The following is a 221,673-nucleotide window of genomic DNA, read 5'->3' on the forward strand; positions in this document are numbered from 1 at the left end:
GGTCCCCCCACCAGCCGCCGGGAGGGGATAGTCGGTGTCTTCGGCCATGCCGGGCGACGACGGCCACTCGTGGAGAAGGCCGGGAGGACGGAGGCGGCTTCTGTCGTCGTCCGACATCGGCAGGTAAGGCTCGATCGACAAGCCGCCCCGGTCACGTTCGACGGTCCGCAGCCCGGCGGCCTTCTCGATGTCGAGGATCATCCGTGGCCTGCCGGTGACGAAGTCGATGGTTCTGAACGTGCCCTTGAGGCAGCGGGACTGAAGGACCCGGGCGGCGTCGTACTCCGGATCACTGGACCGGCGGACGACCACCTCGCCGTCGAGGATCACGTCGTAGCGGTAGCCGACCCGCCTGACCCATGTCGACTTGAGCTGGACGTCGATGGCATTCCGATCGAGACGAGGACGCTGATGTTTGCGCATCACGGGCCTCCGCCGGCGACGAGCAACAGGAGGGGTTGCCACAAGGGTTCGGTAACGACCGCCAGGACGAAGACGAAGGCCGTCACCGTTGCCGCTTCAGGGAAGATCAGGGATGCCAGCCGGGAGAGGAGCATGGTCATGTCCGCACCTCGTCGAGGGCGTGATCACTGGCTTGAGGGTCGCCCCTTGCCGAAGCCGCCTCCGAGAAGGTCTGCCCGTCACCGTCCAGTGTCGCTTCTTCCCCGGTGAAGTCCTGCCAGCGCCTGATCGCGACATCGACGTAAGCCGGGTCCAGTTCGATGGCGTGGCACGAGCCGCCGGTCATCTCGGCGGCAATGATCGTGGTGCCCGATCCGCAGAAGGGTTCGTAGACCGCCTGTCCGGGCGACGAGTTGTTCTCGATCGGCCGCTTCATGCATTCGACCGGCTTCTCAGTGCCATGGCCGGTGTCGTTCTTGCGGTGCGGGATCGACCACACCGTGCTCTGGCTCCGGTCTCCTGCCCAGTGGCCGGTCTTGCCCTTGCGGACACAGTAGTAGGCCGGTTCATGGGACCAGTGATAATCGCCGCGACCGATCACCAGCCGGGTCTTGTCCCAGATGATCTGGGAGCGGATGGCGAAGCCGGAAGCCTCGAGGCTGTGCGCCACCGTCCCGGCATGAAGGCCGCCATGCCAGACATAGGCGACGTCGCCGGGGAACAGGGCCCAGGCCTCCCGCCAGTCGGCCCGGTCATCGTTGAGGACCTTGCCCTTCGCAATGGCCGAACCCTCGGTCAGTCCTGCGCCTTCCCGCCATGCCGGGTCGTAGCTCACGCCATAGGGCGGATCGGTGACCATCAGGTGGGGCAACACCTCGCCGAGGACGAGGGCCACGTCATCCGGATTGGTCGCATCCCCACAGACCAGCCGATGCCGGCCAAGGACCCAGACGTCACCCGGCCGGGCAACCGGAACCACCGGCGGCTCCGGGATCGCGTCCGGATCGGTCAGTCCTTCCTTGCCGAGGTTCAGGAGACCCGCAAGCTCATCGCCGCCAAAGCCGGTCAGCGACAGGTCGAAGCCGACCGCGTCGAGGTCCGCCAACTCCAACGCCAGCAGGTCCTTGTCCCATCCGGCGTTCAGGGCGAGCTTGTTGTCGGCGATGACGTAGGCCTGCTTCTCGGTATCGCTCATCCCGGCCAGTTCGATCACCGGCACCTCGGTCATCCCGAGTTTGCGGGCCGCCAGCAGCCGTCCATGCCCGGCAATCACCCCGTCCTCGCCATCCACCAAGACCGGGTTCGTCCAGCCGAACGCCCGGATCGACGCCGCGATCTCCGCCACCTGCGCATCCGAATGCGTCCGCGCATTCTTCGCATACGGGACCAGGCGATCGAGGGGACGATATTCCACTGCCAGACGGGTGGTCGATGGATCGACCGAACGTGCCGATCTGTTCTCGTCCGAAGTCGCGAGATCAACTGTATCCATTGTGACCCTCAGCCTCCGTTCTGCCGCTGCAACGAACCGACACCAGAACGACCCGTCGCGCGAAGCCTCTCGAAGATCCGCCGCAGCAGGTAGCTCCGGCCAACTGACACGACCGTGAAGGCCGCCCCGATCAGGAGGCTGTCGCCGAACGCGACCACCAGTCCGAAGAGTGGGAAGATGAGCAGCTGCGTCAGCACGGCGATTCCATATCCTGCAAGAACGTTGGCGAGCGCCTCGACCAGCGACATCGCCGGGGAGTGCGTACCCGCGACGGCCATCGGCCTCTCCTGTTCGAAGCAAGGTGCGTTGTTGCGTTCGGCATGGTCTCGCTCGACGCAACAGCGACCGGTTCGTCTTACCAGACCTTGTCCTGACCTGCGGCCCGTGTCCCACCCGGAGATGTCTCACACTGCCGGCTGGGCCATGACCGGCGCAGCATCGAGCGCAGCGACGGACGAGCCGCGGATGGGTGACCGTTCAGCCGCCATGCGATCAGCCCAAGCGCGTAGCGCCACCATCGATCCGCCGTCGGCCGACTGATGCCGAAGCGCCAGCAGATCGCCTTCCAGCTGGCGCCCTCGATCCGGGACACCACCAGTGCCGCCTCCTCCGGTTCAAGCCAATCAAGCCACGACAGCGCTTCGGTCGGATCGCTCGGTATGTCAGTACCCAGACTGTCGGCTCCGGCTGTCCCTATGCCCCCTATGAGCCCTATGCTTCTGTCGTCCCGGCGCGGCGAGATGTGCACAGGATCGGAGAGCGTCCCGGTCTGCGACTTACCGGCCTGCAGCAGCACCGCATCCCGAAGGCGGGCCTCGACCACCCGCGGCGTCCACTCATCCATCGCCGAGATGTCCTGTGGACCGACGCTCGCCGACTTCCTCCAGAGCGGCGGTTTCCGCTGCTGATCGCGCTAGTCCGCCGTCGTACTCCATGATCGCCGCCCGCTCGTCGAACGCGGCTTGCCAGTCATCCTCGGACCATTCCTCGCTCCGATGGAGGAAGGCTACGATGTCGGCCTTGTGCTTACTGAGAAGAGCCAGGAGGTCCGAGGCCGGCGGGGATGATGCCGTCAGCACGAGGCCGTCGCCGTCGACTGTCACCGCTACGCCGGCTCTTGCTGCCTCGCGGAAGATCTCGGCCGCGGTCATAGCCGCATGCTCCAGCCCTCGAACGGTTCGTCATCGGTTTCGTCGCGCGTCCCCGATGGCATAGGGGGCATAGGGGGCATAGGCCCTTCGGGGCACGCGGCATCGGCCGGATTGGCGCAATCCTGCGATTGTCCGACAGTGGCGGGAGCAGCTTCCACCGACCCTATGCCGCCCCTATGCCCCCCATGATCATCGCGCACCGCGTCGGCATAGGGGGGTATGGCTCCCACGCCGCCCACATCGGAACTGCAGGGAGACCAAGGGTTTTCGTCTGGGGCACTCCACTCCTGGGCCCTATGCCCCCTATGACCCCTATGCCTTTCGGGACTGCCGGCATTTTCGGAGTTGGACATGATGCCCGCGTCGTTCGCGCCACCTCGATCGTCCTTCTCGCCGGTTGCGGACGAATAGAGGTGATGGAGAGCCTTGGGACCACCAGGCTGGGGATCATCCTGATTCCGCCCGTTGTCGTGACCTGGGGCCTTCTCCATCGCGAAGGTGGCGGAGCCCCACTTGCCGGCGGCGGCCGCCCGGGTCAGGACGAGCCCCGCCAGCCGCGTGCCGACCAGCTTGCCGAGTTGCGCCGCTACGAACTGGCGACCGCGACCGTGTGGATCGATGAGCTGGCGGACGCTGTCGTCGAGATCGCGGAGCGCGATTGGCCGGTCCTGGTGCCTCTCCCACCATGTGGTGAACAGCTCAGCCGTATTCAGGCGCCGCCCGTCCTGCGCCTTTGCTTCGGCAATGCGGGCCACCGGGTCCATGCAGTCGAGGGCAAGCAGCGGATCGCGAACCCACTGGCACCAGGTCTCGAAGCTGCCAAGCGGGCGCCCCGATGGCAGGTCTTGGCCAAGCCGACCCCAGCGCCAGATCGTGAGGGCCGCAGCAAGCAGCCTTGTCCGGTCGCGCGTTACCTCCAGTCGGATATCGTTCGAGAACCGCCGAGCCTCGGGATCTTCGGTCTTGGGGTCCAGCTCGATGGTGATGAACCGTCGCGCCAGGTCTTCCGATACGGTCAGGCCATTGCCGGTGAGGACGATCAATGCGGACGGATTGAGCGGGACCATCTGCGATCGCCCGAGGACGCGAACCCGGGCGGGGCGCTCCGTGATCGCGCTCGCCAGCAGGTCGGACCGGAAGGCCGTGTTGTTGAGATTGTCCAGGAAGAGGACCGGGCTTCCCTCGATCAGTTCGGCGGTGATCCGCTTCTCCAACTCCTCGGCCTTGATCCCACCAGTGACCGCATGGGGTTCGCGTCCGAAGGCGATCATCGCGATACAGCGGGCAAGCAACCCCTTCCCGGCGCCGGCACCGGAGAGCGGCGCCGCCCGAAACAGGATGCCGGGGGCATGGTGGAGGCTGGGTCTGCAGACCGCGGTCAGAAGTGCGACGAGGAACGCCGACTCATCCTTGCCGGGCGGACGGCCGATATCGACGACCGCGATTCCGTCTTCTGTGACCAGGCAGGCATCGGCGAAGCAGAAGGTCCGGAAGGTATGCCGGATCAGACGAAGCGATGTCTCTGCGTCGCTTCGCGAGGGGTGCTCTGCAACAAGATGCCTCAAATCAGGCACCCGCTCGCGCCACATGCCCGAGGCGGGATCGTAGCCTTCAGCCGAGAGGATGGTGCCGTCTTCCTGGAGCAGTGGCGCAGAGGCAATGCCATTCAATGGGGGAAGCCGCCATTCGCCACGCCAGTCGAGATACATGACAGCGAAGGCGCGGGGCAGGCGAACGTCGACTTCAACGATGCTCCCGTCCTTCTTCTCCTTCAGGGCATAGGGTCGACAAACCCTGTGAACGAGGAGAACCAGAACATCCGGCGTGAGGATCTGCGCCACGACGCCGTGCTGAATCTGGTCGCGAGCCAGGCGGACCGGCACACCGCGATCGAACAGACCACCGGCGCCAACAAGGATGTCGCGGAGTGCGGCCACGGTCCGGTCCGGCGCTGCACTCTCAACGAACAGCCGCGGCTTGCCGCTGTCATCCGGCACCGCCTCGGCATTCTCGACGAGATCGCAGATCTGGGTTTCGCCATTCTGATGATCGGAAGTCATGGCCGCTCCTCCAAACCGTCCGATCCGCCGACACCGAGAACATCGTTGAAGTCCATGCCGGCAGGCGCCCGGGCAATCCCGATATCGCGACCTTCGCGGCTCCAGCGCCTGGCTGCGTCTCGTGCTGCGGTCTCGCCCGGCGGATCGCCGTCGGCAAGGATGGCGACCTCGCGGATATCATCGGGAAGGACCAGTCCGCGGAGGCCCGAGGTCGACAGCGCCGCCCAGGCCGGACGACCGGTCGCCTGCATGGCGGCAAGGCAGGTCTCGATACCCTCGCCGACCATAAGCCGGTCAGTGCCGGTGCCGAGGCGGACCGCGCCGCCGCGACAGGGGCCGAGCATCATCTTCTGCGGCATGACCGGAGCCTTGCCCGATCCGTCCGGCGCGAGGAACGTCCTGTGGATGCCGACGGGCGTGTCATCGGCGCCGCGTGTGACCAAGGCGACCATGGCCGGCCATCTGTCACCGGCGGGATGCTTCAGCGACGGGTGGAACCGAAGTGTCGGTGGCGTTTCGATCCGGAGGCCACGGGACGCAAGGTATGTCTCGACCAGCGTGCCCCCAGCCGGCCGGGCGGATGTCCAGATCGTCATGGCGAGTTCGCCCCGCTTTCTAGAATCCGCGTCATTCGAACGCTGGACCGGTGTCGTCCGCGACCTCTGGAGCAACGGCCGATCGGTCGCTTCCCAGAGCCCCTTTTGCCGAAGCGCGGAGATAACCGCCTCCTGCGAACAGCCGGCGTGGCATCGGACCAGAACCCTGCCGTCGTCGCCGTCGCAGATCGCCAGGCTGGGCGATGTATCGTCATGAGCCGGGCAGCACGCCATCCACGTCCGCCCGGTGCGGCGTCCGCCAAGGGCCCGGGAAATGGCTGCGGCGTTCATGACGCAAACTCCCGCGCCTTGCGGGGTCTCGCGAACAGCGCAGGCCGAGAACGGGCGACGATCAGGTAGCTGTAGTCGCCGTCGCCGTGACGACGCTGCATGAGATAGGCGCGGCACGCTCCGACAGCCGACATCGCCGCCTTCGCGACACGGTCCAGCTCCCGTGCGTCCTCCTTCGGCAGGCGGCTGCCCAACGCCAGACGATCAATGGCGAGTACACCACGGTGATATTCGAGGGTCTCGCCTCTATCAGCGCTGGCCAGCCAGACCGTCAGATCCAATTCTGTGACGAGCAGTTGCGGGTGGGGTCGTGGCAGATGGCTTGGCATTGGCATCGGCTCCGGTTCGGCGCCAATTGCCATGGGTAACGTGGCGCCCTGTTCGCCACATACCGGCGGTAGCGCCAAACCGTCGGAAGAGGTCGGGGCGTAGATCCGGAGACCGGAGGCGGCGGCGGCGGCGCGAACCGCTCGTACGCGTTCACTGGCGGTCGAGCGGTGGATGCCCAGGTCCCGTGCTCCCGCACTGATGCTGCCTGCAAGAAGCACCCTGCAGCCATCAACAAGAGGTGCCGTAAGCCCTTCTACGAACCGACAGACATCGATATGGGCGGCCACGCTCTCGTCGATCGGAGGCGCCTCGTTCGGAAGCAGTTCCAGGAGCGTGGTCACGCTGCCGTCCTCGCCGACCGCCGGCGCATCAAGCGACAGCAGCAGCCGTTCTTCACGCAGGCGTTCTGTCGGAGTTGTCAGGGTGGTCGCACGATGGGCGATCACCCTATCGGCGAAGGTCGCGAACGAAGCCCGATCTCGATCGAACCATTGCGATCGTCGGACGAGGTCAGCAGCAAGGTCTTGCTCGTAGTCCTCGACAGTCATTCCCGGCACGGCCTCTTGCCGGGCCAGCTTGCGGGCGTTGAATCGGATGTTGTGAAAGACGCGGCCATCGAGGCCGCTTGTATTTGTCGTCTCCATGATGAGTTTCGCCAGTCATCTGCGTGGCGGGCACGAGCCCGATCACGAAGGACCGACGAAAACTCGTTCTGAGAGACGCAAAAACGCTGACGCAGTGGTGCTGGAGCGCCGAAACACCCCGAAAACTGCCACCGACAGTGCAAGAAAAAACGCGGGTGCGAGACAACGGATCAGATCGAGTTTTCGCTTTGGTCTTATTCCGCGTCCATTATCCGTGCAGGGATGACACTCCGAATTATGAATTCGGTGATGTAAGCGTGGGCTCGCTTGTCATGCCTTATTGGGTCGTCCCTCAAGCCGAAATGCAGGCGAAGGCTCTTCGACAGTTCCTGCTTGTGTTTCACCAACTTGGCGTGTTCGCGCGTTCGCTTGGGCGTGATGGTGCCACTCAAAGTGCCGAACGTTTTCAGGAGGGCCCATTGGTGTGTCGGGCGACTGGTTCTTCCGTCCTTCATTCCAAGGTGCTCAGGCTCGAGGCGGCGGGTCTGCCCGCGAAATCGGACGTTCACGACCTCTTCGGCGGTAAACTCGAACAGGAGCTCTCCCCAAATGGCATCCGCTGGCAGGCGCCAGACTGCCCCATCTGTCGGAGCGAACCTCGCGCTTGCATCTGCTCGCGCCAGTGCGAGAAGGTTCAGTCCTTTCTCGGAGGCTGCAAGACTGCCCTGATCATCGACGACGAGCGCGTCGACAAGGGCGACTTGTGACCAGCGCTCTGTCTGAAGAGCGTGAAGCGGACTTAACGGCGTGAAAGCAATTCCGCCAATTTCTCCCAAACCGAGTTCGGGAAGGGACGGCAAGTCTCTGCGATCGGGCGCAGTAACAAGCAGCACGACATTCAGCTGCAGGCCAGCGTCGATGGGGAGACTGCCCACAGCAAGGAGGTTCGCCGACGGATCATCCGGGTCGGTGGGCGCCGAGATCCCGAATATCATCCGGAGCGTCCGAATAAGGGAGTTCAAGTCGAACTGAAGTATCTCCAGATCTTGCTGGGTCAGTCTGATCGTTTCACAGCGAGGCTGGGTCTCTCCGCAGACGGCGACGCTGCTCCCATCGGAACGATGAACGACTCTCCGCGGACATTCATCCCCACCAGGCTGAGGACATGAGACACGCGTTGCAAGCCTGCCAGTACGTCGAAACAGAGTCCGAGCAACGGACCACTCGTCGCTAAGAAGTTGTTTCCACTCCAGTCGGTCGGTGGTCAGATTCTGGACTTCCTCCAGGGCTTGGCAGAGGTGTTTCAATGGTCGGGGCGTTTTCCGCTTCCTCCTCTGGCAAAGGCATCAACCCACGCTGCTTCAGCCACGTTTCGATGATCTCGGTATCGTCGTCGTCCCGTTCGTATTTGGTGACGTTAGCCGGGTTGATTGCGACCTTGCGCTTGCGAGTCGCGCGCCCTTCACCAAGGGTCACTTCAAAGGTGGCGCTGACGAGCCTGCCGACTCGCAGGCGCTTGGCCCAATCCGTGCCGAATGTCTTGAAGAGATCGGTCGAGTGATCCGTGGCACGATGCTTGGTCTCACCACCAAAATTTCGCTTTACCTCGACGAGGGTAACCTCCTTGATCCCCGGCACGTCGTCGCAAGCCAGGATCTCCGGGCCGAGCTCCTTCAAAGGCTCTAGGGTGAGTTCAAAGCGCTGGCTGAAATATGCAGAGCTGCCAAAGAGAAATTCTCCGAGAGTTCGCCGGTAGAGATTGCTCTCGCCCTTGGTCATCGCGGTTCTCAGCCCGAGGACATCGTTCGAGGCATCGTAGACCAGTGCGTCGTGCACTTCCGGACGGAAGTAGGCGATCCCGCTTTTGCCTCGCTGGATCGTGCCTTGCCGCCACATAGTGGCCCCGTGACGGATGAGCAGGATGTGCTTGTCGGTACGGTGCGGGTAGACGAGGACACTCGAACCATCCCCGCGACGATGCTCGACAAACCAAGCGTCTAGGCGACCCCCGATGGCGCGGCGAAGATCATCGTCGAATTCTGGGAAGTCTCTCCTTCTGCCCTCGGCCCCGGAAAAGAACTCGAAGGCGCGGGTGCGTCCGACACTGCATTCGGCCTCTAGCTCGCGCATGCATTCTGGATCGGCAAGCCACATGGCGACGGCAACGTCTGCCGCAGTGGGGGTCTGATCCAGGTCGAGTTTGATCTCGCGCTCGCGCCCAGCGGCAAGGATGGACTCCATGGCGTTCGGCTCCGCCATCTCGTGGATGAAGTACAGAGCCTCAACCATGTCCGGTGGTACGTCCTCGTCTGGCACCATCAGGATTTCGACGAGTCGCTCGTAGTCGATACCGCCTTCGTTCGCGAGATCGAGGCCGCGTCGGTGTAAATATTCTCCGTAGGGGGAGAAGAACTGGATGAGACGCGCAGGAGCAATCGCCTTCAGCGCATCGGGGTGATTGAACCTGCGTAGTGTGAACGTGGCCATCGGTGGTTCTCTCTTCTGAGCATGAACGTCACCTTCCGACTCCTACAACTATGACGAGTCGCATTAGCGACACAACCCACATCGCTCCGCTGTCCACCGACAGTTTTCCGACGCCGCCGGTATGTGGCTCTCAAGCAATGGAGAACTCACCGTGCAGCGGAGTCCCAACGACGATTTCCTAAAGGACCGTTCGAGCGCGGCCGAGCGCATCGCCGAGATCGGCGAGTTGCTGGCGCTCGGGCTCGTTCGTCTCCACGCGCGGAAGTCCAGTTCTTTATTTTCCGATGGCGGAGAAGGTTTGGTGGACTGTCTCGCTACACGGAGCGGTCATGCGGGAACCGAACTGGAGACCGCCGATGACCATTGAGATCAACTACGCCAGCCACCCGGAGACGCCTTCGGTGCTCGCCCGCCTCGCCGCGTTGAAGACGATGCCCACACCGGAACTGAAGAGCCAGTGGCGGGATCTCTTCGAGACGGAGCCGCCGCCCTACAACAGGCGCTTCCTCGAAAGCCGGCTCGCCTATCGCATCCAGGAACTCGTCTACGGCGGGCTGAAGCCAGAGACCGTGAAGCGGTTAGAGGCCCTCGGCGAAGAACTCTACGGCAACAACGGCAGGCCGACACGGATGCGGGCCGATACCCACCGGCCCATCGCCGGAACCCGGCTGATCCGGGAATGGAACGGCGTAGACCACGTCGTCACTGTCCGGGCCGAGGACTTCGAGTATCAGGGACGGCCCTTCAAGAGCCTCTCAGCTGTTGCCCGCGCTATCACCGGGACGCGGTGGAACGGCTGGGTGTTTTTCGGGCTCAGGAACCAGCGGGGGCGGCCGTGAACGCTCCGGTTCGCAAACGGCAAAGTCCCCGACAAGGTGCGTCGACCGCCTCCGTCGTGGCCAAACGCAGATGCGCCGTCTACACCCGCAAGTCCTCCGAGGAAGGTCTCGACATGGCCTTCAACAGCCTCGACGCTCAGCGCGAGGCTTGCGAAGCCTACATCGCCAGCCAGAAGGCCGAAGGCTGGGTCCCGGTCCCCGACTGGTACGACGATGGCGGCGTCTCCGGCGGGACACTGGATCGTCCTGCCCTTCAACGCCTCCTCGCCGATATCGAGGCCGGCAAGGTCGACATCGTCGTTTGCTACAAGATCGACCGCCTCTCCCGGTCGCTTATGGACTTCTCCAGGTTGGTCGAGGTCTTCGACCGGAACGAAGTCACATTCGTCTCGGTCACCCAGTCCTTCAACACCACGAACTCGATGGGGCGGCTTACTCTCAACATCCTGCTCTCCTTCGCCCAGTTCGAGCGGGAGGTGATTGGCGAGCGGATCAGGGACAAGTTCGCCGCTTCCCGCAAGAAGGGGATATGGATGGGTGGCTGGGCGCCCTATGGCTACGACATCAAGGACCGCAGGCTCATCGTCAACGAGAACGAAGCAAGCCAGGTCCGACAGATGTTCGAACAAATGGCGAAGGGCGGCTCTGTCACCAAGATCGTTCGCGAACTCACAGCGAACGGCATCGTCAACAAGTATGGAAAGCGCTTCGACAAGGGGAAGATCTACAAGCTGCTCAACAACCGGGTCTACATCGGAGACGCCGTTCACAAGGGCACGGCCCATCCAGGGGAGCACGACGCTATCATCCCGCAGGTGCTCTGGGACAAGGTCCATGCCGCCATGGCCGAGAACGCCCGCACCCGGGCAAACCGAACCCGTGCCCAAACGCCTGCCGTCCTCAAGGGTCTCATCTTCGACGCCGCGGGTCGGGCAATGTCGCCGACCCACACCCGCAAGCGACAGCGGCTTTACCGGTACTATGTCAGCCAGTCGTTGATCCGGGGCAGACGGACCGAAGGGAGCGACGATACCCCCGAGAACGCTGCGCCTGTCATTGGCCGGGTTCCGGCGGGCGATGTCGAGGCGGCGGTCGTTGACCAGCTCCGCATCCTGCTCAGACAACCGGAGATCGTCGTCGCCACCTGGCGCGAGGCGCAGATCGAAGCCGCCGATCTCACCGAAGCGCGAGTCCGGGAAGTCCTGCACGAGTTCGATGCCCTATGGGACGAGCTCTTCCCTACTGAGCAAGTTCGCATCGTCCGGCTTCTCGTTGACCGAGTCGACGTTCGTCGCGACGGCGTCGACATCACGCTCCGCAAGAGCGGGCTGGTCAGGCTGATTGGTGAGCTTGGACTCAGCCAGCAAGAGGCCGCGTGATGACCGGTCGGGTCGGTACCGCCGGGCGGCGGCTGCAGCGGGGGCGCGCGACAAGCGAAATCGCGCACGGCATCGGTGCCAACGAAGCAAACCTCACCGTTCATGTGCCGATAAGCTTCCAACAGCGAGGAGGACGCAAGACGCTGGTCGGTCCCGATGGCGCGACAGCCATCCCGGCGAGGACCCCACACCCCGGCGAGCACTCGGCCATCATCAGGGCTCTCGCTCGCGCCTTCCGGTGGCGGATGCTCATTGAAACCGGAGTCTACGCCACCGTTCGCGACGTTGCGAAAATGGAGAAGATCAATCCGTCCTACGTAAGCCGTGTCCTGAGGCTGACGCTGCTGGCGCCAGAGATCATCGAGGCGATTGCCGATCCATCCGCCTGCTCAGGAGCGAGCCCCGCGTTGGATCGCCTTATGGAGCCGTTCCCAGCCGAGTGGCATCGGCAAGATTGCATCATGGCTCGATAGGGCGCGAAGATCTGCTTTGATTCCAGGAGCAATCACCAACCGTCAATCGCGAGCCGACAGCCGCGCGCCCAGTTCGGACGTAAGCGCGAGGTCGGCTCTCGGCCCATTACTGCCATTCGACAAACGTTAAGTGATGCATTGCGTTATCCGGAAAGCAGTCGTTCGACAGCACATCTTTCAGCCGGTGTGACGGATGACGGTTTTGGACCTTTGACTGATCTGGAGCAACTGACGGTTGGTGTCCAAAGGGGTCATCCCGCTTTGACGCCCTCCGACAATTCAGCGGTTGTGATCCTGCATGTCGCATCGAGGGCTTTCCTGATAGAAATGCGGTATGGGTCCAAGGTCTGAGATTACGACTCCCGCCCTAACCTTGGCACTCGCTGGCGAGTGGGAAACGGCTTTCGCCAAAATGTCCTCCGCAGACCAGTCCGACGCGATGGTCAATGGCGACGATCTCCGCGAGTTCGCGACTACTGCGTACATGACAGGGCGCGAGGACACGTACCTGGACCTGATGGGCCGCGCATTCGACGCCGACACTGAGGCGGGCGTGCGGCTCAAAGCTGCGCGAACCGCGTTCTGGATCGGGCTAACCTTGATGTTCAGGGGCGAGCATGGGCGCGGCGGTGGATGGCTGGCGCGCGCTGGGCACCTGGTGGAGGAATCGGAGAAAGACTGCGCTGAGGCCGGGTACCTGCTGCTTCCAAGGGTCGAGATGAGCTTTGGTGCCGGTGACAACGACGCGGCGGTCGACTTTGCCGCGCAGGCACTCGCAATCGGCGAGCGTCACGGCGACGAGGATCTTTCCGCGTTGGCACGGCACCTTGTCGGGCGCGCTCAACTGGCGCTCGGCGATATGCACAAAGGTTTGTCTTCATTGGACGAGACGATGGTGGCGACAACCGAAGGACGGCTGTCGCCGATCGTAACTGGACTGATCTATTGCAGCGTGATCGAAGCCTGCCAGCGCTATCAGATCGTGCGGCGCGCCAGCGAGTGGACCGAGGCGCTGTCTTCGTGGTGCGCAAGGCAGCCAGAACTGGTGGCATTCACCGGACGCTGTCTGATCCACCGGTCCGAAATACTGCTGTTCGACGGCCGTTGGCCTGAAGCCGAGGTTGAAGCCAGTGCAGCAATCAGGCGATTGGCCGAGGGTTCAGCCGCGCATCACGCGGGGCCCGCTCACTATCAGCAGGGTGAGTTGCACCGGCTGCGTGGCGAGTACCACGCGGCCGACGAGAGCTATCGCGCGGCCAGCGCGTTGGGCTTTGATCCGCAACCGGGGTTGGCGTTGATGCGCTTGCGAGAGGGCGCTGGTCGCTCTTCGGCCGCTGCGATCAAGCGCGCCCTTGCGGCCGCCGACGCGCCGACCAAACGGATGCGCCTTCTCGGGGCGGCGTTCGAAATTGCCCACGGGTTGCAGCAGTTGGACGAGGCCAGAGCCTTCCACGACGAGATGAAGACCTTGGCCAACACCTATCGCTCGGACGCCGTGACAGCTTTGCTGGCTGAGATGCAGGGCGATCTTGCCGCAACGGACAACGACCCCGAACAAGCAGTGAAGTGCTACGCCCAATCTGCGGGCCTGTGGCGTGATCTGGCGTGCCCTTATCGCCTGGCGCGGGTAAGGCTACGAAGCGCCAGCACCTGCGCGGCACTGGGCGATGTAGAGGGTGCCGTGGCCGAGGCGCGCGCTGCCAGAGAAGGCTTCGCGTCGTTGGGCGCTGAACCCGAGCAGCAGGATGCCGAGACGTTCATCCGGAAGCACACTCGAAGCCGCGGAGCAATCCTGACCCGCCGGCAGACCGAAGTCCTGGGGCTTGTCGCCCGCGGTCTGACTAACCGCGAGATCGCCAAGCGTCTGGGCCTGAGCGAGCGCACCGTCGACCACCACGTCAGCGATATCCTAACTCGCATCGACGCCCCGACCCGCGCAGCTGCAGCCGCCTATGCGGTCAGCTTCGGGCTGGTCGACAAACCGACTGGGTAATCATACCCACGATCTTTTTTCCCACGCTTAGGCAAGCTTGCCGAAGTTCCACGTTCCGTGCGGCGCTAACCTATCTTCGGCAACCAACCGAAGGAATGGCGACATGAACAGCACAACGAGAACGGCTCGGATGTGGCTCGGGACTGGTTCCGCCCTTTTGTCGGCCGCTCTGGTCTTTCATGGACCACCCGACACAGACCTCACTGTCCAATTGCACCATGTGGCCGACGGCAGCCAACGCTGGTCCATTGTGCATTGGACTGCCGCAGTATCGCTTTTCCTGATATCCGGCGGCGCTTTCCTCGCCCTGTTCGGGCAGGCAGCCGGGGAAAACCTCCCAGGACACCCGGGCGCTTGGATGGTCATGGCCTTGGGAGCATTGGCAACTTTTACAACCGCGGTGGCCGAGGCAGCAGTGGTGGCCGAAGCAGCGCACGCCGGGGAGCAGGCGACATTTGACATCTGGTGGGCCTTCTCAAGTGGCATGGCGAACGGCTTCTTCGCGCTGGCAATAGCGACCGGGTTCATTGCCCTGGCCGTCGTCCGCTCGAACCATCGCGAGATGCCGGTCTGGGCAGCCGCAGTTGGTACCGCGGCCGGGTTCCTGTCGGCGCTTGGCTGGACGCTGGGTGAGCACATGGGGGTCTCGATCGGCGGCCCCGTCTGGCTGATCTCCACGCTGGCGATGTGCCTGTGGCTGGTTTGGTTCGGACTGGCAGGCCTCCGAGTGGCCCACCGCAGCGCCGCCCAGACGACTCCCTGACACTTCAACTAGGAGAAAAACCATGACACTTCGAACCGCACAAATCGAAACCGCGATCCACGACATCCACGATTTCTTCACCGATTGGGTCGGCGGCCGCTGCCCCGGCGATGCAGAGACCTTTCAACGGAACGCGCTTGAGCGGATTTCAGACGACCTTGTAGCAATCTTCCCGGCCGGTCGCCGGTTCGGAAAGGAAGATTTCAAGGGGTACATGTCCTCGATCTATGGCTCGAACCCCGACTTCCGCATTAAGATCCGCGACATCCGCGTGAACCACGTGAACAGTTCGATGGCCGTCGTCAATTATCAGGAATGGCAGAAGGCGGCCAAGGACTCCGACGAGCCGAACAACGGGCGCATCACCACGATGGTATTGGGTGAGAAATCCTCCGGTGGCATCGAAATCCTTCAGGTCCACGAAACCTGGTTACCTCAAGAGGTCGTCGCCGCCGGAGACTTCCATTTCTAGCTTGCGTACGCTCCCGAATGCGACCGCCCCGCAGGAAAACAGGGCGGTCCGAATGTCTGTACACGCTAGTGCCGGCAGCTTCGATCAGTGGCACCCAGAAGCCGATCAAGGCGCCCGCCATTGGACCGCTAGGCTGGGAATGACCGCTCCGAACCGGTCTTTCAAATGCCGCTAGTCGGTCTCGGCGACGTCGTAAACCTGAACACGGCTGATCATTCCAAGGCATGCGTCCAAAAAAGCCTGATGTTCGTCGCTGACCTGGTACGCGTCGTGGTCGCTTAGATCGTCAAATCTGAGAACAATGGCGCAAGCATAGGTCGAGTCGACGACGTCGCGACTTGTCGCGGCCGGTTTGCCTATGCGCCGGTCGCGGACATGGGGCTCGCGAGTGAGCAGGTCGAGACCTTTCCAAAATGCCTCGCTGCCAGACTCGTCAACATCGTCCTTCAGCCAAAAGAAGACAGTATGAGTATGCATAATCGGGCCCCTGTTTCTCCTGTCGGTTCGTGACTTTCACCAACGCGAACACTCCTTTCGCCGGCGGTCGGCAAAAAAAGGCGCCGCCGACAAGCACAAATCCGCCGTTCGATCTACGGAGATATCTTCATCTCGACGCGGATGCCGTGGACAGTCTTTCCGGAAGCGTTGAAGACTCGCCCCAGCGGCTGAGGCGCCATGTTCACCACGAGGCAGCCTTGACCATCCCAACCCTGGATCGCCCGCATGACGTCCCGGTTTGGAGGCAGCTGGGTGCCATCCGGAGCAATGTCATGCACCGGGCCCTGCACCTGATCGAAGACGAATACCGAGGGCCAGCGATGATGGTGGACGGGCTCCTCGTCGTCGGGGTCGAGAGTGACCTCAAGGACTCGAATATTCTGATTCTCGTAGAGAACCTTGTGGTGTCCTGGCGCCGCGACCACAGCGTCCAACGCCGGATCCCAATCGGACGGGGTCAGGTCCGCGCGATCGTTTGTCATGGTGCTCGTCCTCCCAGTGTTGAGCTTGTATTATGGTTCTGTCGTTCAGTTCATGCGCGGCAGCGATCTCGTTCCTGATCCTGAGTTGGCTGCCAATGTCTTTCTGCCGTGTTGGGGAGCTGGTTCTCCACCCAGCGAATTGATCGATTTTCGGCGGAGCCGACGAAGTAGGCCGTCCCTAGGCCCTGCCTTCAAGCGGCGCGTCAACCAGCTTTTCCGGCATGACGAAGAAGACGTTGACCGGAGGTGTCACGGGGCGGATTGCGCCGCCGACCTCTACGCCGACAAGCGATCCTTCATACTTAAAAAGTGGGAAAGAACCGCCGATCTCCTCGATGACCACCGGATGTTCGACGACGTAGTGCAGCAAATCGACGAAGGTGCACACAATGGCGCTATTGTTGGTTCGTTCAACGGCTACTCTCGGCGACACTCGACGCATGTAGCCAAGTGTCTCGTTGACTTGCTTTTCGGTGTTGCAGAACAGCCCTTGCAGTCGGTGTGTGCTGTTTTCCGCCAACGCGGCACCACCGGGTACAAAGCCCAGAAATGCGATGAGCGTTGCGACAACGCGGAGGGAATGGCCGCCACCCTTTCTGGGCATCGAAATCTGGATATGCTTGCTCACGACGACCTCCGTCCCGTGATTGGCGTCTGCTTAGACGCGCTGGTTGTCAGCCGCGATAGAAATCCTCGGCGACGAAATCGATATCGTCTTCGCTGATTCCGAGTTCGGCGAGCTGCTGGGGTGAGTAGTCGAGCAACTTGTTGCGCACCGTGCGACGCCGCATCCGGACTGCCCAGCGAGTGGAAAGACGCTCCATAATTGATCCGGCTACCTCGGCGAGATTCCAGCCGTTGTTCAGTGTGTCAGCGGTGAAACTCTGGATCGACATGTCTTCCTCCTGATTAGCCTCAGGATCGATCTTTTAGTATCGATCCAAATAGCTTTATATCGACGTTTGGATCGATGCAAATTATGTACTTTCTAATTCTCCGGGATCAGCCCGTCAAGCGAAAAAAGGATCGATCCAAAAAATCATGGTGATAAAAGTAGAAAGACTAAGGAATGAAGGACAATCATGACGCGTCTGCTTGATGTCGCGAAGGCCGCCGGCGTTTCCCGGAGCACGGCCTCCAATGTTTTCAACAACCCGGAGATGGTCCGACCCAAGCTGCGCCAGCGCGTGGAAAAAGCGGCCCGCGAACTGGGCTATAACGGGCCCGATCCCAAGGGTCGGCTCTTGCGCGATGGCAAGTTCAACGCGATTGCCGTCATGCCGCCCAGCCAGTGGGGTGTGGTCGACTCGTTGCGGAACCCGGTGTTCGACCTGTTTCTTCTGGGTGTGGGCGAAGTGTGCGACGAGATCGGCGCGAACCTCGTGCTGGTACCGGACAAGGCCGGCAATCACGGCATCAAGACCGCCCTCGTGGACGGTTTCATCCTTGGTCGGGTCGAGCACCTGGCTGAGGTTGAGGCGGCCCAGCTACGCCGCCTGCCTTTTGCAGTCGTCGACTTCGATCCTGGACCGAATATCAGCTCGGTACGCACCGACGTGCGTGCTGGATGCCACACGGTGGCGAAGCATTTGATCGAACTGGGTCACCGTCGCTTCGGCATTGTTTCCTTCCTGCGCAGCCCAGGCCCGGCCCGGCTTCACCCCGCTGGGCAAAGCCGCGATCTGCATGCTGCTGGGAATCCCTCGGACCAGGAGAAGCTCCAGGGCTATACCGACGCCCTCGCTGAAGCCGGACTCGACATCGACGACGTTCCGATGATTCAGGCCGACCCATGGGACCTCGATGCGGCGCGTATGCTGCTTGATGAAGCACCAGAGGCGACTGCCATCCTTTCGATGTCAGTCATGCAGGGAATAGCTGTGATCGAGGAGGCTCGCCGTCGTGGACGATCGGTGCCAGGTGACCTTTCTGTCGTCGGCTACAACGACATTCCGGACGCAGAGCGCTCCGACCCGCCACTCACCACAGTGGATGGGATGGTAGCCCAAAAAGGGCGCGTCGCAGCGCAGATCGTGTTCGGCGGCGGGCCGCCACGGCACGAAATCCTGCAACCCCAACTGATCATGCGGGCCTCGACCGGACCGGCACCAAGATCGCTTGAGGTAGATTGAAAGCCCGTTGATGGCGGCCCAAAGCCGCCGTTGGACCGTTGGGCTAGGAATGACGGTTCCTTACCCGAACCGGACGTCACGGGGGCGGTCCCAAGGATGATGAATGAGTGATCAGCCGTTTGCGGCGCATGACCTTAACGGCCGGGAGCCTGCCCGACTGCGAAACAGTCGACAACAGGATGTGATCGCGGGCGATAGGACGCGGTCATCAATCGCGCCGGCAGGCCGGCGATTTCACGCACAAGCTTCCTACGGATGGCGACCTCAAACCAGGCAATGTCGTGCACGCCGATCACGAATGCGTCTGGTCCGCCGATGACGCAATCCTCATAATAGGTCTCAAGGTAGCCTTCGCCGAATGACTCGGCCACATCGGCCTCGCTCCGACGCGGAAGAGTGATCGCCAGCCCGTTAATTGTGACGCCATTGTTGACTAGCCAGTCGCGTACAGGCGCAACCGGCGGACCAACGTTGTTGGGCCCGTCGCCGGACACATCGACGACCCATCGATCGCTCTTCAAACTGCTTGTGGCGAAGAGATTTCCGGAGGCCGCAAGAGCGCTCGAAATGGACGTGCCTGCCTCGGCGGCGAGCGGCGTGGCGGCCAGCGCGCCGGCAAACCTCGCAGCATCGCCTGGCTCGTCGATGACCGTCCACGGAATGAGCACATGTTGATAGTTGGGGCCAGCCCATTCGAGATAGGTGACGGCAATCCTTCCTCGCGCGCCAGATTCAATCGACCATAGAATGTCTGGATGGAGAAAGGCGCTAACGTAGCCGTCGCGCTGCGTAAGCCGCTCGTATTCGCTCATAGAGGACGATACGTCGACGGCTAGGATCAGGGCGAGATCAACATCGGCTGTACCGGCTCCATTTACGCCGCTCGCAGCGCAAAGACCCATCGTGGCGGCAACCTGCACAACAAGACCGATTCTGGAACCGCAAGCGCCCATTGAATACACCCGGAGGAATACGATCGAGAGTCATTGAAATGCAGCGGTCCGGTGGGTCACGCATCACCCGAACGGGTGAAGCATTGCTCGCCCGAAGCGGCCGCTTCCGGTCACCTGTCTTTCCCGCGTTCCGAATGCCCGCTATAGATTCTGCTCCGGAGCTGGCTCCATGCATCTGTCTGAGCAAACCCAGCGCGCCATCGAATCTTGCTACGACGCAATCCTCGCGCCGGGCCGGCTGCCGGTTGCCCTGCAGATTCTCGGAGAGTCTCTCGGCGCCGAAAGCTGCACTTTTGCGACGTGGGACGCCGTCGGCGACCCGCACAGGATGCCGCGATCGGATGGGCACGAGGACTTCGCACAGCTATGGATCCAAAACGAACCACACGCCCAAGACCCGCACATTGTCAGGGGATCGGCCGTCAACGCCGGCGGCGCCTTTGTCCTAGAGGAGCATGTCTCAACGGAGGAAGAACGCCGGACGCTGCCCTACTATCAGGAGACCGCGCGCGCAGGAAATCGAGACTGGTGGGCGGTCGCTCGATTCTCCGTCGAAGGCTGTTCGTGGTGCCTGCCACTCTATCGCGCCGCAAGGCGAGGTCCCTTTACGATCGAAGAGGCGCGCTATTTCTCCGCGATCGGTCCGCATCTGGCGAGGTTCGTGGGGATCGCCGAGAAGATCTCTGGCTTCGGCGTTGCGTCGGAACTGGCGGCGCTGGAACAAGTCCGGTGCGCCGCTCTAGTGATCGACGCGGTTGGCATCGTGCGACACCTGAATCCGGCCGCGGAGCGTCTGTTCGGGGAGGATTTTTACCTGTCCAGGGGCCGCCCGGTAGCGGGCGGCCGCGTCAGCAATCGGCGCCTGCAACAACTGATCGCGTTGTCGCAGACTGCGATGCGCGGCGGTCTTCCCCAACACCCGCCGGTCGTTGTCGATCGAGAAGGAGCGCCGTGGCTTCTGGTCGAAGCAATGCCGGTAACGGCCTTCGGCAGCGATTTCTTCAGCGGCGGACGGACGATCCTGCTCCTGACAGACCTCACGTCGCCGCAGCGACCCGACGCGATGCTCCTCAGCGTAGCTTTCGGTCTGACTGCCGCTGAGGCCAAGCTCGCAGCACAACTTGCTGCGGGAACTGGCATCGATACTGCGGCCGCTTCGCTCGGTGTCGGCCGCGAGACGGCCCGCACTCAGCTAAAGGCCATATTCGCAAAAACAAATACGCGGCGGCAAGCCGAACTGGCGGCGCTTGTCGTGCGGCTGCGCCGACCAGCGCGATCGTGATCAATGCCCGTTGGACGGCGACAATCAAGATGACCGGCTGAGCAGAGGCCGGCAAGATTGCCGAGGGCTTCGCCGGTGGCTCTTCCGAACTCGATCAGCTTGAATTGCTGTAGCGCGGGAGCACTAGCCGCTGCTGACGCAGCCACGCAGTATCGGGTCCCGACGTCAAGTCCGCTCATGGCGACGCGTTGCCGCCGTTTGTTCAGAATGCAGCGAATGACCGCCTCCGCCCGAAGCTACAAAATCATCTTTGGTGCTATCGGCCCAAAGCTGCGTTAGACATCTCGGCTGGGAATGACGGCTCCTGACGACCCGAACCGGACGTCACGTGGCAGTCGGGCGATCAGCGACGAATTTGTCCAGGCAGTTCTTTTTTCGTCCCGGCGTGCCGTCGTAGCTGCCGCTCATTACTGCGGCGCAAGGACACCGTTCGTCGTCGGCGCCCTGAGGCCTTCCAACGGCCGCCTCAGGCCAACCACGGTGCAGGAATGATCCACAACTTGGCCATTCCCATCGTATGCGCAACACAGGATCTTGCCGGTCGACGAGCAGTATACGGCATGGGTGGTGGGCCTATTGTGGATGATATCGGACTCCATCTGGTCGATGCAGGATGACGCAGATGGAGACTGAATCTGGGCCGCAGTGCAGCCGTTCGAGACGATTTTGGGTTTGGCGATCGCGGCTTCTGCCAGGATCGAGCATATCATGAGAAGGCCAGCGGCGATCAACAGGCGCATGTCGGCACCCCTTCGCGACCTAAAGGCAGCGGTCGTGTCGACCGCGCCCACGTTAGCCGTGAGCGAGTTAATCCCGACGAATAGGGATTGGCAACAGAATTCCTCGGCCCACATCTCGCAGCGGGCGGCCTGATAGAAAAAGCGGCCCGAAGACCGCCTTTCCAATTATCGCCGCCGAGGCGTTGAGTGCCGATCACGCATCATCGACCAGCTCATAGAACGCAGACCCAGGACAGCGGGTTATTCCAGTCGAGCGCCTTCGCTTGCTTGACGGCGTTGCCATACTGCATGACGCAGGCGGTCTTGACCGAGATCGGGCGGCGGTCCCCGGCGCTACGCTCACATGTCCAGTCGCCGGCTGTTTTGCCGATCAGCACCGACTTGAAGCTGCTGCCGAAGGTCTTGACGCAGTAGTTGTTAAGGTTGACGCCCTTGTAGACGGGCGGAGGCGGCAACGAAACCGTCTGGAAACAGCGCCAGGAGGTGGCGTCGCTCCAGTTGAGCGCGCGGGCCTTCAGCCCGGGTTTGCCATATTGCATGGTGCAGGCGTCTTTGACCGAGATCGGGCGACGGTCCCCGGCGCTGCGCTCGCATGTCCAGTCGCCCGCGGTTGTGCCGATCAGAGCCGACTTGAAGCCGTCACCGAATGTCTTTTGGCAGTAGGCATTGAGGTTGACACCGCCGATGTTGACTTCGCTGGTATTACCGGCGCTCTGGGCGCCTCCTGCCGTCAGGGTAGAGGCGGCGAGTGCAAGGGCGATTACTGTGGTGCGGCCAATCCTGGTCGCGGCGCGGGTCAGGTAGGCCATGATGTCCTCCGTCTGGTGACCGCCGACCGCCATCCGGTCAACGTTGGCGCAAGATGCCGACGATGCCATGAACGCCTTCTGAACTGGCCGTTCATCCTGATCGGCGGGGGACTCTACCATTTTTGGTTCCCGTGTTGCGGGTGTGTCACCCCGACGCTTATTCAGCGACTCGGGCGGAGTTACACGCGGCAGCCCCTCCGCAAGTGCGCCGACTAAGGTCCTCGAAGTCAGTCTGTCAGCAAGATGAACGGCGACTTCAGCAGCAATTCACTCCGCTCCGATCATGGTGCTCGCATCGGAAATCAACGACCCAGCAACGGAGGGACACCATGTACGGAACATCTGCGAGCCGAATCGTGATGCAAGCATGCGTCGTCATAACGCTCGGTGCGTTTTCTGCCGAAGCCGCTCCAAACAACGGCGCGGGACCGACGCAGGCCCAGATCGATTGCCACAATCGAGCGACCAACGACTATGTCGATCAAACCAAGGAATGCAAGCGAGTCCTTGGCGACCTCCCCGAGGACCTTCGCCAGTGCAACCAGGATGCCTTCGACGACATGAACCGGCGCCAAGCAGCTTGCAAGGCCAAGACCAAGATTGGCGGGCTCACGACCTTCGATCGGACCATACTCGGAGGGACCGAGGTCATGTCCCGACGGTGAAGATGCCCGCTTTGCGTTGCAATCTTCCGGTGAGGACCACCCTGCGCGTCCGGGAAGCTTGCGACGATGGGTAGGGGCTAGTCGTGCGCCCTGCGGGCAAATCGAGCGCTTTGATATGGCTTAGACAAGCCGGCGGGCGCTGATCCAAGACTGCTGAGCTGAGGAATGTTACGAAAGACCGAGGCACGCCCAGTCTTGAGCCGCTTAGCAATCTCCGACGCCCCGACGCCCTAGTCGCGAAGACGCTTAATCGCCGCGATGTCGACGGAAGGCTTGCGGCCCTATAGACGCCAACAGCCTTCGCCTTGACGATGCCTCTAGGTGTCGCTCGCGCCGCCGGTTCGTCTCGAATTCCGCGAAAACACCGAGCCCTCTTTCGGGCGGTAATGAGCGCGCCCGGCGCGTTGCTGCCGTTTGTTCAGACTGCAGCAAAGGACCGCTTTCCGCCCAATTCGGTCAATTGCTGACCACCTGCGGGCGGCCGTTATGCCGACTCTCCGAGATGTCGGCTGTGACCGAACAACAGACAGTCGACTGGCCGAGAGAAACAGCAAATTCGGGCAGACGGCTCGACGCCAAACAATTGTAATTGTTCGGATTCTGACTTGCGTACCAAACAGCCGCAGTCATGAGCTTTGGAGAAGACAAGGCCAAACGGAGAACAAAAGCCCAAGAGCCGTGGGTCGTAGTCAACGGCCAGTCAACAAAAGAGCGCAGAACCGCGCCTTTGACATCGGGAGCAGGTGGCTCGGAGAAAGTTTGCCGAGTCGCGCTGGCGGAGGGAGGGGGATTCGAACCCCCGAGACGGTTTCCCGCCTACACACTTTCCAGGCGTGCGCCTTCAACCACTCGGCCACCCCTCCTGACCGGCGCGGGGCCGGTGCGGCGCGGACTATAGCCACAGAGCCGTCCGGTGCAAGCGCTGACGCGCCGCGATCGCCTCCCCCGACCGAAAGGCAGAGCAGTGATTGGCGGCACGTGTTCGCTTGAGCGAGCGGTGGGCCCGTGCGAGGGAGAGAGCTTCGGTTGTGAATGTCGCTGAAGGGACCGGTGAAAACCGGCGACGGGGAGGGAAATCCGATCATGTTGGAGATGGACGACAAGGCTATCCGTGACGGGTTGCTGGCGGTCAGCACCGCGACACTGACGACGGCGCTGTTCAAGCGCGGCTTCCGCAACACATTCATTCAGGGCGCGCGCCCGCTCAATCAGCAGGCCTGCCGGATGGCCGGGCCTGCCTTCACGCTGCGCTACATCCCGGCGCGCGAGGACCTCGATACGCTTGCCGTCTTCCAGGATCCCAAGCATCCCCAGCGCCACGCAGTCGAAACCATCCCGGCCGGCGCCGTGATGGTGATCGACTCACGCGGCGACGCCCGGGCCGCCTCGGCCGGCGGCATCCTGGTGCGACGAATGATGATGCGCGGCGTTGCCGGCGTCGTCACCGATGGAGGCCTGCGCGACAGTGCGGAAATCGCGACGATGGCCATCCCCGCCTTTTGCCGCGGACCGTCCGCGCCGACCAACCTCATCCATCACCACGCCATCGATATCGATGTGCCGATCGGCTGCGGCGACGTGGCGGTCTATCCAGGGGACTGGGTCGCCGGCGATGCGGAAGGCGTCGTCGTCATTCCGCGCGATATCGCCGGGGAAGTCGTTGCCGAGGCGGTAGAAATGACGGCCTTCGAGGATTTCGTCGAGGAACAGGTGGCGGCCGGCCGATCGATCATCGGCCTCTATCCGCCCAACGAGGCAACCCGGGCCGAATTCGAAGCCGCTCGGGCAAGCAAGCGGGATTCCTGATCCCCGGGCTTGATGGATCACGTCCAGGCGTTGATGTGCCATGGCGCGAACTCGTCGTCGCCGTAGCCGAGGACCTCGCTCGCGGTCTGCTCTCCCGATGCGGTGCGGATCATTGCATCGAGGATGGTTCCGCCCATCTCCGGGATCGTGGCGAGGCCATCGAGGATCAGGCCGCAATTGATATCCATGTCCTCGCGCATCCGCTGGAATAGCGGCGTGTTGGTGGCGAGCTTGAGCGATGGCGCCGGACGGCAGCCGAAGCAGGATCCGCGACCGGTGGTGAAGACGATCAGGTTGGCACCACTGGCCACCTGGCCGGTTGCCGAGACCGGGTCGAAGCCGGGCGAATCCATGAAGACCAATCCGCTCTTCGTGATCGCCTCCGCATAGCGGTAAACCGCGTTGAGCGGCGTCGTCCCGCCCTTCGCGACGGCGCCGAGTGATTTCTCGAGGATCGTCGTCAGGCCCCCGGCGCGGTTGCCCGGCGATGCGTTGTGATCGAACCCGTGCGGCTCCTTCGCGGTATAGCCGTCCCACCATTCGAGAAGATCGATCAGTTCCCGTCCGACCGATTCATCGGCGACTCTCTGAAGCAGCAGATTCTCCGCTCCGTAAATCTCCGGCGTCTCCGACAGGATGGCCGTCCCGCCCTGGGCAACGAGGCGATCGACGGCGACGCCAAGGGCGGGATTGGCGCTGAGGCCCGAGAACGAGTCCGAGCCGCCACACTGGAGACCGACGACGAGTTCACTGACGGGAATGGGCACCCGCTCCTGTCCTGCAGCCGCCGCCATCATCGCTTCAACTGCGGCGATTCCGGCGCGGACCGAGGCTGTGGTGCCACCGAGGTCCTGGATCGTCAGGCTTCTGATCGCGTCGCCCAGCTCAAGTCCCGTCTCGCTGCAAAGCCGGTCGATCTGGTTGTCCTCGCAACCCAGCCCGACGATCAGCACGCCGACGAAATTGGGGTGGCGCGCATATCCCGCGAGCGTTCGACGCAACATGTCCATCGATGGCGTACCATCCGAGATGCTGCAGCCGGAGGCATGGGTCAGCGGCATGACCCCGTCAATCGACGGCCAGGCGCGTAGCACCTCCGGCGTAAAGTGCTGGGCGACGACGCGGGCCACCCGCGCCGAGCAATTCACGGTCGTCAGCACGCCGATATAGTTGCGGGTCGCCGCCCTGCCATCGGCGCGGCGATACCCCTCGAAGGTCGCGATGTCATTGGCCAGGGGCAGCGGATCCCTGGTCGCAACGGCCCGGCTGGCGAGCGTGCCCGGATAGGCAAGGTTGTGCTCGTGGACATGGTCTCCAGCGACAATCGAAGCCGCCGCAACACCAATCGGCTGCCCAAGCCGGCGGACGCGCTCGCCCTCGGCGATATCGACCAGAGCGACCTTGTGCCCGGCCGGCACCGCAGTGCGGACGGTCACCGGGAACGCCGGCGAAAGGCTGGTGCCAGCCTCAAGCCCTTCGAGCGCGATACCGACGTGATCGTCCGGCGCCAATCGCAGGACGCGGGCGACCGATGCCGCATCTGTCATTTCCGCCATCAATCGGTTCCTAGAACGCCTGGAGCGACGCCTCGATGATATCGAGCCCTTCGTCGGCAAGTTCGCGCGTGATGGTCAGCGGCGGCGCAATGCGCAACACGTTGCCATTGCGACCGATGGGCGCCATCACGCAGAGGCCCGACCGTAGCAGGTGCTCGACGAAACCGCGCGCCACCTCCGGATTGGGCTGCTTCGTTTCCTTGTCGATGACAAACTCGATGGCGAGCGACAAGCCCATGCCGCGTATGTCGCCGACCAGCCGGTGCCGCTCCATCAGCGCCTTCAGCCGACCGGTCATATGAGTTCCGATGCGCGCCGCATTGCCCGACAGGTCGTCCTCAACGATCACGTCGATGGAGGCGAGACCGGCCGCGCAGGCGAGCGGATTGCCGCCGAAGGTGCTGCTGAGCGATCCCGGCTTGAGGCCAGCCATGATCGGCGTTCGCGCCACGACTGCAGCAACCGGCAGTCCGCTGGCGATCCCCTTCCCGACCACCACGATGTCCGGGACGATATCGAAATGCTCGAACGCAAACAGCCGGCCGGTGCGGCCAAAACTCGCCTGCACCTCGTCGAGGATCAGCAGGATGCCGTGGCGGTCACAAAAGTCGCGAACACCGCGCATGAAGCGCGCCGACGGGACGAGCGACCCCCCGCCTCCCTGGTAGGTTTCGGTGATCAGCGCTGCGACATCGCCGTTCGACTGGGAGAGAAGCAACTGCTCGAGCGCGGCGAGACAGTGTGCGTCGACGCTCTCCGGCGTTTCCCCCGGCTGCATGCGGTAATAGTCCGGGAACGGCGCACGGAGGATGCCCGGCAGGAAGGGCCCGAAGCCCTGCCGCGCCCCAGCAAGACCGCCAGCCGACATGGCGCCGTAGGTCCGACCGTGGAACGCTCCGTCGAATCCGATGATCTCGTCTCGCCCGGTGGAGACCCGCGCCATCTTCAGCGCCGCATCGATCGCCTCCGAGCCGCTGCTGAGAAGCAGCACGCGGTCGAGGTCTTCCGGCATCAGGCCGGCGAGGCGCTCGACGAAGGCCGAGCGGAGCGGATGAGCCGAATCGTAACAGTTGAGGAGGAGACCGGCCTGATCCTGGATCGCCTTCACCACCTTCGGATGACAATGCCCGGTATTGGCGACCAGCACACCGGAGGTGAAGTCGATGAAGTCGTTGCCGTCGACGTCGTAGACGCGGCAGTCCTCGGCCCGCTCCCAGACGAGCGGCATCGGGGTGCTGATCGAAGGCGAGAGGAATTTCGCCTGTGTCTCAAGGACCGCGCGCGCCTTCGGTCCGGGAAGATCGTAGTTGCGGATTGCCGTCATGGGGTCGTCTCCCCGCTCCCATAGTCGCGTTCGGCCGATGCCGTTGAAATGTAGCCTTCGGCCACGTCATGGGCGACGGCCTCCGGGTCACGCCGGGCGGGATCCCCCCAGCCGCCACCGCCGGACATCGCCACATGCACACGGTCACCGTCGCGGATGGTGACGTGGGCGAACTTGCTCGGCGAGACCTTGCCATACACCGTTCGGGCATCCGCCCACACGTCGCTTCCCGCGACCTTGAACACCGTCGAGGCGAGACCGGCCGGGCCTCCGCCGTGCAGGCCCCATGGCGGCACCTGATGCCGGTCGCCGACATGGCTGGCGATGATCTCCGGTGCAAGACAGCGGATCGTCTTCTGCATGCCGAGGCCGCCACGGAATTCTCCGGCGCCACCGGAACCCGGCACCAGCGACCAGTCCTCGACCAGCCACGGGTAGCGGGTCTCGTACACCTCGACGGGGACGGTGCGGCAGTTGCCGTTCATGCTGCCGACCGCATCGTTGCCGTCGGCCCCGGGTCGCCCGCCCCATCCGACGGTGTGAAGATCATAGGAGGTGTAGTATTCGCCGGTCTCCGGATGAGTGCCGCCGAACAAGAAGTTCGACCATGTTCCGCCATCGGCGGCCGGAACGCGATCGGGCACAGCCTTGGCCAGGGCGCCGAGCACGGTGTAGACGATGCGCGGATGGCACTCGGTATTGCCGCCGACCGAAGGCGCCGGAAACTCGACATTGAGCAGGCTTCCCGGCTGGACGAGGACCTTGATCGGACGGAAGCAGCCGGCATTCTTGGGGATCGTGAAATCGCAGATCTGGAGGAAGGCGTTGTAGGACGCCGCCTGCGGGATGCTGAGCGGCGTGTTCATCGGACCGCGGGTCTGCGGCGATGTCCCGGCATAGTCGACAATCGCCTCGTCGCCCTGGATCATCACCTTGACGTTGATCGTGAGTGTGTCGACGGTGATGCCGTCGTCCTCCATGACGTCCGTGAAGCCATAGGAGCCGGAAGGCACCTCGGCGATCTCGGCGCGCATCCGCGCCTCCGAATAGTCGAGAAGGTCGGCGCAGGCGCGCTCGAACCTGGCCAGCCCGTAACGCTCGATCAGTTCGAGAACGCGCCGCTCACCCAGGTCGGCGCCGGCGATCAATGCGCGGTAGTCCCCGTAATTCGCTCGCGGCGTTCGGACGTTGGCAAGCATCAGCCGCCAAACGTCAGGCTGGTCCTTGCCGCGCGCCTTGATCTTGACCGGGGGAATGCGAAGCCCCTCGGCGAAAATCTCGGTGGCCTCGGCGTAGAAGCTCCCCGGCACCATGCCGCCGATCTCGCCGATATGACCGATCGCGCCCGCGAAGCCGACGATCTCGCCGTCGAGGAAGATCGGCTTGAGGAAGGTGTGCTCCGGCGTGTGCATGCCGCCGCGATAGGGATCGTTGTGGACGATGACATCGCCCTCGTGCATCTCGTCGAGAGGGATCTCCTCGACGATGGTCCGAACGATCAACGGCATGCCGCCAATCATCGACGGGCAGAAGTCGCCGACCGCGATCATCTCACCGCGACGGTCGAAGAGTCCGCAGGTGAAATCCAGCGACTCGCTGAAGATCGGCGAATACGCCGTGCGCATCACCGTCGTTCCCATATCCCGGCAGATCGACGCCAGGTTGCCGTCGAGGATCTTGAGGTCGACGACGTCGGTCGCCCCGGCATAGGTGTGCTTCGCGCCCTCAAGCGGCAAGGGCGATGCATCGTCGGCGGGTCTCTTCGACCAGGTCAGGCACCACTCGCTGCAGAAGCTGCGGTCGTCATGACGAAGCGCATGGTCCTCGTCATAGAGAAGGACACCGCAGTTGGCGCACTTGCCGTAGCTGTCGATGTAAAAGCCGTTGGGTGAAAAACGCATCGTATCGGCTCCGGGTCAGGCGCGCGTGATTTCGAGATTTCCGTGGTCGTCGACGGCAAGCTGGTAGCCGGGGCGCACCACGGTGACCGAGACATCCTCGTCGACCAGGGCCGGACCGGCAAAGGACTGTCCCGCCGCAAGATCGGACCGTCGGTAGACCGGCGTGTCGAGAGTCCCCTCCTCGAACACCACCTGGCGGCGCGACGCAGGCGCGGCTTCCGGCATGCCTTCCGGCAGACGGGGCAGATCCGGCTTCGAGATCGCGGCAACGGCCGTACATCCCATGTCGACCACCTCGATCGACTCGGAGGGCAGGTTGAAGCGGTATCGCTCCTCGAAAACGCGATGGAAATCGTCCCAGACAGAGCCGAGATTCGCCTCGGTGAAGCGATCGATCGAGAGCGGCAGCTCGAGTTCGTAATTCTGGCCGAGATACCGCATCTGCAAGGACCGCTGCAGCGTGACATCGCTGGTATGTCCCTGACGGCGCAGATCGGCGAGCACCGTCTCCGACAGGTCTTCCATGATTGCGTTGGCCCGGTCGATATCGAAGCGGCGCGAACTCATCAGCACCGAGCGGCGGCGGTCGCTGCGGGCGTCGGCCATGGTGAAGCCGTAGGCCGAAAACTGGCCCGGGTGGTTGGGGATGATGCCGCGAGGGATGTTTGCCTCGTGCAGGAGATCGCAGACATGAAGCGGACCGGCGCCACCATAGGTCAGGAGCGCGAAGTCCCTCGGGTCGTGGCCCTGCTCGACGAGCACGGCGCGAAGCGCGCCGACCATGTTGTTGTTCATGATGCGGACGATGGCGAGCGACGCCCGCTCCACCGACCAGCCGTGGGGATTGGCGACCGTGGCGACGGCGCGGCGCGCCGCCTCCACATCGAGGCGCATGCGGCCGCCAAGGAAGGCGTCCGGCTCGATGCGACCGAGCACCAGGTTGGCGTCCGTCACCGTCGGCTGCGTTCCGCCGAAGCCATAGCAGGCCGGCCCCGGATTGGCGCCGGCGCTGTGCGGGCCGACATGGAGACCCCCGACCTTGTCCAGCGACGCGATGGAGCCGCCGCCGGCCCCGATGGTGCGAATGTCGATCATCGGAACACGAAGCGGAATGCCGAATTCCAGCTCGTAGTCGTCGGTGAATCGCTCGACGCCTTTCACCACCAGCGCCACGTCGGTCGACGTCCCGCCGATATCGAGTGTCGCAAGGTTGCCGATCGACTTGAGCGCCGCGAGATGCTTGGCGCCGATGACGCCGCCGGTCGGGCCGGAGACGGCAAGATGGACGGGCTGCTCCTCCGCCGCCTCTGCCGCCATCTCGCTGCCGTTGGACTTCATCATCGCCATGCGGCCGGTGACGCCGGCAGCAGCCACCTTCTCGCGGAAGCTGCGTACCTGGCGCCCGACGATGGGCTTCACATAGGCGTCGGCCAGCGTCGTCATGGCGCGCTGGTCTTCCTTCCAGCGCGGATCGATCTCGTAGGAGAGCGAAATCGGCAGCCCCGGCGCCTCTTCGGCGAAGATCTCGCGGACCGAAAGTTCGTGATCCGGGCGAACGAAGGAGAACATGAGATTCACGGCCACCGCCTGAACCTCGCCTTCGTCGCGAAGCTTTCGCGCCAGCGCCCGCACTTCCGTTTCGTCGAGCGGGATCAGCACGGTGCCGTGGTGGTCGACGCGCTCGTTCAGTTCGTAGGCGTCGCGGCGAAGGCAGAACGGCTTCGGCTTGACCCAGGTCAGATCGTAATGCGCGCGCCGATTGCCCCGCTGGATGAAGGGCACGTCACGGAAACCCCGCGTCGCGACATAGGCGACACGGGCGCCCCGCCGCTCAAGCAGCGCGTTGGTGGCGACCGTGGTGCCGAGGCGGATCGAGGCGATGCGGCCGACATCGTCGATGGTCTCCAGCCCACGCAGGATCGCGTCGGTCGGATCGGACGGCGTGGACAGGACCTTCCATGCGGTCAGTTCCCTGCCGGCTTCGTCATAAAGCACGAAGTCAGTGAAGGTGCCGCCGGTATCGATGCCAAGATGCAGGCTCATTACAGCTCCGGTTGATGACTTGAAGAATGGGCGGCGAGAGACGTCAGCGACGGCCGGAACGGCGCATCTGGTCGAGCCAGACGATGACGATGATAAGGGCACCGGTGATGATCCGCTGCCAGAAAGGGTTCACGTTGAGAAGATTGGCGCCGTTGCTGATGGTGGTCAGCAGGATCGACCCCAGTAGCGGGCCGGGGATGCTGCCGACCGCGCCAAAGAGGCTGGCGCCGCCGATCACCGCCGCGGCGATGGATTGCAGTTCCCACCCCTCGCCCGTGGTCGCGACGCCGACGCCGATGCGGCTGGCGGTCAGGATACCGGCAAAGGCGGCGCAGGTCGCCGAGGTGATGTAGACGAGGTAGATGGTGCGGGCGTTGCTGACGCCAGAAAGGCGCGCCGCCTCAGCATTGCTGCCGACCGCGTAGACATACCGCCCCCAGATGGTGTGATGCAGCAGAAGGTAGGCCGGCACCACGACAATGACCACCATCCAGAACAGCGTGGGAAGCCCGAGGAAGGTTTCGCGCGAAAAGTCGACAAACTCCGGCGGCATGCCCGTGATGGTCAGCCCGTTGGTGAGGAGGAGGCCGAGCCCGCGCAGGCCTGTCAGCGTGGCCAGCGTCATGATGAAGGGCGGCAGCCCCATGCGCAGGATTCCAAAGGCATGGAAGCTGCCGACCGCCGGCCCGATGGCAAGCGTGCAGAATACCGCAGCCCAGATCGGCAGGTCCGCCTTGAGCAGGATTGCCACCACCGTGCTCGACAGGCCAACGACGGCGCCGACCGAGAGGTCGATGCCGCCGGTGACGATGACGAAGGTCTGGCCAACCGCGATGATCGCCCACAGCGCGCCCTGGCGCATCAGGTTCGAGATATTGGCCGCGGTGAAGAAGCTGTCGGTGGCAAACGACAGGGCAACCCAGATCAGCACTAGGAGGAAGAGCAGCGTCAGGCTTCTGAGAAAGCCGAGCTGAAGCTGGCGTTTCTCCGTCGCCGCGCTCGGCGTCCCGTCCTGGATGGTGCTTTCACTCATGGCCGCGATTCCCGGGGCTTTCCTGCGTCAATTGCCGATCGCCTTGCCGAGGATCGTCTCGTGATCGACGGCGCGGGCGGAATAGGTCGCCGCGATCTCGCCACGCCGAAACACATGGAGCGTGTCGGCGAGGTCGTAAACCTCTGGCAAGTAGGACGAAATGATGATGATCCCCGCGCCCTTGCGCAGGAGCTCGGCGAAGAGCTGGTAGATCTGCACCTTGGTGCCGACGTCGACGCCGACCGTCGGTTCGTCGAAGATGAACAGCTCGGCGCCGTGGTTGAGCCACTTGCCGATGACGATCTTCTGCTGGTTGCCGCCCGACAGCGTCAGCGCCTGGGCCCCAGGCCCGGCGGTCGCGATGTTGAGATCGGAGATCTGGGTCTCGGCGACGCGACGCTCCTCGCTGCGGCGGACGAAGCCGCCGGCGCTGAGTTGGCGGAACGATGGCAGCGCCAGATTGAATCGAACGTCGAGATTGAGACAAAGCCCCTGGTCGCGACGGCTCTCGGGGAGGAGCACAACCCCCGCCCGGATCGCATCCGGGACCGAGCGGATGTTGACCGGCTTGCCGTGCATCCGCATCTGACCGGCAGTCCGCTCGCGACGGCCGAAGACAGCCTGGGCGAACTCGCTGCGCCCGGCGCCGATCAAGCCATAGAGACCGACGATCTCGCCACGGCGGACGGTCAGCGATACGTCGTGGAAGCCCGGACCGGAGAGCCCCTCGACCTCAAGTAGCGGCTCACCCGGGGCGATCTGTTCCTTGTAGTGAACCTCGTCGATCGAGCGTGCGACCATGTCGCGGATCAGTTCGTCCGGGTTGGTCTCGGCAACGACGCGGGTCGCGATCAGACGGCCATCGCGAAGGACCGAGACCCGCTCCGCGAGCTCGAAAATCTCCTCCATCCGGTGGCTGATATAGACGATCGTCACCCCTTCCCCGTGAAGACGCCGGATCAGCGTGAAGAGCTGGTCGGTCTCAGCGCGGGTGAGATAGGCCGTCGGCTCGTCGAGGATCAGGAATCGACAACCCCGGCTCGCGGCGCGCGCCGTGGCGACGAGTTGCTGCTGGCCGATGGTGAGCGTGTTGAGCATCGCGGCGGCGGGAAGATCGAAGCCGAGGCTGTCGAGGATCTTCTGCGCCTCACGGACCATCGCCCGGTGGCGCAGGAAGCCGAAACGGGCCTGCTCGATGCCAAGGAACATGTTGGCGGCGACAGAGAGATGCGGACAGAGAACAACTTCCTGATGGACGGCATTGATACCCAGATCGAGCGCCTGGAGCGGCGTCGACAGGGACAGCGACTTTCCGTTCCACAAGATGTCGCCGGAACTCCGCTGGTAGGCACCGGTGAGGATCTTGATCAGGGTCGACTTGCCGGCGCCATTCTCGCCGACGATCGCGTGGATCTCGCCGGCATTGAAGGAGAGGTCGACTTCCTTCAGCGCATGCGTACCGATGAAGCGCTTGTCCAGGCTGCGCAGTTCAAGAAGCGGAGTGACGTGATTCGGATTTCCGCCCTCGTCGTTTCCCGCGGCGCCGGGGCGCCGCGGGAAATCGGTCTTCGTCGAGTGGGAGGACGAAACGGACATCAGAGAACCCGACGGAATGTCGACTTCAGTCGATCTTCGGGTTGAGGAGTTCCTTGGAGCGATCGGTGTCCATGTTCTCCTTGGTGATGACATTCACACCGGTGTCGACGTCCTTCGGCACGTCTTCACCCTTGGCCGCAGCGTAGGCGATCTTCACCGAGTCATAGCCCATGCGGAAGGGGTCCTGGACGATAAGGGCAGCGACCTCGCCGTCGGCGAGCCGCTGGACCAGTTGCTCGTTGCTGTCGAAAGCGACGACCATGACCTTGTCCTCGGCGTTGTTGCCGGTCACCGCCTGCGTCACACCCAGCGCCATTTCCTCACTCGAGGCGAAGGCGCCGCGAAGGTTCGGATAGGCAAGCATCACGTCGTTGGCGATGTTGAGGCCCGTGGTGATCTGGCCGTCGGCCACCTTGTCGGCAACGATGGTGATGTCCGGATATTCTTCGGCCATCACCGCCTTGAAGCCCTCGGCGCGCGCATCGAGCGAGCCGGCGCCTGGTACGGACGTGATGATGAAGACTTCACCCTCCGGCTTGCCGTATTTGGCCGCGATCGCCTCGGCAAGCGCCTTGCCAGCGGCGCGGCCACCCTCGACGTTGTTGGTGGTCACGAAGGACACATATGATTCGGTATTCGCGCCGGAATCGACACCCACAACCTTGGTTTTGGTCGCCGCTTCGTCGATCGGCCGCCCCAGCGCTTCGTACTGCGAAGCCGCGATGACGACCGCGAGCGGATTGTTGGCAACCGCGTTCTCGAGAATTGAGATCTGGCCAGCGATATCGGTATCCACCTGCGGACCGAGTTCGGCGACGTTGATATCGAGTTCCTTGCCCGCCTTGCGCGCACCGGCGAGAAGGATCTGCCAATAGAACGAAGAGGTGTTCTTGACGATCACGGGGATCGTTTCGTCAGCGGCTGCGGCCGGGACCGTCGCCATCGGCGACGACATCACGGTGGCCGCGAGGATTCCTGCCAGTAGAGTCAACTTACGCATGCGACACTCCTTTCCTTCTTGCGGGCCCGATCTCGGACCCTTCCCAGGTTCTCGCTCCCGGCCCGACGGGCGCGGCAGCACTTATCCAGAAGGAGACGCGGCTCGCGCAGCGCCCGACACGCGCCAGCTAGGCGGCGACGTCCTTCAGCTTCGCGATCGTTTCGTCGATGATCGCCGAGACCCGTTCGCGCTCGGCGCCGGCGAGCGGCAGACGCGGCCGGCGCAGCCATTCGGGCGCGCCATAGACCAGGTGTTCGGCGAACTTGATGTACTGGACCAGCTTGACGTCGGTATCGAGGTGGAAGGCCGGCGTCATGATGCGATACAGCTGTCGCGCGGCCTCGAAATCACCCTGTGAGCAAAGGTTGAACAGCCGTACGCATTCAGCCGGCCAGGCGTTGGTCATGCCCGACACCCAGCCGGTCGCCCCAAGCGCCAGGCTCTCGACGATCAGGTCATCGACGCCGCAGAAGACGGCGTAGCGATCTCCGACGCGGTTGTAGATGTCGGTGATGCGACGGATGTCGCCGCTTTCTTCCTTGACGCTGACGATGGTCGGAACGTCGGCGAGCATCTCCAGCGTCTCGGGGTCGCAGTCGACGCGATAGGCGAGCGGGTTGTTGTAGATCATGATCGGCAGGCCGGAGCCGTTGCCGACCGCACGGTACCAGGCGACGGTCTCGGCCTGGTCGGTGCGATAGGCGAGACTCGGGAAGACCATCAGCCCCTCGGCGCCGATCCGCTCGTAATTCCGCGCCGCCGCGACGGCGTCGTCCTCTGAGAGTTCGGCGAGGCCGCTGAGAACCGGCACGCGGCCATCGGCCACTTCCTTGCCGGCCCGCACCACCTGCTCGCGCTCGGAGAGCGTCAGGAGGGCGTTCTCGCCGAGCATCGGCAGCATGATGACGCCCGACACGCCGTTGTCGATGAGGCGCGCGACGCTGGCCTGGGTCGCGCCGATATCGATCGCGCCATCCTTCGTCATCTTCGTCGTCACAGCCGGAAATACGCCAGTCCAGGTCATTGAGCAGAACTCCATTTCGGGCTGGATCATTCCCTTCCAGCCTCATTTTGTCGAATGTATTCATTTTTTCGACTATGTTGCAAGTGGCAATGGGCGGGTGTAGCGCTTTAATCGACCCGCTGAGCCGGTCGCGAACGGTCAGAAAGCAGCCATGGTTTCCATCGAGAAGAGCACCATCGCGACCAGGGTCAGCCGGGAGTTGCGGCGGCGTATCGTGGCGGGGGAATATCCTGTCGGGATGAAACTCCAGCAGGAGCAGATCGCGAGCGAACTCGGCGTGAGCCGGAGCCCCGTACGCGAGGCGCTTCATCAGCTTGAGGCCGAGGGTCTGATCCTCCTCGTGTCGCAGAAGGGCGCGACCGTCGCGCCGGTCCACGCGAGCGAGGTCTCCGAGCTCTTCGAACTGCGCCTGCTGATCGAGCCCTACCTGCTAACCCTCGCCATTCCGGCAATGACGGACGCCGATTTCGACGCCGCAGAAGGCATTATCGCAGAGATGGACAACGTCGAGCTTGCCTATTGGGGGGTGGCAAACTGGCGGTTTCACGCGACCCTGTATCGCCCTGCGGCGCGGCCGACCATCATGAAGACGCTCGAAAAGATCCACGAAACCTTCGACCGCTACATCCGCCTTCAGATCGCGCTGACCGATGGTCGCTGGAAAGCCCATGCCGACCATCGACGGATCCTCGATGCGTGCCGGGAAGGCCAGGCGGAGGTCGCGGCGGCGCTGCTTCGACAGCATATCTCGACCGCCGGATCGGAACTGGCCCTCGAAGCGAGCCAACGCCAAACTGACAGCGCGGCAATGGATACATAATACATAAAGTTCAGTGACCCGAGGACCGCCGCGCCCCTCCGAGCGATCTTCAAGACAGCATTCGAAGCGGCTGACCTCCCGTACTTCAATGCGCATTCCTTCAGGAATACGCTGACTTGTCTCGGTATGGAGAGATGCCGAACGGCCGAAGAGTTCAAAGCGTGGTCGCAGAGCCTCGGCCACCAGGACGTACTTGTGACCTTCAACAGCTACGGCAACATTCCGCATCACGACAGCGGGAGCTGATGCAGGCCGCCGTTGACCTGGGACATCGACGACAGGTGGGCACTGGAGCTGGTCGGCAGGCGCTGGCATCGGCCCGGGAACTTGGTGCTCCCGAACGCGACGGTTAAATCGCCCGTATCTGCACGTTCCCTGCAAGTTGATCCGGGCCGGTCGATATGGAGCCTCTCCGCAGGGACCGCTACCCGAACACCCTGAGTGGCGCGACAAAAGCGTTCTTACCGTCAAGGAATCTGGGTAGCTTCCCTCGCAAGAAAAGGATGCGTCATTCGTCAGGGACAGCGCTTGATCGGCGTTCGAGATCATTGCGCCGTGACGGCTGCAGGTTCGGAAGAACACACCTTGCCCTACTCCATACGGGGTATTGTGAGCGCTGCGCCGAGAGTTGCATTATTCGCGGCGATTAGGCCACTGGCCATATCCCGTCGCATTTTGTGGCGCCAAGGTTGAGGCACCGACCATGCCCGATGGGCCGATTGTCACGATCGACTTCAGTAACAGTTCTGAAGCCATCGACATGGGCACCTTCGATGAACAGGTCGGCATGTTCAGCGGGTGGATCCCATCGTCGCTCAACTACCACGGCCAACCCCTTACGTATCAGTGGTACGAAGAACTGCCCGATGGATCTGTAATCATCGCACAGGGAATAGTCCTCTCGGCAGGTCCGGTCTATTTTCCGCCTGAGTCAGCAGACTGGTACGATCTGCCGAGTACGACGAAATACCCGGTCTTCATCGGCACCAATGACGATGTTTTCTATTTGATCGGCAACCTTCCCGAGCTTCCTAACATTACGGACTATGTAAGCGGCATCTACGGCAACCACGAAGCTGCAGCTGAAGCTTTGACCGCACTATTCGAGGCGATCGTTGACTGGCAGGACGCTGTCATTGCTTCGCCGATCGCCGCAATCCGATACACCGATGACGAAACAGGCCTCGATCTTCGGATTTCGTCATCCGTCCAAACGACGGCTGGCGGCTTCATCACGGCGGTCGACGGGGACATTCTGGAATTCGAAATCGCGCCGGAGTTTCTATTATACGAGACCGTCAAGGTGAAGGGGACCGACTACGACGACACGCTTCAGGGATGGGAGAACCTCAGTCCGATTACCCTCGACGGACATGGCGGCGACAGCGACCTCCTTACAAACCCGGAGGATCATGGCGGCGTCACCGTCAATCTGGGCACGACCGCCTACAGCTTCAGTCAGCCTGAGTCGATCTTCGGAGCCACCGTCCCGCCATCGCAGGTCGCTGCATCAACTTTCATCGACACCTACGGGTCGACCAATACCGTCTTGAACATCGAGAATGTCGAGGGCACTGCCAGTTCCGGCGACGTGCTGATCGGTGGTGCCGGTGGTGGTCTGCTTTGGGGCCTCGGCGGCGAGGATGTTCTCGCCTCCGGCGGCGGTGACACCGAGATGCATGGCGGCGACGACAACGACGTCCTTATCGGCTCCACCGGCAAGGACACGATGTTCGGGGGTGAGGACGACGATACGCTGATTGGAGGCGGTGGCGACGACGATCTTTCTGGCGGAAAGGGAAGCGACAAATTCACCGGCATCGGACTGTTCAGCTTCGACCCTGAAACCGGCGCTAATCTAATCGACGGTGGCGACCTTAGCGACTTCGTTGACCCGTCGACGACAGACACCGTGGCGTATGGCGGGTCTGCGGCGTCATATACAATCAAGGTGCTCCTTTCGTACGAAGGCAGCGGTGGTTTTGGATTTCGGGTAACCAGTGGCGCGGGCTCGGACACGGTCATCAACACCGATGAGCTGGTCTTCACCGATGCCGTCATCAAGGAATCGAGGTTAGCCGAGAAGGGGGTAGCCGCCTTCGCGATTTGGGCGCTTGGCGACGCGTTCGAAGCAGTCCGCGACTATGTCGGGAAGCTCGGCCAGTTCGAGGATGAAGGGGGAAATCCCAAGTTTGGAAAAATATTGAAGTGGTTCGATATCGTCGATCAGTCCGTAGCCGGGCTTGGCCAAGCGTTCCTCGTAGACGATCAGAAAATCGCAGCCAAGATCCTCGCCGCACATACGGTCAGCGCCTTGACCGACCCGATCATCGACGAAGCGGCAGACCTGATGCGGGCACACGTCGAATCGCTCAATCTGCCGAGTGAGCTCGAAGACCAAGCGCTGGCCAAAATCGATGCTGGCGCCGACGATCTCGCCTCCGCAGTGAAACTTGCGACCGTGAAGGTGGTTGATGCAGCAATCGACGCGGCTGCCGACATCGCCGAGGTCGACTGGGCCGCCACCTGGCAAGGTTGGATGGATGCGGTGCTCGACGAGTCTGACAAAGTCTACAAAGCCGATCCCGGCCTACAAGATCCGAAGGAAAATTTCGACAATCCGAATCTGCCAACGGAAATCGATGAGCCCGGGCCCGTCATCCAACCTCTCGGCGGCCTACCGGCGAACGGCACCGATGGCGCCGACATATTAATCGGGAGCGCTGGCAACGATGTCCTCTATGCCAAGGCCGGAGACGACCTAGCGTTTGGCGGAGGCGGCGATGACACGCTCGTCGCCGGGTCTGGCCATGGTGACGACACCTATGACGGGGGCACCGGAACCGATACGCTCGTTTATACCAGCACGAAGTTCGGCGTGACGGTCAATCTTGCTACCGGCGTCGCCAACGGCAGCGAAATCGATCAGGATCGCATCTTTTCTGTCGAGAACGTGGAGGGGGGCTCCGGCAACGATACCCTGATCGGCGATAGCGCCAGGAACATCTTGAGCGGTGGCGGGGGAAATGACTTACTGTTCGGCGCAGCGAATAACGACACGCTTGACGGAGGCACCGGCGCTGACCAGATGCGCGGCGGGGCCGGGAATGACACATTCATTGTCGACAACACGGGCGACCGGGCGATCGAGGGCGCCGGATTGGGGACGGACACCGTCAAGTCCAGCGTCTCTTTCGTCCTCGGGTCGAATGTCGAGTACCTGACGCTCCTTGAGCCGGGCGCCATCGCCGCCGCTTCGGCGAACATCAACGCCACCGGCAACAGCCTCGCCAACACGCTGACCGGCAATTCGGGCAACAACATCCTCGACGGCAAGGCCGGCGCCGATACGATGAGCGGAAAGGCCGGCGACGACACCTACATCGTCGACAACACAGGCGACAAGGTGATCGAGGGCGCGGGACAGGGCACCGATTCCGTCAGGAGCAGCATCGCCTATACCTTGGGTGCGAATCTTGAGAAGCTGGTGCTGACCGGCGCCGGGGCAATTAACGGCACCGGAAACAGCGTCGCCAACACGCTGGTCGGTAACGCGGGAAAGAACACGCTTAACGGCGGCGGCGCGTCTGACATCCTCTCCGGCGGGCCAGGCAAGGACAAGCTGCTCGGCAAGGCCGGCAAGGACGCCTTCGTGTTCGCCGATGCGCTGTCCAAGGCTAACGTCGACCAATTGAAGGATTTCAAGCACAAGAAGGACAAGATCCTGCTCGACGCGGACATTTTCACCGCGGTCGGGGTGAAGGTCAGCAAGAAGGAGTTCGTCGAGGGCAAGAAGGCCGGCGACGGCAACGACTACCTGATCCGCAATAAGAACAAGATCTTCTACGACCACGATGGCAAGGGCGGCGACAAGCAGGTGCTCTTCGCCAAGATTAACAAGAATGTCGACCTCGACCACAAGGACTTCATGGTCGACGACTTCGTGATCTGAACCGCTCGCGCGAGCTATTGTCGAGGCCGGCGCATGACGCTCTTCGGTCGCTCTTCAGAACCAATCGGCCGTGCGGCGCTCTGAGTTGTGGCGGCAGTCCCGAGCGAACTGGCGGTCAGTCCGTCGCCAATAGACCCAGAAGAAAATCGTGGTGAAACTAACTCTTGGAGTTACCCAGCAAAAACGCAAGGCCAGCCAGCAGCAAGGCCAGACGATAAAATCCATATATTTCAATTGTTTGCTGGCGCACCCGACAGGATTCGAACCTGTGACCTCTGCCTTCGGAGGGCAGCGCTCTATCCAGCTGAGCTACGGGTGCGGAGCGCGTGGGTCGTTCCATAGCCCAGACCGAAGCCGACGACAATGTCGCGATTTGACTGGCGGCTGTCTTCACAGCGCCCATATCAGATTGCGGCGCGGGTTGAGGATCGGCGGAAAGCGGATTGTTCATTCCGCGCCAACCCGGAAAAACCGGCCGAAGGTGATCGGAGACCCGGGTGAATTGAAAAACGATCGTCAGAGCACTCCGTTCGGGTCGACGATTTCCTTTTGAACGGAAGAGCGGTCGGACGCACCGGGAAAGGTGGAGGTGGCAATGCGCGAGGAAGACCAGCAGGCGATCGACGACCTCTTCGAACGCCTCCGCCGGGTCGAGACCGAACTCGGGCCGCGCGACCCGCAGGCCGAGGGGCGGATTCGGGATGCGGTCGCCCGGCTGCCCGCCGCACCCTATTACATGGCGCAGACCATCGTTGCCCAGGGCGCTGCGCTCGCCGATGCCGACCAACGGATCAGCGCTCTGGAGACCAGGCTGCGTGAAGAAAGCAGTGGCGTCTTCGCCACCCTTTTCGGCAGGGACCGGGCAGCGGATGCGCCCGCTCCCGAGAGGCCCGGCGCGTTCCGTCCTGGCGGATCCGACGGGTTCCTCGCCGGCGCTGCCCAGACCGCCTTCGGAGTTGCCGGCGGGATGATCCTTGCCAACATCTTGGCCGATACGCTGTTCGGGACACTCGACGCGGATGCCGCGGAGACGGTGGACGAAACGGATGCTGGCTCGACTGGCGACATCGACACCGGCGACTTCGACATCGGATTCTGATCCCAGTCCAACACCACGGCTATTTTTCGCGTTTTCTGCTGCGCATTCCCGATTGTGTTTTCTCTCAAATCGGGGTCAGAGTGCAAAAACCCTGGCTCGCTCGCCCTCCATGCGACGCTTTTCGATTCGCAACGCCACCCTCGCCGATATCGCGCCCCTGCTCAGGCTGGAGGAATTGTCCTTCCGGACCGACAGGATTTCGCGGCGGAGCTTCCGCCGGCTGATCCGCTCGCCTAGCGCCATCTGTCGCGTCGCGCGGGCCGGGAACCATATTGCCGGCTATGCCGTTGTGCTCAGCCGGACCGGCAGCACAGTCGCCCGGCTCTATTCTCTGGCGGTCGACGCCGACTTCCGTGGGCTGGGCCTGGCGGCCGCGCTGGTCGAAGATGCAGAGCGGATGGCGACGCGGAGAGGCATGACGCGGCTTCGACTTGAGGTCCGAGAGGACAATCCGGCGGCGATTCGGCTTTACGAGCGGCTCGCTTTCCGTCAATGCGACAACCGCCCCGGCTACTATGCAGACGGTGCGACCGCCATTCGATACCAGAAGCGCCTTGACCGGAGGCGGTCGCCCGGCGGGGCCCGCCCTCTTCGATACGATCACCGCCAGGGATAACCGGAGTCATGGCCGACTGGGTCATCATCGTCGACAGCCTGAAGGACTTTGACAACGCGGGGACGCCACACAAGGTGATCACCGCCAACGACTACCTTGCCCGGACGAACCTGTTCCGTGGCGCGCGACCGAAGATCATCAACCTGTCGCGATCCTTCGCCTATCAGAGTCGCGGCTACTATTGTTCGCTGCTGGCGGAGGCGCGCGGCCACCGGGTCATCCCGTCCGTCGAGACGATGATCGACCTCGGCGCCCGCCAGCTTTACGCCCAGGCCGTCCCGGAACTCGACGACACCCTCGCCAAGGCGATCGCCGGCTCAGACGACACGGTGCCAAAGCGCGTTCTCGTCTTCTTCGGCGCGGTCGAGGACCATCGCTTTGACCGTTTCGGGCGGCTGGTCTTCGACTGGTTTCGCTGCCCCGTCCTCGAGGTGACGGTCGAGACCGGCACGCGGCCCCAGATCAAGCGGCTGGCCGCGGTACCCGTCACCAAGCTGACGCTGGAGGAACGCGCCCTGTTCGACGCGGCGCTTCACAACCATACCCGCCGGCAATGGCGGTCGAAGAAGGATCGGGTCGCGCCGCGCTATTCCTTCGCCGCTCTCCACGATCCGAAGGAGGCCATGCCACCGTCAAGCCTGTCGAGCCTCAAGCACTGGTCGCGGATCGCAGCCAAGCTCGGGGTCGAGGTTGAGCCGATCACCCGTCGCGACCTGCCGAGGCTTGCCGAATTCGACGCGCTGTTCATCCGCGAGACGACGTCGATCGACAACCACACCTATCGCTTCGCCCGCCGCGCGGCGCAGGAGGGCATGCCGGTCATCGACGATCCGGTGTCGATGATCCGCTGCACAAACAAGATCTATCTGCATGAGTTGATGACCACGAACGGCCTGGCGGTGCCACCGACGGTGATCATCGTCGACAAGCAGGACCTTGTTCGAGCCGCCGACGAGCTCGGCTTCCCGATGGTCCTCAAGATACCCGACTCGTCCTTCTCCCGAGGGGTGGCAAAGGTCGGCTCGCCGGCCGAACTCGCCGCCCTTTTCAAGGCCTGGTACGAGGATACCGACCTGCTGCTTGCCCAGAAATTCATGCCGACCGACTTCGACTGGCGGGTCGGTGTCCTCGGCGGCAAGCCACTGTTCGTCAGCCAGTACATGATGGCCAAGAAACACTGGCAGATCGTCAAGCACGGACCAGACGGCAAGGCGCTCGAAGGTGGTTTCCACACCCCGTCGCTCGGCGAAGCGCCTCCGGCGGTGATCGATGTAGGCCTGCGTGCGGCGCAACTGATCGGCGACGGCCTCTACGGCGTCGACCTCAAGGAAACCGCCGACGGCATCTTCGTCGTCGAGGTCAACGACAATCCCAATATCGAGCACGGCGTCGAGGATCAGGGCGAGAAGGATCAGGTATGGATCGACCTGACCAAATGGTTCATCGACAAGCTCGAGGCTTGATGGGACGGCGATCGTGTCGCGGGGGAAAGCGGCGGCCTGCCCCGTTTTCGCCGCTTACGGGGTGCTGATTGCCGCGACGTGCGTGGAAGGGGTGAGTCGTGAAGACCTTATTGATCGTTGCAATGACCGGAATCATAGCGGGCTGCGCAAGCACCGGCGGCGGTGGCGCACCGACCGGCCCGGAGCGCGGCATCTGGCTGCGCACCGACGGGCAGTCGGGCCGGGACAATCCCGTCCTTGCCCAGCAATTCGAGACCGACAAGGCGTCCTGCACCGATCGCGGCCAGGTCAACCAGCTCTGCATGACGCACCGGGGCTACATCCTGGTGCCGCAGAGCCAGGTCGAGGCAAAAGCGGCAGAGCTTCGCGCGGCAGCGGCGGCGCGCGCCGGCGGCGCCTGATCGACCGGCGGCCGGACCGCCGGGTTTCGCGCTCCCGGGCAATGGCGTAGAATTCGGCGGATACTCCCCCTCGCGGGTTTCTCCGCGCCTCCCACCGATTCGCCACCAATGGACGCCGACGCATCATCGCCCCAGTCCGCCTGGAGCGCCCTTCGCCACCGGGGCTTCGCGCGCTTCTGGGCGTCGCGCTTCTTCACGACTTTCGCCACGCAGATCGTCAGCGTCGCGGTCGGCTGGCAAGTCTATGACCTGACGCGAGACCCGTTCGACCTTGGCCTGGTCGGCCTCGTCCAGTTCGCCCCGTCGCTGCTGCTGGTGCTGGTCACCGGCGCCGTCTCCGACCGGTTCAACCGGCGGATGATCGTCGCCATCTGCCAGATTGTCGAGGCATCCTGCGCCGCCGCGCTCCTCATTCTCGTCCTTGCAGACGACATCAACGTCACCGCGATCTTCATCGCGTTGGCGGTCTTCGGTGTCGCGCGGGCCTTCATGAACCCGGCATCGCAATCGCTGATCCCCAACCTGGTGCCGGCCAAGTCGCTGGCCAGTGCCATCGCGCTCTCCGCCTCGTCCTGGCAAATCGCGGTGATCGGCGGCCCGGTCGCCGGGGGCCTTCTCTACGGGCTCGGTCCCGACATCGCCTATGGCGTGGCTTTGGTGCTCTTCGCCTTCGCGGCAGTCATCATCGCGCTGGTGCCGCGGCCTCCCCAGAAGACCGTGCCGGAACCGGCGAACTGGAATAGCGTCGTCGCCGGATTTCGCTATGTCTGGCATGAAAAGATCGTCCTCGGCGCCATCTCGCTCGATCTCTTCGCCGTGCTCCTCGGCGGCGCCGTCGCCCTGTTGCCCGCCTATGCCCGCGACATTCTCGACGTCGGTCCATGGGGCCTCGGCCTGTTGCGATCGGCGCCCGGTTTCGGCGCCATGGTCGTCGCGCTCTATCTCGCCTTCCGGCCGATCCGCGACCATGCCGGCCTGATCATGTTCGCCTGCGTCGCGCTGTTTGGCCTGTTCACGCTGATCTTCGGCGTGTCGACCGCGGTATGGCTGTCGGTGGCAGCACTTGGCCTGGCCGGCGCGGCCGACATGGTCAGCGTCTATATCCGCGAGACGCTGATCCAGCTGTGGACGCCGGATGCGGTTCGCGGCCGGGTCAACGCGGTGAACATGGTCTTCGTCGGGGCATCGAATGAACTCGGCGAGTTCCGCGCCGGCTCGGTTGCCGCGCTCATCGGCGTGGTGCCGGCGGTGGTGATCGGCGGCGTCGGGACGATCGTGGTCGCCGGGCTGTGGATGATGTGGTTCCCCGCCCTGCGGAAGGCGCGGCACCTCAGCGGACGTGTCTGAAGCAGCGCGACGGCAGGGTCCGGGACCGTGAGTGCTGGACACCGTGCAACCGCACTTCACGCCTGCCGGTCAGCGGCCCGCGACAGTTTTTCGAGACTGCGGAGAATGCGTGACGCGTCCGATTGTGAAAGCGCCGAGCCGATCAACGCCTCGCTGTCGGCGGTCATCTTGGCAGTCAGGGCGTCAATCGCCACCGCTCCTGCGTCAGTCAGTTCGATGAAGCAGCTTCGGCCATCCGCCTCGTTGCTGGCGCGACGAACCAAGCCCTTCGACTCGAGACCTTGCAGGATCTTGGTCAATCCACCGGAGGTAATCAGCATCAGCCCGGCAATTTCCGTCGGCGTCATCTGGTGCGGCCGCCGGCCGGCGCGAAGCGCCGCCAGGGCTTCGAACTCGCCCCATGTGAGACCGGCCCGATGGGCCTCGTCATTCGACCGCGACCAGATCATGTCGCGCAGCCTGAACAGGCGGATCACCAGTTCCATCGCGGTCGAATTTTGCTCCGGCCAGTTCTCGCGAATCGCGTTGATCAGCCGGTCGCCGGTCTCATCCCCTTCCGCCATCGCGTGTCCTCCCTCACCGAGATGTTACCGCATATATCTTGCTTGGAAGATAGTTATCTCCTAGTTCGGCGCGAGGAAACGCGGTCGATCGTCGTCCGCTCCGAAATGGAAAGTCCTCCTGGCATGACGAACCTGTCCAACCGCCTGACCAAGCTGGCACCGAATTTCCTTGCAATCCTGCGGGTGATGACAGCCCTTCTGTTCATTAGTCACGGAACGGGAAAGCTCCTGGGATTCCCCGATCTCGGCTTCGTGCCGCCCGTCCTGTCGCTCGCCGGAGTCGCCGGTCTGCTTGAAATCGTCGGCGGTGTCCTGATCATCCTCGGCCTGTTTACCCGGCCGGTCGCCTTCATCCTCTCCGGCGAGATGGCGGTAGCCTATTTCATGGCGCACGCGCCGCAGAATTTCCATCCGATCCTCAACAACGGCGAATCGGCGATCCTCTTCTGCTTTATCTTCCTCTATCTGGTCTTCGCCGGTCCCGGCGCGTGGAGCATGGACGGCGCAAGGAAGCGGGCATAGCCGGCGGTCGTGCCCTCCCGTGCGAACCCGGCGGGTCGCCGGTTTCCGCTCCTGGCGGCGTCAGCGGCGTCTCAAAGGATCGCGTAGTCGATCTCAAGGAAGTCCTCGACTTCCTTGAGCCAGCGGTCGCGGACGAAGGCGACGTGATCGGGGTGGCCGTCATAACCGTCGTAGGTGGCCTGGTCGGCGAATTCCATCGAGAAGCCGAAGGCGAAACCGTTCTTGGCACTGACCTGACGGAGGGCCTCGAACCGCTCGACGCCGGGAATGGCGGCGAGGATGCGCTGGCCATCGTCAAGGAACGCTTTCTCCTCGGCCGATCCGGGAGCGTGCTTCAGGCGAAAGGCGACGGTATGGCGAATCATCGATCTGGTCCCGGGGGTGGGTGCGGCAGGAACGGCACCCTAGCCCGTCCGCCGCGACACCGAAAACCGCAAAATTTGCCGCTCAAGCCTTGACGGCCCAAACCCCTCTAACGAGAGTGGCGCGCGGCCGGACGATCGGCGGAGTGAAAGAGGTAAGGACCAGCATGGACGCGTACGACATTCTGAAGGCGACGCCCTTCTTCGCCGAGGTGCTCGACGAGCCCGAACTGAAGATTCTTTCCGACCATGCCCGGACCGTCAGTTTCGACAAGGGCGCCAAGCTGATCGAGGAAGACGGCCCCGGCCATTCGATGTTCGTCATCGTCAAGGGCGCGGCGGAAGTGTCGGTCGCCGATGAAGAGGGCGCGGTGGCGACCCTCGGCGAAGGCGGCATTCTCGGCGAGATGTCGCTGCTCACCGGCGCGCCGCGAAGCGCCACGGTAACGGCGACCGAGCCGGTCGAAGCCCTGGAAGTCGACAAGTCCGCGCTGGCCAACGTCTTGTGGATGTCGCCGACGCTGGTCGATCGCTTCGTCGCGATGCTGATGCGCCGCCAGCGCGAACTCGACAAGATGTATGGCGGCGTCGCCTGGGGGATGCTGCGGCCGGGCAAGGCGGAACTGACCAACACCATCCGCGACTTCCTTCAGACCACCGAATAGCCGAAGCCCGGCCGCGATTCGTGGCCTTCGGGCGCGGATCGCGCTCCTCCTGGAGCAGGCCATCGCACGCCGCGTCGAAGACGCTGCTTGCCCAGACTTCCCGTGACAGTGTATCAGCGCGGCCATGACGACCGCGCCACAAGACAATATCCGCAACTTCGCGATCATCGCGCACATCGACCACGGCAAATCGACCCTCGCAGACCGGCTGATCCAGCTCTGCGGCGGCCTTACCGAACGGGAGATGAAGGCGCAGGTGCTCGATTCGATGGATATCGAGCGCGAGCGCGGCATCACCATCAAGGCCCAGACCGTCCGCCTGACCTACAAGGCGCAGGACGGCAGGGACTATGTGCTGAATCTCATCGACACACCCGGCCACGTCGATTTCGCCTATGAGGTCAGCCGCTCGCTCGCCGCGTGCGAGGGATCGCTGCTGGTCGTCGACGCCAGCCAGGGAGTCGAGGCGCAGACGCTCGCCAATGTCTACCAGGCGCTCGACAACGATCATGAGATCGTCCCGGTGCTCAACAAGGTCGACCTGCCGGCGGCGGAGCCCGAGCGCATCAAGCAGCAGATCGAGGACGTCATCGGCATCGACGCCAGCGACGCGATCGAGATCTCGGCCAAGACCGGCGTAGGCGTCCCCGCCGTCCTGGAGGCGATCGTCACCCGCCTGCCGCCGCCCAAGGGCGACCGCGAGGCGCCGTTGAAGGCCCTTCTCGTCGACAGCTGGTACGACACCTACCTTGGCGTCGTCGTCCTCGTCCGCATCGTCGACGGCGTCCTCAAGAAGGGCATGCGGATCCGCATGCTCGGCGCCGAGGCGAGCCACGAGGTCGAGACCGTCGGCGTTTTCACGCCGAAGCTGGTCAGTTGGCCGGAGCTTGGTCCCGGCGAACTCGGCTTCTTCACCGGCTCGATCAAGGAAGTCGCGGATACCGCGGTCGGCGACACCATTACCGAGGAGCGTCGGCGAACGGCCGCGCCGCTGCCGGGCTTCCGCCCGGCGCAGCCGGTGGTGTTCTGCGGCATCTTCCCGGTCGATGCGGCCGACTTCGAGGACCTGCGCACGGCGATCGGCAAGCTGCGCCTCAACGACGCGGCCTTCACCTACGAGATGGAGACCTCGGCGGCGCTCGGCTTCGGCTTCCGCTGCGGCTTTCTCGGCCTCCTGCATCTCGAAATTGTCCAGGAGCGGCTCTCCCGGGAATTCAATCTCGAGCTGATCGCGACGGCGCCGTCGGTGATCTACAAGATCAGGCTGACCAAGGGCGACGAGATCGAATTGCACAATCCGGCCGACATGCCGGACCCGGTCAAGATCGTCGAGATCGCCGAGCCGTGGCTGCGCGCCACGATCCTGACTCCGGACGAGTATCTCGGCGCCATCCTCAAGCTCTGCCAGGACCGGCGCGGCATCCAGGTCGACCTCTCCTATGTCGGCAACCGCGCCATGGTCCAGTACGACCTGCCGCTCAACGAGGTGGTTTTCGATTTCTACGACCGGCTGAAATCGGTGTCGAAAGGTTATGCCTCCTTCGACTATCACCTCACCGAGTATCGCGTCGGCGATCTGGTCAAGATGCAGATCCTGGTCAACGGCGAACCGGTCGACGCCCTGTCGATGCTGGTATACCGCGGCGCCGCCGAACGGCGGGGCCGGGCGATGTGCGAAAAGCTGAAGGAACTGATCCCGCCGCACATGTTCCAGATTCCGGTGCAGGCGGCGATCGGTGGCAACGTCATTGCCCGCGAGACGATCCGCGCGCTGCGCAAGGACGTTCTGGCCAAATGCTACGGCGGCGACGTCACCCGAAAGCGCAAGCTGCTCGACAAGCAGAAGGCCGGCAAGAAGAAGATGCGCCAGTTCGGCAAGGTCGACATCCCCCAGGAAGCCTTCATCGCCGCGCTGAAGATGGAGGACTAGGGCCATCGGCCAGTCGGGACATCGGATTGCCGCCGGTCTCGTTGCGTTCCACGGTTCCTCCGGCGCGGTCGCCGCGCTGCCGTCGAGCGTATGAAAGGATAGCCCGCCATGTCCGACAGCCTTCCCTCCACCACCGACGACTGGGCCTTCTTCCTCGATATCGACGGCACGCTGATCGATATCGCTCCGACGCCGGACGCCGTCGTGGTGCCGCATGACTTGCCGGGCATCCTCGACCGGTTGAGCCAGCGCACCGGCGGCGCACTGGCGCTCCTCACCGGCCGTGACCTCGACACCGTCGACCGGCTGTTCGCGCCGTTCACGCTGCCGGCGGGCGCCATCCACGGCACCCAGTTGCGTTTCGCCGATGGCGAGGTCGCGATACCGTCGGAGTCGCCGGCCCTTGCCGGTATCCGCGAACGGCTCGGCGCCTTCGTCGCCGGCCGGCCCGGCATGCTGCTGGAGGACAAGGGAACGGCGCTTGCCGTCCACTTTCGCGCCGACCCGACCGCCCACGACGCGGTCGAACGAGAAGTCCGCGATGCCGCGGCAGCCGGCGGCGCGGATCTTACCGTCCAGCCTGGCAAGGCCGTGTTCGAGATTCGCCCGGCCCATGCCGACAAGGGCCGGGCGCTTGCAACCTTCATGGACAGTCCGGCGTTTGCCGGCCGCCGTCCCGTGGCGATCGGCGACGATGTCACCGACGAGAGCATGTTCGCCGAGGCCACCCGGCGCGGCGGGCAGGCCTTTCGGGTCGGTGCCGCCCAAGCAGGCAGCTTTGCTCACAAAGCATTCGACGACCCGGCGGGAGTCCGGGCATGGCTTGCGGGCCTTGCCGCCTAGGAAAGCCGCAGTCTTCCGCGAGATGACTGGAAAATATTGTTGCAACGCAATATATTGAGGCCGGTCGGGAAACCAACACGGCGGCATGGCGTTAATCGTGCATTAGCGTCATAGTCGATCCACATACCGGGAGGTTACCTTGAGCAGGCTGATTGTCGTTTCCAACCGCGTCCCGCCGCCGGCGGACAAGGGCGCGAGCGCGGGAGGATTGGCGGTTGCCCTGCAGGCGGCTCTTCGCGATCGCGGCGGCCTGTGGCTCGGATGGTCGGGAGAGACCGCCGCGACCGAGGCCGAAAGCGAAGAGATCAAGACGCGGGTCGAAGGCAACATCACCTTCTCGCTGGTCGACCTGACCAAGCGCGACCAGGAGGAATACTACAGCGGCTTCGCCAACCGGGCACTGTGGCCGCTGCTCCACTATCGCCTCGACCTCGCCGATTTCGACCGGCGCGACACCACCGGCTACTTCCGGGTCAACGCTTTCTTCGCCCGCATCCTCGCCGCCCAGATCCAGCCGGATGACGTGATCTGGGTGCAGGACTATCACCTGATCCCGCTGGCAGCGGAGCTCCGGGCGCGCGGCATCACCAACAAGATCGGCTTCTTCCTGCACATCCCGTGGCCGCCGGCAGACGTCTTCTTCGCCATGCCGTGGCATCGCCGCCTGCTGGAGGCGTTCACCAGCTACGATCTCGTCGGTTTCCAGATCGACTATGACGCGGAAAATTTCGTCAACTGTCTGGTCCGCGAAGGCCTCGGACGGGAAACCAGCCGCGGCACGTTCAAGGCCGGGGAGCGCGAATTCAAGATCGGCGCCTTCCCGATCGGCATCGAGACGGCCGAGTTCACATCGGTCGCCGTCGAGGCGGAACACAATGCGCTGGTCAAGCGCATGGCCGTCAGCCTCAACAACCGCAAGCTGATCATCGGCGTCGATCGCCTCGACTATTCCAAGGGGATCGACCAGCGCATGCTGGCCTATGAACGATTCCTGGAAAACACCCCGTCGGCGCACGGCAAGGTCACCTACCTGCAGGTGACGCCGAAGTCGCGCTCGGACGTGCCGGAATATGCCGAGATGCAGCGAGAGATCGCCGAGACCGCGGGACGCATCAACGGCGCCTTCAGCGATATCGACTGGGTTCCGATCCGCTACATCAACCGGACGGTGAAACGCACGACGCTGGCCGGACTGTTCCGCATGGCCGATATCGGCCTGGTGACGCCGCTGCGCGACGGGATGAACCTGGTCGCCAAGGAATTCGTCGCGGCACAAAAGCCGGAGGATCCGGGCGTGCTGGTGCTGTCGCGCTTTGCAGGCGCGGCGCGCGAACTCGACGGCGCGGTTCTCGTCAATCCCTACGACATGGAGTCGACAGGCGGTGCGATCGCCGGCGCGATCGAAATGCCGCTGGAGGAACGCATCGCCCGCTGGCGCAGCATGTACGACCAGTTGACGCGCTACGACGTCAACTACTGGTGCGAAAGCTTCCTCAAGGCGCTCGAGACGCAGCACAACGTGCCGGCCTTCGGCTCGCAGAATCCGCAATTCCGGCAGGCGAGTTGACCGCCGTCAGGTCGATGCCTGCCTGACCGGGCTCTCCGGCGGAGGCGCCTGGGGTGCGAGGGCAGTGCTGAAGGCGCGCCAGAGCGGAGCCGATCGCGCGATCGCGACCGTCGAGGGGTTGCGGTCCCTAGCTTTCCTCGAGTTCTTCGCGCAGCATCTCGACCCGCAGCCACTCGTCCTCCGCGTCGGCCAGCGCCGCCTGCGCCGCTTCAAGCGCCTTGCTCGCTTTGGCAAAGGCGTCCGGATCGCGGCTGTAGAGCGCCGGGTCGGCAAGCGTCTCTTCCAGCCGGCCGATCTCCTTGGTCAGCTTGGCGATCTTGCCCGGCAGGGTCTTCAGCGCATGCTGGTCGTTGAAGGACAGCCGCGCCCTGGACTTGGCTCGTGGCGCCGGAGCGGCTGCCGGTTTGGCCGGCTTCTCGTCCTCCCCCGTTTCGATCCGGGCCCGCGCGCCAATTCCCCGGCCGCGCTGTGCGACCATGTCGGAATAGCCGCCGGCATACATCGTCCATTCCCCGTCGCCGTCTGACGCCAGCGTCCCGGTCACCACGCGGTCGAGGAAGTCGCGGTCGTGACTGACGAGGATCAGCGTGCCGGGAAGGTCGGCCAGCATCTCCTGCAGGAGATCGAGGGTCTCGAGGTCGAGATCGTTGGTCGGTTCGTCGAGCACCAGGAGGTTCGACGGCCGGGCAAGGGCGCGGGCCAGCATTAGCCGGCCGCGTTCACCGCCCGACAGCGCCTTGACCGGCGCCCGCGCCTGTTCCGGCCGGAACAGGAAGTCCTTCATGTAGCCGACGACATGGCGGGCCTCGCCGCCGACGATGACCGTGTCGCCGCGCCCGTCGGTCAGGATGTCGGCGACCGTGGCGTTGGGGTCGAGGCTTTCGCGGCGCTGGTCGAGCGTGGCGATGTCGAGGTTGGTGCCGAGGCGGATCGTGCCCGTGTCGGGCGCCAGCGCGCCGGTCATCAGGTTGACCAGCGTCGTCTTGCCGGCGCCGTTGGGGCCGACGATGCCGATCCGCTCGCCGCGCTCGACCCGGATCGACAGGTCCCGGACGATCGCCCGGCCGTCATAGCTCTTGGCGACATTCTTCGCCTCGATCACCAGCTTGCCGGACTGGCGCACGTCCTGCGCCGTCATCGCGACATTGCCCGCCGGCTGGCTGGCGCGGGCCTCGCGGCGTTCGCTGCGCAGATCGTTGAGGGCGCGGAGCCGCCCCTGGTTGCGCTTGCGCCGCGCGGTGACGCCGTAACGCAGCCAGTCCTCCTCGCGGGCGATCTGCCGGTCGAGCTTGTGCCGGTCGCTGGCCTCCTCCTCGAGGACCGCGTCGCGCCACGGCTCGAATTCGGCGAAGCCACGCTCCAGGCGGCGCGTGACGCCGCGATCGAGCCACACGGTGGCGCGGGACAGCGTTTCAAGGAAGCGCCGGTCATGGCTGATCAGCACGATCGCCGAGCGCAACTCGCCGAGCATGCCCTCCAGCGCCTCGATCGCCGCGAGGTCGAGGTGGTTGGTCGGCTCGTCGAGCAGCAGGATGTCCGGCTCCGGCGCCAGCACCCGGGCGAGTGCCGCCCGCCGGCCCTCGCCACCGGAAAGCTGGCCGGTCGGCTCATCGCCGGTCAGGCCGAGGGTCTCGAGCAGCAGGCGGGCGCGATGCGGCTCGTCGCCCGGCGCGAGCCCCGCCTCGACATAGGCCAGCGTCGTCTCGAAACCGGACAGGTCCGGCTCCTGCGGCAGGTAGCGGACGGTGGTCGAGGGCTGGACGAAGCGCGTCCCGCCATCGGCTTCGACCATGCCGGCGGCGATCTTGAGCAGCGTCGACTTGCCCGAGCCATTGCGGCCGACGAGGCAGAGCCGCTCGCGGGCGCTGACCGACAGCTCCACGCCTTCGAGCAGCGGCTTGCCGCCGATGGCGAGGCGAATGTCCTGGAGGAGAAGCAGCGGCGGGGCCATTCTAGGAATCGACCGCCTCGCCCTGGTAGTCCTTGATGTCGGTGAAGGTGATGGCCGGATAGCGGTCGCGCTCGTGGGTCAGCATGAAGCTCGACGTCGCCATGTAGACCAGCGCACCGTCGAGGTCTTCAGCCATGTCGCCGCGATGGCTGGCGGCGAATTTGTCGATCTCGGCCGGGTCGGCGCTCTCGACCCAGCGGCAGACCTCGAAGCGCGTCGTCTCGAACTCGATCGGCAACGAATACTCGGCCGCGAGCCGTCCCTTCAGCACGTCGAGCTGCAGGGCGCCGACGACGCCGACGATCGGCTGCGAGCCGTCGACCGGCAGGAAGACCTGGACGACGCCCTCCTCGGCCATCTGGCGCAGCGCCTCGCGCAGCTTCTTGGCCTTCATCGCGTCCTGGACCCGGACGCGGCGCAGGATTTCCGGGGCAAAGCTCGGCACGCCGCGGAAGGTGAGGTTCTCCCCCTCCGTCAGCGCATCGCCGATCCGCAGGGTGCCGTGGTTGGGAATGCCGACAATGTCGCCGGCGAAGGCCTCGTCGACGGTCGCCCGGTCCTGGGCGAAGAAGAATTGCGGCGCCTGCAGGCTGATCGGCTTTCCGGTCCGCACCAGCATCGCCTTCATGCCCCGCGACAGGCGCCCCGAGCATACCCTTGCGAAGGCGATGCGGTCGCGGTGGTTGGGATCCATGTTCGCCTGGATCTTGAAGACGAAGCCGGTCATCTTCGGGTCGTCGGGCGCCACCATCCGGGTCGAGGCGGGTCGCGGTTCGGGCGAGGGCGCGATCTTCGCCATCCGCTCGATCAGGTCGCGAACGCCGAAATTGCGGAGCGCGCTGCCAAACAGCACCGGCGTCAGGTGGCCCTCGCGGAACGAGTCGAGGTCGAACGGCCGGCAGGCCGCCTTGGCCAACGCGATCTCCTCGGCGGTCGTCGCCCGGTCGCTCTCCGGCAGGCAGTCGGCGAAGGTCGAGGCGTCCAGGGTGTCGACGGCCTCCGGCGCAGCGTTTTCCTTTGCGTCGAGGCGCCGGATCACGTTCTCCTCAAGGTCATAGACGCCGGCAAAGGTCCGCCCGACGCCGATCGGCCAGTTGATCGGGGCGGTATCGAGCGCCAGCGTCTGTTCGATCTCCTCGAGCAGTTCGAAGGGATCGCGCCCCTCGCGGTCGAGCTTGTTGATGAAGGTGACGATCGGGATGTCGCGGAGGCGGCAGACCTCGAAGAGTTTCTTGGTCCGCGCCTCGATGCCCTTGGCCGCGTCGATCACCATGATGGCGGAATCGACCGCGCTCAGCGTCCGATAGGTGTCGTCGGAAAAGTCCTCATGGCCCGGTGTGTCGAGCAGGTTGAAGACGCAGTCCGCATATTCGAAGGTCATCACCGAGGTGACTACCGAAATGCCGCGCTCGCGCTCGATATCCATCCAGTCGGAGCGGGTCTGGCGGCGGTTGGCCTTGGCCTTGACCTCGCCGGCAAGCTGGATGGCGCCGCCGAACAGCAGCACCTTCTCGGTCAAGGTGGTCTTGCCCGCGTCAGGGTGGGAGATGATAGCGAAGGTGCGGCGCCGGGCGGCGGCCTTGGTCAGGTTCATGCGTTTTACCGTCCGGAGTCACGGTCCGGTCCGTCAGGGATATGGTGCCGGCTCGACGAAAGAGCCAATCGACCAGGGGCAAAACCGGAGCGGGCGACACCGGCTGGGGCGATGCTTCGGAATTCTCCAGAGACGACGGCTGAATAAGGTACCGGCGCGCCGCCCGCAAGCGGCGGCTCTCCCGACCATCCCCCCCGAACGCCCGGAACCGGTTGACTTGGGGCGCGCGCGGCGGGAACCTTTTTTGATTCCGAATCGAGGAGGGCGACGCGATGGCCTACAAATTCGAAGTCTACAAGGACAAGGCGGGGGAATTCCGGTTCCGCTTCAAGGCGTCCAATGGCGAGACGATGTTCGGCTCGGAAGGCTACAAGGCCAAGGCCTCCGCGATGAACGCGATCAAGTCGATCAAGAAGAACGCGCCCGACGCCGACGTCGAGGACGGCAGCTAGCCGCCCGTCTGCCCGTCCCCCCTGGATCCATGACCCTTTGCCGCTGACAGGCGGCGTGAACGGAATCGTTTCCGATCCCCCGGCAACATGACGTCGATTCGTCATGTATCGATGCCATATCGTCTTGGAATGTGCCTGCTTTCCGGGTCGCTCCATTGCACCCCGAACGGAAGTCTTTTGAAAAATCGGCGATAAAGCCATATCTAGAGGGCTTGAACCGACGAGGGGTGCGACGAATGACCGAAGTCACGATCAAATCGCCGATGCAATATCTCGATCAGGCGATGGGAAGCCTGCGGGACCTTGGTCTCGTCAAGGAGACACCGCCGGAAGAGACGCCGATCATCGGGCTTCTCGAAAAGATCACCGAGCTCGAGCCTGACAAGATCGCCGTGATCGCACGGACGATGAGCCAGATGTCGCTGTTCAACGAAGTCGTCCGCGAGCAAATCTCGGCGATGTCGGTCGGCGAACGCTACGAAGAGATCACCGAGGCGTTCAATTCGATCCGCGACGATGCCAAGGGCATGGTCGATCAGCTGGAAGACGGCAAGATCGACATCTTCGAACGGGCGACCAACGTCTGGATGAAGGTCTCGCGCGGCGACATCGCAGCCCGCTTCGACAAGATCCACGACACCTACCTGACCGTGTCGAAGGACACGAAGAACAACATCGACCGCGAGCATATCATCCTCGAAGCCTATATGGACTTCCGCGGCGCCCTGAAGCAGGCGGAGGTCAGCGCTCTCGAAGTCCTCAAGATCGCCGACGCCAAGCTTGCCGAGGCGAAAGCCGCGCTGGAGACGGCCTCGGCGGCGGTCAAGAATTACGATGGCGACGACCTGGCCGAACGGGCCCGGCTCGAACTGATCCGCGACGAGCGGCTGCGCGAGATGCAGTCGGAGGACGGCCGCTACCAGATCGCCAAGGATCTCGCCGACAACCTGACCATCGGCTACAACACCTCCGAAGTCGTCATGGCCCGCCTCAACCAGACGACCAACGCCAAGGAGCGGGTCTACCAGCAGGCGGTGTCCTTCTTCACCACCAACGAGTCGGTGCTGACCGCACTGCAGGCATCCTTCACCGGGATGTTCGGCCTGCATGAATCGACCGAGACGCTGAACCGCATGAAGGAAGGCGTTTCCCAGTCGATCGAGGTGCTGGCCGAGATCGGCGGCAAGGTTCAGGAAGAGGCGCTGAAGGCGGGCTACGGCCCGACCATCCGCGCCGACGCGGTCAAGAAGCTGGTCGATTCGGTGGTCAATTTCCAGGATCGCTCGCACGCGATCATCAACGAGATGCGCACCCTGGCGACCAAGAATTCCGAGGAAATCCGCGACGCCGTCGAGGATGGCAAGCGCCGCATGGCCCAGCTCGCCACCGATGCCAACGCCGTCGCCGGCGACAACCTGATGGCAGGGCATGGCTGACACCGCCGCGCCGCCGGCCGACGCGCCGGCGCCGCAGCTCGACGATGTCATGCTGGCGATGGACGTGGTCGACACGCTCCGTCACCAGGACAGGCTGGTCGAGCGCGAACTCGGGCAGGAGGCGCGCGATTCCGCCTTGCGGACGCGTCTGCGCCAGATCTACGAGAGCCAGGGCCTCGAGGTCACCGACCGGATTCTTGACCAGGGGATCGCGGCGCTCAAGGAAAGCCGCTTCACCTACACCCCGCCGCGGCCGGGGCTGAACACCTTCCTCGCCCGGATGTGGATCCGTCGAAAGGCCGTCGGTACCGTCCTCGGCATCCTGCTCGTCGTGCTGGTCGCCGTGGTCGGATGGCAGATCTGGCAAGGCAACGAAGCCGCCCGTCTGGCCGAGGAACAGCGTATCGAGCTGACGGTGACGCTGCCGGCAGAGGTCCGGGAGGCCGGCGATGCAGCGCTTGCCGCCGCGACCGCCGCGGACGCCAAGGCCGCCGTCGAGACCGCGATGGCCGATGGCGAAGCCGCGATCTCCGCGCAGGATGGCGACGCCATGCGCGCCGCGGTCGCCGATCTCGAGGCCCTGCGCGCAGCAATCCTGCGGGCCTACACGCTGACCATCGTCTCGCGCCAGGGCGAGGATACCGGCGTCTTCCGCATTCCCGATGTCAACGAGGACGCCAGGAACTACTACCTCATCGTCGAGGCGCTGACCGATACCGGCGAGGCGCTGGCGGTGCCGGTGATCAACGAGGAAAACGGCCAGATCGAAACGGTGACCATGTGGGGCGTCCGGGTTCCCGAGGCGACCTATAATGCGGTTCGCGACGACAAGTCCGCGGACGGCATCGTCCAGGACAACGTCCTCGGGGAAAAACGGCGCGGCACGCTGGCGGTCGACTACCTGATGGACGTCGACGACGGCGCGATTACGTCATGGTGACGGCATGATCTCGGCAAGCAAGGCCCTCTCCTCGATCGACCAGGCGATCCTCGGCGTTCGCCGCGACGAGGACCGGCTGACGACGATGCTGACCTCGGCGACCGAGGATTCGGCGCGGATTCGCGCCCAGCAGGCGGAGGCCTTTCGGGCTCTGGCCCGCCTCAAGCTCGACGCGCTCGCCCGCGACGAAGTCGTCGGCCGCCTCGATTCGGCCGAACGGGCGGCGCTCGACGCGCTCGAGAAGCGCAAGACGGCGCTCGGCGAGATCGCCAGCGAACGGGCCAGGCTGGTTACCGCGATGGCGGCGACCGAGAAGACCCGCGAAGCCGCGGCCGACCGGCTCGAAGACGCCGTCGACGCGGTCGAGGCGCAGGCCGAGGCAACGCAGACCCGGCTGACCACCGACGGTGGCTGGCAGGAACAGACCACCCTCGTCACCGAGGCGGAGGCCAAGGCGGCGGCGGCGGCCGAAAAGGCGAGCCAGGCCGAAACCGACCGCGACGAGAAGCGCAAGCCCTACGACCAGGACCCGCTTTTCTCGTATCTGTGGTCGCGCGGCTACGGCACGTCGGACTACCAGGCCGGGCCGATCGCCCGCTTCTTCGACGCCAAGGTGGCGAAGCTGGTCGGCTACGACACGGCGCGGCCGAACTACTACATGCTGAACGAGATCCCGCTGCGTCTGCGTGATCATGCGACCCGGCTCGAACAGGCGGCGGTTGACGCCCATGCCCGGGCCGAGGCCTACGAGCGCCAGGAGCTCGAAGCCGACGGGATCGTCGCGCTCGAATCGGAGGTTGCGGCGGCGACCGAAGCCCATGACAAGGCTGACGCCGCGGTCGAGGAGATCGAGGCCAAACTCGCCACTCTCGACGAGCGCCAGGCGACGATGCTCGACGGCGTCAGGGACCCGACACTGACCTCGGCGATCGATGGCCTCGCCACGGCCATCGCCCGCGAGGATCTGTCGACCCTCTACAAGGAAGCGATGGCGACGCCGACGCCGGAAGACGAGAAGATCGTCAGGATGCTGCGGGAGATCGAGCCGAAGCTCGCCCGTCGCGAGGCGGAGGCGGAGGAGGTTCGCAAGGCGGCGGTCGAACTCGCCCGCAAGCGGGCCGAGCTGGAAACCTCCCGTGAGACCTTCCATCGCTCGGGATACAACAACCCGCGCGGCCAGTTCGCCAATGGCGCGTTGATCGGCAGCATCATCACCAGCGTTCTCAACGGGGCGATGTCGTCGAAGAATCTCAACGACGCCCTCGGCAAGGGCTTCAGCATCCGGAAACCGCCGCGCAGCAGCGGCAGTTTCGGCGGCGGATTGCGCTTCCCGAGCAGCTCGGGCCGGTCGATCAGCCGCCCGTCGCGTCCCTCCGCGCCACGCCGGAGCAGCGGCGGCTTCAGGACCGGCGGGCGTTTCTAGGCCATTCAGGCGGCCGAGAGCCAGGCCTTGGCCGCCTCGATCTCGTGGACCGGGAACATCTTCAGCGAGGCCGGCATCAGCCCGTCCATCGCGCCCGCGGCGCGGCGGTAGGGGCCGTCCTCGGCGATGAAGGCGATCCGCTCGAAATCGCGGAAATGGCGCGTGCCGAAGACTGCGTCGTCGAGCAGCGAATTGGGCTCATAGCCGGCGAAATCCGAACCGACAATGTAGAGCAGCTTGACGTGGCCGCTGCGTTCGATGGCGGTTTCGATCCGCGGCTCCAGAACGGTATCGCGGTCGCTGCGGCTGATCCGCCCGCTGGCTAGAAAGCCGATGGCGCCGTCGGGCAGGTCATCGATCGGTGTGAACATAGTACCCTCCTCAAGTCCCGTGCATTCTGAAACGCTAGCGAGGGCCGGCGTCGGCATGATGACAGGCTTGCGGATTCTTCGTCGCCAAAAGGGGGCGGTGGTGTGGCGACCTACTCCGCCAGCCAGGCCGTCGCCTCGTCGGTATCCTTGACCGCGAAGACCCGCACCATCGCCGGCATCAGCAGGCCAACGGTGCGGACCGCCGCCGTATAGGCCTCGTTGTCGCAAACGAAGGCGACGCGCTCGAAGTCGAAGAAATGGCGGAATCCGAAGGCCGTGTCGTCCCACATCGCGCCGGGTGCATAGCCTTTGAAGTCCGGGCCGGCGACGATCAGCAGCCGCAGCTTGTGTCCTTCCTTCAGCGCCGCCTCGGTGGTCGGGATCAGCACCTCGCGATAGTCCTCCGCCGCGACCGTCCCCTCGAGGGAGAAGCCGAGCACCCGGCCCGGCAGATTCCTGATTTCGGTGATCATTGTCTTTCTCCTCCGGTCACCTTCGTCCTCACGGGACCAGCACGGCCGCGCCCTGGATGTCGCCGCTGCGAAGCTGATCGAGCGCCTCGTTGGCCATGTCGAGCGGCATGGGTGTCACAGTGGTACGGATCGGTATCTCGTCGGCGATTCGCATGAAATCTTCGCCGTCCGCGCGCGTCAGATTGGCGACCGACCGTACCATCCGCTCGCCCCAAAGCAGCGAATAGGGAAAAGCCGGGATCTCGCTCATGTGAATTCCGGCAGTAATTACCCGCCCCCCCTTGCGGACGGCCCGCAGTGCGAGCGGGATCAGCGAGCCGACCGGCGCGAACAGAATGGCCGCATCAAGCGGTTCCGGCGGCCTCTCGTCGGAGTCGCCGGCCCATTCGGCGCCCAGTTCGCGAGCAAAGGTCTGGGCGGCGCGATCCCCGGCACGGGTGAAGGCGAAGATCCTCTGCCCCTGGAAGCGGGCGACCTGCGCCGGGATATGAGCGGCCGCGCCGAAGCCATAAAGTCCCAGCCGCTCGGCCGCGCCCGCCATGCGATGTGCGCGGTGGCCGATGAGCCCGGCGCAGAGCAGCGGTGTCGCCTCCACGTCGTCATAGCCGCTCGGCAGCCGGAAGCAGTAGCGATAGTCGGCGAGCGTGTATTCCTGATAGCCGCCATCGACGTGGCAGCCGGTGAACCGCGCCTTGTCGCAGAGATTCTCCTCGCCGGACAGGCAGAAGCGGCAGTGCCGGCAGGTCGCAGCCAACCACGGCACGCCGACGCGCTCGCCAATGCCGAAGCCGGACGCCCCGGGGCCAAGCTTGGCGACTTCCCCGACGATCTCGTGGCCCGGGACGATCGGGTAGTCGCACTGCGGCAACTCGCCGTCGACGACGTGCAGATCGGTCCGGCAGACCCCGCACGCCCGCACCCGGATCAACAGCTGATTCGGTCCCGGCGCCGGAATCGGGCGCTCGATCAGTTGCAGGCGTTCGCCCGGCCGGGAGATGGACATGACGCGCATGAAGCCATTCTGCCACCGCTCACTGCTCCGCCCAAGACGAAAGGCTGTCGCGGCCATGCAGGGGCCACAGTCCCCGCGATAATCGACAGGGTGCGTCGCTCCGCTGGTTAACCGTTCCTTGACCGCGACCAGCGAACCATGGCGCCCGGATATGATGGAGGGAGCGCCCGATGCGCAGGACGATGATCGCCGGACTGGCCATGAGCTTCTGCCTGACCGGTCTTGGCGCAACGGCGCAGGATTCGGCCCCGGCGAAGGAGCTCTTCGGCCGTGTCGCCGGACCGGCGGAGCTTCAGCCCGACGCCATCGGCTTCTACAGCCGGGGCTGCGCTTCCGGCACCGTTGCGCTGCCCAGCGACGGGCCGGCGTGGCAGGTCATGCGCCCCTCGCGCAATCGCTACTGGGGCCTGCCGAACCTCGTCGCCTATATCCAGCGGCTTGCCGTCGACGCGCGCCAGAATGACGGATGGCCGGGTCTCTTGGTTGGCGACCTGTCGCAACCGCGCGGCGGCCCGATGCCCTTCGGCCATTCCAGCCACCAGATCGGCCTCGATGTCGATATCTGGTTCGATCCGATGCCCGACAGGACGCTCACGCCGCAGGAACGCGAGACGATCCAGGCGACCTCCTACATCAAGAAGGGCACCAACGTGACCCTCGACCGGTCCAAATGGACCGCCGCTCACAGCCGCTTGATCAAGCGCGCCGCCAGCTATCCGGAGGTCGAGCGCATCTTCGTCAATGCCGGCGTCAAGAAGCAGCTTTGCGATACCGCCGGTTCCGATCGCGCGTGGCTCCAGAAGATACGCCCCTGGTACCTGCATGACGACCACCTGCATGTCCGCCTCTCCTGCCCGCCCGGCATGTCCGGGTGCAAGTCGCAGGAACCGACGGAGAAGGGCGACGGGTGCGGGGCGAATCTCTCCTGGTGGCTGAGTTCGGTGCCATATGCCAGGCCCGGCAAGCCGACCAAGCCGGAGAAGCCGAAGCCGCCGATGACGCTGGCCGGATTGCCCAGCGCCTGCCGGACGGTGCTCGACGCGCCGGGCCGTGGGTCGGCCGCAGGGGCGGAGGCCGCCGTCGGTGCGGGCGCCGAGGTCAATATCCCGCTGCCGACGGCGCGCCCGGTCCTGAACTGACCGTCTACCGCCGATAGCCTGGCGCGCCGCCCGGGAGGCGGCGCACCGACTTCAGTCGCTTCAGGCCGCGGAAACAGCGGTCCCGACCGGACAGGCGACACCGGTGCCGCCAAGGCCGCAATAGCCGTTGGGATTCTTCGCCAGATACTGCTGGTGATAGTCCTCGGCGAAGTAGAAGGGCGGCATGTCGACGATCTCGGTCGTGATGGCGCCGTAGCCACGCTCGGCGAGTTTCTCGCCATAGCTTGCCTTCGCCGCTTCGGCCTCTTTGCGTTGCGCGGCGTCGGTCACGTAGATCCCGGACCGGTACTGGGTGCCGACGTCATTGCCCTGGCGCATCCCCTGCGTCGGGTCATGCGCCTCGAAGAAGACCCGCAGAAGCTCGGCATAGCTCACCGTCTTCGGATCGAAGACGACGAAGACCACCTCGTTGTGGCCGGTACGGCCGCTGCAGACCTCGTTGTAGGTCGGGTTGGGCGTCTGGCCGCCGGCGTAGCCGACCGCGGTGACGTAGACCCCCGGCGTCTGCCAGAACACCCGTTCGGCGCCCCAGAAGCAGCCAAGGCCGAATACCGCCGTTTCCAGTCCGGCGGGATAGGGACCCTTCAGCGCCTGACCGTTGACGAAGTGGGTCTCCGCGGTCGGGATCGGCTCGGCGCGCCCGGCGAGCGCCGTTTCGGCGGTCGGCATTTCGGATTTCCGGCTGAAGACATCGAGAATACCCATGACCATCTCCTTTTCGAGGTGTTCGCCCGGTCCGACGTCAGGCCGCGAACGCCGCCCGCATCCGCCGCTTGCGGCCGACATAAAGCAGCCAGGCGCCGAACAGGCCGAGCACCAGCCAGGTCGGCAGCATCAGGATCCACTGGATCAGCGGATCCCAAAGCCAGTGCCCGACATAGGCTTCGACGGTCTGCTGGATGAAGCCCTGCGCCGCCATCAGGCTCGACGGGCTGATCGAAAACCAGGCCGTTCCGAGCGGAGTCACGGTCAGCGTCGAAGCCGCGATCGTCTTGGTCCCGTCGACGACCAGCGCGACCAGCGCACCGGCGATCAGCCAGAGTCCAATGAAGCGCGCGATGAAGCCGATCATGAGCCACGCCCGGATAGTGTTGCAGATATGGTCATGGCGTCATTTGCCCGCAACGGCGGCTTCCGTCAACTCGCCGTGGGCGGGCCGTGAAGCGGCCGGTGCTAGGCGCGAAAGCGGAAAAGGCTGACGTCGATCAGGCCGTGTCGGAATCCCGCCTCGCAATAGGACAGGTAATACGCCCAGAGGCGGCGGAAGCGGTCATCGAAGCCCAGCGGCCTTATATCGTCCCATGCCGCCTCGAACCGACGTCGCCAGTCCGCCAGCGTCAGCGCATAGCTGTCGCCAAAGCCCTGGCGGGTATCCAGGACAAGCCCGGCGCGGCTGGCTTCGGCTTCGACCCTTGAGATCGTCGGGAGCATGCCGCCGGGAAAGACGTGTCGCTGGATGAAATCCGGGTGGCTGCGATACTGCTCGAACCGGTCTTCGGAGATGGTGATGACCTGCAGCACCGCGGTGCCGCCCGGCTTCAGCAACTGCCGGAGCCTGCCGAAATAGACCGGCCAATAGCGCTCGCCAACCGCCTCGAGCATCTCGATCGAGGCAATCCGGTCGAAGCGACCGTCGATGTCCCGGTAATCCTCAAGGCGAAGGTCCGCATGGTTGCCTTCGGGATGCCCGGCAAGACGATCGCGGGCATAGGCAAGCTGCTCCTTCGACAGGGTGACGCCGACGAATGCCGAGCTCTGTCCGACCAGCCGTTCCGCCAAAGCGCCCCAGCCGCAGCCGATCTCCAGGATCGATTCGGAACCGGAAAGATCGAGCAGGTCGACGATGCGATCGAGCTTCGCGCCCTGGGCCGCCTCAAGCGTCGATCCGCCCTCATAGAGGGCCGACGAGTAATTCATCCGGCCGTCGAGCCACTTTTCGTAGAACGCGTTGCCGAGATCGTAGTGGGCCGCGATGTTTCTCCGGCTGCCACGGCGCGTGTTCGACCGCCTCACGTGCTGGAGGCGATGGCGGAGCGTGGTCAGCCGCGTGGTGCGGGCGCTCGCACCGAATGCGTTTTCGTTCTCGACAAAGAAATCAAGGAGACCCGGCAGGTCGCCGGTTGTCCATTCGCCGCCGAGATAGCCGTCGGCAAAACCGCGCTCGCCATTCAGAAGGATGCGCCACAACCCGCGCCAGCGTTGGAAGCTCATGGCGACGGTCCGGCCGGGCGCGGCGCCAACCCGCTCGATCAGCGCGCCATTCGGCAGCGTCAGCCGCAGACATCCGCTTCGCGGTACTGGTATTGCCTTGCCGAGAAGGCGCAGGAGCCCGGGTGTCAGTGACTCGCCCGTGGCGACGTCGGCGGATGTGGTGCGAAGGGTCATGAGACTATTCTGCGGGAGTGAGGGTGGAGGACGGCTTGCGTCGCGATGGGTTGGGATAGACCCGGAACCCCTTGAGGATCATGCGCAGGGCATGCCAGTGGATCGCCACGATCACCTTGAGCGTGAGCAGTGGGTGGACCGCGAGTTGCCATAACAGCGCACGGTCGGTCAGGTCGACCCGATCGCCCGCCAGCGACGCGACGATCAGGGGGCCGTCGCGATCCTCTCCCCGAATCGCGACCGAAACCCGTTCTTCGGGCGGCGCGACGCGAAAGGCGTAGCGCATGTCCATGCCGAGGAACGGCGAAACGTGGAACACCTTTTCGGCCTGCTGGTGCACGACCGCTTCGTCACCGGCGGCGACCGCTTTCACGTAGGTGTGGCGTTCCCCAAAGGTGTTGTGGACGTCATAGAGGATCGCGGCGAGCGTGCCGTCGCGCCGATGGCAGAACCAGACGCTGAGCGGATTGAAGCCATAACCGAAGACGCGCGGCATGCAGAACAGCATCAGCCGACCTCCGTCGAAGGCGATGCCGGCTTCGGCGAGCTTTGCGGTGATCTCGGCGCGTAGCGGGCGACCACTGCCGTCGCCATGGTCGCGATCGTGGAAACTGACGAGGTTGAACCGATTGCTGGAAAAGAGCCGGAGGCGAGCCGCCAGGCCCTCGATCTCATCGAGGTCGAGCAGCATCCAGAAGACGCGATAGCGCAAGCGATGCGGGCGCGGTCGCAGCCGGCGATGAATGACCGAACCGACGTAGAGGGCCGAACGCGCGATCATGCCGCGACCCGTTGCGTCTCGCGTGCCGCGTGGTCGACCTTGATCCGGCCGGACTCGTTGGCCACCCGCCACGGACGGCGAGCGCCACCGAGCGCCTCGGCCACGGCAAGGCCCGCCTGCAGGCCATCCTCGTGGAAGCCGGCGCCGAAATAGGCACCGCAGAACCAGGTGTTGCGGTCGCCCTGCAGGGACCAGAGCCGATCCTGAGCCGCGATCGCCGATGCGTCCATTACCGGGTGCTCATAGGTCTCGGTCCGCCAGGCCGAACGCGGCGCTTCGTCGGGGTTGAGGGTGACGAAATACGGCTCCGGTCCGGGAATCCCCTGCAGTGCGTTCATCCAATAGGTGACTGTCGGCAGCCCTTCAGGCCCGCCGCCCAGATGGTTCCAGCTCGCCCAGGCGGCCCGACGCTTCGGCATCAGCGTCGGATCGGAGTGGAGGACGGCGGTGTTCTCGCTGTAGCGGAAGGCGCCGAGGACACGTCGTTCCGCCGGCGTCGGCTCTGCCAGCATGGCGAGCGCCTGGTCGGCATGGGCGGCGATCACCACGTCGTCGAAAGTTTGCGTCGCGCCGGTACAGTCCCGGATACGGACGCTGTCTTCGCCGCGATGGATGGCGACCACGCCGGCCCCAAGCCGCACCCGGTCGGCATAGCTGGCCGTCAGTTTCTTGACATAGGTCCGGCTGCCGCCCGCGACCGTGCGCCATTGCGGGCGGTCGCGAAAGCTCAGGAGCCCGTGGTTGTCGAAAAAGCGGACGAAGGCCGCGGCCGGGAAGGCTGCGATCGCTTCGCTCGGCGTCGACCAGATGGCGCCCGCCATCGGATAGAGATGGTCGCGACGGAAAGCGGTCCCATATCCCTCGTTGTCGAGGTAGGCGCCGAGGGAAATGCCGGACGCGGCGAGCGCTGGAAGATCGTTCGGCGCGTTCCGGTAGAAGCGGACAAGGTCGTGCAGCATCGCCCAGAAGCGCGGGCGGGCGAGGTTTCGCTTCTGGGCAAGCAGACCGGCGGCGTTGTTCCCGGCATATTCGAATCCACCGCGGTCGAGAGACACAGCGAATGACATCTCGGATGCCCGGGTCGGCACGCCAAGGAACGCGAACAGCGCTGTCAGGTTGGGATAGGTGCGCTCGTTGTAGACGATGAAGCCGGTATCGACCGGCACGTCGCCATTGGCGCTCGGCACGATCGCCGTATTAGAATGCCCGCCGAGCCGACGGTCGCGCTCATAGACCGTGACGTCGTGGCGTTGGGAAAGGAGCCAGGCTGCGGCCATGCCCGAAATACCGGTGCCGACGACCGCGATCCTCTTCCGGATGGATGTATCGAGCATGCTTGCGGTCCTGGCTTGGCGGCCGGCAGAAAACCCTGCGCGCCGGATGTCTCGTTTCCAACCGTTACGGCTCGGGCATGGATTTGGATCACCGGTGAGTGATCCAGATGCCGGCCCGCTGCGTATCCGGACTCATGCAGCTCGCAATCGCAGACGAATGGTCGGGAAACTGGAGGACGGAGCCGGGATGGCGTCATCGCACGCCCGTGCGCACCACCCCCGGCAGGACGGCCATGGGTAAGAGACCCCCGAAACCGGGGCCGAACCCTTCCGACCTGATCGTGGCCATCGCCCGACACGAGGACAAGGCCGCCTTCGCCGCGCTGTTCGAGCTCTATGCCGGGCGGATCAAGGCATGGCTGATGAGCACCGGGACAAGCGGCGAACGTGCCGAGGACCTCGCCCAGGAGACCATGCTGACGATCTGGCGGAAGGCGGCGTCCTACGATCCCGCCCGCGCCAACGCTTCCGCCTGGATCTTCGCGATCGCCCGTAATGCCCGCATCGACCGCTTCCGGCGCGACCGGCGGGCCGAACAACTGCCGGACATCTACGAGCTGATCGAGCCCGGAGAGCCGGACAAACCGGACGACATGCTCGACGCGGCCGAGCGCGAGCAGCGTGTCCGCCTGGCCATCACAGACCTGTCCGAGGACCAGCTCAGCGTCGTCCGGCTGTCCTTCTTCGAAGGCCGGCCGCACGGCGAGATCGCCGACCTGCTCGACCTGCCGCTCGGTACCGTCAAGTCGCGGCTCCGCCTCGCCATGAAACGCCTTCGCACCCTTCTCGGTGACCTGTCATGACCATTGCCCATCACCCGACCCTTGAGACCCTCGCCGCCTTCGCCGCCGGAACCCTCGACGATGCGCGCGCCCTCGTGGTCGCCACGCATGTCTCGCTCTGCTCCCATTGTCGTGGCGACGTTCGCGCTTTCGAGCATGTCGGCGGTGTGCTGCTCGATCGCACCCCTCCTGCGGCCATGCGCGACGACGCGCTGGAACGGGCGCTGGCGGCCATCGGAACGGTCGCGCCGCCGGTGCACGACCGCGCGCCGTCGCTGACCATCGGCGACAAATCGCTGCCGGCGCCGCTGGCCGGACATCCGCTTGGGCCCTGGCGGTGGATCGGCCGCGGCGTCCAGTGGCGCTCGGTCGGCGTGTCGCCTGTCGACGACACGCGCGTCCTCATGCTGAAGGCGGCGCCCGGAACCCGATTGCCGCACCATCGGCATAACGGCATCGAATGGACCTGCGTGCTGGAAGGCGCCTTCCGCCACGATCTCGGGCGGTATGGCCCCGGCGACTTCGATGAGGCGGACGAATCCGTCGAGCACAAGCCGGTGATCGAAGACGGCGACACATGTGTCTGTCTTGTCGCCCTGCAGGGCGGCATCGCGCTGCAAAGCTGGCTCGGCCGCCTGATCCAGCCCCTCGTGCGCATCTGAGCGTGGACATGAGCTTGTCGGCAGCCACCCTGTCTCACGCTCGGGACCCGGTCTCGCGGGCGCGCGGAAAAGCGATCGGGCGATCGATTCCCTATGCCAGCGGAGCGCGACGGTCGCTTGATGTCCACGCGCCGGCTAATAGCCGCAATGCGCCGGTTGTCCTCTTCTTCTACGGTGGCAGTTGGCAGCACGGCGCCAGGGAGACCTACCGCTTCGTCGCGTCCGCCCTTGCTGCAAAGGGCTTTGTGGCGATCGTCGCCGACTACCGGGTCTATCCGGAGGTCGGCTATCCCGGCTTCCTTGAAGACGCGGCACTGGCGACCCGTTGGACGCGGGATCATGCCGCCGAGTTTGGTGGCGACCCCCGCCGTTTGTTCGTCATGGGCCACTCGGCCGGCGCCTATATCGCCGCCATGCTGGCGCTCGACGCTCGCTGGCTGGCCTCGGTCGACCTCCACCCCAACGAGACATTTGCCGGGCTGATCGGCATCGCCGGCCCGTATGACTTCCTGCCGCTTCGCGACAAGACCCTGGAGACTATCTTCGGCGGCGCCAATCGGCCCGAAACGCAGCCGATCGTGCATGTCTCGGCAGGTGCCCCACCGACTTTCCTCGCAACGGGAACCCGCGACCGCATCGTCGATCCGGCCAACAGCGACCGCCTCGCACCGCGTCTCGAAGCGGTCGGGAGCCCTGCGACGGTTCGGCGCTATCGCGGTCACGGCCACATGACGATCATCGGCGCCCTCGCCTTTCCTCTGCGACTGTTCATGCCGCTGGTCGGCGACATCGCCGATTTCATTGAGGGTCGGGCCGCCGGCTCGCAATTGCGGATCGCGCCAGCGGAGACCGCGCCGTGACCACACCGCAATTCTTCAGCGCCCTTGTCCTCGTTGCCGCCGGCCTGTCGCTGGCGATGGCGGGCTCATGGCTCATCTGGCGCCGCACCGGCAATTCCGGCTGGGTCGACACGATCTGGTCCTTCGCCGTCGGCGGGGTCGGCATCGCCGGCGCCCTCGCCCCCTTCGTGCTCTACGGCGAACCGTCTCTCCGCCAGGGGCTGGTGATCGTGCTGGTCGCCGCCTGGGCCCTGCGCCTCGGGTTGCACATCGCCTCACGCTCGGCCGGCGTCGCTGACGATCCACGCTATGCGCAACTGGCCCGGGAATGGGGCACCGATGCGCCACGACAGATGTTCTGGCTGGTCCAGAAACAGGCGCTGGTCAGCATCCCGCTCGCCCTTTCGATTGTGCTCGCCGCATGGAACCCCGTCGGCCTGCGCCTGCAGGATGCACTGGGCGCCGCGGTCCTCGTCATCGGCATCGCCGGCGAGGCGATTGCCGACGCTCAGCTTCGCCGTTTTCGCCGCAACACCGAAGACACCAGCCGCGTCTGCGATACTGGCCTGTGGCGGTGGTCGCGCCACCCGAATTACTTCTTCGAGTGGTTTGGCTGGCTGGCCTATCCGTTGCTGGCGATCGATCTCGGCGGCGCCTATCCGTGGGGCTGGCTGGCGCTCGCCGGACCGGCCTGCATGTACTGGCTTCTCGTCCACATCTCGGGCATCCCGCCGCTTGAAGCTCACATGCTGGCGCGGCGCGGCGATGCCTTCCGCGCCTACCAGGCGCGCACCAGCGCCTTCTTTCCCCTGCCGCCGCGCACCAAGTCAGGAGTTGTCGCATGAGCCTCGTCGAAGCCGTCACCTATGCCGGTGAACGATTCCCCTGGCCGGACCCGATGACCCGAACGGCGATCGCCCGTCTGGTCTCCAGGACCGGTGAACGGTTGTCCACGACGAGCCCTGACGCCGATCGGCGCTTTGCCGAGGACATGGGCAGCTACCCGATCGCCCTCCACACCGATGCAGCCAACGCGCAGCATTACGAGATCCCGGCGGCCTTCTTCGACCTGGCGCTGGGGCCGCAGCGGAAATATTCGTGCTGTCTCTATGACGACGGAGCAACGACACTGGCCGAGGCGGAAGAGGCGGCGCTGGCGGCAACCGCCGACCATGCCGACCTGCACGACGGGCAGCGCATTCTCGAACTCGGTTGCGGCTGGGGTTCGCTCAGCTTGTGGATGGCGCGACGCTACCCGAACGCCCGGATCACCGCCGTTTCCAACTCCGCGTCGCAGCGCGCCCATATCACCTGCATCGCCAACGCGGAGGGCCTCCGCAACCTCGACGTGGTGACCGCCGACATGAACGTGTTCACGCCGGCAGAGCCGTTCGACCGCATTGTCTCGGTCGAAATGTTCGAGCACATGGCCAACTGGCGACCGCTGCTCGAGCGCCTGCGCGATGGACTGGTCTCCGACGGGCGCCTCTTCATCCACGTCTTCACCCACCGAAACGGATCCTACAGGTTCCGCACCGAAGATCGCGACGACTGGATCGCCAGGCACTTTTTCACCGGCGGCATCATGCCGAGCCAACGACTGATCCGGGAATTTGCCGACTGCTTCACGGTGACCGACGAATGGCGCTGGTCGGGCGAAAACTACCGCCGCACCGCCGACGACTGGCTCGCCAATTACGACCGGAACATCGAGGCCATTCGCCCCATCCTCAGGGGAACCTACGGCCGCGAGGCGCGCCTCTGGGAACGCCGCTGGCGGCTTTTCTTCCTGGCAACCAGCGGCCTGTTCGGACATAGCGACGGGACCGAGTGGGGTGTCAGCCACTACCGGCTGAAGCCGGCACGATAGCCCCCGCGGGGGCGTCGACGCTTCAGGAAGCGCCGGCGAGCCAGCCGGAGACGGCGCGGGTCGCCAGGAAGGCAAGCACCGCGGTGACCGCCGAGGCGGCTGCGCCATAGACGATGTCGACGACCGTGATTTGCACCGACCAGACGCGCAGCGTGGCGAAATTGGTCAGGTCGTAGGTGGCGTAGGCCAACGCGCCGAACAGAAGGCCATAGCCCACCGCCGGGAAAAAGCTATCCGCCCGCAACGCCGGCATGACGGCGAAGACGGCGATCCCGACCGGATAAGCCAGATAGAAAATGATGGCCGGCATCAGGCGGACCTTGTCGGCCAGCAGATCGCCAAGCGTCGCCCGGTAGAGCGCGGCGCCCATCGTGCTCAGCCAGACGGCATCGAGCGCTGCGAAGGCGAGAAGGGATACGCCATAGGCGACGACATAGATCATGGGCTTGCTCTTTCGGGCTGACATCGAGGTGGTGCTCTCGATACGCACCGCAATGGCGTCCGGATCACCCGCGCCCCGTCCCGGCGCCCCCTCCACCGCAGGGCACCAATTCCCGGTGGCCGAAATGCCGGATTGATAACCGCGCGCCGTCCGCCATAATTGTGTCAACACTCCCGGGGCACTCTTGCGAGGCACTCTGGAGCAACAAGAACTGGGTGGGAGGGTCTGTCATGTGGAAGACACGCGCGTCGCTGGTCGCCGTCATGCTGTTGTCGGCGCCGGTACTCGGCCCGTCGGCGATGGCCGCCGACGAGGATATCGGCATCGTCCGGGAAAAGGCCGGAAGCCTGCCCCATGACGAGGCGCTGAAGCTTCTTGGCGAAACGCTCGGCGGCAGCATCGAGGCAACCCAGTCCGATCCCAGCATCCCCGACATCCTTTCGGCGCTGGAGACGAATATCGAGGCAACCCGGCAGATTCGCGAGATGGTGGACGGCGCCGAGACGGTGACCGAAGAGCAGATCGCCGACGTTGCCAGCCGGATCTCGACGATCGCCAAGTCGTTCGAATCGATCGCCAGGCTCGCGCCCGACGTCTTCGAGCGGCGCTATGCCGAACTCTCCGACATCGACGCCATCGGCCAGGAGATCGGCTTTCGCATCGCCGACGCCAACAGCCGGCTGGCCGCGCTCCGCCAGGGCAACGAGGAGATCGACGGCTATGTCCGCGCCGAAACCCTGTCGCATGGGGAGATCGAGAAACTTCGCCTGACCCGCCAGGCCAACGACGCCGAAATCCACAGCCTCGAAGCGGCCGTCGCGGCCTGGGGCTATTTCTCGGAGCGCCATACCGACGTGATGACCCGGCTCGGCGACCAGTCCGAGAATCTCGATATCTTCTTCCATGCACTGCGCGAAAACGCCCGCGTCTATGCCGCCGCCGCCAGCACCCTCAACATGGCGAGTTCCCTGAAGACGGCGCTCTCGGACCTCGGCAGCGTCGAGAATCTCGACTCGCTCCGCTCGGAGATGGTTCGGTCATGGACCGACCTGATGAAGATCGTCGACGAGGTCAACGACGGGCTGCGCCTGCAGCCCGGCATGTAGGCCATGCGCCGCATCGCCCTTGTCGCCATCGTCGCGGTCGGACTTGCCGGGGTGCTGTGGCTTGCCGAGGACGGCGGTCTGCAGCACCGGCTCGCCGATCTCGGCAGCGAGGTGATGCAGAAGGTCCGGGGCGCACCGCCGCCAAGCTGGGGCGACGTCGCCGACCGGGTCGGTGAATTCGCCGAGGAAGAACGCGGCCTCAAGACCACCGTCGGCAGCCTCGGGGGTGGATTGCCCGAGGACGGCGACCAGGTCGAGACACCGGCGGCCCAGCCGCTGGCCACGCCCGAGTGAACCATCGGCTGCATTGGTGCCCGCCCCGTGAGGCGGCTTCGCCTTGGGCAACCGGCTCGCGCGATCCATGACCGCGATCATCCGCCCGGCCGGCGATGGCGACCTGCCGGCGATCCTGGCCATCTACAACGATGCGGTCCGCGACACGACGGCGGTGTGGAACGACTCGCCCGTCGATCTCGACAATCGCCGGGCGTGGCTTGAGGGACGCCACCGACAGGACTATCCGGTGCTGGTCGCCGTCGATGCCGATCGGGTTGTCGGCTATGGGTCGTTCGGGGACTTTCGCGCCTTCGACGGCTATCGCTTCACGGTCGAGCATTCGATCTATGTCGCGGAGGCCGCGCGGCGGCGGGGGATTGCCTCGGCGCTGCTTGTCGCCCTCGTCGAGCGGGCAACCGCGCTTGGCAAGCATGTCATGGTCGCCGGGATCGCCGCGGACAACGCGCCGTCGATCGCGCTCCACCTCCGCCACGGTTTCACCGAGACCGGCCGGATGCCGGAGGTCGGCTACAAGTTCGGCCGCTGGCTTGATCTCGTCTTCATGCAGAAGCGGCTTTAGGCCGCGTAGCGGCTGGCGTCCGGGCCGTAATAGTTGATGTAGCGGGTGTTGATCCGCTCGAGCGGCAGCACGATGAAGACGTCGGTGGTGCCGAACTGCCAGTCGACGACCGCTTCCTCGCAGATATAGGCGCCGAGCCGCAGGTAGCCCTTGATCAGCGGCGGCAGCTCGCGCAACACCTTGATGCCGTTGACCGGCTCGGCGGACATCGCATCGAGCGGCACCCCGCGCCCCGGGAGCGCCTTGACGCGCCACTCCTCCGGCGTCGGCGCATAGCTGCGCAGGAAGCCGAGCAGCGGCGCCAGCCGGCGCGGGTCGGTTCCCTCAAGCGACGCACACCCGATCATCACGTCGATGTCGTTGCGCCGGACATAGCTCCAGATGCCGTGCCAGAGCAGTTCGACCGTCCGCTTCGTCCGGTAGGGCTTGAGAACGCAGGAGCGCCCGAGTTCGAGGAAGGATCGCCCGGCATGGCGGTCGATCAGCGGCGCGACCTGGAACTCGCCCGAGGAATAGAAGCCCTTCCGCCGTTCGGCGATCTCCTGCCGCAGCAGCCGGTACGTCCCGACGATCTCCGGTCCCTCCGGGGCATCGTGGTCGAGGACCAGAAGATGGTCGCAGATCTTGTCATAGGGATCGGCATCGCGGCCAAAGAAGGCGGCGCGCGCATTGGCAACGGCCGACATCTCCTCGTAAAAGACGCGATAGCGGAGTCGTTGCGCCTGCTTGACCTCTTCGGACGAACGGGCGAGCCGCACCTCGAGGCTGCCGATACGTCCCAGCGAAGCGGCCGATTGGTCGAAACGCCGCCATGCCATCCGCATCATGCCGCCGGTCAGGCGCTGTGGCATCAGGGGCACGTATACCATGTCGTCTCCCTGCGGGATGGTTCCCACCGCCCCCGGACCGTCGTCTGTCGGGGGTAACCTCGGCAAGAACGATTCTGGTGATATTAACCTGTCTGATGGCCGTTGTCTCGATAGGCCGAATCACGGCCCACTCCCCCGCTGCTGGACAAAAACCACAGATTTTGGACGCTTTGGTGACAACCCGCCCGGTTGTCTCGTTGGCGCGCGGCAACCCCGTCAGTCGGCTAAAAGCCGCCGCAGGGTATCGGGCGACACCGGCTTCTCAAGAATCGTATCGATCCCGGCGGCGCGCGCCGCTTCCTGGGTCTCCGGCACGACGTCCGCGGTCAGCGCGACAAGCCTGGATCGCGGCCCCCCGGATTCCGCTTCCCAAGCGCGGATCGCCCGAGCCGCCGCCAACCCGTCGAGCCCCGGCATGTGCAGGTCCATGAGGATCAGCGGGAACGGCGTCGCGCGATCGCGCACGGCGGCCACGGCGGCTTCGCCGTCGCGCACCATTGTCACCGTATGCCCGATGCCCTCGACCACCGCGCGAGCGAGCAGCGCACTGATCTCGTTGTCCTCGGCGAGCAACACGTCGAGGCCGGTCGACGCCCGGCCCGGCGTTTCCGGCTGGCGAACGCGCACGTCCTCGGGATCCATGTGGAAGGCACCGGGCGAGACAGCCAGTTCGCCGACGATGCGAACCAGCGACGACCGGCGGATCGGGCGGACGAGGTAGGCGTCAAAACCGGTCTCGCGCAGGCCGTCAATCTCGTCGCGCCCGCCGGGCTCGATCAGGATGGCCGCGCCGATCTCCTGACCGGCCGCTTCCTGCAGGCGCGCCAGCGCGACGGCTGCGTCGCCGGCCAGCCGCCGGTCGAGAAGGATCGCGTCATAGGGCAGTCCCGCCGCGACCGCCGCGCCGACCAGTGCCGCCGCGGCGTTGAGCGTCGTGACCTCCCGCGCCTCGCATCCCGCCCGTTCCAGGCCGCGCACGAGCGCCGGCGCTTCCTCGCCCTGAGGCATCACAACCAGCACGCGCCGACCGTCGAGGCTCGTCTCCTCGCCCGGGGCCGGCGCCTCCACCGGCAGCTCCAGCGCGAAGCGGAAGACAGAGCCGCCGCCACTACGCGGCGCAACCGTGACGTCGCTCCCCATCCGCCGGACGATCCGCCGGCTGATCGCGAGCCCAAGGCCGGCACCGCCATGGCGCCGGTTCGGCCCGGCATCCGCCTGTTCGAACTCGCTGAACAGCCGCTCGGCGTCGGCGGGATCGATACCCGGCCCGGTGTCGGTGACGGTGAAGACCACCGTGGCCGTCTCGTCGCCGGCGGCCTCAACCCCCGCAGCCAGACAGACGCCGCCCCGCTCGGTGAACTTCACCCCGTTGCCGACGAGGTTGACCAGCACCTGGCGCAGCCGGGTTGCGTCAACCGAGACCAGCGACGGCACGTCGGGATCGATGTCGGCGACGATGTCGATGCCACGGGCATGGGCGCGCGCCGCCAGCAGTTCGACGATCGCCTGCAGCAGGCCGGCCAGGTTCGTGACTTCCGGCCGCAGGTCGAAGCGCTCCGCCTCGATCCGCGAAAAGTCGAGCATGTCGTCGATCAGCCCGAGCAAGGCCTCACCTGAGGATTGCACGCCCTGGGCATAGGTTTCCTGGACCGGCGTCAGTCGCGTTTCGAGCAGCAGTTCATTCAGGCCGAGAATGCCGTTCAGCGGCGTCCGGAACTCATGGCTGACCGTGGCGAGGAAGCGCGATTTCGCCTTGCTCGCCGCCTCCGCCTTCTCGCGCGATTCGACCAGGGCGAGTTCGACCTCCTTGCGGGCGGTGATGTCGCGAGCAACCGAATGCATCGGCCCGAGGATGCCGTCGTCGCCGCGAATCCGGATGTCGACCCAGGCGAACCAGCGCGGCCCGGACTGCGTCATCAGCTTGACGTCGCGCGCCGCGAGATCGCCCGGGGCCCCGCGGTCCGCGTCATGCGCCTCTTCGATCGGCACGACGGTCAGCGGCTTGCCGAGGACATCCGTCTCGCGCAGGCCGAAGATCGTCAGGAAGGCGGGATTGACGAAGGTGACCCGACCCTCGGCGTCGCGATGGGCGACGAGGTCGCCCTGCGCATCGATCAGGCCACGGTAACGCTCTTCGTTCTCACGTAGCTCCCAGGCGGTGTCGGCGATGCGCTCCAACGTCGTCGCCAGCTCGCGTTTCTCGCGCTTCAGGGCATCAAGCCGTGCCCGATAGCGGATCGCGTCGATACGCGACGCGCCCCACAGGGACAGGCCGGCCAGGATGACGGTGATCGGGACAGCCACCGGGACCGTCGTCGGTTCGACATAGGCGATGGCGAGCGCGAAGAGCGCAACAAGACCGGCAAGCGTCGCAAGAAACCCGGCCGCGACCCGCTTCCCCCGCGTCCGATCCGTCGGCTCGCCAGAACCGGGCGCGGACAAGCCCTCGCGGCTCGCGTCGCCTCGGACATCGGGCGCCGGGTCGACCGGATAGGGGTTGCTCTCGGCGGGCAGGGACATGGCGCGTCAACTCTCCGTCACGCCGGAGCCGGAGACCGGACAAACGGGCGATGGACGGAGATTGGCAGGTCATGCTTTCCAAATGCTTGATTGGCCGGTTTCCTGGGCAGAACCACACGAAAACGGGTTGTACCGACCGACTGAATGCGATGAGATTGGCCCATGCGCACCATGATCTTGATGGTTATCGCCATCGCAACAGCCCTCGTCTCGGCGAGAGCCGAGGACCGGCCGGCGGATTTCGTCAACATCGTCGACGTGATCCCGGACGTCATCGTCGAGGCCCGCTACGCCGGCTATTTCAACTTCGTCGGCCGGCCCATCGACGGTTATGAAGCACCGGCCTGCCTGCTGACCCGGCTAGCGGCCGAGGCTCTGGCCCGCGTACAGGCCGCGCTGAAGCCTTACGGCTTCGGGCTCAAGGTCTTCGACTGCTACAGACCGGAACGGGCCGTTGCCGCCTTCGTCCGCTGGGCCGAAGACGTCGACGACATCCGGATGAAGCCGGAATTCTATCCCGAACTCGACAAGGACGCGTTGTTCGACAAGGGCTATATCGCCGCGAAATCCGGTCATTCCCGAGGATCGACCGTCGATCTGACCGTGGTAACGCTGCCGGCCGGGGTCGAAGTCTATATGGGCACCGGCTACGATTTCTTTTCAGAGCGCTCCTGGCCCGACGATCCGCAACAGCCATCGGAGGCCCGTGGCAATCGCCTGATGCTGACAAGCCTCATGCAACTGCACGGCTTCAAGCCCTATCCCTACGAGTGGTGGCATTTCACGCTTGCCGACGAGCCTCATCCCGACACCTATTTCGATTTTCCGGTGAAATGATCCGGACCGGTCAGATGACGATGAAATCGCCTGAGTCGAGATCGAGACCCGCGTCGAGGCGGGCGAAATGGACCTTGCCGCCGGCCTTGCTCCCGTTGGCGTCATAGAAGAGATCGCCGTCCTTCCGGGCGTAAAGGATTCGGTCGTCCCGGTCCCGGGCCGAGGAGCCGATATGGAATTCCTCCGCCTCAAGGGCCGCGCCGACCTTCTTGAAGACCGCATGGTCCAGGACGATCTGGTCGGTGCCGGGCGTGAAGTCCCGGACGCGATCGACGTTGTGCCGCGCATTGAGCTTCGCGTCGAAAACAAAGGCATCGGCGTCGGCGCCACCCTTGAGAATGTCGTTGCCCTTGCCGCCGCTCAGAGTGTCCTGCCCCTGATCAGCCTTTAGGCGGTCGTCGCCGCGACCGCCGTTCAGGATGTCGTCGCCGAAGCCGCCGCTCAGCTTGTCTTTTCCGGCGTTGCCATACAGACGGTCGTCGCCCGGTCCACCATAGACCCGGTCGCTACCGCCGCCGCCCCGCAGGACGTCGCCAACGTCGCCGGCATGTTTCGCCATGTCGAGGCGAAAGATGTCGCCGTTCAGGCTCACCGCGTAGAGTGTGCCATTGCCGTCGATGCCGAAGGATGAAATCTGCTCCAGCGGTGCGTCGGGACCCGCGATCTGTCCCGTCCTGTCGGTGACGCCGACCGCCACCCCGTCCACTACCTTCAGCGACCACACGCGACCGCTGCCGAAATCGGCCAGGAAATAGGTTCCCTCGACCGATGGTTCGCCGCCCCGCACGACATGGCCGCCGGTGATCGACTGGCCGAGATCGTGGCTGTATTCGAAGATCGGCGGAACGGCGCCTGACGGGACCGTTCCGAGCGTCCCCTCAGCCATGTCCCAGCCATAGTTGCTGCCGCCAAGGTGGCCGGCGGCCTGGAAATCCACTTCCTCGCGCGCCGCCTGTCCGACGTCGGCGATATAGAGGTCGCCATTCGTGTCGAAGCTGATCCGCCACGGGTTGCGGAGGCCATAGGCCCATACCTCCGCCGCGCCGCCACCGCCGGCAAAAGGATTGTCCGCGGGTATCGCGTAGTTGCGGCCCGTATCGGCCGGAAAGGCGTCTCCGTCCACGTCGATGCGCAGGATCTTGCCGAGAAGGACGTCGGTATTCTGGCCGTTGCCGGCGGGGTCATTGCCGCCCCCACCGTCGCCGACGGCGATATAGAGGTGACCGTCCTTCGGACCGAAGGCGAGGGCACCGCCATTGTGGTTCGCGAAGGTCGGATGAGGGATCGTCAGGATTGTCCGGGCGGATGCCGGATCGGCGGTGTCGGGGTTCCCGACGGATCGCTGATATTCGCGGATCTCGATATCGCCAGCGGCGTTGGTGAGGTGGACGTAGAGCCTGCCATTCATCTGATAGTCGGGGTGAAAGGCGAGGCCGAGCAGGCCCTGCTCGCCGGTGGTCGACAGCTGTCCGTTGGGGATATCGAGGAAAAGCGCGGCCGCGCCGGTCACGGGGTCGAGGATGTGGATCTGACCCTGATTCTTGCCGACAACGAAGAGTTCGTCCGGCCGGCCGGGCGCCCATCCGGCGAAGACGGCGCCGTCGAACCCGGTGGCGACCCGTTCAGCGGTGATCAGGCCGGTATCCGCGTCTTTCTGGCCCCCCGCATAGCCGAAGATGAGATCGTTGCCACCCTTGCCGGAAATCCGGTCGGCCCCGCTCGTCCCCTTCAGCTTGTCCCGTCCGCTTGAGGCCATCGCGGGGTCGCTCCTTCGACATTCGTCACCCATGGAGCAACCTGACAGGTCACGACCGGTTCAAATCGGCAACCCGCAAATCCATGATATGCTTTCCGAAACCTGACGGAACGGTAGCGAACCTTCTGCGGTTTGCTGGCCGCGTGCGAGGTGCATAAACTCGCATGTCGGGGGCAGCGAAACGGCGATGACCATGACGCAGAAGAAACCGACGCAGACCGAACGGGTGCGCGCCAGCCTCGCCGACGAGATCGTGCGCGGCAGCCTCGGTCCCGGCGTGCCGCTCGACGAGGCGTCGATCGCCCGGCGATTCCAGGTGTCGCGCACGCCGGTTCGCGAGGCGATCCGGCAGCTCGAGGCGATCGGCTTCGCCGAGGCCCGGCCCCATCGCGGCGCGGTGGTGCCTCGCTTCACCCCGGAAAAGCTCAACGAAATGTTCACCGTCATGGCGGAGATGGAAGCGCTGTGTGCGCGCTACGCCGCCCGCCACATCACCCCGGCCGAACGGCTGGCGCTCGAAGCCCTTCACGAAACCTGCCGCGAGGCGGCGAAGCGAGGGGATGCGGTGGAATACTACGCCCAGAATATTCTTTTCCACGACGCCATCTACCATGCCGGCCACAACGCCTTCCTGGCCGAGATGACGCTGTCAGTGCGCAATCGCGTTGCCCCGTTCCGCAAGCTGCAGTTCGAGCGGACTGGCCGTCTGCCGGAATCGCTCGCCGAGCATGAGCGGATCGTCGAGGCGATCGTCCGCGGCGACGAGGAAGGCGCCGCCGCCCTGATGCGCGACCACATGCGCCTCGTCCGTGAATCCGTCGGCAGCGTCGCACCGACGCTCGGCGAAGCGACGGCTGGCCTCTTGCCGGAGGAGATGGAGCGGGTTCAGGCGTCGGCGGTCGCGGCGCCGCGGTAGCTTCGCCAACCGCCAAACCCGGAGATGTCCCGGGCGCCGTCGACGGCGACGGCCTCCACCAGAAAGCCCTTTTCCCGGTCCCCGCCGGACAGAACGACCGTGCCGATCGTCAGGGGGGCGGGCACGAGCGACACGAACGCGCCAAACGCCGCCGCGGCGAGAGACCAGACCTCGACATCGATCGCCCGGCCGTTCTTCTCGCCGACGCGCAAGAGTCCCGGTTTCGGCGGCTCGGCGTCCGGCAGATCGTAGAGGCGATAGAGCGGCCCGGTCTTGTCGGCGCGGACAAGCTCTGCTCCGAGCGCCAGAAGCTGGTGGTTGAGCGGCATCCCGGTCAGGTGAGCGCCGACGACGACGAGCCGGATGGCGTCGGGAATACCGGTGGGGGAGAGCATGGGGGAACCTCTGATGCGACAGTCAGGCTGGCGGGGGCCACCGGCGGCGGCCCCCGATTTCGCGTTGGGCTAGAGGCCCTTCACCGCTTCCATGTCGAGCCCCTCCCACGCCTCGATCACCACCTCGTCGGTCAACAATTCGGAGAGATCGACCGGGCCGGCGAGGGCTTTCTGTTCGCCTTCACCCTCCTGGAGGAATGTCATGTAGACGTCCCATGCCTCCGGGAGGAAGGTCCCGTGCTGGGTCACGCTGTCCGGCGCGGTATAGTAGGTCTGAACGAGTTCCCAGAACTCCTTCGCGACGGGATTGTCGCCAAGCGAGGCGGCGGCATACTTGGTCTTGAGCAGCGCGAAGGTCTCGTCCGGATTGGCCATGCCCCATGCCCAGCCCTTGAGCGTGGCGCGAACGAACTTGACCAGGAGTTCCGGCTTCTCGGCAAAGGTCTCCGCCGTGACCGACAGGGCGTCGCCGGGGAAGGCCGCGACCGCCTCGGGGGTGATCGACCGGATCGGAATGCCCTGAGCGGGGATCAGCAGGATGTCGCGCTTCGCGCCCGAATAGGCCTGGATGCGATCTTCGTTCAGGGAGCGCACCGTCGTCGGATCTCCCTCGCCGGCGATCACCAGCCTGACGTCCGCGCCTTCCTTCAGGCCGGAGGAAATGATCGAGGCCCGGGTCATCGGCACCTCGCCCCCGGCGAGATCGGAAACGCCGATCGTCTTCCCCTTCATCTCGGCCATCGACATGATCTCGCTGTCGGCCGGCACGACGATATCGAACGTGTCGGGATAGTAGACCTGCATGATCGCCTTCAGCGGGAAGCCGCGCTGGGTTGCCTGCATCGCCGCCGCCGACGAGAAGACCCCCCATTCGACATTGCCCGACGCAAGCTGGCGGGCCGCGTCCGACGACCCCTTGGAATAGTTCAGGGTCACGTCGAGGCCTTCCTCGGCATAGAAGCCCTTCTCCTGCGCGATGAAGATCGGGAAGACCTGGGCGGTCGGTCCGCCCTGGGCAGTCACGCCGTCGAATTTCACGAGGTCTTCGGCAAGAACCGGCGCTGCGATGCAGGCCAGCATGACCGCTCCGAGAGCGGCCCCGAGCGATGGTTTCCTGTGGCGGGTTTCTATGAACATCACATTGGGCTCCATTTTGTTTGGGTGTTCCGTGTGTTCCTTCTCGGCTCGCGCTCAATGTCGAGCCGGAGCGTCCCCCGGGCATTTTCTTTCTCGGCCGGCATTTGATGAACGGCCGTTGCGCACGTCAGACCTGCTTCCAGAAGATGATCTTCGCTTCGGCCCATTCGATGAGCTGGTAGACGATCACGGTGAACAGCGAGAGCAGGATGATCAGTGCGAAAACCCCGGCGATATCGAGCTGGAAATTCATCGCGTAGATCAGGTAGCCGATGCCGGCGGAGGCGCCGACGAATTCACCGACGATCACGCCGAGCACCGCCAGCGTCCAGCAGAGCTTGACCCCGGTCATCATGATCGGCAGCGCGTTGGGCAGCAGGAGATAGCGGAAGGTTTGCCAGCGGCCGCAGGTCAGCGAGCGCATGAGCTTCACCGCGTTCGGATCGACCGAGGACAGCCCGGTCAGCGTGTTGAGGAACATCGGGAAGAAGCTCATCACCACCGCGATCGCGATCTTGGACGGCTCGTCGAAGCCGAACCAGGTGATGAAGATCGGCGCGAGCACGATCTTGGGCGGCGCCTGAAGGGCGACGAGGTAGGGATAGATCGTGGCGCGGACGGAATCGAACATCGCCACCGCCACGCCGAAGACGACGCCGCTGGCCAGCCCAAGCCCGAAACCCCACAGGATTTCCGAAATCGTCACCCAGGCATTGGCGAGGAAATAGTCGGCACTCATCACCCGCCCGGCGGCGAAGAAGGTATCCACCGGCGAGGGGATGATCAGTGCATGGACCCACTCGAATGCGGTGGCGGCATACCAGACCGGGAGGACGAAGACACCGAACCCGGCCGCCAGCAGGCGGTTTGTGATACGCTTGCGGAGCGCGCGCGATTTTTCCTGCGCCAGGTGCTTCTCGATCGACGTCTGGTGCTGGACTGTTTCGATCGCCGGATGAACGACGCTTGCATCAATCGTCATCGATTGCTCCTTCCGCCCCGGGTCGCGCCCCGGCCGTTCAATGGTCGATGCCCAGCATCCCGCGAATCTCGAAAACCAGTTCCGAGTAGCGGGGGTCACGCATCATCTGGGCGGATCGCGGCCGTGGCAGATCGACGTCGATTGTGCCGGCCAGACGTCCCGGGCGTGGCGTCATGACGAAGACGCGATCGGACAGGAACACCGACTCACCGATATTGTGGGTGACGAAGACCACCGTCTTGCCGGTCTTCTCCCAGATCCTCAGCAACTCGAGATTCATCGTCTCCCGCGTGAATTCGTCGAGGGCGCCGAACGGCTCGTCCATCAGCAGCACCCGCGGTCCGTGGGCGAGCAGGCGGGCAAGCGCCACGCGCTGGCGCATGCCACCGGACAATTCGCTCGGATAACGGTCGCCGAATCCGTTCAGGCCGACGAGATCGAGCAGCTCTTCGCATTTCTGCGCCTGCTCCTTGGCGTCGAGCCCAAGCACGATCCCTGGCAGCCGGACATTCTGGCGGACGGTGCGCCACGGAAACAGGACCGACGTCTGGAACATCATGCCGATGTCGGTGCGCGGCCGGTCAAGGTCCTCGCCATCCAGCGCGACGTCGCCTTCGGAACGCTCCTCGAGTCCGCCGAGGATGCTCAGCAGGGTGGATTTTCCGCATCCGCTCGGACCGACCAGCGAGATGAACTCGCCCTCCTCGATGGCAAAGGAGACGTCGGCCAGCGCAACGAGCGGGCCTGTCGCCGTGCCGTACACCTTCGTGAGGTGGTTTCCCTCGATCAGTGCGTCGGTCATCTGGCTGCCCCATCACATTGCATGCAATTTGGTACGCAAAGGGCGTGCCAGTGTGATAGCCGTTGATTCAACAGGGCGTTTTCCAGATGGCTGCCGGAGCGCACGCACGCGACGGCGGCACATGCCAATCCGTTGGGCGCGGTTCTTACCGTGCCTATGACATGTTCATCGACAGGGGAACGGGGCCGGACTCAGGCGGCGGCGGCGAGGATGTCGCCGATTGCCCGGTAGCTCAGCGCTTCGGCAAGGTGGATGCGGCCGACCGAGTCGCATGCGTCGAGGTCGGCGATGGTGCGGGCGACCTTGAGCACCCGGTGATAGCCGCGCGCCGACAGTTGCATCGCTTCCGCCGCGTTCTTGAGGAGGGTCATTGCCGGCGCGTCGAGGGCAACGATCTTTTCGATCACCGCCGGCGAACATTGGCCGTTGCAGACCGCATCAAGCCCGAGCCCGGCGAAGCGTTCGCGCTGGATGGCGCGGGCCGCTTCGACTCGCGCGGCCACGGCGGCGGAGGGCTCGGCCGGCGCCGGCAGGATCAGGTCGGTGGCGGTCACGGCCGGCACCTCGATGCGGATGTCGATCCGGTCGAGCAGCGGGCCGGACAGCCGCGCCTGATAGTCGGCGACGCAACGCGGGCCGCGCCGGCAGGTATGGCCCGGCTCGCCGGCCATGCCGCAGCGGCAGGGATTCATCGCGCCGACCAACTGGAAGCGGGACGGATAGGTGATGCGGTAGTTGGCCCGGGCGATCATCGTCTCGCCGCTCTCCAGCGGCTGGCGGAGTGAATCGAGCACCTGCGGCGTGAATTCCGGCATCTCGTCGAGAAAGAGCACGCCGTGATGGGCCAGCGAAGCTTCGCCAGGCTTCGGCCGGATGCCGCCACCGACCATCGCCGCCATCGAGGCGGAGTGGTGCGGGGCGCGGAACGGCCGGCGCGCGGTCAGCTTGCCGTTTTCCAGCGTGCCGGCGATCGAGGCGATCATCGACACTTCAAGCAGTTCCGCCGGCGACAGCGGCGGCAGGATAGACGGCAACCGGCTCGACAGCATCGACTTGCCGGCGCCGGGCGGTCCGACCATCAGCATGTGATGACCGCCGGCCGCCACCACCTCCAGCGCCCGCTTGGCCGATTCCTGCCCCTTGATGTCGGCGAGGTCGGGCAACGCATCCGGTGGCGCGGCCATCGCCGCCTCCGGGCGGGACAGAACCTGCGTCCCACGAAAGTGGTTGGCGATGGCGATCAGGCTGCGCGGCGCGAGGATCGCCATGTCGCGGCTCGCCCAGGCCGCTTCCGAGCCGCAGGGCGACGGGCAGATCAGGCCGCGCCCCATCGCGTTGGCGGCGATCGCCGCCGGCAGTACGCCGGCCACCGCCGAGACGGTGCCATCGAGCGACAATTCGCCGAGCGCGACGAAATCGACGAGCTGGTCGCCGGGCAACGCCCCGATCGCGGCCATCAGCGCCAGCGTGATCGGAAGGTCGTAGTGGCTGCCCTCCTTGGGCAGGTCGGCCGGCGCGAGGTTGATGGTGATGCGCTTCGGCGGCAGCGCCAGTCCGGTGGCATGGAGTGCCGCCCAGATCCGGTCGCGGCTCTCGGCAACCGCCTTGTCCGGCAGCCCGACGATGGCGAAATACGGCCCGCCCGGCGCGATCTGCACCTGGACGTCGACGGGAACCGCCTCGATCCCCTGAAACGCGACCGTCGTGACGTGGGAAACCATCTGTCGCCCGCCCTCCGTTCACCCGAAGAGTAGCGCAACTCAGGCGCGCCGACAAGAACATTAAGAGAACAGACTGTTCCCGTTGTTCCCGTTGTTCCTATTGCGCCGGCACGACCATCCGCCGGATCAGCCCGTCACGCTGGACGAACTGGTGCCAGAGCGCAGCCGCGACATGGGCGACGATCAGGGCAATAAAAGCCGGTTGTCCGAGTTCGTGGAGGTCGCCTGTCGGCAGCCCGAAATACCACGCGAGAATGCCGGTCACCGGCATGAAGACGAGCAGGGCGTAGAACAGGAAGTGCACGACCTGAGCCGCCGTCGCCTGGAGCCGGTTGGTTTCGACCGGTGACGGCGCGCCGACTGCCAGCCGCAGGACGATTCGGATGACAACCAGGCCGAGGACTGCGAGGCCGAGCCAGACATGGCTCGATTCCCAGGTCCGGGCCCAGACGGAAAGCTGCGCCGAACCGGGCTGTATCCGCGGCGGATGATCGCTGAAGAACAGCTGCCAGGCGACCAGAGCGGCGATCGACCAGTGCAGGACGATCTGGGCCAGCGAATAGGACGCCGGCCGGGGGCGGGTTGGGGCGGATTGCGCCATGATCTTGTTCCTTGCGACACGTCGCGGCCCCCGTGGCCGCGTCGATGCCGTCCCTTGTAGGCGGGCGCTGTCGCAGGACTTTCTCTGGCGTGTATCAGTTTGTATCGAGCGGGATTCAGGCGCGGAGATAGCCGAGGATCACCTCCTCGGCATGGGCGCGCCGCGCCGCCATCTCCTTCTTCGAGGCGAGCGGCACCTTGAAGACCACCGAAAGCGTGTGGACGTTGGAGAAGTAGAAATAGATCAGCCCGGCGACCGAGATGTAGAGGTGGACCGGATCGACGCCCTTGCGGAAGACCCCCTGGCGCTGGCCCTCCGCCAGCACGGCGCGGAGCTGGGCGACGATCGGCGAATGGAGGCCCGGCATTTCGCCGATCTTTTTTACATATTCGGCCCGCAGGATGTTTTCCGTCGACAGCAGACGAATGAACCAGGGATTGTCGCGGAAATGGTCGAAGGTGAAGCCGACCAGTTTCCGCATCGCCTCGACGGGGGCCAGTTCGCCGAGATGCAGTTTCTGTTCGCCGAGGCGGATTTCGCGATAGCCCTCCAGCAGCACCGCTTCGTAGAGCGCTTCCTTGTTGCCGAAATAGTGGTAGAGCAGCCGCTTGTTGGCCGCCGCCCGCGTCGCGATACGATCGACCCGGGCGCCGTCGAGCCCGTATTCGCAGAATTCCTCCCGCGCCGCGATCAGGATGTCGCGCTTGGTCAGTTCGGGATTGCGCGCCCGCTGCGGCGTCTTGCGACGGGCAGGCGTATCGTCCGTCGCCTGCTTCAGGCTTTTCCGCCGACGCTCGACCAAATCCGTCTTCCCATGCCGTGGATACCCCGTCGCACCGGGCCAATGCTCAACAGGACCGTCACGGCGACGAGGATGCAGAATATCAGGCTGATCGGCCGGGTGAAGAACGGGCTCGGATCGCCATCGGTCAGCGTCAGGCCGCGCCGCAGGCTCTTGTCGAGGAGATCGCCGAGGATGATGCCAAGGACGAGCGGCGCCATCGGATAGTCCATCCGCCGCAGCAGGAAGCCGACGATGCCGAAGACCAGCATGACGATCACGTCGAAGAATCGCTGGGTGATGGCGAACGGCCCGATGACGCACAGGACGAAGACCACCGGCATCAGTCGCTCGCGCGGAATGCGCAGGACGAAAAGCAGCGGCCGGGTGAGGAACAGGCCGAAGACGGTGATGCCGATCGTCGCGACCACCAGCATGGCGATGATCTGGTAAACGAAGGCCGGCTGCTCGATCATGATCATCGGGCCGGGGCGGACCCCGTGGATGAACAGCGCGGCGATCAGCACCGCGGCCGGCGCCGAGCCGGGAACGCCAAGCGTCAGCGCCGGAATCAGGGCGCCAGGCACGACCGCACTGTTGCCGGTCTCCGCGGCGGTCAGGCCCTCCACCGAGCCCTTGCCGAACTTGTCGGCCTCCTTGCTCGACCGCTTGGCGGCGGCATAGGAGGCCCAGGCGCCGATATCCTCGCCAACACCGGGGATGATGCCGACAAAGGTGCCGATGACGCCCGAACGTATCGCCGTGATCTTGTAGCGCCAAAGGTCGACAAACCGCGGCAGCACCCGGTCGACGGAACCTGGCACCATCTCGGCGCGCTTGCGGAACATGACGGTCAGCACCTCGGCGAAGCCGAAGGCGCCGACCATCGCCGGGATCAGGCCGATGCCGCCCTGAAGGTCGTGGATGCCGAAGGTGAAGCGGACATGGGCGTGGATGCCCTCCATGCCGACCATCGCAACGAGCAGGCCGAGGATGCCGGCGATATAGCCCTTGAGCGGCGCGCCCATTGAGGTCAGCTGGCCGGAGATCACCACTCCGAACAGCGCCAGCCAGAAGAATTCGAAGGAGCCGAAATCAAGCGCCAGGTCGGACAGGAGCGGCGCGCTGACGGCGAGGAAAACGATGCCGATCAGGGTGCCGATGGCCGAGGAACTTGTGGCGATGCCCATGGCGTAGCCGGCCTGGCCGGACATCGCCAGCGGATGGCCGTCGAGCGCCGTCGCAGCGTTGGCCGGCGTGCCGGGAATGTTGAGCAGGATGGCGCTCCGGCTGCCGCCATAGATCGCCCCGACATACATGCACAGCAGGATCAGGATCGCCTGCTCCGCCGGCATCTTGTAGGTCAGCGTCGTCAGGAGGGCGACACCCATCGTCGCCGTCAGGCCGGGCAGCGAACCGACCGCGATGCCGAGCAGCGTCGCCCAGGCCGCGTTGAACAGGGTGTTGAAGGACACCAGCGACCACAGGGCCGCGAAGAAGAGGTCAAGTCCGGTCATCGGCGCCAATGCTCATGGAAGACGGACAAGGAACAACTCGCTGAACACGTAGCTGACGAACAGCCCGATCCCGAGGCCGATACCGATGGCCCAGGCCAGGCGGACCCAGCGCGACCCGCCTTCGTTCCATTCGAAGACCGCGATGAAGCTGGTAACGAAGAGGAATGTCGCCAGCCAGTAGGGCATGCGGCCGACGAGGCCGAGCGCGTAGATCAGGCACAACGCCAGCGCACCGAAGAGGCGAAGGGTTGCCGGCGAAAACCAGCTTTCCCTGTCGAAGGCGCCGCTCCAGCCGGTCGCGCCGCCGCGCCGCACCGCCTGGACGATGAGCAACACGCTGGCCACGCCGAGCGCCAGGCCGAGGAGGCCGGGGGTGAAGCCGGGCGCGCTCAGTGGATGGATGCGGCGCGCTTCGAGCCGGTCCATGTTCCACGCGCCGGCGACAACCGCCACGGACAGGGCAAAAAGAACCGCGCCGGTCACCAGATCGGCACGTCCCATGCTGCGATCGTTCATTGGCAAACCATGGTGGACCGCGGGCGTGAGGACGCCCGCGGTCGTTTACGGGACCTTACTCGGCCATTGCCTCGCAGGTGATGCCGTACTTGCTCGGATCGACGACCGCCTCGTCACGCGCAACGCGGGCGCAGGCCTCGGTGATGATCACCGGCATGGCCTTTTCCAGCGCGGCATCGCCATAGGACGGATCGAAGAAGGCGCCGCGCTCGCTCGCGTATTTCTTGAACGCGTCCGAGGTCGAGACCGTCTCTTCCCAGATCTTGTCGACCGTCTCGTAGACCTCGTCCGGTGCGCCGACCGGGATGAGGATGCCGAAATAGTCGGCCGAGACGTTCATGTCCGGCAGCCAGTTGGTGATCGGCGGGATCGGGTCGATGCCTTCGATCACCAGCGGCTTGTCGGAGAGCGCCGCGAGCGGACGCAGCTTGCCGGCCTTGATCAACTCGGCCTGTTCCGAGGCGAGCTGCGTCGTTGCGCCTGCTTCACCGCCGGCCGCCGCGATCACCGCGGGTGCGCCGCCGTCATAGGCGATCATCCGGCCGTCGCCACCGGCTTCTTCCTTGAGCGCGGCGAGCGCCATGCCGCCGGAGGAGTTGACGCCGGCGGTCGCGACCGTCGGGATGTCGCCGGACTTCATCGCCTCGAGGAAGCCGCCCATGTCGGTGATCGGCGAGTCGGCATTGACGCTGACCACCGGGACGTTGGCGACATGGAGGTAGATGCGGTAATCGGCGATCGACGTGTCGCCGATCAGGCCGGTGATGGCGTAGGTCGCGTTATTGGCGACCGCGTTGGCGGTCCAGGTATAGCCGTCGCGCTCTGCGTCGAGAGCGGCCTGGGTGCCGGTTGCGCCGGACGCGCCGGGCTGGTTGACGACGACGACCGGCTGGCCGAGCGCCTCTTCGAGGATCGGGGCAAGGACGCGCGTCACCTGGTCGGTCGAGCCGCCGGCAGACCACGGAACGATGATGTTGATCGGACGATCCGGCTTCCATTCCGCGACCGCGACGGCCGGAAAGGTCAGTATCGACGCTGCGATAGCAGCGCTGAGAACCTGTTTCATTTATTTCCTCCCTTTGGTCTGACCGGACGTTTGGGAGGCCCGGTCGCCGCAGGCATCCTAGGTAAGGATCATCCCGCTGTAAATAACTATCCAGTTATTTGATCGGCCGTTTGGCGCGCCCCGAGATTGACTTGGCGGAGCGCCATGACTAGTAACTATCCTGTTACTTAGCGCGGCGCGATCCCAAGAATGCCGCGACAATTTGGGGGGAATCGGAGTATGGCAGTCCGTCGTCTCGGCATCATAATGCACGGTGTCACCGGCAGGATGGGGATGAACCAGCACCTCATCCGGTCGATCCTCGCCATCCGCGCCGATGGCGGTGTCACGCTGCCCTCCGGCGACCGGATCATGCCCGACCCGATCCTCGTCGGCCGCAACGCCGACAAGCTGGAGCAACTGGCGGCCGCCCACGGCGTCGAGCGCTGGAGCACCGACCTCGCCGCCGCGCTGGCAAATCCCGACGACGAAATTTTCTTCGACGCCGGCACGACACAGATGCGGCCAAAGATGCTGGAGCAGGCGATCGCCGCCGGCAAGCATGTCTATTGCGAGAAGCCGATCGCCACGACGCTCGATGAGGCGCTGAAGATCGCCCAGATCGCCGAGACGGCCGGTGTCAAGAATGGCGTCGTCATGGACAAGCTCTTCCTGCCGGGACTCCTCAAGATCGCGATGCTGCGCAAGTCCGGCTTCTTCGGCCGCATGCTGAGGGTGCATTGCGAGTTCGGCTACTGGGTGTTCGAGGGCGACCTCCAGCCGATCCAGCGGCCGTCATGGAACTACCGCCTCGAGGATGGCGGCGGCATCATTCTCGACATGCTTTGCCACTGGCGCTACGTGCTGGATAACCTGTTCGGCAATGTCGAGAGCGTCTCATGCCTCGGCGCGACGCAAATCCCGGAGCGGATCGACGAGATGGGCCAGCCCTACAAGGCCACCGCCGACGATGCCGCCTTCAGCACCTTCCAGCTCGAGGGCGGCGTCATCGCGACGATCAACTCGTCCTGGACGACGCGCGTCTATCGTGACGATCTCGTCGTCTTCCAGGTCGATGGAACGCATGGCTCGGCCGTCGCCGGCCTCACCACCTGCAAGGTCCAGCCCCGGGTCGCGACGCCGCGGCCGGTATGGAATCCGGACGAGAAGCAGACCCGCGACTTCCGCGACGACTGGCAGGAGGTCCCCGACACCGTTCCCTATCCGAACGGCTTCCGTGCGCAGTGGGAGATGTTCATCCGCCACGTCGTTGCCGACGAGCCGTGGTCCTACACGCTTCGCGAAGGCGCCAAGGGCCTGCAGCTCGTCGATTCCGCGCTCGACAGCTGGCGCGAGCGCCGGTGGATCGACCTCCCGGCATTGCCGGCGTGACCGCCATGACCGATCTCAGGATTCCGGACGCTGGCAACGGCCTGGAGACTTTCCGCTTCGGCGCGGCGAGTCCCTTCCCGACGACCGCCTCGGCGCCCTTCAACCGCGTCGCCTTCGGCGCCGCCCATGTCGTTGCCGACCCGCGCGCCGATGTCGATCCGTGGCTCGCGGCCGCCATCGACTGGGACGCCACGATCGCCTATCGCCGCCATCTGTGGGGCCTCGGCATCCACGTCGCCGAGGCCATGGACACCGCCCAGCGCGGCATGGGCCTCGACTGGCCGAATGCGCTGGACCTGATCCGCCGATCGACGGCCGCGGCCAGGGCCGACGGCCACCGCAACCTTGCCGCCGGCGCCGGCACCGATCACCTCGACCCCGCCGAGGCGACTTCGGTCGATCAGGTTATCCGCGCCTATGAGGAGCAGTTCGAGGCCATCGAAGCCGCTGGCGCGCCGATCATTCTGATGGCCAGCCGCGCGCTCGCCCGGGTCGCGACCTCGGCCGACGACTATCTCAGGGTCTATGATCGCCTGCTCTCCCAGGCCCGCGAACCGGTGATCATTCACTGGCTCGGCGACATGTTCGACCCGGCGCTTGCCGGCTACTGGGGCTCCGACGATATCGCCACGGCGATGGCGACCGCGCTCGACGCGATCCGAGCCCATCCAGACAAGGTCGATGGCATCAAGATCTCCCTGCTCGACGCCGACTGGGAAATCGCCATGCGGCGCAAGCTGCCGGCCGGCGTGCGGATGTATACCGGCGACGACTTCAATTTCGCCGAACTGATCCTCGGCGACGAGCAGGGCTATTCCGATGCGTTGCTCGGCATCTTCGATTCGATCGCGCCGGCTGCCTCGGCGGCGCTGGCGCGGCTTGCCGATGGCGACGAGGCCGGATTTCGGCAGATTCTCGAGCCGACGGTCCCGCTGTCCCGGCTGATCTTCGCCGCGCCCACCCGCTTCTACAAGACCGGCGTCGTCTTCCTTGCCTGGCTGAACGGCTACCAAGACCACTTCACGATGATCGGCGGCCAGGAGAGCGCCCGCTCGGTCCGTCACCTGACAAACGTCGCCCGGCTCGCCGACACGGCGCGGTTGATCGTCGACCCAGAGCAGGCAACGGTGCGGCTGAAGGCCTACCTCGCCGTCCACGGCATCGACTAAGCCATGCGCGACCTCTCCGCCGACGCATTCCTTCGCTACCTGTCGCTGAACACCGGCACCGTCCGCGCCCAGGACGATCTGCTGTCGATCATGGAAGCGGCGCAGCGTCATGGCATCTCGGTGATCTCGCCGTGGCGCGACCAGGTCGCGGCGGTGGGCCTCGATCGTGTCGTTGCCGCTGTCCGCGACGGTGGCTTCTCCCTCTCGGGCTATTGCCGCGGTGGCCTGTTTCCGGCCGACGCGGCGCATCGCGCCGAGGTCCGCGACGACAATCGTCGCGCGGTCGACGAAGCAGCGGCACTCGGCGCGCCGTGCCTGGTGATGGTGGTCGGCGGCCTGCCGCACCTTTCCCGGCCGGGCTCGGCGCCATCGACCGATATCGCCTTGTCCCGCACCCAGGTCGCCGATGGCATCGCTGAATTGCTGGACTATGCCAGGGCCGCCGACATGCCGCTGGCGCTGGAGCCGCTGCATCCGATGATGGCGCCGGAGCGCTCCTGCCTCTGCACGCTCCGCCAGGCGCTCGACCTCTGCGACGCGATCGATCCCGAACGGTCGGGCGGACTGGGCATCGCGCTCGATGTCTATCATGTGTGGTGGGACTTCGAGGTCATGCCGCAGATCGAGCGGATGGGCGCCGACCGGATGCTGGCCTTCCACGTCTGCGACTGGCTGGTGCCGACCACCAGCGTCCTTTCGGGGCGCGGCATGATGGGCGATGGCATCATCGAGATCCGCAAGCTGCGCGGAGCGGTCGAAGCCCTCGGATTCGACGGTGCCTGCGAGGTCGAGGTCCTTTCGGACGACTGGTGGGCGCGACCGCTCGACGAAGTGCTTTCGGTGATGGTCGAGCGCTACAGGACGGCCTGCTGACGGGGCGCTTCGCCCCCGTTCGGCGCAATCACCCTTGCGACCCGCCTCCCGGACCTCCAAATAGGATCAAACAGAGAGGTCCGAGGGAGACGATGATCTATCGCAATATCCAGTTCCAGCCGCGAACGTGGCAGGGGCGCATCGGCATCATCCTCGCCGCCGCCCTTGGAGTTGGGCTGCTCGTCGCCTTCGTGATCCTGACCCTCGGCGTCGCCATTCTGCTCCTGCCGGTGATCGCGGTATTTGCCGCGATCGGCTGGTGGCGTTGGCGCAAGATCGAGGCGGCGATGCGCGAACAGGCGGCGCAGGGCCAGACCGACGATCGCACCATCGAGATCGATTACCAGGTGATCGGCGACCGCGACGGAACCCGCCGGGATTAGCCGAAAACCGGGTCGCGATGCGCCCGGCTCTCGTTGCGATGCGACTGGCGGCCGCGCCTCACGCCGGCCTGATGTATTTCCCGTAGACCCAGGCGGCCCGGTACTGGCCGCCGCCATTCGGGTCGATCCACACCTGGCACCACTGGTAGCGGACGGCCTGGCGCTGTTGCCACTTCGCCAGCCCGGCGATGGCGTCGAGGGTGACGCCGCCGGTGCATTTGCCGGTCAGCGAGAGCGTCGTGTTGTTGGGATAGGCGACGAGGATCTGTGACTGGCTGCTCGGCCAGGCGCGGATGTTGAGCGTGTCGCCGGGGGGAACATCGGTCACCGACCAGGCGAAGAAGGCGGAGGCGCCGCCGGGTGTCGCGGCGGCGAAGAGGCCGGCAATCAGCACGAAGGCCGCAAGAAATCCGATTCGGAAGGTTTTCATTGTCAGGTTCCTGTCTCTCTCCCGGCGTCGCAACGCCGGGTCCCGGGCGCCAACCCGACGTGGTTATCGCCGGCACCCGCTGAACCGCCGCTGAACGAAACGCCGGCTCGCTAGAAACCCGGCAGCACCAGCACGGTCGGCTGGCGCGGCAGGGTCGGCCGCGACAGCGTCACCACCGGGGTCGGACTGGTTTCCACCTCGAAATGCTCGCCAAGCCGCGTCACGAACATCTGCAGCGTGGAGACCCCGAAGAAATGCATGGGAATGATCAGCGGCGCGTTGATCTGCTGGAGGACGTGGATCATGTCGTCGACATTCAGCGTGTAGCCGCCATCGACCGGCGCCAGAACCACGTCGATTCGGCCGAGCGCGTTGAGATGGTCAGGAGTCAGCGTGTGATGCAGATGGCCGAGATGGGCGATGCAGAGCCCCGAGACCTCGAAGACGAAGATCGAGTTCTGGTCCCGCTGAAGCGTACCGGATGTCCCGAATCCGCCCCGGATATTGGTCGTGACGTTGCGGATCCAGACGTCGTCGACGGTGATCTCGTGCGCCGCCGGCTGGCCATCCTCGCCCCAGCCGCGCAGGACGAAACGGATGCCGGGATCGGGCGCCAGCGCGTAGTGCGAGATATGCGCGTAGTTCATTGTCACGATATCCGGCACCAGCGGCGCGAATGTCGTATCGCTGTAGTCGGTCACCGCCGTTACCCCGAGCGGGCTTTCGATGAGGAAGCTGGCATGGCCGAGAAAGGTCAGCCGGACTTCACCGTCCTGCAAAGCGGCGACGTTGAACGCCGCCGGAATCGGTTGCGGGTTGGACGCGATGAAGCGCGGACAACGTTCGGGCTCGACCTGGGCGTTGGCCTGGATCGCCGACCCGGCGATGACTGCGGATGCGAGAAGGATGCTGCGGGCAAGGGTGACCAATCGCCGAACTCCTTGAAGAGCCGCGCCACCGCCCGCCACCTCCAAATGTTGCACGGCTTGGCCGGCCCGCCAAGTCAGTCGGCCGCAGGCTCCCCGACCATGGCGAGAAGCCTGGTCATGGTGTTCCAGTTGCGCGCGGTGCCCGTCACGCCGAGCCGCTTCTCCACCAGCGCGTTGGTCAGCTTCGACCGGCCGAGGCCGTCGGGGTAGTGGATGTAGAGCACCCGGTCGCCGGCAGCGATCCGCTCCGGCCCGGCATGATCCGCCGCGAGCCGGTCGAGCGCCTCCGCCGCCGGGTCCCTGTCGACGAACATCGCCACCACCTGCCCGGGTGCGTCGGCCGCTTCCCGGCTGAAGGGGTTGGCGCCGACCGCCGTCTCCAGTTCACCAGCGGTGCGGACGAAGACGGCGACCGAGAAGCCGAAGGCATCCGCGATCGACGCCTTCAGCCCGCCAGCGATTGCGGCGGGCTTGCCCGATGCCGTGAAGACGACGTTGCCGCTTTGCAGCAGGGTCCGCACATCGCCGAACCCGGCCTTCTCGCACAGCGCCTTCAGCGCCGCCATCTTCACCAGGTTGTTGCCGCCGACATTGATGGCGCGCAGCAGGGCAACAAAGGTGGTCATCGCCGCGATTACCCGGCGAGCAGCCGGTCGTAGTCGGAGACCAGCAGGTGGAGCGGCGCCTCGTCTTCCTCAATCTCGGAGAACCGCCCGATGTTGCCGGCGAAGACGTTGTCGGTGAAGTCGTCGTTGACCGTCGACACCTCGCCGAGAAGGACATCGCTGTCGTCGGCCCAGAAGCGGTGCCAGACGCCCGGCAGCAGCGTGACGCTCTCGCCCGGCCCGAGCCGCAGCCGGCCGCCGGCAGGCAGGCGCCGTTCCATGCCGTCGGTCCGCACGACCACATCGGCATCGTTGTCGATATTGCCGTCCGCATCCGACATGTTGAGCTCGAAGATCGCCCGGCCGCCGCCGCGATTGATGATGTCCTCAGCCTTGATGTTGTGCCGGTGCATCGGAGTCATCTGCCCGGTGCGGCAGATCAGCAGCTTCTCCGCGTAGAGCATGCCCCGGCCCTTCGCCAGGTCAGCCGCGTCGCCATTGCGCAGGGTGAAGAGGAACAGGCCGAACGCGTCGAAGTCGTTGCCGCCGAAGTCCGTGATGTCCCACCCCAACCGCGACTGGATGATTCCCGATGCCTCGCCGCGGAATTTGCGAAACTGGTCCGGCGTCCAGTAGGCGAAGGGCGGCAGCGTAAAGCCGAAGGAGCGGACGAAATCGTCCGCCGACCGCATGATTTCGTTGATTCTGGAACGCTTCATGGTCTCTCGGATGGGTCTGCGGTGAGAAGGGCAGCCGGCATCCGGCCGCGTCGATCACGGGAATGTTACCCAGCGGGCCGGCCCCGGCAATCCGTAATTCGCCACCATGGTCAACGGCCGGGCGTCATTGTCGGGGCAGGGAAGCATGTTAATATTCCACCGTCCCAGCCGGAGCATGGATCGTGAACCACGCGGCACAGGTATTGTCTGCCCCCTCGCGTCGCGGCCTGTCGAAGGCGGCCGCGGTCTACGAGCATCTGCGCACCGAGATCGTCAGGCTGCGGCTCCCCCCCGGCGGTCGCCTCGACAAGGCCGAGATCTGCCGGAGCCTCGGTGTGTCGCGCCAGCCGCTGGCCGAGGCGATCGCCCGGCTCGCCGAGGAGCGTCTCGTCGATGTCGAGCCGCAGAAGGGCACCTTCGTCGCACGGATCCGCATGGCCGATGTCGCCGAGGCGAATTTTCTCCGCCGATCGCTTGAGATCGCCACCGTCCAGGCGATCGCCGAGCGGATGGAGGATGTCATCGTCCAGCGCCTCGACCGGCTGCTTGCCTATCAGGAAGCGGCGGTGGCGGCCGACGACGTCGAGGAATTCTACGGCCTCGACGTTCGCTTCCACCTCGCCCTGTTCGACGTGCTCGCCATGCGCCGGGTGGCGGAAGTGGTCGAGACCTCGCGGGCCCAGCTCGAGCGCGCCCGGCGCCTGCTGATCCCCAAGCCCGGCCGCATCAACCGGACGGTCGAGGAGCATCGCGCCATCCACCTCGCGCTCGCGGCGCGCGATCCGCGCGGCGCCGCTGACGCGATGGCCGCGCATCTCGACGTGACGATGGCCGAGCTGAAGGAATTCTCCACCCGGCGTCCCGATATCTTCGAGATCTGACTGCCGGACCGGTCGCTCAGGCGGCGTCGCGCGACGACAGCGCCGGACTGACCGGTATCTCGCGTCGCCGCTCGACCTCGCGCCGCAGCCGTTCGGCCTCGACATGCTCCTGCCGGGCCTGCCGGCGCCAGTGACCCTGGCGTATCCACGCCGCGAAGCCACCGATCAGGACGCCGATCGCCAGGGTGGCGAAAAGCAGCACGAAGAGCGGCACCGAGACCGAGAAGGCCGGCGAGACCGTATTGAACGGATCGAAGGACAGGGTGACGAAATGGCGGTTGGCCACGGCCAGCACCACGCCGATGATGGCCAGCGGAACCAGGATGAAATAGGTCACGAAACGTCGCATCGGGTCTCGGTTTCACCTTGCCGGCCAGGGCATCTGCGGATTGCCGGTCGCCGCCTCAATCGTTGAGGCGCTCGCGCAGTTCCTTGCCGGTCTTGAAAAAGGGCACGTATTTCTCGGTCACCTCGACCCGGCTGCCGGTGCGCGGGTTGCGGCCGACCCGCGCCGGCCGGTTCTTCACCGAAAACGCGCCGAAGCCGCGAAGCTCCACCCGGTCCCCGCGGGCCAGCGCCTCGGTGATCGCATCGAGGATAGCGTTGACGATGTGTTCGACATCGCGCTGATAAAGATGCGGATTCTGTTCGGATATCCGTTGCACCAATTCGGATTTGATCATCGCAGCGCCCCCTCGGCGGGCCCGTCGCTCCCGCTGGCTGGACCCTGCCAAACCGACATCAGACCGTCAAGCTTCAGCCGCTCGGCAACGATCCGGTCGACCAGTCCGCCATGGGTGACGGCGGGACCGAGCCCGAGCTGGCGGGCGATCCACAGCACGGCGAGGTCAGCCGAAAGGAAGCCCGCATCGTCGTTGGCCGGCTCCCAGTCCTTGACCGGCAGCGACCGCTTGACGCCCTTGGAGACCAGCCAGTCGATCGCGGTCTCCTCGCCGCCGATCTCGTCGATCAGCCGGGCGTCGAGCGCCTGGCGGCCGGTGTAGATGCGGCCGTCGGCCAGCGTCAGCGCGTCGGCGCGGTCGAGGTCCCGCCGCTCGGCGACAATATCGACGAACCAGTCATAACTGTCGCGCACGACGCTGTTGATCACCGCCAGGGCTTCCGGCGAGGCCGGTTCGAACATCGACGGGGCCGCCTTCAGCGGCGAGCTCTTGACCTCCTCGATATCGACGCCGAGCTTGTCGAGCAGGCCGCCGACCTGGGGAATCTGGAAAATCACGCCGATCGAGCCGGTGATGGTCGTGCGCCGGGCGATGACATGATCGGCGGCTATCGCCGTCATGTAGGCGGCGGAAGCACCAACCGTCTCCATGCTGGCGACAACCGGCTTTTCCTTCGCCATGCGGCGCAACGCCTCGTAGAGCGCCTCGCCGCCGGCGGTCGACCCGCCGGTCGAATCGATCGAGACGATGACGCCCTTGACCCCCTTGGCCTCGGTGATCTTGTCGAGCATCTCAAGCTGGTCGCGGTCTTCGGAAATAAAGCCGGAGATGGTGACCCGGGCAATCTGCGGCGGCGTGATCCCGGCAAAGCCGTTGACGCCGGCAACCACGGCGGCGCCGCCGACGACCAGCAGGGCCAGCGCCAGAAACGCGACGACGCGCCAGACCGAAAGCTTCCTGCGAAGGCTCCGGCGGTCGACGATCTGATCGGCAGTCAAGCTCATGCGGCCTCCTCGAACTCTTGCCAGCTTACGCGCCCCGCCGCGTGACGAGGGGCGTAGCCGCTCTCGGCTCGACAGGCAAGCGGGATGGACGCCGCATCGCAGGCTGGCTAGTCTCGCGCCATGCTGACGCTATGGGGCCGCACCAATTCGATCAATGTCCAGAAGGTCATCTGGACGCTTGGCGAGCTCGATCTCGACTATACCCGGATTGACGCCGGCATGGCCTTTGGCGTCGTCGACACGCCGGAATACGCCTCCCGCAATCCCAACCGGCTGGTCCCGACGCTCGACGACGACGGCTACGTCCTGTGGGAGTCGAATACCATCGTCCGCTACCTCGCTGCCCGCTATGGCGCGGGCCGGCTTTATCCCGAGGACCTGAAGGCGCGGTTCATTGCCGAACAGTGGATGGACTGGCAGGCCACCAACCTCTACCCGGCGCTGATCCCGGCCTTCCTCGGCCTGATCCGCCAGGCGCCGCAATTCTCGGACCCGGCGACGATCGAGGCGGCAAGGACGAAGACGGAGGGTTTTCTCGCTGTGCTCGACGCGCATCTCGGCGCGAATGCCTTTGTCGCCGGGGAGGCCTTCACCATGGCCGACATCCCCGCCGGCGCCAGCGCCTGGCGCTGGGCGGCGATGCCGATCGCCCATGAGCCGCGCCCCAATATCGCCCGCTGGCTCGAGTCGCTTCGCGGCCGCCCGGGCTTTGCCGGCAACATCGACCTTCCGCTGAGCTGAGCCGTCGTCGTTCGGGCAAAGAAAAAGCCCGCGACAAGCGCGGGCTTCTTCAATCTTGCATCCGTGGATCGATGGAAGAGCCTTAGCTCTTCACCTCGTCCCCGGCGTCGTCCTCGGTCTCGGCTTCAGCTTCAGCCTTGGCTTCCGGCTCGTCCTCGTCGCCGCGCGCACGCAGCGCCGCCCCGAGGATATCGCCCAGCGAAGCGCCGGAGTCCGACGAGCCGTATTGCGCGACGGCCTGCTTCTCCTCGGCGATCTCCAGTGCCTTGACCGACACGGTGACCTTGCGGTTCTTCTTGTCGAAGTTGGTCACCCGTGCATCGACCTTCTCGCCCTTGGCGAAGCGTTCCGGACGCTGCTCGGAGCGATCCCGCGACAGATCGGAGCGGCGGATGAAGGTGACGAGATCGGTATCGACGATCTTGACCTCCAGGCCGGCTTCCTTGACGTCGAGCACTTCGCAGGTAACCACGGCGCCCTTGCGGACATCGCCGGGCGCGTCGACGAAGGGATCGCCGCCAGCCTGCTTGATGCCGAGCGAGATGCGCTCCTTCTCGACATCGACGTCGAGCACCTGCGCCTGGACCATGTCGCCCCGGTTATAGTCCTCGATCGCCTGCTCGCCCGGACGGTTCCAGTCGAGGTCGGAGAGGTGGACCATGCCGTCGACATCGCCGTCGAGGCCGATGAACAGACCGAACTCGGTCTTGTTCTTGACTTCGCCTTCGACCATCGAGCCGACCGCGTGTTCGGCCGCGAAGGACTCCCACGGATTGTCGAGGGTCTGCTTGAGGCCGAGCGAAATGCGCCGCTTGACCGGATCGACCTCGAGAATCATCACCTCGACCTCCTGGGAGGTGGAGACGATCTTGCCGGGGTGGACGTTCTTCTTGGTCCAGGACATCTCGGAGACGTGGATCAGTCCCTCGATGCCCGGCTCCAGTTCGACGAAGGCGCCGTAGTCGGTGATGTTGGTAACGCGGCCAGTGAACCGGACATTGACCGGATACTTGGCCTCGATGCCCTCCCACGGATCGGCTTCGAGCTGCTTCATGCCGAGCGAGATGCGGTGCGTCTCGTGGTTGACCCGGATGATCTGCACCTTGACGGTCTGGCCGATGGCCAGGACCTCGCTCGGGTGGTTGATCCGGCGCCAGGCGATGTCGGTGACGTGCAGCAGGCCGTCGATGCCACCGAGGTCGACGAAGGCGCCGTAGTCGGTGATGTTCTTGACCACGCCCTCGATGACCTGGCCTTCCTCGAGGCTCTGGACCAGTTCCGAACGCTGCTCGGCGCGGGTCTCTTCAAGAACGGTACGGCGCGAAACGACGATGTTGCCGCGGCGCTTGTCCATCTTGAGGATCTGGAAGGGCTGCTGCGTGTGCATCAGCGGGGTCACGTCGCGGACCGGGCGGATATCCACCTGGCTGCGCGGCAGGAAGGCGACGGCGCCGTCGAGATCGACGGTGAAACCACCCTTGACCTGGTTGAAGATGACGCCCGAAACCTTCTCGTTGTTGTTGAAGGAGACTTCGAGGCGCACCCAGCTCTCCTCGCGCCGTGCCTTCTCGCGCGACAGGACGGCCTCTCCGAGCGCGTTTTCGATGCGCTCAAGGTAGACCTCGACCTCGTCGCCGACCTTGACGCCGGGCTCTTCGCCGCCGACGCTGAATTCCTTCAGCGGGATGCGGCCTTCGGTCTTCAGGCCGACGTCGATGACCGCGAGGTCCTTCTCGATGGCGACGATCGTCCCTTTGACGACGCCACCTTCCATGTGGTCATCGGCCTTGAAGGATTCCTCAAGGAGGGCGGCAAAATCTTCTTTGGTGGTCTGAGCAGCTGCGGACATTGATACTCCGGGTTCGACGGCAGCGCGCGCCGTCGGTTGGTGTTGTCAGGTCCGGGACTTCTTCCCTCTGTGGCGTTGCATCGCTTGATCACCAGGCGAAGCCGCGGCGCTCCAGGTCGAAGTCTCGGCAGTCAAAAGGCTTTTCCGCCCAAAAGCGGCATCGGGAAGGACCATTTCGATAACGCAAAAAGCGGGCAATGCCTGCTGGCATTCCCGTCAGTCGCGTTCGGCTCTGGCCCGTTCAACGATATCCACGGCCGCGCGGAACGCGGTTTCTATATCCATTCCGGTTGTATCGAGCAAGTGCGCGTCCTCCGCCGCCTTCAGCGGCGCGGTGGCCCGCTCGGCGTCGCGGCGGTCGCGGCGCGCCAGGTCGGCGAGGATCGCCTCGTCGCTGGCCTCGCCGCCACGCGACCGGATTTCGGCTGCGCGGCGCATGGCCCTGGTTGCTGCATCAGCGGTGACGAAGAGCTTGGCCGTGGCGTCGGGCAGGACGACCGTCCCGATGTCGCGGCCGTCGAGCACGGCGCCGGCGCCCTCGCGTGCGAAGGCCCGTTGGCGGGCGACCATCGCCTTGCGAAACCCCGGCATCACCGCGACCTTCGATGCCGCCTCTCCCACGCCATGGGCGTTGAGCCGCTCGCGATCGAGATGCTCGAGGTCGAGCGTCTCGGCGATGGTGATCGCCGCCCTCTCGTCATCGAGCGGGCGGCCGGAGGCGACCAGTTCGGCACCGACGGCGCGGAAGGTCAGTCCGGTGTCGAGGTGGCGCAATCGGTAGTGCGCCGCCAGGCGGCGGGCGAGCGTACCCTTGCCGGACGCCGCCGGGCCGTCGATGGCGATCAGCATGACGCCGTTGGCGGTCGACGCTTGAGGATCAGTCACCGTCGACGCTCTCGAAGCGCGCGCCGAGCCCGGTCATCATGTCGCGGAAAGCGGGAAAGCTGGTGGCGATGGGGGACTCGTCGTCGATCGTCACCGGGTTCGCCGCGCCGAGCCCGAGGATCAGGAAGCTCATGGCGATGCGGTGATCGAGGGAGGTCGCGACGGTCGCACCGCCGGCCGGCCGGGCGCTGCCCCGGACGACGATCGATTCCGGACCCTCGTCGACATCGACGCCGTTGGCCTTCAGGCCGGCAACCATCATGGCGATCCGGTCGGATTCCTTGACCCGCAATTCGCCGATGCCTTCCATTCGCGTCTCGCCTTCCGCGAAGGCGGCGGCAACGGAGAGGATCGGGTACTCGTCGATCATCGAGGGCGCCCGCTCCGGCGGCACCGCGACGCCCTTCATCCGGCTGCCGCGAACCCGGACGTCGCCGACTTCCTCGCCACCGACGCTGCGCCGGTTGTCGATGGTGATGTCGGCGCCCATTTCGACCAGCGTGTCGATCAGACCGATTCGGGTCGGATTGAGCAGGGCGTTTTCCACAGTCACGTCGGAGCCCTCGACGATCGCCGCCGCGACGATCGGGAAGGCGGCCGAACTCGGATCGCCGGGCACGACGATTTTCTGGGCCTGGAGGTCGGCGCCGCCGTCGATGGCGATCGTCCGCACGCCGTCATCCGCCACCGTCGTCTCGATCGCCGCGCCAAAGGCGGCCAGCATGCGTTCGGTGTGGTCGCGGGTCGGGATCGGCTCGATAACCGTGGTGGTGCCGCTGAAATTCAGCGCCGCCAGGAGCACCGCCGACTTCACCTGCGCCGAGGCGACCGGCACCCGGTATTCGATCGGCACCGGTACTTCGGGCCCCTCGATTGTCGCCGGCAGCCGGTCGCCGGAGCGCGCCAGGATCTGGACGCCCATGCGGCGAAGCGGCTCGAAGATACGCCCCATCGGCCGACCGACGAGCGAGGCGTCGCCGGTGAAAGTCGTCGCGAAACCGTGGCTTCCCGCCAATCCCATCGCCAGGCGCACGCCGGTTCCGGCATTGCCATAGTCGATGACCTTGTCCGGTTCGAGCAGCCCGCCGACGCCGAGTCCCTTGACGTGCCACACCCCGCCGTCATCGCGAATGACGGTCGCGCCAAATGCGCGCATCGCCTCCGCGGTCGCCAGCACATCCTCGCCCTCGAGCAACCCCTCGACGGTGGTTTCCCCGATCGCCAGCGCACCGAGCATCAGCGCCCGGTGGGAAATCGACTTGTCTCCCGGCGGTCGAATCGATCCCTTCAGCGGTCCCGAGGCCCGCGCGCGGAGGGGTTTCCTGTGATCTTGTGTCGACATATCTGGCTGGCGCTCCGGCTCTCTGGCGGCCCGATGGGCGCCGTTCGGATAGCATAGCCGGCATGGTCCGTCATCCAGCGGCGGCCCCCGATTCAGATTTGCTTTTGACAGCAAGTTTCACTCGCACTATGGGAGGCCCCTTCAACGCTTCCGACGAGGGATCGACGTGGCGAAAGCAGAACTCGGCACGAAACGCGTTTGCCCGAATTGCGGCAACAAATATTACGACCTGAATCGCGACCCGATCACCTGCCCGAAATGCGGCACGGTTTTCGAGATCGCGGTGGTAAAGTCGCGGCCGTCGCCGGCCCGCGCCAAGCCGGTCGAGAAAGAGGAAGACGAGATCGAGGAGGTCGAGGAAAAGGCCGAAGTCGTCTCGCTCGAAGCCGCCGACGAGGAAGCCGCCAAGACCGGCGCCGTTGTCGCCGATGGTGATGACGACGATGACGATGATGTCGACGTCGTCGTTGACGACGACAGCGACGATGACGACATCGAATCGGACGACGACGACACCTTCCTCGAGGACGACGAAGAGGACGATGACAACGTTGCCGACATCATTGGCGACGTCGATGATGAAGAAGAACGATAAGCGCCCTTGATTCGGTCGAGGGCGGGACTTAAGAGACTGATGTTCCGCGGCCGGGCGACGTGTCCGGCCAGCGGCGAGGGGCCATAGCTCAGTTGGGAGAGCGCTTGAATGGCATTCAAGAGGTCGGCGGTTCGATTCCGCCTGGCTCCACCACCCCTCCGCGATTGACCGTTCTCAGCCTCGTCTTCGGGCCAGCCTTTTCCGGTTCCGAGGACACGGGTTTCCGCCCCGTGGGTTCGGCCGATGGCGCATGGATGATCGCCCGCGCTCGATGACTGTCGTCTGGATGGATGCAGGCCCGGCCAGGCCTTGGAGAGCGACCGCCCTCAGGCCGCCGCCGATTTCCCTTTCAACCGCCCGAGCCACTTGTTGACGTAGTAGCCGAGGTCGCGCTTCTTCTCGAGCCGCGCCCTGAGGGCCGTGGCCTTTTGCTTCAGCCGCTTGGTCGTCGTCGTCAAGGTCGCGTGCGAGCGCTTCAGCGCCTTCAGCTTCTCGGACCGGGCGCGGAGGACGTCGGCGCGCGCGGCGAGTTCCTTCTTCTGCGCGGCAACTGTCTTCGCCTGGTCGGCGAGCGCCCGCATCTGCCGTTCGATGATCGCATCCCGGCCCTCGATCTCCGCATTCTTGGCCCGGATGACCCGGTCGAGGGTGTCGTCCGCGGCCAGACTGGCTATCCGCCCGCCGTAATCGTCGAACAGTCGGTCGAGGCGACGAAATGCCTCGTCCTGTAGCGGCTGGCGATCGATGGTGTTTTCCTGCGGCGTCATCTCATGCGCTTTCGCGGAGTGCGAGTGAGTCCAACAACGGTGGCCGCTCTGACGCGAGCGCCACCAGAGCCGGTGGCGGCGCCGTCGGCGCGCCTTCCAGCAGTCGGTCGAGGTCGAGGCCTTCCGCATTGGCGAGCAGATCGAGCGCCGACCTGATCCCGAACAGGACCGCGACGAACAAATCGTCGACGACCTCGCCTTCGACGCGACCCCTGTGGAGCAGCGAACGACTGAGCAGGCGCCGGAAGGAAACGGCGGGAAAATCCTCCCCCGCCCACCGGTACTCGAAAACCGTCCGTGCCCGGCTGTCGGTCAGGAGTCTCTGATAGGTCCCGGTCAGTCCCGCGCGGGCGTCATGCCGTCCGTCGGTCCGATGGAACAGGTAGGTCGCGTTGGTCGTGTAGTTCTTTCGCCCGGAGGCCAGGGCGCGGACGCTGAAATCCACGTCCTCCATCCCGTAGGGATTGTAGAGGTCGCAGAGGTAGCCGATCTCGTCGATCAGGCCAGACCGGAAGACCTGGCAGGCGCCGGCTACATTGGCGACGGCGATCGCATTCTCCGCCCCCGCAAGCGCCTCGCGGCTTTCCCTGTGGTTTCGCAGCCCGGGACGATAGAGGCCCGCATCCGGATCAATCGAGCGGACGATCAGGTCGACGAAGCTCTGCTGAGACAGATACGCCTTCCGCCAGTCCGGGTCGGTCCCGATATGGTCGATGTCGTCTTCTTCCAGCGACCCGGCCAGAATTGCCCGGATAGTGTCCGTATCGACGTCGTAGAAACCGGTGGCGGTCGTCTCGAGCGGGCATGACCGACCGAGGTCCGCGGCCTCAAGCCGGTCCTTCATCCGCGGATAGCTCAGGGCGACCGGTCCTGCGATACCCGCGTCGGGTGAGCGGCGCATGAAGCCCGACATCCTGTCGAGATAATCGTTCGGCACGAGGGTGTCGCTGTCGATCAGGAAGATCAGGTCGGACGCGCGGCATTCCGGCTGGCGAAGGAGGAAATTGCGCCCGCCGGCAACACCGAGATTCTCGCCATTTTCAAAATACCGGACCGACGCTAGGCCCGAATACTTGTCGGCGAAGGATTTCTTGCCTGCGCCATTATGGAGGAGCAGTAGCGAATCCCCGGTGGCAAGTTGCGAACGCATCGCGGCGATGGCGAGTGCCGCGACTGGTTCTTCCTCCGTAAGAAATATGATCAGGATTGATCTTTTCACGAAGGTGCCCTGGGCTGGATTCGGCCGGTCGTCCTGATCGCATGCCGCGACGACATCGAATCATGCAATCGAAGCGGCTCGATTGAACTGAATCATTGTTATGTTGTCGCCGCAACATGGTTAACGATACGTTAATGCTGGCCGGCGCGGGATCGGATCGCCTCGGCCCCGCTGGCGTCCACCAGGGTTTGCATGCACACTGGTTTCGCCAGCGACGCCCGGATCCCTCTTCCCATGCGATATTCTGCTCGAAACCACCGTGTCGCGGGACTGGCCCTGGCGGCCATCGTCGCCGCTCCGTGGCTGGTTGGCGTGGCGCAGGCAGCGGCCTGTCCGGCCGAACGGGCGGTCTATGCTATGAAGACCGCAGAGGGCGATTTCGCTGCGGCTTTCGTCCCGGCGCGATCCTATGCCAGCGTCGCGTCGGACCTCTATTTCCGGCTGACGACGACACAGCGCGACTACTGGTTTCGCTTCGCCGTATCCAACGGCTACAGCGGCATCACGCTGATCCCGGTCGCCGATCCCTACGCCGCATCGGCGAAAATGGACGGGCCTGAAGAGCTCCTGGAAGACGAGCCGGACGACTATGTCCACGACATCCTGCGGACGCTGCGCTTCTATCCGCTCGACGCCGATCTCAACATGCTGGCCGATCCCCCCAATCGCGGCGATCCGGCGCCAGCCTTTGTCATGGTGCCGGAGGTCGGGCTGACGCTGTGGTACGAGCCCTCGGCGATTACGCAGGACCTCGCCGCCACCCGCGATCCGATGCCGCGTGGTGTCTTCCGGCGGACCGCCTGCCTCGACGCTCCGCCGCCGGAGGCATTTCCCTGATGAGGGTCGTCAAACGCCTGCGGTGGCAGCCGCCGACCTTGTGACGGTCCCGATTGCCGCCCCTGTCGTGAATGCGTACCGTGGCGGCAGCCGAAGCAGGCGGCCTGATGCAACGCCTGCAGGGCACGAGGAGGATCGGAAATGAATCGACTTATGTCCGGCAGTATCGCCGCGCTCGGCTGTCTGCTCCTGGCAGGCGCGCCGGTGGCGGCGCAGGAGATGCCCGGCGAGGAAGAGGCCGACGTTCCGGTCCAGGCCGCGGCGGTCGAGGCGGTGGATGCGATGGCCGCGCATCTGCGCACCCTGACCGGGTTCAGGGTCGTTGCCACGACCACGTCCGACGACCTTCTCGACAATGGCCAGCTTGTCCAGATCGCCGGCGTGACGACGATCGCCGCCCGCCTGCCCGACCGCCTTCGGGTGACGGTCGACAACGACAAGCAGGAGCGCATCTACATCTACGACGGAGCGACCGTTACCCAATACGCGCCGACGCTCGACTATTACTCAGTCTTCGACGCTCCGGACACGATCGCGGCGACGATCGTCGCCGCGCAGCAGGACTACGGCGTCGAGCTGCCCCTCGCCGACCTCTTCTTCTGGGCGGCGCCCGATACACCGCCGGTCGAACTCGAACTGGCCTATTTCGTCGGCGAGACCCTCATCCAGGGCAATGTCTGCCGCCACTACGCCTATCGGGTGAAGACGGCCGACGTCCAGCTCTGGATCCGCAAGGATGGCGACCCTCTGCCGTGCCGGATGGTCATCGTCAACACGACCGAGGATGCCCGTCCCCAGTATGGCGCGACATTCGTCTGGGATGTCGACCCGGTTCTCGGCGAAGGCCTGTTCGGCTTTGCACCGCCGCCGGGCGTCGAGGAAATTCCCCAGCAGCACGTTGTCACCGACCAATGAGGAGCGAGACGATGACCGCACGCAAGCGACTCTGGGTCGGCGCGACCCTGTCCTGTGTCCTCGCCGCCGCGATGTTCGTCGCCACGCCTGACTTCACCAACGCCCGCGGGGGCGGTGGTGGCGGTGGTGGAGGTGGTGGAGGCGGCGGCCACGGCGGCGGAGGCGGTGGTGGCGGTGGCGGTGGCGGAGGAGGCCACGGCGGCGGCGGCGGTGGTGGCCATTTCTCCGGGGGCGGTTTCTCCGGCGGTGGTTTTCACGGTTCGGACGGGAAGGGCGGCAGCTACTCGCCGCCGAATTTCGGCAACCACAACGCCCAGCATCACCAGCAATACGACTCCTGGAATGCGCGGAACAATCACTTCGGCAACTGGAGCGGATCGGATCAGTGCAGCGGTCCCGAGCCGGCCGGGGGCTATCCCGAGGGGATCTGCGGCCCGCATTTCGAGGGCTCGAAGGTCGTGAACCGCAAATGAGACAAGGGCGGTTCTGCCTGGGCCCATGCCCCTGCGGCGCACGGGCAGAGTGACGGGCACTGACCGGTTGTCCCGTCCTCCCGGCGCCATGATGGCGCATGGCTGCGGCGTCGCGTTGCGCCGTCCTCGATGCGAGATGGCGTCATGACCCTTGTCGAGCGGCTGACTGCGCGGGACCCGGATCTCCTCAACCTGCGCAAGGCGACCCGGGCGGTGATCGTCTGCGTGCCGCTGTTCGCCATCCTCGACCAGGGATTCCACCTCGGTACGCTGGCGACCTATTCCTTCTTCGCAAGCTTCGTCGGTCTGGTCTTCGCCGATTTCGGCGGCAAGCCGTGGCCGCGTATCGCTGCCTATGTGGCGATGATCGTCATCGGCGATCTCGTCATCATCCTCGGTTCCGTCCTGTCCGGCACCGTTCTCGGCGCCGCCGTGGCGATGTTCCTCGTCATGTTCGCCGTGACCTTCGCCACCGTCTTCGGCGGCTATGCCCCGGCCTTCATCGCCCCGGTCGCCCTCGCCTATTCACTGACCGTGCTCGAACCGCTCAGCGCCGCGCCGATCGAGCTGCGGGTCCTGGGCTGGTCAATTGGCGGTGCGGCAGCGCTGATCGCCGCCCTCCTGCTCTGGCCGGTCGACCGCCGGCTTGCCCTTCGCCAGACCCTTGCCGCGGTCTGCGACGGACTTGGCGAGGCATTGGAGTCGATCGGCGATCGCGACGCGGCCGAAGCGGCCTTCAAGCGCGTGGCGGACCTGCTCGCCGTGGCGCGGGCCAAGGCCAGCGCGCCGTTCCGGCCGTGCAGCCCGCTGTCGCGCGATATCGGGCTCCTGCACCTGGCCGAGCATCTCGAACAGGCGAACGATATCGCCCGCCAACTCATCGAGACCGGACCTCCCTCGCCCGACGATGCGGCGCTCGTCGCCACCTGCGCCGCCGCTTTCCGCGAGGCCGGCGCAGCCCTTCAGGGCACCGTCGACCCGATGGCCGCCCGCGAGGCAATCGCCCTGCTCCAGGCCGCGCTGCAGTCGGATCGGCAGGAAACAAGCCTGTCGGCGATCGATGCCGCCGGCGGGTCCGACGATGACGGGGCGTCGCGCGCCCTGGCCGTGATGCGGCGGTCGACGCCGGTCTTCGCCCTGTCGCATGTCGCCATGTGGGTCGACGCGGCAGCGGCCGTGTCGCTGGGTGTGCGCGACGAGATCGCCGTCCCGAACGCGGCCGTCGATCCGGAAAAGGTTTCCGACCGGCCGGTCGATCTCCTCGGACGAACCTGGCGCATCATTGCCCGCGGCTTTGCGCGGGATGGCGTCATCTTCCGCAACAGCATCCGGGCCGGCGCGGCAATGACCCTCGCCGTGGTCCTCGCCAAGCTCCTCCCCGTGGAGCACGGCTTCTGGATCACCCTCGGTGCGCTGCTCGTCCTTCGTTCGAGCGCGGCGGCAACCTCGGCCACCGCGCTTCAGGCGGTGGGCGGGACGCTGGCCGGGTTCATCGTCGCTACGGCCCTTTTGACCTTCCTGCACGAGTCGGCGACCGCCTTGTGGATCATCCTGCCGCTGACAATCTTCCTCGCCGGCTATACGCCCGGCGCGGTCGGCTTCCTCGTCGGCCAGGCGTCGTTCACCACCGCGCTGGTCGTGCTGTTCACGCTGATCGCCCCGGCCGGCATCTCGACCGCGGTCGAACGTCTGGAGACGGTCTCGCTCGGCGCGGTGAGCGCCGCAGTGATCGGCCTGATGCTGTGGCCGCGGGGCGCCCGCGCCGCGCTCGCCGCCGCGCTTGGTCGCGTGTATCGCGCCGCAGCGTCGGGGCTGCGGGCGGTTGTCACCGGCTCGGCCGAGCATTGCCGGCAACGCGTCGCCGAAATGCAGACGGTCCGCCGTCAGGCCGATGAGACTTTCGGCGTCGCGCTGACCGAGCGGGGCCTGCATCTCGAGCCGCAGGTCTGGATCGCGTTGTTCCAGCCGCCGAACCTCGCCCATTCCATGGTGTCCGGCCTGCTGCCCACTCCGGCGCCATCGCACGGCGAGGCCTATGCCGCCGCCCTGTCCGCGACCATCGCCTACCGCGACCGGGTCGCCGACGCCTTGCAACAGGTCGCCGACACGCTCGAACCCGCGGGCGCGCCATCCCCGGCCGAACCGGCGGCTCCGCCAGCGCCCGACCCGACGCCAATCCTGATGGCGGCTTTCGACGCCGCCCGCCCTGATGGACCCGACGCCGTCGGCGCCGTCCGGGAACTCGTCGACTGGAACTGGTGGTTGACCTACATGGAAAAGGAGATCGCGGCGACGCAGGCCGAGGTCAAACTGGTCGCCACCGTCAGCAAGCCGCAAGCCTGGCTGAGATGGTCGTTGCCGGGGAGACCCGCGTCGCCGAGACGCGGATAGCCGCGGACTGCCGTACACATCGCGACAAAGACAGCGCCCGGTGAAACTTCCGCCGGCTCGCGCCCGTAGACTTCAATGCAAGGCCCGCCCCGTGGCGCGGCCGAACAGGGAGTGACTAATGTCGGACGGGTCGATCACCGCACAGCGCCGCCCGCGACGCCTCGTCTACCGGCATGCCCTCGTCACCCGCATCACGCACTGGGTGAACGTCCTCTGTATCGTCGTCCTGCTGTTGAGCGGCATGCAGATCTTCAACGCGCACCCGGCCCTCTATATCGGCAGCGCCTCCGATTTCGACAATCCGGTCCTGAGCATCACCGCCGCCACCAACGCCGAGGGCGAACGGGTCGGCCTGACCCGGATTCTCGGCGCCACCTTCACCACCACCGGGGTTCTCGGCCTGTCGACGGCCGGCAGCAGCGTCGAGGCGAGGGCTTTCCCGTCCTGGCTCACGGTGCCGACCTATCGCGACCTCGCCACCGGACGTCGATGGCACTTCTTCTTCGCCTGGATCTTCGTCATCAACGGCCTGGTCTACCTGGTCGCCAGCCTGATCAATCGCCACATCACCCGCGACCTCATTCCGACCGGCCGCCAGTTGCGCGGCATCGGACGCTCGATCCTCGACCACGCCCGGTTCCGCTTCCATCACGAGCGGGACTACAACGTCCTGCAGAAGCTGACCTATCTGGCGATCATCTTCCTCGTCCTGCCCGGCGTCATCCTCACGGGCATGACCATGTCGCCCGCCCTCGACGCCGCTTTCCCGTGGCTCCTCGATCTATTCGGCGGCCGCCAGACGGCGCGCACGATCCATTTCGTCTGCGCCACCGCGATCGTCCTCTTCATCCTGGTCCACCTGCTGATGGTGCTGGTGTCGGGCGCCTGGAACAACACGCGCTCGATCGTCACCGGGCGGTATGCCGTTGACGCGAAGGAGCCTTCCGATGATTGATTTCAAACGCCCCAGCCGTCGCGCCTTCCTGTTCGGCGCCGCAAGCAGCCTCGGCGCGCTGGCGCTTGCCGGCTGCGACGGCCTCTCCCAGTCGGATCGTTTCCGCAAGGTCCTCTACACCGGCGAGGACATGAACCGCCTCGTCCAGCGGGCGCTGCTGTCGCCCGCGACGATGGCGCGCGAGTTTGCCGAGGCGGACATCTCGGCCAACTTCAAGGCGAATGGCTCGACCAATCCCGAGGACCCGGCCTACCGCGCGCTGGCCGAGAACGGCTTTGCCGACTGGCGGCTGAAGGTCGGCGGACTGGTCGAGACACCGCGCGATTATGCGCTGGCCGATCTTCGCGCCATGCCGTCGCGCACCCAGATTACCCGCCACGACTGCGTAGAGGGGTGGAGCTGCATCGGCAAGTGGACTGGCGTCCAGCTTGCCGCCGTCATTCAGCAGGTCGGCTTGAAGCCCAGCGCCCGCTACATCGTGCTGACCTGCGCCGACGAGCTGGAAAAGACCCTCGACGGCACCGGCCGCTACTACGAGTCGATCGACCTTGAAGACGCCTTCCACCCGCAGACGATCCTCGCCTACGACATGAATGGCGAGACGCTGTCGATCCCGCATGGCGCGCCGCTGCGCCTGCGGGTCGAACGACAGCTCGGCTACAAGATGCCGAAATACGTTATGCGGATCGATGCGGTCGAGAGCTTTGCCGATCTCGGCCGTGGCCGGGGCGGCTTCTGGGAAGACCGCGGCTATGACTGGTACGCTGGCATCTAGAAAAGGCCGCCGTCAGGCGACGACCTCGCCGCCACCCTTCGGACCGGCGATCAGCCAGACGATGAAGCCGACGACCGGGAAGATGACAATGCCCAGGGTCCAGAGAAGCTTTGCCGTCGTATCGGCGCCGCTGGTGAGCGTCTTGTAGATCGCGTAGATGTCGAGGATCACGACGATCAGTCCGACTATCCCATATTCCATGGTGTCTCTCCTGTTGCCTGAGTCGACACTGTGAACGAGCGAGGTTTCGATTTGGTTCCCGAATCCTGTTTCGCGGTTTACACCGCCGGGCGCCGCCGTCATGCTTGCAACACCCTGCAAAACCGGATAGCGCGGCGGTCCGGGCGGCGCGATCCGATCCGCGGAATATAGAAACTGGGAGGCGACTGACGTGGCAAAGAGTGCAACGAACAAGGGTCCTGTCCGCTGGGGCGTGATCTCCACCGCCAATATCGGCGTTGCGAAGGTCCTGCCCGGGATGATGAAGAGCAAGGATATCGAGATCCGCGCCATCGCCTCGCGGACATTGCCGACCGCCCGGCGCTGGGCGAAGAAGCTCGGCATCCCGGTCGCCTACGGATCCTACGAGGACATGCTGAACGATCCGGAGATCGAGGCGGTCTACAACCCGCTGCCCAACCATCTCCACGTACCGCTGACGCTGGAGGCCGCGGCCCGTGGCAAGCACGTGCTGTGCGAGAAGCCGATCGCCATGTCGGCCGACGAGGCGAAGCTGCTCAGCGCCGCCGGCCGCAAGGTCCATATCGCCGAAGCCTTCATGGTCCGCAATCATCCCCAGTGGATCAAGGCGCGCGACCTGGCGCAAAGCGGCAAGCTCGGCAACCTGCGGGCAATCCAGGCGCTGTTCAGCTACTACAATGTCGATCCGAAGAACGTCCGCAACATGGCCGATATCGGCGGCGGCGCGATCTACGACATCGGTTGCTATCCGGTCGTCGTCTCCCGCTTCGTCTTCGGCGCCGAGCCCGTGCGCTGCATGGCGGTGATCGATCGCGACCCGAAGTTCAAGACCGATCGTCTGGCAAGCGCCGTCATCGATTTCGGCAAGGGCCGCCACCTCACCTTCACCGTCTCGACCCAGGCGACGCCATATCAGCGCGTCCATATCCTCGGCGACAAGGGCCGGGTCGAGGTCGAGATTCCCTTTAATGCGCCGCAGGGCGCGGCCCTGAAGATCTTTCTCGACAACGGCAAGGAGCTCGGCGATGCCTCGGCCAAGGCGATCAAGCTGCCGAAGGCCGACCAGTACCAGCTCCAGGGCGAGTATTTCTCGCGGGTCGTGCGCGGCAAGGAGAAGCTTGCATTCGGCGTCCCCGATGCGATCAAGCAGGCCCGCGTCCTCGACGCCATCTTCCGGTCGGCCAAGTCCGGCCACTGGGAGAAGCCGTAAGCTGCCGGCCTTCAGCCCATCCCGTCGCCGCGCGGCGATAATGCATCGCGTCGTTGCCGTCGCCGGCCTGGAGCCGGCGGCGGACAACACGCGGCGGGAATAGGCGATCGATGGAAGCCTTCGGCAACCGGATCGAGGCGCTCTGGCAAAAGACGCTGATCTATCTCGGCAGCCCGGAATTCTACGCCGAGATTGCCATCGTCATTGCCGCCGTCGGGCTGGCCTGGCTGATCGCCCGTCTGCTCGCCAATCGCGTCGCGATCTTCCGCGCCGCGCCGCGCCCCGGCGCGGTCTACGAGCTTCGCGTCGCCATTCACCGCGCCCGCGGCCTCCTGCTCCCGGTGCTGGCGCCGATCCTGCTCAGTCTCGCCGTCCCGGTCAGCGAGGACATGGTCGGCCAGTCATGGCTGGTGCGGTTGGCCCATGGCGCATCTCTGATCGTCCTGATCTTCAACGTCGCCAGCCACTTCGTCAAAAACGACACCATCGCGCAACTGCTGAAATGGGTCGGCATCCCGCTGGCGCTGCTCTACAGCGCCGGCCTGCTCGACGACCTGATCGCCTACCTCAACAGCATCTCGGTCGAGGTCGGCAACATCCAGGTCTCGCTCTACGCGGTGATCCGTACACTGGTCTTCGCCGTCGTCCTGTTCTGGGCCGGTCGCGCCTCCAACGCCACCGGCAAGCGGGTGATCCGCACCCAGAAGATGCTCGATGTCGGCACCCGCGAGGTCATTGCCAAGCTGTTCGAGATCTCGATCTACGTCCTGATCTTCCTGCTCCTGATCAACGTCATGGGCATCAACCTGACGGCGCTGGCGGTGTTCGGCGGCGCGCTCGGCGTCGGCCTCGGCTTCGGCCTGCAGCAGATCGCATCGAACTTCATCTCCGGCATCATCATCCTGCTCGATCGCAGCATCACGATCGGCGACTACATCGAGCTGGAGGATGGCCGCACCGGCATCCTGCGCGAATTGACCTTGCGCTCCGCCACGCTGGAGACCTTCGACGGCAAGGACATCATGGTGCCGAACGAGCAGTTCATCACCACCGCCTTCGTCAACTGGACCCACAACAACACCAAGCAGCGCTATCCGCTCCATTTCCAGGTCGCCTACGACACCGACCTCGAGGCAATGTTCGAGATCGTCCGCGAGGTGGTGGACAGCCATCCCAAGGTGCTGTCCGGCGACGACCTGCCGATCGCCGAGCGCGCCGACGCCGAAATCGAGAGCTTCGGCGATTCCGGCATCAACATTCTTGTCGAGTTCTGGATGGAGGGTATCGACGACGGCGACAATCGCGTCGGTGGCGACCTGCTCCTGATGATCTGGACCGCACTCAAGGCGCATGGCATCGAGATCCCGTTCCCGCAACGCGAGGTCAAGCTCGTCGGCGATGCGAAGAAACCCTGATCGTCGCTTGGAGTCGCGCTGGTCTATCCGGTCAGGCCGCTGAGCGGCGCTTCGACGACGCAGGTAACGCCGTCGGGCGCATAGGTGATCGTCGCCTCGCCTTCGAGTTCCATGGCGATGCCGCGTTCGATCAGCCGCGATCCGAAGCCGCGTCGCTTCGGCGGCGTGACGGGCGGCCCACCGGTTTCAATCCAGCGCAGGACGAATGTCGCTTCGCCATCGTCCGGTCGCCGGATTTCCCATTCGACCGAGACGCGCCCGTCGGGAGTCGACAAGGCGCCGTACTTTGCGGCGTTGGTCGACAATTCGTGCAGGGCCATCGCCATGGCGGTCACCGCGGTCGGCAGCAGCCGCACCCGGGGACCGTTGGTAGCGAAACGATCCAGCCCCTGATGCTCAAGCGCGTTGGCCACCACCTTCGACAGCGGCGCGCCGGCGCCCGGTTCGCCGGTGAGGATGTCCTGCACCCGAGACAGCGCCATCAGCCGCGCGGTAAAGGCGGTTCGCGCCTCCTCGATGCCGATGTCGCCCTGAAGCGTCTGGCTGGCGATGGCCTGCACGGTCGCCAGCGTGTTCTTGACCCGGTGGCTGAGTTCGCGGGCCAGCAATTCCCGCCGCTGGTCGGCGAGAATCCGCTCGGTTACGTCGTTGCAGACCACCAGCACGCCGCCAACATGGCCGTCCTCGTCGTCGATCGGGCTGAACCCATAGGTCCACCAGACATCCTCGCGACTGCCGTGGCGGGTGACCGGCACGAGTTGGTCCTCGTGCCAGGTCGCGCCCTTGCCGGCCATCACGTATTCGATCTGCGGGCCGATGATGTCCCAGATTTCCTCCCAGCAGTCGCGTCCCGGCTGGCCGAGCGCACTCGGATGGCGCTCCGGCCCCATCGTCTCTCGGTAGGCGTCGTTGTAGAACTGGATGAGATCCGGTCCCCACCAGATGAACATCGGATGGCGGGTATTGAGCAAAACCCGCAGCGTGGTGCGCAGGCTTTGCGGCCATTCTTCCGGAGGTCCGAGCGGCGTCGACTCCCAGTCATGGGCCCGGGTCAGCGCACCCATCTCGCCGCCATCGGCGAGGAATGCCCGTTCCGACGGCCGGCCTGCCCCTGATGCCTCGTCGCTCATTCCTGCCTCGCGAAGAGTGTTCCTCTCGCAGTTGCCGAATGACTATAGGGACGTGGTGGTGCTTCAAACAAGGAGAAGCTCCGGTTGCATGGTCTGCTCAGGACGCGCCGCACCCCGATAGTTCAAGGTCGATGGCGAATCGGCTCTGGCGGTCGTAGGTCAGGCCGGAGACGTCGACATAGAGCGTCCCCTTTTCGAAGAAGACCCGCTTCTCGGTCACCGGAAAATCGGAATAGTCGCGATCGACGCGCGCCGACCAGAACAGGTTGCAGTCGCCGCCGAAGTCGAGCACGTAGCCATTGAACTTCGCGGTGGCCAGTTCGCCGGGCACCGCCGTCTCGTAGCTGAATTCGATCCGCGACGGGCCGATGTCGACGCGGATCGGCACCACGTCGATGTCGTTCTGCACGCCTTCGGTCTTCAGCCCGAACTCGGTACCGTCGCCGACCTGCGTGGCGTAGCTCCGCCCTTCGAAGAGCGGAGCGTCGGGATCGTCATAGGTCAGGACCCGCAAAGTCACCGTCCGCCCCATCAACGTCGCGTCGGCAGCGAGCGCCAGCGGCGCGCCAAGGAGCGCGACCGCCATCAGTCCGGCGCCGCAGAGCCGGAGCAACCCGTTGAGGTGCGGCATCTCAGGCGTCCGGGCTTGCGCCGGCCGACGGCGCTGCCGGCGGCGGGGGAGGCGCCGCGACAGGCGCTTTCGGCGCATGCGGCGGCTTGCCCTGCTGGCGCACCTGCCAGGCGAGGTAGCCGAGCGCGGCCCCCTCGGCGATGAGCTGGATGCCGAGCAACACGCCGAGCAGCCAGACGGCCGCGCCGTCCATGTTGGCGAGCAGGAAGACCGAAATCAGGATGCCGACAACGCCCGAGCCCAGCACCCAGCCCCAGTTCGGGAAGGGCCGGATGGTCAGCGCGAAGATGATCTTCGACATCCCCTCGACCATGAAGAAGACGATCAGCAGGAAGGTCAGCGTCAGCAACCCGTCGCTCGGGTTCGACAGGAAAAGGATGCCGACGATGATCGACAGGACCACCGAGACGAGTTGCAGCCAGAAATGCGGGACCGATCGGGCGCCGATGATCGAGATGCCCTGGACCACGCCGCTGATGATGAGCACCCAGCCGAGCAGCGCCACCACAGCCACCGACGAGATCACCGGATAGAGCAGCGCCAGCACGCCGCCGAGGATCATCAGCCCGCCCTGGATCAGGTACCACAGCGAATGCCGCCGGACGGTGTCGCGCATCGCCTGGCGCATGACCTCGGCTGCGGCTTCCAGCGATATCGACATTGACTTCAACTCCTCTTCCGGCGGGCGTCGCCCGACCCTGCGCTTCGCGGAAACCTGCCACGTTCCCGCCGATTGCGGAAGGCAGGTTCACCCATCGGCGCCACCCGCGACGCCTGTTCCCGAGCCACAATGCACGATATTGAATAACGCAAGCTGAACCCCGGGACACGCGCGCCATGCCCGCCTTCGACGTCATCGTGATCGGCACCGGCGGCATCGGCAGCGCCGCCGCCTTCCACCTCGCCCGGCGCGGCGCCCGGGTCCTCGGCCTCGATCGCTTTCCCGGCGGCCACGCCCGGGGCAGTTCCCATGGCGAGACCCGCATCATCCGCAAGGCCTATTTCGAGCATGCCGACTACGTGCCGCTGCTCAAGCGGGCCTACGACCTGTGGGCCGAGGCCGAGGCGGAGACCGCCGAGACCCTCTTCCGCCGCGTCGGCCTGTTCGAGGCCGGGCCGCCGGAAGCCGGATGATCCGCGGTATCCGCGAAGCCGCCGCGCTGCACGGACTGCCGCTGGAGGACATCGCGCCGGCCGATCTCGGCGCACGCTTTCCCTTCAGGCTTGGGGACGACATTGTCGGCGTCTTCGAGCAGGACGCCGGCTTTCTCCATGTCGAGCGCTCCGTGCTTGCCCACCTCAGGATGGCCGAAAACGCAGGCGCGACGCTGGTCACCGGCGATCCCGTCACCGGCTGGCGAGCGGAGGGCGACGGCGTCGTCGTGGATACCGAATCCACCCGCTACACCGCCGGCAAGCTGGTCATCACCGCCGGCGCCTGGGCGGCGGGCCTCCTCGCCGACCTCGCCATCCCGCTGACCGTGCGGCGCAAGCACCTCCACTGGTATGCCTGCGGCGATCCCCGCTACGACGCCGACACCGGCTGCCCCTGCTTCTTCTACGAGACGGCCGCAGGTTTCTTCTACGGTTTCCCCGAAATCGACGGCACCGGCGTCAAGGTCGCCGAGCATTCGCGCGGCGTCGATCATGTCGACCCGCTGACCGACGACCGCTCGCCCGACCCCGACGACAGGGCCCGCGTCGCCGGCTTCATCCACGACCACCTGCCGGGCGTCACCGACGCACCGGTCCGCCACGACGTCTGCTACTACACCATGACCCCGGACGAGCAGTTCATCGTCGACCGCCATCCGCACCACCCGAATATCGCCTTCGCCGCCGGCCTGTCCGGCCATGGCTACAAGTTCGCGCCGGTGCTCGGCGAAGTGCTCGCCGACCTCGCCCTCGACGGCGTGACCCGCCAGCCGATCGGCTTCCTGGCCGTCGACCGGCCCGGCCTTGGCCCTTCGCGGCCGGGCGGCTAGGGTCCGGCAGCGCCGACCCGGCGATGATGCGATTGGAGACGCAATGCCCACCTATGCCGATCTCGACGTCTATGCCGACCTCGTCGACGCTGCCCGCGCTTCCGGCCCGCTGTTTCCCGAAGCCTTCGTCACGCCCACCACCGTGCGCGAGGCCCTGCACTTCACCGGCGGCAGCGACGAACCGCAGGATGTCGCCACCGTCTCGCGCTGGTCGAAAGACGGCGTCGACGGGGAGGAGATCTCCTGGTCTGTCGGCTACGGCCCCCAGACCCGGGCGTTCTTCCTCAAGCCCGCCGGCGCCACCGGCCGGCTGCCGGGCATCGTCGCCCTTTGCGACCACGGTCACTACAAATTCTATGGCAAGGAGAAGATCGCCGACGGTCCCGACGGCCCGGTCGCCCCGGTCGGCCCGTTCCGCGACGGCTACTACAGCGGCCGCGCCTTCGCCAACGACTATGCCCGCGCCGGCTACGCCGTGCTGGTCCACGACACCTTCCTGTTCGGCAGCCGCAAGTTCCCGCTCGAGGCGATGCCGGAGCTCGACCGGCGGCTCGCCGACACCGTCGGCGCCACCCTCGGCCACGGCGCCATCGATCCGGAGGTCCTGCGCTATCATGGCGCCGCCTACCTGCACGAACACATCGTGGCCAAATATTGCGACCTGCTCGGCACCAGCCTCGCGGCGATCACCGCCCATGAGGATCGCCTCGCGCTGGAGTACCTTGCCTCGCGCGACGACGTCGATGCGGACCGGCTGGCGTCCATCGGCTTTTCCGGCGGCGGCCTGCGCTCGGCCCTGCTCGGCGCCACGTCCGACCGGCTAGGCGCGCGGGTGGTCGCCGGCATGATCTCGACCTACGAGCCGCTGCTGTCGCGCCACGTCATCCCGCATACCTGGATGCTGTTTCCCGCCGGGTGGAGCCGCCATGGCGACTATCCCGACATCGCCGCCTGCCCGGCTCCCCGGCCTTTGCTGATCCAGTCGGCGCTTGGCGACCAGATGTTCACCGAGGCCGGGATACGCGCCGCGGATGCGCGGATACGGCTCTATTACGACCGGGCCGATGCCGCCGGGGCCTATCGCGCCCGCTTCTACGATGGCCCGCACCGCTTCGACCAGGAAATGCAGGACGACGCCCTCGCCTGGCTCGGCGAGACCCTCGGTTAACTGGCGGCAGGCCCGCTATCCCGCCTTCCGCGCGACGATGAATACCGCCTTGCCGCGGCCCGGCTGCCAGTCGTGCTCGATGGCGAAGCCGGCGCCGGTGATGCTGGCCCGCAATTCGTCCGGCGTGAAGACCGCGACCCGCGGCATCAGCCCGAGCAGCCGGCCGATCGGCCCGATATACTTGAGGAGCTTCATCGTCTCGCCGAGGCAGGTGGTGCTGGAGACGAACACGCCGCCGGGCTTCAGCAGCCGGTGGACCTTGGCGATCGCCGCGTCCCTGTCCGCCAGCAGGTGCAGGATGCTCAGCCCAAGCACCGCGTCGTAGCTCGCATCCGGCGCGCGGAACGTCTCGATCCCGGCCTGCTGGAAGGTGATGTTGGCGATCCCGGCCGCTTCCGTCTTGCGGCGGGCAATGGCCAGCATGGCGGCGGAAATGTCGATCGCCTGGATATGCTTCACATGCGGCGCATGGACGATGGCCGTCGAGCCCGTGCCGCAACCGAATTCCAGCACCTCCATATCGGGGTGCAGGTAGTCGCGGGTCAGCGCCAGCTTCTTCTGGTAGGACGCCTCGTCGGCCACCGGCCGCCGCGCATACCTGCCGGCAATCCTGTCCCAGAACCGGCTTTCGCTACTCATCGTCGTCTCCACCCTCGACCGAGGGTGTCACATGCGATCGCGAAGCCCGCCTGTCAATTCCGCGAGGCGAGGCGCGAAACCAGTGGGGCCCGTTCGGGGGCGGGACAATCGTCGCGACCCGACCAGCCAAGCCGCCTATTGCCCGGCCGACAACGGGTTCAGCGGCACCGTCGAGATCGAGATCTTCGCCGAACCGTCCTGGACCTGCCGCGAATGCGCCAGGTAGATCAGCGTGTTGCGCTTCTGGTCATAGACCCGGGTGATGACGAGCTTCTTCCAGATCAGCGAGCGGCGGTTGGTGTAGATCTCCTCGCCGCCCTCGTCGCGCTCGATCTCGCCGAGCGTGATCGGCGCGGTCTGGCGGCAGTCGATGGCGGAATTCGAGGGATCCTCGAACCAGTTGCCCTTCTGCAGCCGGTCGATCAGCCCGCGCTCGAAATAGGCGATGTGGCAGGTCACGCCCGTCACCTTCGGGTCGTCGACCGCCTCGATGATCAGGTCGTTGCCGAGCCAGTCGACACCGACCTCACCGACCTCCTCGGCCGACGTGGCGGGGGTGAAGGCGACGATTGCCAGGATGGCGAGGATGGTTCGTAGCATGGCCTGGATAGTCATCGTCGCTCCTTCGGGCGGGCCGAGCCCGGGGGGCCAGGCGAGCGGACGCGATCCGCGAAACGGCACGCCGCCATCGGTTAACCCGCACGGCACCGTTTGGTTCCCCGGTCCCGACCCATCGGCAGGAATGCGCCGTTAACCCGGAATTCATCATGTTTGGCGATCGTGTCGGCCGGTGGGCTGCCACATGGGATCGGACCGTGCGCGAGGAGGATCTTGCCAGCCTGAACCGGATCGGACCGGTCGATGCGAGGCTTCTGCTCGAGCACCTGCTGGCGCGGCCACCGGATCCTTCGACCGGGTCATCGCAAGCGGAGCCCGGCATCGCGCCGCATGGCACGCTCTATGTGCAGCGCGCCGTCGACGTCTACCTCCTGTCCATCACCCGCGACGAGATCGACGATGGCCCCGACGGCTGGGTCAGCCAGGACTCGATTGCCGAGTTCGCCATCGACGACGCCGGGCCTCCCGGCGCCGAGGCGCCACCCGGCATTCCCGTGGTCAGGCCGCCTTCCCTCGACGACATGCCCGAACCGGCCCCGCGCAGGAACGGCCGCTACGGTGTGGTCGTCGCGACGATCGTCTCCGTCATGGTGGCGACGGTCGGCTGGCATTTCGCCACCGGGCCCGACGTCTGCCGCGTTCCCCCGGCCGGCGTCGATGAAGCGGGCCGGCTGGCCGCCGACGTCGTCGCCCGGCGGATCGTCACCGCCGAGTCGGGCGGCGACGCCAACGCCACCAACGCGCGGTCGAGCGCGACGGGCAGCGGGCAGTTCCTCGACGGCACCTGGCTCGACATGATCCGCGCCTACCGGCCCGACCTCGCCGGGGGCAGCGACACGCAGATCCTCGACCTGAGGCGCAATCCGGACCTGTCGCGCGAAATGGTCGCGCGGTTCGCCGAGCAGAATGCCGCCATGCTGGTGCGGCGCTGCCTGCCGGTGACGCCGGGCACGTTGTACCTGTCGCATTTCGCCGGCGGGGGCGGCGCGGCGGCGGTGCTGCAGGCGCCGGAAACCGCCGACGCCGCCGGTACCATGGCGGCGGCGGATTCGACCGGCCGGACGACGCGCGACATGATCGTCACGGCGAACCCGTTCCTCGAAGCCTTCACGGTCGCCGACCTCAAGCGCTGGGCCGACCGCAAGATGCGGGTCGCCGCAGGCGACCGCGTCTCGCGCATGTGAGACATCACCCGGCCCCCGGCGCACCGACGCGCAGGCCGCCCCATCGCTCATCCCCGCGCAAGCGGGGATCCAGGCTTCTTACCGTGACGCGACCCGTCATTCCCGACTTGCTCCCGCCAAGGCGAAGCGCCCCCTCCACCACCCTTCGGGCGGTCCCCCTCCCCCGCTACGCAGGGGAGGATCGCGATCCGCCGGCCCTGCTTGCCCCAATCCGGCGGTTCGACCCTGAGTGCCGACGTCGCCACCGCGATCCCGCCCCGCTTGCGGGGAGAGCCTGTCCCCGACTTGATCGGGGAGGGGACCATCGCGAAGCGATGGTGGGAGGGGCGATCCGCCGACCTACTGGCCCCGGTCGATCGCACACACGCGGATCAGCGCGCCTTCGTTGTTCTGGCTCCTGAACCAGACCTCGGCCACGCCGGCGGTATGCGGATAATAGGTGATCTCGTCCGGTGGCGGGCTGCCGGTCGGCAGCACGGACGTGCGCAGCACCGCGCCCGTCGCGTCCTTCTCGGTGACCTCGACCGGGCCGACGCTCCCGGTCCGGAACGTCACCTCGAGACCGGTGACGTCCGCCGTCTGCTCGACGACGATCGCGAAGCCGTTGAGCGTCAGGACCGAGGGCGTACCGACACTCGGGCTGACCGTCTTGCCGCCTGGCGGTTCGGTGCGCAGCGTCAGGTCGCCGATCGCCGTCGGCAGCAGCGTATCCACCGGCAGCGCCGGACATTCGGCCGCGGCGCTGCCCGCGAACGCAATGACCGTGACGGTCACAAAACCTGCCATGACGGTGCCGCGCATCTTGTCCTCCCAGGGGTTGCCGGTCGGGGGGCCTCTCATCGTCCCCGTCGTCAGGCTATGCCATCGCCCACGCCACCACAACCGCCGAGACATACAGACCGATCCCGAAGACCGCATGGGTTGCGAGGCTGCGCAGGCGGGCGGCGGTCGGATTCGGCGTCTTCGACGAAGCGATGCCGGCGCCCATGCCCGGCTGCATGACGAGGAAAGGCGCCGCGACGGTCGCCACCCCGACGATCAGCGCCGGCGCGAGCGTCGGATGCCGCGCCCAGTCGAGGCCCATGATGGCCAGGAGCAGCGCCGCGAAGAGAACACCGATGAGGTAATGCGCCCCCCAGCCGATCGCCGCCTCGCTCCGCACGGGCGGCGCGCGCCGGATGCTGTCATGGACAAAACGGCCGCTGGGCATGTGGCCGATCCACCGGCCAACCAGCGCGAAGTCCGGCGCCGGCACCCCAAAACCCCGCTTCAGGACCACCGCCCAGACATCCATGACGATGGTAGCCCCCGCCCCGATCAGGACCGCGCGGACAAGGAATTCAACAGTGTCGGACACGACAACCTTTCCCTATCACCGCAACAGCCCGGTCACGTCAGGCCGGGCCACCCCATTCCTCCCCAACCGCTCGTCCCCGCGCAAGCGGGGACCCAGACTTTCTGCTGCCGCGCCGCGTAAAAAAACAGCGCGCCCCCTCCACCATGCTTCGCATGGTCCCCCTCCCCCGTGAACGGGGGAGGATCAATCCGCCAGCCCCGCTACCCCAACTCAGCCGATGCAATCCTGCGCAGACGCGCCACCGCGTTCCCGCCCCGTGAAACGGGGAGGGGGGACCATCGTGGAACGCGATGGTGGGAGGGGCGCTCGTTCGCAAGGGCGATCACGCGCAACTGATTTCCCGACCGTTCAAGTTTATGGCGCTATTCGCTGTGGCAGGTCGGACAGCAGTAGTAGCAGCCATCAAGCCTAGAACTTAAGCTCGGGTACTTTCTGCGCGCTTCGGCCATCGCTTCCCCGCAATTCGAAAAATATCCGACGTCAAGCCTGTTGCTTGAGAGCGGCAGCCGATTGCATGCGCCGGGTGTTTCGTCGTGCAGCTCATTGTTCGCGCCACTGGCGGAGTCCTGCTGGTTCTGGTTCAGGATGTATTTGGCCATTGAGTATCTCCTGACTCTAGTCGATCAACCTCACTGAAAGAATCAGGACATCCTATCCGTCAAAAGGAAATAAATGCAATTATAAGTTGCGCAAAGGATGAGGCGCCGCGGGCACGAGCCGTTGCCCGAGCCGCCGGCGCGCCTCAGGCAGACCCAGGCCGCTTCCCGTTCTCGTCAAGGATCACGCCGCCATCCTCCTTGTAGACCGGCCCGCTCGGCCAGCGGTCGAGGAGGTCGAGCACCATCTCCGAAGGGCGACAGAGGCGAACGCCCTTTGGCGCGCAGACGATCGGCCGGTTGACCAGCACCGGATGCTCGAGCATCGCTGCCAGCAGCGCCTCGTCGTCGACGCCCTCGTCGAGCAGGCCGAGATCGGCGGCCGGCGACCGGGTGGTGCGGAGCGCGGTTCGCGGCGTCAGGTCGGCGGCGGCGAAGAGGCCGATAAGTTGCGGCCGCGTCCACCCGGTCTTGCAGTATTCGATCACCACCGGCTCGATGCCGGATGCCCGGATGATCTCCAGCACGTTCCGCGACGTGCCGCAGTCGGGGTTGTGGTGGATGGCAATGGTCATCGAAGAGGCGGACCTAGTCCTTCGCCCGCTCCACATAGCTGCCGTCAGCCGTCAGGATCACCACGCGGGTTCCCGGCGCGATGTGCGGCGGGACGTTGGTGCGGGCGCCATTCGACAGGATCGCCGGCTTGAAGGAGGAGGTCGCGGTCTGGCCCTTCATCGCCGGCTCGGTCTCGGCGATTTCCAGCGTCACCCGCTGCGGCAGTTCGATCGCCACCGGCACGCCGTCATACATCGACAGCCGCACCGTCATGTTCTCCTGCAGGTAGACCGCCTGCTCGCCGACGACGCCCTTCGGCACGATGACCTGCTCGAAGGTCTCGCCATGCATGAAGGTGTAGCCCTCGCTGTCCTCGAACAGATACTGGTAGTCCTGGTCCTCGATGAAGGCGCGCTCGAGCTGCTCGGTGGTCTTGTAGCGCTGCGACACCTTGGTGCCGTCGGAGATCCGCCGCATGTCGATCTGGGTGGTCGGCGTTCCCTTGCCGGGATGAAAATTGTCGGCGGTGAGCACGACATAGAGCTGGTTGTCGACCTCGACGACGTTGCCCTTGCGGATCTGGCTGGCGATGACTTTCAAGACGGATTTCCCTCGATTCTGGACGGGCAGGGCCGGGGGCCCTTCCAATTGGCGCGCAATTTAGCGAGTTTGCCGCCGACTGCCAGCGCTTTCCGCGCTTTGTCCCCTTGAGCCGGCTTCACCGCATGCCTTCGCCATCGCCGATCTGGTCGAAAGACCGCCACCAGGACCGCCGCCCGTTCCTCCTCGGGCGCAACCGGATCACCGCTGCCTTGCGGCGCTGGTTCGCGGCGCGGGACTTCGTCGAGGTCGAGCCCGCCGCCCTCCAGGTGTCGCCCGGCAACGAGGCGCATCTCCATGCCTTCGCCACCGAACTGATCGGCCCCGGGGGCGACCGCCAGCCGCGCTACCTGCACACCTCGCCGGAATTCGCCTGCAAGAAGCTGCTCGCCGCCGGCGAGGAGAAGATCGTCGCCTTTGCCCGCGTCTTCCGCAATCGCGAGCGCGGCGCCCTGCATGCGCCGGAATTCACCATGCTGGAGTGGTACCGCGCCGGCGCGCCGTGGGAAGCGGTCATCGACGACACGCTGGCGCTGATCGCCGAGGCCGGCCGCGCCGCCGGCAGCACCGGCTTCGTCTGGAAGGACCGCGCCGCCGATCCCTTCGCCGCGGCCGAGCGCGTGTCGGTGGTCGAGGCCTTCGACCGCTTCGCCGGCATCGACCTCGCCGCCACCCTCGGCGACCGGGACGGGCTGGCCGTCGCAGCGACGTCCCAAGGTGTCCGGATTGCGACGGACGATTCGTGGTCGGATATCTTCAGCCGGGTGCTGGTCGAGAGGGTCGAGCCGCGTCTCGGCCTGGGACAGCCGTCCGTGCTCCATTCCTACCCCGTCTCGGAGGCCGCCCTCGCCCGCCCGCAGCCGTCCGACCCCCGTTTCGCCGAGCGTTTCGAGGTGTATCTGTGCGGCGTCGAGCTTGCCAACGGCTTCGGCGAACTGACCGACGCGGCCGAGCAGGAGCGTCGTTTCGGATTCGAAATGGACGTGAAAAGCCGCGTCTATTCAGAACGTTACCCGATCGACGCGGATTTCATCGCCGCCCTTTCCGCAATGCCACCGGCCTCCGGCGTCGCCCTCGGCCTCGACCGCTTGGCAATGCTCGCCACCGGCGCCCCGGGAATCGAATTTGTGCAATGGAATCCGGTAGATACAGGAGCCGATCGGTGAACGCCCCGCGCACTCTCCGCTACCCCGCCGAACTGGTGGAATCCGGGCTGGTTTCGGCGGAGAAACTACCGGCGCTGGAGGATGTCGCTGCCCGCTATGCCGTTGCAATCACACCGGAAATTGTCGGCCTCATCGACCCGGCGGACGACGCTGATCCGATCGCCCGGCAATACGTTCCGGACCCGGCCGAGCTGCGGACCACGCCGGACGAGACCGGCGATCCGATCGGTGACAAGATTCACGAGGTTTCAGAAGGGCTTATCCATCGTTACCCGGACCGGGTGCTGCTGAAATTCGTCCATGTCTGCGCGGTCTACTGCCGGTTCTGCTTCCGCCGCGAGATGGTCGGACCGCAGGCGCCGCATCTGACACCACAAGCCCTTGAAAACGCTCTCGATTACATCCGATCCCATCCGGATATCTGGGAGGTCATTGCCTCCGGCGGCGACCCGCTGGTCGCCTCGCCGCGGCGGATTTCCGAGCTGGTTCAGGCCCTTGCGGACATCGACCATGTGAAGGTCGTGCGCTTCCACACCCGTGTCCCGATGGTCGCGCCGGAACGGGTGACGGACGCTCTGGTCGCATCGCTGGCGGCGCCGGGCGTCACCGGGTGGGTGGCGATCCACGCGAATCACCCCCGCGAGTTCACCCCGGCGGCCCGCGCCGCCATCGCCCGCCTCGCCGATGCCGGCATCCCGCTGGTCAGCCAGACGGTGCTGCTCGCCGGCATCAACGACGACGCTGAAACCCTCGGGCAACTGATGCGGACCTTTGTCGAGAACCGGGTTAAACCCTACTACCTCCACCACGGCGACCTGGCCCCGGGAACCGGCCATTTCCGCACATCGCTGGCCGCCGGCCAGAACCTGATGCGAGCGCTGCGCGGTCGGGTCTCCGGCCTCTGCCAGCCGACCTATGTGCTCGACATCCCCGGCGGCCACGGAAAGGCGCCGGTCGGCCCGTCCTACGTCGAAACGACGCCAGAGGCCGTGTCGGTTGAGGACTATCGCGGGGGAAAGCATCCCTATCGCCCCGACAAAATCCGCACGGAATCTTGATCGTCGCCATAGCCTTCGTGATCACACGCCTCTCCCCGAGGCTCTAGGCTCCCGGCCAGATCAGTCTTTCGTCTGGAGGGGATATGACCACGATGATCAACCGCCGCAATTTCCTGTCGCTTGCCGCCGCCGGTGCTGCTGCCGGCATGCTTGGCGTGACCGGATTTGCATCCATCAGCGGGGCAGCGGAGGCCGGTGCATTCGATCGCGCTGCCTTCGACAGCGCGCTTGCTGCCGGCGGACCAGTGCTCATCGACATCTCGGCGAGCTGGTGCTCGACCTGCAAGGCGCAGGGCGCAGCCGTCGCCAAGCTGGTCAAGGAGCCGGAATACGCGGGCTACACGATCTTCGTGGTCGACTACGACACCCAGAAGGACATCATGCGCGAATTCGGCGCGCAGCAGCGGTCGACGCTAATCGTCTTCAAGGGCGGCGCGGAGGCCGGGCGCATCGTCGGCGATACGCGCATGGATTCCATCGAGACGCTGCTCGCCAAGGGCGTCTGAGCTCCGCGATGCTGACGACGCTCGGCCTTTCCTTCATCGCCGGGGTTCTTTCGATCCTGTCGCCTTGCGTGCTGCCGCTGCTGCCGATCATCCTCGGCGGCGCGTCATCGGAGCATCGCTGGGGACCGGCGGCGCTTGCCGGCGGCCTGACGATCTCCTTCACGGTCATCGGATTGTTCATCGCGACGATTGGCTTTTCGATCGGGCTGGACGAAGGCTTCTTCCGCGCGATCGCCGCGGTGGTGATGATCGTCATCGGCGCGGTGCTGATGGTGCCGGTCCTGCAGACCCGGCTGGCCGTCGCTGCTGGGCCGGTAAGCAACTGGACCGAGCACACGCTCGGCGGCTTCTCGACCGGCGGGCTCGGCGGTCAGTTCGGGCTCGGGCTGCTGCTTGGCGCGGTCTGGGTGCCCTGCGTCGGGCCGACGCTCGGCGCGGCGTCGCTGCTTGCGGCGCAAGGCGAGAATCTCGGCCAGGTCGCGGCGACGATGCTGGTCTTCGGCATCGGCGCGGCGGCACCCCTGGCGCTGCTCGGCCTCGTCTCTCGCGAGGCGCTGCTCGGCATGCGAAACAGGATGGCGAAGGCGGGGCGGGGCATTCGGGTCTTCCTCGGCATAATCCTCGTCGTCGTCGGCACCATGATTCTCACCGGCTATGACAAGGTGGTCGAGACGGCGCTGGTCGACGCCTCGCCCGACTGGCTGACCAACCTGACGACGCGCTACTGACGGCCGACCTCAAACCGGATAGTCGGCGGGATCGATCCCGGAATCCGTGAGGAATTTCTTGACCTGCAGGACTTCCTCGACGGGGAGGGTCTTGTGGGCATGATGGAAGACCACGGTGTGGCCCTTGAGCGTTACGCCGATGCGGGCGCCGGAGCGGTTGTCGATATCGGCTCCGAGCTCGGTCAGCATGTGCTGGACGCTGGTGAAATTGATGTTGCCGCTGACCGGGTGGGCGAACAGCGCGTGCAGCACCTTGCGGTGACGATGATCCATGGTCGTTTCCTGACTTCGTGACGTTGTCGTCACTCTCACAGCCGGACGCGAACGCGGCCTTGAGCGAAATCAAGCACCGCACCAGAGAGGCGGCCAGCCGCTCAGATCCGCCGCAGCGCGACTTCCTCGACCAGGTGATTCGCGCCCTTGCGCAGGATCAGGTCGGCCCTCGGCCGGGTCGGCAGGATGTTCTCGTGCAGGTTCTGCAGGTTGATCCGCTCCCACAGGCCTTCGGCAAAGGCGGTCGCCTCCGCCTCGCTGATCGACGCATAGCGGTGGAAATAGGAGTCCGGGTCGCGGAAGGCGGTCTGGCGAAGCTGGAGGAAACGTTCCAGATACCACGACCGTATGACCGGCTCGTCAGCGTCGATGTAGATCGAGAAGTCGAAGAAATCCGAGACGAAGGGCACCGCCTTGCCATCCTTCGGCAGGCGCGAGGTCTGGAGGACGTTGAGGCCCTCGATGATCAGGATGTCAGGGCGCTCGATGACGACGCTCTCGCCGGGAACGATGTCGTAGGTGAGATGCGAATAGCAGGGGGCGGCGACCGACTGCTTGCCGCTCTTGATATCGTTGAGGAAGGCGAGAAGGGCCGGCCGGTCGTAGCTCTCCGGAAAGCCCTTGCGTTCCATCAACCCTTCACGCTTCAGGACCGCGTTGGGCAGCAGGAAGCCGTCTGTCGCCATCAGGTCGACCTTCGGCGTGTTCGGCCATCGACGCAGCAGGGCGCGCAGCAGCCGCGCCGTGGTCGACTTGCCGACCGCGACCGAGCCGGCGATGCCGATGATGAAGGGCATCACCCCGTCCTCGTCGCCGAGGAAGGTGCGCGTCGCCTGGTAGAGATTCTGGATTGCCGCGACGTAAAGGCTGAGGAGCCGCGACACCGGCAGGTAGATCTGCACGACCTCGTCGAGCAGGATCGGGTCGTTGAGGCTCTTCAGCCGGGTGACGTCACCCTCGTCGAGGGTCAGCGGCGTATCGGCGCGCAGCCTCGCCCATTCGTCGCGGGTGAAGACGCGATGGGGTGAGACGGGTGGCGACTGCTGGTCCATCAGGCCGGGTCCACGGCGCCGCCGCGGCTTGCCTTTTCGGCGAGGCCCGACTGGGCGGTTCGCTGCTTGAGTTCCGCCATGACCGATGACAGGGGAATGCCGCGCGCTTCGAGAATGACCAGGAGATGGAAAAGCACATCGGCGGCTTCCGCCGTCAGCGCTTCATCGTCCTCGCCGACCGCCGCCAGGGTCGCCTCGATCGCCTCCTCGCCGAACTTGCGCGCACAACGGGCTACGCCGGCTCCGACCAGCTTGGCGGTGTAGGAACCGGGATCGCCGGAGCGGGCGCGGGTGGCGATGATTCCTGCGAGGTCGTCGAGGGTGAAGTCGGTCATCGTCCTAGCCATCCAGCCGCACGGGAACCCCGAAGGCGGCCATATGTTCCTTTGCCTGGTGGATCGAGTAGGTGCCGAAGTGGAAGATCGAGGCGGCGAGCACCGCCGAGGCATGGCCCTCGTTGACGCCCTCGACAAGGTGGTCGAGCGTGCCGACGCCGCCCGAGGCGATCACTGGAATGGGCACCGCATCGGCGACGGTGCGGGTCAGCGCCAGGTCGAAGCCGTCGCCGGTGCCGTCGCGGTCCATCGAGGTCAGCAGGATTTCCCCGGCGCCGAGCCGCGCCACGTCGATCGCATAGTCGACCGCGTCGATGCCCGTCGGTGTGCGGCCGCCATGAGTGAAAATCTCCCAGCGCGCCGGCTCGCCATCGCGACTGACCTGCTTGGCATCGATGGCGACGACGATCGCCTGTGCGCCGAACTTCTCCGACGCCTTCGCGACGATGGTGCGGTCCTTCACCGCCGCGGTGTTGATCGAGACCTTGTCGGCGCCGGCAAGCATCAGGGCGCGAACGTCCTCGACCGTCCGGACGCCGCCACCGACCGTCACCGGGATGAAGCAGACCTCCGCCGTCCGCGCCACGACGTCGAGGATGGTGGCCCGCTTCTCGTGACTCGCCGTTATGTCGAGGAAGCAGAGTTCGTCGGCCCCGGCAGCGTCATAGGCGCGCGCCGCCTCGACCGGATCGCCGGCATCGGTGAGATCGACAAAGCGCACGCCTTTGACGACACGCCCATCCTTGACGTCGAGACAGGGGATGATGCGGTTCTTCAGCATCGCTTCCTCAGGATGCGCCCGCAGCGGGCGGCGCGGATCGGCGACCGGTAACAAGCATGATTGTCGCGACGATCAGCCAGACGATCAGCGCGATAATGCCGGCCGGTATCGTTGCAATCATAAGCCATCCCATCATGCCCATGGCATAAAGTGTCTCGCCCATATCCTTGCCGTCGACGACGCATGGATTGACGAAGCCTTCGTGCAGCACGCAGCCGTTTGCCTTCGCGATCGACCCGGCAACCATGACGGATATCATCGGAGCAACGGCAATCCCGATGATGACCGGAAGAAGGGCCGCCATCACGATCCACCGCAAGCGCATGGCGAAATCCCCTCATGGCTGACCGGCGGCAATCAGCGCCAGCGCTTCCGCCGGGTCGAGGCGGCCATCATAGAGGGCCCGGCCGGAGATTGCGCCTTCGAGGATGGCGCAATCCGGCTCAAGCAGGCGGCGGATATCGGCGATCGAGGCGAGGCCGCCGGAGGCGATGACCGGGATTGAGACAGACCTTGCGAGCTTCAGGGTCGACGCGATGTTGAGGCCGGCCAGCACGCCGTCGCGGTCGATGTCGGTGTAGATGATCGCGGCGACGCCGGCATCCTCGAAGGCGCGGGCAAGGTCGATGACATCCATTTCCGTCGCCTCGGCCCAGCCGCTCACCGCGACCTTGCCGCCCCGCGCGTCGATGCCGACGGCGACCTTGCCCGGATGACGCCGGGCAGCCGCCTTGACAAGATCGGGATCGCGGACGGCTATCGTGCCGAGGATGACGCGGGCGATGCCCTTGTCGAGCCAGGCGTCGATCGCCACGTGATCGCGAATGCCGCCGCCGAGCTGCACCGGGATGTCGACCGCACCGAGGATGGCGGACACCGCATCGCCGTTGACCGCCCGCCCGGCGAAGGCACCGTTGAGGTCAACGACATGCAGCCGCTCGAAGCCCTGCGCGGCGAAGGCGGCCGCCTGCGCGGCCGGGTCGCTGCCGAAAACGGTCGCCTTGTCCATGTCGCCCTTTTCAAGGCGCACGCACTGGCCGTCTTTCAGATCGATGGCGGGATAGAGGATCATGATGCGAATGTCGCCAATGCGTCTAGCGGTGGATTTCGACGAGGAGGACCCACGCGTCGAGCACCGCCTTGATGATGGAGAAGAGGATGGCGGCGGCAATCCAGTAGACGCCGCCGGTATCCCCGAGCAACAGCAGGATGCCGCCGATGCCGTAGGGCACCACGGCGGCTACGAACAGGACGACATTGACCGCGAAAGCCACCCGCTTGCCGTCTTCCTGCGACCGCGCCGCCCGGACCTCTATGTAGGTACCGACCCCGAATACCAGCAAGGCGATGGCCAACGTCAGCCCGCCGGCGACGCCGAGCGGCAGGCCGGGGACCAGCATCAGCGCCGAAACGACCAGCACGCCGAGAAGCAGCAGGATCGCCAGCATGGCGCGGTTCGGCAGATGCGGGAAGGCGAGAATGCGATCGAGATTGATCGAGATCGAGACGAACAGGAGTCCGCCGAGCGCCGCCGAAGCGCCGAGCTGGCCGAGAAAGAAATTGTCCCACCCGGTCACGGCTTCCATTTGAGGAAATTGCCGACCATCGCCAGTCCGAGCTTCTGGCTCTTCTCCGGATGGAATTGCGTGCCTGCGATGTTGTCGCGGGCGACGATCGCCGTCACCGGGCCGCCGTATTCGGCGATCGCGATCACGTCCTGCTCGTCATCGGCGACGAGGTGGAAACCATGCAGGAAATAGGCGTGCCAGCCTTCCGGCCCGAGGACGATGTCGGCGAGCAATGGATGGGCGGCGCGACCGCCCAGCGTGTTCCAGCCCATGTGCGGCACCTTCAGCGCCGGGTCCGACGGCTCGACCGCCCGCACCTCGCCGGGGATCCAGTTGAGGCCCGGCGTCACCGCGTGTTCGACGCCGCGGGTCGCCAGGAGCTGCATGCCGACGCAGATGCCAAGGAACGGCCGGCCGCGCTGATGGATCGCCTCGTCGATCGCCTCGCTCATGCCGGGGATGGCATCGAGGTTGCGCTTGCAATCCGCAAAGGCGCCGTCGCCGGGCAGCACGACGCGATCGGCGCGGGCGACGGTCTCCGGATCGGAGGTGACCTCCACCGTGCCGCCGACGCCGGTCTCGGCGATCATTCGTTCGAAGGCCTTGGAGGCCGAGCGCAGGTTGCCGGCGCCATAGTCGATCAGGGCGACGGTCATCGCGACAGTCCGGGCGTCGGAAACAGCCCGACGACCTGCGAATCGCCGGCCGGGAGCTTCCACGGCAGAAGCTGCGTCGCCGGTGGCGACGGGGCCGGCGGCTCGGGATCGGCCGGAGCGGCTCGATCGTTCATGTCGGCGGGCGACCACGCGGCGAAGAAGCGCCGCTCGGCCTCCTCCACCGACCGGCCCTCGGCGACGCCGACCAGCCGGTAGCCGCGGCTCTCAAGCGTCCAGCGGCGGAGGCCATTGGCCTCCAGCGCGAAATAGAGGCGACCCAGCAGGAAGGCACCGCCCACCGCCAGACCGCCAAGCGGCGCGAGCAGGGCAAGCACGATCAGCCCGACGACGAGCAGGAGGACGACCAGCCACAGGCGGCGACAGACCGTCCAGATCAGCGGGATGAACAGGGCCGGCCAGCAGAAGCCGTCCTTGATCGCCACAAGGTCGACCGGGTCAGCCGGCTCACCGTCGGCCATGTCCGGGGCGTGGATCGTGTAGAGCGCCATGGCCTTCCTTCAGCCGGCGAGGCTGCCTTTGGTCGAGGGAATGCGGTTCTCCTGCCGCGGGTCGATGGCCACGGCGACGCGCAGCGCCCGCGCCAGCGCCTTGAAGCAGGTCTCGGCGATGTGGTGGTTGTTGCCGCCATAGAGCGTCGCGATGTGCAGCGTGATCCCGGCATTCAGGGCGAAGGCCTGGAAGAATTCGTGGAACAGCTCCGTATCGAAATCGCCGACCTTCGGGCGCGTGAACGGCACGTCCCAGACGAGATAGGGCCGTCCCGAGACGTCGATGGCGCAGCGGGTCAGGGTCTCGTCCATCGGCAGGTGCACATCGGCATAGCGGGTGATGCCGGCCCGGTCGCCGAGCGCCTGCTGCACGGCCTGGCCGAGCGCGATGCCGATATCCTCGGTCGTGTGGTGCTGGTCGATGTGAAGGTCGCCCTTGGCCTTGATGTCGAGGTCGATCAGGCTGTGCCGGCCAAGCTGCTCCAGCATGTGGTCGAGGAACCCGATTCCGGTCGCCACCGCCGCCTTGCCCGAACCGTCAAGCATGACGGAGACCGCGATTTCGGTTTCCCTGGTCTTGCGTTTGATCGTCGCCTTGCGCATCGGCGCTTTCCCTCGGTTTGGCGGGCCTTTTATCAGGGCCCGGCGCCAGTTGCCATACGGACGTCATCGGACACGGCAAGCCTGCCGGATTTTCGAACCTTGCCGGCCGCGAAACGCGGCGTTTGCCACTTTCCGGTCCGTCGTATTTGCACCGGGCCGGCTGGCGACTACATATGGCCCATCGCGAGGCCTTGCCGCCGCGCGAAAACGGGGGCCGTCGCAGGGCTTCTTCCAAGCCTGCCACGGCCTGCTGCATGAGGATAACCGCGTAACATGAGTGAATCGTCAACCACCTGGCATGGCACCACCATCCTGAGCGTCCGCAAGGGCGGCAAGGTCGTCATCGCCGGCGATGGCCAAGTCTCCGTCGGCCAGACCGTCATGAAGAGCAACGCCCGCAAGGTCCGGCCGCTCGGCAAGAGTGGCGTGATCGCCGGCTTCGCCGGGGCGACTGCCGATGCCTTCACGCTTTTCGAGCGCCTCGAAGCCAAGCTCGACCAGTATCCCAACCAGCTCTTGCGCGCCTGCGTCGAGCTCGCCAAGGACTGGCGGACCGACAAGTATCTGCGCCGCCTCGAGGCGATGATGCTGGTGGCGGATGCCTCCACCACACTGGTGGTCACCGGCATCGGCGATGTACTTGAGCCAGAGGGCGGCGTTGCCGGCATCGGCTCGGGCGGCAACTATGCGCTGGCCGCGGCCCGGGCGCTGGTCGACACCGACCTGGACGCCGAGGCGATCGCCCGCAAGGCGATGAAGATCGCCGGCGACATCTGCGTCTACACCAACGGCAATCTCACCATCGAGACGCTCGATGCCGCCTGAGGCGGCCCGAAGGCACGATGAATTCAGGCCGATCGGCCCCACCGATTGCCCGCTCCCCGATCAGACGAGATCCCCATGACGACCTTCTCTCCCCGTGAAATCGTATCCGAACTCGACCGCTACATCATCGGCCAGGCCGACGCCAAGCGCGCCGTCGCCATTGCTTTGCGCAACCGCTGGCGCCGCCAGCAGTTGACCGGGCAGATGCGCGAGGAAGTGCTGCCCAAGAACATCCTGATGATCGGGCCAACCGGCATCGGCAAGACCGAGATATCCCGCCGGCTCGCCAAGCTGGCCGGCGCGCCGTTCATCAAGATCGAGGCGACCAAGTTCACCGAGGTCGGCTATGTCGGCCGCGACGTGGAATCGGTGATCCGCGACCTTGTCGAGATCGGCATCGGCCTCGTTCGCGAACGCAAGCGCAAGGAGGTCGTCGCCAAGGCCGAACTCGCGGCGGAAGAACGCGTGCTGACGGCGCTGGTCGGCGAGTCCTCCAGCCCGGCTACCCGCGAATCCTTCCGCAAGCGCCTGCGGCAGGGAGAGCTCGACGACAAGGAAATCGAGATCGAGGTTCGCGACACCGCGGGCGGCATGCCGGCCTTCGATATCCCGGGCATGCCCGGCGCCAGCGTCGGCGTGATGAATATCGGCGACATGCTTGGCAAAGCCTTCGGCCAGAAGACCAAGACGCGCCGGATCACGGTCGGCGAGTCCCATACCCTGCTGATCGCCGAGGAATCCGACAGGCTGCTCGATGACGAGCAGGTTGTCCAGGAAGCCATCGCCTCGGTCGAGAATGACGGCATCGTCTTCCTCGACGAGATCGACAAGATCTGCGCCCGCGAGGGCCGGATGGGCGGTGATGTCAGCCGCGAGGGCGTCCAGCGCGACCTGCTGCCGCTGATCGAGGGCACGACGGTCGCCACCAAGCATGGACAGGTCAAGACCGACCACATCCTGTTCGTCGCCTCCGGCGCCTTCCATGTCGCCAAGCCGTCGGACCTGTTGCCCGAATTGCAGGGCCGCCTGCCGATCCGCGTCGAGCTGCACCCGCTGACCACCGACGATTTCCGGCGCATCCTGACGGAGACCGAGGCCAGCCTGATCAAGCAGTATATCGCCCTGATGGCGACCGAGGGTCTCGAGCTGGAAGTGACCGCCGACGCCATCGACGCGATCGCGGCGATCGCCGTGTCGATCAACGCCAATGTCGAGAATATCGGCGCCCGGCGCCTGCAGACGGTGATGGAGCGGATCCTCGACGAAATCAGCTTCACCGCCGCCGACCGGGACGGCGAGAAGGTGGTCATCGACGCGGCCTATGTCGAAGACCATATCGGAGACCTGGCGCGGAATACCGATCTCAGCCGATTCATCCTCTGATCCGGACGGCGTTTTCTGCCCTTCGCTTGCCTCAATGCGGCTGTTATGATCCCGTTGCCGGTCGGTTGTATCGTCAGCGCGACCGACCTTTGCCGTCGGCGCGCCGGCGGTCAGCTGTTTCCGTGAGACTAGAGAACTGGGCTTCGTCGATGAATTCTTTCAGGCGCTTTTTCGTTGCGACCGCGGCCGCGCTTGCCGTCGTCCTGACCGGTTCGCTGCCGGCGCCGGTGGCAGCCGCCGATGTCATCGTGGTTCCTCCCGGCAACCAGTTCGAGAGGCAGCCCCGTGTCGACAAGGGGTCCCGCGCCCTGACGGCGATGGGCGGCGGATCGTTCAAGACCAAGTATGACAAGGTCTACAAGCTGCTGGCCAGCGATCCGAACCTGATCGGCGGCATCAAGAAGGTCGCCTCGATCTACGGCATCGACCCGATCCACATCATCGGTGCGATCGTCGGCGAGCACACCTACAACATCGACACCTACGACACCCTGCAGACCTATTACGTCAAGGCGATGCAGTATGTCTCCAACGACTCGCTGGTCTTCGCCAATCGCGGCGACACGGCCGCGGAACTGTTCGCCCGGCCGCAATTTGCGCGCTGCAACCAGTTCAACACCAATTACGAGGTCTGGGACTGCCGGCAGACGACCTGGGAAGACGTCTTCATGGGACGCTTCGTTGACGGTCGTCGCTATCCGCGCGACCGGTTGCACCGGGTGTATTTCGGTCCCGCTTTCGCCGGCCAGACCTTCGGCTTCGGGCAACTCAGCCCGGTCGCCGCGCTGGCGGTGACCGATATTGTCAACCGCAAGGCGGGCCTGCCGCTCCTGTCGATCGACGACGCGCCCGAGGTCTACCAGAACATCATGAACCCGGAGACGTCGCTGCATTACGTCGCCGCCAATATCCGGGTGTCGATCGACCTCTACAAGTCGATCGCCGGCTTCGACATCTCGCAGAACCCCGGGATCACGGCAACGCTCTACAACCTTGGAAACGCGGCGACGCGAGCTCGAACGTTGCGCGCAGAGAATGCCAAGCGCGCCAAGTCCGGCAAGCCGCCGCTCTACCCGCAGGAAAACTTCTACGGCTGGCTGGTCAACGACAAGGAAGCCGAGCTGCGCAAGCTGCTATAGCGCCCACCGGCGTCATGGTGCGGCGAGCCGCGCCGGCGCCTCTTCCTCGACCGTCCCGCATGCGGCCTGGCGGACATGCGCCGCGCCGGGGCTGGTCAGCCGGCAGTTCGACGTGATCGACCGACCCGGCGCTTCCGCGCAGATATCGGGTGTCAGGCCACCGTCATCAGTCAGCGGCGGAAGCGGGCCACGGGCCGCCAGCCGGCGCTTGACCGCCAGAATCCGCTCATACGACCGATCGAGCTGTGACGCCGGCACCCGCCCGGCCGCGACCGCTCCCGAGACCCGGGCGATGACCCGTTCGACCAGATCGTTATCGCCGGCCCGCTGATTGGCGAAGATCAGGATGTCGGCGCCGGCCCGGACCGCCATGACCGCCGCATCCTCGAGGCCGTAGCGATCGGTGATTGCCTCCATGCCGAGATCGTCGGTGACGATCAGCCCGTCGAAGCCGAGCCTTTCGCGGAGTTCGCCGGTCATCGCCCGCCGCGACAGGCTGGTCGGCCGGTCGCCATCAGAAAAACCGGGGTGGATCAGGTGACCGACCATGACCATCGCGACGCCGTCGTCGCGGGCGAGGGCGCGAAAGACCTCGAGTTCCTGCGGCTGCCACGTCTTGGTGATGTCGACGACGCGCTTGTGGGGATCGAGCGCCGCGGACCCATGGCCGGGAAAGTGCTTGGCGGCGGTCAGCACGCCGGAGGCGGCATGGGCGCCGATGAACTGCCGCGCATAGTCGGTCACGGCGCCAGGTTCGACGCCATAGCTGCGCCGCAGGCGACCGATCGCCGGACTTTGCGGATTGATGTTCAGGTCGACGACCGGGCCGAGGTTGACGTTGACGCCGAAGGTCGCGAGTTCCCGCGCCATGTTGGCATAGGCGACCCAGGCTTCGCAGAGTCCCTGCTTGGCGATGGTGCGGGCCGAGGACGGCAGGCCCTTGAACCCCTCGCGGCGGCGAAAGCGCTGGATGTAGCCGCCTTCCTGATCGACGGCGACAAAGGGCGGCAGGCGACCGCCGGCGGCGATCATCGCCTCCGTCAGGCCTGAAACCTGCTTCGGGCCCCGGATGTTGTGGCCGAAGAGAATGATACCGCCGATACGGCCATCGGCGATCATCGCGGCGATGCGCGTCGGCCACGGCTCGGCCGGCCGGGTGCCCGGAAAGCCGACAAGGATCATCTGGCCGATCTTGCGCGCCAGCAGTTCCATCTGGCGATCGGGGTGGAGCATCGCAGTCCGCTTGGGCGCTGCGACCGACGGCTCGGGATCGAGCAGCGGATAGCTCGGCGACGGCGTGCCCGCCATGGCCGGGACCGCGACGAGGATCGCCGATACAAGCAGGATCGCGGTCCGGTTCAGGCGCAGGGCTTCGCTCCATCCTTGGCCCGGCCGTTGGCCGGGGCCGCCTGTCATAGCGCGAAACAGTGCGCAGGCCACGGGGGTGAGAACCGAATTGCGGTCATCGTCGTCCGGCGCGGCCGGTGTCCTTCGTTGCGGCGAGGCCGCAAGTCCCGGTAGTTTGGGGATCCCGCATCACCGGCGAAGACCGGATTCTCATCGGAAACGGAAGGGCATATCGCATGACGGACGCCAAACCTCGGGTTGGATATGTCGGAGTCGGGCTGATGGGACACGGCGCGGCCAAGAACATCCTCGCCGCCGGCTATCCGCTGACCATCCTCGGCCATCGCAACCGACAGCCGGTCGACGACCTTGTCGGGCGCGGGGCGACCGAGGCGGCGAACGGGACCGAACTCGGCGCGGCGAGCGACGTCGTCTTCTTCTGCCTGCCCACCGCCGACAATGTCGAGGCGGCGCTGTTCGGCCCGGACGGCATCGCGGCAGCGCTGCGGCCCGGCGCGATCGTCGTCGATTCGACCACGGCGGATCCGGCGATGACCCGGCGGACCGGCGCCCGGCTCGCCGAGATGGGCATCCGCATGCTCGACGCGCCGCTCGGCCGCTCGCCGAACGAGGCCGAAGCCGGGACGCTGAGCACCTATGTCGGCGGCGACGTTGCCGATCTCGAGGAAGTCCGTCCGATCCTCGATACCTATGCCGATACCATCGTCCATACCGGGCCCCTCGGCGACGGCATGGCCTGCAAGCTGATCAACAACTTCATCTCGATCGGCACCAGCGCGCTGATCTCGGAGGCCGTGGCCACCGCGGCGCGGCTCGGGCTCGACCTCGAGAAGCTGCATGAAGTGATCTCGGCGGGCGGCGCCAACAGCCCGATGTTCCAGATCATCATGGAATGGGTGCTGCGCGGCGACGACAGCCGCCTGAAGGGGCCGGTGCGGATCGCCGCCAAGGACCTACGGACCTATGCCCGTCTGGCCGAGACCGTCGGCGCCACCGCCTTTATTGCCAACGCCTGCGGCCAGACCTATTCGCTGGTCGAGGCGCGCGGTCATGCCGAGCGCTACATGCCGGTGATGCCCGGGCTGATCGCCGAACTCGGCAACTTCAAGATCCGGGATATCGACTGACGGCCGAGCGACCGGCAATCGGGCAACCCTGCCGCGTTTCGCGTAACCTACCCCGATACCGCTATTGCGCGGGCGTTGCGCGGTCGATACTTGCCGCAGTTGATTTCGAGGGAAACGACCGCTGTCCATGTTCCGCGCCGAGCCGCGCCTGACCCCATCCCCCGGCGGGATGCGCGCCGCCTGTCATGCGTTGATGGCCGGCATCCTGTTGCTTGGCATGACGATCGCCGGGCTCGCCGCCCCCGCCGAGACGCCGAACCCGTTGGCCCCGCTCGATACCTCGAGCCCGAGCGCCACCTTCCAGTCCTTCGTCAGCCAGGCGAAGACGATCGAGGCGCGCTACACCGAATATGTCGCCGACAAGACCTCGGCGAAGGCGGCGGCGCTCGCCGCCAGCGTCGACCGCATGCGGCGGCTGCTCGATCTCGAGGGCCTGCCACCGGCCACCCGCGACAAGGTCGGCGGCGCCGCCTTCGGATACTTGGCCGATATCCTGGTCCGCATCCCGGATGTTCCGGTGGCGGCGATTCCTGGTGCGCCCGGCAAGGACTGGGGCAAGCTGCCGGACAAGTGGGAGATTCCCGGCACGGAAATCGCCATCGCCCGGGTCGCGGACGGGCCGCGCGCCGGCGACTACCTGTTCACGGGCCAAAGCGTCGAGCGGCTGCCGGTCTTCCACGCGCTGATCATCGCGGACCCGCCGCTTCGACCGACGGCTTCGCTCAACTGGCACGATGAGGGGGCGCGGCTCACCGGGCCGGTCTTCCCGGATACGCTGATCCGATCGCTGCCGGAACCGCTGCAACGGACGGTGCTCGACACCCCGGCCTGGAAGGTCGTCCTGGCCTCGGCGATCGGCGTGCTCGTCCTCGTCGTCACCGGCGTCTGGGCCATGCTGATGCGCCGTCTCGCCGGCCGATCGGGTCACGCTGCCGGCCTTTTCTTTCGGCTGACGACGCCGCTGCTGCTGGCCGGCCTCGCCTATGTCTCCGATGTCTTCATCCAGGAGCAGGTTAACGTCTCGGGCGATTTCGCCATCGGCGAGAGCCTCTTCGCGGCGGCGGTGCTCTATGTCGCCGGGGCCTGGGCGGCCTGGATCGCCTGTTTCCTCGTCGTCGAGGCGATCATTGCCTCGCCGAGCATTCCCGACAACAGCTACGACGCCCACCTTTTGCGCCTGGTCGCCCGCGTCGGCGCGATTCTCGCGGCCGGGGCGGTCGTCATCTATGGCGCCAACGACATCGGCATTCCGGCGCTGGGTCTCGTCGCCGGCCTGGGCGTCGGCGGTTTCGCGCTGGCGCTGGCGTCGCAGTCGACCGTCGAGAACCTGTTCGGCGGCGTCTCGATCTTCGCCGACAGGCCATTCCGGGTCGGCGACCACATCGACTATGGCGGCGGCGGCGGCCGGGTCGAGGTGGTCGGGCCGCGCTCAAGCCGTATCCGGGCGCTCGACGGGACGCTGATCACCGTCCCGAACGGCGATCTCGCCAAGATGCACATCATCAATTACACGCGCCGCGACAAGTGCCTGTTCCTGCATACGCTCGGCCTGCGCTACGAGACGTCGCCGGAGCAGTTCGAATGGCTGATGGATGCGCTCCGCCAACGGTTGCGCGACCACCCGATGGTCGAGCACGCACACGGCATGCCGCGCGTCGCCCTGACTTCCTTCGGCGACTCGGCGATCAACATCGAGCTGCGCGCATACATCCTCACCGCTGACTATTCGGAGTTCCTGGCGATCCAGGGCAAGCTGATCCTCGACATCATGCGGATCGTCGAGACTGCCGGTACCGGCTTCGCTTTCCCCAGCCAGACCGCCTACCTCGCCCGCGACACGGGCATCGACGAGGCGACGAAGGGCCGGATCGAAGAGGAGATCCGCCAGCGGCACGGGGCGCCGGCGACAGGCGACGGCCAGGCGCCCGCAGCGCGGGACTGACAGGGTCATCGCGGATTTGCAGAGACCTCCGGGGAAGCGACACTGGCCGCCGCCCCGGAAGGATCTGGTTCGGTCTATCGCTCTTCGAGAACCATGTGCGAGACGCCAACGGCGAGGTTGAGTCCGGCCTGGGCCTGGATACTGAACGGCTGGAGTATGATCGACTCCCGCGATCCGCCGACCAGAACGTTGGCGCCGAGACCGAGAACCAGGGTTTCCTCGGCCGAAACGCCGACATAATTCCCGGAGAGGCCACCCGGCGCGTAGTCGTTCTGCGAGGCGAAGACGCCCCAGATGATGACGCTGCCTGCCGTGATGCCGACATCGAGGCCGAAGTCGCGGATCCGGCCGCTGTAATGCTCGGTATTGGTGGCGTCAGGCTGGAAGCTGCAGTCGATCTTCTCGGCCGAGGTGATGAGAAGCCCGATGCTCGGGCCAGCGGCACAGGTCAGCACGCCGATCTTGACATGAGAGTCGGCCGCCACGGCCGTCGGCGCGGATGCGACGCCAACGAAAAGCGCGAGGGCGCCGGCGAGCGCCATGCCACGGGCGAGGAGCGACGTCTTGGTCATTGGTGGTTGTTTCCTTGGTTGTGTTCGAGCGATTTTCCCGAAGAGCCCACAAATGCCTTCCGGGCTTTCAGTCCTGTTCATTGTAGCCGGGCGGCGGCAGGCCGGAAGCGGCGGAGGCTTCAGGCCGCCGCTTCCGAAGCGCTATTTCACTTCTTCGACTTCACTCAACCGCCAGCTCTTGTCGAAGAAACTGGGCTTCGGGCTGTAGAGGCGGAGAAGGGTGAACCAGCCCTTGCCCGGCATGGTCTGAATCCAGTTGCCGCGTGCGACGCCCTCGGGCTGCTCCGGACCGAAATACACCGTAGTTGATCCGTCCGCTGCGGCTTCGGCCGCCGGCGTTGGATAGCTCTGGCTTCCGGCGCGGGGATACTTCTGCGGCGTCTGAAGCATGGAGCGGGTCTGGTTGTCGTAGAGCGTGAAGGACCAGAAGGCCTCGGCCGGAATATCCTTGGGCAGCGTCACCTTGTAGGTCTTGGCGCCATCGAACGGGTTCCCTTCGGCATCGAGGAAGCCCATCAGATACTGCGAGCCGACCCCCGGGATGCGCATGATCATGCCGGGCGAGTCGAGCGTGTAGCCATAGTAGAAGGCCGTGCGCGAATCGAGGGTGCGCGCACCGGTCGGCGGCAACGGCTTGAACATGCCCTTTTCGAAAAGCGGCGGAGGGGTTTCGAAGAAGGCTCCACCCTCCCACAGCATGCTGCCCCACTGCGAGCCCTCATAGTAGGCCCAGTCCGGGTGCTTCATCGCATAGCGCCAGTTGAGCGCCCGCCCGGATGCCTGGCCAAGCGCGGCCGCGTCCGAGAGAATCTTCTTTATCCGGTCGTCCGGCTTGAACTCCTTGCCATGAACGATACCGATGGCGGCAAGCTGTCCGGCCAGTTCCACGTCGTAGCTCGTGGCGGGCTGGTTCTGGACATTCTCGTTGATCAGCTCGAAGAAGCCGTAGTCACTGGGCGGGATCGTGTTGAACGACAACCCGTTAGCCTCGATGAACTTCATCTCGGGGATCTTCGGCTCGTCCGCGATCCGGACGGTACCCTCCAGGGCCTGGGCGATGCTCGAGCCGAAGGCGCCCGGCTGATAGGGATAGATCTTCAGGTTCTGCTTGATATTCTCGACGGCCGGCTTGGGATCGTTGTCGACGAGGTAGGCCCGCGAGGCATACAGGGCGAAATTGGTCTTCGAGTGAGCGACGAAGTAGCCGCCCTCGGGCAAGGGGCCATCGTAATCCGGCCCGACGATCAGGTACTTGCCGCCGAGGCCGCGATCCGGTCCCGGACCACCGATGTCGATGATCCACGAGAACCACATGTCGTTGATCGTGCCGACGGCATGCGACGGCTGCTCGATCACCACCGGGCCTTTGCTGAGGTCGAGGCCGGCCAGGTAGTAGACCGTGTCGGCATTGGCCGTCAGGAACAGCGAGCTCGAGTCCATGAGGTCGGAGAAGATGACCACATCGCCGGGCATGGCGCCGATGTCCTCGAAGCCCTTGACGATGGCAAGCGCCGAGGCACCGCGGAAGCTATTGTTGTAGACGTTGAGCGCCCGCGTCAGGTCCAGCGTGTCGTAGACCTTGCTGGCCGTTTCTTCGGTCGGTACGCCATCCTTGAACTCCAGCGTTCCGGCGCTGGTTTCAACCGTGTCCGGTGCGCCCAGGGACTTGAGCACCTCGTCGGACACATCCGCATACGCGGCGCCTGTGGCGGTGAGCAGCGCGATCGCCGCCGCGCCTATGAACTTGGTCAGCATCAACTTGCCTCCATTGCTTGCGCTTGTTTTGGTCACAAGGCGAGCGGCGACGCCTCCAGCGACGTCACCGCCCGGCTCACGACGTTTCAAATCCGTCAGTGACGACACCCGGATGACATTCCGGATGTCGTTACTTCAGTTTATGGTTTTGCCGCGCCTGCAGCTAGCAGTAGTAGACGCCTACCGCGCAACGCCGGACCGTGCGACGGCCAACGCCGGCGACACTGACCGGGGTCAGCGGACGACCGATAATGGCCTCCGCCGTCGATACCGGGCTGGAAATGCCGGGGATGGCCAGCCGCGCGCCCAACTCAAGGCCGCCGATGGCGATCGCGAGGGTCAGGAGGGAAAGTCCAAGTCGCTTCGAGAGAGTCATTTCGCACCTTCAGGGCTGTATTGGGCAGGCAGTTCGCCGAGATCCGGCAGCTTGTCGAGCGCCAGCTTCTCGGCGTCCGTGTCATTCTTGAAGACGAAGTCAGCCGCGGCTCCGCCGGTCTTCCAGTCGGAAACCTGGACGGTGTATTGCGGCGCCGTGTCGATCTGCTTGCTGGTGATGACGTAGCGGCAGGGATAAGGCGCGTCGCCCACGGCAATCCAGATCTGCCAGTCGACGTCTTCGGTGCGGAAGGCGAAGTGATTGCATTCGACACCGCCGATGACGCCGCTGCCGAGATCCTTGACGTCGGTCACCGACGGCATCAGTTCGTCATAGACGTTGGACAGGAGCAGGTCGGCGCCGGGAATCGGCCGCTGATAGGTGTCCCTGAGTTCGTCGATCAGGTGGTCGATCGACCCCGGGATCTCGATCTGGCCGTAAACGTTGACCGACTTGCCGAACAGCGTCAGCGTCGTTCCGTCAAACAGAAGTTCGACATCGGAGAAGCCGCCGGTCCGCGTCGCCCGGATCTTGTCCGGCCGGCTGATCTCCATCGCGCCGGAACTGGCGAAGGCCAGCTTCTGGCCTTCCGACGATACAACCTCAAGGACCGTGTCGAAATCGAATGCCAGGTGATCCTGCAACGCCAGGTAGTCGGACATTTCCTTGAAGATCCGCTTGGCGTCGTCGGCATCGGCCCTGGCCCCGACCGTCGTCGAGACTGCGATGGCCGATGCCATCAAGGCCACCGTCAGCCCCGGCAGGAGCTTCCTCGTTGAGAATCGCATATCCGTATTCCTCGCTTCGCTTTTTCGGGCGTCCCCGCGGGGCCCAGCGCTCTTCCCGGCAATCGGGAAGTCTTCGCCGGCCGCGCGTCGTCTGATGCCCGCGAATCTAGCCGGACACCCGCCGGACGGCTCGTAGGATCGGGTAACCTCTATGCAGTCGGACGATGGCGACGCGGCAGGGGCGGCATTCGGGGAACGGCCCATGCGGCAGGCGCCCGATCCACCCCGACAATTTCTGACCGGATTGCCCGGGGCAGGAGTCTGCGTAGGCGCGCGTATGTTACGCCGCGTCGGCCCTCAATCTGGCTAGACTTCGGGCTCGGGGTCGTCGATTCGCCGCGCCTTGCGGCGGGTTCACGCGCGTTGAACAGGGGGAACAGTGACGTTGACAAATCCGGGCAGCGATCCATCGGCGCCATCACCATCCAACGTTGTATTTTTGCATCGCGCCTTTTCAAAGCGCTTCGCCGCCGCTGACTCCACTGTATGCGCCGCAAAAGCGGCGTTAGCATCAGCGGCGTCTGAAATCGGGTGTTCGGACGCTTGGGGGCGAGCATGAAATCAGCAAGAAACAGTCTGGCAGCGTTTGGCGTGCTCCTCCTGTCGGGGATCGGGGTTACCGCGGCCCATGCCGATGACGACGCCGCGGCGCTCGCCCAGCAGTTGACGAACCCGGTCGCCAGCCTGATCAGCGTGCCGATCAAGACGGACTACAACAGCGGCTACGGCGCCAAGGGCAACGGCTACCAGACCGTGACCACGGTTCAGCCGGTGATTCCGATCCGCCTCAATGAAAACTGGAATGTCATCTCGCGCACCATCGTGCCGTATGTCTGGGACCAGAAGGACATCAGCCCGGTCGGCCCCTCGGGCCATCAGTCGGGCTTCGCCGACAGCAGCCAGTCGCTGTTCTTCTCGCCCTCCAATCCCCTGCCGCTCGGCGATCTCGGCAACCTTGTCTGGGGTGTCGGGCCGGTCTTCGGCTTCCCGACAGGCAGCGCCAGCCCGCTTCTCGGCAGCGGCCGGTGGACCCTCGGGCCGACGGCCGTCGCCCTCCTCATGAATAACGGCTGGACGACCGGCGCGCTGGTCAGCCAGTCGTGGGATATCGGCGGCGACAGCGACAGGTCCAAGGTCAACTCCACCTTCATCCAGCCTTTCGTCGCCTACACGACGAAGACCGCCTGGACCTTCACCCTCAATTCCGAATCGACCTACAACTGGGAAACCAACGACTGGTCGATCCCGATCAACGCGATGGCGGCGAAACTCGTCAAGTTCGGAAACCAGCCGGTCAGCCTGCAGGCGGGCGTGCGCTACTGGGCCGACAGCCCAGAGGGTGGCCCGGAAGGCTGGGGCGCCCGCGCCCAGGTCACCTTCCTCTTCCCCGCCGGCGGGTAGAACCGATGGCCCTGTCAATTCCCCTCAGATCAAGGGACTCCTGAACGATGACTGCAAACCACCCAAAGCCGGCGGACCGCGGATTGCACGCATCATGGCTTGCCCTCGGCCTGATAGCGGCGCTTGCCGCCTCCTTGGTCACAACCGCCCAGGCCGCGGAGCCGACCAGCGATCGCGTCGTCGACTTCAGCGTCGCCGACGAAGCGCCCGGCTGGGAATTCAGCGTCACCCCCTACGCCTGGCTCACGGGGATCAGCGGTGACATCGGGGTTGCTGGCCGGACTGTCGGTGTCAATGTCACCTTCCAGAACATCATTAGCGAGAGCGACTACATCATCCCCTTGATGGGCTATGTCGAAGCGCGGAACGACCGCTTCGCGATTTTCGGCGATTTCTTCTACACCCAGGTTCGATTTACCGGCTCAAAGTCGGTCACGCGCAACCCCTTCGCCGATGCCTCGCTGACCCTGAAGGGCAAAGCCGGCTTGACGCAAACGCTCGGCTTTGCCGAAGGCGGGGCGGCCTATGAAGTGGCCCAATGGCAGGGTCCGATGGGCGCAACGGGCCTGGAACTGCTTGGTGGCGCTCGCTACTGGTACGCTTCGGTCGACACCACCCTGAACATCGATTCGACAGTCAAACTCAAGCAGCTCGGCTTGAAGCGGAAAAACAGCCGCGCCTATGCCAAGAGCGGCGACATCGACTGGGTCGATCCGGTCATCGGCGCGCGGGTTCGCCAGGACTTCGGCGAAGGCCGCCAGCTCGAACTGCTCGGCGACGTCGCCGGGTTTGGCGTCGGCAGCGAATTCTCATGGCAGGTCTTCGCCGGCTACACCAAGGCCTGGGAAGTCGGGCGGGCGACCATGGCGTGGACACTTGGCTACCGGGCCATCGGGGTCGACTACACCGAAGGCAAGGGCACCGACGCCAAGACCTTCGATCTCGTGCTGCACGGACCGATCGCCGGATTCACCGTCGGCTGGTAGGCCCGCTCGATCCACTTCGACGATTTGTCATGAAACGGGCCGCCCAAGGGCGGCCCGTTTTTTTGCGGCTGGTGTCTGACGGTGGGATCAGGCCCGGTGGATGTAGACGATGGTGCGGGCGCTGATGTCGACCAGGACCGGGATGCCGTTGACGACCGTGTAGCCATAGGCGGAATTCGGCACCTCGTAGAGCTGCACCTCGGCCGGCAACACCGCGCCGACGACGATCTCGCCCTGAACCGCAATCGCCGGAACCGGCGTCGCGGAGATGTACTGGATCACTGCGGGCTCGGGAACGATGGCCGCGACGTTGCCGTTGGGGCCAACGACGACACCGACGGTGGGTCCGGCGACGACTTCGGCCACGCCCTCGGCCATCACGACCGGGATACCGGTTGAAGCGCCGGCAGTGTCGACCTGAATGATCTGGCCACCCTCGTCGATGACGAGATACTGGGCCGACGCCCAGCCCGAGAGACCGGCGATGTCGACGCTGCACCACGAATAATCGGCAAGGCAACCGGTGATCTCAGAGCGCACGTTATACTCCATCACTCCCATCACGGGGTACTGGGTGCCCGGCCCGGCGCGAAGGTTCAGGTGAGCGGTCGAGTAGCCGCTGATCGCGAAGGCCGGTCCGGCGATGAGGACGGCAAGTGCGGTCCCGGCGGCGAGCTTCAGGGAATGCCTCATGGGTGTGTCTCTCTTCCTCTGGTTGATAATTCAGTCAGTTTCACAAAACGGGAGCTCGACGGTACCCCGACGGCTGACACCGGCATATGACACCGGCGTTAACGGCATGCGGAATATGTCGATAAAGACTGATGGAATTGAACGTATTGCAGGCACCGTCCCGTCGAGGTCTTCGACGGGTTGAATCAAGGATTCGCCCTCGCGCACGAAATTACGCAACGCAACCTTCCCCTGCCCGGGCCCGGTCCTGCAAGGAGCGGGATATCCGTATTCGGCGAAACGCACAACGGCCTTTACATGCCCCAACCCGGGTGCACCCTGGCGCGGCCGCGACGCAGAATCACACCGATGGTCTAGACCGACTCGTCGATCGCCTGCCCGTAGGATCGGGTAGACTCCATGTTCAGGTCAATTCGTCGACGCCGGACCCGCTTCAATGCGTGACGTACCGGTGGGCGGCGACGGCACCACGACCCCGGCCTTGCTCAGACCGTCCGCGATGTCGAGTTGCGACTGCTGGGGTATGTTCCGGATGGTGAGTTCATCCCACAGGTTCGGGATGAAGCCGGGCGCCATTTCCTGAAAGCGCACCGCCATCGCCCGGGCCTTTTCGTCAAGACCGTTCTGGGCATAAACGATGGCGGCGACGCCATGATAGATGGGTAGCCCCGTCAGATCGGTTTTATCGATCTCCGAGAGCGCCTTCTCATAATCGTGCTGCATGTAGGCAATGGTCGCGAGAGCGCCGCGATAGAAACTCGAATGGCCGGGATTCTTGGCGAGCGCGCGCTCCAGCAAATCGCGCCCTTCCTGCATGCGACCGGACAGTCCGGTCAGCAGTCCGAGTTGGCCAAGCAATTCCGTATCGTTCGGATTGAGGGCAATCGCCTTCTGGGAGACCTCGAAAGCCTCGGCTGGCTGCCGATTGTAGGAATAGGCCATGGCCAGGGCCTGCAGGGCCCGGACGTTGTCCGGGTCGAGACGCGTTGCCGTGTTCGCCGCTTCCAGCCCGCGTTTCACGGCATCCGGCGACGGGTTGAAGCCCGCCCGCACTTCATCGACATAGACCAACCCGAGCAGCCCCCAGGCCGTGGCGTAGGACGGAAACGCAGCGACCGCGCGCTCCAGACAGTCGCGCACTTCCGCATGCTTGGCCGCGCTCGGGCCGGCGCGATAAACGTAGTATCGGAGCGTGCAGAGATAGGCTTCGAGGTCATCGGGCGGTGCGTCGCGTTCGCGCGCCGCCTCGGCGCGGAACACGATGCCGTAGGGTTGCGCGATGGCGGTAGCCACCTCCTCGGCGGTCTCGACCTGGATGCCGAAGAGATCGGACGCCGTCAGTGGATACGCGAAGCGCCGCGACCACAGCACCGCCCCGGAAGCGGAATTGAGCAACCGGCTGCTGACCCGAATGCGCTCGGAATCGGTTCTGACGCTCCCCTCGAGCACGTATGCGACGTCCCTGTCGCGCTTCAACGCGGTGACGTCGGCATCGACCTTCACCGAGCGCGACGTCTGGACGCCGTAGACGGTGATTTCCTTGAAGCGGGCGAGTTCAGAGACGACTTCATCGGTCAGGGCGGCGGAATAGAGCGCCGATACCGGTCCGTCGCCAAGGTCGCTGAACGGAAGAACGAGGAGTGTCGGCCCCTTTGGCAGCGAGTCCCCGGCGCCTCCGCCGATCGACATCATCCCCGTCGCATAGGCCGCGACCCCGGCGACGACAACCGCGACAATTGCCCCGGGCACGAGGTGGGACCGCCAGCGCCGGGTTCGGTCGGGCGCCGCCGCGACAGGCGCATCGGAGACGGCCGAACCATCCGCGTCTGCGTCGACCGCGCCCTCCGTCCGGTTGACCCCGAAAACCGGCACATAGCCGCCCTTCGGGATCTCGATGACGACGCAATCGTCCTTGCCTTCGAGCAGGTAGTAGTGCTCCAGCGCGCGCCGCAGCCGCCCGGCCTCAATGCGCACCACCGGGTCGTTCTGGGCGTCGAAGGTATCATCGCGGCCAAAGACCTCGACCGCAACGGTGAAGGCCTTGATCCGGTCCGAGCGACCTTCCAGCGTCTCTTCGACGACATATTTGAGAAAATTTCGGGCGCGCTCGGAGGCCGAAAAATCGGCGCTGGCGACGATCCGGTCGACCGCCTGACGCACCACCTCCGGTGATACCGGACTATCGGCCTTGCCTACGTCGGAGGTGCTGGAATCCGCCAGGCTCACTGTCTCTTCGCTCCGACCGTTGCCGCCGTCGATCAGCAATATCCGACGGGAACCGTTGCCTACCATATTTGGAGATCGATCGTCACCGCGTTCGATTATCGACCAACCGCGGATCGGACACATGGCCCTTGCCAACCGCCGCTGGCCAATTGTGCCGCCCGAGCACCGTTTCCTACCGTAACGCTACGTCACGTTCGTGGCGGGAAAAGGATAACTTCACGGAAGTCCGGCGTGGCGAAGAGGGAGATCGATCCATGGAAAAGGGGCTGCAGGCTGCGGTCCGACGTTTTCCGCTCAAGGGCCTGTGCATCCAACGGCTTGCCTCTGCCGACGATGCCTTCCTGTCGCTCTGCAGCGATCTGGCCGATGCCGAGGCTGCCATGACACGCTGGGCGCGCTCCGGCACGGACCAATACGAATCACGGCAGGACGAATACGAAATCCTTGCCAACGAGCTGGCCATAGAGATCGGGCAACTGCTGGATTTGCATGCTTGCGAGGAAGACGTCGCAACGAGTTAGCGAGCGTTGGCGAACCCGCCGCGCCGACGCAACCTGGCCGCGCCTCAGTCCTTGGCGAGATCCCGCGGCGTATTGGGGCCGCGCACCTTGATGTCCGTGCCGAACACCAGGTCCCAGAAGCCGCTGGTAACGCCGAAGTTGCCCTCATCGTCGAAGTGATGATGCAACATGTGCCGGCGCTTCAGCCGATAGGCGTAGGCGCTGCGGCCGAGCCCGTCGTGATGAATGAGGTGGTGAACCGTGACGTACCACAGGTATCCGGCCATGAAGCCCGCCGTCAGGCCGCCCGCGATCGCCGGCACCAGGACCAGGAGTGGCAGATAGACGAGCCCGACAAACAGCGCCAGGCTCAGCCAGATCGGCGTACCGATCAGGGCTGTCTGGTCGTTGTGGTGGCCGTCATGCATCTCCTTGATGTGGGGCAGGTGATGGAGGACGTAACGGTGGAGCGTGTACTCGACCAGCGTCCAGATACCAATCCCCAGCACCAGCGCCGTCATCGTCGTGGCGAATTGCTCGGGCGACGCGCGCCAAAACGCGACCGTTGCGACCCCCACGATCACGAGAGGGTAGACAACAAAATCGCCGTAGTAACCAACCTTGCCGAGACGCATGGAGGTCCTTGTAACCCGATTTTCATTAGCCAGCCAAGCCGCACTTATAATACGAAACGCGCCAACACCAAAGGCTTCGCGTACCGTTGCGATCGGGTTTTCAACCATGCCGGCTAAGGGTGCGCGGTGCCCCGCCCCGCTTCCGCTGGACGCAGGCCGGCCGAGCCAGCGATCTTAGGCCGCACCCTGTCGAGCGTAAACGCGCCTCGCCGGCACCCGGACTCCCTGGCGCAGGCCAGATGCCGTCAGTGCGCCGACCAGGGGCCGATCTCGATCCGGTCGGCGAGGCTGCCGAGGAAACCGGCGCCGGTGACGCCGTCGATCAGCCGGTGGTCGACGGAAAGCGTGGCGTTGATGCCGCTGCTGACGGCGATGCCTCCGGCGCGCGGCACCACGGTCTCGTGTTCACGGCCAATGGCGATGATGCTTGATTCGCGGGGCTGGATGATCGCCTCGAAACGATCGGCGCCAGCCCGTCCGACATTGGAGAGCGACATCGAGGCCGGTTCGGCATCCGCCTGCGACAGGCGCCCCGCGCGGGCCCGCTGGACGGCAGCCTGGCGGGCGGCGGCGATCGACGCCAGCGACTTGCCCGCGAGATCGCGCAGCACCGGGATCATGACGCCATCCTCGACGGCGACGACGAGGCCGATATCGACGGATTGCGACCGGATGAGCGCCGGCTGGGCGCCCTCGTCGGCATAGCGGACCAGCATGCGCGGCGACTGGGCGAGGCAATCGGCCAGCGCCTGTAGCAGGAAGTCGGTGAAGGTCAGCTTGACGCCGCCCGACTGCTCGAGATCCGGGCCGAGCATCGCCCGGGCCCGGGCGACCGCCGACGTATCGATCCAGCGATCAAGAACAAAGGACGGGATGGTCTGCCGACTGAGGCTGACGGCGGTGGCGATGCGGCTGCGCATCGGCGACAGCGGCTCGGCATTGGCGGGCAACGGCCGGGGCGCGGCCGCCGACGGTGCGGTCGAGGCCGGCGCCTGTGCTCCTGCATCGACAGCCGCCAGCACATCGCGCATGCGGATGCGGCCGTGCGGGCCCGAACCCGTGAGGGTCCCGAGATCGACGTCATGCATGCCGGCGAGGCGCTTCGCCATCGGCGACGCGAGCAGGCGCGTGGGCCGCGCGGAACGAGTCGCCGCGGGTGCGGCGGCTGGTTTCTGCGATGCTGGCGCCGCCCTTGCTGGGACCGGCGCAGGCTTGGCCGGGGCCGCGGATGCCGGCTCGCCAGCCGTCCGGAACCGCGCGAGGACCGCGCCCACTGCCAGTTCGGCGCCGGCTTCGGCCATCAGTTCGGTGACCGTGCCGTCGACCGGCGATTCGACTTCCATCGTCGCCTTGTCGGTTTCGAGTTCGACCAGCGTTTCGCCGGTCTTGACCGTATCGCCGACGCTCTTCAGCCAGCGGCCGACGGTGGCGGTTTCCATCGTGGCGCTGAGCTTGGGGAGGAGAAAATCCATGCGATCTCTCCTATTCGAGCAGCGACTTGGCCGTGGCGGCGATCGTCTCCGGCGACGGCAGCATCGCGTCCTCGAGCCCGGGGCTATAGGGCAGCGGATGGTCCGGCAGGGTGATCCGGGCTGGTGGACTGTCGAGGTAATCGAAGGCTTGCGTCAGGACGTCGGCAACAACGTCCGAGCTCCATCCGCCGGTCGGCGCCTGCTCTTCGACCACGATCAGGTTGTTGGTCCGCTTCACGCTTTCGGCGACCACCGTGACGTCGAGCGGGCGCAGCACCTGGATATCGATCACCTCGGCGGAAACGCCGTCTGCCGCGAGCAGGTCGGCGGCGGCCAGCGACCGGCCGACCATGGCGAGGCTGCCGACGATGGTGACGTCGGACCCCTCGCGCAGGATCTTCGGGCCGGTGGGCATCGCCACCTCCTCCGTGCCGACCGGGACCGGGCCCTTCATCGACAACAGCGCCTTGTGCTCGAGCACAAGCACCGGATTGTCGTCGCGGATCGCGGCCTTCAGCATCAGGTAGGCCTGTTCCGGATTGGACGGGCAGATGATCTTGAGTCCCGGCACCGAAAGCATCCAGGATTCGGCGGTCTGGGAATGCTGGGCGCCGAAGCGGAGGCCGGCGCCGCCGATCGCCCGGATGACGATCGGGGTCTTGACCTTGCCCCCGGACATGAAGCGATGCTTGGCAATGCCATTGACGATCTGGTCGAAGGCGACGCCGAGGAAATCCGCGAACATGATCTCGGCAATCGGCCGGTAGCCCGTCAGCGACAGGCCGAGGCAAGCGCCGACAAAGCCGGTCTCGGCGATTGGCGTGTCGCGCACCCGGGCGGAGCCGAATTCCGCCATGAGCCCCTGGCAGGTCTTGAACGGACCCTCCGACTCGCCAATGTCCTCGCCCATGATCAGCGTCGTCGGGTCGCGGCGCATTTCTTCCTGGAGGGCGAAAACGATCGCCTCGCGATACGTGATGTCCTGCGTCGGCATTACGGCAGTCTCCGTCCCCGGTCCGGCCGCTCTTTGGCGCCGGTCCTTGTTTTTCTCAGGCGAAAGTCTTGGCCATGAAGTCCTGGTCGGCCGACGGCCATTCCGACGCCGCGGCCCTGTCGGCAGCGGCCTTGGCCTCGGATTGCAGTTCCGCGACGATGGCGTCGGCGGCCTTGGCATCGAGCAGTCCCCTGGCGATCAGGTCCTTGCGGTAAAGGGTGATCGGATCGCGCTTCAGCCATTCCTCGACTTCGGCCGGGTCGCGATACTTGGCCGGATCGGTGCGCGAGTGGCCGCGATGACGGTAGGTCTTGGCCTCGATGAAGGTCGGCCCGCCGCCGCCGCGGGCGCGCATCGCGGCGATCGAGGCAGCGGCATAGACCTCCTCGACGTCGTTGCCATCGACCTGCACGGCTTCCATCGCATAGCCGCGGGCGCGGATGACCAAATCCTCGTAAGGGGTGGTGTGATTGATCCGGGTGAACTCGCCGTAGAGGTTGTTCTCGCAGACGAAGAGTACCGGCAACTTCCAGACCTGGGCGATATTCATCGATTCGTGGAAGGCGCCGATATTGGCGGCGCCATCGCCGAAGAAGCTGACCGAGACCTGCTCCTTGTTGGCAAGCTGGGCGGAAAGCCCGGCGCCGACCGCGACCGGCAAACCGCCGCCGACGATGCCAAAGGCACCGATCAGCCCCTTGTCGATATCGGTCAGGTGCATCGATCCGCCGATGCCGCCGCAGACCCCGTCGACCCGGCCGAACAGTTCGGCGAAGGCGGCTTCCATGTCCATGCCGCGCGCCAGGCAATGGCCATGGCCGCGATAAGTGTAGCTGACATAATCGTCCGGGCGCAGCGCCTGGGCGACGCCGGAGGATACCGCCTCATGGCCGTTGCAGAGATGCGTCGTGCCATGGACGAGGCCTTCAAGATAGCTGCGCTGGACCTGCTCCTCGAACTCGCGAATGCCGACCATCGAGCGGAAAAGCTCGACCCGGTCGTCGTCGGTCAACGGATCGGGGACCTGATTGCTCGGCTTCGCGGATTTCTTCCTGGCGGCCATGTCGCGCGCTCCACCCTGATTCTATTTTCTTGACGCCGGAGCGGTTGCTCAGACGCGGTGTTTTTCGATCGTCGCCTTGTCCATCTCGATGCCGAAGCCCGGACCCTGCGGCACGGCGTAATAGCCATTGTCGAAGGATGACCGGTTGGCGACCAGCGCATAAAACATCGGATCGCGGTCTTTGTGAAACGTTTCTAGGTAGGTGCCGTTTGGCACAGAGGCGAGAAGCTGCGCCGAGACCTGCGGTTCCTCGTGGTGGCCCATCTCGACCGTGAAGCACTGGGCAAGCGCCGCGACACGGCGCCATTCGGTCGGCCCACCGCCCCAGCTCGCATCGAAGTTGCAGACGTCGATGGCGCCGCTCATCATCAGGTCGCGGCAGCCGGCGCGGCTGATCTCGCTCTGCCCTGCGCAGACGGGGATGCCGCCCTGGGCCCGGGTGGCGGCCATGTCGAGCCGGTCGTTCTGCCAGTGCACCGGTTCCTCGAACCAGCGGATATTCAGGTCCTGCGCGTGGCGGGTGAACTCGACCGCCTGGGCGCGGCTCCAACCCTGGTTGGCATCGACGAGAAGGACGAAATCGTCACCGGCGGCGGATCGCGCGGCGCGAACCCGCTCGGCGTCGTCCTTCGGCGTCAGGCCACCGACCTTGAACTTGCAGCCGATGTAGCCGTCCTTGCGAATCTGCTCCATCTCGCGGCCGAAATCGGCCAGCGTCTTGCCCTCTTCGTAGTAGCCGGCGATGCAGATGACCGGCAGCTTATCGCCGTGGCCGCCCCAGACCTTGTAGAGCGGCACGTCGAGCGCCTTGCCGACCGCATCCCAGAGCGCGCTGTCGACCGCCGCCTGGGCGCACATCGCCAGCTTGCGATCGCGCAGGATGTTGGTCGACGGCTTGCGCATCTTTTCCCAGCAGCCCTCGATGTTGAAGGCGTCCATGCCGACCAGCAGCGGCTGGATCTCGTCGAGGATGATCTTGACAACCTCGGCCTGGGTCTCGAATTCGTCCCCGTTGTAGATTTCGCCGACGATCCCCTCAGACGTGTAGACCCGGGTAATGATCGTGCAGCGATGGGTCATGAAGTAGTTGCTGCCGCGAAAGGTGCGCGGCAGGGGCATGGACAGGGGGACGCATTCGATGCGCTCGATCTTCAACTGCGGTGCCACTTGAGATGCCTCGGATGGACTGTTTTCGAAACGTTTCCAAACATAGTCCGGGGCTCGCCTGACGGTCAAGTGGACTCGGCCGTGCCGGTGTACGGCTCACCCCACTCGCACCGTCGGACAAAAGCAATTATAGTGTTTCCCCATGAAGACGCTCGCGTTTGCGGCGGGCGACAGGGCGGATGGGCGCGATGAAGAAAGCCACCCGAAGATCGACCACCATTCGCGACGTCGCGAGCGCCGCTGGCGTCTCTGTCGGAACCGTTTCACGTAGCCTCAACGCGCCGGATTCGGTGCGGCCGGCGACCCTCGTCAAGGTGCGGACGGCAATCGAGGCCCTGGGCTTCCAGCCGGACAGCCGGGCCCAGATCATGCGCCGGCGCCACACCATGACCATCGGTTTTGTCGTCGACGACATCGGCAACCCGCTGCATGCGACGACCTTCAAGGCAGTCAGCGCCGTCATGCGCGAGCGCGGTTTCTCGCCCTACCTGGTCAACACCGAAGGCGGTGCGGAGAACGAAGCCGCCGCCATCGACATGCTGCAGCATGGCCGTGCCGACGGCGTGATCATGACCATCAACAGCGAGAAAGACGCCGGGACGCTGAAGCGCCTCGAGCAATTGCGGATTCCCTCGGTCCTGCTCGACCGCGACATTCCGCTCGATATCGACGCCGTGCTGACGGACCACGCCGTCGGCATGCAGCAGGCGACGAGCTACCTGATCGGGCTTGGCCATCGGCGCATCGCGCTGATCACGGGCGGCAGCGACATTCGACCCGGCCGCGAGCGCATCCGCGGTTTCGTCGAGGCCTTTCGCCAGCGCGACCTCGAGGTTCCGACCGACCTGATCCGCGCCCAGAGCCTTTCGGCCGACTACGGCTTCCGCGAAGCCTCGAACCTTCTGCAGCGGGAGAAACCGACCGCGATCATTGCTGCGGGAAACCGCATCCTTGTCGGGGTGCTGCGCGTCATCCAGCAGAACAAGCTGTCGATTCCCGGCGACCTGTCGCTGATCGCCTGCGACCAGACCGACCTCGCCCTGCTCTACCCGGGGCCGATCACGCTGATCGACCGCAACATCGAGGAAATCGGCCGGACCGCGGCGCATCTCCTGCTCGAACGTCTTGGCAGTGCCGACGACAAGCCGGCGCAGCGGATCTCCCTGCCGACCCGCCTGATCCTCGGCGGCTCATGCGCGCCGGTTCCGGCGTGAGGCCTTCAGTCGAGCGTCGCGATGGCGCGGACGGCGACGTGCCCGTCCGCCGTCGTTTCGAGCGTCAGTCCGGTGTCCGTCCGGTTGCCATAGAGGCGCAGCGCCTGGCCGACATAGGCCGGGCCGACACCCCGGAAGGCAAAGGTCTTCAGCCGGTTCGGGCCGAACGTGCGGGCGCAGAGGTCGATCAACAGGCTGGCGGTCAGCGGACCGTGGACCACGAGGTCCGGATAGCCCTCGACGTCGCGCGCATAGGACCGGTCATAGTGGATGCGGTGGGCATTGAAGGTCAGCGCCGAGTAGCGGAAGAGCATCACCGGATCGGGCGTCACCACCCGCTCGAACGCGGCTGGCGTCGGCTCCGATCTATCCGCCGAGACATTCCCGCCCGGTTCGCGATAGACGATCGTCTGCCTTTCGATCACGCGCGGTTCGTCCTGCGCGGTGACGCTGTGGTCGACGGCGACGAAGACCAGCGCCCCGGTCGATCCGGTCTTGGGAGTGATCGAGGCGACCGTCGAGGTGATGCGGAGTGGCTCGCCGATGGCGATGGGGGCAACATAGGTCACCTCGCTTGCCGCCCACATCCGGCGCGGCAGGTCGATCGGCGGCAGGAAGTCGCCGCGCCGCGGATGGCCATCGACATCGATCTCCCGCATCGGCGCATGGGGATTGGCGAGCAGCCAGTGGATGCCCTGCGGCGCCGGGCCGGACGCCTGCGCGACGGTCTCGGCGTCCAGCGTGGCGTTGAGACCGGCGACCATCGCCGGGGTCACCACATCCTCCGTCGTCCGGCTTCGTCCGATCCAGTCCGCCCAATCCGTCATCGCCACGTCGTTCCCGCTGTCGCCGCACAGGGTGCGGCCTGTCTCGTCAAGGGTGCCCTGATTTGACGCCGAATGCTCCCCCTTTCGATGCCTCCCGAATCCGCTCGCTGCTTTTCGTGCCGATGCTTCAGGCGCGATTGATCGTCGGCGCGGCCGGGCGCGGTGCCGACGCCGTCATCCTCGACCTCGAGGACGCCGTCGCGCCCGAGGCGAAGGACCGGGCGCGCGACGCCCTTGCCGAAACCGCGCGGACACTCGCCGAGGCGGGACAATGCGTGCTGGTGCGCATCAACAACCATCCGGACCTGATCGACGCGGACCTTGCGGCCGCCAACGACGCGGCGATCGCCGGCATTGTCCTGCCCAAGGCCGAACGACCGGACATCATCGCCACGATCGCCGGACGGCTGGCACATCCGGCACTCGTGCCCCTGGTCGAAACAGCGCTTGGCGTCATCAACGCGCATGCGATTGCCGGCGCCGACGAGAGGGTCGCCGCGCTCGCCTTTGGCAGCGAGGATTTTTCCCTCGACATGGGCATTCCGCCAGAGGAGGCGGGACTGGCGACGCCGGCGCAGCAGGTGGCGATCGCCGCGCGCGCCGCCGGAAAGGCCGCCTTCGGGCTCCCCGGTTCCCTGGCGATCATCGACGATGGCGACCGGTTCACGGCGATCGCGCGGATGGCGCGGAGCATCGGCATGGGTGGGGCGCTCTGCGTTCATCCGCGCCAGGTGACGATCGTCAACGCAGTCTTCGCGCCGACGCCGGCCGAAATCGACGAGGCAGAAACGGTCCGGGCGGCCTATGAGACAGCCCGCGACACCGGCCATGGCGCCGTGGCGGTCGACGGGCGGATGATTGATCAACCCGTCTACCGGCGGGCGCTTGAGACGCTTGCCCGCGTCCGCGACTGACCCGGCGATCATCCCGGCTAGGGGCCCGCTGGCGGGTCCGGCTCCAGTTTGACGCGGTTGGCACGGCGGGCGCGCTGGAACTTGATCAACCCGTCGAGCGAGACCGCCAGCACGATCACCGCGCCGGTGACGAAGGTCGACCAGGTCGCGTCGATGCCGAAGAAGATCAGGCCGCTGGAGATCACCTGGATGATCATCATGCCGACCACCGCGCCGATCACCGTGCCGTAGCCGCCCGACAGCGGCGTGCCGCCGATGATCACCGCGGCCACGACGACCAGCACGAAGTCCGAGCCCTCCTGCGGATCGATCGCGCCGCGGAAGCCGATATACATCGCCCCCGACAGGCCGCAGATCGCGCCCATCAGCACCAGCGTCTGCAGCCGGATGGTGTTGGTGGAGATGCCGGCGAGTTCGGCCGCTTCCGGGTTGCTGCCCACCGCCTGGACGCGATAGCCGAATTTCGTCCGGTGAAGCACGAAGTGCATGACGATGGCGAGCACGACGAAGACCAGCGCCGCCACTGGCACCAGCCCGAAGATCTTGGTCGCGATAACGTTGAAGTAACTGGAATCCTGGTTCGGCGGCACCACGGCGCGGCCACCGTTCACCACCAGCGACAGGCCCTGGAACATCGAGTAGGTGCCAAGCGTCACGATGATCGCCGGCAGCCGCAGGCCGACGGCGATGATTCCGTTGAACAGGCCAAGCAGCGCCCCGAAGCCGACGCCGGCGGCGGCAGCGATCCACGGGTCGAGGCCGGCCACCATGAGCAGGCCCGAGAAAACGGCCGAGAAGTTGAAGATCCAGCCGACCGAAAGGTCGATTTCACGGATCGCCAGCAGGTAGACCATGCCGACCGCCAGCATGCCCTGGAAGGTGGTGTGGCTGAGAATGGTCAGGAGGTTGAGGGGGCTGAGGAAGTGCGGCCGCGCAATGCCGATGAACAGGATCATCACCACCAGAGCCGCGATGACGCCGATCTCCTCGGGCAACCGGAAGCGCCGGCGGACAGGCGTCGCGGATTGCCCCGGCGCGTTACCGGTATCGGTCATGACGTGGCCTCGGGTTCTGTTGCTGCGGCCGGCATCTCGCCGGTATTGATGACGTGGAGAAGCGTATGGTCGTCGACGCCGGAAAGCTCCCCGGCGATGCGGCCCTGGTAGAAAACGATGATGCGGTCGCAAAGGCCGACCAGCTCAGGCAACTCGGTCGACGAGAAAAGCACGATCCCGCCCTCCGCCGACATCCGCCGGATCAGGCCGTAGATCTCGCGCTTGGCGCCGACATCGACACCGCGGGTCGGATCGTCGAGGAGGAAGACCTTCGGTCCGATCTCCATCCACTTGCCAATCACCACCTTCTGCTGGTTGCCGCCGGAAAGCTGGTTGGCGAGCGTCCAGGGCGAACCGGCCTTGATCTTGAGGTTGTCGATCTGCCGCTCGGCCCGGGCATAGGCAGGCCCGTTGCGGAACAGCCAGGAGCCGCCGGTCTGGGCGCCGACGAAGACGTGGCTGATGTTGAAGAGAATGCTCTTTTCAAGCATCAGGCCGTTCCGACGCCGGTCGGCCGGCACAAGGCAGACGCCGCGCCGCGCCGCGTCCGTCGGGCTGCGGGGCAGCCCCTTGGCGTCGGGGAAGGTGACGTCGCCGGCGCTCGCCTTCTGCGTACCGAACAGGATCGCCAGCAGCGCCGAGACGCCGGAGCCCTCAAGCCCGGCCAAGCCGACGACCTCGCCGGAGCGGGCGGTGAGGGCGACGTCCTTGAGGGGACCGCCAGACAGCCCCTTGATCGAAATCCGCTCCTCGGCACGGCCGGCGACCATCGGCAGAGGCGGCGGGAAGAGCGCGTCGTGCTGCGCGCCGATCATCCCCTCGATCACTTCCGGGATGGTGAGGTCGGCCCGGTCCCTGGTCAGCACGTCCCGTCCGTTGCGGGTGATGGTCACCCGGTCGGAGATTTCGAACACCTCCTCGAGCCGGTGCGAGACGTAGAGCATGGTGTGGCCGCGCGACGAGAGCTGCCGGAGAACGGCGAACAGGCGCCGGGTCTCGCGCTCGTTCAGCGCCGAATTGGGTTCGTCGAGAATGATCAGCTGCGGCTCCTCGAGGAGCACGCGGGCGAGTTCGACCAATTGGCGCTCGCCGATCGAGAGCTGGCCGACCGGGGCGTGGACATCGACATTCAGCCCGAGCCGCACAAGCAGGTCGCGGCTTTCCCCTTCCATCGTCCGCGTCGAGACGACGCCGAAGGCCGACGGCTCGCGGTTGACATAGAGGTTGGCGAGCACCGAGCGCTCGGGAAACAGGCTGAGCTCCTGGTAGACGATGCCGATGCCGCGCTTGCGCGCGTCGTTGGGCGATTCCAGCGTCACCGTTTCGCCGGAGACCTTGATGGTGCCGGAATCCGGTCGGACCGCGCCGGCAAGAATCTTCATCAACGTCGATTTGCCGGCGCCGTTCTCGCCAACCACGGCGTGGACCGTGCCCCGCTCGACGGTCAGGTCCATGCCGGCAAGCGCCACCACCCCGCCGTAGCGCTTGGTCAGCTCACGGACCTCGATCAGGATATCGCCCGGCATGGGTCAGTCCTCATAAGAGGAGGGCGACCCGCAGGATCGCCCTCCCCAATTGCACCGCGGGGATCAGCCCGAGACTACTCGGCTTCCGCCGCGATAGGCTGCATGCCGGCGGTCGGGTCGGCCTTCACCTTGTCGGCCCAGGCCTTGTAGTATTCGGCGGTGGCCGCCGGGTCGCCCGCGAGCTTGATGGCTTCCTCGAAGCTGATCGCCGGCAGGCCATTGCCCATGTCGACGGTGTCGGCGGTCACGATCTGCGCGCCGGCATCGTAGAATCCGACCTCGAGCGGCTTGTCGTTCTTGATCGCGTCGACCATCAGGGCGACCGGCAGGTAGCCCTGGACAAAGGCGCTCTGGCCGATCGAGACGAAGGCGTGACCGTCCTGGATCGCCTTGAGGTTCGGCTCGGTCAGGTCATAGCCGCCGGCAACGAACTTGTCGCCGTTGGCAGCGTTGAGCTTGCCGAGGCTGGCGATATCCGGTGCGCAGAGGCCGACCATCGCCACCGTTTCGGGATTCGCGGCATAAAGCTGCTCCCAGCGATTGTAGTTCTCGACCTCGGAGACCTTCACGTCGAACGGCCCGAGCACGTTCAGGCCGGGCGCCGCCTTCAGCGACTCCTGAACGCCCTGCGAACGATTCTCCAGCACCTGGATGCCGGGGAAGCAGATGCCGACGATGACCGTCCCCTTGGCATCGGCGCCGCCGAGCTTCTCGACGATCATCTTGCCGAGGACGCGCCCGCTCTCCACCGACTTCTCGCCGACATAAGGCGCGTTGATGTTCGTCGACAGCGTGTTGTACTGGACGATCTTCACGCCTGCGTCGACGAGTTCGTTGAGGCCCCGGGTCATGCCTTCGCCCTGGATCGAGGTGGCCACGCCCTGGGCGCCGGCGTTGGCGAAGTTCTGGGTCAGCTTGAGCTGGCCTTCGGCCTGGCTGCCCGGCTGCTGGGCGACCTGGAGATCGACGCCGAGATCCTTGGCCGCGGCCTGGGCGCCATCGATGATCTGCTGGATGAAGGGGTTGCCCTGTGCGTGGGTGACGAAGCCGAGGGTGATGTCCTGGGCCGCGGCCGGCGCGACAGCGGCGGCAGAAGCGAGCAGGGTTGCCGCCAGCAGTCCTTTGAATGTGTTCACGTCATTCCTCCCGAGTTTTTGTTGATCGTTGTTGTATCCACTCTCGTCGGCGGGGCTGCGGTTGCCCACCTCGCCGCCGTCCTCTCACGCTAGACTGCGGTCAAGCCGCCGTCGACGGTGATGAAGGATCCGGTCATGTAGGACGCGTCGTCCGAGGCAAGGAACGCGACCGCGCCTGCGATCTCGTTTGGCTCCGCCCCGCGCCGCATCGGTATGTTCTTGACATTCCACTCGTAGACTTCCGGGTCGGCGACGAGCTCGCGCACCAGCGGCGATAGCGTGAAGCCCGGGATCACGACGTTGACCCGAATGCCTTCCTGCGCGTAGTCGACCGCCATGACCCGGGACAGGCCGTGAACGCCGGCCTTGCTGGAACTGTAGGCAGTGCTTGCCGGGGTGCAGCCGAGGATGCCGGTCGGCGAACCGGTCAACACCACCGCGCCCTTGCCGGCCGTCGCCTTGATGGCGGCGACACCATGCTTGCAGGCGAGATACATGCCCGTCAGGTTGACGCCGACGACCTCGTCCCAGACCGATTTCGGCAGGTCATCGACCTTGCCATCGCGCTCCGCGGAGAAGATCCCGGCGTTCGAACAGACGATATCGACCTGGCCGAAACGCGCGACGATCGCCTTGTAGGCCGCCTCGACAGCGGCCTCATCGCTGATATCGACGTGCAGGGTCATGGCCTCGCCGCCGGCGTCGATCATTCCGGCGGCCGCTTCCTCGACATTGTCCTGATTCCAGTCGAGAGCGGCGACCCGGCAGCCCTCCTCGCAGAGTCGCTCGGCAATCGCCCGGCCAATGCCGGACCCAGCGCCGGTCACGACCGCCACCTTGCCTTTCAGGCCCCGCATCGGCTCTTCCTCCCGTGGCGTGACCACGCGTTGATGGTCCACGAGTGCCTCTAACCGGGCACTCTTTATTGCGCCTGTTCAAAAATATCGTTTCCAAAACTTGAGTCAAGCGAGAAGGCTGGAAGTCGCGACGCGACCAACGCGACGGGACCACGTCACTGAAATCGGTTCAATTCTCGCCGCACGAGGCTGGTCGCGGCGACGAAAGGCGGTTATCCGGCGACCGCGCCACTTCGCTGTTCGCCCTCAAGCCGGGTGATGTCGGTGGCCAGTTGCTCGACGTGATCGTAGTCGGCGATCGATAGCGCCGGCGACAGGCGCCCCTCGGAAACGACGTGGACGCGATCGGCCGCCTCGTAGATCTCCAGCACCTCGGTGCAGAACATCAGGACGGTGTTGCCCTCCTCGACATAAGTCTGCAGCAGCCGGTAGATCTCGCTCTTGGAATGGATATCGACGCCGCGGGTCGGCTCTTCGAGGAGCAGCAGCTTCGGCGAGCAGTTCAGCGCCTGGGCGATCGCAACCTTCTGCTGGTTGCCGCCGGACAGCGAGCGGATCGGCTGGGTGGTGGTCTCGGTCTTGACCATAAAGCGCTGAACCGCGCTCTCGGCCAGGGTCTTCATCTGGCGCTTCTTGAGCGCGAAAGCCATCCCGGCGATCTCGGGCCGGCCGAGGCGGACGAGCAGATTCTCGCCGACCGAGTAGTTGGAATAGAGGCTGAACTGGCGGGTCGCCGGGACATAGGCGGTGTAGCGATCGACCGCTTCCATGCCGGACAGCGATCCGATGGTCAGCCGGCCGCTGCAGCGGTCAAGGCCGGCAAGCGAACGGAGCAGTTCGCGGGCGCCCGAGCCTTCGACGCCCATCAGGGCAATGATCTCGTTCGGCGGACCGTCGAGATCGATGCCGGCGAACACGCCGGGCAGCGTCCAGCCGCGGGCGGTGAAGACCGGCGGCGCATCGGGATCGCGCTTGCGCTCCGCGACGCTGTCCGCGGCGTCCGTCATGGTGCTGTCGACCACCAACTGGCGGGCCAGTCCTTCTTCGGTCAGGGCATCGCCCTCGAGGATCGTCCGCACCCGGCCGTCACGCACCACCGCGACGCGATTGCAATGGGCGACAAGATCCTCGAGCCGGTGCGTGACCAGGACGACGATGCGCCCGGTCTCGGCCAGCTTGCGGATCTCGCGAAACAGTTCGTCGGACTCCTCTGCGGTCAGCGCCGAATTCGGCTCGTCGAAGAGGAAGACCTTTGAATCGCGGGCAACGGCCCGGGCGATCTCCGTGCGCTGCTGCGTGGCGAGCGAGCAATCCTCGAGCAGCTTGTTCTTGAGGTGGCCGATGCCGAGCGCCTCCATCACCGCGGCGTCGGCGCTGCCGAGCCTTGGCCGGCGGCTGCCGGTGCCCTCGCGCCCGACCATCACGTTTTCGGCAACGGTGAGGTTGGGGAAGAGCTGCGGCTCCTGGTGGACGACGGCGACAGCCTGCCACTCCACGGAGGGCGACCACGGGCGACCGTCGAAGGTCAGCTCGCCGAGGGTCGGGCGTTCTTCGCCGGCGATCATGCGCACCAGCGTCGACTTGCCCGCGCCGTTCGGACCGGCGACGCCGAGGACCTCGCCGGGACAGAGGTCGAGATCGAGCTGCGCCAGCGCCACCGTCGAGCCGTAGGTCTTGGTGACGCCGCGCAGCGATATCCCTTTCTCGAGGATGTCGCTCATGCCGCCCGGCTCTTGCGGACCCGGGTGAGGAAGAGATCGAGCGCCACGGCGCCGATGGTCACCGCGCCAAGGAAGATCTGCTGGACATGGGGACCGGGCGAGAGAAGGGCGAGGCCGATCTGCAACTCGGCGAGCAGCAGCGCGCCGCCGAGCGTACCGATGATCGTGCCCTTGCCGCCCGACAGGCTGGCGCCGCCGATGATCACCGCCGCGAAGACCGGGAAGGTCTGGGACAGGCCGATGTCGGGCTGGGTGGTCTGGATGAAGGAGAAGTCGAGCATGCCGGCGATCGAGGCGAGGACGCCGCAAAGCACGAAGGCGAGGATCTTGTAGCGCTTGACCGGAAGCCGCGCCAACTGGCCGGCGGTCGGGTTGCCGCCGATCGCCGTCAGGCGGAAACCGAAGAGGGTGCGGTGCAGCAGGAAGCCGACGACCACCGCGATCCCCAGCATCCAGAACACTTCGATCGACAGCCGGTAGGGCCCGACATTCTGGGTGAGGCCGATGAAGAAATCGAGCTGGCCCTGGTCCATCGTCGAGCCGGGGGGCGGATAGACCGGATTGAAGGTGCCGGAATTGGTCACCCACAGCGACAGTCCGTAGAGCAGATTGTAGCTGCCGAGGGTGACGATGAAGGACGGTATCTTGATGCTGGTGACCAGCACGCCGTTGAACAGGCCGACCAGCGCGCCGATGATCAGGACCGCCGGGATGGCGAAATAGACCGGCAGGCCGCCGACGATCCACATCACCGCCAGCGAATTGGCGGCGAGGCCGTACATGGCGCCGAAGGACAGGTCGATCTCGCCGACGACGATCACCAGCGTCAGGCCCATGGCCATGATCGCCACCGAGCTCATCGAGCGGAGCACGGAGACGCCGAGGTTTGGGTTGGCGAAGGCCGGGTTGATGATGATGAAGATGATGGCGACGACGATGACGGCGGCGAACAGGCCACCGACCCGCAATGCTACGTCGAGGGTTGCCTTGCCCGCTGCGCGGAACGCCGGTCCTTGCGCTGCAGCCTGCGGGGTTTCAGTCGGAGCCATTCTGTCCTCACGTCACTCTGGAAGTGGAACGAGCCGCCAGCGGCGGCCCGTTCTGTTTCGCGTCGGTTCGGCCTTACTCGCCGAGAACCTTGTCGAGTTCGGCGCGTGCCTGGTCGACGCCATCCGCCGTCACTGCCTTCAGCGTCTGGGTGTTGGGCAGGATCACGCCGTTCTTGAGGAACTGCGCACAGGCCGGGGCACCGAAGGCCGCCTGGTCAGGCCAGCGCTGGTCGAACAGGGCGACCTGGATGCCCTTCTCGATGGCGTCGAGCTGACCCTTGGACGAGTTCCAGCCGATGGTGAAGACCTTGCCTTCGAGGCCGAGGCTCTCGATGGCGCGGTCGGCATGCTCGGCGCCGATGTCGACATTCTGGATGAACTGGACATTCGGGTTGGCGGTCAGGAACGACCGGTAGATGTCGAAGGTCTTGCCGGGCTCGTAGCTGGTGTTCAGCCCGTTCTCCTCGGTGGTGACGAAGGTTGCGTCGGGAATGGCGGCCATGATGCCGTCATGGAAGCCCTTCATCCGGCCCTGCGCCCAGAACTGGGTCGGATCGCCACCGGACACGGCGAAGACCTTGATGTCGTCCTTGCCGTTGTCCTTGATCCACTTCAGCACGGTCTCGGCGGCGTAGGCGCCTTCCTTGTCCGGGATCTGGGTGAAGTTGGTGAACTCATGGCCGCGCGAGGTGACGCCCGCGGTGAAGACCGGGATGCCCTCGTCCATCATGCGGTTGGTGATCGCGGTCATCGCATCGGAGCTCACCGGCTCGATGCCGATGCAGTCGATCTCACCCGTCGCGAGCTTCGCCTCGATCTGCGAGACCTGCTGGTTGGGATCGTTCTGGACAGGGGCGATCGACGCGCATTCCATCGGATAAATCTCGTTGCCCATCTCGCAGCCCATCTCGAAACCGAGCTGATATTGCGGCGAGAAGAGCGGGATGCCCGAGGCCTGATACGAGAAGACGTAGTTGATCGGCTCGCCGGCCTTGACCTTTTCGGCGATGCGATCGGCGAGCTTGAACGTGCCCCAGTCGCGCTTCACCTCGAAGGGCGCACCGTCGACCTTTTCACCGGTGGTCGGGATCTGGCTTTCGCTCGCCTGCTGGGCGACGGCGCCGCCGGCGATGGTAAGGGCACTGCAGCTGACCGCGGCCAGCAGAACGCGACGTACGGATTGTCTCATGGGTTCTCTCCCTTGTGTATTGCTGCATTCGACGCCAGACGGGGCATCTCCTGCGGTTCCTTCCCCCTCGCTGTCCCGTCGGGGCAGCGAACGACTTCAGTCCATGCGACGCGGTGCCCCGCGCCTTGTCTCAGGCCTTCGCCAGCACCTTCTCGCTGCGATAACCCTCGACGACCTCCTCGATCACCTCGATGCCGAGGCCGGGGCCCTGCGGCGGGTAGACCCAGCCATCGACCTGCTCGAACGGCTTCTCGACCAGGTCGTGCTGCATCGGATTGCGCAGCGGCTTGAACTCGAACAGCTTGCAGGACGGCGAATTGAACGAGATGGCGAGGCTCGCCGCCGTGACGATCGCCGACGACCAGGCATGGGCATTGGCCTGGCGGCGATAGAATTCACAGCGCTCGGTGATCTTCTTGAAACCGGTGATGCCTTCGGCGCGGCCGGGATCGACGCCGACCACGTCCACCGTGCCGGTGGCGAGAACCGCCTCGAACTGCTCCAGCGTCCATTCGCGTTCGCCGTAGGCGATGCGGGTCGTGGTCTTGGCGCGGAGATTGGCATAACCCTCCGGATCCCAGGCGCCGAGCGGTTCCTCGATCCAGTCGAGATTGTACTCTTCCATTGCCCGGGCACGACGGACGGCGTCGGTGACGTCCCACTTGATGGCGATGCCGTTGTCGATCATCAGCATCCGGTCGGGGCCGAGCACCTCACGCATCGCCTTGACATAGGCGACGTCGCGATCGTGGTCGTAGCCGAGATTGGCGCTGCCACGCTTGCCGAAGCCGGTCTTCAGACCCTGCAGGCCGGTCGAGATCCATTCGGCGGTCTCGTCGGCCATTTCGGGGATCGACTCGTAGTGCGCATGGCAGGAGGCGATCGCCGGGAGCTTTTCGTGGACGCAGCCACCGAGGAGGTCAAGGACGCTGCGGCCAAGCACCTTGCCCTTCAGATCCCACATGGCGATGTCGAGGGCGGCGGTCGCGTAGGACGCGATGCCGCCGTGATAGCCGTACCACCAGGCCTGCTGCTTGTTCTGCCGCCACAGCGCCTCGGTCTCGACCGGGTCCTTGCCGATCAGGTTTGGCGCCATGCCCTCGATGATCGCCTTGGCGGCGAAATTCGCCTCGGGAAACTGGGTGATGGATTCGCCCCAGCCGACCTGGCCGTCATCGGCCGTGATCTTGGCCAGGCACAGATGCCGCAACGCGTTGAAGTCGTTCGGCTCCGGGTAGCTGACCGGGATGGCCTCGATTTTGGCGATCTTCATGACTGCTGGCCTTACCCGATTGCGCCGCGGAACAGCGGCATGCCTTCGATCCCGAGATCGACCTCGACCAGTTGCCCCGTGATGGCCGCGCCGGTCACGTCAAACGGACCCATGTCGCAGACAAACAGCTTGCCGCCCTTGCCGAAGCAGCAGTTGAGCGGCGTGCCGCCGACTTCGAGGAAATCGATCAGCGTGCCGTCCTTGCCGACGTGATCGACGCCACCGGACGAAACCGTGGTGATCCAGAAGTCGCCATTCTCGTCGATCTTGAAGCCGTCGGGAATGTGGTTTTCCGGCAGGGTGCAGAGGGTGGTCTTGGTGCCGTCCGGCGTGCGGCGGATGACGCGGCGATTGTAGGATTCGACCCAGACCAGCGAACCGTCCGGCTCGGCGACGATGCCATTCGGATAGACGTGATCAAGCTCTTCGAGAACCTTGGCGACGCCGTTGGTCTCGATAACGATGATGCGTCCCGGGTGTGGCTTGGTGTCGGGCGCCCAGTCGCCGGAATCGGTGAAATAGAGCCGGCCGTCCGGCCCGAAGGTCAGGTCGTTCGGCCCGTCGAACTTCACGCCGTCGGCCTCGGTGACCAGGATCTCGACCTTGCCGTCGGGGCTGGTCTTCTGGATCGACGGTGGGCGATGCTCCGGCGCGACCCAGGCGCCGACATTCGGGGTCTGGGTGGAGTAGATCGCGCCATCGGTGCCGAGCATGCAGGCGTTCGGCCCGCCGCCGACAAAGGCGTAGGTGCCCTGCTTGCCGGTCTTCGGATCCCAGTAGCCGATCTCGCTGGCATAGGTGTTGGCGTAGACCACCCGCCCGTCGTCGAGCTCGTAGGGACCTTCGGGGTGTCCGAGGTCGGTGGCGCGGGTGATTGTCGGCTTCTTCATTGCATCCTCCCGATGTTCACCAGTTGACCAGGCCACCGGTGAAATTGATTGCCTGCCCGGTCATGTATGCGGCCTCGTCCGAGAGCAGGAACAGGATCGCCCCGGCGCATTCCTCCGGGCTCGCCCCGCGCTGGAGCGGCACGCCCTTCTTGCGCTGGGCATCGAATTCGGCGGCGGTCGTGTTCTTGTGGGTCGCTACATGTTCGAGAAAGCGATCCTGCATCTCGGTCTCGACGATGCCGGGGCAAATGGCGTTGACCCGCACCGGCCGGCCGGCCAGCGCATAGGAAAACGAACGCGTGATTGACAGGATCGTCGTCTTGGAGGCGGCATAGGGCGCGACGTCGGTCGATGTGGCGAGCTTGGCCGAACTCGACGACAGGTTGACGATGGCGCCGCCCGGCCGCAGGCGCGGACCGATCAACTGGCAGAGAAAGAAGACGGACTCGGCGTTGACGGTCTGGACCTGACGCCATTCCTCGACGGTCACCTCGAGGATCGGCTTGATCCTGATGATGCCGGCGGAATTGACCAGGTAGTCGAAGCCGTCAGCGGCTTCCGCCAGCGCCTGGCGCTGGTCCGGGTCGCCAACGTCTACGGCCCGCGTCGCGCAGCCTTCGGCGCCAAGCGCGGCGAGCCGGCCGGCGTCGATATCGACCGCCAGCACCTCGCAGCCCTCGTCGAGCAACCGCCGCGCGACCGCGTTCCCGATGCCGCTGGCGGCACCCGTAACCACAGCGCGTTTCCGGGTTTCCTCCCCCATCAACCTTCCCATTCCTCCCGTTGAAGCAACTATATTGAAACGTTATCGCGCGGCGCAAGCCCCTTTTGTCCCGACGTATTATGTCGGACCCAAAGACGCGCACGCCCTGGCGAATGGCGATCGCCCCGAGACACTTCGGGGACCATCCGGCGCGCGGTCATCGGCATAAGACTGTGGCGCCTGACACCCGTTTCAGGCTGTCGCGACGGGATGCCGACGGAACCCGAGGGCCAAGAAATCGTGCAGTGTTGCCCTGTTTCCTGCCGCGACCGATAGCGAAAGCAGCCGGATCGACCCGCCGTAGACGAGGGACTGCACTGAGCGACCAGTCTGCTCCGACACGCTCCGGCAACGCGGCCTGTCGGGGCGATCCGGGAGCGACGATATGCCCACGCAACGGCCGGCGGGACGACGGTGGCCAAGACTCCGAGAGGTGGGCGCGGCGACCTTGAACTGCACCATGGGCGCTGCTAGTATTTGAAACGATATCATTTGCTCATTCCGGCATCGCGCAGGGCGCGGCTACAACGACCGGCGGGCGGCCTTTGCGGGTACCTTGATCGGCCGGCGAGGGTGGGTAATCGGCGCAGGGGGGAACAAGGTCATGGCAGAGCTGGCGTTCGTCGACACGCACTTTCACCTGCACGACATGAAGCACCCGACGCTGCGCTACGGGTGGCTCGAGCCGGACGCGGTCCATGGCCTGCTGCCCGACACCGACCCGCTGAAATCGCAGCACTATTTCATCAAGGACTATCTGGCCGAAATCCGCTTCGCCAACGTTCCGAAGGCGATCCATGTCCAGGCAGCGGTGGATACGCCGGACCCGGTCGACGAAACGGCGTGGCTCCAGGCCTTCGCCAATGAGACCGGCTATCCGCACGGCATCATCGCCGAGTGCCACCTTGCCCGGCCGGACGCCGCCGAGGTACTCGACCGCCACCTGCAATTCGCCAATGTCCGCGGCATCCGCAATTTCGGCCAGGGCCGCTACCTGATCGACGACGCATGGCGGAAGGGCTTCGCCGAACTGGCGCCGCGGAACCTCGTCTCCTGCATCGATACCCGGGTCGAGCTTGCCGACGATATCGCCGACCTCGCCCGCAGCTTTCCCGAGACCGTCATCTGCGTCGATCACTGCGCCATTCCGGTCGGGCGCGATCCGGAGTCGTTCCGTCGCTGGCGCGCGGCCATGGACCGGATGGCCGAGGGCGACAACGTCACCATGAAAATTTCGGGCCTTGGCATGGGCGACCCTCTGTGGACGATCGACTCGATCCGTCCCTACGTGCTCGGCAGCATCGAGGCCTTCGGCGTCGACCGGGTGGTGTTCGGCACCAACTGGCCGGTGGACCGGATGTTCAGTTCCTATCCGGACGTGATCAACGCCTATGCGGCGATCATTGCCGACTTCCCCGAGGCCGACCAGGTGAAGATGTTCTCCGGCAATGCCGAACGCATCTTCCGGATCTGAGGACAACACGATGGCAACGGCAGGCGAAGCGGCGAGCGCGACCGGGCTGCACCATGTCGGGATGAGCGTCGCCGATCTCGACGCGGCGCTCGCCTTCTGGGAGCCTTTCCTCGGTGTGCCGGCGCGGTGGCGCACCGTGCTCGACCGTCCGTATCTCGGCCGCCATGTCGGCTATCCCGGCGTCACCATCCGCGCCGCCTTCATCGACCTGCCGGGCGGCAACACGCTCGAGCTCCTCGACTATCAGGTGCCCGACAAGGAACAGATACCCGACCTGACTGCCAACCCCGGCAACGTCCATCTCTGCCTCACGGTCGCCGACGCCGCCACCGCCTGGCAAAAGGCGGTGGACTGCGGCGCGCGGCCGATCGTGCCGGAGGGTCCGGTCGACATCGACGGCGGACCCAACGCCGGCGCCCGCGCTGCCTATCTGCGCGTCCATGACGGGATCACCCTCGAATTCTTCCAGCCGGCGCCAAAGCGGGAGGCGGCGGCGTGATCAAGCGCGTCAGCTTCCTGCGCCGCAAGGAGGGCATGGACCGCGAGGCCTTCCTCGCCCATTGGACCGGCCCGCATGCCGCCATCGTCCGCCAGCTCCCCGGCCTGCGCGGCTTGCGCTTCGGCCGGGTGCAGAGCTGGACACCGGAAGAGGCAGCCTGGGACGGCGTCGGCGAAGTCTGGTTCGACAGTATCGAGGCGGCTCATGAAGCCTTCGCAACCGAGCCCTACCTCGCGATGCTGATCGCCGACCGCAAGCTTTTCATTGGCGAGGCGCAGTCCTGCTTCGTCGAGGAACAGACGGTGGTCCCGCCGCCGGATGGGCGCTAGGGAGAGAAAAGCATGGCATTCGATCTCGAAGCCGGACTCCAGGGCAAGTCCGTTCTGCTGACCGGTGCGACCGGCGGCATCGGGCGTGAAGTGGCGCTTGCCTTCGGCTCGGTCGGAGCGCGGGTTGCGGCCGTCGATATCGACGCCGACCGCGTTACGGCTCTGGTCGACGAGATGGAGGGCGGGCCGCATCTGGCGCTCCCTTATGACGTTCGCCCGGTCGCCGGACACACGGCGCTGGTCGAACAGGTGATCGACGCCTTCGGCACCCTCGACATCCTCGTCCAGACGGCGGCGGTACTGGTCCGCCGTCCCTCGGTCTTCGAGGTCAGCGAGGACGACTGGGATTTCCAGCACGACATCAATCTCAAGGCGAGCTTCTTCCTTGCCCAGGCCGCGGCCCGTTGCATGCGGGACCAGGGCACCGGTGGCCGGATCATCAATTTCACCTCGCAGGGCTGGCAGAGCGGCGGCTACGGCGGCTCGGTCGCCTATGCCGCGACCAAGGGCGGCATCGTCTCGATGACCCGCGGCCTCGCCCGCTCGCTGGCCCCGGACAAGATCACCGTCAACGCCGTGTCGCCGGGAGCGGTCGATACCGCGATGATGCGCAGCGGCATGGACGACGCGGCGATGGCCGGGGTTGCGGCCCAGATCCCGCTCGGCCACCTCGCAAAGCCGTCGCAGCTTGCCGGTACGGTGCTTTTCCTCGGCTCCGACCACGCCGACTATATTACCGGTGCGACGATCAATATCAGCGGCGGCTGGCTGATGTACTGACGCCCCGCACGGGGACAAGGGAGACTGTCATGTCCGGCGAATTCTCCGGCAAGGTCGCGGCCATCACCGGCGCCGCACGCGGTATCGGCGACGCGGTCGCCGCGCGCCTGATCGAGGAAGGCGCAACGGTCTTCTCGCTCGATCTCGGCGATCCCGACGACGCTCGGGACGGGGTCACCTATCTCACCGCCAATGTCGGCGACGCGGCAAGCGTCGCGGACGCCTTCCGCCAGATCGACGACATGGCCGGGCACATCGACATCCTCGTCAACAATGCCGGCGTCCAGCGGGTGAACCTAGCCGAGAACATGACGCCTGAGGACTGGCATCTGGTTCTCGACACCCACCTGACCGGCACATTTCTCTGCTGCGCCGAGGCGATCCGGCGGATGCGCGCCCGCGGCAAGGGCGGCGCCATCGTCAACGTTGCCTCGGTGGCGGCGATCGTCGGCATTCCCGGTCGCGGCCCCTACAGCGCCGCCAAGGCAGGGGTCGAGGGCCTGACCCGCGTCTACGCCACCGAGACGGCCGCCGCAAACATCCGGGTCAACGCCGTCGCGCCGGGCTCGACCCGGACGAAACTGATCGACCAGGGCATCAAGGATGGCTCGATCCGCAGCGAATGGCAGGAGGAGCGAATTCCGATGGGCCGGCTGGCAGAACCGCGCGAGATCGCCGATCCGATCGTCTACCTGGCCAGCGACCGGGCAAGCTACGTCACCGGCCAGACGCTGGTGGTCGACGGCGGCTGGACGGTGCAGGGCATGGTGCATATCGCCGACTGGCTGCAGCCGCCGGCCTCCGGCTGACCCATGCCTGGCATCCCGTCGATTCCCGAGCGATTCAACCTCGCCCGCCACTGCCTCGCGCCATGGGCGCTGGAGACGCCGGACAAGGTGGCGCTGACGGTGGTCGGCGACCTCGCCGGCGGCGCCGGGTCTGTCGAGCAATGGACCTATGCGGCGCTCGACCGCGAGGTGCGCAGCGTTGCCGCGGGTTTGCGGGCGGAGGGCCTGTCGCCCGGCGACCGGCTGCTGCTGCGCCTGCCCAACAACAGCGACTACGCGCTGCTCTTCTTCGGCGCGATCGCCGCCGGCCTGGTGCCGATCCCGGTCTCGTCGATGCTGACCGGGGCCGATGTCGGCTTCCTGCTGGCCGACTCCGGCGCCGCCGGCATCGCGATGAGCGCCGACCTCGCCGTGCCGGTGGCTAACACCGGCGTCCATGTCTTCGACGAAGCGGCCATCGCCCGGCTGAAGGGCTTCGCGCCGAGCATCGGCTATGCCGACACGGCGGCCGAGGATCCCGCCTACATGATCTACACCTCCGGAACGAGCAGCCGGCCCAAGGGCGTCGTCCATGCCCAGCGGGTCGCGCTCGGCCGTATCCCGATGCACCGCGACTGGCAGGCGATCGGCAGCGCCGACACGATGCTCCATGCCGGCGCCTTCAACTGGAGCTACACGCTGGGCGTCGGTCTGCTCGATCCATGGTCGGTCGGCGCCGCCGCGGTTCTCTATAATGGCCCGAAGGACATCGCCGTCTGGCCAAGGCTGATCCGGATGACCGGGGCGACGCTGTTCGCGGCGGTACCCCTGCTCTACCGCCAGATGATCAAACATGCGGTGCTCGACAGGCAAGACTTCGCCACCATCCGCCATTGCCTGTGCGCCGGCGAGGCGATGCATCCCTCGATCCTCGAGCAATGGCGCGCCGCCACCGGTCGGGAATTGTACGAGTCGCTCGGGATGAGCGAGTGCTCGACCTTCATCTCCAGCGGACCGCAGGTGCCGGTGCGGCCGGGCAGCGCCGGCAAGCCGCAGCAGACCCGCCGCATCGCCGTCCTGCCGGTCGACGCGGGCGACCAGCCGCTCGGCGCCGGCGAGACGGGTCTGCTGGCGATCCACCGAGCCGATCCCGGCCTGATGCTCGGCTACTGGAACCGCCCGGACGAGACCGCCGCCACGACGCGCGGCGACTGGTTTGTCGGCGGCGATCTGGCGGCTTTCGATGACGACGGCTATGTCTGGTACCATGGACGGGCCGACGACATCATGAATGCGGGTGGATTCAGGGTCTCGCCGCTCGAGGTCGAGACGGCGCTGGCCGATTGCCCCGGCGTTGCCGAAGTGGCGGTCACCGAGCACCGGATCGACGACACCCTGTCGGTGATCGCCGCTTTCGTGGTGAGGCGCCCGGATCACGCGCTCGACGCCGACGCGGTGCTCACCCATGCCGGCAGCCGCCTCGCCGCCTACAAGCGACCACGGCAGGTGTTCTTCGTCGACACGCTCCCCCGCAACGTCAACGGCAAGCTGCAACGCCGGGCGCTCAGCCAATGACGGCGCTCCTCAAGGGCCTGCGCATCGTCGAGGCGGCGTCCTTCATCGCCGCGCCCTCCTGCGGGTTGCATTGCGCCCAGCTCGGGGCCGAGGTGATCCGCATCGACGCGATCGGCGGCGGGCCCGACCGCAACCGCTGGCCACAGGCGGCGGACGGCGAAAGCCTCTACTGGCAGGGCCTGAACAAGGGCAAGAAGTCCGTGGCGATCGATCTTCGCCAGCCGGAAGGCCGGGAACTGGCGCAACGCCTTGCGACCGCGCCGGGCGAGAGTGCCGGGCTCTTCGTCACCAACTTCCCGCCGGACGGTTTCCTCTCGCATGACAGGCTCGCGGCGCTGCGTCCCGACATCGTCACCCTGCGGATCATGGGCTGGCGCGACGGCACCGCGGCGGTCGACTACACGGTCAATGCCGCGATGGGCATCCCGCTGATGACCGGGCCGGCGGACCTGCCCGCCGACGAGCCGGTCAACAGCGTGTTGCCGACCTGGGACCTGATGGCCGGCGCATACGGCGCTTTCTCCCTGCTCGCCGCCCATCATGCGCGCCGGGAAACCGGGATCGGGCGCGAAATCCGCCTGCCGCTCGGCGACCTAGCCGCAACGACGCTGGGGCATCTCGGCCAGCTCGCCGAGGTGCTGCTGTCCGGCGTCGACCGGCCCCGCCAGGGCAATGACCTGTTCGGCGCCTTCGGCCGCGATTTCGCCACCGCCGACGGCCGGCGGCTGATGATCGTCGCGATCACCACCCGGCAATGGCGCGACCTTGTGACGACGCTTGGTCTCACCGAGGAGATCGCCGCGCTGGAACGCTCTCTCGGCACCTCATTCGCCAGCGACGAGGGCGAGCGCTACCGCCACCGCGAAGCACTTTATCCCCTGTTCGAGGCCGCCATCGGCGCTCGCAGCGAAGCCGACCTCACCGCGCTATTCGAAGGAACAGGCGTCTGCTGGGCGCCCTATCGCAGCGTCCACGAAGCAGCAACCGCCACCGATCGTTTCGCCGTCCAAACCGACGCCATGCCGACCGTCGCCCATCCCGGCGGCCACGCCTATCCGACCCCCGGCGCGGCCGCGAGCTTCCCGGGCGCGGACCCGCAACCAACCGGAACAGCACCGCGTTTCGGCGGCGATACGGAGGCTGTTCTCGCTGACGTCCTCGGTCTCGGCGAAGGCGAAATCGGACTGCTCAACGATACCGGCATCATCGCCCTCTGACTTCCTTGCCGCACACCCCTTCATTCGGTTGACATGGCTGCGGCCCGGTCCTAGCCCATAGCCAAACAACAAGAGAGGATTCCCCATGCTGTTCCCGGAAGGTGTCGCCATCGACGGCATCAGTGGCGAAGTTACCCCGTCGACTGACCGCTACACCAAGAAACTCAGCGAACTCAGCGGCCTGTTCCATGATGCGGCAGCCTTCGACAAGGTCGTCGCCGAAGGGGGCGATCCGATCGCCTATGAGGTCGTCGACTACCGCAAGCAGGAATGCGACATCTGCTTCGGCACGACGATCATGATGCCCGGCCAGGTCGGCGGCGAGTATTTCATGACCCGCGGCCATTTCCACGAGCGCAAGGATTGCGGCGAGGGCTACTACACCCAGTCCGGCGAGGGCCTGCTCCTGCTCGAATCCCGCGAGGGCGAGGTCCGTACCGTCGAGATGAAGCCCGGCATCTGCGCCTTCATCCCGCCCGAGTGGGCCCATCGCAGCATCAATACCGGCTCCGAGAAGCTGGTCTTCGTCTGGTTCTGCGCCACCGACGCCGGCCACGATTACGGCACGATCCGCGAGCGCGGCATGCGCAAGCTGGTCGTCGAGCGCGACGGTCGCCCGGCGATCATCGACAACCCGAACTTCGCGTGACGCCGGCGAGGCCGACGCGCCTGTCTGAACGCGTTGGCCTCCCGAACCTGTCCTGTCCATGAGCAACGACGGCATCTCATCGCGTTTCGACGTGACGGCGCTGGGCGAGCTGGTGATCGACATGATCCCGGCCGGCCGATCCGGCGCCGACGCGCTTTACGCTGCGCGGCCCGGCGGGGCCCCCGGCAACGTTGCGGCGGGCATCGCCCGGCTCGGGCTGCGCGCCGCGATGGTCAGCCGGGTCGGGCCGGGGCATCTTGGCAACGTGCTGATCGAAACCCTCAAGGGTGCCGGCGTCGAGACCCGTGCGATCAGTCGCGCCGAGGTCGACACCACGGCGCTCGCCGTCGTTTCGCTGGACTCCCGCGGCGACCGCGATTTCGCCCTCTACCGCGAAGGCTGCGCCGACTCCCGCATGGCGGCCGACGTGATCGACCGCGACCTCATCCGCACCTCGCGGGTCCTGCATGTCGGCTCGCTGACCCTCGGCACCCCGGTTTCGGCCGAGGCGCAGCGGCAGGCAATTGCGGTGGCGCGCGACGCCGGCGCCCTGATCTCCGCCGACCCCAATCTCCGCCCGGCGGTCTGGCACGATCCGAACGCTATGCTGGCAACAGGCCGCGAGGCCGTCGCCTCCGCCGATATCGTCAAGATCAGCGACGAGGAGCTTTTCGCCTTGTCGGGGCTGGATGAGCCCGGCGATGCGGTGCGGGCCCTGTGGCATCCGCGCCTCAAGGTCATGGCGGTCACCCGCGGCGCCGACGGCGCCGAGCTCTTCACGCCGGATTTCACCGTGGCGGTCCCGGGATTCGTTGTCGGCGTGGTCGATACCGTCGGCTGCGGCGACGCCTTCATGGCGAGCCTGATCGCCGGCCTGCTCGCCACCGACCTGAGCCGCCTCGATGCGCCGTCCCTCGCCGCCATCGGCCGCCGGGCCTGTGCTGCTGGCGCGGTCATGGCCACCATTTCAGGCGCGATGGGCGCCATGCCGGAACGCGCGGCCATCGACGCCCTGCTCGCCAACACCCCGGAGACACCATGACGGATACACGACGGCTGCGCATCGGCGTTCTCGGCGCCGGGCAGATCGCCCAGGCGGCGCATTTCGAATCCTGCGTCAAGGCGCACAATGCCGAGCTCTTCGCGATCTGCGACGTCGCCGAGGACCTGCTCGGCCGCATGGCGGTGATGCACCAGCCGCGCCGGACCTTCACCGACTACGACGCGATGCTGGCCGACCCCGAGGTCGAGGCGGTGATCGTCGCCACCTCCGATCCCTTCCATGTCGAGGCATCGCTGAAGGCGCTGGCCGCCGGCAAGCATGTGCTGTGCGAAAAGCCGATGGCGATGTCTGTCGAGGAGGCCGAGCGCCTGCGCGACGCCGTGGCGGCCACCGACCTGGTGCTCCATGTCGGCCACATGAAGCGCTATGACGGCGGCATCGAAGCGGCCAAGGATTTCGTCGACGAGGAGATCGGCGACATCATCGCCCTCAAGGCGTGGTACTGCGATTCGACCCACCGCTACACGATGACCGACGCCGTCCAGCCGACCATCGTCACCAGCGCCGGCTCACGCAAACCGTCGGGCGACCCGAAGGCCGACCGCCAGCGCTACCTGATGCTGGCCCATGGCAGCCACCTCGTCGACACCGCCCGGTATCTGGTCGGCGACATCGCGACGGTCCACGCCCATTACAGCGAACGGTCCGGCATCCGCTGCTGGTTCGTCGATGTCGGCTTTGCCAACGGCGCCCTCGGCCACCTCGACCTGACCGTCGCCGTCCGCATGGACTGGCACGAAGGCTTCCAGCTCTACGGCGAGAATGGCAGCGTCGTCGCCAAGACCTTCAACCCCTGGTACTACAAGGCGAGCGAGGTCGATATCTTCCGCGAACGCGACGCGACTTCCTATCGGCCGCTCGCCGCCGACGGCCATTTCTATCGCCGCCAGGTCGAGGGCTTCGCCGACGCGGTGCTGACCGGCGCACTCGCGCGCGGCGCCACTGCCGAAGACGGCGTGGCCTCGGTCCGCGCCATGGTCGCCATTGCCCAGTCGGTCCGCGAGAAGCGCGCGGTGACGCTCGCCGAAGCCGCGGGCGCCGTCTGATGCAAATCGGGATCTTCGCCAAGACCTTTCCCGGCGCCGATCCGAGCGAGGTACTGAAAGCGGTCGCCGGCGCCGGCTTTGCGGCGACCCAGTACAACATGGCCTGCTCCGGCCTGCCGTCCCTGCCCGACGCGATCGACAGCGGAACGGCCGAGGCCGTGCGGTCCGCCGCCGTGAGCTCCGGTGTCGCCATCGCGGCGCTGTCCGGCACCTTCAACATAATCCACCCCGACCCGGCCATCCGCGCGGACGGCATCCGCCGCCTCGGCGTCCTGGCGCCGGCGGCCCGCATCATGGGGACGCGACTGGTGACGCTCTGCACCGGTTCCCGCGATCCGGACGACCAGTGGCGGGCCCACCCGGACAACGATACGCCCGAGGCGTGGCGCGATCTCCTCGCCAGCATGGAGGCGGCGCTGGTGGTTGCGGACGCGCACGACATCGACCTCGGCATCGAGCCCGAACTCGCCAACGTCGTTTCCTCGGCAGACCGCGCCCGCCGGCTGATCGACGAAATCGGCAGCGAGCGCATCAAAATCGTCTTCGACGCCGCCAACCTGTTCGAGCGCGCGGCGCCGGCCGAGCAGCGCGACACGGTCTCGCGAGCCCTCGACCGCCTCGCCGACCGCATCGTCATCGCCCATGCCAAGGATCGCAACGCGGCCGGCGGTTTCGCCGTTGCCGGGCAGGGCGTCCTCGACTATCGGCACTACGTCTCGGAACTGCGCCGGGTCGGCTTCGACGGCGCGCTGATCGCCCACGGACTGGTGGCTGGCGACGCCCCGGGCGTCGCCGCGTTCCTCGACCAAACGCTTGAGGCGGGCGAGCCGCAATGACCTTCCACACCTTCGATCGCGGCGAGCTGGCGCTCCGCTACGCCGATATCGGCAACGGACCGGCGGTCGTGTTCCAGCACGGCCTCGGCGGTGACGCGGCGCAGGTGGCGGAGGTGTTTCCGGATGCCCCGCCGACGCGGCGCGTCACCCTCGAATGCCGCGCCCAGGGCCTGTCGGAGCCCGGCTCATATGACGCCCTGTCGATCGCGACCTTCGCCGACGATGTCGCGACGCTTGCCGAGCACCTGGCGGTCGGCCCGGCGGTCTTCGGCGGAATCTCGATGGGCGCCGCCATTTCGATGCGGCTGGCCGTCAAGCGGCCCGACCTCGTCTGCGCGCTCGTCCTGGCCCGCCCGGCCTGGCTGTTCGCTCCCGCGCCGGATAACATGAAACCCTTCGGCGAGATCGCAGGCCTGCTCGCCGCGCACGATCCGCGCGACGCCCGCGCCGCCTTCGACCGGTCCGAGACGGCGGCCCGCGCGGCGCGCGAAGCGCCCGACAACCTCGCCTCGCTCGGCGGCTTCTTCGATCGCGCCAACCCGGCGACGACCGTCGCGCTGCTGTCCGCGATCTCGCGCGATGGCCCCGGCGTCAGCGAGGCGGAGGTCCGCGCCCTCGCGGTTCCGACCCTGGTCATCGGCACGGCGGAGGACATCGTGCATCCGCTCGACTATGCGCAAACGCTGGCCGGAACGATCCCCGGCGCGACACTGGTGCAGATCCCGTCAAAGTCGATCGACCGGACGGGCCACATCGTCGCGTTCAAGGCGGCGGTCGGCGATTTCCTGCGCGGTCTCGACGGCTAGGCGTCAGCCACCCTTGGCGATCTTCTCGCCGCTGTCGGCGTCGAACAGGCAGATCTTCTCTTCGTCGATGCTCAGCGCCACCGGGGCATTCGGCGGCATGTCGAAGTTCTTGTCCATCTTCACGACGATCTGCGACTTGCCCATCTGGCAGGTGACGATGGTTTCGTTGCCGGTCAGTTCGCAGGCGTAGATCTTCGCCCGGATATCGCTTGTCGCCGGATCGACGACCCGCGCATCCTCGGGGCGGAAGCCGAAGACCACCTTGTCGCGCGGCGCATAACCGGCGAGTGCGACCTTGCCTTCAGGGCCGACGAAAGCGCCGTCGGCGATCGATCCGGTCAGCGTGTTCATCGGCGGCGAGCCGATGAAGCCGGCGACGAAGAGGTTGGCCGGGTTGTCGTAGATCTCGCGCGGCGTCGCGATCTGCTGGACGACGCCCTTGTTCATCACCGCGACGCGATGGGCGAGCGTCATCGCCTCGATCTGGTCATGGGTGACGTAGATCGTCGTGGTGTTGAGCTCGCTCTGCAGGTGCTTGAGCTCGGCGCGCATGAAGCTGCGCAGCTTGGCGTCGAGATTGGACAGCGGCTCGTCCATCAGGAAGACGCTGGGTCGCCGGACGATGGCGCGGGCAAGGGCGACACGCTGGCGCTGACCGCCGGACAACTGGCGCGGAAAGCGGTCGAGATAATCCTCGAGATGAACCTTCTCGGCGGCCTCGCGGATCTGGGTTGCCTGCTCGGCCTTCGGCACCTTGCGGAGCTTCAGGGGGTAGCCGATGTTGGCCGCGACCGTCATGTGCGGATAGAGCGCATAGGACTGGAAGACCATCGCCACGTCGCGATATTTCGGCAGCACCTGGGTGACGTCGCGTTCGCCGATCGAGATCTTGCCGGAGGTCACGCTCTCGAGGCCGGCGACCATGCGCAGCGCCGTCGTCTTGCCGCATCCCGAAGGGCCGAGCAGGACGAGGAACTCCCCCTCGGAAATCTCCAGGTCGAGACCCTTGACCACTTCGACATTGCCGAAGGACTTGTAGATGTCGGAAAGCGTGACGCGCATACGATCTAGCCTTTGACCGCGCCGACCAGGAGGCCCCGCGCGATGTGTTTTTGCAGGAAGGTGGCGATGATGACCACCGGTGCGATCATGATGACGATGAGCACCGACATGTTCCACCACTGCGGTCCGCGCGTCGTGTTCTGTGCGGAGACCAGCACCGGCATCGTCTGGGCATCGGCATTCGTCAGGAAGAGCGCGAGAAGATACTCGTTCCAGGCAAGAATGAGGACCAGCAGGAAAGTCGCGACGAGACCCGAACGGACCAGCGGCAGCGCGATGGTGAAGAAGACGCGGAACTTCGAGGCGCCGTCGATCTCGGCGCTCTCCTCGAGGTCAATCGGGATGCCGGCGAAGAAGTCGCGGGTCAACCAGACGACGATCGGCAGGTTGACGGCCGTGTAGGTGGCGATCAGGGCGAACTGGGTATCGAGCAGCCTTAGCTGCTGGAACATCACGTAGATCGGCAGCACCGCGACGATCGGCGGCATGATCCGGTTCGAGATGATCCAGAATTCGACGTCCCGATTGCCAAGCGCCAGCTTCATGCGGCGGCCGACCGTAAACAGCGCGAGGACAAAGAGGGCGATGGCTACGGCCAGGGCGATCTGCCACGGAACGCCGAAGGTGGCTACCGCGACAATGACCGCCACGAGCAGGATGAGGAAGATTCCCACCATCGCCAGCTTCACCCGGAAGCGAATGCGGACCAGGGCGTAAGCGGCCAGCGAACCGATCAGGAGCGCGAGGAAGGTGCTTCCGAGCGACACGACGACCGAGTTGATATAGGGGCCGATGGTGTTGTTCTCGACCAGCATGAAATGCCAGGCGTCGGTCTTCGGCTGGAAGTCGATGAAGGGCAGGTAGAACGGACCGTTGGCGACGTCGCCCTGGTTCTTGAAGGCCGTGATCAGCACCCAGTAGAGCGGAATCAGCACGACCAGCGACCAGATGAACAGCAGCGCATAGGTGACGAACTTGGCGGCCGGAGCCTGGTGGTCGAGCGACTTCGGCTCGAACAGGCGGCGCATCAGGGAGCGGTTCTCGGTCATGATTCCAGACGGCGGGCTGGCCGCACCATGAAGTTGAAGAATGAGACGCAGACGATGGTCGATACGAAGAGCAGCATGTAGCCGACGGCCGCCGACCCGCCGAGATCCTGCGTCCGCCAGGCGATGAAGGAATGGAGCGTCATCGATTCGGTCGCCAGGCCCGGGCCGCCGCCGGTGAGCACGTTGGGCAGATCGATGATCTTGAACGCCTCGATCAGGCGGATCAGGACGATCGTCGCGGCGACAGGGGCGATCGACGGCCAGGTGATGTCGCGGAAGATCTGCAAGCCGCTGGCGCCGTCGATGCGCGCCGCCTCGACCTGGTCGCGCGGCTGGTTCTCGATGGCCGCCAGCAGGACGATGAACATGAAGGGCGTCCACTGCCAGGTATCGCCGACCAGCACCATCAGCCGCGCCGACCACGCATCCGTCGCCCAGGACCATTGGGTGACGCCGAGAAACTGGAGGAGCGGCGCGAAGGGACCCTTCTGGATGTCGGCCAGCATTCGGAAGGTGTAGGCGATGCCGACCGGGGTAACCATCAGCGGCACGAAGAACAGCACCCGGAAGAAATTTCGGCCGCGAATCGCCTGGGCGCAGAGCATGGCGATGCCGAGGCCGAGGAGAAACTGCGCGGTGACGCCGACGCCGACATAGATGAGCGTCGTCGCCATGGTGCCGGGCACGCCGCCGGCGATGATTGTCGCGGTAAGGAGCAGGGTCAGGCCCATCACCATGCTCGACGTGATCAGCCGGCCGATCGTGCCGACGATCGTGGCGCGGCCGGACGTGAAATATCGCCCGAGCAGGTAGAGGATCAGCACCGCCATGGCGATGACGATGAACCACTCGACGGCGCCGAATTCCTTGAAGGTGCCGAGCAGGTGATATTGCTGCGAACCGGTCAGCAGCTTCCGGTAGTTGAAGGTGCCGACATATTTGAGCGTGAAGCCACCGGGCGCGAGCGCGAAGCGCGTCAGCGACAGGTAGGCGGAAATGATGAGCGGGAAGATCGCGAAGCAGAGGATGACGATGACCGCCGGCAGCACCATGAGTCGGCCGGCATGGCGGTCGAACCGCTCGGCCAGCCCCGGTCGCGGGACAGTGTCACGGGCGGTCACGGCGGAAGCAGTCATACGGTCTCACGTTGGTTCCGGGACAGGCTCCCGTTGGGCGGGTCCGGCGCGGGCGAGCCGCGCCGGACGAGCTTGAAGCGATTGGCCCTTATTCGGCGCCGATCGTTGCCTTGTAGATTTCGAGCTGCTCGTCGCGCCCGATCTCTTCGGTCAGCTCTTCCCAGCCGTTGGCGACGGCCGCCACGGTGGCGTCGGCGTCGATTTCACCGGCGAGGTAGCGCGAGATCGCCTCGTCCAGAACCACCTGCTGGTAGCGCTGGTTCTGCGGGATGCGCAGGTCGAGGATCATGTTCGGGCTGCTCATCGAGGCGTTGATGGCGCCGAGATAGTTCTCGGCCTCGGCCTCGCTCATGCCGGCGTTCTTCCACAGGTCGCTAAAGGTGAGCTGCGACATCCGGTAGGGGTTGAAGCCGGTGATGCCGACGGTCACGTCCTGGTTCGACTGAGCCGGCTGCGTCACGTAGGAGAAGAAGGCGAACGCCGCGTCCTTCACCTTGTCGTCGGCTGCGGCATTGATGCCGCCACCCCAGCCGCCGAAGGCCGCGAACGGAGCGTGGTTCACGCCGTCGATGGCATACGGGCAGGTGTCGGCGTCGCACGCCACGAGCTCGCCGGTCTCCCAGTCAAGCACTTCCTTCGAGCCCGGCATGATCGCCGCGCCCCACTTGCCGATGACCTTGGAGTTCTCCGGGTCGATCGAGATCGTGCCGACGTCGCCCCAGTCGAGGTTGAGGGCGCAGCGACCCGAGGCGAACAGCGGACGGGTGTCCGAGACGTCCAGGTTCAGCTCGTCCGGCGGGCCATAGGCAGTCGAATCCTTCAGGAACGAGAGCGCCTTGCGGAACGCGGCGTTGTCGACCAGCGGGGTCATGTCTTCGGTGTTGAAGAAGGTGCCCTGGCTGGTGCCCTTCGACTGGGTCAGCGAACCAACGACGTCGGTCACGAACCAATAGCTCTGCGCGTTGCGCTTCTTGCCGATGCAGGAGCCGAAGTCGGGCGTCCCGTCACCGTTCATGTCCTTGCCGTGAAGGGCCTTGGCGACTTCGAGATACTCGTCCCAGGTCTTCGGCACTTCGAGGCCGGCCTCTTCGAGGAGGTCCTTCCGGTAGTACATCATGTGGAAGTCGCCGTCGAAGGTCTTCATGTAGACCTTGCCGTTATACTTCTCCGAGAAATCACGGAAGAACGCACCGACATCATCCTGCTCGATCGCCGGATCGCCCTCGACACGGGCGGTCAGGTCCTCGAGGTAGCCGCCGGCGATGTAGTCGACCATCCACTGCGGGGCGAAGACCGCGGCGTCGACAGAGTTGGTGCCGCTCGCCCAGTCCGTCAGGACCTTCTGGTAGAGATCCGAGAACGGCACGGCGATGACGTTGATCTTGGCGCCGGTGAGCGCCTCGAACTCGGGGGCGCGGCGCTGCAGCGGCTCCTGGATCGCACCGGTCTGCGTGATCAGGTTGACGGTCACGCCGTCAAACTCGCCGGCTGCCTGGGCCGAGCCCATGCCTGCGGCGAAGCACAGCGCGGATGCGCTGGCCATAATGCGTTTCAAGTTCATTCTTTCATTCCTCCCAACGCTGCGCCAACGGTCACCCGCCGACGTCAGACAACCCGACGCGGGCAATACGATAGTCCTCCATGAAGAGGTGTACTCCCGTCGAGAACATTAGCCACTCGGAGATGGCGCTGCAATCAGCATCCGATACCGGGCAGGCCTAAAAAATTTGCAACCACCCTCATTTGCAACCGAATTGCGCCCCTCGATACCGGCACAACTTTCAGGCAAGGTTAGCCGGCTGCTGCGGAAACCCGCCGAGATGGAGACAGGTCGGGGCCGCCGCATCGCGACCTGCTTCGAGGCATCGCTGCAGCGGTTGGCCATCGAGCCGGGCGTGGATGAAGCCAGCAATGAAGGTGTCGCCGGCGCCAAGCGTGTCGACGACATCGATCGGCAGGATGCCGGCCCGCGCCGTCGTAGTCCCATCCGCCGCGAGACTCCCCATCGCGCCGCAGGTGACGACCGCCGTGCCGGCGCCGCCGGCCAGCGCCTCGGCCAGCAGCCGCTCGCCCTCCACGATCGAGGGGCCGGCCGAGATGAACGCGATCGCCAGACCGTCGCTGCGGCGGTGGTCCGGCGCCATGCTGACCGAGAGATCCTGCGAGACGCTGACTCCGGCGGCAGCCAGTGCGTCCTTGAGCGCGCCGCCATCGTCGAGCCAGCCGATATGGACATGGCGACAGGCGCGAAGCCGGTCGATCTCCTCGGCCGCCGGTCGGTAGCCGGCGCAGGCGCCGAAATCCTCGAAGGCGATAAGCCGCTCGCCGTCATCATCGACGGCGATGTCGGTATAGGCCGTGGTCGACCCGTCGACGATCCGGGCGTGGCCGGTGTCGACGCCATTCGCCCGCAGGCAGGCCAGCACCCGCTCCCCGTCCGGATCGGAACCGACCGCACCGTAATAGGAGACGCTGCGGCCGAACCGGGCCAAGTGGACGCCGACATTGACGGCATTGCCGCCAACGGTCGAGCGCTTCAGCGCCAGGTAGCGGTCGATGCAGTTGTCGCCGACCGCGGCGATCGACACATCGCTCATCCGCTCAATAGGCGATCCGCCGATAGTAGCGCCGCGTGGTCAGCGGGTGATCCCGCTTGGCGGCGAGGTGGGTGCTGACGCGTTCGAGCATGGTCGCCAGCACCACCGGGGAGATCAGCGCCCGGACTTCGGGGCCGATGCCCGGCAGGTCGACCGATGCGGTATCGAAGACGGTCAGCTTGTCGGTGTGTTCGCCGGCGAAGGCCTCGACCCGGTCGGCCAGCGGCCGATACTCGTCCTCGCCCTTGAGGACAATGAGGCTGACGCCCGGCTCAAGCAGTTCGAGCGTGCCGTGGAAGAAGTCGGAGGCGTGCACCGGGCGGGTGCGAATCCACTGCATCTCCTCGAGGATGCACATGCCGTAATAGAAAGCCTGCGGCCACGCCGACCCGGCGGCGGTGATGATGTGATAGGGCTCGTTGCGGATCCGCTCGGCAAAGGCCTCCGCCTCCGCCTCGAATCCCTGCTTCACAGCGACCAGCGCCTCCGGCAGCCGCTTCGCCTCATCGACGAATGCCGTGAAAGCCGAGGATTCGCCGCGCCGGGCCATGATCGATAGCGCGATCGCAAGCGACTGAATATAAAAAGATTCTGACGACGTATCGTCCTCGGCAAAGTTGACGAAGACATGGTCTCCGCCCTCCCCGAGCGGCGTCGCGGCATGGCCGACGAGGGTCAGGACCGTCGCCCCCCGCTCCTTGCAATAGGCAAGCGTCTCAATGCTCTCCTTGGTCGTTCCGGAGAGCGATGGGATGACGACGATGGAGCCTGGCCCAAGGTGGCGCGAGCCGCCGGCAATCAGTTCCGCGGCATTCTCGTGGAAGACGGGAAAGGTCGACTTGGTCCGCAGCAGGTGCACCGCCGGCTGCATCAGGATGGCAGCGCCACCGGCGCCGAGGAAGAAGATGTTCCTGGCACCACTGTCGAGCAGGCCGCCGATGGTTGCGTCCAGACGATCGGCTAGCGCCACGGCGCCGGCCTGGATGCCGATGAAGCGCGGAATGTCGAAATCAAGCATGCACATGTTCCTTGGTAAAACGGACGGCAGAAAGCACGGACCGGACCGGCCGCGATAGTCGATGGCGTCACGACCGCCTTGCGCGGGCGACTGTTATTCCGGCGATGGTTATCATGACAATGCCCACCACTGTCCAGACATCAGGGACCGCCGCGAAGACCACCATGCCAATGATCGCGGCGGCAACCAGCTGGGCGTAGCTGAACGGCGTCAGCACGCCGGCCGACGCATGGGCATAGGCGCGGACCATCAGCGCCTGGGCGAGCCCGAAGACAATGCCGAGTCCGGCCATCAGCAGCCAGGCCTCGGCGCTGACCGGAACCCAGGTGAGAAACGCGAAGGGCGCCGAGATCACGGCGCCGACGGCCAGCGTCCAGGCGAGCGTCGTGTGGGCGGTCTCGCCACCGGCCCGCAGCCAACGCGTGACGAGCTGGAAGGCCGCGAAGAACAACGCCCCGATCAGCGGGAAGACCATGTATCCGGACATCGTGCCGAAGCCCGGACGAGCGACGAGGATCACCGCGGCGAAGCCGACGATGACCGCCATCCAGGTGATCACCGGCACCCGCTCCTTGAGCACCAGCGCCGAAAGCAGGACGACGAGGAAGGGCGCGGTGAACAGGATGACGGTCGCCTCGGCCAGGGGCAGGTAGCGGACGGACAGGACCATGGTGACGCTGGTGCCGAGCGGGATGAAGGCGCGACCGAGCTGGGCCAGGGGCCGTGATGTCCGGAACAGGCTGCGCCAGTGCGACGGCGCCGTCGTGGCGAACAGCACCGGAACCGCCATGGTGTAGCGCGCCCAGACGATCTGGCCGACCGACTGCGTCTCGGCGAGCAGCTTGCTGAAGCCGTCGACGCAGGCGAAGAGCGAGGCGGCAACGATCATCAGGACGATGCCCCGCATTACCTGCTGGGTCGGGAGCTCTGGCGCTGCCATCGGGTGCTTTCGGCGTTCAATCTGCAGGCGACGAGTCGACGCGGAGCGGGGCATCGTCGCCTGTTGGAGCAGGGAGATCCCGGCCGCGACCTGGCCGGGGAGGAACCGGACGGGACCATACAGGGAAAGACGCCCGCGGCGCCATCGCTTCAATTGGCGGCAAAAGCCCGCGCCGGTCACCCCGATTCCCCCATAAGGGGTAGTCGAGAGGCCGTTTGCGTCCCTCCGGCAGTTGGCGTGGCGGCACAGGTCGGCGATGATGGCGCGAACGCTCTCCGGACAGGATAAACGCATGGACCAGCCCGACATCCCGGTCGACCGGCTTCTCGACCTCAGCGGCAAGGTCGCCCTCGTCACCGGCGCGGGCCGCGGCATCGGCGCGGGCATCGTCCGGCGGCTGGCGGAAGCCGGCGCCGCGGTCGCCGTCCATTATCGCGGCGGCAAGGAGGCTGCCGAAGCATTGGTCGCCACGGTCGCCGGCGATGGCGGCAAGGCGATGGCGATCCACGGCGAACTGACCGACCGGACAGCCGTCGAGTCCGCCTTTGCCGCGATCGGCGAAACGCTCGGGCCGGTCGACATCCTCGTCAACAACGCCGCACGGCAGACCCATTCGACGATCGCCGACATGGAACCCGACGAATGGCGGGACACGCTGGCCACCAATCTCGACGCCGTCTTCAACACTACCCGCGTCGCCACCGATGCGATGGTGGCGCGCGGCGCCGGCGGTGTCATCGTCAACATCGCCTCGATCGAAGGGCTTCAGCCGGCGCTGACCCACGGTCACTACGCCACGACCAAGGCCGGCCTGATCATGTTCACCCGCGCCACGGCGCTTGAATTCGGGCGCCACGGGATTCGCGCCAATGCCGTGTCGCCCGGCGTCATCCATGCCCCCGGCATCGAGGAAAACTGGCCGGAGGGCGTCAAGCGCTGGCTCGCCGCCGCGCCGCTCGGCCGAATGGGCGACAACTACGATGTCGCCGACGCGGTGCTGTTTCTCGCCTCGCCGGCGTCACGCTTCATCACCGGCGCGAACCTCGTCGTCGATGGCGGCGTCACCGTCACCCCCTCCTTCTAGGACGCTTTCCGCATGAGCACCCTTTCCGCCACAGCGCTCGCCGGCCGCACGGTGATCGTTACCGGCGCGGCGCGCGGCATCGGCGCCGGCATCGCCCAGGCGATCCTCGAAGCCGGCGGCAATGTCGTGCTGCTCGACCTCGACGGCGCGGCGGCCGAGTCGACCGCGAACCGGCTCGACCCCGAGGGCGGCCGCGCCCTCGGCCTTGCCGCCGACGTGACCGACGCGGCATCGCTCGAAGCCGCGACCGCCGCGACGATCGATCGCTTCGGCGGCCTCGCCGGCTGGGTCAACAACGCCGGCATCGTCCGCATGGGACCGGCCGCCGACATCACGCCGGAGAACTGGGAACTGGAACTGCGGGTCAATGCCGGCGGCGTCATGCGCGGCGCCCAGGCCGCCTTTCGCGCCTTCGGCGGCAAGGGCGGGGCGATCGTCAACATCGCCTCCAACGCCGGCAAGGTCGGCTTTCCCAACATGGCCGCCTACAACGCCAGCAAGGCGGCGGTGATCAACCTGACCCGGTCGCTGGCCAGCGAGTGGGCCGCCCACAAGATCAACGTCAACGCAGTCTGCCCCGGCAGCGTCGCGACACCGATGCTGCGCGAAGTCGCCGCCGAACTGGAACGCGACGGCGTCGGCGACGCCGCCACACTGTTCGCCGGGATGGTGCCCGGGCAACTGAAGCGCCACGTCGAGCCGCTGGAAGTCGGCCGCGTCGTCGCCTTCCTGCTCACCGACGCGGCGACCATCATCCGCGGCCAGGCGATCAACGTCGACGCCGGCGAGACGCCTTACTGACAGCGCCGTGCGGGCTTTAGAGGCGCGCGTCCCTTTTCACGGCAGCCTGGCGAGCCGCTCGCGGAGCAGCGCGTAAAAGCCCTCGTCGTCGGCCGAGCGCAGGTAGAGTGCGTTGCGCGGCCGGTCGGTCACCCGCCAGTAATCCGCCACGGTCATGCCGCGCGTGAGCTCGCTCGTCGTCTCGATCGAGACGTTGATGTTGCGGCCCTCGAACAGGTCGGGCTTGAGCAGCCAGGCGATGACGCAGGGATCGTGCAGCGGCGCGCCCTCGCCACCGTATTTCTCGAGGTCGAAGCGCTCGGAGAAGGCGAGCATCTCCGACACCGCCTTGCCCGACTTGTTGCCGAGCCCGGCAAAGGCGTCGAGGCGATGCTGGAAGCTCAGCACGCCATGGGTGACGTCGAGCGGGATGATAGTGACGGGGATGCCGGCGGTCAGCACAATGTCGGCGGCTTCCGGGTCGACATACACGTTGAACTCGGCCGCCGGGGTGATGTTGCCGACCTCGAAATAGGCGCCGGCCATCATCACGATCTCGCGGATGCGCGGCGCGATGTCGGGCGCCTTGATCAGCGCCATGGCGACATTGGTCAGCGGCCCGAGCGTGCAAAGCGTGACGGTGCCGGAGTCTTCCTTGCGCAGCGTGTCGACGATGAAGTCGACGCCATGCTGGTCCTGCAACTTCATGGTCGGCTCGGGCAGGTCGGGGCCGTCGAGGCCGGTCGGCCCGTGGACATGCTCGGCCGTGACCAGCGGCCGCCGGATCGGACGCTCGCAGCCGGCATAGACCGGCACGTCGGTGCGCCCCGATAGCTCGACCACCTTCAGCGCATTCTTGGCGTTCTGCGCCAGCCCGACATTGCCGGCGACCGCGACAATGCCGAGGATGTCGAAGTCTTCGGGCGACGCGAGCGCCAGCAGGAGGGCGACGGCGTCGTCCTGTCCCGGGTCGGTATCGATGATGATCTTGCGGGTCATGTCATGTCCTTGCGATCTTGCGGCTATTCATTGGGCGCTGAGGGGATTATCCGGCTCCCGAAGGTCAACATCAGGTCACGGGCTCCGCGCGATCCGCTCGATGACGATCGGCCCGAGAGGCGCCGGCGGCGTGTCCGAGATCTGCACCGCCGCCCGGACCCGCGCCGCCGCCGTCTCCCATTCGGCCTCGCTGCGGGCGTGGATGGTGCAGAGCGGGCGGTCCGGTCCGACGGCGTCGCCAACCTGACGGAAATCGGTCAGCCCGACCGAGAGGTCGATCGCCTCCTCGGGCAGCTTGCGGCCGCCGCCGAGTCCGACCAGGGCGAGGCCGATCTCCCTGGTGTTCATGCCGGCGACAAAACCGCTCTCGGTCGCGAAGACCGGCTTGATCACCGCGGCGGCGGGCAGGTGGTCGGCCGGCCGTTCGACGAAATCGGCCGGACCGCCGAGCGCTTTGACCATCAGGCCGAAATGCCTGGCGGCGCTGCCATCCTTGAGCCGCGAAGCGGCCAGCGCCCGTGCCGCGTCGATATCCGTCTCCAGGCCGGCCAGCACGATCATCTCGGCCGTGACCGTCAGCGTCAGGTCGGTGACGCGGGCATCGCGATGGCGCCCGGTCAGGAAATCGACGGTCTCGATCACCTCGGTGGCGGCGCCGATGGCGGTTCCGACAAAGGCGTTGAGATCGGTCAGCAACATGACACTCGGCAGTCCCGCGCCGGAGGCGACCTCGGACATGCTTTCGGCCAGTTCCCGGGCATCGTCCGGCGTCGCCATGTAGGCGCCCGAGCCGGAGCCGACGGTAATCACCATGCCGCGCGGACCCGCGGCGAGTTTCTTCGACATGATCGATCCGGTGATCAGGGCGACGCTCTCGACCGTCGCGGTGACGTCGCGAACCTTGAAGATCTTGCGGTCGGCCGGCGCCAGATCGGGGGTCGGACCGATGATCGCGCCGCCGGCCGACTTGACCGCCGCCATGAAGGTCTCCGACGACGGCGCGGTATCGTAGCCGGGGATGCTGTCGAGCATGTCGATTTCGCCGCCGCAATAGTCGAGTCCCCAGCCGGACAGGTTCGGCGCGAAGACACCGCAGGCCGCGGCGAGAGGGATGACCAGCAAGGTGATCTTCTCGTCGCCGACGCCGCCCGACGAATGTTTCTCGATGAGCAGTTTCTCGTCGATGCCCATAGCGGACCAGTCGAGCACGCGGCCGGAATCGCGCATCGCCAGCGACAGGGCGACCCGCTCGGGCGCTGTCATGCCGTTGAGATAGACGGCCATCGTGAAAGCGCCGATCTGGCCCTCGGAAACCTCGCCGTCTCCTATGCCACGCACGAAGGCGGCGATATCGCTGGCGTCGAGCACTTCGCCGTCGCGCTTGCGGCGGATGATGTCCTGCGGCTGCATGTCAGCCCTGTTCCTTGTCGACGGCGCCGACCGGGCCGCCGTCGAGCCAGGCATAGAGTTCCCAGAGCTCGTCATCCGGCCCGGAGAAATAGATGCAGCGCGCGTTCCACGGATAGTCGGCCGGCGGCCCCTGGAAGACGATGCCCTTGGCGCCGAGTTCGGCGTAACAGGCGTCGATCTCGGCCGGCGCCGGCAGGTTGACGGCGATACAGACCTTGTGGGCGCCGGGCCCCCGCGTGTCGTCCATGCCGGTATGGCGGCTGATATGGTCGATCTCCCACAGCGCCAGCGTCAGCCCGGCGCCGGAGAAATCGGCAAAGCCCTCGGCGCGATGCCGGAGCTTGAAGCCAAGCTTGTCGCGATAGAAGGCGATCGACCCCTCGACATCCTCGCAAAGGACGCAGACATCGCTGATGGCGTGGCGCTGGGCAAATTCCATTATCGGGTCCTCGCGGTGTTTTCGGTGCGTGCTTCGAGGCTCCGCTTCGCGGAGCACCTCAGCATGGCGGGGCCTGGATCGGCATACGGCGCGCGCCGTCCCGAAGTGCCCGCAAGATCGGGCCTCGAAGTGCCTGCCCCCGGCTTGATCGGGGGATGCACCGTCGACGATCCAGCCTTGCCACCTAGTAGTCCTTCAGTTCGCCGAAGCTGGCCGCCGCCTTGGCGCCGCCACGGAGCTTGCCGCTGATCCAGACGCCGATGACGGTGGCGATGTAGGGAAGGGCGAGCAGGAAATCGGGCGGGACGCGTTCGCCGAAGAGAAGCTGGGCGCGGATGCCCAGCGCCCCGACGATGGCGAAGAAGAAGGCGGCGCCTGTCGCCCCCAGCGGATTGCCGCCGCCGAAGATCACCGCGGCGAAGGCCATGAAGCCGCGGCCGGCGGTCATGCCATAGGCGAAGATCTGCAGCGAACCCATCGACAATTCGGCGCCGCCCAGCGCACAGAGCACGCCACCAAGACAGAGCGCGATGAGGCGCATGCGGGCCGGATTGACGCCGACGCTGCGCGCCGCGAAGGGGTGTTCGCCGGAGGCGGCGAGCTGCAGGCCCCAGCGGGTTCGCCGGGTCAGCACCCAGACGGCGATGACGAAGACCGGCATCAGCACGACCAGGATCGACAGCACGCCATACTGGCCGAAGGCCGGGCCGAGGCGCGGCAGGCCGAAGGGTGCGTTGACCGAGGCCTGACTGCCATAGATCGCCTGCACCGCGAGATCGGTGCCGCCGAGGCCGAGCCCGGTCAGCCCCAGTCCGGCGATAATCGGGTTGGCGCGCAGCTTCTCGATGACGAACCACAGGAGCGCCGAGGCCAGCACGCAAAGGACGATGCCGATACCGAGACCGACGAGGATCGATCCGCTCTGGACGACGCCGAGCACGGCCGCGCAGGCGCCGATGATCATCAGCCCCTCGAGGCCGAGGTGCCAGATGCCGGAGCGCTGGGCCAGCACGCCGGCCAGCGTCACATAGATCAGCGGTGTGCCGGACCGCAGGATGGCGATGATTGTGTCGTCCATGGCCGGCCCTCAGGTCGCGTCCCGCCGGAGCAACCCGGTCAGGCGTTTTGGCCAGGCACGCGCGGTGATGAACAGCGCGATGGCGGCGTTGATGATGTCGATGGCGGCGGCCGGCAGGCCGGCCAGCACCGGCAGGTAGAGCCCGGCAGCGGCGAGTCCGCCGAAGAAGATCGCGACCACCGCCGTCGCCAGTACCGAGAGGTTGGCGACCAGCGCGATCAAGATCGCGGTGAAGCCGTGGGTCGGCAGCATGCCGCTCGACAGCCGGCCGATCGGACCGAGCACCTCGATGGTGCCGGCAAGGCCGGCCAGCGCGCCGCCGATGACGAAGCCGGCAAGGCCAAGCCGCGACAGCCGCGCGCCCTGCCAGACGACCATGATCGGGTTGCGGCCGGCGAGGCTCGACAGGACGCCGAAGGCGGTGCGGTTGACCAGCACCCACATGCCGACACCGACCAGGACGCAGATGACGATGATGGTGGGCGACAGCGAGTTGCCCTCGCTGATCCGGTATGCCTCGCCGATCGGGCGGCTCGACGCCGCCTGGCCGGTACCCGAGGGATCCTTCAGCGGCCCGGAGGTGACGTAGATCAGCGCCAGTCCGGCGATGAAGTTGCCCATCAGCGTGGTGATGACTTCGTCGGTGCCGGACTTGACCCTGAGCAGTCCCGGCCACAGCGCCCAGAGCGCTCCGCCGAGAATGCCGGCGGCGAAGGTCAGCGGCACGACAAGGACGGCCGACTGGCCGTTCAACCCGTCGGCGACGAAGGTCGCGGCGATCGCCCCCATGTAGAACTGGCCCTGGGCGCCGATGTTGAAGAAGCCGCAGCGGAAGGAAATGACGACGCCGAGCGCGGTCAGGAAGAGCGGCAAGCCCCAGCGCAGGCTGTTCTCCCAGGCGCGCATCGACAGGAACGCCCCGTCCGCGATGCTCTGGAACATCAGCGGCGCCGAGAAGCCGGCGAACTCGAAGATGACGCCACAGAGCAGCAGCGCGATGAAGACAAAGGCGACCGCCCGGATGATCTGCGTGAGATAGCCGATCATCGGTCGGCTCCGGTCATCGCCGCACCGACCTCGCCGAGGTGGTAGGGCCGGGAGAACTCGCCGTTGACGCGGCCGCCGAGCATGACGACGACGCGATCGCTGATGTCGAACAGCTCGTCGAGGTCCGACGATATGAGAAGGATGCCGCAGCCGCGGGCGCGGGCCTCGCGCAGTGACCGCCAGACGAAGGCGGTGGCGCCGACATCGAGGCCTCGGGTCGGCTGGGCGGCGATGATCAGGGTGGCGTCCTCGTCGACCTCGCGGGCGAGGATCAGCTTCTGGGCATTGCCGCCGGACAGCGATCCCGCCGGCTGGTTGGGTGTCGAGAAGCGGACGTCCCAGACCTTGAGCGCGGCGGAGCAGGCCTTGCGGATCTTCGCCGGGCTGATCAGCCGCAGCACCCCGTCGCGCAGGAGAGACCGCGCCGCCCAGTTTTCCCAAAGCGTGCTCGACAGGCTGAGTCCCTCGCTGTTGCGCTCGAAGGGAATGACCCGGAGGCCGTTGGCGCGGCGGTCGCTGAGCGGCTGGTGCGTCACCTCGATTCCGGACAGTTCGACGGTGCCAGCGGTGATGTCGGCGAGATGGGACAGGGCGCGCACCAGGGTGCGCTGGCCGTTGCCCTCGACGCCGGCGATACCGACGATCTCGCCCCGTCCGACACGCAGCGCCACGTCGACCAGCGCAGGTCCTTCGGGATCGGGGCGGGTGGAGATGCCGCGCATGTCGAGGATCGCCGGGCCGGCGGCGACCGACGCCGCGGCGGTTTCGGTGCCGTCGTCGTCTTCTTCCGCCGCGCCGACCAATGCGTCGCGATCGGTGTCGGACAGTCCGTCGGCGGTCGTGCCGATGATCGAGGCGGCGAGCCGGGGAGCGTCGATCTCGGTGGTCAGGGTCGGCCCCTCGACCAGCTTGCCGCCGCGCAGCACGGTCACCGTATCGGCGATCGACAGGACTTCGCGGATCTTGTGGAGAATGAGGATGATGGTGACGCCATTCGCCTGCATCACCTTGAGGCGCTCGAACAGGTTGTCGATGCCCGACGGCGACAGCACCGCGGTCGGCTCGTCGAGGATCAGGACCTTGGCGTCGGTGACCAGGGCGCGGGCAATCTCGACCGCCTGCTGGGTCTCGACCGGCAGGTCGCGGATGCGCTCGCGCGGCTTGACCCGCACGCCGAGCGCGTCGAGATGGCGGGTCCAGCGGCGCTCCAGGTCGCGGCGGCTGTAGAGAGCACCCCGGCCTTCGGCGCCGAATTCCATCGCCTCGGCAACGGTGAAGGACGGCGGTAGCGCAAAGCTCTGGTGGACGATCTCGATGCCGGCGGATCGCGCCCGTCCGACATTGCCGACCGGCACCGGCTTGCCGCCGATCTCGACCGTCCCCTTGTCGGGATGAACGATGCCGGCGGCGACGCGGGCAAAGGTGGTCTTGCCCGCGCCGTTCTGGCCGACGACCGCGTGGATCATGCCCTCGGCGAAATCGACCGAGACGTCCGCCAGCGCCGCGACAACCCCGTAGTTGACGGAGATGTCGCGGCAGGCGAGCGCGGTGGCGTTCCCGTTGGTCATCGATGCTTCAGGTGAGTCGTGGCCGATCGTCCGGTCACAACTCGGTGTTGAACGGCACCTCGAGCGTGCCGGCAATGATGTCGGCGCGGGCCTTCTCGATCTCCGGCCACACTTCCTTGGCCTTGGCGACGAGGTCGGGCGGGCCCTGCTCGACCCAGGTCGGCGACAGGACGAAATCGACGACGCCGGTGCCGAGGCCGGTCGAAAGGTGACCCGCCTTGAAGTCCGGGCCGATCGCCTTTTCGACCTCGTTGTAGAGCGACTGGCCGAAGTCGAGCGCGACCAGTGCGGCGACGCTCTTCGGGCCCAGCTTGTACTGCTCCGGCGAAATCGCGCTGACCATGCGCCCGTCCGCCTCGTTGGCGGCCTGGATGATGCCGGTATCGGTCGCCGCCGAGTCCGTCTGGATGTAGTCGATGCCGTCCTGGTACATCTGGTTGGCGATCTCGTGACCCTTGGCCGGATCCTGGAACGAACCGGCGAACGCACCGGTCACCGACTTGTCGGCACCGACGGAAGCGGCAGCGGCCTTCATCGCATTCAGATCCGCATTGAGCGGCGGCAGGCTGACACCGCCGATGTAGCCGATCTTGCCGGTCTTGGAGATCTTGGCAGCGAAGAGGCCCGACAGGTAGCAGCCGAGATAGTAATCGTAGGACACCGTCACGACGTTCGGCATGACCGGCTCAAAGGGGTCTCCGAAAATCTGGATGAACTTGGTGTCGGGGAACTTCGGCGCCAGTTCCTTGATCGGCTCGGCCACCTCGTTGAAGGTGCCGGCGATCACCTCGGCGCCCGCATCGGCGAGCGACTCGTAGATCGACGGGAAGGTCGCCGAATCCTGCGCGTAGATGGTGCGGATCGGGAAGCCCTTCTCCTCCGACAGCTTCTTCAGCGCGGCGATCATCGAGTCGATCGGGCCGTTGTCGCCGGCCGCCTGGGTATGCACCAGCGCGACCAGTCCGGTCGCCGCCTTGGCCCGGGTCGGAAGCGCCAGGCTGCCGGCCGTGCCAGCGACCAGCGCCGCTCCGGCCGAAGTCTTGAGGAAGGTCCGGCGCGATAGCGCCTTTGCCTTCAACATGTCGATCTTGCTGGTCATCTGATACCCCTCTGTTATCGCGCGCCTTCTTCGAGGCCGCGCGTCGGTGTTGGTCTTCAGAACACGAATGCCAGATCCGTGCCGTGAACGGTGACGGATCGTCGAGACTTTGCAAAGGCCGAAATTCGGGTGCTCACGCAGGCGGCCGCAATGGCCAGACCCGGGCCGCGTGGCGCGTCGGAGCTTCGAACGCTGTTGGCCGTACGAGATCGCACCGAGCCGTCCTTCCATGCATGCGGCATCGGCGACGATAGCCGCATCCTGACCAAAGCGTCAACTTTCGCCCGGGGGTTGCGAATTGCCCGCCCTGCCGTGTCCGGCCCGCCACCGATGGCGGCACACCCTGCCGTTTTCCGCGGCATTCCTTGGCCGGGGAGCGGCAGGTCGCGCCACTCAATCATCGTCTTCCACCACCGTGATCGCCTGCTCCGGGCAGGCATCCACGGCATCAAGCGCGTCGTCATGGAGGTCGTCCGGCAGGGGGTCGACCAGGACATTCGCCTTGCCGTCGGCCTCGTCGAGGGCGAAGAGCTTTTCCGAGGTGAAAAAGCAGAGACCGTGCCCCTGGCAGATGGCTCGATCGACCCTGACATGCCTCGCCATTGCCCCCTCCACGCTCAGCCGGCCTGCCGGCGACGGCCCGGCGTGAAGGTGATCGGCACCTTGCGTCGACCGAAGACGATGCCGATGGTGTCGGCCTCGACGATCCCGTCCAGCGCCACCGTGAAGTCGGGCAGCCGCTCAAGCACCTGCTCGAGCACGATCCGCAACTCGATCCGCGCCAGGGTCGAGCCGAGGCAGCGATGGGCGCCTATACCGAAAGTCATGTGCCGGTTGGGCGTCCGGTCGAGCACCAGCTCCTCGGCATCGTCGCCAAAGACAGCAGCGTCGCGGTTGGCGCTGGCCCACAGCATGAAAACCGTCTCGCCCTCGGCGATCGGCTGGCCGCCGACCTCGGTATCCTCGGTTACCGTCCGGGCGAAACCCTGGACCGGCGCATCGTAGCGAAGGAATTCCTCGACCGCCTTGGGGATCAGGCCGCGATCGGCGACCAGCCGGTCGCGGAGATCGGGCCGCTGACCGAGCGCGACGAAGATGTTGCTGAACGCCGCCATTACCGTGTCCATGCCGCCGAAGATCACCATGCGGACAAGGTCGATGACCTCCTCGCGGGTCGTCGCCACGCCGCGATAGTCGGCGGCGAGCAGCGCCGAGATCATGTCGTCGCGCGGTGCTGCGATCCGCGCATCGACCTCGGCGACGATCCGTTCCGAAAAGGCCTGGATGTCCCGGGTCGCCGCGTCATTCTCCGGCGTCCCCGGCCGGGAATAGCTCCCGGCGTGGATCGGATCGGCGAAGACCCGCCAGTCCGCCGGATCGAGGCCGAGCAGCGCCATGGTGGTGCTGGACGGCACGGGATTGGCGAGTTCGGTGACGACGTCGGCTTCGCCGCGCTCGATGAATCCGTCGATCGACCGATCGACGATATCGTCGATAAAGGGTTCGAGCCGCTTCAGGTTGCCGGGCGCGAAGAAGGGAATGAGCAGCGAGCGATAGCGTTCGAGTTCGGGCGGATCGGATTGCAGGGGGATCAGCCGGCCGACATTGGTCGGCGGCACGACAACCTCGCGCGCCGAGGAGAAGACGCGGTCGTTGCGCGCCACCTCGAAGACCTCGTCGTAGCGCGACAATAACCAGTAGCCGTCATGGGCGGGCGAATGCGCGACAGGACACTTGCCGCGCATCTCGCGATAGAGCGCGTATTTCCGCTCGTTGAAATCCGGCGCGTGATGATCGAAGTCGATCTCATCCATCGCCACGCGCCCCGCTCCTGAAGCCCCTTGTCATGGCGACCGTTACAGCTCGGTGTTGAACGGCACCTCGAGCGTGCCGTCGATGATCCCGGCGCGCGCTTTCTCGATCTCCGGCCACACTTCCTTGGCCCTGGCGACGAGGTCGGCCGGACCGGCGGTCTCGAAATCGGGCGAAAGAACGAAATCGATGACGCCGGTTCCAATGCCGGTCGACAGGTGGCCGGCCTTGAAGTCCGGACCGATCGCCTTCGATACTTCGTTGTAGAGCGACTGGCCGAAGTCGAGCGCAACGACCGCGATCACCGACTTGGCACCGAGCTTGAACTGGGCGGTCGACCCGGCGCTGACCATGCGACCGTCGACCTCGTTGGCGGCCTGGATGATGCCCGTGTCGGTCGCCGCGGCGTCCGTCTGGATGTAGTCGATGCCGTCCTGGTACATCTGGTTGGCTATCTCGTGACCCTTGGCCGGATCCTGGAACGAACCGGCGAACGCACCCGTCACCGACTTGTCGGCACCGACCGAGGCGGCAGCCGCCTTCATCGCATTCAGGTCCGCATTGAGCGGCGGCAGGCTGACGCCGCCGATATAGCCGATCTTGCCGGTCTTGGAGACCTTGGCGGCGAAGAGACCCGACAGGTAGCAGCCGAGATAGTAGTCGTAGGAGACCGTGACGACGTTGGGCATCACAGGCTCGAACGCATCGCCGAAGATCTGGATGAATTTTGTGTCCGGGAACTTCGGCGCCAGTTCCTTGATCGGCTCGGCGACCTCGTTGAAGGTGCCGACGATCACCTCGGCGCCGGCATCGGCCAGGGTTTCGAAGATCGTCGGGAAGGTCGCAGAATCCTGCGCGTAGATCGTGCGGATCGGAAAGCCCTGCTCGTCGGACAGTTTCTTCAGCGCGGCGATCATCGAGTCGATCGGGCCATTGTCGCCGGCCGCCTGGGTATGAACCAGCGCGACCAGTCCGGTCGCCGCCTTGGCCCGGGTCGAAAGCGCCAGGCTGCCGGCCGTGCCAGCGATCATCGCCGCTCCGGCCGACGTCTTGAGGAAGGTCCGGCGCGATACCCGCGCCGCTGTCAGGTCGGTCTTGGCTGTCATCTCACTGCCCCTTGGTTGCTGCACGGCCGCGCGCGACCGGTCTGGCCCGATCGTCAACGACGAAAATCTTGAATGCGTGAATCGTGCCATCGAAGACGGCGTCGGGTGCCCGTCGCGGCGGTCCGCCGGATCGAGGACCGGCAAAATGCACGCGCCGGACGGTCCAGGCCGTATGCCCGATTCCAGGTCGCATCGATGCCATCCCCCCTGACTGTCAACGAAGCAAGGACGATAGGCGAAACCTGACCGAAGCGTCAACTTTCCGCCGCGCCTCGCTCGCGGTCCGAACCAACCGCCGTCACGCGACGGTGGTCGTCTCGGCGCGGGCGACGATCAGGTGCGGGACACCATCGCTGGTCTTGGCGAAGGAGACGCCACCCGGCGACACCGTCGCGTTGGCCCGCCGCCGGAAGTGCGAAAAGCTCTCGAAGGCGACGACATCGACCGGCTCGTCGAATTCGATCGTGACGTGAAAGGCACTGCCCTCGGCCATGCTCCGCATCGCGATGATGGTGCCGATAAAGGCCTGCTTCAGGTAGTGGCCCTCGACCCGATCGCCGAGCTGCAGCGGGATTTCCGGCGCGTTCGACAGTCTTGCCGACAGCGTGTTCCAGTCGGCATAGCCCTGCTCGGCGGCAACGCGCTCCAGCGCGGCGGAGTGGCTGATGGCGTGGCTGCCGGCGGCACGTTCGGCGCGAATGGCCCTGGCGCGGGCCTTGGCCTGGTCGCGCGTATGAATTGTCGGTGTCATGGCGATGATCCCATCCTGATTCCGCGGTCGTCTGGAAACGGAGCTCGCCTTGCCGTCAGACCGCTGATCGAGGGGTCATGCACGTTTTCGTGTCGCGGCCGAAACCGGCCGGGAGATCTTCACCAACAGGACCTTCGTCCTGGCGAGCGGCGGGCGTCTCTTGCCTGCCGGGACGATTAGGTCAGGCGGCGCGCCCTGTCAATTCATCCGCCACGCAGCGGACAGACCGCTAGCCGATCAGCGGGGTGGATGCGCTCGGCTTGAGGAGGCGGACCTCCTGGCTCTGGATCGCGTCCATCGACCAGATCTCGCCAATGTATTTCTGCCACGCCGGGTCGTCGGCCATGGCGCCCCGGCGACGGTCGCGGTCTTCGAAACTGTCATAGGCCCACAGCATCACCGTCTGGTGGATGTTGCCGAATTCGGTGGTGAAGATGCCCATGAAATGACCGAGATGCCGCTTCTGGATCGGCAGGCCCTCGGTCTCGTATTTCTTCATCCAGGGCTGCAGGGTGCCGGGGCGAAAGGTGTAGGTGCGATGCTCGACGATCAATGGATCTCTCCCGCTAGCGCGTTGCCTTCAGCACCATGTCGGCGGCTTTCTCGCCGATCATGATGGTCGGTGCGTTGGTGTTGCCGCTCGCGATGATCGGCATGATCGAGGCATCGGCGACGCGCAGGCCGTCGATGCCGTGAACTTTCAGTTCCGGGTCGACCACCGCCTCGGCATCGTTGCCCATCTTGCAGGTGCCGACCGGATGGAGCGTCGTGCCGCCGGCCTTCTTCAGCCACTGCATCAGGTCGGCGTCGCTGACCTTGTCCGGGCCGGGCGCGATCTCTTCGCCGAGGATATCGGCGAAGGCCGGCTGCGCCATCACCTCGCGGATGATCTGGACGCCGGCAATGGTGGTGTCCTTGTCGAACTGGGTGGCGAGGTAGTTGGCGAAGATGCGCGGCGGATCGCGGGGATCGGCCGAGCGCAGCGTGATCCGCCCACGACTTTCCGGGTTGACCGGGCCGACCCGGATGGTGACGCCGTGATTGTCCTCGACGCGGGCCCGCTGGAAGGGTTTCGGCCAGTGAAGGTTGGCCGTCTTTTCCAGCGCCGGCATGAAATGGGCCTGGATGTCGGGCGCCGCCAGCCCCGGCCGCGACCGGACGAAGGCGCCGCCCTCGTAGGGAAAGGTGGTGGCGACGCCGCGGCCGAACAGCGTTCCCTCGACGATCGCCTTGGTCAGCCGATCGACCCGCAGGTCGCTGTAGAGCGTCAGCGGCTGGTTGATCTCGTAGACGACGCAGACGTCGACATGGTCCTGCAGGTTGCGGCCGACGCCGGGCAGGTGATGGACCGGCGCGATGCCGTGCTGCTTGAGCTGGTCCGCGTCACCGATACCGGAGAGCATCAGGATCTGCGGGGCATTGACGGCGCCGGCCGACAGCACGATCTCGCGCGTCGCGCGGGCGACGATCGTCTTGCCGCTCCGTTCGTATTCGACGCCGACCGCCCTGCCCTTCTCGATGACGATGCGGTGCGTCAGCGCATGGGTGGCGACGGTCAGGTTCGGCCGGTTCATCACCGGCCGCAGGAAGGCCCGCGACGTGCTCCAGCGCTTGCCGTCGCGGATGGTGAAGTCGTAGCGGCCGAACCCGTCCTGGACCTCGCCGTTGAAATCGTCATTGCTGGTGTAGCCCGCTTCGACACCGGCCTCGATGAAGCGGTCGTAGAGCGGGCTGTGGCCCCGGGCCCGGCAGACGGTCAGCGGGCCGTCGTCGCCGTGATAGGCGTCGTGGCGCTCGACATGCGATTCCGACTTGCGGAAATAGGGCAGGACCTCGGCATAGGACCAGCCGGGATTGCCCATCTGCGCCCAGCGGTCGTAGTCGGCGCGGTTGCCGCGCACGTAGATCATGCCGTTGATGGTCGAGGTGCCACCGAGCGCCTTGCCCCTCGGCCAATAGACCTCGCGGTTGTCGAATTCCGGCTCGGGCTCGGTGTGGTAGCGCCAGTTGTAGATGCCCGAATGCATCAGCTTGCCCATCAGCATCGGCAGCCGGACCAGCGGATGACGGTCCTTGCCGCCGGCTTCGATGAGCAGCACGGTCCGGTCGGGATCGGCCGACAGGCGGTTGGCGACAACGCAGCCGGCGGAGCCGGCGCCGATGACGATATGGTCGTAGGTTGCGGCCTCGGCCATCAGCGCCTCCCTTCGCCTACCAGGAGACGGCCTGGCCGCCCATGTCGCGGAGCATGCGGTTGGCGGCGACAAAGGGGTTTTCGAGGGCCAGCACCGCCTCGGCGCGGGCGGGATGGTCGCGCAGCAGGCTGCCGACATGGCCGGTCCGGCCCTCGGCAATCCCCGCCGCGGCCAGCGCGTCGGCCGCCTGGTCGCCGAAGGCGATGAACACGACCGGCGTGCCGCGGCCGGCGAGATGGCGAAGCACGTCGACCATCAGGGGGCGCCACAGCGGCAGATGGCCGCGCAACTGGTGCGGATCGCCGGCCACCGCGAAGCGGCTCAGGGTGAAGGATGAATTGAGCAGGAGGACGCCATTGGCGACCCAGCGGTCGGCGACCGCGTCGGCTGGCTCGAGGTCGATGCCGCCGGTCTCGACATCGCCCATCAGGCGCTGCCAGCCGGCGGTCGAGCCGACATAGCAGGGCTCGCCGACCCGGGCCGCGGCGATGAGCTGCATGAAGGTGCGGACGCTGGTCGAGAACATCTTCTCCAGCTCGCGCCAGTCGGCGACGTTGCCGGCCTCGAAGGCGCGGCCGGTCGCAAAGGCCGGGCAGGGATAGGGGTCCTGGCCGAGCACGACACAGCGCACTGCTTCGGGTGCGATGCCATCGAAGGCCCGGAAGATGTGGGCGCCCTTGGGCGCACCCGGAAAGCCCTTGCTCTTGCGGGCCGGGAAGACCGGCTCCCAGGCCTCCAGCGTGAGCGCCGGATCGATATCGGCGAAGCCCAGCTCGGTGTCGGCGAGAACCGGGTGCCAGGCCGGGTCGAGATCGTTGCGCCAGTCGACGAGAATATCCTGCATCGCTTGTGCGAGCGCGACGCCCATTGCGTGTCTCCTTCAGGGAGCGCAAGCGTAGCCGGAAGTTGACCAAAGCGTCAACTTTCTCGTGACTCGTTCCTGACCTATACGTCAACTTTTCCATGGACACCAACCGCCACATCGGCGAAATTCCGCGATGGGGGATGGGAATGATGGCGCGACGCACCGAAGGCAGGCCCGGCGGGAACACCACCACGCGCATCAGCGTCCGCAATCGCAAGACCATCCTCGACGCGGCGATCAAGGTCTTCACCGAAAAGGGCTATGACGGCGCGAGCATCGCCGAGATCGCCGCTGCGTCGAAGCTGCCCAAGGCGAACATCTACTATTATTTCGGGACCAAGGAGGCGATCTACCGGACGTTGATCGCCGATGTCCTCCACGAGTGGGACGATGCTCTCGCCCATCTCACGGCCGAGCGCGATCCGGCCGAGGCGCTCGCCGGCTATATCCGCGCCAAGCTCGATTTCACCCGTCGCCATGCCGCACAGTCGCGGATGTTCGCCAACGAGGCGGTGCATGGCGGCCGCTTCCTCAGTCGCACCGACCGTGCCCGCATGCAGGCGATCACGCACGCCAAGATGCGGGTCTTCGAGGCATGGATGGATGCCGGCAGGATGGACCGGGTCGACCCGGTGCATCTCTTCGTCATGCTGTGGTCGTCGACGCAATATTACGCGGACTTCGACGTGCTGGCCCGCAACGCGCTGGCGTCGAGCCGGATCACCGTCGACGACTATGATCGCGCCGCCGAGACCATCACCCGCATCATCCTCAAGGGCTGCGGCCTCGCCGCCTGACATGAAAACGGCCCCGACCGCATGGCGATCGGGACCGTCTTGTTCGTGTATCCTGCCTTGAGCGGCGGTCAGGCGCCCTGCTTCAGGGTGTCCTCGGTGATTTGGATGTCGTCGTCGAGCGACCGCACCGGCTTGATGCCCTTCTTCTGCAATTCGCCGTGATAGGCCTTGACCGCCTCCTCGGGAGTGACTTCGCGCGCCACGACCTGGCGCATGCCGGTGACGATGTCGATCGGCGATTCCGCGAGGTGGATCTTGCGGCCGAACAGCGCGACGCGGGCGCCGTATTTCTCGGCCTGGCTGAGCAGTTCGAAGGTGTCGCGGGCGGTGCCGGCGGAACCGCCGAGAATGCCGACGATCAGGCTCGCCGGATCGTAGCTGGCGAGTTCCTCCATGGCGCGCGGGCCGTTATATTGCAGCTTGAGGAACTTCGGGAAGTCGGCTTCCATCACGCCGGCAAGGGTGCGGACGATGTTGTCGTTGATGAAGGCGCCCATGTCGGCGTCGCCGGTCAGCTTGATGTCGAAGGCCGGGTTAAACACCTCGAGGAAATGCCGCATGTTGTTGGCCGAGGCGTCGGCGCGGAAGGCGGTGTAGGCCTCGGCGTTCTCGGCATCGATGTCGCGCTGGTTCGAGAAGGTCACCGAATAGAGCCCGAGGTCGGCGATCTTGCGCGCCTGGTCGACGCGAGCGGTGCGATGGTGGCGGGAGGCTTCTTCCCGGTAACGGCCGCCGCGGGCCGACCAGATGTCGGTGGTGTCGTTGAGGCGGATCGCCGGGGTGACGTCGCTGCCCTCGAACAGCCCTTCCTTGGACAGGCGCTCGGCGGTCGAGGCCGACATCAGCATGATGTCGACGAGACCGGTCTTGGTCATGTCGCGGATCGCCTGGAGATGCGTGGCGCGGGGCGTGTGCTGGCCGGGCTTGTTCGGGTCGGCGACCGGCGCGGCGCGGCCGAAGCCGATGTCGCCGTCCTTGGCGTCGGCGATGATGAAGTCAGCGGGCGTGTAGTTGCCGGCCTGGATGTTGGCGAGCTTCTTGTCGAGGATAGGCATGTCGGACTCCTGCGCGGGCGGTGGTTCGGGATCGGGTCGATTCGGAGGCTCGCGCCTGTTGCCTCCGCGCCCGGAATAGCCGTCTAAGGCTTCAATCAAATGACTCGCGCCAGCCCCACCGATCGGCGAGGGCCAGGCAGGCGGACCACGTCTCGATCGCGCCGGTTGTCGATATCTGGCGAAGCGAGGCGGCGGCGGCGGCATGGGCCATTGCCACGGCCCGCTCGACGTCCCAGCCTTCGTGTACGCCATAAACAAAGCCGGCGGCGAAGGCATCGCCGGCACCATTGGCCCCGGCAACTTCGTCGGGCGGTACGCGCACCGACGGCCGGGTGACGACAGTGCCGTCGCGTGTCGCAACGACCGCGCCGGTGGGAAAATGCACGACCACCATCTGCGGCGTGCCGAGATCGAGGGCCGCCTTGGCCGCCGCGATGCAGGCGTCGGGATCGGTCTTGCCGCCGGGCACCGTCTCGATGCCGGCGATACCGCCGATTTCCGCGTCGTTGACGACCAGAAGGTCGAGATGGGGCAGGCAGGGGCGAACCAGCGCGGCATTGCGCTCCGGCGCGATGCTGGCCAGTTCGAGGTTGGTCATCATCCCGGCGGCGCGCGCCTTCCTGAGGGTCGCCACCCAGCCATTGGCGTCGTCATGCCATGGCGAGTCCATGATCTCGTGCACGCCGGGCAGGCCGAGATGGAAGATGCGATGGGTGAGGCCGGTGAAATCGAAATGGTCCGGGGTCAGCAGGTTGCTGCTGCCGAAATAGCTGATGTGGGTCCGCTGGCCGGTCAGCACCGAGCAGAAGGCAAAGGTATAGTCGGTGACTGCCGCGCCGGTCGCCTGCATGCGGCTGTGCTCGATACCGTTGTCTTCGGCCAGGCCTGCGAGAAAGCGGCCGTCGGAGTCGTCGCCGACGAGAGTGATCGTCGCAACGGGCATGGTTGGATCGAGCTTGCGGATATCGATGGCCATGTTGCAGCCGGAACCGCCACCGGCCATGTCGGCCTCGACAATGTCGGCACGGCCGTTCTCGGTCGGCCAGACGTCGACCATCACGTTCCGGTCGATGCACCAGGTGCCGCCGGTAAGTATACCCTTGCGTGTCATGATCAATGCGGTGGTTTGGAAGTCACGGGTGCCTGGACGTGGTTCAGTGGCGTCGATGACGCCCGGCCGTCCTGGCATCGGAAAGTTCAGGAAGAGAGGGAGGGCGACCCGTGCTCATGGTCGCCCTCCCCGAAACACCGCCGGTCAGGCCGGCGATGCCGGGAGGAAGTTTAGCCCCAGCACTTCGTCAGGCCTTCGGCCGACGTCTCCGACGGGACGCCGTCGACCGGCGCGTCGGTGATCAGCGAAACACCGGTGTCGAAGAAGTCGAGACCCGGGGTCGGCTCCGGAACCTTGCCGCTCTTGGCGTATTCGGCAACAGCCTCGACGCCGAGGGCCGCCATCAGCAGCGGGAACTGCATCGAGGTGGCGCCGATGACACCAGCCTTGACGTTCTCGACGCCCGGGCAACCGCCGTCGACCGAAGTCATCAGGACAGAACCGTCATCCTTGCCGATTGCCTTGAGGGCTTCCCATGCACCAGCCGCGGTCGGCTCGTTGATGGTGTAGACGACGTTGATGTCCGGGCACTTCTGGAGAAGCGTCTCCATGCCGGTCCTGCCGCCATCCTCGGCGCCCGCGCCCCACTGATGGCCGCAGATCCGGTCATCATCCTCGTCGAGGTAACGAGACGGGTCCTTCACGTCGATACCGAAGCCGGTCATGAAGCCCTGGTCGCGGGCCGCATCGACGGTCGGCTGAGCTTCGAGCGCGTCAAGGAACGCGATCTTGGCGGTCGCAGTCTTCTCGGGGCCGAGCGTCTTGGCAGCCCACTCGCCGATCAGCTCACCAGCGCGGAAGTTGTCGGTGGCGAACGTCGCGTCGGCGGAGTCGATCGGATCGAGCGGCGTGTCGAGCGCGATGACCAGGATGCCGGCGTCGCGGGCCTTCTGGATCGTCGGGACAATGCCAACGGTGTCGCTCGGGGTGATCAGGATGCCCTTGGCACCAGCGGCGATCAGGGTCTCGACCGCGGCGACCTGGCCGTCGTTGTCGCCGTCGAACTTCCCGGCGAAAGCCTGGAACTTGACGCCGAGCTCATCGGCCTTGGCCTGGGCGCCTTCGCGCATCTTGACGAAGAACGGGTTGTTGTCGGTCTTGGTGATCAGGCCGACGAGCACATCGTCCTGAGCGCTCGCCGGACCCATGCCGGCGGCGAAAGCAATGGCCGCGCCGGCAACGCCGGCGGTCGCCCACTTCAAGGTCTGAAATTTCTTCATTCCGGGTTCCTCCCATTGAATAGTTCAGGGCGATCAGGCGACCGCTGACGGAACCGTAGTCCCGAAGGCAGCCGCCTGTCTCATTTGCCCTAAGGGACATTGCCCAAGCTTCTGCGCCGAATCAAGCAAATACTGATTCAGTAATGCCTGATTTTAGGCAAAAGTGGAGAGATGATCAGGAGTCGATCCGCCCGGAAAACTGGCGGAATGCCTCGCGGCGCGGTCGGCCAGCATCCGGTCGACGACCTCCGGTGCAAGACGCGATTCAATCGTAAGCAGCGCCGCGCCATACAGGCCGTCATGCACATCGGGGCGGGCGAGCGCGATCTGGAGCTTGCGGGTCGCCAGCGGCAGGCACCGCTGGTAGACGAGCTCCTTGATGCCGGAGAGAAGATGGTCGCGGGTCCGCGCCAGCGTTCCGCCGACAACGATGACGCTCGGATTGAGGATGCTGACGGTATCCGAAATCGCCTCCCCGATGATCCGACCCGACTGGCGCACCAGGGTGACTGCTTCCGGCCGATTGAGTTCGGTCAGCGCGACGACGTCCTTGGCGTCCTCGGCCTCGATCCCCTGGGCGCGCAGGTCGCGGGCGATCGCCCAGCCGGCGGCGCGGGCCTCGACGCAGCCGAGCTTGCCGCATCGACACAGCGGCCCCTCGCTCGACGCGAGCTGGATGTGGCCGATATCGCCGCTGGCGCCGTCGGCGCCGCGATAGATCGACCCGCCGGCGAAGATGCCGCTGCCGATGCCGGTCCCGGCCTTGACGAAGAAGAAATTCTCGACCCTTCGCCAGTTGCGGCGATGCTGGTGCAGGGCAAGGAGGTTGACGTCGTTGTCGGCGACCGCCTCGATGCCGAGGCGGGCGGTGAGCCAGCCGCGGATATCGAAATCGTCCCAGCCGGTCATGATCGAGGGTCCGACAACGCGGCCGGCCGCGAAATCGACCGGCGCCGGCAGCGACAGGCCGATTCCGAGCACCTCGCTCCACGAACGCTGGGTCCTGCGCAGAAGGGCCTCGGACTGGTCGGCGATGAAGCCGAGGGTTTCGACCGGGCCCCGCTGGGGGTCGAAGACCGACAGGGTTTCGGCGACGATCCCCGGCTTGAGATCGGTGAGACCGACGCGGACTTCGTGTTCGCCGATATCGACAGCGAGGACCAGGCCGAAGTCGGTGTTGAGCCGAAGGGCGCGGGCCGGCCGGCCGCCGCTTGGCAGCCGCTTGTCGGCTTCCGTCACCAGCCCGGCGTCGAACAGATAGGACAGGCGCTGCGCCACCGTGGCGCGCGACAACTGGGAGGCCTCGACGAGGGCCGCCCGCGAGGCGGCGCGACCCGACATGATCAGCGCGAGCAGGTGCCCGGTTCCGGCAAACGGGTTCGCCGCGCGTCGCCGTTCGGACTCCTGGTGCCCCCGGGCTTGATCGTTCTTCAAGGCCAACGCCTTCCGGTTGCGGCCGGTCCGGCCGCCGCCGGACAGGATCGCGAAAGATGCGTCTTACCACAAGTGCCGGCCGGGAATCGCGCCACGGTTCCCGTCATCGGCTACACTACCGCGAGCAGACAGGGAGAATGACCATGGGCGGGGATCGCGGCGAAGCGGTATTCGATGAGGTGCGCTGGGAACGGATGTTCCCCGACCAGCTTGAGCGACGCTTCGCAGAATGGCCCGTCCTCTACCAGACTTACGGGCTGCTCGAGCCGCACGGCCCGCAGAACGCGGTGGGGCTCGACGCGCTCAAGGCGCATGCCATCGCCTGCCTGACCGCGCGGCGTCACGGCGGCATCGTCGCGCCACCCGACTACGGCCATATCCACGAGATCGGCGATTACGCGCTCTGGGCGCTGGGGATGATCGGCGAGGTGCAGCGCGACTGGATGTCGGCGGTGCCGCCGTGGCATCACTTCAAGACCGTCTGCTGGCACCTGAGGAACGCCGACCGCCTCGGCTTCAAGGCGGTGGTGCTGATGACCGGCCACTACGGCGTCAACTACATCGATCTGAAGACGCTGGTCGACCTCGTCCAGCCTCACGTCGGCGCCCGGCTCTTCGCGCTCGCCGATTTCGAAGCCGATACGCAAGGCTTCGAGGGCGACGGCGACATCCATGGCGACCACGCCGGCAAGATCGAGACTTCCCAGCTCTGGGCGCTCGTACCGTCCGCCGTCGACATCTCGCGCCTGCCGCCCGCCAATGCCCCCGGGCCGCATTTCGCCATGGGCCCCGATGCCTACGAAGCGAACCGGCTCGCCGGCCAGGCAATGGTCGAGCGCCAGGTCGCCTTCCTGGCCGACAAGGCCGAAGCCCTGGTCGCGGCACATGAAGCCGCGGCGCCGACGGCGCGGCTGCGCTCCTTTGCCGATGTCGAGACCTTATGGGAGACGGTGGTCGCGCCAGCGCTGCCCGATTTCCTGTCGATGCAGAGCGATCCGAAAGGAACCGGCGTCGCCATGCCGGCGGAAAGCCGCTGGGCGATCAACTGGCAGCCGCCCGGGCGTTGACCGACTGCCGTCAACCCGTGGTTGCCACCGGGGCTGTAACACCAAGCCACTGGGATTCATGGGTTTTTTACGTCGCCAACAAAGTGTGTCATGATTTCCGAGCTTCACCGGCAGAGGATGGGACGCCGGTGCAAAATTCGTTCGTGGACGTCGGGGGCGGCGTGCCATTATCGATTCGACAGGGACGTGCCGGAGGCTTTCTAAGCCGGCAAACTGCGGGGCGACACCATGCAGGAGAAAGCCGGCACCTTGCGAACGGGGGTTTCGCTGGTGCTGACTGACGATGCGGCTATCGAGGTCCGTGCCGAGGGCGCCGGGCCGGCGATCGTCCTGTTGCCATCGCTTGGCCGCGGCATCGCGGACTTCAACGATATCGTGCCCGCGCTGGTCGACAACGGCTATCGCGTCCTGCGCCCGGAACCGCGTGGCGTCGGTCGCAGCCGCGGCCCGATGAGCGGAAACACCCTTCATCATTTCGCCGCCGACATCGCCTCGATCATCCGACAGGACGGCAGCGCGCCTTGCGTGATCGCCGGCCATGCCTTTGGCGGCAAGGTCGCCTGCACCGTTGCGGCGAACCATCGCGAGGTGGTGCGGGCGCTGGTGCTGATCGCCGGGACCGGCAATGCCGAAATCGACCCGGACATCGGAGAATCGATCGGGGTCGGCAGCGATCCGTCGCTGCCGAGAGAAAAGCGTCGCGACCATCTGGTCCGGGCCTTCTTCGCCGAGGGGAACGATCCCGCGGAATGGCTCGACGGCTGGCATCCCGAGACAATGGCGATGCAGCGCGAAGCCGAGAAGGCGACCGCGCCCGATGCCTATGTCGGCGGCGGCGATGCGCCGGTCCTCGACATACAGGCCGAGGCCGACGCGGTTGTCGGCGAATCCGAGCGCTCGGCGCGGCGGGAAACCTTCGCCGACCGCGTGACGGTCGTGGTCATCCGCCGGGCCGGCCACGCCCTGCTGCCGGAGCAGCCGGCGCAGGTGGCCGCCGCCATCCACGACTACATCCAGAAGCTCTGAGCGAACCGCGCTAGCCGACCCGCGCCTCGATCGCGTCCCAGACCAGCGCCGCGATGTCGGCGCCGCCGAAGCGCTTGACCTCGCGGATGCCGGTCGGCGAGGTGACGTTGATCTCGGTCAGGTAGTCGCCGATCACGTCGATGCCGACGAAGATCAGGCCGCGCTCCCTCAGCGTCGGACCGATCGCAGCGCAGATCTCGCGGTCGCGCTCGGTCATGTCGACCGGCTCGGCCCGCCCGCCGACATGCATGTTGGAGCGCGCCTCGCCCGCCGCGGGTATCCGGTTGATGATGCCGACCGCCTCGCCCTCGACCAGGATGATGCGCTTGTCGCCCTGGCGAACGGCCGGCAGGTATTGCTGGACGACGAAGGGCTCGCGGTAGACGTCCTCGAAGATCTCGAGCAGCGAGGCGAGGTTCTCGTCGCCGCCGGCAATGCGGAACACGCCGGCGCCGCCATTGCCGTAGAGCGGCTTGACGATGATGTCGCCGAATTCCTCGCGGAAGGCGACGATCTCGCGGCGGTCGCGGGTGATCAGGGTCGGCGGCGTCAGGTCGGCGAATTCGGTGACGAACAGTTTTTCCGGCGCGTTGCGGACATGGCCCGGATCGTTGACCACCAGCGTCTTCGGATGGATGCGCTCCAGCAGATGGGTGGTGGTGATGTAGCCCATGTCGAAGGGCGGGTCCTGGCGAAGCTGGATGACGTCGAAGGTCGACAGGTCGCGGGTCTCCGCCTCGCTGAGGGTGAAATGGTTGCCTTCCTCGTCGCGCACCGTCACGGCCTCGACCCGCGCCTCGACCCGGCCGTTGCGCATCGCCAGCCTGTCAGGCGTGTAGTGATGCAGGCCGTGGCCGCGCCGCGCCGCCTCGAGCATCAGGGCAAAGGTCGAGTCGCCGCGAATGGCGAGCTTCGAAATGTGGTCCATCTGGAACGCGACAGCGAGCGCCATGGGCTTGGGTCTCCGGCTTCAGGTCGAGGGCTATATCGTTTGCCCGGCGAATAAAGGCAATGACCCAATGGCATTGGCCATGCCGGGCCCGTGCGCATTCCCTCCCCGAGCCGGGGAGGGGGGACCATCGCGAAGCGGTAGTGGGTGGGGTTCATGGTCGGTAGGCGTGCGTCCTTCGAGGCCCGCGCTTCGCGCGCGCACCTCAGGATGGCGGGGTTTGTGGGTTCGACAGGCGGCGGAAGCGAAGGCATCCCCCGTCGCCATCCTGAGGCAAGTCGCTCACCAGCTTCGCCCCTGGCTGTCGAAGACCGAGACCATGTGGCGGGGCAGCTTGCCCGGCACCGCCACCACGACGTCGAAGCGGCGGTCGAAGGTGGCGAGCGCCGGGTGCCTGCCGATCCACAGCTCGGCGGCGCGGGCAATGCGCCTGCGGCTCGCCGGCCGCACCGCAAGGATCGCCGCGTCCTCGCCGGCGCGAAGCTTGACCTCGACGAAGACGATGGTGCGGCCGCGCCGGACGATCAGGTCGATCTCGCCGGCGCCGCTGCGAAAGCGCCGGGCCAGCACCCGGTAGCCCTTCAGCCGCAGCCACCAGGCGGCCATCGTCTCGGCCCGGCGGCCGCGGATCTCGGCGGCGCGGCGGCGCGGATCGGCTGCACCGTCACGCCTCGGCGTCGCCGCCATCGTCCCGGTCCTTCAGCGCCAGCGCCCGCTGGTAGAGGTCGCGGCGCGGCAGGCCGGTCAGCGCCGCCGCCTCGTCCGCCGCCATGCGCACCGTGCCGGTTTCGAGCAGGCCGATCAGCAGCGTGTCGATGTCGGCGGCGTCCGGCGCCGTCTCCTCCGGCGGACCGATGACCACGACGATCTCGCCCTTCGGCGCGTCCTCGCCCGCCAGTTCCGCTGCGAGGCCGGCCAGCGATCCGCGGCGATAGGTCTCGAAGGTCTTGGTCAGTTCGCGGGCGACCACCGCCGGTCGCGCGCCGCCGAGCACCGCCGCCATGTCGGCAAGTGCGGCGGCAAGCCGTCGCGCCGATTCGTAGAAGACCAGGCTGCCCGGCACCGCCACCAGCGCCGCCAGCCGCTTGCGCCGGGCGCCTTCCTTCTGCGGCAGGAAGCCGGCGAAGAAGAAGGCGTCGGTCGGCAGGCCGGAGGCGACCAGCGCCGCCAGCATCGCCGAGGCGCCGGGCACCGGCACCACCGCATGTCCGGCCTCGACCGCCTCGGCGACCAGCCTGTAGCCGGGGTCGGAGATCAACGGCGTGCCGGCGTCGCTGACCAGCGCCACGGCATGCCCCGCCGCCAGTTCGCGCAGGATGCGCGGCCGCTGCGCCGCCGCGTTGTGCTCGTGATAGGCGATCAGCCGCCGGGCGATGGCGTAGCGGGCGAGCAGGACGCGCGTCACCCGCGTGTCCTCGCAGACAATCAGGTCGGCCGCAGCCAGCGTCGCCAGCCCGCGCAGCGTCATGTCGCCGAGGTTGCCGATCGGTGTCGCAACGATGTGCAGGCCGGGGTCGAGCGGCCGGACGGCCATCGCCACGCCGTCGATGGCGTATCCGGGGGGCTTGTCTCCATCGGGCCGGCGATCGTCACGCATCGCATTCTCCGCATCGCGGGCAAAGCGCCCGGCCGGCTTGACATTGACGGCGCATCGCTTTTGACAGGGCCCGGATGAACCTTATGATTTACCCATTGTTACCGGGTTTCGGGCCGTTTGCGGGAAAGTGTCTGCACTTTTGCCTTCGCGGGGTCCGATGAATTGCATGAACCGGGGCGGGGAAGGCAGCAATCAGCGCCGACCCGCGGCGGCCATTCCGAGGAGAGACGCTTGCCGGGCCTGATTCGATCTTTCGCAGGCCGTGCGCGGCTTTGGGCCATCGTCGCCGGCGTGGCGCTCGCCGCCTGTTCGCCGACGACGCTGCTTAACCCGCCGCCCGGCGGCAGCGCCGGCGGTCCGGTCGACGGCGAAGTCATCGGAACCGGCCCGACCCGGGTCGCGCTGCTGCTGCCGCTGTCGGCCAACGGCAATGCCGGTCAGGTCGCCAAGGACATGCGCAATTCGGCCGAACTGGCGCTGCGCGAGTTCCAGTCGACCAGCATCCAGATCCTGGTCAAGGACGACCGCGGCACGCCTGACGGGGCGCGGGCGGCGGCTTCGGCGGCCGTCGCCGAAGGCGCCCAGATCATCCTCGGGCCGCTCTTCGCCGAATCGGTGACCGCCGCGGCCTCGGTCGCCAAGCCGGCCAACATCCCCGTCGTCGCCTTTTCGACCGACAGTTCGACGGCATCGAAGGGCGTCTACCTGATGAGCTTCCTGCCGCAGAGCGATGTCGACCGGATCGTGCGCTACGCCTCCGGCCAGGGCCGGACCTCCTACGCGGCGCTGCTGCCGGCCAATGCCTATGGCGCCGTGGTCGAGGCCAGCCTGCAGCGCGCCGTCGCCAATGCCGGCGGCCGGGTCATCGCCACCGAGAAATACAATCTCGACCGGACCTCGATGCAGGAGAAGGCGACGAAGATCGCCAATATCGTCAAGCAGGGCACCGTCAACGCCGTCTTCATTCCCGACGGCGGCGAGGCCGCGCCCTTCCTCGCCCAGGTGCTGGCCGCCAACGGCGTCGGCCAGGCGCAGGTCAAGTTCCTCGGCAGCGGCCAGTGGGACGATCCCCGCGTCATCCGCGAATCCAACCTCAACAGCGCGTGGTTCCCCGGCCCCGACCTCGTCGGCTTCCGCGCCTACGCGGCGCGCTTCAAGGCCGCCTATGGCAAGGACCCGCTGCGCACCGCCTCGCTCGCCTATGACGCGGTCAGCCTCGCCGCCGGCCTCTCCGGCCGCTTCGGCGCCCAGGCCTTCACGGAAAAAGTCCTGACCACCTCCAGCGGCTTTGTCGGCGTCGACGGCGCCTTCCGCTTCCGCCCGGACGGCCTCAACCAGCGGGCGCTGGCCGTCTACCAGATCGAACGCGACCAGCTCGGGGTCCTCGCCCCCGCGCCAAAGAATTTTTCGGCCGGGTTCTAGCAGAGAATCAAGACGATCGACTCACTAACCCGCGCGTGATCGAACTTCGATCGGAGGCTCGCCGGAGCCGAGGCCCCGAATGCTATTCGGCAAGAGGCGCCAACTCGTGGCTGATGCGGGCGGGTTTCGTCCGGCAGTCCATTCAAACGAGTAGTGCGGTCGCGTACATGACAACAAGGCCGGTGACGACGCCGGCTGCGCCGGTCGGTGCGAGCAGACGCCCGCTGCCACCCTGACGGGTCATGAAGGCCGCGACCTCGATGATCACTTGAAGAATGGCGCCGGCGCCGACACCGAAAGCCAAGGCGGCCCAATAAGGATTGATTGCGCCGGTGCCGAGCAGAACGCCGGCAATGGCGGGGAAGCCGGCAAGGGCTGCAAGCCCGAAAAAGGTGGTCATGGGCGGGCGCTTGCCGGTGGCAAGCGGGGCGGCGATACCGATGCCCTCTGTGACATTGTGAACGACGAATCCGACGACCAGGAATGAGGCAAGCGCCGCGGCGCCGGTGGCCAGGGCGGCGCCGACGACAAGTCCTTCGCCAAGATTGTGCAGTCCAATCCCGAGGGCGATGAAGAAAGCCAGACCGCGGCCCTCCGGAGCCTTGCCTCCGCGACGTCCGACAGCGAGAAGCGCGATCGCCGTGACGGCCATGGATATCCAGACGACGGATGTCCCCCGAAGCCTGCCAAGCGTTTCGGCGCCGAGTTCCAGACCTTCGCCCAACGTGTCGATGAACAAAAACAGAAGCAGACCAATCGTCAGCGCCAGCATGAAGCGCAGCGCGTCCGGTCTGGCCGCGCGGATCGCCGGATATGCCAGGAGGCCAATGGCGACAGGGACGATGCCGAGAAGAACCCCGACCAGCCCCAGCCGTAGAAGGTTCGCGCCATCTCGCTCAGGCCGGGGGACGGCGACATCAATCGTGTGCTCGAAGCTGACGCCGGTCGAGGTCAGGAGCAGGATGTGGTGGGTTTCGCCCTCGATCCAGGGATAGGGAATATCGACACGAGCCGAGTTGAGGCGTCCCAGCGTTGGCGACGGCGTGACCGTGAAAATCCGCCAGGCGCCGTCGACCTGAACCTGGGCGAGGGTGAGCGCCTGCGAGCCATCGGCGCGTATACCGAGCGAGATCATTCCTGGCGTCAGGTCGACTGTCTCGACGGCGAGTTCCTCGACTGGTGGAGATGAATCGGTCAGGGGATCGAGCGGACGCCCGATCAGGAGAAATGCCAGAACCGCCGTCATCGCGATTGCGGGTAAGACGATCCAGATCCAGCCGCGAGACATCAAACAACCTCGAGATGGCTCATCCATCCAAGTTCAGCGAACTCCGACTGGTGGGCATGGAACATGTAGAGCCCGGGCTCGTGATCGGCGAAAGAGAATTCGATGATGCCGCGCTGTGCCTGACACTGCATGACCGTGTCGATCGTTCGCAGTGTTGGTGTCAGGGTCGTGCCGTGGTCGTAGTAGTCGAAGAAATTGGCATGCAGGTGGAACGAGTTAATTGGATCGAACTCGGTGACGTTGATGAGATAGATGCGAACCGGCCGGGATCGTTCGATGCGGATCGGGTTGTTGAAGTAGGCGAACGGAATTGAATTGACCGCGTAGAATTCGTTCTCGTCGTCGAAATTCGTGTCAAAGCCGTTCATGACCATTACAAATTCTTGCCAGACGGCATGCTCGGGCGTGGCATGACGCCTGGCCAATGCCGCAGAGTGTTCTTCCGGATGGCGGGCCGGGTCCGGGTCGACGATGAACGCGCCATACATGCCTTTGTGGATGTGCCGCTTAAGCGGCATGGCATGACAATGATAGAGATGGCATCCGAACGGCTTTGCCTCGAACTCGTAGACGAAATCTTCGCCGGGATTGATCATGCCGGGCCCGCCCGGTACGCCGTCCATCCGCGCCGAATGGATCCCGTGAAAATGCATCGAGTGCGGATGCGAGCCGCCGTTCTGAAATAGAATACGGAGACGCTCGCCTTCGACGCAGCGGAGCGTCGGCCCGGGGACGCGACCGTTGAAGGTCCAGGCCGGGAAAAAGACACCCGGCGCGACCTCCAGCTCCCTGTCGACGGCGGTGATGACCCACTGCCGCACCGCGCGCCCGTCTTCTTCGACCGTCAACTCCCCATAGTCGAAATCGGTGACGATATCGGCGGGATCGAATCCGTTTCG

226 protein-coding genes and 3 tRNA genes (1 of these 229 only partly in view) are annotated in these 221,673 nt (G+C 65.8%); 90 read left to right on the forward strand and 139 right to left on the reverse strand.

From position 1 onward, the window contains the following. From BLT60_RS07285 to BLT60_RS07330, 11 genes are all read right to left on the reverse strand, one after another. A partial coding sequence (locus BLT60_RS07285) for a hypothetical protein (protein WP_139167774.1) occupies positions 1–423 on the reverse strand: 423 nt, incomplete at its 3' end. Beyond that, a complete protein-coding gene (locus BLT60_RS24310) occupies positions 423–563 on the reverse strand; it encodes a hypothetical protein (RefSeq protein WP_175478329.1) in 141 nt (46 codons plus the stop codon). The genes BLT60_RS24310 and BLT60_RS07285, both read right to left, overlap by 1 nt. Next, positions 560–1,894, reverse strand: a complete 1,335-nt coding sequence (locus BLT60_RS07290; protein ID WP_090875781.1) for a site-specific DNA-methyltransferase — start codon at positions 1,892–1,894, stop codon at positions 560–562. The genes BLT60_RS24310 and BLT60_RS07290 overlap by 4 nt, the downstream gene beginning before the upstream one ends. An 8-nt stretch (positions 1,895–1,902) precedes the next feature. Further along, complete coding sequence (locus BLT60_RS07295; protein ID WP_210185564.1) at positions 1,903–2,172, reverse strand: DUF7220 family protein; 270 nt, start codon at positions 2,170–2,172, stop codon at positions 1,903–1,905. 77 nt (positions 2,173–2,249) lie between these two features. Then, entirely contained in the window at positions 2,250–2,738 is a 489-nt protein-coding gene (locus BLT60_RS07300; protein ID WP_090875782.1) for a DUF6362 family protein, read from the reverse strand. After that, positions 2,731–3,045: a hypothetical protein gene (locus tag BLT60_RS07305; RefSeq protein ID WP_090875783.1), complete on the reverse strand. Its 315-nt coding sequence runs from the start codon at positions 3,043–3,045 to the stop codon at positions 2,731–2,733. The genes BLT60_RS07300 and BLT60_RS07305 overlap by 8 nt, the downstream gene beginning before the upstream one ends. Beyond that, on the reverse strand, positions 3,042–5,042 hold the full coding sequence (locus tag BLT60_RS07310) for a hypothetical protein (protein WP_139167775.1): 2,001 nt from the start codon (positions 5,040–5,042) through the stop codon (positions 3,042–3,044). Before BLT60_RS07310 ends, BLT60_RS07305 begins: the two co-directional genes overlap by 4 nt. A 59-nt stretch (positions 5,043–5,101) precedes the next feature. Further along, positions 5,102–5,992, reverse strand: coding sequence for a DUF7146 domain-containing protein (locus BLT60_RS07315; RefSeq protein ID WP_090875785.1), 891 nt, complete (start codon positions 5,990–5,992; stop codon positions 5,102–5,104). After that, positions 5,989–6,966, reverse strand: coding sequence for a hypothetical protein (locus BLT60_RS07320; RefSeq protein ID WP_090875786.1), 978 nt, complete (start codon positions 6,964–6,966; stop codon positions 5,989–5,991). Before BLT60_RS07320 ends, BLT60_RS07315 begins: the two co-directional genes overlap by 4 nt. A gap of 194 nt (positions 6,967–7,160) precedes the next feature. After that, entirely contained in the window at positions 7,161–7,901 is a 741-nt protein-coding gene (locus BLT60_RS07325) for a hypothetical protein (protein WP_090875787.1), read from the reverse strand. Positions 7,902–8,136: 235 nt separating this feature from the next. Further along, on the reverse strand, positions 8,137–9,393 hold the full coding sequence (locus BLT60_RS07330) for a hypothetical protein (protein WP_090875788.1): 1,257 nt from the start codon (positions 9,391–9,393) through the stop codon (positions 8,137–8,139). A gap of 151 nt (positions 9,394–9,544) precedes the next feature. On the opposite strand from BLT60_RS07330, the gene BLT60_RS24315 reads away from it, so the two are divergent. The 7 genes from BLT60_RS24315 to BLT60_RS07360 all read left to right on the forward strand — a co-directional run bounded on the left by BLT60_RS24315 (position 9,545) and on the right by BLT60_RS07360 (position 15,312). Further along, positions 9,545–9,760: a hypothetical protein gene (locus BLT60_RS24315; RefSeq protein ID WP_175478330.1), complete on the forward strand. Its 216-nt coding sequence runs from the start codon at positions 9,545–9,547 to the stop codon at positions 9,758–9,760. Continuing rightward, a complete protein-coding gene (locus BLT60_RS07335; protein WP_175478331.1) occupies positions 9,750–10,232 on the forward strand; it encodes a DUF2924 domain-containing protein in 483 nt (160 codons plus the stop codon). The genes BLT60_RS24315 and BLT60_RS07335 overlap by 11 nt, the downstream gene beginning before the upstream one ends. Positions 10,233–10,288: 56 nt before the next feature. Further along, positions 10,289–11,611 (forward strand): recombinase family protein, encoded by a 1,323-nt coding sequence (locus BLT60_RS07340; RefSeq protein ID WP_244521180.1) that lies wholly within the window; start codon positions 10,289–10,291, stop codon positions 11,609–11,611. Further along, the gene (locus BLT60_RS24735) at positions 11,611–12,084 is read left to right on the forward strand and encodes a hypothetical protein (protein ID WP_244521181.1); all 474 of its coding nucleotides are present in this window, start codon (positions 11,611–11,613) and stop codon (positions 12,082–12,084) included. The genes BLT60_RS07340 and BLT60_RS24735 overlap by 1 nt, the downstream gene beginning before the upstream one ends. A 412-nt stretch (positions 12,085–12,496) precedes the next feature. Further along, on the forward strand, positions 12,497–14,077 hold the full coding sequence (locus BLT60_RS07350) for a helix-turn-helix transcriptional regulator (protein ID WP_175478333.1): 1,581 nt from the start codon (positions 12,497–12,499) through the stop codon (positions 14,075–14,077). A 103-nt stretch (positions 14,078–14,180) separates the two neighbouring features. Next, positions 14,181–14,840 carry a hypothetical protein gene (locus BLT60_RS07355; RefSeq protein ID WP_090875792.1) on the forward strand — a complete coding sequence of 220 codons (660 nt, stop codon included), beginning with the start codon at positions 14,181–14,183 and terminating at the stop codon, positions 14,838–14,840. Positions 14,841–14,862: 22 nt separating this feature from the next. After that, positions 14,863–15,312: a nuclear transport factor 2 family protein gene (locus BLT60_RS07360; protein ID WP_090875793.1), complete on the forward strand. Its 450-nt coding sequence runs from the start codon at positions 14,863–14,865 to the stop codon at positions 15,310–15,312. Positions 15,313–15,483: 171 nt separating this feature from the next. On the opposite strand, the gene BLT60_RS07365 is transcribed toward BLT60_RS07360, so the two are convergent. The 4 genes from BLT60_RS07365 to BLT60_RS07380 all read right to left on the reverse strand — a co-directional run bounded on the left by BLT60_RS07365 (position 15,484) and on the right by BLT60_RS07380 (position 17,188). Next, positions 15,484–15,789 carry a Dabb family protein gene (locus tag BLT60_RS07365; RefSeq protein WP_090875794.1) on the reverse strand — a complete coding sequence of 102 codons (306 nt, stop codon included), beginning with the start codon at positions 15,787–15,789 and terminating at the stop codon, positions 15,484–15,486. Between the two features lie 113 nt (positions 15,790–15,902). Then, positions 15,903–16,292, reverse strand: coding sequence for a hypothetical protein (locus BLT60_RS07370; protein WP_090875795.1), 390 nt, complete (start codon positions 16,290–16,292; stop codon positions 15,903–15,905). Between the two features lie 178 nt (positions 16,293–16,470). Continuing rightward, complete coding sequence (locus tag BLT60_RS23995; RefSeq protein WP_139167776.1) at positions 16,471–16,920, reverse strand: hypothetical protein; 450 nt, start codon at positions 16,918–16,920, stop codon at positions 16,471–16,473. A 46-nt stretch (positions 16,921–16,966) separates the two neighbouring features. Then, the gene (locus BLT60_RS07380) at positions 16,967–17,188 is read right to left on the reverse strand and encodes a DUF1127 domain-containing protein (RefSeq protein ID WP_090875797.1); all 222 of its coding nucleotides are present in this window, start codon (positions 17,186–17,188) and stop codon (positions 16,967–16,969) included. Positions 17,189–17,374: 186 nt separating this feature from the next. Between BLT60_RS07380 and BLT60_RS07385 the strand changes: the two genes are divergently transcribed. Continuing rightward, the gene (locus tag BLT60_RS07385) at positions 17,375–18,424 is read left to right on the forward strand and encodes a LacI family DNA-binding transcriptional regulator (protein ID WP_090875798.1); all 1,050 of its coding nucleotides are present in this window, start codon (positions 17,375–17,377) and stop codon (positions 18,422–18,424) included. A 134-nt stretch (positions 18,425–18,558) separates the two neighbouring features. On the opposite strand, the gene BLT60_RS07390 is transcribed toward BLT60_RS07385, so the two are convergent. After that, positions 18,559–19,377, reverse strand: coding sequence for a DUF1194 domain-containing protein (locus tag BLT60_RS07390; RefSeq protein WP_090875799.1), 819 nt, complete (start codon positions 19,375–19,377; stop codon positions 18,559–18,561). Between the two features lie 169 nt (positions 19,378–19,546). Between BLT60_RS07390 and BLT60_RS07395 the strand changes: the two genes are divergently transcribed. Beyond that, positions 19,547–20,659 carry a helix-turn-helix transcriptional regulator gene (locus tag BLT60_RS07395; RefSeq protein ID WP_090875800.1) on the forward strand — a complete coding sequence of 371 codons (1,113 nt, stop codon included), beginning with the start codon at positions 19,547–19,549 and terminating at the stop codon, positions 20,657–20,659. Between the two features lie 952 nt (positions 20,660–21,611). On the opposite strand, the gene BLT60_RS07405 is transcribed toward BLT60_RS07395, so the two are convergent. After that, complete coding sequence (locus BLT60_RS07405) at positions 21,612–22,208, reverse strand: hypothetical protein (protein ID WP_139167777.1); 597 nt, start codon at positions 22,206–22,208, stop codon at positions 21,612–21,614. Positions 22,209–22,537: 329 nt separating this feature from the next. On the opposite strand from BLT60_RS07405, the gene BLT60_RS07410 reads away from it, so the two are divergent. Next, positions 22,538–22,873 (forward strand): hypothetical protein, encoded by a 336-nt coding sequence (locus BLT60_RS07410; RefSeq protein ID WP_139167778.1) that lies wholly within the window; start codon positions 22,538–22,540, stop codon positions 22,871–22,873. Between the two features lie 773 nt (positions 22,874–23,646). Here the strand turns inward: BLT60_RS07410 and BLT60_RS07415 are convergent. Continuing rightward, positions 23,647–23,736: transfer RNA gene (locus BLT60_RS07415), tRNA-Ser, on the reverse strand. A gap of 220 nt (positions 23,737–23,956) precedes the next feature. Here BLT60_RS07415 and BLT60_RS07420 point away from each other — a divergent pair. After that, positions 23,957–24,679, forward strand: coding sequence for a ribonuclease activity regulator RraA (locus tag BLT60_RS07420; protein WP_090876305.1), 723 nt, complete (start codon positions 23,957–23,959; stop codon positions 24,677–24,679). A gap of 17 nt (positions 24,680–24,696) precedes the next feature. Here the strand turns inward: BLT60_RS07420 and BLT60_RS07425 are convergent, their stop codons facing one another. From BLT60_RS07425 to BLT60_RS07460, 8 genes are all read right to left on the reverse strand, one after another. After that, positions 24,697–26,226 (reverse strand): UxaA family hydrolase, encoded by a 1,530-nt coding sequence (locus tag BLT60_RS07425; RefSeq protein ID WP_090876306.1) that lies wholly within the window; start codon positions 26,224–26,226, stop codon positions 24,697–24,699. Positions 26,227–26,245: 19 nt separating this feature from the next. After that, on the reverse strand, positions 26,246–27,559 hold the full coding sequence (locus BLT60_RS07430; protein WP_090875804.1) for an aspartate aminotransferase family protein: 1,314 nt from the start codon (positions 27,557–27,559) through the stop codon (positions 26,246–26,248). After that, a complete protein-coding gene (locus tag BLT60_RS07435) occupies positions 27,556–29,460 on the reverse strand; it encodes a hydantoinase B/oxoprolinase family protein (RefSeq protein ID WP_090875805.1) in 1,905 nt (634 codons plus the stop codon). The genes BLT60_RS07430 and BLT60_RS07435 overlap by 4 nt, the downstream gene beginning before the upstream one ends. 15 nt (positions 29,461–29,475) lie before the next feature. Beyond that, positions 29,476–31,503, reverse strand: coding sequence for a hydantoinase/oxoprolinase family protein (locus BLT60_RS07440; protein ID WP_090875806.1), 2,028 nt, complete (start codon positions 31,501–31,503; stop codon positions 29,476–29,478). 43 nt (positions 31,504–31,546) lie between these two features. Beyond that, the gene (locus BLT60_RS07445) at positions 31,547–32,536 is read right to left on the reverse strand and encodes an ABC transporter permease (RefSeq protein ID WP_090875807.1); all 990 of its coding nucleotides are present in this window, start codon (positions 32,534–32,536) and stop codon (positions 31,547–31,549) included. A 27-nt stretch (positions 32,537–32,563) separates the two neighbouring features. Continuing rightward, positions 32,564–34,132, reverse strand: a complete 1,569-nt coding sequence (locus BLT60_RS07450) for a sugar ABC transporter ATP-binding protein (RefSeq protein WP_090875808.1) — start codon at positions 34,130–34,132, stop codon at positions 32,564–32,566. Between the two features lie 25 nt (positions 34,133–34,157). Continuing rightward, complete coding sequence (locus tag BLT60_RS07455) at positions 34,158–35,132, reverse strand: ABC transporter substrate-binding protein (protein ID WP_090875809.1); 975 nt, start codon at positions 35,130–35,132, stop codon at positions 34,158–34,160. Between the two features lie 127 nt (positions 35,133–35,259). After that, positions 35,260–36,156 (reverse strand): dihydrodipicolinate synthase family protein, encoded by an 897-nt coding sequence (locus BLT60_RS07460; RefSeq protein WP_090876307.1) that lies wholly within the window; start codon positions 36,154–36,156, stop codon positions 35,260–35,262. 151 nt (positions 36,157–36,307) lie between these two features. Here BLT60_RS07460 and BLT60_RS07465 point away from each other — a divergent pair, with 151 nt between their 5' ends. After that, complete coding sequence (locus BLT60_RS07465; RefSeq protein ID WP_090875810.1) at positions 36,308–36,976, forward strand: GntR family transcriptional regulator; 669 nt, start codon at positions 36,308–36,310, stop codon at positions 36,974–36,976. A gap of 703 nt (positions 36,977–37,679) precedes the next feature. Next, positions 37,680–40,928 carry a calcium-binding protein gene (locus tag BLT60_RS07470; protein ID WP_090875811.1) on the forward strand — a complete coding sequence of 1,083 codons (3,249 nt, stop codon included), beginning with the start codon at positions 37,680–37,682 and terminating at the stop codon, positions 40,926–40,928. Between the two features lie 242 nt (positions 40,929–41,170). Here the strand turns inward: BLT60_RS07470 and BLT60_RS07475 are convergent. Continuing rightward, a tRNA-Arg gene (locus BLT60_RS07475) sits at positions 41,171–41,247 on the reverse strand. Between the two features lie 276 nt (positions 41,248–41,523). On the opposite strand from BLT60_RS07475, the gene BLT60_RS07480 reads away from it, so the two are divergent. The 5 genes from BLT60_RS07480 (at position 41,524) to BLT60_RS07500 (ending at position 45,854) form a co-directional block, all read left to right on the forward strand. After that, on the forward strand, positions 41,524–42,027 hold the full coding sequence (locus BLT60_RS07480; RefSeq protein WP_090876308.1) for a DUF2076 domain-containing protein: 504 nt from the start codon (positions 41,524–41,526) through the stop codon (positions 42,025–42,027). A gap of 109 nt (positions 42,028–42,136) precedes the next feature. Then, entirely contained in the window at positions 42,137–42,643 is a 507-nt protein-coding gene (locus BLT60_RS07485) for a GNAT family N-acetyltransferase (RefSeq protein WP_090875812.1), read from the forward strand. An 8-nt stretch (positions 42,644–42,651) separates the two neighbouring features. Beyond that, positions 42,652–44,106: a RimK family protein gene (locus tag BLT60_RS07490; protein WP_090875813.1), complete on the forward strand. Its 1,455-nt coding sequence runs from the start codon at positions 42,652–42,654 to the stop codon at positions 44,104–44,106. A 122-nt stretch (positions 44,107–44,228) separates the two neighbouring features. Beyond that, positions 44,229–44,507 (forward strand): hypothetical protein, encoded by a 279-nt coding sequence (locus BLT60_RS07495; RefSeq protein WP_090875814.1) that lies wholly within the window; start codon positions 44,229–44,231, stop codon positions 44,505–44,507. A 108-nt stretch (positions 44,508–44,615) separates the two neighbouring features. Further along, the gene (locus BLT60_RS07500) at positions 44,616–45,854 is read left to right on the forward strand and encodes an MFS transporter (RefSeq protein WP_090875815.1); all 1,239 of its coding nucleotides are present in this window, start codon (positions 44,616–44,618) and stop codon (positions 45,852–45,854) included. A gap of 56 nt (positions 45,855–45,910) precedes the next feature. On the opposite strand, the gene BLT60_RS07505 is transcribed toward BLT60_RS07500, so the two are convergent. Then, positions 45,911–46,417: a MarR family winged helix-turn-helix transcriptional regulator gene (locus BLT60_RS07505; RefSeq protein ID WP_090875816.1), complete on the reverse strand. Its 507-nt coding sequence runs from the start codon at positions 46,415–46,417 to the stop codon at positions 45,911–45,913. A gap of 123 nt (positions 46,418–46,540) precedes the next feature. Here BLT60_RS07505 and BLT60_RS07510 point away from each other — a divergent pair, with 123 nt between their 5' ends. Then, positions 46,541–46,939, forward strand: coding sequence for a DoxX family protein (locus BLT60_RS07510; RefSeq protein ID WP_090875817.1), 399 nt, complete (start codon positions 46,541–46,543; stop codon positions 46,937–46,939). Positions 46,940–47,010: 71 nt separating this feature from the next. Here the strand turns inward: BLT60_RS07510 and BLT60_RS07515 are convergent, their stop codons facing one another. Further along, positions 47,011–47,304 (reverse strand): Dabb family protein, encoded by a 294-nt coding sequence (locus tag BLT60_RS07515; protein ID WP_090875818.1) that lies wholly within the window; start codon positions 47,302–47,304, stop codon positions 47,011–47,013. 164 nt (positions 47,305–47,468) lie between these two features. Between BLT60_RS07515 and BLT60_RS07520 the strand changes: the two genes are divergently transcribed. The 4 genes from BLT60_RS07520 (at position 47,469) to otsA (ending at position 52,306) form a co-directional block, all read left to right on the forward strand. Then, on the forward strand, positions 47,469–47,966 hold the full coding sequence (locus BLT60_RS07520; RefSeq protein WP_090875819.1) for a Crp/Fnr family transcriptional regulator: 498 nt from the start codon (positions 47,469–47,471) through the stop codon (positions 47,964–47,966). Positions 47,967–48,090: 124 nt separating this feature from the next. Continuing rightward, positions 48,091–49,896: a translation elongation factor 4 gene (gene lepA, locus BLT60_RS07525; protein WP_090875820.1), complete on the forward strand. Its 1,806-nt coding sequence runs from the start codon at positions 48,091–48,093 to the stop codon at positions 49,894–49,896. Positions 49,897–50,004: 108 nt separating this feature from the next. After that, on the forward strand, positions 50,005–50,739 hold the full coding sequence (gene otsB, locus BLT60_RS07530; protein ID WP_090875821.1) for a trehalose-phosphatase: 735 nt from the start codon (positions 50,005–50,007) through the stop codon (positions 50,737–50,739). A 139-nt stretch (positions 50,740–50,878) separates the two neighbouring features. Then, positions 50,879–52,306: an alpha,alpha-trehalose-phosphate synthase (UDP-forming) gene (otsA, locus tag BLT60_RS07535; protein WP_090875822.1), complete on the forward strand. Its 1,428-nt coding sequence runs from the start codon at positions 50,879–50,881 to the stop codon at positions 52,304–52,306. A 127-nt stretch (positions 52,307–52,433) separates the two neighbouring features. Here the strand turns inward: otsA and BLT60_RS07540 are convergent, their stop codons facing one another. Next, positions 52,434–54,257, reverse strand: coding sequence for an ABC-F family ATP-binding cassette domain-containing protein (locus BLT60_RS07540; RefSeq protein ID WP_090875823.1), 1,824 nt, complete (start codon positions 54,255–54,257; stop codon positions 52,434–52,436). Position 54,258: 1 nt separating this feature from the next. Continuing rightward, a complete protein-coding gene (locus tag BLT60_RS07545) occupies positions 54,259–55,851 on the reverse strand; it encodes a peptide chain release factor 3 (RefSeq protein WP_090875824.1) in 1,593 nt (530 codons plus the stop codon). 272 nt (positions 55,852–56,123) lie between these two features. Here BLT60_RS07545 and BLT60_RS07550 point away from each other — a divergent pair, with 272 nt between their 5' ends. From BLT60_RS07550 to BLT60_RS07565, 4 genes are all read left to right on the forward strand, one after another. After that, positions 56,124–56,303 (forward strand): YegP family protein, encoded by a 180-nt coding sequence (locus tag BLT60_RS07550; protein ID WP_090875825.1) that lies wholly within the window; start codon positions 56,124–56,126, stop codon positions 56,301–56,303. A 236-nt stretch (positions 56,304–56,539) separates the two neighbouring features. Continuing rightward, the gene (locus BLT60_RS07555) at positions 56,540–57,739 is read left to right on the forward strand and encodes a cell surface protein (protein ID WP_090875826.1); all 1,200 of its coding nucleotides are present in this window, start codon (positions 56,540–56,542) and stop codon (positions 57,737–57,739) included. Continuing rightward, the gene (locus tag BLT60_RS07560; RefSeq protein WP_090875827.1) at positions 57,732–58,679 is read left to right on the forward strand and encodes a DUF6384 family protein; all 948 of its coding nucleotides are present in this window, start codon (positions 57,732–57,734) and stop codon (positions 58,677–58,679) included. Before BLT60_RS07555 ends, BLT60_RS07560 begins: the two co-directional genes overlap by 8 nt. A gap of 4 nt (positions 58,680–58,683) precedes the next feature. Further along, positions 58,684–60,102 (forward strand): coiled-coil domain-containing protein, encoded by a 1,419-nt coding sequence (locus BLT60_RS07565; RefSeq protein WP_090875828.1) that lies wholly within the window; start codon positions 58,684–58,686, stop codon positions 60,100–60,102. Positions 60,103–60,107: 5 nt separating this feature from the next. Here BLT60_RS07565 and BLT60_RS07570 read toward each other — a convergent pair whose 3' ends face one another. From BLT60_RS07570 to BLT60_RS07580, 3 genes are all read right to left on the reverse strand, one after another. Next, positions 60,108–60,473, reverse strand: a complete 366-nt coding sequence (locus tag BLT60_RS07570) for a SpoIIAA family protein (RefSeq protein ID WP_175478335.1) — start codon at positions 60,471–60,473, stop codon at positions 60,108–60,110. Between the two features lie 110 nt (positions 60,474–60,583). Continuing rightward, a complete protein-coding gene (locus tag BLT60_RS07575; protein WP_090875830.1) occupies positions 60,584–60,946 on the reverse strand; it encodes a SpoIIAA family protein in 363 nt (120 codons plus the stop codon). Positions 60,947–60,974: 28 nt separating this feature from the next. Further along, complete coding sequence (locus BLT60_RS07580) at positions 60,975–61,958, reverse strand: zinc-dependent alcohol dehydrogenase family protein (RefSeq protein WP_090876309.1); 984 nt, start codon at positions 61,956–61,958, stop codon at positions 60,975–60,977. 170 nt (positions 61,959–62,128) lie between these two features. Here BLT60_RS07580 and mepA point away from each other — a divergent pair, with 170 nt between their 5' ends. Next, positions 62,129–63,097, forward strand: coding sequence for a penicillin-insensitive murein endopeptidase (gene mepA / locus BLT60_RS07585; protein WP_090875831.1), 969 nt, complete (start codon positions 62,129–62,131; stop codon positions 63,095–63,097). A gap of 60 nt (positions 63,098–63,157) precedes the next feature. Here mepA and msrA read toward each other — a convergent pair whose 3' ends face one another. The 5 genes from msrA to BLT60_RS07610 all read right to left on the reverse strand — a co-directional run bounded on the left by msrA (position 63,158) and on the right by BLT60_RS07610 (position 67,618). After that, the gene (gene msrA, locus BLT60_RS07590) at positions 63,158–63,823 is read right to left on the reverse strand and encodes a peptide-methionine (S)-S-oxide reductase MsrA (protein ID WP_090876310.1); all 666 of its coding nucleotides are present in this window, start codon (positions 63,821–63,823) and stop codon (positions 63,158–63,160) included. A 37-nt stretch (positions 63,824–63,860) separates the two neighbouring features. Continuing rightward, entirely contained in the window at positions 63,861–64,190 is a 330-nt protein-coding gene (locus tag BLT60_RS07595; RefSeq protein ID WP_210185565.1) for a hypothetical protein, read from the reverse strand. Between the two features lie 101 nt (positions 64,191–64,291). Next, complete coding sequence (locus BLT60_RS07600; protein WP_090875832.1) at positions 64,292–65,503, reverse strand: SAM-dependent methyltransferase; 1,212 nt, start codon at positions 65,501–65,503, stop codon at positions 64,292–64,294. 4 nt (positions 65,504–65,507) lie between these two features. After that, a complete protein-coding gene (locus tag BLT60_RS07605) occupies positions 65,508–66,284 on the reverse strand; it encodes a DUF1365 domain-containing protein (protein WP_090875833.1) in 777 nt (258 codons plus the stop codon). Beyond that, entirely contained in the window at positions 66,281–67,618 is a 1,338-nt protein-coding gene (locus tag BLT60_RS07610) for an NAD(P)/FAD-dependent oxidoreductase (protein ID WP_090875834.1), read from the reverse strand. The genes BLT60_RS07605 and BLT60_RS07610 overlap by 4 nt, the downstream gene beginning before the upstream one ends. A 233-nt stretch (positions 67,619–67,851) precedes the next feature. On the opposite strand from BLT60_RS07610, the gene BLT60_RS07615 reads away from it, so the two are divergent. Genes BLT60_RS07615 through BLT60_RS07635 form a run of 5 tightly spaced genes read left to right on the forward strand, consistent with a single transcriptional unit; the run spans position 67,852 to position 71,771 of the window. Continuing rightward, entirely contained in the window at positions 67,852–68,421 is a 570-nt protein-coding gene (locus BLT60_RS07615) for a sigma-70 family RNA polymerase sigma factor (protein WP_175478336.1), read from the forward strand. Further along, a complete protein-coding gene (locus BLT60_RS07620; protein WP_090875835.1) occupies positions 68,418–69,062 on the forward strand; it encodes a ChrR family anti-sigma-E factor in 645 nt (214 codons plus the stop codon). Before BLT60_RS07615 ends, BLT60_RS07620 begins: the two co-directional genes overlap by 4 nt. 8 nt (positions 69,063–69,070) lie before the next feature. Then, complete coding sequence (locus BLT60_RS07625; RefSeq protein WP_175478337.1) at positions 69,071–69,922, forward strand: alpha/beta hydrolase; 852 nt, start codon at positions 69,071–69,073, stop codon at positions 69,920–69,922. Continuing rightward, positions 69,919–70,746 carry a DUF1295 domain-containing protein gene (locus BLT60_RS07630; RefSeq protein ID WP_090875837.1) on the forward strand — a complete coding sequence of 276 codons (828 nt, stop codon included), beginning with the start codon at positions 69,919–69,921 and terminating at the stop codon, positions 70,744–70,746. The genes BLT60_RS07625 and BLT60_RS07630 overlap by 4 nt, the downstream gene beginning before the upstream one ends. Further along, complete coding sequence (locus BLT60_RS07635; protein WP_090875838.1) at positions 70,743–71,771, forward strand: SAM-dependent methyltransferase; 1,029 nt, start codon at positions 70,743–70,745, stop codon at positions 71,769–71,771. The genes BLT60_RS07630 and BLT60_RS07635 overlap by 4 nt, the downstream gene beginning before the upstream one ends. 22 nt (positions 71,772–71,793) lie before the next feature. Here BLT60_RS07635 and BLT60_RS07640 read toward each other — a convergent pair whose 3' ends face one another. Then, the gene (locus BLT60_RS07640) at positions 71,794–72,213 is read right to left on the reverse strand and encodes a DUF2177 family protein (RefSeq protein ID WP_090876313.1); all 420 of its coding nucleotides are present in this window, start codon (positions 72,211–72,213) and stop codon (positions 71,794–71,796) included. Between the two features lie 230 nt (positions 72,214–72,443). Here BLT60_RS07640 and BLT60_RS07645 point away from each other — a divergent pair, with 230 nt between their 5' ends. The 3 genes from BLT60_RS07645 (at position 72,444) to BLT60_RS07655 (ending at position 74,175) form a co-directional block, all read left to right on the forward strand. Continuing rightward, positions 72,444–73,319, forward strand: coding sequence for a hypothetical protein (locus BLT60_RS07645; protein ID WP_090875839.1), 876 nt, complete (start codon positions 72,444–72,446; stop codon positions 73,317–73,319). A gap of 3 nt (positions 73,320–73,322) precedes the next feature. Continuing rightward, complete coding sequence (locus tag BLT60_RS07650; protein ID WP_090875840.1) at positions 73,323–73,613, forward strand: hypothetical protein; 291 nt, start codon at positions 73,323–73,325, stop codon at positions 73,611–73,613. Between the two features lie 67 nt (positions 73,614–73,680). Next, a complete protein-coding gene (locus BLT60_RS07655; RefSeq protein ID WP_139167779.1) occupies positions 73,681–74,175 on the forward strand; it encodes a GNAT family N-acetyltransferase in 495 nt (164 codons plus the stop codon). Here the strand turns inward: BLT60_RS07655 and olsB are convergent. Beyond that, positions 74,172–75,002: a l-ornithine N(alpha)-acyltransferase gene (gene olsB, locus BLT60_RS07660; protein WP_425284986.1), complete on the reverse strand. Its 831-nt coding sequence runs from the start codon at positions 75,000–75,002 to the stop codon at positions 74,172–74,174. The genes BLT60_RS07655 and olsB overlap by 4 nt on opposite strands. Positions 75,003–75,260: 258 nt before the next feature. Next, positions 75,261–77,564, reverse strand: coding sequence for an ATP-binding protein (locus BLT60_RS07665; protein WP_090875841.1), 2,304 nt, complete (start codon positions 77,562–77,564; stop codon positions 75,261–75,263). Positions 77,565–77,726: 162 nt separating this feature from the next. On the opposite strand from BLT60_RS07665, the gene BLT60_RS07670 reads away from it, so the two are divergent. Continuing rightward, entirely contained in the window at positions 77,727–78,401 is a 675-nt protein-coding gene (locus BLT60_RS07670) for a M15 family metallopeptidase (protein WP_090875842.1), read from the forward strand. Positions 78,402–78,411: 10 nt separating this feature from the next. On the opposite strand, the gene BLT60_RS07675 is transcribed toward BLT60_RS07670, so the two are convergent. After that, positions 78,412–80,157 carry a PQQ-dependent sugar dehydrogenase gene (locus BLT60_RS07675; protein WP_175478338.1) on the reverse strand — a complete coding sequence of 582 codons (1,746 nt, stop codon included), beginning with the start codon at positions 80,155–80,157 and terminating at the stop codon, positions 78,412–78,414. A gap of 193 nt (positions 80,158–80,350) precedes the next feature. Here BLT60_RS07675 and BLT60_RS07680 point away from each other — a divergent pair, with 193 nt between their 5' ends. Continuing rightward, positions 80,351–81,073, forward strand: a complete 723-nt coding sequence (locus BLT60_RS07680) for a GntR family transcriptional regulator (protein ID WP_244521183.1) — start codon at positions 80,351–80,353, stop codon at positions 81,071–81,073. Here BLT60_RS07680 and BLT60_RS07685 read toward each other — a convergent pair. From BLT60_RS07685 to BLT60_RS07730, 10 genes are all read right to left on the reverse strand, one after another. Then, positions 81,043–81,468 carry an allophanate hydrolase-related protein gene (locus BLT60_RS07685; RefSeq protein ID WP_090875845.1) on the reverse strand — a complete coding sequence of 142 codons (426 nt, stop codon included), beginning with the start codon at positions 81,466–81,468 and terminating at the stop codon, positions 81,043–81,045. The two genes, BLT60_RS07680 and BLT60_RS07685, sit on opposite strands and share 31 nt — an antisense overlap. 69 nt (positions 81,469–81,537) lie before the next feature. After that, the gene (locus tag BLT60_RS07690; RefSeq protein ID WP_175478339.1) at positions 81,538–82,548 is read right to left on the reverse strand and encodes an ABC transporter substrate-binding protein; all 1,011 of its coding nucleotides are present in this window, start codon (positions 82,546–82,548) and stop codon (positions 81,538–81,540) included. A 184-nt stretch (positions 82,549–82,732) separates the two neighbouring features. After that, positions 82,733–83,587 carry an ABC transporter permease gene (locus tag BLT60_RS07695; protein ID WP_090875847.1) on the reverse strand — a complete coding sequence of 285 codons (855 nt, stop codon included), beginning with the start codon at positions 83,585–83,587 and terminating at the stop codon, positions 82,733–82,735. A 37-nt stretch (positions 83,588–83,624) separates the two neighbouring features. Further along, the gene (locus BLT60_RS07700; RefSeq protein ID WP_090875848.1) at positions 83,625–84,389 is read right to left on the reverse strand and encodes an ABC transporter ATP-binding protein; all 765 of its coding nucleotides are present in this window, start codon (positions 84,387–84,389) and stop codon (positions 83,625–83,627) included. Positions 84,390–84,580: 191 nt separating this feature from the next. Further along, positions 84,581–86,110, reverse strand: coding sequence for a YifB family Mg chelatase-like AAA ATPase (locus BLT60_RS07705; RefSeq protein ID WP_090875849.1), 1,530 nt, complete (start codon positions 86,108–86,110; stop codon positions 84,581–84,583). Between the two features lie 97 nt (positions 86,111–86,207). Beyond that, positions 86,208–86,711: a cytochrome b gene (locus BLT60_RS07710; RefSeq protein ID WP_090875850.1), complete on the reverse strand. Its 504-nt coding sequence runs from the start codon at positions 86,709–86,711 to the stop codon at positions 86,208–86,210. Positions 86,712–86,826: 115 nt separating this feature from the next. Beyond that, positions 86,827–87,513, reverse strand: a complete 687-nt coding sequence (locus BLT60_RS07715) for a TetR/AcrR family transcriptional regulator (protein WP_244521184.1) — start codon at positions 87,511–87,513, stop codon at positions 86,827–86,829. Continuing rightward, positions 87,486–89,009, reverse strand: coding sequence for a tripartite tricarboxylate transporter permease (locus BLT60_RS07720; RefSeq protein WP_090875851.1), 1,524 nt, complete (start codon positions 89,007–89,009; stop codon positions 87,486–87,488). Before BLT60_RS07720 ends, BLT60_RS07715 begins: the two co-directional genes overlap by 28 nt. A gap of 12 nt (positions 89,010–89,021) precedes the next feature. Next, the gene (locus tag BLT60_RS07725; RefSeq protein ID WP_090875852.1) at positions 89,022–89,525 is read right to left on the reverse strand and encodes a tripartite tricarboxylate transporter TctB family protein; all 504 of its coding nucleotides are present in this window, start codon (positions 89,523–89,525) and stop codon (positions 89,022–89,024) included. Positions 89,526–89,580: 55 nt separating this feature from the next. Continuing rightward, on the reverse strand, positions 89,581–90,591 hold the full coding sequence (locus BLT60_RS07730) for a Bug family tripartite tricarboxylate transporter substrate binding protein (RefSeq protein ID WP_090875853.1): 1,011 nt from the start codon (positions 90,589–90,591) through the stop codon (positions 89,581–89,583). 219 nt (positions 90,592–90,810) lie between these two features. Here BLT60_RS07730 and BLT60_RS07735 point away from each other — a divergent pair, with 219 nt between their 5' ends. The 4 genes from BLT60_RS07735 (at position 90,811) to BLT60_RS07750 (ending at position 94,387) form a co-directional block, all read left to right on the forward strand. Then, complete coding sequence (locus BLT60_RS07735; RefSeq protein ID WP_090875854.1) at positions 90,811–91,962, forward strand: Gfo/Idh/MocA family protein; 1,152 nt, start codon at positions 90,811–90,813, stop codon at positions 91,960–91,962. Between the two features lie 5 nt (positions 91,963–91,967). Beyond that, positions 91,968–93,131 (forward strand): dihydrodipicolinate synthase family protein, encoded by a 1,164-nt coding sequence (locus BLT60_RS07740; RefSeq protein WP_090876317.1) that lies wholly within the window; start codon positions 91,968–91,970, stop codon positions 93,129–93,131. 3 nt (positions 93,132–93,134) lie between these two features. Continuing rightward, positions 93,135–94,004 (forward strand): sugar phosphate isomerase/epimerase family protein, encoded by an 870-nt coding sequence (locus tag BLT60_RS07745; protein ID WP_090875855.1) that lies wholly within the window; start codon positions 93,135–93,137, stop codon positions 94,002–94,004. 92 nt (positions 94,005–94,096) lie between these two features. Then, positions 94,097–94,387: a hypothetical protein gene (locus tag BLT60_RS07750; protein WP_090875856.1), complete on the forward strand. Its 291-nt coding sequence runs from the start codon at positions 94,097–94,099 to the stop codon at positions 94,385–94,387. 58 nt (positions 94,388–94,445) lie between these two features. Here the strand turns inward: BLT60_RS07750 and BLT60_RS07755 are convergent, their stop codons facing one another. The 4 genes from BLT60_RS07755 to BLT60_RS07770 form a co-directional block, all read right to left on the reverse strand. Then, a complete protein-coding gene (locus BLT60_RS07755; protein ID WP_090875857.1) occupies positions 94,446–94,817 on the reverse strand; it encodes an SH3 domain-containing protein in 372 nt (123 codons plus the stop codon). A gap of 110 nt (positions 94,818–94,927) precedes the next feature. Beyond that, positions 94,928–95,746, reverse strand: coding sequence for an MBL fold metallo-hydrolase (locus tag BLT60_RS07760; RefSeq protein WP_244521185.1), 819 nt, complete (start codon positions 95,744–95,746; stop codon positions 94,928–94,930). A 74-nt stretch (positions 95,747–95,820) separates the two neighbouring features. Beyond that, a complete protein-coding gene (locus BLT60_RS07765; RefSeq protein ID WP_090875859.1) occupies positions 95,821–96,372 on the reverse strand; it encodes a DUF1697 domain-containing protein in 552 nt (183 codons plus the stop codon). 8 nt (positions 96,373–96,380) lie between these two features. Next, a complete protein-coding gene (locus tag BLT60_RS07770; protein ID WP_090875860.1) occupies positions 96,381–97,070 on the reverse strand; it encodes a D-lyxose/D-mannose family sugar isomerase in 690 nt (229 codons plus the stop codon). Positions 97,071–97,252: 182 nt separating this feature from the next. On the opposite strand from BLT60_RS07770, the gene BLT60_RS07775 reads away from it, so the two are divergent. Then, positions 97,253–97,951, forward strand: coding sequence for a GntR family transcriptional regulator (locus BLT60_RS07775; RefSeq protein WP_090875861.1), 699 nt, complete (start codon positions 97,253–97,255; stop codon positions 97,949–97,951). A gap of 16 nt (positions 97,952–97,967) precedes the next feature. Here the strand turns inward: BLT60_RS07775 and BLT60_RS07780 are convergent, their stop codons facing one another. From BLT60_RS07780 to sppA, 3 genes are read right to left on the reverse strand one after another with little or no spacing between them, the layout of a single operon-like run. Further along, entirely contained in the window at positions 97,968–98,300 is a 333-nt protein-coding gene (locus tag BLT60_RS07780; protein ID WP_090875862.1) for a lipopolysaccharide assembly protein LapA domain-containing protein, read from the reverse strand. Positions 98,301–98,355: 55 nt separating this feature from the next. Then, positions 98,356–98,634 carry an integration host factor subunit beta gene (locus BLT60_RS07785; protein ID WP_090875863.1) on the reverse strand — a complete coding sequence of 93 codons (279 nt, stop codon included), beginning with the start codon at positions 98,632–98,634 and terminating at the stop codon, positions 98,356–98,358. Continuing rightward, positions 98,631–99,638 (reverse strand): signal peptide peptidase SppA, encoded by a 1,008-nt coding sequence (gene sppA, locus BLT60_RS07790; RefSeq protein WP_090875864.1) that lies wholly within the window; start codon positions 99,636–99,638, stop codon positions 98,631–98,633. Before sppA ends, BLT60_RS07785 begins: the two co-directional genes overlap by 4 nt. A 120-nt stretch (positions 99,639–99,758) precedes the next feature. On the opposite strand from sppA, the gene BLT60_RS07795 reads away from it, so the two are divergent. Further along, positions 99,759–100,379: a glutathione S-transferase family protein gene (locus BLT60_RS07795; RefSeq protein WP_090875865.1), complete on the forward strand. Its 621-nt coding sequence runs from the start codon at positions 99,759–99,761 to the stop codon at positions 100,377–100,379. Positions 100,380–100,461: 82 nt separating this feature from the next. Here BLT60_RS07795 and rpsA read toward each other — a convergent pair whose 3' ends face one another. From rpsA to aroA, 3 genes are all read right to left on the reverse strand, one after another. Further along, positions 100,462–102,228, reverse strand: coding sequence for a 30S ribosomal protein S1 (rpsA, locus tag BLT60_RS07800; protein WP_090875866.1), 1,767 nt, complete (start codon positions 102,226–102,228; stop codon positions 100,462–100,464). Between the two features lie 216 nt (positions 102,229–102,444). After that, entirely contained in the window at positions 102,445–103,077 is a 633-nt protein-coding gene (cmk, locus tag BLT60_RS07805) for a (d)CMP kinase (RefSeq protein WP_090875867.1), read from the reverse strand. A gap of 28 nt (positions 103,078–103,105) precedes the next feature. Beyond that, entirely contained in the window at positions 103,106–104,455 is a 1,350-nt protein-coding gene (gene aroA, locus BLT60_RS07810; RefSeq protein ID WP_090875868.1) for a 3-phosphoshikimate 1-carboxyvinyltransferase, read from the reverse strand. 166 nt (positions 104,456–104,621) lie between these two features. On the opposite strand from aroA, the gene BLT60_RS07815 reads away from it, so the two are divergent. Both BLT60_RS07815 and BLT60_RS07820 read left to right on the forward strand, forming a co-directional pair. Next, the gene (locus BLT60_RS07815) at positions 104,622–105,050 is read left to right on the forward strand and encodes a TIGR02300 family protein (RefSeq protein WP_090875869.1); all 429 of its coding nucleotides are present in this window, start codon (positions 104,622–104,624) and stop codon (positions 105,048–105,050) included. Between the two features lie 77 nt (positions 105,051–105,127). Continuing rightward, positions 105,128–105,203, forward strand: a tRNA-Ala gene (locus BLT60_RS07820). A gap of 173 nt (positions 105,204–105,376) precedes the next feature. Here BLT60_RS07820 and BLT60_RS07825 read toward each other — a convergent pair. Together BLT60_RS07825 and BLT60_RS07830 are read right to left on the reverse strand one after the other, a co-directional pair. Further along, positions 105,377–105,817, reverse strand: a complete 441-nt coding sequence (locus tag BLT60_RS07825) for a hypothetical protein (RefSeq protein WP_090875870.1) — start codon at positions 105,815–105,817, stop codon at positions 105,377–105,379. Position 105,818: 1 nt separating this feature from the next. Further along, complete coding sequence (locus BLT60_RS07830) at positions 105,819–107,036, reverse strand: glycosyltransferase family 2 protein (RefSeq protein ID WP_090875871.1); 1,218 nt, start codon at positions 107,034–107,036, stop codon at positions 105,819–105,821. 234 nt (positions 107,037–107,270) lie between these two features. On the opposite strand from BLT60_RS07830, the gene BLT60_RS07835 reads away from it, so the two are divergent. From BLT60_RS07835 to BLT60_RS07860, 6 genes are all read left to right on the forward strand, one after another. Beyond that, positions 107,271–107,873 carry a hypothetical protein gene (locus BLT60_RS07835; protein ID WP_090875872.1) on the forward strand — a complete coding sequence of 201 codons (603 nt, stop codon included), beginning with the start codon at positions 107,271–107,273 and terminating at the stop codon, positions 107,871–107,873. Between the two features lie 141 nt (positions 107,874–108,014). Beyond that, a complete protein-coding gene (locus BLT60_RS07840; protein WP_090875873.1) occupies positions 108,015–108,788 on the forward strand; it encodes a DUF2092 domain-containing protein in 774 nt (257 codons plus the stop codon). An 11-nt stretch (positions 108,789–108,799) separates the two neighbouring features. Continuing rightward, a complete protein-coding gene (locus BLT60_RS07845; RefSeq protein ID WP_139167780.1) occupies positions 108,800–109,261 on the forward strand; it encodes a hypothetical protein in 462 nt (153 codons plus the stop codon). A 144-nt stretch (positions 109,262–109,405) separates the two neighbouring features. Further along, positions 109,406–111,652 carry an FUSC family protein gene (locus tag BLT60_RS07850; RefSeq protein WP_175478340.1) on the forward strand — a complete coding sequence of 749 codons (2,247 nt, stop codon included), beginning with the start codon at positions 109,406–109,408 and terminating at the stop codon, positions 111,650–111,652. A 118-nt stretch (positions 111,653–111,770) separates the two neighbouring features. Continuing rightward, the gene (locus BLT60_RS07855; protein ID WP_090875876.1) at positions 111,771–112,607 is read left to right on the forward strand and encodes a cytochrome b/b6 domain-containing protein; all 837 of its coding nucleotides are present in this window, start codon (positions 111,771–111,773) and stop codon (positions 112,605–112,607) included. Then, the gene (locus tag BLT60_RS07860; RefSeq protein WP_090875877.1) at positions 112,600–113,382 is read left to right on the forward strand and encodes a molybdopterin-binding protein; all 783 of its coding nucleotides are present in this window, start codon (positions 112,600–112,602) and stop codon (positions 113,380–113,382) included. Before BLT60_RS07855 ends, BLT60_RS07860 begins: the two co-directional genes overlap by 8 nt. A gap of 12 nt (positions 113,383–113,394) precedes the next feature. Here BLT60_RS07860 and BLT60_RS07865 read toward each other — a convergent pair whose 3' ends face one another. Beyond that, on the reverse strand, positions 113,395–113,583 hold the full coding sequence (locus BLT60_RS07865) for a PLD nuclease N-terminal domain-containing protein (protein ID WP_090875878.1): 189 nt from the start codon (positions 113,581–113,583) through the stop codon (positions 113,395–113,397). A gap of 190 nt (positions 113,584–113,773) precedes the next feature. Between BLT60_RS07865 and BLT60_RS07870 the strand changes: the two genes are divergently transcribed. After that, a complete protein-coding gene (locus BLT60_RS07870; RefSeq protein WP_090875879.1) occupies positions 113,774–114,793 on the forward strand; it encodes a Gfo/Idh/MocA family protein in 1,020 nt (339 codons plus the stop codon). A 110-nt stretch (positions 114,794–114,903) separates the two neighbouring features. Then, on the forward strand, positions 114,904–116,208 hold the full coding sequence (locus BLT60_RS07875; protein WP_090875880.1) for a mechanosensitive ion channel family protein: 1,305 nt from the start codon (positions 114,904–114,906) through the stop codon (positions 116,206–116,208). Positions 116,209–116,231: 23 nt separating this feature from the next. Here BLT60_RS07875 and BLT60_RS07880 read toward each other — a convergent pair whose 3' ends face one another. The 3 genes from BLT60_RS07880 to BLT60_RS07890 all read right to left on the reverse strand — a co-directional run bounded on the left by BLT60_RS07880 (position 116,232) and on the right by BLT60_RS07890 (position 118,630). Next, positions 116,232–117,338 (reverse strand): sensor histidine kinase, encoded by a 1,107-nt coding sequence (locus BLT60_RS07880; RefSeq protein WP_090875881.1) that lies wholly within the window; start codon positions 117,336–117,338, stop codon positions 116,232–116,234. 97 nt (positions 117,339–117,435) lie between these two features. Continuing rightward, positions 117,436–117,969, reverse strand: coding sequence for a hypothetical protein (locus tag BLT60_RS07885; protein ID WP_090875882.1), 534 nt, complete (start codon positions 117,967–117,969; stop codon positions 117,436–117,438). Position 117,970: 1 nt separating this feature from the next. Continuing rightward, a complete protein-coding gene (locus tag BLT60_RS07890; protein ID WP_090875883.1) occupies positions 117,971–118,630 on the reverse strand; it encodes an HdeD family acid-resistance protein in 660 nt (219 codons plus the stop codon). A gap of 176 nt (positions 118,631–118,806) precedes the next feature. On the opposite strand from BLT60_RS07890, the gene BLT60_RS24925 reads away from it, so the two are divergent. From BLT60_RS24925 to BLT60_RS07905, 3 genes are read left to right on the forward strand one after another with little or no spacing between them, the layout of a single operon-like run. Further along, a complete protein-coding gene (locus tag BLT60_RS24925; protein WP_090875884.1) occupies positions 118,807–119,103 on the forward strand; it encodes an FAD-dependent oxidoreductase in 297 nt (98 codons plus the stop codon). Continuing rightward, a complete protein-coding gene (gene solA / locus BLT60_RS07900) occupies positions 119,100–119,954 on the forward strand; it encodes an N-methyl-L-tryptophan oxidase (protein ID WP_090875885.1) in 855 nt (284 codons plus the stop codon). The genes BLT60_RS24925 and solA overlap by 4 nt, the downstream gene beginning before the upstream one ends. A gap of 43 nt (positions 119,955–119,997) precedes the next feature. Then, a complete protein-coding gene (locus BLT60_RS07905) occupies positions 119,998–121,122 on the forward strand; it encodes a dienelactone hydrolase family protein (RefSeq protein ID WP_090875886.1) in 1,125 nt (374 codons plus the stop codon). A 15-nt stretch (positions 121,123–121,137) separates the two neighbouring features. Here BLT60_RS07905 and BLT60_RS07910 read toward each other — a convergent pair whose 3' ends face one another. Together BLT60_RS07910 and BLT60_RS07915 are read right to left on the reverse strand one after the other, a co-directional pair. After that, on the reverse strand, positions 121,138–121,761 hold the full coding sequence (locus BLT60_RS07910) for a class I SAM-dependent methyltransferase (protein ID WP_090875887.1): 624 nt from the start codon (positions 121,759–121,761) through the stop codon (positions 121,138–121,140). Between the two features lie 135 nt (positions 121,762–121,896). Beyond that, a complete protein-coding gene (locus tag BLT60_RS07915) occupies positions 121,897–122,376 on the reverse strand; it encodes a CreA family protein (protein ID WP_425284979.1) in 480 nt (159 codons plus the stop codon). Between the two features lie 152 nt (positions 122,377–122,528). Here BLT60_RS07915 and BLT60_RS07920 point away from each other — a divergent pair, with 152 nt between their 5' ends. Next, a complete protein-coding gene (locus tag BLT60_RS07920) occupies positions 122,529–123,563 on the forward strand; it encodes a lysozyme family protein (protein ID WP_090875889.1) in 1,035 nt (344 codons plus the stop codon). Positions 123,564–123,902: 339 nt separating this feature from the next. On the opposite strand, the gene BLT60_RS07925 is transcribed toward BLT60_RS07920, so the two are convergent. The 5 genes from BLT60_RS07925 to efp form a co-directional block, all read right to left on the reverse strand. Further along, positions 123,903–124,403 carry a hypothetical protein gene (locus tag BLT60_RS07925; RefSeq protein WP_090875890.1) on the reverse strand — a complete coding sequence of 167 codons (501 nt, stop codon included), beginning with the start codon at positions 124,401–124,403 and terminating at the stop codon, positions 123,903–123,905. A 16-nt stretch (positions 124,404–124,419) separates the two neighbouring features. Beyond that, positions 124,420–124,920, reverse strand: a complete 501-nt coding sequence (locus BLT60_RS07930; RefSeq protein ID WP_090875891.1) for a DUF2938 domain-containing protein — start codon at positions 124,918–124,920, stop codon at positions 124,420–124,422. 362 nt (positions 124,921–125,282) lie between these two features. Next, positions 125,283–125,519: a hypothetical protein gene (locus BLT60_RS07935; protein ID WP_090875892.1), complete on the reverse strand. Its 237-nt coding sequence runs from the start codon at positions 125,517–125,519 to the stop codon at positions 125,283–125,285. A gap of 143 nt (positions 125,520–125,662) precedes the next feature. Then, positions 125,663–126,091 carry an arsenate reductase family protein gene (locus tag BLT60_RS07940; protein WP_090875893.1) on the reverse strand — a complete coding sequence of 143 codons (429 nt, stop codon included), beginning with the start codon at positions 126,089–126,091 and terminating at the stop codon, positions 125,663–125,665. A gap of 13 nt (positions 126,092–126,104) precedes the next feature. Next, entirely contained in the window at positions 126,105–126,671 is a 567-nt protein-coding gene (gene efp, locus BLT60_RS07945; RefSeq protein ID WP_090875894.1) for an elongation factor P, read from the reverse strand. Positions 126,672–126,796: 125 nt separating this feature from the next. Here efp and epmA point away from each other — a divergent pair, with 125 nt between their 5' ends. The 4 genes from epmA to BLT60_RS07965 all read left to right on the forward strand — a co-directional run bounded on the left by epmA (position 126,797) and on the right by BLT60_RS07965 (position 130,129). Then, positions 126,797–127,837 carry an EF-P lysine aminoacylase EpmA gene (epmA, locus tag BLT60_RS07950; protein ID WP_090875895.1) on the forward strand — a complete coding sequence of 347 codons (1,041 nt, stop codon included), beginning with the start codon at positions 126,797–126,799 and terminating at the stop codon, positions 127,835–127,837. After that, positions 127,834–128,895, forward strand: coding sequence for a lysine-2,3-aminomutase-like protein (locus BLT60_RS07955; protein WP_425284980.1), 1,062 nt, complete (start codon positions 127,834–127,836; stop codon positions 128,893–128,895). Before epmA ends, BLT60_RS07955 begins: the two co-directional genes overlap by 4 nt. 83 nt (positions 128,896–128,978) lie before the next feature. Then, complete coding sequence (locus BLT60_RS07960) at positions 128,979–129,401, forward strand: thioredoxin family protein (protein WP_139167781.1); 423 nt, start codon at positions 128,979–128,981, stop codon at positions 129,399–129,401. Between the two features lie 8 nt (positions 129,402–129,409). After that, positions 129,410–130,129, forward strand: a complete 720-nt coding sequence (locus BLT60_RS07965) for a cytochrome c biogenesis CcdA family protein (RefSeq protein ID WP_090875897.1) — start codon at positions 129,410–129,412, stop codon at positions 130,127–130,129. A gap of 9 nt (positions 130,130–130,138) precedes the next feature. Here the strand turns inward: BLT60_RS07965 and BLT60_RS07970 are convergent, their stop codons facing one another. The 10 genes from BLT60_RS07970 to hisB form a co-directional block, all read right to left on the reverse strand. Then, positions 130,139–130,402: a hypothetical protein gene (locus tag BLT60_RS07970; protein WP_090875898.1), complete on the reverse strand. Its 264-nt coding sequence runs from the start codon at positions 130,400–130,402 to the stop codon at positions 130,139–130,141. A gap of 101 nt (positions 130,403–130,503) precedes the next feature. Next, entirely contained in the window at positions 130,504–131,454 is a 951-nt protein-coding gene (gene coaA / locus BLT60_RS07975; RefSeq protein ID WP_090875899.1) for a type I pantothenate kinase, read from the reverse strand. Beyond that, positions 131,454–131,789, reverse strand: coding sequence for a phosphoribosyl-ATP diphosphatase (locus BLT60_RS07980; protein ID WP_090875900.1), 336 nt, complete (start codon positions 131,787–131,789; stop codon positions 131,454–131,456). The genes coaA and BLT60_RS07980 overlap by 1 nt, the downstream gene beginning before the upstream one ends. Before the next feature lie 4 nt (positions 131,790–131,793). Then, positions 131,794–132,570: an imidazole glycerol phosphate synthase subunit HisF gene (gene hisF / locus BLT60_RS07985; RefSeq protein ID WP_090875901.1), complete on the reverse strand. Its 777-nt coding sequence runs from the start codon at positions 132,568–132,570 to the stop codon at positions 131,794–131,796. A gap of 7 nt (positions 132,571–132,577) precedes the next feature. After that, on the reverse strand, positions 132,578–132,874 hold the full coding sequence (locus tag BLT60_RS07990; RefSeq protein WP_175478341.1) for a hypothetical protein: 297 nt from the start codon (positions 132,872–132,874) through the stop codon (positions 132,578–132,580). A gap of 33 nt (positions 132,875–132,907) precedes the next feature. Beyond that, positions 132,908–133,642 (reverse strand): 1-(5-phosphoribosyl)-5-[(5-phosphoribosylamino)methylideneamino]imidazole-4-carboxamide isomerase, encoded by a 735-nt coding sequence (gene hisA / locus BLT60_RS07995; protein WP_090875902.1) that lies wholly within the window; start codon positions 133,640–133,642, stop codon positions 132,908–132,910. A 22-nt stretch (positions 133,643–133,664) separates the two neighbouring features. After that, positions 133,665–134,156 (reverse strand): hypothetical protein, encoded by a 492-nt coding sequence (locus BLT60_RS08000; RefSeq protein ID WP_090875903.1) that lies wholly within the window; start codon positions 134,154–134,156, stop codon positions 133,665–133,667. After that, positions 134,144–134,794: an imidazole glycerol phosphate synthase subunit HisH gene (gene hisH / locus BLT60_RS08005; RefSeq protein WP_090875904.1), complete on the reverse strand. Its 651-nt coding sequence runs from the start codon at positions 134,792–134,794 to the stop codon at positions 134,144–134,146. The genes BLT60_RS08000 and hisH overlap by 13 nt, the downstream gene beginning before the upstream one ends. Further along, positions 134,791–135,303 carry a DUF2628 domain-containing protein gene (locus BLT60_RS08010; protein ID WP_090875905.1) on the reverse strand — a complete coding sequence of 171 codons (513 nt, stop codon included), beginning with the start codon at positions 135,301–135,303 and terminating at the stop codon, positions 134,791–134,793. The genes hisH and BLT60_RS08010 overlap by 4 nt, the downstream gene beginning before the upstream one ends. A gap of 9 nt (positions 135,304–135,312) precedes the next feature. Continuing rightward, the gene (gene hisB / locus BLT60_RS08015; RefSeq protein ID WP_090875906.1) at positions 135,313–135,906 is read right to left on the reverse strand and encodes an imidazoleglycerol-phosphate dehydratase HisB; all 594 of its coding nucleotides are present in this window, start codon (positions 135,904–135,906) and stop codon (positions 135,313–135,315) included. Between the two features lie 273 nt (positions 135,907–136,179). On the opposite strand from hisB, the gene hslV reads away from it, so the two are divergent. From hslV to BLT60_RS08030, 3 genes are all read left to right on the forward strand, one after another. Next, complete coding sequence (gene hslV / locus BLT60_RS08020) at positions 136,180–136,731, forward strand: ATP-dependent protease subunit HslV (protein ID WP_090875907.1); 552 nt, start codon at positions 136,180–136,182, stop codon at positions 136,729–136,731. 75 nt (positions 136,732–136,806) lie between these two features. Beyond that, on the forward strand, positions 136,807–138,114 hold the full coding sequence (gene hslU, locus BLT60_RS08025) for an ATP-dependent protease ATPase subunit HslU (RefSeq protein ID WP_090875908.1): 1,308 nt from the start codon (positions 136,807–136,809) through the stop codon (positions 138,112–138,114). Between the two features lie 149 nt (positions 138,115–138,263). Continuing rightward, entirely contained in the window at positions 138,264–139,253 is a 990-nt protein-coding gene (locus BLT60_RS08030; RefSeq protein ID WP_090875909.1) for a DUF1402 family protein, read from the forward strand. 12 nt (positions 139,254–139,265) lie between these two features. Here BLT60_RS08030 and BLT60_RS08035 read toward each other — a convergent pair whose 3' ends face one another. Further along, positions 139,266–140,669 (reverse strand): glycoside hydrolase family 3 N-terminal domain-containing protein, encoded by a 1,404-nt coding sequence (locus BLT60_RS08035; RefSeq protein ID WP_090875910.1) that lies wholly within the window; start codon positions 140,667–140,669, stop codon positions 139,266–139,268. 167 nt (positions 140,670–140,836) lie between these two features. Here BLT60_RS08035 and BLT60_RS08040 point away from each other — a divergent pair, with 167 nt between their 5' ends. Together BLT60_RS08040 and BLT60_RS08045 are read left to right on the forward strand one after the other, a co-directional pair. Beyond that, positions 140,837–141,748 (forward strand): NAD(P)-dependent oxidoreductase, encoded by a 912-nt coding sequence (locus tag BLT60_RS08040; RefSeq protein WP_090875911.1) that lies wholly within the window; start codon positions 140,837–140,839, stop codon positions 141,746–141,748. A 127-nt stretch (positions 141,749–141,875) separates the two neighbouring features. Next, positions 141,876–143,690 (forward strand): mechanosensitive ion channel family protein, encoded by a 1,815-nt coding sequence (locus BLT60_RS08045; RefSeq protein ID WP_090875912.1) that lies wholly within the window; start codon positions 141,876–141,878, stop codon positions 143,688–143,690. Positions 143,691–143,764: 74 nt separating this feature from the next. On the opposite strand, the gene BLT60_RS08050 is transcribed toward BLT60_RS08045, so the two are convergent. The 4 genes from BLT60_RS08050 to BLT60_RS08065 all read right to left on the reverse strand — a co-directional run bounded on the left by BLT60_RS08050 (position 143,765) and on the right by BLT60_RS08065 (position 147,181). Beyond that, positions 143,765–144,262: a DUF992 domain-containing protein gene (locus BLT60_RS08050; protein WP_244521186.1), complete on the reverse strand. Its 498-nt coding sequence runs from the start codon at positions 144,260–144,262 to the stop codon at positions 143,765–143,767. A gap of 141 nt (positions 144,263–144,403) precedes the next feature. Further along, entirely contained in the window at positions 144,404–146,017 is a 1,614-nt protein-coding gene (locus tag BLT60_RS08055; protein ID WP_090875913.1) for a DUF1254 domain-containing protein, read from the reverse strand. A 163-nt stretch (positions 146,018–146,180) separates the two neighbouring features. Next, complete coding sequence (locus tag BLT60_RS08060) at positions 146,181–146,393, reverse strand: hypothetical protein (protein WP_090875914.1); 213 nt, start codon at positions 146,391–146,393, stop codon at positions 146,181–146,183. Beyond that, positions 146,390–147,181 (reverse strand): DUF2092 domain-containing protein, encoded by a 792-nt coding sequence (locus tag BLT60_RS08065; protein WP_090875915.1) that lies wholly within the window; start codon positions 147,179–147,181, stop codon positions 146,390–146,392. Before BLT60_RS08065 ends, BLT60_RS08060 begins: the two co-directional genes overlap by 4 nt. Before the next feature lie 555 nt (positions 147,182–147,736). Between BLT60_RS08065 and BLT60_RS08070 the strand changes: the two genes are divergently transcribed. Both BLT60_RS08070 and BLT60_RS08075 read left to right on the forward strand, forming a co-directional pair. Then, positions 147,737–148,582 carry a hypothetical protein gene (locus BLT60_RS08070; RefSeq protein ID WP_090875916.1) on the forward strand — a complete coding sequence of 282 codons (846 nt, stop codon included), beginning with the start codon at positions 147,737–147,739 and terminating at the stop codon, positions 148,580–148,582. 47 nt (positions 148,583–148,629) lie between these two features. Beyond that, positions 148,630–149,568, forward strand: a complete 939-nt coding sequence (locus BLT60_RS08075; RefSeq protein WP_090875917.1) for a hypothetical protein — start codon at positions 148,630–148,632, stop codon at positions 149,566–149,568. Between the two features lie 87 nt (positions 149,569–149,655). On the opposite strand, the gene BLT60_RS08080 is transcribed toward BLT60_RS08075, so the two are convergent. Both BLT60_RS08080 and BLT60_RS08085 read right to left on the reverse strand, forming a co-directional pair. After that, positions 149,656–150,261: a DUF1236 domain-containing protein gene (locus tag BLT60_RS08080; protein ID WP_090875918.1), complete on the reverse strand. Its 606-nt coding sequence runs from the start codon at positions 150,259–150,261 to the stop codon at positions 149,656–149,658. 408 nt (positions 150,262–150,669) lie between these two features. Further along, a complete protein-coding gene (locus BLT60_RS08085) occupies positions 150,670–152,487 on the reverse strand; it encodes a tetratricopeptide repeat protein (protein ID WP_139167782.1) in 1,818 nt (605 codons plus the stop codon). A gap of 254 nt (positions 152,488–152,741) precedes the next feature. Between BLT60_RS08085 and BLT60_RS08090 the strand changes: the two genes are divergently transcribed. Further along, the gene (locus BLT60_RS08090) at positions 152,742–153,008 is read left to right on the forward strand and encodes a hypothetical protein (protein WP_090875920.1); all 267 of its coding nucleotides are present in this window, start codon (positions 152,742–152,744) and stop codon (positions 153,006–153,008) included. A 44-nt stretch (positions 153,009–153,052) separates the two neighbouring features. Here the strand turns inward: BLT60_RS08090 and BLT60_RS08095 are convergent, their stop codons facing one another. The 5 genes from BLT60_RS08095 to BLT60_RS08115 form a co-directional block, all read right to left on the reverse strand. Further along, positions 153,053–153,622 carry a sterol desaturase family protein gene (locus tag BLT60_RS08095; RefSeq protein ID WP_090875921.1) on the reverse strand — a complete coding sequence of 190 codons (570 nt, stop codon included), beginning with the start codon at positions 153,620–153,622 and terminating at the stop codon, positions 153,053–153,055. A gap of 245 nt (positions 153,623–153,867) precedes the next feature. Beyond that, a complete protein-coding gene (locus BLT60_RS08100) occupies positions 153,868–155,094 on the reverse strand; it encodes a dihydrolipoamide acetyltransferase family protein (protein ID WP_090875922.1) in 1,227 nt (408 codons plus the stop codon). A 10-nt stretch (positions 155,095–155,104) separates the two neighbouring features. Beyond that, the gene (locus BLT60_RS08105) at positions 155,105–156,088 is read right to left on the reverse strand and encodes an alpha-ketoacid dehydrogenase subunit beta (protein WP_090875923.1); all 984 of its coding nucleotides are present in this window, start codon (positions 156,086–156,088) and stop codon (positions 155,105–155,107) included. A 55-nt stretch (positions 156,089–156,143) separates the two neighbouring features. Beyond that, entirely contained in the window at positions 156,144–157,151 is a 1,008-nt protein-coding gene (locus BLT60_RS08110) for a thiamine pyrophosphate-dependent dehydrogenase E1 component subunit alpha (RefSeq protein ID WP_090875924.1), read from the reverse strand. Positions 157,152–157,199: 48 nt separating this feature from the next. Beyond that, positions 157,200–158,318, reverse strand: coding sequence for a mandelate racemase/muconate lactonizing enzyme family protein (locus BLT60_RS08115; protein ID WP_244521187.1), 1,119 nt, complete (start codon positions 158,316–158,318; stop codon positions 157,200–157,202). 188 nt (positions 158,319–158,506) lie between these two features. On the opposite strand from BLT60_RS08115, the gene BLT60_RS08120 reads away from it, so the two are divergent. Next, on the forward strand, positions 158,507–159,532 hold the full coding sequence (locus tag BLT60_RS08120) for a LacI family DNA-binding transcriptional regulator (protein ID WP_175478343.1): 1,026 nt from the start codon (positions 158,507–158,509) through the stop codon (positions 159,530–159,532). A gap of 5 nt (positions 159,533–159,537) precedes the next feature. On the opposite strand, the gene BLT60_RS08125 is transcribed toward BLT60_RS08120, so the two are convergent. Next, on the reverse strand, positions 159,538–160,359 hold the full coding sequence (locus BLT60_RS08125) for an HTD2 family dehydratase (protein WP_090875926.1): 822 nt from the start codon (positions 160,357–160,359) through the stop codon (positions 159,538–159,540). Positions 160,360–160,421: 62 nt separating this feature from the next. On the opposite strand from BLT60_RS08125, the gene BLT60_RS08130 reads away from it, so the two are divergent. Further along, entirely contained in the window at positions 160,422–161,273 is an 852-nt protein-coding gene (locus BLT60_RS08130) for an HpcH/HpaI aldolase/citrate lyase family protein (protein WP_139167783.1), read from the forward strand. A gap of 17 nt (positions 161,274–161,290) precedes the next feature. Here BLT60_RS08130 and BLT60_RS08135 read toward each other — a convergent pair whose 3' ends face one another. From BLT60_RS08135 to BLT60_RS08180, 10 genes are all read right to left on the reverse strand, one after another. Then, a complete protein-coding gene (locus BLT60_RS08135) occupies positions 161,291–162,328 on the reverse strand; it encodes an ABC transporter permease (protein ID WP_090875928.1) in 1,038 nt (345 codons plus the stop codon). Continuing rightward, complete coding sequence (locus BLT60_RS08140; protein WP_090875929.1) at positions 162,325–163,854, reverse strand: sugar ABC transporter ATP-binding protein; 1,530 nt, start codon at positions 163,852–163,854, stop codon at positions 162,325–162,327. Before BLT60_RS08140 ends, BLT60_RS08135 begins: the two co-directional genes overlap by 4 nt. Positions 163,855–163,928: 74 nt before the next feature. After that, positions 163,929–164,990 carry a sugar ABC transporter substrate-binding protein gene (locus BLT60_RS08145; protein ID WP_175478345.1) on the reverse strand — a complete coding sequence of 354 codons (1,062 nt, stop codon included), beginning with the start codon at positions 164,988–164,990 and terminating at the stop codon, positions 163,929–163,931. Positions 164,991–165,079: 89 nt separating this feature from the next. After that, the gene (locus BLT60_RS08150; RefSeq protein WP_090875931.1) at positions 165,080–165,847 is read right to left on the reverse strand and encodes an SDR family NAD(P)-dependent oxidoreductase; all 768 of its coding nucleotides are present in this window, start codon (positions 165,845–165,847) and stop codon (positions 165,080–165,082) included. A 212-nt stretch (positions 165,848–166,059) separates the two neighbouring features. Continuing rightward, on the reverse strand, positions 166,060–167,568 hold the full coding sequence (locus tag BLT60_RS08155) for an ATP-binding cassette domain-containing protein (RefSeq protein ID WP_090875932.1): 1,509 nt from the start codon (positions 167,566–167,568) through the stop codon (positions 166,060–166,062). Beyond that, a complete protein-coding gene (locus BLT60_RS08160; RefSeq protein WP_090875933.1) occupies positions 167,565–168,617 on the reverse strand; it encodes an ABC transporter permease in 1,053 nt (350 codons plus the stop codon). The genes BLT60_RS08155 and BLT60_RS08160 overlap by 4 nt, the downstream gene beginning before the upstream one ends. 73 nt (positions 168,618–168,690) lie before the next feature. Beyond that, entirely contained in the window at positions 168,691–169,806 is a 1,116-nt protein-coding gene (locus tag BLT60_RS08165; protein ID WP_090875934.1) for a sugar ABC transporter substrate-binding protein, read from the reverse strand. A 130-nt stretch (positions 169,807–169,936) separates the two neighbouring features. Next, positions 169,937–171,079, reverse strand: a complete 1,143-nt coding sequence (locus BLT60_RS08170; RefSeq protein WP_090875935.1) for a mandelate racemase/muconate lactonizing enzyme family protein — start codon at positions 171,077–171,079, stop codon at positions 169,937–169,939. Positions 171,080–171,090: 11 nt separating this feature from the next. Beyond that, on the reverse strand, positions 171,091–171,969 hold the full coding sequence (locus BLT60_RS08175) for an SMP-30/gluconolactonase/LRE family protein (protein ID WP_090875936.1): 879 nt from the start codon (positions 171,967–171,969) through the stop codon (positions 171,091–171,093). Positions 171,970–171,985: 16 nt separating this feature from the next. Next, positions 171,986–172,705 carry an SDR family NAD(P)-dependent oxidoreductase gene (locus BLT60_RS08180; RefSeq protein WP_175478346.1) on the reverse strand — a complete coding sequence of 240 codons (720 nt, stop codon included), beginning with the start codon at positions 172,703–172,705 and terminating at the stop codon, positions 171,986–171,988. 631 nt (positions 172,706–173,336) lie between these two features. Between BLT60_RS08180 and BLT60_RS08185 the strand changes: the two genes are divergently transcribed. The 12 genes from BLT60_RS08185 to BLT60_RS08240 all read left to right on the forward strand — a co-directional run bounded on the left by BLT60_RS08185 (position 173,337) and on the right by BLT60_RS08240 (position 183,773). Then, the gene (locus tag BLT60_RS08185) at positions 173,337–174,206 is read left to right on the forward strand and encodes an amidohydrolase family protein (RefSeq protein WP_090875938.1); all 870 of its coding nucleotides are present in this window, start codon (positions 173,337–173,339) and stop codon (positions 174,204–174,206) included. A gap of 10 nt (positions 174,207–174,216) precedes the next feature. Continuing rightward, positions 174,217–174,705, forward strand: coding sequence for a VOC family protein (locus BLT60_RS08190; protein ID WP_175478347.1), 489 nt, complete (start codon positions 174,217–174,219; stop codon positions 174,703–174,705). After that, on the forward strand, positions 174,702–175,034 hold the full coding sequence (locus BLT60_RS08195) for an EthD family reductase (protein ID WP_090875940.1): 333 nt from the start codon (positions 174,702–174,704) through the stop codon (positions 175,032–175,034). Before BLT60_RS08190 ends, BLT60_RS08195 begins: the two co-directional genes overlap by 4 nt. A gap of 12 nt (positions 175,035–175,046) precedes the next feature. Then, a complete protein-coding gene (locus tag BLT60_RS08200) occupies positions 175,047–175,814 on the forward strand; it encodes an SDR family NAD(P)-dependent oxidoreductase (protein ID WP_090875941.1) in 768 nt (255 codons plus the stop codon). A gap of 29 nt (positions 175,815–175,843) precedes the next feature. Continuing rightward, positions 175,844–176,623, forward strand: a complete 780-nt coding sequence (locus BLT60_RS08205; RefSeq protein ID WP_090875942.1) for an SDR family NAD(P)-dependent oxidoreductase — start codon at positions 175,844–175,846, stop codon at positions 176,621–176,623. 3 nt (positions 176,624–176,626) lie between these two features. Next, a complete protein-coding gene (locus BLT60_RS08210) occupies positions 176,627–178,156 on the forward strand; it encodes an acetate--CoA ligase (protein ID WP_090875943.1) in 1,530 nt (509 codons plus the stop codon). Further along, on the forward strand, positions 178,153–179,373 hold the full coding sequence (locus BLT60_RS08215) for a CoA transferase (RefSeq protein WP_090875944.1): 1,221 nt from the start codon (positions 178,153–178,155) through the stop codon (positions 179,371–179,373). Before BLT60_RS08210 ends, BLT60_RS08215 begins: the two co-directional genes overlap by 4 nt. Before the next feature lie 85 nt (positions 179,374–179,458). Further along, a complete protein-coding gene (locus tag BLT60_RS08220; RefSeq protein WP_244521188.1) occupies positions 179,459–180,022 on the forward strand; it encodes a glucose-6-phosphate isomerase family protein in 564 nt (187 codons plus the stop codon). 58 nt (positions 180,023–180,080) lie between these two features. After that, entirely contained in the window at positions 180,081–181,064 is a 984-nt protein-coding gene (locus BLT60_RS08225; protein ID WP_090875945.1) for a carbohydrate kinase family protein, read from the forward strand. Beyond that, entirely contained in the window at positions 181,061–182,131 is a 1,071-nt protein-coding gene (locus tag BLT60_RS08230) for a Gfo/Idh/MocA family protein (RefSeq protein WP_090875946.1), read from the forward strand. Before BLT60_RS08225 ends, BLT60_RS08230 begins: the two co-directional genes overlap by 4 nt. Then, positions 182,131–182,967 (forward strand): sugar phosphate isomerase/epimerase family protein, encoded by an 837-nt coding sequence (locus BLT60_RS08235; protein ID WP_090875947.1) that lies wholly within the window; start codon positions 182,131–182,133, stop codon positions 182,965–182,967. The genes BLT60_RS08230 and BLT60_RS08235 overlap by 1 nt, the downstream gene beginning before the upstream one ends. Next, positions 182,964–183,773: an alpha/beta fold hydrolase gene (locus tag BLT60_RS08240; RefSeq protein WP_090875948.1), complete on the forward strand. Its 810-nt coding sequence runs from the start codon at positions 182,964–182,966 to the stop codon at positions 183,771–183,773. The genes BLT60_RS08235 and BLT60_RS08240 overlap by 4 nt, the downstream gene beginning before the upstream one ends. A gap of 3 nt (positions 183,774–183,776) precedes the next feature. On the opposite strand, the gene BLT60_RS08245 is transcribed toward BLT60_RS08240, so the two are convergent. The 7 genes from BLT60_RS08245 to BLT60_RS08275 all read right to left on the reverse strand — a co-directional run bounded on the left by BLT60_RS08245 (position 183,777) and on the right by BLT60_RS08275 (position 191,575). After that, entirely contained in the window at positions 183,777–184,835 is a 1,059-nt protein-coding gene (locus BLT60_RS08245) for an ABC transporter ATP-binding protein (RefSeq protein ID WP_090875949.1), read from the reverse strand. A gap of 5 nt (positions 184,836–184,840) precedes the next feature. Next, positions 184,841–185,884 (reverse strand): carbohydrate ABC transporter permease, encoded by a 1,044-nt coding sequence (locus tag BLT60_RS08250; protein ID WP_210185567.1) that lies wholly within the window; start codon positions 185,882–185,884, stop codon positions 184,841–184,843. After that, positions 185,881–187,020 carry a carbohydrate ABC transporter permease gene (locus BLT60_RS08255; protein ID WP_090875950.1) on the reverse strand — a complete coding sequence of 380 codons (1,140 nt, stop codon included), beginning with the start codon at positions 187,018–187,020 and terminating at the stop codon, positions 185,881–185,883. Before BLT60_RS08255 ends, BLT60_RS08250 begins: the two co-directional genes overlap by 4 nt. Positions 187,021–187,108: 88 nt before the next feature. After that, positions 187,109–188,581, reverse strand: a complete 1,473-nt coding sequence (locus tag BLT60_RS08260; protein ID WP_090875951.1) for an ABC transporter substrate-binding protein — start codon at positions 188,579–188,581, stop codon at positions 187,109–187,111. Between the two features lie 220 nt (positions 188,582–188,801). Further along, the gene (locus BLT60_RS08265) at positions 188,802–189,617 is read right to left on the reverse strand and encodes a PfkB family carbohydrate kinase (protein ID WP_090875952.1); all 816 of its coding nucleotides are present in this window, start codon (positions 189,615–189,617) and stop codon (positions 188,802–188,804) included. Positions 189,618–189,621: 4 nt separating this feature from the next. Further along, positions 189,622–190,635, reverse strand: a complete 1,014-nt coding sequence (locus BLT60_RS08270; protein WP_090875953.1) for an SIS domain-containing protein — start codon at positions 190,633–190,635, stop codon at positions 189,622–189,624. Between the two features lie 67 nt (positions 190,636–190,702). Beyond that, positions 190,703–191,575 (reverse strand): DMT family transporter, encoded by an 873-nt coding sequence (locus BLT60_RS08275; protein WP_175478348.1) that lies wholly within the window; start codon positions 191,573–191,575, stop codon positions 190,703–190,705. A gap of 292 nt (positions 191,576–191,867) precedes the next feature. Here BLT60_RS08275 and BLT60_RS08280 point away from each other — a divergent pair, with 292 nt between their 5' ends. Further along, the gene (locus BLT60_RS08280) at positions 191,868–192,659 is read left to right on the forward strand and encodes an SDR family NAD(P)-dependent oxidoreductase (protein ID WP_090875955.1); all 792 of its coding nucleotides are present in this window, start codon (positions 191,868–191,870) and stop codon (positions 192,657–192,659) included. Positions 192,660–192,671: 12 nt separating this feature from the next. Further along, on the forward strand, positions 192,672–193,460 hold the full coding sequence (locus BLT60_RS08285) for an SDR family NAD(P)-dependent oxidoreductase (protein WP_090875956.1): 789 nt from the start codon (positions 192,672–192,674) through the stop codon (positions 193,458–193,460). A gap of 36 nt (positions 193,461–193,496) precedes the next feature. On the opposite strand, the gene BLT60_RS08290 is transcribed toward BLT60_RS08285, so the two are convergent. From BLT60_RS08290 to BLT60_RS08360, 14 genes are all read right to left on the reverse strand, one after another. Continuing rightward, a complete protein-coding gene (locus BLT60_RS08290) occupies positions 193,497–194,438 on the reverse strand; it encodes a nucleoside hydrolase (protein WP_090875957.1) in 942 nt (313 codons plus the stop codon). A 75-nt stretch (positions 194,439–194,513) separates the two neighbouring features. Beyond that, positions 194,514–195,848 carry a thymidine phosphorylase gene (locus BLT60_RS08295; protein ID WP_090875958.1) on the reverse strand — a complete coding sequence of 445 codons (1,335 nt, stop codon included), beginning with the start codon at positions 195,846–195,848 and terminating at the stop codon, positions 194,514–194,516. 1 nt (position 195,849) lies between these two features. Continuing rightward, a complete protein-coding gene (locus BLT60_RS08300; RefSeq protein ID WP_090875959.1) occupies positions 195,850–196,287 on the reverse strand; it encodes a VOC family protein in 438 nt (145 codons plus the stop codon). A gap of 184 nt (positions 196,288–196,471) precedes the next feature. Continuing rightward, positions 196,472–197,365, reverse strand: coding sequence for an ABC transporter permease (locus tag BLT60_RS08305; protein ID WP_090875960.1), 894 nt, complete (start codon positions 197,363–197,365; stop codon positions 196,472–196,474). Between the two features lie 9 nt (positions 197,366–197,374). Continuing rightward, complete coding sequence (locus BLT60_RS08310; protein ID WP_090875961.1) at positions 197,375–198,412, reverse strand: ABC transporter permease; 1,038 nt, start codon at positions 198,410–198,412, stop codon at positions 197,375–197,377. Next, entirely contained in the window at positions 198,409–199,980 is a 1,572-nt protein-coding gene (locus tag BLT60_RS08315) for an ABC transporter ATP-binding protein (protein ID WP_090875962.1), read from the reverse strand. The genes BLT60_RS08310 and BLT60_RS08315 overlap by 4 nt, the downstream gene beginning before the upstream one ends. 34 nt (positions 199,981–200,014) lie before the next feature. Continuing rightward, the gene (locus tag BLT60_RS08320; protein ID WP_090875963.1) at positions 200,015–201,079 is read right to left on the reverse strand and encodes a BMP family ABC transporter substrate-binding protein; all 1,065 of its coding nucleotides are present in this window, start codon (positions 201,077–201,079) and stop codon (positions 200,015–200,017) included. A gap of 393 nt (positions 201,080–201,472) precedes the next feature. Continuing rightward, on the reverse strand, positions 201,473–201,682 hold the full coding sequence (locus tag BLT60_RS08325; protein WP_090875964.1) for a ferredoxin: 210 nt from the start codon (positions 201,680–201,682) through the stop codon (positions 201,473–201,475). A gap of 14 nt (positions 201,683–201,696) precedes the next feature. Then, complete coding sequence (locus BLT60_RS08330) at positions 201,697–202,893, reverse strand: cytochrome P450 (RefSeq protein ID WP_090875965.1); 1,197 nt, start codon at positions 202,891–202,893, stop codon at positions 201,697–201,699. Between the two features lie 42 nt (positions 202,894–202,935). Further along, a complete protein-coding gene (locus BLT60_RS08335; RefSeq protein ID WP_090875966.1) occupies positions 202,936–203,997 on the reverse strand; it encodes a BMP family ABC transporter substrate-binding protein in 1,062 nt (353 codons plus the stop codon). A 298-nt stretch (positions 203,998–204,295) separates the two neighbouring features. Next, positions 204,296–204,748, reverse strand: a complete 453-nt coding sequence (locus BLT60_RS08345; RefSeq protein ID WP_090875968.1) for a glyoxalase superfamily protein — start codon at positions 204,746–204,748, stop codon at positions 204,296–204,298. A 229-nt stretch (positions 204,749–204,977) separates the two neighbouring features. Next, entirely contained in the window at positions 204,978–205,301 is a 324-nt protein-coding gene (locus BLT60_RS08350; protein WP_090875969.1) for an NIPSNAP family protein, read from the reverse strand. 13 nt (positions 205,302–205,314) lie between these two features. Continuing rightward, a complete protein-coding gene (locus tag BLT60_RS08355) occupies positions 205,315–206,943 on the reverse strand; it encodes a GMC family oxidoreductase (protein WP_090875970.1) in 1,629 nt (542 codons plus the stop codon). A gap of 16 nt (positions 206,944–206,959) precedes the next feature. Beyond that, complete coding sequence (locus BLT60_RS08360; protein ID WP_244521189.1) at positions 206,960–207,811, reverse strand: uracil-DNA glycosylase family protein; 852 nt, start codon at positions 207,809–207,811, stop codon at positions 206,960–206,962. A 146-nt stretch (positions 207,812–207,957) separates the two neighbouring features. On the opposite strand from BLT60_RS08360, the gene BLT60_RS08365 reads away from it, so the two are divergent. Beyond that, positions 207,958–208,605 carry a TetR/AcrR family transcriptional regulator gene (locus tag BLT60_RS08365; RefSeq protein ID WP_090876324.1) on the forward strand — a complete coding sequence of 216 codons (648 nt, stop codon included), beginning with the start codon at positions 207,958–207,960 and terminating at the stop codon, positions 208,603–208,605. 68 nt (positions 208,606–208,673) lie between these two features. Here BLT60_RS08365 and BLT60_RS08370 read toward each other — a convergent pair whose 3' ends face one another. The 4 genes from BLT60_RS08370 to BLT60_RS08385 form a co-directional block, all read right to left on the reverse strand. Beyond that, complete coding sequence (locus BLT60_RS08370; protein WP_090875971.1) at positions 208,674–209,660, reverse strand: beta/alpha barrel domain-containing protein; 987 nt, start codon at positions 209,658–209,660, stop codon at positions 208,674–208,676. Positions 209,661–209,751: 91 nt separating this feature from the next. Then, a complete protein-coding gene (locus BLT60_RS08375; RefSeq protein WP_090875972.1) occupies positions 209,752–210,771 on the reverse strand; it encodes a carbohydrate kinase family protein in 1,020 nt (339 codons plus the stop codon). Positions 210,772–210,941: 170 nt separating this feature from the next. Then, a complete protein-coding gene (locus BLT60_RS08380; protein ID WP_090875973.1) occupies positions 210,942–211,991 on the reverse strand; it encodes a sugar ABC transporter substrate-binding protein in 1,050 nt (349 codons plus the stop codon). A gap of 153 nt (positions 211,992–212,144) precedes the next feature. Continuing rightward, positions 212,145–213,425, reverse strand: a complete 1,281-nt coding sequence (locus BLT60_RS08385; protein ID WP_090875974.1) for an ROK family transcriptional regulator — start codon at positions 213,423–213,425, stop codon at positions 212,145–212,147. A gap of 143 nt (positions 213,426–213,568) precedes the next feature. Here BLT60_RS08385 and BLT60_RS08390 point away from each other — a divergent pair, with 143 nt between their 5' ends. Beyond that, a complete protein-coding gene (locus tag BLT60_RS08390) occupies positions 213,569–214,492 on the forward strand; it encodes a creatininase family protein (RefSeq protein ID WP_175478349.1) in 924 nt (307 codons plus the stop codon). A 228-nt stretch (positions 214,493–214,720) separates the two neighbouring features. Further along, entirely contained in the window at positions 214,721–215,518 is a 798-nt protein-coding gene (locus tag BLT60_RS08395; RefSeq protein WP_090875976.1) for an alpha/beta fold hydrolase, read from the forward strand. A 10-nt stretch (positions 215,519–215,528) separates the two neighbouring features. Here BLT60_RS08395 and gshB read toward each other — a convergent pair whose 3' ends face one another. The 3 genes from gshB to rsmI all read right to left on the reverse strand — a co-directional run bounded on the left by gshB (position 215,529) and on the right by rsmI (position 218,064). Then, entirely contained in the window at positions 215,529–216,470 is a 942-nt protein-coding gene (gshB, locus tag BLT60_RS08400) for a glutathione synthase (protein WP_090875977.1), read from the reverse strand. 279 nt (positions 216,471–216,749) lie between these two features. Then, on the reverse strand, positions 216,750–217,154 hold the full coding sequence (locus BLT60_RS08405; RefSeq protein WP_090875978.1) for a YraN family protein: 405 nt from the start codon (positions 217,152–217,154) through the stop codon (positions 216,750–216,752). After that, the gene (gene rsmI / locus BLT60_RS08410) at positions 217,132–218,064 is read right to left on the reverse strand and encodes a 16S rRNA (cytidine(1402)-2'-O)-methyltransferase (protein WP_090875979.1); all 933 of its coding nucleotides are present in this window, start codon (positions 218,062–218,064) and stop codon (positions 217,132–217,134) included. Before rsmI ends, BLT60_RS08405 begins: the two co-directional genes overlap by 23 nt. Positions 218,065–218,295: 231 nt before the next feature. Between rsmI and BLT60_RS08415 the strand changes: the two genes are divergently transcribed. Further along, the gene (locus tag BLT60_RS08415) at positions 218,296–219,486 is read left to right on the forward strand and encodes a penicillin-binding protein activator (protein WP_175478350.1); all 1,191 of its coding nucleotides are present in this window, start codon (positions 218,296–218,298) and stop codon (positions 219,484–219,486) included. A 142-nt stretch (positions 219,487–219,628) separates the two neighbouring features. Here BLT60_RS08415 and BLT60_RS08420 read toward each other — a convergent pair whose 3' ends face one another. Beyond that, the gene (locus BLT60_RS08420) at positions 219,629–220,732 is read right to left on the reverse strand and encodes a ZIP family metal transporter (RefSeq protein WP_210185569.1); all 1,104 of its coding nucleotides are present in this window, start codon (positions 220,730–220,732) and stop codon (positions 219,629–219,631) included. A 41-nt stretch (positions 220,733–220,773) separates the two neighbouring features. Further along, on the reverse strand, positions 220,774–221,673 hold the 3' portion of the coding sequence (locus BLT60_RS08425) for a multicopper oxidase domain-containing protein (RefSeq protein ID WP_090875982.1). It continues 195 nt past the right edge of the window; 900 of the gene's 1,095 nt are visible here — the last part of the coding sequence; its start codon lies off the right edge, out of view; it ends in the stop codon at positions 220,774–220,776.

Origin of the sequence: Bauldia litoralis, from assembly GCF_900104485.1 — a bacterium.
GTDB classification, from domain to species: domain Bacteria; phylum Pseudomonadota; class Alphaproteobacteria; order Rhizobiales; family Kaistiaceae; genus Bauldia; species Bauldia litoralis.

What these genes read in the sequence shown, in the direction of transcription:
- epmA (WP_090875895.1), top strand. Translation starts at nt 126,797, where the DNA reads ATGCCTTCGCCATCGCCGATCTGGTCGAAAGACCGCCACCAGGACCGC.
- BLT60_RS08150 (WP_090875931.1), bottom strand. Translation starts at nt 165,847, where the DNA reads ATGCGGGGCCTGAAAGGCAAGGTGGCGGTCGTGACCGGCGCTGGGTCC.
- BLT60_RS07735 (WP_090875854.1), top strand. Translation starts at nt 90,811, where the DNA reads ATGGCAGTCCGTCGTCTCGGCATCATAATGCACGGTGTCACCGGCAGG.
- BLT60_RS07855 (WP_090875876.1), top strand. Translation starts at nt 111,771, where the DNA reads ATGTCGGACGGGTCGATCACCGCACAGCGCCGCCCGCGACGCCTCGTC.
- BLT60_RS08160 (WP_090875933.1), bottom strand. Translation starts at nt 168,617, where the DNA reads ATGGCTCCGACTGAAACCCCGCAGGCTGCAGCGCAAGGACCGGCGTTC.
- BLT60_RS07545 (WP_090875824.1), bottom strand. Translation starts at nt 55,851, where the DNA reads ATGAACCTGACCAAGGCCGCCGCCCGGCGCCGCACCTTCGCTATCATC.
- BLT60_RS07605 (WP_090875833.1), bottom strand. Translation starts at nt 66,284, where the DNA reads ATGATCGCGCGTTCGGCCCTCTACGTCGGTTCGGTCATTCATCGCCGG.
- BLT60_RS08375 (WP_090875972.1), bottom strand. Translation starts at nt 210,771, where the DNA reads ATGACACGCAAGGGTATACTTACCGGCGGCACCTGGTGCATCGACCGG.
- BLT60_RS07885 (WP_090875882.1), bottom strand. Translation starts at nt 117,969, where the DNA reads ATGCCGCACCTCAACGGGTTGCTCCGGCTCTGCGGCGCCGGACTGATG.
- BLT60_RS08215 (WP_090875944.1), top strand. Translation starts at nt 178,153, where the DNA reads ATGACGGCGCTCCTCAAGGGCCTGCGCATCGTCGAGGCGGCGTCCTTC.
- BLT60_RS07490 (WP_090875813.1), top strand. Translation starts at nt 42,652, where the DNA reads ATGGCCGACTGGGTCATCATCGTCGACAGCCTGAAGGACTTTGACAAC.
- BLT60_RS07290 (WP_090875781.1), bottom strand. Translation starts at nt 1,894, where the DNA reads ATGGATACAGTTGATCTCGCGACTTCGGACGAGAACAGATCGGCACGT.
- BLT60_RS07480 (WP_090876308.1), top strand. Translation starts at nt 41,524, where the DNA reads ATGCGCGAGGAAGACCAGCAGGCGATCGACGACCTCTTCGAACGCCTC.
- BLT60_RS08110 (WP_090875924.1), bottom strand. Translation starts at nt 157,151, where the DNA reads ATGGCCGCCAGGAAGAAATCCGCGAAGCCGAGCAATCAGGTCCCCGAT.
- BLT60_RS08305 (WP_090875960.1), bottom strand. Translation starts at nt 197,365, where the DNA reads ATGGACGACACAATCATCGCCATCCTGCGGTCCGGCACACCGCTGATC.
- BLT60_RS07835 (WP_090875872.1), top strand. Translation starts at nt 107,271, where the DNA reads ATGCGATATTCTGCTCGAAACCACCGTGTCGCGGGACTGGCCCTGGCG.
- BLT60_RS07350 (WP_175478333.1), top strand. Translation starts at nt 12,497, where the DNA reads ATGTCCTCCGCAGACCAGTCCGACGCGATGGTCAATGGCGACGATCTC.
- BLT60_RS07860 (WP_090875877.1), top strand. Translation starts at nt 112,600, where the DNA reads ATGATTGATTTCAAACGCCCCAGCCGTCGCGCCTTCCTGTTCGGCGCC.
- BLT60_RS07560 (WP_090875827.1), top strand. Translation starts at nt 57,732, where the DNA reads ATGGCTGACACCGCCGCGCCGCCGGCCGACGCGCCGGCGCCGCAGCTC.
- BLT60_RS07720 (WP_090875851.1), bottom strand. Translation starts at nt 89,009, where the DNA reads ATGACCGGACTTGACCTCTTCTTCGCGGCCCTGTGGTCGCTGGTGTCC.
- BLT60_RS08205 (WP_090875942.1), top strand. Translation starts at nt 175,844, where the DNA reads ATGTCCGGCGAATTCTCCGGCAAGGTCGCGGCCATCACCGGCGCCGCA.
- BLT60_RS07430 (WP_090875804.1), bottom strand. Translation starts at nt 27,559, where the DNA reads ATGACGGCAATCCGCAACTACGATCTTCCCGGACCGAAGGCGCGCGCG.
- hslV (WP_090875907.1), top strand. Translation starts at nt 136,180, where the DNA reads ATGAGTGAATCGTCAACCACCTGGCATGGCACCACCATCCTGAGCGTC.
- BLT60_RS07370 (WP_090875795.1), bottom strand. Translation starts at nt 16,292, where the DNA reads ATGACAAACGATCGCGCGGACCTGACCCCGTCCGATTGGGATCCGGCG.
- BLT60_RS07510 (WP_090875817.1), top strand. Translation starts at nt 46,541, where the DNA reads ATGACGAACCTGTCCAACCGCCTGACCAAGCTGGCACCGAATTTCCTT.
- BLT60_RS07925 (WP_090875890.1), bottom strand. Translation starts at nt 124,403, where the DNA reads ATGAGAGGCCCCCCGACCGGCAACCCCTGGGAGGACAAGATGCGCGGC.
- BLT60_RS08050 (WP_244521186.1), bottom strand. Translation starts at nt 144,262, where the DNA reads ATGACCAAGACGTCGCTCCTCGCCCGTGGCATGGCGCTCGCCGGCGCC.
- BLT60_RS07685 (WP_090875845.1), bottom strand. Translation starts at nt 81,468, where the DNA reads ATGCTCTCCCCCACCGGTATTCCCGACGCCATCCGGCTCGTCGTCGTC.
- hisB (WP_090875906.1), bottom strand. Translation starts at nt 135,906, where the DNA reads ATGCGCAAGGCGACGATCAAACGCAAGACCAGGGAAACCGAAATCGCG.
- BLT60_RS07730 (WP_090875853.1), bottom strand. Translation starts at nt 90,591, where the DNA reads ATGAAACAGGTTCTCAGCGCTGCTATCGCAGCGTCGATACTGACCTTT.
- BLT60_RS08135 (WP_090875928.1), bottom strand. Translation starts at nt 162,328, where the DNA reads ATGACCGATACCGGTAACGCGCCGGGGCAATCCGCGACGCCTGTCCGC.
- sppA (WP_090875864.1), bottom strand. Translation starts at nt 99,638, where the DNA reads ATGAGCTTGACTGCCGATCAGATCGTCGACCGCCGGAGCCTTCGCAGG.
- BLT60_RS08200 (WP_090875941.1), top strand. Translation starts at nt 175,047, where the DNA reads ATGGCATTCGATCTCGAAGCCGGACTCCAGGGCAAGTCCGTTCTGCTG.
- BLT60_RS07485 (WP_090875812.1), top strand. Translation starts at nt 42,137, where the DNA reads ATGCGACGCTTTTCGATTCGCAACGCCACCCTCGCCGATATCGCGCCC.
- BLT60_RS07750 (WP_090875856.1), top strand. Translation starts at nt 94,097, where the DNA reads ATGATCTATCGCAATATCCAGTTCCAGCCGCGAACGTGGCAGGGGCGC.
- BLT60_RS07440 (WP_090875806.1), bottom strand. Translation starts at nt 31,503, where the DNA reads ATGAGCCTGCATCTTGGCATCGATACCGGCGGCACCTTCACTGACTTC.
- BLT60_RS07845 (WP_139167780.1), top strand. Translation starts at nt 108,800, where the DNA reads ATGACCGCACGCAAGCGACTCTGGGTCGGCGCGACCCTGTCCTGTGTC.
- BLT60_RS07675 (WP_175478338.1), bottom strand. Translation starts at nt 80,157, where the DNA reads ATGGCCTCAAGCGGACGGGACAAGCTGAAGGGGACGAGCGGGGCCGAC.
- BLT60_RS07700 (WP_090875848.1), bottom strand. Translation starts at nt 84,389, where the DNA reads ATGACCGACGCACTGATCGAGGGAAACCACCTCACGAAGGTGTACGGC.
- BLT60_RS07940 (WP_090875893.1), bottom strand. Translation starts at nt 126,091, where the DNA reads ATGACCATTGCCATCCACCACAACCCCGACTGCGGCACGTCGCGGAAC.
- BLT60_RS08210 (WP_090875943.1), top strand. Translation starts at nt 176,627, where the DNA reads ATGCCTGGCATCCCGTCGATTCCCGAGCGATTCAACCTCGCCCGCCAC.
- BLT60_RS07970 (WP_090875898.1), bottom strand. Translation starts at nt 130,402, where the DNA reads ATGGATCATCGTCACCGCAAGGTGCTGCACGCGCTGTTCGCCCACCCG.
- olsB (WP_425284986.1), bottom strand. Translation starts at nt 75,002, where the DNA reads ATGATGCGGATGGCATGGCGGCGTTTCGACCAATCGGCCGCTTCGCTG.
- BLT60_RS24735 (WP_244521181.1), top strand. Translation starts at nt 11,611, where the DNA reads ATGACCGGTCGGGTCGGTACCGCCGGGCGGCGGCTGCAGCGGGGGCGC.
- BLT60_RS08040 (WP_090875911.1), top strand. Translation starts at nt 140,837, where the DNA reads ATGACGGACGCCAAACCTCGGGTTGGATATGTCGGAGTCGGGCTGATG.
- BLT60_RS08335 (WP_090875966.1), bottom strand. Translation starts at nt 203,997, where the DNA reads ATGACAGCCAAGACCGACCTGACAGCGGCGCGGGTATCGCGCCGGACC.
- BLT60_RS08250 (WP_210185567.1), bottom strand. Translation starts at nt 185,884, where the DNA reads ATGACCGAGAACCGCTCCCTGATGCGCCGCCTGTTCGAGCCGAAGTCG.
- BLT60_RS07610 (WP_090875834.1), bottom strand. Translation starts at nt 67,618, where the DNA reads ATGCTCGATACATCCATCCGGAAGAGGATCGCGGTCGTCGGCACCGGT.
- BLT60_RS07850 (WP_175478340.1), top strand. Translation starts at nt 109,406, where the DNA reads ATGACCCTTGTCGAGCGGCTGACTGCGCGGGACCCGGATCTCCTCAAC.
- BLT60_RS07540 (WP_090875823.1), bottom strand. Translation starts at nt 54,257, where the DNA reads ATGGCCCCGCCGCTGCTTCTCCTCCAGGACATTCGCCTCGCCATCGGC.
- BLT60_RS07355 (WP_090875792.1), top strand. Translation starts at nt 14,181, where the DNA reads ATGAACAGCACAACGAGAACGGCTCGGATGTGGCTCGGGACTGGTTCC.
- BLT60_RS08030 (WP_090875909.1), top strand. Translation starts at nt 138,264, where the DNA reads ATGAATTCTTTCAGGCGCTTTTTCGTTGCGACCGCGGCCGCGCTTGCC.
- coaA (WP_090875899.1), bottom strand. Translation starts at nt 131,454, where the DNA reads ATGGACCAGCAGTCGCCACCCGTCTCACCCCATCGCGTCTTCACCCGC.
- BLT60_RS08255 (WP_090875950.1), bottom strand. Translation starts at nt 187,020, where the DNA reads ATGACTGCTTCCGCCGTGACCGCCCGTGACACTGTCCCGCGACCGGGG.
- BLT60_RS07515 (WP_090875818.1), bottom strand. Translation starts at nt 47,304, where the DNA reads ATGATTCGCCATACCGTCGCCTTTCGCCTGAAGCACGCTCCCGGATCG.
- BLT60_RS07915 (WP_425284979.1), bottom strand. Translation starts at nt 122,376, where the DNA reads ATGACTATCCAGGCCATGCTACGAACCATCCTCGCCATCCTGGCAATC.
- mepA (WP_090875831.1), top strand. Translation starts at nt 62,129, where the DNA reads ATGCGCAGGACGATGATCGCCGGACTGGCCATGAGCTTCTGCCTGACC.
- BLT60_RS07405 (WP_139167777.1), bottom strand. Translation starts at nt 22,208, where the DNA reads ATGGCCTACCTGACCCGCGCCGCGACCAGGATTGGCCGCACCACAGTA.
- BLT60_RS07300 (WP_090875782.1), bottom strand. Translation starts at nt 2,738, where the DNA reads ATGGATGAGTGGACGCCGCGGGTGGTCGAGGCCCGCCTTCGGGATGCG.
- BLT60_RS07450 (WP_090875808.1), bottom strand. Translation starts at nt 34,132, where the DNA reads ATGTCCGTTTCGTCCTCCCACTCGACGAAGACCGATTTCCCGCGGCGC.
- BLT60_RS07565 (WP_090875828.1), top strand. Translation starts at nt 58,684, where the DNA reads ATGATCTCGGCAAGCAAGGCCCTCTCCTCGATCGACCAGGCGATCCTC.
- BLT60_RS08125 (WP_090875926.1), bottom strand. Translation starts at nt 160,359, where the DNA reads ATGACGGATTGGGCGGACTGGATCGGACGAAGCCGGACGACGGAGGAT.
- BLT60_RS07325 (WP_090875787.1), bottom strand. Translation starts at nt 7,901, where the DNA reads ATGATATTCGGGATCTCGGCGCCCACCGACCCGGATGATCCGTCGGCG.
- BLT60_RS07765 (WP_090875859.1), bottom strand. Translation starts at nt 96,372, where the DNA reads ATGACCACCTTTGTTGCCCTGCTGCGCGCCATCAATGTCGGCGGCAAC.
- hslU (WP_090875908.1), top strand. Translation starts at nt 136,807, where the DNA reads ATGACGACCTTCTCTCCCCGTGAAATCGTATCCGAACTCGACCGCTAC.
- BLT60_RS07505 (WP_090875816.1), bottom strand. Translation starts at nt 46,417, where the DNA reads ATGGCGGAAGGGGATGAGACCGGCGACCGGCTGATCAACGCGATTCGC.
- BLT60_RS08275 (WP_175478348.1), bottom strand. Translation starts at nt 191,575, where the DNA reads ATGGCAGCGCCAGAGCTCCCGACCCAGCAGGTAATGCGGGGCATCGTC.
- BLT60_RS08045 (WP_090875912.1), top strand. Translation starts at nt 141,876, where the DNA reads ATGTTCCGCGCCGAGCCGCGCCTGACCCCATCCCCCGGCGGGATGCGC.
- BLT60_RS07865 (WP_090875878.1), bottom strand. Translation starts at nt 113,583, where the DNA reads ATGGAATATGGGATAGTCGGACTGATCGTCGTGATCCTCGACATCTAC.
- BLT60_RS07640 (WP_090876313.1), bottom strand. Translation starts at nt 72,213, where the DNA reads ATGATCTATGTCGTCGCCTATGGCGTATCCCTTCTCGCCTTCGCAGCG.
- BLT60_RS07390 (WP_090875799.1), bottom strand. Translation starts at nt 19,377, where the DNA reads ATGGGCGCTTGCGGTTCCAGAATCGGTCTTGTTGTGCAGGTTGCCGCC.
- BLT60_RS07550 (WP_090875825.1), top strand. Translation starts at nt 56,124, where the DNA reads ATGGCCTACAAATTCGAAGTCTACAAGGACAAGGCGGGGGAATTCCGG.
- BLT60_RS07600 (WP_090875832.1), bottom strand. Translation starts at nt 65,503, where the DNA reads ATGACCCTTCGCACCACATCCGCCGACGTCGCCACGGGCGAGTCACTG.
- BLT60_RS08295 (WP_090875958.1), bottom strand. Translation starts at nt 195,848, where the DNA reads ATGCAGCCGCAGGACATCATCCGCCGCAAGCGCGACGGCGAAGTGCTC.
- BLT60_RS07395 (WP_090875800.1), top strand. Translation starts at nt 19,547, where the DNA reads ATGCATCTGTCTGAGCAAACCCAGCGCGCCATCGAATCTTGCTACGAC.
- BLT60_RS08220 (WP_244521188.1), top strand. Translation starts at nt 179,459, where the DNA reads ATGCTGTTCCCGGAAGGTGTCGCCATCGACGGCATCAGTGGCGAAGTT.
- rpsA (WP_090875866.1), bottom strand. Translation starts at nt 102,228, where the DNA reads ATGTCCGCAGCTGCTCAGACCACCAAAGAAGATTTTGCCGCCCTCCTT.
- BLT60_RS08010 (WP_090875905.1), bottom strand. Translation starts at nt 135,303, where the DNA reads ATGGCGCTCTACACGATCCACGCCCCGGACATGGCCGACGGTGAGCCG.
- BLT60_RS08155 (WP_090875932.1), bottom strand. Translation starts at nt 167,568, where the DNA reads ATGAGCGACATCCTCGAGAAAGGGATATCGCTGCGCGGCGTCACCAAG.
- BLT60_RS08380 (WP_090875973.1), bottom strand. Translation starts at nt 211,991, where the DNA reads ATGAAGAAATTTCAGACCTTGAAGTGGGCGACCGCCGGCGTTGCCGGC.
- BLT60_RS08360 (WP_244521189.1), bottom strand. Translation starts at nt 207,811, where the DNA reads ATGGGCGTCGCGCTCGCACAAGCGATGCAGGATATTCTCGTCGACTGG.
- BLT60_RS07695 (WP_090875847.1), bottom strand. Translation starts at nt 83,587, where the DNA reads ATGACGATTGATGCAAGCGTCGTTCATCCGGCGATCGAAACAGTCCAG.
- BLT60_RS08055 (WP_090875913.1), bottom strand. Translation starts at nt 146,017, where the DNA reads ATGCTGACCAAGTTCATAGGCGCGGCGGCGATCGCGCTGCTCACCGCC.
- BLT60_RS07615 (WP_175478336.1), top strand. Translation starts at nt 67,852, where the DNA reads ATGGGTAAGAGACCCCCGAAACCGGGGCCGAACCCTTCCGACCTGATC.
- BLT60_RS07665 (WP_090875841.1), bottom strand. Translation starts at nt 77,564, where the DNA reads ATGTCCCTGCCCGCCGAGAGCAACCCCTATCCGGTCGACCCGGCGCCC.
- BLT60_RS07495 (WP_090875814.1), top strand. Translation starts at nt 44,229, where the DNA reads ATGACCGGAATCATAGCGGGCTGCGCAAGCACCGGCGGCGGTGGCGCA.
- hisF (WP_090875901.1), bottom strand. Translation starts at nt 132,570, where the DNA reads ATGCTGAAGAACCGCATCATCCCCTGTCTCGACGTCAAGGATGGGCGT.
- BLT60_RS08075 (WP_090875917.1), top strand. Translation starts at nt 148,630, where the DNA reads ATGACTGCAAACCACCCAAAGCCGGCGGACCGCGGATTGCACGCATCA.
- BLT60_RS07980 (WP_090875900.1), bottom strand. Translation starts at nt 131,789, where the DNA reads ATGACCGACTTCACCCTCGACGACCTCGCAGGAATCATCGCCACCCGC.
- BLT60_RS08285 (WP_090875956.1), top strand. Translation starts at nt 192,672, where the DNA reads ATGAGCACCCTTTCCGCCACAGCGCTCGCCGGCCGCACGGTGATCGTT.
- BLT60_RS07580 (WP_090876309.1), bottom strand. Translation starts at nt 61,958, where the DNA reads ATGCGCGTCATGTCCATCTCCCGGCCGGGCGAACGCCTGCAACTGATC.
- BLT60_RS07320 (WP_090875786.1), bottom strand. Translation starts at nt 6,966, where the DNA reads ATGGAGACGACAAATACAAGCGGCCTCGATGGCCGCGTCTTTCACAAC.
- BLT60_RS07410 (WP_139167778.1), top strand. Translation starts at nt 22,538, where the DNA reads ATGTACGGAACATCTGCGAGCCGAATCGTGATGCAAGCATGCGTCGTC.
- BLT60_RS08420 (WP_210185569.1), bottom strand. Translation starts at nt 220,732, where the DNA reads ATGACGGCGGTTCTGGCATTTCTCCTGATCGGGCGTCCGCTCGATCCC.
- BLT60_RS08190 (WP_175478347.1), top strand. Translation starts at nt 174,217, where the DNA reads ATGGCAACGGCAGGCGAAGCGGCGAGCGCGACCGGGCTGCACCATGTC.
- BLT60_RS07470 (WP_090875811.1), top strand. Translation starts at nt 37,680, where the DNA reads ATGCCCGATGGGCCGATTGTCACGATCGACTTCAGTAACAGTTCTGAA.
- BLT60_RS07785 (WP_090875863.1), bottom strand. Translation starts at nt 98,634, where the DNA reads ATGATCAAATCCGAATTGGTGCAACGGATATCCGAACAGAATCCGCAT.
- BLT60_RS08310 (WP_090875961.1), bottom strand. Translation starts at nt 198,412, where the DNA reads ATGATCGGCTATCTCACGCAGATCATCCGGGCGGTCGCCTTTGTCTTC.
- BLT60_RS08095 (WP_090875921.1), bottom strand. Translation starts at nt 153,622, where the DNA reads ATGCGTCTCGGCAAGGTTGGTTACTACGGCGATTTTGTTGTCTACCCT.
- BLT60_RS07315 (WP_090875785.1), bottom strand. Translation starts at nt 5,992, where the DNA reads ATGAACGCCGCAGCCATTTCCCGGGCCCTTGGCGGACGCCGCACCGGG.
- BLT60_RS07465 (WP_090875810.1), top strand. Translation starts at nt 36,308, where the DNA reads ATGGTTTCCATCGAGAAGAGCACCATCGCGACCAGGGTCAGCCGGGAG.
- BLT60_RS07960 (WP_139167781.1), top strand. Translation starts at nt 128,979, where the DNA reads ATGACCACGATGATCAACCGCCGCAATTTCCTGTCGCTTGCCGCCGCC.
- BLT60_RS07305 (WP_090875783.1), bottom strand. Translation starts at nt 3,045, where the DNA reads ATGACCGCGGCCGAGATCTTCCGCGAGGCAGCAAGAGCCGGCGTAGCG.
- BLT60_RS08235 (WP_090875947.1), top strand. Translation starts at nt 182,131, where the DNA reads ATGCAAATCGGGATCTTCGCCAAGACCTTTCCCGGCGCCGATCCGAGC.
- cmk (WP_090875867.1), bottom strand. Translation starts at nt 103,077, where the DNA reads ATGCTGATCGCCATCGACGGCCCGGCGGCGTCCGGCAAGGGTACGCTC.
- BLT60_RS08185 (WP_090875938.1), top strand. Translation starts at nt 173,337, where the DNA reads ATGGCAGAGCTGGCGTTCGTCGACACGCACTTTCACCTGCACGACATG.
- BLT60_RS07425 (WP_090876306.1), bottom strand. Translation starts at nt 26,226, where the DNA reads ATGACAGATGCGGCATCGGTCGCCCGCGTCCTGCGATTGGCGCCGGAC.
- BLT60_RS07445 (WP_090875807.1), bottom strand. Translation starts at nt 32,536, where the DNA reads ATGAGTGAAAGCACCATCCAGGACGGGACGCCGAGCGCGGCGACGGAG.
- BLT60_RS08175 (WP_090875936.1), bottom strand. Translation starts at nt 171,969, where the DNA reads ATGAAGAAGCCGACAATCACCCGCGCCACCGACCTCGGACACCCCGAA.
- BLT60_RS07385 (WP_090875798.1), top strand. Translation starts at nt 17,375, where the DNA reads ATGACGCGTCTGCTTGATGTCGCGAAGGCCGCCGGCGTTTCCCGGAGC.
- BLT60_RS07745 (WP_090875855.1), top strand. Translation starts at nt 93,135, where the DNA reads ATGCGCGACCTCTCCGCCGACGCATTCCTTCGCTACCTGTCGCTGAAC.
- BLT60_RS08230 (WP_090875946.1), top strand. Translation starts at nt 181,061, where the DNA reads ATGACGGATACACGACGGCTGCGCATCGGCGTTCTCGGCGCCGGGCAG.
- hisH (WP_090875904.1), bottom strand. Translation starts at nt 134,794, where the DNA reads ATGACCGTCGCCCTGATCGACTATGGCGCCGGCAACCTGCGCTCGGCC.
- gshB (WP_090875977.1), bottom strand. Translation starts at nt 216,470, where the DNA reads ATGGCGCTCGCTGTCGCGTTCCAGATGGACCACATTTCGAAGCTCGCC.
- BLT60_RS07710 (WP_090875850.1), bottom strand. Translation starts at nt 86,711, where the DNA reads ATGGCGCAATCCGCCCCAACCCGCCCCCGGCCGGCGTCCTATTCGCTG.
- BLT60_RS08390 (WP_175478349.1), top strand. Translation starts at nt 213,569, where the DNA reads ATGGGCGGGGATCGCGGCGAAGCGGTATTCGATGAGGTGCGCTGGGAA.
- BLT60_RS07755 (WP_090875857.1), bottom strand. Translation starts at nt 94,817, where the DNA reads ATGAAAACCTTCCGAATCGGATTTCTTGCGGCCTTCGTGCTGATTGCC.
- BLT60_RS08330 (WP_090875965.1), bottom strand. Translation starts at nt 202,893, where the DNA reads ATGGATGAGATCGACTTCGATCATCACGCGCCGGATTTCAACGAGCGG.
- BLT60_RS08090 (WP_090875920.1), top strand. Translation starts at nt 152,742, where the DNA reads ATGGAAAAGGGGCTGCAGGCTGCGGTCCGACGTTTTCCGCTCAAGGGC.
- lepA (WP_090875820.1), top strand. Translation starts at nt 48,091, where the DNA reads ATGACGACCGCGCCACAAGACAATATCCGCAACTTCGCGATCATCGCG.
- otsB (WP_090875821.1), top strand. Translation starts at nt 50,005, where the DNA reads ATGTCCGACAGCCTTCCCTCCACCACCGACGACTGGGCCTTCTTCCTC.
- BLT60_RS07875 (WP_090875880.1), top strand. Translation starts at nt 114,904, where the DNA reads ATGGAAGCCTTCGGCAACCGGATCGAGGCGCTCTGGCAAAAGACGCTG.
- BLT60_RS07570 (WP_175478335.1), bottom strand. Translation starts at nt 60,473, where the DNA reads ATGTTCACACCGATCGATGACCTGCCCGACGGCGCCATCGGCTTTCTA.
- BLT60_RS08345 (WP_090875968.1), bottom strand. Translation starts at nt 204,748, where the DNA reads ATGACACCGACAATTCATACGCGCGACCAGGCCAAGGCCCGCGCCAGG.
- BLT60_RS07575 (WP_090875830.1), bottom strand. Translation starts at nt 60,946, where the DNA reads ATGATCACCGAAATCAGGAATCTGCCGGGCCGGGTGCTCGGCTTCTCC.
- BLT60_RS08100 (WP_090875922.1), bottom strand. Translation starts at nt 155,094, where the DNA reads ATGGATTTTCTCCTCCCCAAGCTCAGCGCCACGATGGAAACCGCCACC.
- BLT60_RS07680 (WP_244521183.1), top strand. Translation starts at nt 80,351, where the DNA reads ATGACGCAGAAGAAACCGACGCAGACCGAACGGGTGCGCGCCAGCCTC.
- rsmI (WP_090875979.1), bottom strand. Translation starts at nt 218,064, where the DNA reads ATGCGTGACGATCGCCGGCCCGATGGAGACAAGCCCCCCGGATACGCC.
- BLT60_RS07740 (WP_090876317.1), top strand. Translation starts at nt 91,968, where the DNA reads ATGACCGATCTCAGGATTCCGGACGCTGGCAACGGCCTGGAGACTTTC.
- BLT60_RS07655 (WP_139167779.1), top strand. Translation starts at nt 73,681, where the DNA reads ATGACCGCGATCATCCGCCCGGCCGGCGATGGCGACCTGCCGGCGATC.
- BLT60_RS24925 (WP_090875884.1), top strand. Translation starts at nt 118,807, where the DNA reads ATGCCCGCCTTCGACGTCATCGTGATCGGCACCGGCGGCATCGGCAGC.
- BLT60_RS07365 (WP_090875794.1), bottom strand. Translation starts at nt 15,789, where the DNA reads ATGCATACTCATACTGTCTTCTTTTGGCTGAAGGACGATGTTGACGAG.
- BLT60_RS07380 (WP_090875797.1), bottom strand. Translation starts at nt 17,188, where the DNA reads ATGTCGATCCAGAGTTTCACCGCTGACACACTGAACAACGGCTGGAAT.
- BLT60_RS07620 (WP_090875835.1), top strand. Translation starts at nt 68,418, where the DNA reads ATGACCATTGCCCATCACCCGACCCTTGAGACCCTCGCCGCCTTCGCC.
- aroA (WP_090875868.1), bottom strand. Translation starts at nt 104,455, where the DNA reads ATGTCGACACAAGATCACAGGAAACCCCTCCGCGCGCGGGCCTCGGGA.
- BLT60_RS07455 (WP_090875809.1), bottom strand. Translation starts at nt 35,132, where the DNA reads ATGCGTAAGTTGACTCTACTGGCAGGAATCCTCGCGGCCACCGTGATG.
- BLT60_RS08325 (WP_090875964.1), bottom strand. Translation starts at nt 201,682, where the DNA reads ATGGCGAGGCATGTCAGGGTCGATCGAGCCATCTGCCAGGGGCACGGT.
- BLT60_RS08225 (WP_090875945.1), top strand. Translation starts at nt 180,081, where the DNA reads ATGAGCAACGACGGCATCTCATCGCGTTTCGACGTGACGGCGCTGGGC.
- BLT60_RS07780 (WP_090875862.1), bottom strand. Translation starts at nt 98,300, where the DNA reads ATGCGACGTTTCGTGACCTATTTCATCCTGGTTCCGCTGGCCATCATC.
- BLT60_RS08165 (WP_090875934.1), bottom strand. Translation starts at nt 169,806, where the DNA reads ATGAGACAATCCGTACGTCGCGTTCTGCTGGCCGCGGTCAGCTGCAGT.
- BLT60_RS07520 (WP_090875819.1), top strand. Translation starts at nt 47,469, where the DNA reads ATGGACGCGTACGACATTCTGAAGGCGACGCCCTTCTTCGCCGAGGTG.
- BLT60_RS07890 (WP_090875883.1), bottom strand. Translation starts at nt 118,630, where the DNA reads ATGTCGATATCGCTGGAAGCCGCAGCCGAGGTCATGCGCCAGGCGATG.
- BLT60_RS08120 (WP_175478343.1), top strand. Translation starts at nt 158,507, where the DNA reads ATGAAGAAAGCCACCCGAAGATCGACCACCATTCGCGACGTCGCGAGC.
- BLT60_RS07645 (WP_090875839.1), top strand. Translation starts at nt 72,444, where the DNA reads ATGTGGAAGACACGCGCGTCGCTGGTCGCCGTCATGCTGTTGTCGGCG.
- BLT60_RS07670 (WP_090875842.1), top strand. Translation starts at nt 77,727, where the DNA reads ATGCGCACCATGATCTTGATGGTTATCGCCATCGCAACAGCCCTCGTC.
- BLT60_RS08365 (WP_090876324.1), top strand. Translation starts at nt 207,958, where the DNA reads ATGGCGCGACGCACCGAAGGCAGGCCCGGCGGGAACACCACCACGCGC.
- BLT60_RS07595 (WP_210185565.1), bottom strand. Translation starts at nt 64,190, where the DNA reads ATGATCGGCTTCATCGCGCGCTTCATTGGACTCTGGCTGATCGCCGGT.
- BLT60_RS08000 (WP_090875903.1), bottom strand. Translation starts at nt 134,156, where the DNA reads ATGGAAGCCGTGACCGGGTGGGACAATTTCTTTCTCGGCCAGCTCGGC.
- BLT60_RS08240 (WP_090875948.1), top strand. Translation starts at nt 182,964, where the DNA reads ATGACCTTCCACACCTTCGATCGCGGCGAGCTGGCGCTCCGCTACGCC.
- BLT60_RS08070 (WP_090875916.1), top strand. Translation starts at nt 147,737, where the DNA reads ATGAAATCAGCAAGAAACAGTCTGGCAGCGTTTGGCGTGCTCCTCCTG.
- BLT60_RS08245 (WP_090875949.1), bottom strand. Translation starts at nt 184,835, where the DNA reads ATGCGCGTCACGCTTTCCGACATCTACAAGTCCTTCGGCAATGTCGAA.
- BLT60_RS24310 (WP_175478329.1), bottom strand. Translation starts at nt 563, where the DNA reads ATGACCATGCTCCTCTCCCGGCTGGCATCCCTGATCTTCCCTGAAGCG.
- BLT60_RS07880 (WP_090875881.1), bottom strand. Translation starts at nt 117,338, where the DNA reads ATGAGCGACGAGGCATCAGGGGCAGGCCGGCCGTCGGAACGGGCATTC.
- BLT60_RS07965 (WP_090875897.1), top strand. Translation starts at nt 129,410, where the DNA reads ATGCTGACGACGCTCGGCCTTTCCTTCATCGCCGGGGTTCTTTCGATC.
- BLT60_RS08265 (WP_090875952.1), bottom strand. Translation starts at nt 189,617, where the DNA reads ATGAGCGATGTGTCGATCGCCGCGGTCGGCGACAACTGCATCGACCGC.
- BLT60_RS07625 (WP_175478337.1), top strand. Translation starts at nt 69,071, where the DNA reads ATGAGCTTGTCGGCAGCCACCCTGTCTCACGCTCGGGACCCGGTCTCG.
- BLT60_RS08060 (WP_090875914.1), bottom strand. Translation starts at nt 146,393, where the DNA reads ATGACTCTCTCGAAGCGACTTGGACTTTCCCTCCTGACCCTCGCGATC.
- BLT60_RS07770 (WP_090875860.1), bottom strand. Translation starts at nt 97,070, where the DNA reads ATGAAGCGTTCCAGAATCAACGAAATCATGCGGTCGGCGGACGATTTC.
- msrA (WP_090876310.1), bottom strand. Translation starts at nt 63,823, where the DNA reads ATGGGTATTCTCGATGTCTTCAGCCGGAAATCCGAAATGCCGACCGCC.
- BLT60_RS08320 (WP_090875963.1), bottom strand. Translation starts at nt 201,079, where the DNA reads ATGACCAGCAAGATCGACATGTTGAAGGCAAAGGCGCTATCGCGCCGG.
- BLT60_RS08270 (WP_090875953.1), bottom strand. Translation starts at nt 190,635, where the DNA reads ATGCTTGATTTCGACATTCCGCGCTTCATCGGCATCCAGGCCGGCGCC.
- BLT60_RS07840 (WP_090875873.1), top strand. Translation starts at nt 108,015, where the DNA reads ATGAATCGACTTATGTCCGGCAGTATCGCCGCGCTCGGCTGTCTGCTC.
- hisA (WP_090875902.1), bottom strand. Translation starts at nt 133,642, where the DNA reads ATGATCCTCTATCCCGCCATCGATCTGAAAGACGGCCAGTGCGTGCGC.
- BLT60_RS07635 (WP_090875838.1), top strand. Translation starts at nt 70,743, where the DNA reads ATGAGCCTCGTCGAAGCCGTCACCTATGCCGGTGAACGATTCCCCTGG.
- BLT60_RS08280 (WP_090875955.1), top strand. Translation starts at nt 191,868, where the DNA reads ATGGACCAGCCCGACATCCCGGTCGACCGGCTTCTCGACCTCAGCGGC.
- BLT60_RS08370 (WP_090875971.1), bottom strand. Translation starts at nt 209,660, where the DNA reads ATGCCTATCCTCGACAAGAAGCTCGCCAACATCCAGGCCGGCAACTAC.
- solA (WP_090875885.1), top strand. Translation starts at nt 119,100, where the DNA reads ATGATCCGCGGTATCCGCGAAGCCGCCGCGCTGCACGGACTGCCGCTG.
- BLT60_RS07705 (WP_090875849.1), bottom strand. Translation starts at nt 86,110, where the DNA reads ATGGTTTCCCACGTCACGACGGTCGCGTTTCAGGGGATCGAGGCGGTT.
- BLT60_RS08405 (WP_090875978.1), bottom strand. Translation starts at nt 217,154, where the DNA reads ATGGCGGCGACGCCGAGGCGTGACGGTGCAGCCGATCCGCGCCGCCGC.
- BLT60_RS08080 (WP_090875918.1), bottom strand. Translation starts at nt 150,261, where the DNA reads ATGAGGCATTCCCTGAAGCTCGCCGCCGGGACCGCACTTGCCGTCCTC.
- BLT60_RS07825 (WP_090875870.1), bottom strand. Translation starts at nt 105,817, where the DNA reads ATGACGCCGCAGGAAAACACCATCGATCGCCAGCCGCTACAGGACGAG.
- BLT60_RS07690 (WP_175478339.1), bottom strand. Translation starts at nt 82,548, where the DNA reads ATGCTGGCCTGCATCGCAGCGCCGGTTCTTGCCGAAGACCTCGTGAAA.
- BLT60_RS07920 (WP_090875889.1), top strand. Translation starts at nt 122,529, where the DNA reads ATGTTTGGCGATCGTGTCGGCCGGTGGGCTGCCACATGGGATCGGACC.
- BLT60_RS08260 (WP_090875951.1), bottom strand. Translation starts at nt 188,581, where the DNA reads ATGAACTTGAAACGCATTATGGCCAGCGCATCCGCGCTGTGCTTCGCC.
- BLT60_RS07335 (WP_175478331.1), top strand. Translation starts at nt 9,750, where the DNA reads ATGACCATTGAGATCAACTACGCCAGCCACCCGGAGACGCCTTCGGTG.
- BLT60_RS07725 (WP_090875852.1), bottom strand. Translation starts at nt 89,525, where the DNA reads ATGAACGATCGCAGCATGGGACGTGCCGATCTGGTGACCGGCGCGGTT.
- BLT60_RS07990 (WP_175478341.1), bottom strand. Translation starts at nt 132,874, where the DNA reads ATGGCGGCCCTTCTTCCGGTCATCATCGGGATTGCCGTTGCTCCGATG.
- BLT60_RS07500 (WP_090875815.1), top strand. Translation starts at nt 44,616, where the DNA reads ATGGACGCCGACGCATCATCGCCCCAGTCCGCCTGGAGCGCCCTTCGC.
- BLT60_RS08170 (WP_090875935.1), bottom strand. Translation starts at nt 171,079, where the DNA reads ATGAAGATCGCCAAAATCGAGGCCATCCCGGTCAGCTACCCGGAGCCG.
- BLT60_RS08355 (WP_090875970.1), bottom strand. Translation starts at nt 206,943, where the DNA reads ATGGCCGAGGCCGCAACCTACGACCATATCGTCATCGGCGCCGGCTCC.
- BLT60_RS07330 (WP_090875788.1), bottom strand. Translation starts at nt 9,393, where the DNA reads ATGGCCACGTTCACACTACGCAGGTTCAATCACCCCGATGCGCTGAAG.
- BLT60_RS07905 (WP_090875886.1), top strand. Translation starts at nt 119,998, where the DNA reads ATGCCCACCTATGCCGATCTCGACGTCTATGCCGACCTCGTCGACGCT.
- BLT60_RS07795 (WP_090875865.1), top strand. Translation starts at nt 99,759, where the DNA reads ATGCTGACGCTATGGGGCCGCACCAATTCGATCAATGTCCAGAAGGTC.
- BLT60_RS08290 (WP_090875957.1), bottom strand. Translation starts at nt 194,438, where the DNA reads ATGACCCGCAAGATCATCATCGATACCGACCCGGGACAGGACGACGCC.
- BLT60_RS07935 (WP_090875892.1), bottom strand. Translation starts at nt 125,519, where the DNA reads ATGGCCAAATACATCCTGAACCAGAACCAGCAGGACTCCGCCAGTGGC.
- BLT60_RS08065 (WP_090875915.1), bottom strand. Translation starts at nt 147,181, where the DNA reads ATGCGATTCTCAACGAGGAAGCTCCTGCCGGGGCTGACGGTGGCCTTG.
- BLT60_RS07650 (WP_090875840.1), top strand. Translation starts at nt 73,323, where the DNA reads ATGCGCCGCATCGCCCTTGTCGCCATCGTCGCGGTCGGACTTGCCGGG.
- BLT60_RS07555 (WP_090875826.1), top strand. Translation starts at nt 56,540, where the DNA reads ATGACCGAAGTCACGATCAAATCGCCGATGCAATATCTCGATCAGGCG.
- BLT60_RS07910 (WP_090875887.1), bottom strand. Translation starts at nt 121,761, where the DNA reads ATGAGTAGCGAAAGCCGGTTCTGGGACAGGATTGCCGGCAGGTATGCG.
- BLT60_RS08315 (WP_090875962.1), bottom strand. Translation starts at nt 199,980, where the DNA reads ATGACCAACGGGAACGCCACCGCGCTCGCCTGCCGCGACATCTCCGTC.
- BLT60_RS07460 (WP_090876307.1), bottom strand. Translation starts at nt 36,156, where the DNA reads ATGACCTGGACTGGCGTATTTCCGGCTGTGACGACGAAGATGACGAAG.
- BLT60_RS08105 (WP_090875923.1), bottom strand. Translation starts at nt 156,088, where the DNA reads ATGCCGACGCAGGACATCACGTATCGCGAGGCGATCGTTTTCGCCCTC.
- BLT60_RS08035 (WP_090875910.1), bottom strand. Translation starts at nt 140,669, where the DNA reads ATGACAGGCGGCCCCGGCCAACGGCCGGGCCAAGGATGGAGCGAAGCC.
- BLT60_RS07420 (WP_090876305.1), top strand. Translation starts at nt 23,957, where the DNA reads ATGTTGGAGATGGACGACAAGGCTATCCGTGACGGGTTGCTGGCGGTC.
- BLT60_RS08140 (WP_090875929.1), bottom strand. Translation starts at nt 163,854, where the DNA reads ATGCCGGGCGATATCCTGATCGAGGTCCGTGAGCTGACCAAGCGCTAC.
- BLT60_RS07435 (WP_090875805.1), bottom strand. Translation starts at nt 29,460, where the DNA reads ATGCGTTTTTCACCCAACGGCTTTTACATCGACAGCTACGGCAAGTGC.
- BLT60_RS08300 (WP_090875959.1), bottom strand. Translation starts at nt 196,287, where the DNA reads ATGGAATTTGCCCAGCGCCACGCCATCAGCGATGTCTGCGTCCTTTGC.
- BLT60_RS08395 (WP_090875976.1), top strand. Translation starts at nt 214,721, where the DNA reads ATGCAGGAGAAAGCCGGCACCTTGCGAACGGGGGTTTCGCTGGTGCTG.
- BLT60_RS07295 (WP_210185564.1), bottom strand. Translation starts at nt 2,172, where the DNA reads ATGGCCGTCGCGGGTACGCACTCCCCGGCGATGTCGCTGGTCGAGGCG.
- BLT60_RS07360 (WP_090875793.1), top strand. Translation starts at nt 14,863, where the DNA reads ATGACACTTCGAACCGCACAAATCGAAACCGCGATCCACGACATCCAC.